The organism is Pantoea coffeiphila (assembly GCF_016909495.1).
GTDB lineage: Bacteria > Pseudomonadota > Gammaproteobacteria > Enterobacterales > Enterobacteriaceae > Erwinia > Erwinia coffeiphila.
The window spans coordinates 114,437-345,122 of sequence record NZ_JAFBFW010000001.1 but is presented as its reverse complement, the minus strand read 5'-3'; the positions used below and the strand labels follow the sequence as shown (position 1 = coordinate 345,122).

At 55.2% G+C, this 230,686-nt stretch carries 203 protein-coding genes, 2 tRNA genes, 4 pseudogenes and 1 other annotated feature (1 of these 210 only partly in view); of the genes and pseudogenes, 94 read left to right on the top strand and 115 right to left on the bottom strand.

Translation table 11 applies throughout. The features are described 5' to 3' along the window. Nucleotides 1–932 precede the first annotated feature (932 nt). Nucleotides 933–1,409, top strand: a complete 477-nt coding sequence (locus JOE09_RS01570) for a GNAT family N-acetyltransferase (protein WP_239552891.1) — start codon at nucleotides 933–935, stop codon at nucleotides 1,407–1,409. An 11-nt stretch (nucleotides 1,410–1,420) separates the two neighbouring features. Here the strand turns inward: JOE09_RS01570 and JOE09_RS01565 are convergent, their stop codons facing one another. Then, nucleotides 1,421–2,308 carry a LysR family transcriptional regulator gene (locus JOE09_RS01565; RefSeq protein WP_205064537.1) on the bottom strand — a complete coding sequence of 296 codons (888 nt, stop codon included), beginning with the start codon at nucleotides 2,306–2,308 and terminating at the stop codon, nucleotides 1,421–1,423. Between the two features lie 113 nt (nucleotides 2,309–2,421). Between JOE09_RS01565 and JOE09_RS01560 the strand changes: the two genes are divergently transcribed. Further along, on the top strand, nucleotides 2,422–3,162 hold the full coding sequence (locus tag JOE09_RS01560) for a sulfite exporter TauE/SafE family protein (RefSeq protein ID WP_338049271.1): 741 nt from the start codon (nucleotides 2,422–2,424) through the stop codon (nucleotides 3,160–3,162). 380 nt (nucleotides 3,163–3,542) lie between these two features. On the opposite strand, the gene JOE09_RS01555 is transcribed toward JOE09_RS01560, so the two are convergent. The 11 genes from JOE09_RS01555 to JOE09_RS01505 all read right to left on the bottom strand — a co-directional run bounded on the left by JOE09_RS01555 (nucleotide 3,543) and on the right by JOE09_RS01505 (nucleotide 14,865). Next, nucleotides 3,543–4,733 (bottom strand): FRG domain-containing protein, encoded by a 1,191-nt coding sequence (locus JOE09_RS01555; RefSeq protein ID WP_205064535.1) that lies wholly within the window; start codon nucleotides 4,731–4,733, stop codon nucleotides 3,543–3,545. A 293-nt stretch (nucleotides 4,734–5,026) separates the two neighbouring features. Further along, nucleotides 5,027–6,397, bottom strand: coding sequence for an FRG domain-containing protein (locus tag JOE09_RS01550; protein ID WP_205064534.1), 1,371 nt, complete (start codon nucleotides 6,395–6,397; stop codon nucleotides 5,027–5,029). 69 nt (nucleotides 6,398–6,466) lie between these two features. Continuing rightward, entirely contained in the window at nucleotides 6,467–7,291 is an 825-nt protein-coding gene (locus JOE09_RS01545) for a hypothetical protein (RefSeq protein ID WP_205064533.1), read from the bottom strand. Between the two features lie 322 nt (nucleotides 7,292–7,613). Further along, nucleotides 7,614–8,573 (bottom strand): AEC family transporter, encoded by a 960-nt coding sequence (locus tag JOE09_RS01540; protein ID WP_205064532.1) that lies wholly within the window; start codon nucleotides 8,571–8,573, stop codon nucleotides 7,614–7,616. 18 nt (nucleotides 8,574–8,591) lie between these two features. After that, entirely contained in the window at nucleotides 8,592–9,611 is a 1,020-nt protein-coding gene (locus tag JOE09_RS01535) for an AI-2E family transporter (protein WP_105593746.1), read from the bottom strand. Between the two features lie 75 nt (nucleotides 9,612–9,686). Beyond that, nucleotides 9,687–10,346: a methionine ABC transporter permease gene (locus JOE09_RS01530; protein WP_205065084.1), complete on the bottom strand. Its 660-nt coding sequence runs from the start codon at nucleotides 10,344–10,346 to the stop codon at nucleotides 9,687–9,689. After that, complete coding sequence (locus JOE09_RS01525) at nucleotides 10,343–11,134, bottom strand: methionine ABC transporter ATP-binding protein (RefSeq protein WP_200546890.1); 792 nt, start codon at nucleotides 11,132–11,134, stop codon at nucleotides 10,343–10,345. The genes JOE09_RS01530 and JOE09_RS01525 overlap by 4 nt, the downstream gene beginning before the upstream one ends. Nucleotide 11,135: 1 nt before the next feature. Next, nucleotides 11,136–11,891, bottom strand: coding sequence for a MetQ/NlpA family ABC transporter substrate-binding protein (locus tag JOE09_RS01520; RefSeq protein ID WP_370569501.1), 756 nt, complete (start codon nucleotides 11,889–11,891; stop codon nucleotides 11,136–11,138). Between the two features lie 68 nt (nucleotides 11,892–11,959). Then, the gene (locus JOE09_RS01515; protein WP_105593743.1) at nucleotides 11,960–12,991 is read right to left on the bottom strand and encodes an isopenicillin N synthase family dioxygenase; all 1,032 of its coding nucleotides are present in this window, start codon (nucleotides 12,989–12,991) and stop codon (nucleotides 11,960–11,962) included. A gap of 19 nt (nucleotides 12,992–13,010) precedes the next feature. Further along, the gene (locus JOE09_RS01510) at nucleotides 13,011–14,060 is read right to left on the bottom strand and encodes a PLP-dependent cysteine synthase family protein (protein ID WP_205064531.1); all 1,050 of its coding nucleotides are present in this window, start codon (nucleotides 14,058–14,060) and stop codon (nucleotides 13,011–13,013) included. Then, nucleotides 14,050–14,865 (bottom strand): ABC transporter ATP-binding protein, encoded by an 816-nt coding sequence (locus tag JOE09_RS01505; RefSeq protein ID WP_205064530.1) that lies wholly within the window; start codon nucleotides 14,863–14,865, stop codon nucleotides 14,050–14,052. Before JOE09_RS01505 ends, JOE09_RS01510 begins: the two co-directional genes overlap by 11 nt. Before the next feature lie 193 nt (nucleotides 14,866–15,058). Here JOE09_RS01505 and JOE09_RS01500 point away from each other — a divergent pair, with 193 nt between their 5' ends. Continuing rightward, nucleotides 15,059–16,102, top strand: a complete 1,044-nt coding sequence (locus JOE09_RS01500) for an ABC transporter substrate-binding protein (protein WP_200546894.1) — start codon at nucleotides 15,059–15,061, stop codon at nucleotides 16,100–16,102. Between the two features lie 9 nt (nucleotides 16,103–16,111). Then, on the top strand, nucleotides 16,112–17,125 hold the full coding sequence (locus JOE09_RS01495; protein ID WP_205064529.1) for an ABC transporter permease: 1,014 nt from the start codon (nucleotides 16,112–16,114) through the stop codon (nucleotides 17,123–17,125). A 59-nt stretch (nucleotides 17,126–17,184) separates the two neighbouring features. Here the strand turns inward: JOE09_RS01495 and JOE09_RS01490 are convergent, their stop codons facing one another. The 4 genes from JOE09_RS01490 to JOE09_RS01475 form a co-directional block, all read right to left on the bottom strand. After that, the gene (locus tag JOE09_RS01490) at nucleotides 17,185–17,526 is read right to left on the bottom strand and encodes a helix-turn-helix domain-containing protein (protein WP_105593739.1); all 342 of its coding nucleotides are present in this window, start codon (nucleotides 17,524–17,526) and stop codon (nucleotides 17,185–17,187) included. 274 nt (nucleotides 17,527–17,800) lie between these two features. Next, nucleotides 17,801–18,256, bottom strand: coding sequence for an RrF2 family transcriptional regulator (locus tag JOE09_RS01485; RefSeq protein ID WP_205064528.1), 456 nt, complete (start codon nucleotides 18,254–18,256; stop codon nucleotides 17,801–17,803). A 211-nt stretch (nucleotides 18,257–18,467) separates the two neighbouring features. Next, a complete protein-coding gene (locus tag JOE09_RS01480; protein WP_205064527.1) occupies nucleotides 18,468–19,340 on the bottom strand; it encodes an NAD(P)-dependent oxidoreductase in 873 nt (290 codons plus the stop codon). Between the two features lie 183 nt (nucleotides 19,341–19,523). Next, nucleotides 19,524–20,378, bottom strand: coding sequence for a helix-turn-helix transcriptional regulator (locus tag JOE09_RS01475; RefSeq protein WP_205064526.1), 855 nt, complete (start codon nucleotides 20,376–20,378; stop codon nucleotides 19,524–19,526). A 115-nt stretch (nucleotides 20,379–20,493) separates the two neighbouring features. Between JOE09_RS01475 and JOE09_RS01470 the strand changes: the two genes are divergently transcribed. After that, nucleotides 20,494–21,993, top strand: a complete 1,500-nt coding sequence (locus JOE09_RS01470) for an MFS transporter (RefSeq protein ID WP_205064525.1) — start codon at nucleotides 20,494–20,496, stop codon at nucleotides 21,991–21,993. A 162-nt stretch (nucleotides 21,994–22,155) separates the two neighbouring features. On the opposite strand, the gene JOE09_RS01465 is transcribed toward JOE09_RS01470, so the two are convergent. Continuing rightward, nucleotides 22,156–22,332, bottom strand: a complete 177-nt coding sequence (locus tag JOE09_RS01465) for a hypothetical protein (RefSeq protein WP_172606616.1) — start codon at nucleotides 22,330–22,332, stop codon at nucleotides 22,156–22,158. A 162-nt stretch (nucleotides 22,333–22,494) separates the two neighbouring features. Continuing rightward, complete coding sequence (gene glsB / locus JOE09_RS01460) at nucleotides 22,495–23,421, bottom strand: glutaminase B (RefSeq protein WP_105593846.1); 927 nt, start codon at nucleotides 23,419–23,421, stop codon at nucleotides 22,495–22,497. Between the two features lie 272 nt (nucleotides 23,422–23,693). Here glsB and JOE09_RS01455 point away from each other — a divergent pair, with 272 nt between their 5' ends. Beyond that, nucleotides 23,694–24,878, top strand: a complete 1,185-nt coding sequence (locus JOE09_RS01455; protein ID WP_205064524.1) for a sugar transporter — start codon at nucleotides 23,694–23,696, stop codon at nucleotides 24,876–24,878. A gap of 82 nt (nucleotides 24,879–24,960) precedes the next feature. Here JOE09_RS01455 and JOE09_RS01450 read toward each other — a convergent pair whose 3' ends face one another. Beyond that, nucleotides 24,961–25,863, bottom strand: coding sequence for a LysR family transcriptional regulator (locus JOE09_RS01450; RefSeq protein WP_205064523.1), 903 nt, complete (start codon nucleotides 25,861–25,863; stop codon nucleotides 24,961–24,963). A gap of 127 nt (nucleotides 25,864–25,990) precedes the next feature. On the opposite strand from JOE09_RS01450, the gene JOE09_RS01445 reads away from it, so the two are divergent. Then, nucleotides 25,991–26,548: an NAD(P)H-dependent oxidoreductase gene (locus tag JOE09_RS01445; protein WP_205064522.1), complete on the top strand. Its 558-nt coding sequence runs from the start codon at nucleotides 25,991–25,993 to the stop codon at nucleotides 26,546–26,548. Between the two features lie 133 nt (nucleotides 26,549–26,681). On the opposite strand, the gene rhaM is transcribed toward JOE09_RS01445, so the two are convergent. From rhaM to rhaB, 4 genes are read right to left on the bottom strand one after another with little or no spacing between them, the layout of a single operon-like run. Next, the gene (gene rhaM / locus JOE09_RS01440; protein ID WP_200546901.1) at nucleotides 26,682–26,996 is read right to left on the bottom strand and encodes an L-rhamnose mutarotase; all 315 of its coding nucleotides are present in this window, start codon (nucleotides 26,994–26,996) and stop codon (nucleotides 26,682–26,684) included. Continuing rightward, entirely contained in the window at nucleotides 26,986–27,828 is an 843-nt protein-coding gene (gene rhaD / locus JOE09_RS01435) for a rhamnulose-1-phosphate aldolase (protein ID WP_205064521.1), read from the bottom strand. The genes rhaM and rhaD overlap by 11 nt, the downstream gene beginning before the upstream one ends. 10 nt (nucleotides 27,829–27,838) lie before the next feature. Further along, on the bottom strand, nucleotides 27,839–29,095 hold the full coding sequence (locus JOE09_RS01430; protein WP_205064520.1) for an L-rhamnose isomerase: 1,257 nt from the start codon (nucleotides 29,093–29,095) through the stop codon (nucleotides 27,839–27,841). Then, on the bottom strand, nucleotides 29,092–30,564 hold the full coding sequence (rhaB, locus tag JOE09_RS01425; RefSeq protein ID WP_205064519.1) for a rhamnulokinase: 1,473 nt from the start codon (nucleotides 30,562–30,564) through the stop codon (nucleotides 29,092–29,094). Before rhaB ends, JOE09_RS01430 begins: the two co-directional genes overlap by 4 nt. Nucleotides 30,565–30,864: 300 nt before the next feature. On the opposite strand from rhaB, the gene rhaS reads away from it, so the two are divergent. Both rhaS and rhaR read left to right on the top strand, forming a co-directional pair. Beyond that, nucleotides 30,865–31,689: an HTH-type transcriptional activator RhaS gene (gene rhaS / locus JOE09_RS01420; RefSeq protein WP_205064518.1), complete on the top strand. Its 825-nt coding sequence runs from the start codon at nucleotides 30,865–30,867 to the stop codon at nucleotides 31,687–31,689. An 11-nt stretch (nucleotides 31,690–31,700) separates the two neighbouring features. Continuing rightward, nucleotides 31,701–32,570: an HTH-type transcriptional activator RhaR gene (gene rhaR / locus JOE09_RS01415; RefSeq protein ID WP_205064517.1), complete on the top strand. Its 870-nt coding sequence runs from the start codon at nucleotides 31,701–31,703 to the stop codon at nucleotides 32,568–32,570. Nucleotides 32,571–32,605: 35 nt separating this feature from the next. On the opposite strand, the gene rhaT is transcribed toward rhaR, so the two are convergent. Further along, nucleotides 32,606–33,640: an L-rhamnose/proton symporter RhaT gene (gene rhaT, locus JOE09_RS01410; RefSeq protein WP_205064516.1), complete on the bottom strand. Its 1,035-nt coding sequence runs from the start codon at nucleotides 33,638–33,640 to the stop codon at nucleotides 32,606–32,608. Between the two features lie 382 nt (nucleotides 33,641–34,022). Between rhaT and aldA the strand changes: the two genes are divergently transcribed. Then, nucleotides 34,023–35,462, top strand: coding sequence for an aldehyde dehydrogenase (gene aldA / locus JOE09_RS01405; RefSeq protein ID WP_205064515.1), 1,440 nt, complete (start codon nucleotides 34,023–34,025; stop codon nucleotides 35,460–35,462). 290 nt (nucleotides 35,463–35,752) lie between these two features. Beyond that, entirely contained in the window at nucleotides 35,753–36,700 is a 948-nt protein-coding gene (locus tag JOE09_RS01400) for a sulfonate ABC transporter substrate-binding protein (protein ID WP_105593723.1), read from the top strand. Between the two features lie 60 nt (nucleotides 36,701–36,760). Here the strand turns inward: JOE09_RS01400 and JOE09_RS01395 are convergent, their stop codons facing one another. After that, nucleotides 36,761–37,093, bottom strand: coding sequence for a TonB family protein (locus JOE09_RS01395; protein WP_205064514.1), 333 nt, complete (start codon nucleotides 37,091–37,093; stop codon nucleotides 36,761–36,763). A gap of 272 nt (nucleotides 37,094–37,365) precedes the next feature. Between JOE09_RS01395 and JOE09_RS01390 the strand changes: the two genes are divergently transcribed. Together JOE09_RS01390 and malI are read left to right on the top strand one after the other, a co-directional pair. Continuing rightward, entirely contained in the window at nucleotides 37,366–38,865 is a 1,500-nt protein-coding gene (locus JOE09_RS01390) for a PTS transporter subunit EIIC (RefSeq protein ID WP_205064513.1), read from the top strand. 91 nt (nucleotides 38,866–38,956) lie between these two features. Then, entirely contained in the window at nucleotides 38,957–39,973 is a 1,017-nt protein-coding gene (gene malI, locus JOE09_RS01385; protein ID WP_200546913.1) for a Mal regulon transcriptional regulator MalI, read from the top strand. A 112-nt stretch (nucleotides 39,974–40,085) separates the two neighbouring features. Here the strand turns inward: malI and rluF are convergent, their stop codons facing one another. The 4 genes from rluF to ssuD form a co-directional block, all read right to left on the bottom strand. Continuing rightward, the gene (rluF, locus tag JOE09_RS01380; RefSeq protein ID WP_205064512.1) at nucleotides 40,086–40,937 is read right to left on the bottom strand and encodes a 23S rRNA pseudouridine(2604) synthase RluF; all 852 of its coding nucleotides are present in this window, start codon (nucleotides 40,935–40,937) and stop codon (nucleotides 40,086–40,088) included. A gap of 160 nt (nucleotides 40,938–41,097) precedes the next feature. Beyond that, on the bottom strand, nucleotides 41,098–42,495 hold the full coding sequence (locus JOE09_RS01375; RefSeq protein ID WP_205064511.1) for an FAD/NAD(P)-binding protein: 1,398 nt from the start codon (nucleotides 42,493–42,495) through the stop codon (nucleotides 41,098–41,100). Next, a complete protein-coding gene (sfnG, locus tag JOE09_RS01370) occupies nucleotides 42,488–43,579 on the bottom strand; it encodes a dimethylsulfone monooxygenase SfnG (protein ID WP_205064510.1) in 1,092 nt (363 codons plus the stop codon). Before sfnG ends, JOE09_RS01375 begins: the two co-directional genes overlap by 8 nt. A gap of 11 nt (nucleotides 43,580–43,590) precedes the next feature. Further along, nucleotides 43,591–44,763: an FMNH2-dependent alkanesulfonate monooxygenase gene (gene ssuD, locus JOE09_RS01365; RefSeq protein ID WP_200546917.1), complete on the bottom strand. Its 1,173-nt coding sequence runs from the start codon at nucleotides 44,761–44,763 to the stop codon at nucleotides 43,591–43,593. Between the two features lie 275 nt (nucleotides 44,764–45,038). Between ssuD and JOE09_RS01360 the strand changes: the two genes are divergently transcribed. Next, entirely contained in the window at nucleotides 45,039–46,928 is a 1,890-nt protein-coding gene (locus JOE09_RS01360) for a sigma-54-dependent Fis family transcriptional regulator (protein WP_205064509.1), read from the top strand. Between the two features lie 25 nt (nucleotides 46,929–46,953). On the opposite strand, the gene JOE09_RS01355 is transcribed toward JOE09_RS01360, so the two are convergent. Together JOE09_RS01355 and JOE09_RS01350 are read right to left on the bottom strand one after the other, a co-directional pair. Continuing rightward, nucleotides 46,954–48,222 (bottom strand): MFS transporter, encoded by a 1,269-nt coding sequence (locus tag JOE09_RS01355; RefSeq protein WP_205064508.1) that lies wholly within the window; start codon nucleotides 48,220–48,222, stop codon nucleotides 46,954–46,956. After that, entirely contained in the window at nucleotides 48,219–49,640 is a 1,422-nt protein-coding gene (locus JOE09_RS01350) for a M20 family metallopeptidase (RefSeq protein ID WP_205064507.1), read from the bottom strand. The genes JOE09_RS01355 and JOE09_RS01350 overlap by 4 nt, the downstream gene beginning before the upstream one ends. Nucleotides 49,641–49,826: 186 nt before the next feature. Between JOE09_RS01350 and JOE09_RS01345 the strand changes: the two genes are divergently transcribed. Continuing rightward, nucleotides 49,827–50,750 (top strand): LysR family transcriptional regulator, encoded by a 924-nt coding sequence (locus JOE09_RS01345; RefSeq protein WP_200546921.1) that lies wholly within the window; start codon nucleotides 49,827–49,829, stop codon nucleotides 50,748–50,750. A gap of 3 nt (nucleotides 50,751–50,753) precedes the next feature. On the opposite strand, the gene JOE09_RS01340 is transcribed toward JOE09_RS01345, so the two are convergent. Then, nucleotides 50,754–52,346 carry an ABC transporter substrate-binding protein gene (locus JOE09_RS01340; RefSeq protein WP_205064506.1) on the bottom strand — a complete coding sequence of 531 codons (1,593 nt, stop codon included), beginning with the start codon at nucleotides 52,344–52,346 and terminating at the stop codon, nucleotides 50,754–50,756. Nucleotides 52,347–52,464: 118 nt separating this feature from the next. Here JOE09_RS01340 and pepT point away from each other — a divergent pair, with 118 nt between their 5' ends. After that, nucleotides 52,465–53,709, top strand: a complete 1,245-nt coding sequence (pepT, locus tag JOE09_RS01335; RefSeq protein ID WP_205064505.1) for a peptidase T — start codon at nucleotides 52,465–52,467, stop codon at nucleotides 53,707–53,709. An 83-nt stretch (nucleotides 53,710–53,792) separates the two neighbouring features. Here pepT and JOE09_RS01330 read toward each other — a convergent pair whose 3' ends face one another. The 3 genes from JOE09_RS01330 to JOE09_RS01320 form a co-directional block, all read right to left on the bottom strand. Beyond that, nucleotides 53,793–54,158: a VOC family protein gene (locus JOE09_RS01330; protein WP_105593708.1), complete on the bottom strand. Its 366-nt coding sequence runs from the start codon at nucleotides 54,156–54,158 to the stop codon at nucleotides 53,793–53,795. A gap of 618 nt (nucleotides 54,159–54,776) precedes the next feature. Beyond that, nucleotides 54,777–55,556, bottom strand: coding sequence for a transporter substrate-binding domain-containing protein (locus JOE09_RS01325; RefSeq protein WP_200546925.1), 780 nt, complete (start codon nucleotides 55,554–55,556; stop codon nucleotides 54,777–54,779). Nucleotides 55,557–55,578: 22 nt separating this feature from the next. Further along, nucleotides 55,579–56,748: a methionine aminotransferase gene (locus JOE09_RS01320; RefSeq protein WP_205064504.1), complete on the bottom strand. Its 1,170-nt coding sequence runs from the start codon at nucleotides 56,746–56,748 to the stop codon at nucleotides 55,579–55,581. 129 nt (nucleotides 56,749–56,877) lie between these two features. Here JOE09_RS01320 and JOE09_RS01315 point away from each other — a divergent pair, with 129 nt between their 5' ends. Both JOE09_RS01315 and JOE09_RS01310 read left to right on the top strand, forming a co-directional pair. Further along, nucleotides 56,878–57,747: a LysR family transcriptional regulator gene (locus JOE09_RS01315; RefSeq protein WP_205064503.1), complete on the top strand. Its 870-nt coding sequence runs from the start codon at nucleotides 56,878–56,880 to the stop codon at nucleotides 57,745–57,747. A gap of 156 nt (nucleotides 57,748–57,903) precedes the next feature. Next, nucleotides 57,904–58,338 (top strand): DoxX family protein, encoded by a 435-nt coding sequence (locus tag JOE09_RS01310; RefSeq protein ID WP_105594642.1) that lies wholly within the window; start codon nucleotides 57,904–57,906, stop codon nucleotides 58,336–58,338. Nucleotides 58,339–58,410: 72 nt separating this feature from the next. Here JOE09_RS01310 and JOE09_RS01305 read toward each other — a convergent pair whose 3' ends face one another. The 5 genes from JOE09_RS01305 to JOE09_RS01285 all read right to left on the bottom strand — a co-directional run bounded on the left by JOE09_RS01305 (nucleotide 58,411) and on the right by JOE09_RS01285 (nucleotide 64,108). Beyond that, nucleotides 58,411–59,397, bottom strand: coding sequence for an NAD(P)-dependent oxidoreductase (locus JOE09_RS01305; RefSeq protein ID WP_205064502.1), 987 nt, complete (start codon nucleotides 59,395–59,397; stop codon nucleotides 58,411–58,413). A 26-nt stretch (nucleotides 59,398–59,423) separates the two neighbouring features. After that, the gene (locus JOE09_RS01300) at nucleotides 59,424–60,683 is read right to left on the bottom strand and encodes an MFS transporter (protein WP_205064501.1); all 1,260 of its coding nucleotides are present in this window, start codon (nucleotides 60,681–60,683) and stop codon (nucleotides 59,424–59,426) included. A gap of 2 nt (nucleotides 60,684–60,685) precedes the next feature. Continuing rightward, nucleotides 60,686–61,795, bottom strand: a complete 1,110-nt coding sequence (gene hisC, locus JOE09_RS01295) for a histidinol-phosphate transaminase (protein WP_205064500.1) — start codon at nucleotides 61,793–61,795, stop codon at nucleotides 60,686–60,688. Nucleotides 61,796–61,819: 24 nt separating this feature from the next. Then, nucleotides 61,820–62,416: a TetR/AcrR family transcriptional regulator gene (locus JOE09_RS01290; RefSeq protein ID WP_205064499.1), complete on the bottom strand. Its 597-nt coding sequence runs from the start codon at nucleotides 62,414–62,416 to the stop codon at nucleotides 61,820–61,822. A 372-nt stretch (nucleotides 62,417–62,788) separates the two neighbouring features. Further along, complete coding sequence (locus JOE09_RS01285; protein WP_105594735.1) at nucleotides 62,789–64,108, bottom strand: MFS transporter; 1,320 nt, start codon at nucleotides 64,106–64,108, stop codon at nucleotides 62,789–62,791. A 319-nt stretch (nucleotides 64,109–64,427) separates the two neighbouring features. On the opposite strand from JOE09_RS01285, the gene JOE09_RS01280 reads away from it, so the two are divergent. Beyond that, entirely contained in the window at nucleotides 64,428–65,351 is a 924-nt protein-coding gene (locus JOE09_RS01280; RefSeq protein WP_200546932.1) for a LysR substrate-binding domain-containing protein, read from the top strand. A 4-nt stretch (nucleotides 65,352–65,355) separates the two neighbouring features. Here the strand turns inward: JOE09_RS01280 and smrA are convergent, their stop codons facing one another. Then, nucleotides 65,356–65,928, bottom strand: a complete 573-nt coding sequence (gene smrA, locus JOE09_RS01275; RefSeq protein WP_205064498.1) for a DNA endonuclease SmrA — start codon at nucleotides 65,926–65,928, stop codon at nucleotides 65,356–65,358. Nucleotides 65,929–66,327: 399 nt separating this feature from the next. Between smrA and JOE09_RS01270 the strand changes: the two genes are divergently transcribed. The 5 genes from JOE09_RS01270 to JOE09_RS01250 all read left to right on the top strand — a co-directional run bounded on the left by JOE09_RS01270 (nucleotide 66,328) and on the right by JOE09_RS01250 (nucleotide 71,541). Continuing rightward, nucleotides 66,328–67,083, top strand: a complete 756-nt coding sequence (locus JOE09_RS01270) for an FNR family transcription factor (protein WP_105594649.1) — start codon at nucleotides 66,328–66,330, stop codon at nucleotides 67,081–67,083. A 116-nt stretch (nucleotides 67,084–67,199) separates the two neighbouring features. Beyond that, a complete protein-coding gene (gene uspE / locus JOE09_RS01265; RefSeq protein WP_205064497.1) occupies nucleotides 67,200–68,150 on the top strand; it encodes a universal stress protein UspE in 951 nt (316 codons plus the stop codon). 352 nt (nucleotides 68,151–68,502) lie between these two features. Then, nucleotides 68,503–69,033 carry a DUF2946 family protein gene (locus JOE09_RS01260; protein WP_205064496.1) on the top strand — a complete coding sequence of 177 codons (531 nt, stop codon included), beginning with the start codon at nucleotides 68,503–68,505 and terminating at the stop codon, nucleotides 69,031–69,033. 199 nt (nucleotides 69,034–69,232) lie between these two features. Next, complete coding sequence (locus tag JOE09_RS01255) at nucleotides 69,233–71,254, top strand: TonB-dependent copper receptor (protein WP_205064495.1); 2,022 nt, start codon at nucleotides 69,233–69,235, stop codon at nucleotides 71,252–71,254. Between the two features lie 20 nt (nucleotides 71,255–71,274). Then, nucleotides 71,275–71,541 (top strand): DUF2534 family protein, encoded by a 267-nt coding sequence (locus JOE09_RS01250; protein ID WP_200546935.1) that lies wholly within the window; start codon nucleotides 71,275–71,277, stop codon nucleotides 71,539–71,541. Nucleotides 71,542–71,710: 169 nt separating this feature from the next. On the opposite strand, the gene pntB is transcribed toward JOE09_RS01250, so the two are convergent. Further along, nucleotides 71,711–73,099, bottom strand: coding sequence for a Re/Si-specific NAD(P)(+) transhydrogenase subunit beta (pntB, locus tag JOE09_RS01245; RefSeq protein ID WP_205064494.1), 1,389 nt, complete (start codon nucleotides 73,097–73,099; stop codon nucleotides 71,711–71,713). Nucleotides 73,100–73,110: 11 nt separating this feature from the next. Next, nucleotides 73,111–74,640: a Re/Si-specific NAD(P)(+) transhydrogenase subunit alpha gene (gene pntA, locus JOE09_RS01240; RefSeq protein WP_205064493.1), complete on the bottom strand. Its 1,530-nt coding sequence runs from the start codon at nucleotides 74,638–74,640 to the stop codon at nucleotides 73,111–73,113. A 513-nt stretch (nucleotides 74,641–75,153) separates the two neighbouring features. Between pntA and ydgH the strand changes: the two genes are divergently transcribed. After that, nucleotides 75,154–76,110 carry a DUF1471 family protein YdgH gene (ydgH, locus tag JOE09_RS01235; protein WP_205064492.1) on the top strand — a complete coding sequence of 319 codons (957 nt, stop codon included), beginning with the start codon at nucleotides 75,154–75,156 and terminating at the stop codon, nucleotides 76,108–76,110. Between the two features lie 223 nt (nucleotides 76,111–76,333). Then, nucleotides 76,334–77,725 (top strand): amino acid permease, encoded by a 1,392-nt coding sequence (locus JOE09_RS01230; RefSeq protein WP_205064491.1) that lies wholly within the window; start codon nucleotides 76,334–76,336, stop codon nucleotides 77,723–77,725. Nucleotides 77,726–77,728: 3 nt separating this feature from the next. On the opposite strand, the gene JOE09_RS01225 is transcribed toward JOE09_RS01230, so the two are convergent. Further along, nucleotides 77,729–78,142 carry a hypothetical protein gene (locus JOE09_RS01225; protein WP_205064490.1) on the bottom strand — a complete coding sequence of 138 codons (414 nt, stop codon included), beginning with the start codon at nucleotides 78,140–78,142 and terminating at the stop codon, nucleotides 77,729–77,731. A 197-nt stretch (nucleotides 78,143–78,339) separates the two neighbouring features. Here JOE09_RS01225 and rstA point away from each other — a divergent pair, with 197 nt between their 5' ends. Further along, on the top strand, nucleotides 78,340–79,068 hold the full coding sequence (gene rstA, locus JOE09_RS01220; RefSeq protein ID WP_105594658.1) for a two-component system response regulator RstA: 729 nt from the start codon (nucleotides 78,340–78,342) through the stop codon (nucleotides 79,066–79,068). 286 nt (nucleotides 79,069–79,354) lie between these two features. On the opposite strand, the pseudogene JOE09_RS01215 reads toward rstA, so the two are convergent. Beyond that, a pseudogene (locus tag JOE09_RS01215) lies at nucleotides 79,355–79,504 on the bottom strand (hypothetical protein); the annotation flags it as partial. Nucleotides 79,505–80,213: 709 nt separating this feature from the next. Continuing rightward, nucleotides 80,214–80,525 carry a transposase gene (locus JOE09_RS01210; protein WP_205064488.1) on the bottom strand — a complete coding sequence of 104 codons (312 nt, stop codon included), beginning with the start codon at nucleotides 80,523–80,525 and terminating at the stop codon, nucleotides 80,214–80,216. A 614-nt stretch (nucleotides 80,526–81,139) separates the two neighbouring features. On the opposite strand from JOE09_RS01210, the gene JOE09_RS01205 reads away from it, so the two are divergent. Continuing rightward, nucleotides 81,140–81,805, top strand: coding sequence for a hypothetical protein (locus JOE09_RS01205; RefSeq protein ID WP_205064487.1), 666 nt, complete (start codon nucleotides 81,140–81,142; stop codon nucleotides 81,803–81,805). Nucleotides 81,806–81,930: 125 nt separating this feature from the next. Beyond that, the gene (locus JOE09_RS01200; RefSeq protein ID WP_205064486.1) at nucleotides 81,931–82,311 is read left to right on the top strand and encodes a hypothetical protein; all 381 of its coding nucleotides are present in this window, start codon (nucleotides 81,931–81,933) and stop codon (nucleotides 82,309–82,311) included. On the opposite strand, the pseudogene JOE09_RS01195 reads toward JOE09_RS01200, so the two are convergent. Beyond that, nucleotides 82,308–83,455, bottom strand: a pseudogene (locus JOE09_RS01195) (IS3 family transposase). The gene JOE09_RS01200 and the pseudogene JOE09_RS01195 overlap by 4 nt on opposite strands. 26 nt (nucleotides 83,456–83,481) lie before the next feature. Between JOE09_RS01195 and JOE09_RS01190 the strand changes: the two are divergent. From JOE09_RS01190 to JOE09_RS01170, 6 genes are all read left to right on the top strand, one after another. Then, complete coding sequence (locus tag JOE09_RS01190) at nucleotides 83,482–84,708, top strand: tyrosine-type recombinase/integrase (protein WP_205064485.1); 1,227 nt, start codon at nucleotides 83,482–83,484, stop codon at nucleotides 84,706–84,708. A gap of 29 nt (nucleotides 84,709–84,737) precedes the next feature. Next, nucleotides 84,738–86,030 carry a two-component system sensor histidine kinase RstB gene (rstB, locus tag JOE09_RS01185; protein ID WP_205064484.1) on the top strand — a complete coding sequence of 431 codons (1,293 nt, stop codon included), beginning with the start codon at nucleotides 84,738–84,740 and terminating at the stop codon, nucleotides 86,028–86,030. Between the two features lie 33 nt (nucleotides 86,031–86,063). Beyond that, nucleotides 86,064–87,548, top strand: coding sequence for a carboxypeptidase M32 (locus JOE09_RS01180; protein ID WP_205064483.1), 1,485 nt, complete (start codon nucleotides 86,064–86,066; stop codon nucleotides 87,546–87,548). Nucleotides 87,549–87,720: 172 nt separating this feature from the next. Next, nucleotides 87,721–88,299 (top strand): acid resistance repetitive basic protein Asr, encoded by a 579-nt coding sequence (gene asr, locus JOE09_RS01175; RefSeq protein ID WP_205064482.1) that lies wholly within the window; start codon nucleotides 87,721–87,723, stop codon nucleotides 88,297–88,299. Between the two features lie 88 nt (nucleotides 88,300–88,387). Continuing rightward, a complete protein-coding gene (gene ydgU / locus JOE09_RS26490; RefSeq protein WP_476703935.1) occupies nucleotides 88,388–88,471 on the top strand; it encodes a small membrane protein YdgU in 84 nt (27 codons plus the stop codon). Between the two features lie 110 nt (nucleotides 88,472–88,581). After that, nucleotides 88,582–89,388, top strand: a complete 807-nt coding sequence (locus JOE09_RS01170; RefSeq protein ID WP_205064481.1) for a trypsin-like serine peptidase — start codon at nucleotides 88,582–88,584, stop codon at nucleotides 89,386–89,388. Nucleotides 89,389–89,565: 177 nt separating this feature from the next. Here the strand turns inward: JOE09_RS01170 and fos are convergent, their stop codons facing one another. Next, nucleotides 89,566–89,964: a fosfomycin resistance glutathione transferase gene (gene fos / locus JOE09_RS01165; RefSeq protein ID WP_205064480.1), complete on the bottom strand. Its 399-nt coding sequence runs from the start codon at nucleotides 89,962–89,964 to the stop codon at nucleotides 89,566–89,568. A gap of 119 nt (nucleotides 89,965–90,083) precedes the next feature. On the opposite strand from fos, the gene JOE09_RS01160 reads away from it, so the two are divergent. Both JOE09_RS01160 and JOE09_RS01155 read left to right on the top strand, forming a co-directional pair. Continuing rightward, complete coding sequence (locus JOE09_RS01160) at nucleotides 90,084–90,626, top strand: RNA 2'-phosphotransferase (protein ID WP_205064479.1); 543 nt, start codon at nucleotides 90,084–90,086, stop codon at nucleotides 90,624–90,626. Between the two features lie 81 nt (nucleotides 90,627–90,707). After that, nucleotides 90,708–91,544: a hypothetical protein gene (locus tag JOE09_RS01155; protein WP_205064478.1), complete on the top strand. Its 837-nt coding sequence runs from the start codon at nucleotides 90,708–90,710 to the stop codon at nucleotides 91,542–91,544. Here the strand turns inward: JOE09_RS01155 and JOE09_RS01150 are convergent. Continuing rightward, nucleotides 91,500–91,976 (bottom strand): hemagglutinin repeat-containing protein, encoded by a 477-nt coding sequence (locus tag JOE09_RS01150; protein WP_205064477.1) that lies wholly within the window; start codon nucleotides 91,974–91,976, stop codon nucleotides 91,500–91,502. The two genes, JOE09_RS01155 and JOE09_RS01150, sit on opposite strands and share 45 nt — an antisense overlap. Here JOE09_RS01150 and JOE09_RS01145 point away from each other — a divergent pair. Next, the gene (locus JOE09_RS01145) at nucleotides 91,967–92,152 is read left to right on the top strand and encodes a hypothetical protein (protein ID WP_205064476.1); all 186 of its coding nucleotides are present in this window, start codon (nucleotides 91,967–91,969) and stop codon (nucleotides 92,150–92,152) included. The genes JOE09_RS01150 and JOE09_RS01145 overlap by 10 nt on opposite strands. Before the next feature lie 52 nt (nucleotides 92,153–92,204). Here the strand turns inward: JOE09_RS01145 and JOE09_RS01140 are convergent, their stop codons facing one another. The 9 genes from JOE09_RS01140 to hrpA form a co-directional block, all read right to left on the bottom strand. Next, entirely contained in the window at nucleotides 92,205–92,591 is a 387-nt protein-coding gene (locus tag JOE09_RS01140) for a contact-dependent growth inhibition system immunity protein (RefSeq protein ID WP_205064475.1), read from the bottom strand. After that, entirely contained in the window at nucleotides 92,588–93,610 is a 1,023-nt protein-coding gene (locus JOE09_RS01135) for a VENN motif pre-toxin domain-containing protein (RefSeq protein WP_338049270.1), read from the bottom strand. Before JOE09_RS01135 ends, JOE09_RS01140 begins: the two co-directional genes overlap by 4 nt. A gap of 295 nt (nucleotides 93,611–93,905) precedes the next feature. Then, nucleotides 93,906–94,517, bottom strand: coding sequence for a hypothetical protein (locus tag JOE09_RS01130; protein ID WP_205064474.1), 612 nt, complete (start codon nucleotides 94,515–94,517; stop codon nucleotides 93,906–93,908). Further along, a complete protein-coding gene (locus JOE09_RS01125) occupies nucleotides 94,507–95,253 on the bottom strand; it encodes an HNH/endonuclease VII fold putative polymorphic toxin (RefSeq protein WP_239552889.1) in 747 nt (248 codons plus the stop codon). Before JOE09_RS01125 ends, JOE09_RS01130 begins: the two co-directional genes overlap by 11 nt. 61 nt (nucleotides 95,254–95,314) lie before the next feature. After that, on the bottom strand, nucleotides 95,315–95,611 hold the full coding sequence (locus tag JOE09_RS26065; protein WP_239552888.1) for a VENN motif pre-toxin domain-containing protein: 297 nt from the start codon (nucleotides 95,609–95,611) through the stop codon (nucleotides 95,315–95,317). Nucleotides 95,612–95,803: 192 nt separating this feature from the next. Further along, the gene (locus JOE09_RS01115) at nucleotides 95,804–96,160 is read right to left on the bottom strand and encodes a DUF596 domain-containing protein (protein WP_200543639.1); all 357 of its coding nucleotides are present in this window, start codon (nucleotides 96,158–96,160) and stop codon (nucleotides 95,804–95,806) included. Then, a complete protein-coding gene (locus JOE09_RS01110) occupies nucleotides 96,157–107,574 on the bottom strand; it encodes a hemagglutinin repeat-containing protein (protein WP_205064473.1) in 11,418 nt (3,805 codons plus the stop codon). The genes JOE09_RS01115 and JOE09_RS01110 overlap by 4 nt, the downstream gene beginning before the upstream one ends. Before the next feature lie 14 nt (nucleotides 107,575–107,588). Further along, complete coding sequence (locus tag JOE09_RS01105) at nucleotides 107,589–109,304, bottom strand: ShlB/FhaC/HecB family hemolysin secretion/activation protein (RefSeq protein ID WP_239552887.1); 1,716 nt, start codon at nucleotides 109,302–109,304, stop codon at nucleotides 107,589–107,591. 235 nt (nucleotides 109,305–109,539) lie between these two features. After that, on the bottom strand, nucleotides 109,540–113,439 hold the full coding sequence (hrpA, locus tag JOE09_RS01100; protein WP_205064472.1) for an ATP-dependent RNA helicase HrpA: 3,900 nt from the start codon (nucleotides 113,437–113,439) through the stop codon (nucleotides 109,540–109,542). 231 nt (nucleotides 113,440–113,670) lie between these two features. Between hrpA and JOE09_RS01095 the strand changes: the two genes are divergently transcribed. Next, nucleotides 113,671–114,276, top strand: coding sequence for an FMN-dependent NADH-azoreductase (locus tag JOE09_RS01095; RefSeq protein ID WP_123329755.1), 606 nt, complete (start codon nucleotides 113,671–113,673; stop codon nucleotides 114,274–114,276). 110 nt (nucleotides 114,277–114,386) lie between these two features. On the opposite strand, the gene JOE09_RS01090 is transcribed toward JOE09_RS01095, so the two are convergent. Genes JOE09_RS01090 through JOE09_RS01080 form a run of 3 tightly spaced genes read right to left on the bottom strand, consistent with a single transcriptional unit; the run spans nucleotide 114,387 to nucleotide 117,532 of the window. Next, nucleotides 114,387–114,716, bottom strand: a complete 330-nt coding sequence (locus JOE09_RS01090) for a YdbL family probable chaperone protein (protein ID WP_205064471.1) — start codon at nucleotides 114,714–114,716, stop codon at nucleotides 114,387–114,389. A gap of 10 nt (nucleotides 114,717–114,726) precedes the next feature. After that, on the bottom strand, nucleotides 114,727–114,918 hold the full coding sequence (locus tag JOE09_RS01085; protein ID WP_123329751.1) for a YnbE family lipoprotein: 192 nt from the start codon (nucleotides 114,916–114,918) through the stop codon (nucleotides 114,727–114,729). Further along, entirely contained in the window at nucleotides 114,902–117,532 is a 2,631-nt protein-coding gene (locus tag JOE09_RS01080) for a YdbH family protein (protein WP_205064470.1), read from the bottom strand. Before JOE09_RS01080 ends, JOE09_RS01085 begins: the two co-directional genes overlap by 17 nt. Before the next feature lie 193 nt (nucleotides 117,533–117,725). Between JOE09_RS01080 and JOE09_RS01075 the strand changes: the two genes are divergently transcribed. Further along, nucleotides 117,726–118,712, top strand: coding sequence for a 2-hydroxyacid dehydrogenase (locus JOE09_RS01075; protein ID WP_205064469.1), 987 nt, complete (start codon nucleotides 117,726–117,728; stop codon nucleotides 118,710–118,712). A gap of 35 nt (nucleotides 118,713–118,747) precedes the next feature. Here the strand turns inward: JOE09_RS01075 and JOE09_RS01070 are convergent, their stop codons facing one another. Then, on the bottom strand, nucleotides 118,748–119,014 hold the full coding sequence (locus JOE09_RS01070; RefSeq protein ID WP_105594738.1) for a putative hemolysin: 267 nt from the start codon (nucleotides 119,012–119,014) through the stop codon (nucleotides 118,748–118,750). A 186-nt stretch (nucleotides 119,015–119,200) separates the two neighbouring features. On the opposite strand from JOE09_RS01070, the gene JOE09_RS01065 reads away from it, so the two are divergent. Together JOE09_RS01065 and JOE09_RS01060 are read left to right on the top strand one after the other, a co-directional pair. After that, on the top strand, nucleotides 119,201–119,857 hold the full coding sequence (locus JOE09_RS01065; protein WP_105594677.1) for an MgtC/SapB family protein: 657 nt from the start codon (nucleotides 119,201–119,203) through the stop codon (nucleotides 119,855–119,857). Between the two features lie 102 nt (nucleotides 119,858–119,959). Beyond that, nucleotides 119,960–120,247, top strand: a complete 288-nt coding sequence (locus JOE09_RS01060) for a putative quinol monooxygenase (RefSeq protein WP_200543649.1) — start codon at nucleotides 119,960–119,962, stop codon at nucleotides 120,245–120,247. Nucleotides 120,248–120,322: 75 nt separating this feature from the next. Here the strand turns inward: JOE09_RS01060 and dbpA are convergent, their stop codons facing one another. Beyond that, entirely contained in the window at nucleotides 120,323–121,702 is a 1,380-nt protein-coding gene (gene dbpA / locus JOE09_RS01055; RefSeq protein WP_205064468.1) for an ATP-dependent RNA helicase DbpA, read from the bottom strand. 341 nt (nucleotides 121,703–122,043) lie between these two features. Between dbpA and JOE09_RS01050 the strand changes: the two genes are divergently transcribed. The 4 genes and pseudogenes from JOE09_RS01050 (at nucleotide 122,044) to JOE09_RS01040 (ending at nucleotide 124,532) form a co-directional block, all read left to right on the top strand. After that, entirely contained in the window at nucleotides 122,044–122,580 is a 537-nt protein-coding gene (locus JOE09_RS01050) for a M15 family metallopeptidase (RefSeq protein WP_205064467.1), read from the top strand. Between the two features lie 140 nt (nucleotides 122,581–122,720). Continuing rightward, nucleotides 122,721–122,813 (top strand): annotated as a pseudogene (locus JOE09_RS26410) (hypothetical protein); the annotation flags it as partial. A 70-nt stretch (nucleotides 122,814–122,883) separates the two neighbouring features. After that, complete coding sequence (gene ttcA / locus JOE09_RS01045; RefSeq protein ID WP_205064466.1) at nucleotides 122,884–123,813, top strand: tRNA 2-thiocytidine(32) synthetase TtcA; 930 nt, start codon at nucleotides 122,884–122,886, stop codon at nucleotides 123,811–123,813. Between the two features lie 23 nt (nucleotides 123,814–123,836). After that, nucleotides 123,837–124,532 (top strand): HTH domain-containing protein, encoded by a 696-nt coding sequence (locus JOE09_RS01040; protein ID WP_205064465.1) that lies wholly within the window; start codon nucleotides 123,837–123,839, stop codon nucleotides 124,530–124,532. A gap of 7 nt (nucleotides 124,533–124,539) precedes the next feature. Here JOE09_RS01040 and ynaL read toward each other — a convergent pair whose 3' ends face one another. Then, entirely contained in the window at nucleotides 124,540–124,686 is a 147-nt protein-coding gene (gene ynaL / locus JOE09_RS01035; RefSeq protein WP_200543658.1) for a proline-rich small protein YnaL, read from the bottom strand. 276 nt (nucleotides 124,687–124,962) lie between these two features. Beyond that, on the bottom strand, nucleotides 124,963–125,946 hold the full coding sequence (gene zntB, locus JOE09_RS01030; protein WP_205064464.1) for a zinc transporter ZntB: 984 nt from the start codon (nucleotides 125,944–125,946) through the stop codon (nucleotides 124,963–124,965). A 269-nt stretch (nucleotides 125,947–126,215) separates the two neighbouring features. Here zntB and JOE09_RS01025 point away from each other — a divergent pair, with 269 nt between their 5' ends. Both JOE09_RS01025 and JOE09_RS01020 read left to right on the top strand, forming a co-directional pair. Next, nucleotides 126,216–127,610 (top strand): amidase, encoded by a 1,395-nt coding sequence (locus JOE09_RS01025; RefSeq protein WP_205064463.1) that lies wholly within the window; start codon nucleotides 126,216–126,218, stop codon nucleotides 127,608–127,610. Between the two features lie 112 nt (nucleotides 127,611–127,722). Further along, a complete protein-coding gene (locus JOE09_RS01020) occupies nucleotides 127,723–128,670 on the top strand; it encodes a helix-turn-helix domain-containing protein (protein WP_205064462.1) in 948 nt (315 codons plus the stop codon). Here the strand turns inward: JOE09_RS01020 and JOE09_RS01015 are convergent, their stop codons facing one another. The 6 genes from JOE09_RS01015 to JOE09_RS00990 form a co-directional block, all read right to left on the bottom strand. Beyond that, entirely contained in the window at nucleotides 128,671–129,258 is a 588-nt protein-coding gene (locus JOE09_RS01015) for an ANTAR domain-containing response regulator (RefSeq protein ID WP_205064461.1), read from the bottom strand. A 148-nt stretch (nucleotides 129,259–129,406) separates the two neighbouring features. After that, nucleotides 129,407–130,111, bottom strand: coding sequence for an ABC transporter ATP-binding protein (locus JOE09_RS01010; protein WP_105594685.1), 705 nt, complete (start codon nucleotides 130,109–130,111; stop codon nucleotides 129,407–129,409). Continuing rightward, the gene (locus tag JOE09_RS01005) at nucleotides 130,104–130,829 is read right to left on the bottom strand and encodes an ATP-binding cassette domain-containing protein (RefSeq protein WP_205064460.1); all 726 of its coding nucleotides are present in this window, start codon (nucleotides 130,827–130,829) and stop codon (nucleotides 130,104–130,106) included. Before JOE09_RS01005 ends, JOE09_RS01010 begins: the two co-directional genes overlap by 8 nt. Continuing rightward, nucleotides 130,826–131,857, bottom strand: a complete 1,032-nt coding sequence (locus JOE09_RS01000) for a branched-chain amino acid ABC transporter permease (RefSeq protein ID WP_205064459.1) — start codon at nucleotides 131,855–131,857, stop codon at nucleotides 130,826–130,828. Before JOE09_RS01000 ends, JOE09_RS01005 begins: the two co-directional genes overlap by 4 nt. Continuing rightward, nucleotides 131,857–132,726: a branched-chain amino acid ABC transporter permease gene (locus JOE09_RS00995; RefSeq protein ID WP_205064458.1), complete on the bottom strand. Its 870-nt coding sequence runs from the start codon at nucleotides 132,724–132,726 to the stop codon at nucleotides 131,857–131,859. The genes JOE09_RS01000 and JOE09_RS00995 overlap by 1 nt, the downstream gene beginning before the upstream one ends. An 11-nt stretch (nucleotides 132,727–132,737) precedes the next feature. Continuing rightward, a complete protein-coding gene (locus tag JOE09_RS00990) occupies nucleotides 132,738–133,979 on the bottom strand; it encodes an urea ABC transporter substrate-binding protein (protein ID WP_205064457.1) in 1,242 nt (413 codons plus the stop codon). A 724-nt stretch (nucleotides 133,980–134,703) separates the two neighbouring features. Here JOE09_RS00990 and bglF point away from each other — a divergent pair. The 3 genes from bglF (at nucleotide 134,704) to JOE09_RS00975 (ending at nucleotide 139,484) form a co-directional block, all read left to right on the top strand. Continuing rightward, on the top strand, nucleotides 134,704–136,581 hold the full coding sequence (gene bglF / locus JOE09_RS00985; protein ID WP_205064456.1) for a PTS beta-glucoside transporter subunit IIABC: 1,878 nt from the start codon (nucleotides 134,704–134,706) through the stop codon (nucleotides 136,579–136,581). 21 nt (nucleotides 136,582–136,602) lie between these two features. After that, nucleotides 136,603–137,997 (top strand): glycoside hydrolase family 1 protein, encoded by a 1,395-nt coding sequence (locus JOE09_RS00980; protein ID WP_205064455.1) that lies wholly within the window; start codon nucleotides 136,603–136,605, stop codon nucleotides 137,995–137,997. Nucleotides 137,998–138,176: 179 nt separating this feature from the next. Next, on the top strand, nucleotides 138,177–139,484 hold the full coding sequence (locus JOE09_RS00975) for a carbohydrate porin (RefSeq protein ID WP_239552938.1): 1,308 nt from the start codon (nucleotides 138,177–138,179) through the stop codon (nucleotides 139,482–139,484). Between the two features lie 78 nt (nucleotides 139,485–139,562). Here JOE09_RS00975 and licT read toward each other — a convergent pair whose 3' ends face one another. After that, entirely contained in the window at nucleotides 139,563–140,429 is an 867-nt protein-coding gene (gene licT, locus JOE09_RS00970) for a BglG family transcription antiterminator LicT (protein WP_200543680.1), read from the bottom strand. Nucleotides 140,430–140,590: 161 nt separating this feature from the next. Then, on the bottom strand, nucleotides 140,591–142,210 hold the full coding sequence (locus JOE09_RS00965) for a peptide ABC transporter substrate-binding protein (RefSeq protein WP_200559490.1): 1,620 nt from the start codon (nucleotides 142,208–142,210) through the stop codon (nucleotides 140,591–140,593). A 207-nt stretch (nucleotides 142,211–142,417) separates the two neighbouring features. Here JOE09_RS00965 and mpaA point away from each other — a divergent pair, with 207 nt between their 5' ends. Further along, nucleotides 142,418–143,125: a murein tripeptide amidase MpaA gene (mpaA, locus tag JOE09_RS00960; protein WP_205064453.1), complete on the top strand. Its 708-nt coding sequence runs from the start codon at nucleotides 142,418–142,420 to the stop codon at nucleotides 143,123–143,125. Here the strand turns inward: mpaA and ycjG are convergent. Continuing rightward, nucleotides 143,105–144,088, bottom strand: coding sequence for an L-Ala-D/L-Glu epimerase (gene ycjG / locus JOE09_RS00955; protein WP_205064452.1), 984 nt, complete (start codon nucleotides 144,086–144,088; stop codon nucleotides 143,105–143,107). The two genes, mpaA and ycjG, sit on opposite strands and share 21 nt — an antisense overlap. Nucleotides 144,089–144,206: 118 nt before the next feature. Here ycjG and tpx point away from each other — a divergent pair, with 118 nt between their 5' ends. After that, nucleotides 144,207–144,710, top strand: coding sequence for a thiol peroxidase (tpx, locus tag JOE09_RS00950; protein WP_205064451.1), 504 nt, complete (start codon nucleotides 144,207–144,209; stop codon nucleotides 144,708–144,710). A 47-nt stretch (nucleotides 144,711–144,757) separates the two neighbouring features. Here tpx and tyrR read toward each other — a convergent pair whose 3' ends face one another. The 7 genes from tyrR to pspA all read right to left on the bottom strand — a co-directional run bounded on the left by tyrR (nucleotide 144,758) and on the right by pspA (nucleotide 150,472). After that, on the bottom strand, nucleotides 144,758–146,323 hold the full coding sequence (gene tyrR / locus JOE09_RS00945) for a transcriptional regulator TyrR (RefSeq protein ID WP_200543693.1): 1,566 nt from the start codon (nucleotides 146,321–146,323) through the stop codon (nucleotides 144,758–144,760). Between the two features lie 113 nt (nucleotides 146,324–146,436). After that, a complete protein-coding gene (locus JOE09_RS00940) occupies nucleotides 146,437–147,492 on the bottom strand; it encodes a YcjF family protein (RefSeq protein WP_205064450.1) in 1,056 nt (351 codons plus the stop codon). Next, nucleotides 147,489–148,886, bottom strand: a complete 1,398-nt coding sequence (locus tag JOE09_RS00935) for a YcjX family GTP-binding protein (protein WP_205064449.1) — start codon at nucleotides 148,884–148,886, stop codon at nucleotides 147,489–147,491. Before JOE09_RS00935 ends, JOE09_RS00940 begins: the two co-directional genes overlap by 4 nt. Before the next feature lie 53 nt (nucleotides 148,887–148,939). Continuing rightward, nucleotides 148,940–149,170, bottom strand: a complete 231-nt coding sequence (gene pspD, locus JOE09_RS00930; protein WP_205064448.1) for a phage shock protein PspD — start codon at nucleotides 149,168–149,170, stop codon at nucleotides 148,940–148,942. Between the two features lie 26 nt (nucleotides 149,171–149,196). Continuing rightward, nucleotides 149,197–149,547, bottom strand: a complete 351-nt coding sequence (pspC, locus tag JOE09_RS00925) for an envelope stress response membrane protein PspC (RefSeq protein ID WP_105594711.1) — start codon at nucleotides 149,545–149,547, stop codon at nucleotides 149,197–149,199. Continuing rightward, entirely contained in the window at nucleotides 149,544–149,771 is a 228-nt protein-coding gene (gene pspB / locus JOE09_RS00920; protein ID WP_205064447.1) for an envelope stress response membrane protein PspB, read from the bottom strand. The genes pspC and pspB overlap by 4 nt, the downstream gene beginning before the upstream one ends. Nucleotides 149,772–149,806: 35 nt before the next feature. Beyond that, nucleotides 149,807–150,472, bottom strand: coding sequence for a phage shock protein PspA (pspA, locus tag JOE09_RS00915; protein ID WP_205064446.1), 666 nt, complete (start codon nucleotides 150,470–150,472; stop codon nucleotides 149,807–149,809). A gap of 187 nt (nucleotides 150,473–150,659) precedes the next feature. On the opposite strand from pspA, the gene pspF reads away from it, so the two are divergent. The 9 genes from pspF to JOE09_RS00870 all read left to right on the top strand — a co-directional run bounded on the left by pspF (nucleotide 150,660) and on the right by JOE09_RS00870 (nucleotide 159,945). Continuing rightward, nucleotides 150,660–151,649 (top strand): phage shock protein operon transcriptional activator, encoded by a 990-nt coding sequence (gene pspF / locus JOE09_RS00910; protein WP_205064445.1) that lies wholly within the window; start codon nucleotides 150,660–150,662, stop codon nucleotides 151,647–151,649. A 305-nt stretch (nucleotides 151,650–151,954) separates the two neighbouring features. Beyond that, nucleotides 151,955–153,583 carry an ABC transporter substrate-binding protein SapA gene (sapA, locus tag JOE09_RS00905; RefSeq protein ID WP_205064444.1) on the top strand — a complete coding sequence of 543 codons (1,629 nt, stop codon included), beginning with the start codon at nucleotides 151,955–151,957 and terminating at the stop codon, nucleotides 153,581–153,583. Continuing rightward, the gene (gene sapB, locus JOE09_RS00900; RefSeq protein WP_205064443.1) at nucleotides 153,580–154,545 is read left to right on the top strand and encodes a putrescine export ABC transporter permease SapB; all 966 of its coding nucleotides are present in this window, start codon (nucleotides 153,580–153,582) and stop codon (nucleotides 154,543–154,545) included. The genes sapA and sapB overlap by 4 nt, the downstream gene beginning before the upstream one ends. 290 nt (nucleotides 154,546–154,835) lie before the next feature. Further along, nucleotides 154,836–155,240 carry an MchS3 family protein gene (gene mchS3 / locus JOE09_RS00895; protein ID WP_205064442.1) on the top strand — a complete coding sequence of 135 codons (405 nt, stop codon included), beginning with the start codon at nucleotides 154,836–154,838 and terminating at the stop codon, nucleotides 155,238–155,240. 12 nt (nucleotides 155,241–155,252) lie between these two features. Further along, nucleotides 155,253–155,456: a hypothetical protein gene (locus tag JOE09_RS00890; protein WP_205064441.1), complete on the top strand. Its 204-nt coding sequence runs from the start codon at nucleotides 155,253–155,255 to the stop codon at nucleotides 155,454–155,456. 425 nt (nucleotides 155,457–155,881) lie between these two features. After that, on the top strand, nucleotides 155,882–156,772 hold the full coding sequence (gene sapC / locus JOE09_RS00885; protein WP_105594717.1) for a putrescine export ABC transporter permease SapC: 891 nt from the start codon (nucleotides 155,882–155,884) through the stop codon (nucleotides 156,770–156,772). Next, a complete protein-coding gene (gene sapD / locus JOE09_RS00880; RefSeq protein WP_105594718.1) occupies nucleotides 156,772–157,764 on the top strand; it encodes a putrescine export ABC transporter ATP-binding protein SapD in 993 nt (330 codons plus the stop codon). The genes sapC and sapD overlap by 1 nt, the downstream gene beginning before the upstream one ends. Beyond that, entirely contained in the window at nucleotides 157,764–158,570 is an 807-nt protein-coding gene (gene sapF / locus JOE09_RS00875; protein ID WP_200559534.1) for a putrescine export ABC transporter ATP-binding protein SapF, read from the top strand. The genes sapD and sapF overlap by 1 nt, the downstream gene beginning before the upstream one ends. 229 nt (nucleotides 158,571–158,799) lie before the next feature. Next, nucleotides 158,800–159,945, top strand: coding sequence for a CMD domain-containing protein (locus JOE09_RS00870; RefSeq protein WP_205064440.1), 1,146 nt, complete (start codon nucleotides 158,800–158,802; stop codon nucleotides 159,943–159,945). A gap of 148 nt (nucleotides 159,946–160,093) precedes the next feature. Here the strand turns inward: JOE09_RS00870 and JOE09_RS00865 are convergent, their stop codons facing one another. Beyond that, a complete protein-coding gene (locus JOE09_RS00865) occupies nucleotides 160,094–160,990 on the bottom strand; it encodes a LysR substrate-binding domain-containing protein (RefSeq protein WP_205065079.1) in 897 nt (298 codons plus the stop codon). Between the two features lie 103 nt (nucleotides 160,991–161,093). Further along, on the bottom strand, nucleotides 161,094–162,683 hold the full coding sequence (locus JOE09_RS00860) for a PTS transporter subunit EIIC (protein WP_200559539.1): 1,590 nt from the start codon (nucleotides 162,681–162,683) through the stop codon (nucleotides 161,094–161,096). 241 nt (nucleotides 162,684–162,924) lie between these two features. Here JOE09_RS00860 and JOE09_RS00855 point away from each other — a divergent pair, with 241 nt between their 5' ends. The 4 genes from JOE09_RS00855 (at nucleotide 162,925) to pdeR (ending at nucleotide 171,790) form a co-directional block, all read left to right on the top strand. Continuing rightward, the gene (locus JOE09_RS00855; protein WP_205064439.1) at nucleotides 162,925–165,231 is read left to right on the top strand and encodes an FdhF/YdeP family oxidoreductase; all 2,307 of its coding nucleotides are present in this window, start codon (nucleotides 162,925–162,927) and stop codon (nucleotides 165,229–165,231) included. Between the two features lie 110 nt (nucleotides 165,232–165,341). Next, nucleotides 165,342–167,291 carry an exoribonuclease II gene (locus tag JOE09_RS00850; protein WP_205064438.1) on the top strand — a complete coding sequence of 650 codons (1,950 nt, stop codon included), beginning with the start codon at nucleotides 165,342–165,344 and terminating at the stop codon, nucleotides 167,289–167,291. Nucleotides 167,292–167,468: 177 nt separating this feature from the next. Then, nucleotides 167,469–169,550, top strand: coding sequence for a carbon starvation CstA family protein (locus tag JOE09_RS00845; RefSeq protein WP_205064437.1), 2,082 nt, complete (start codon nucleotides 167,469–167,471; stop codon nucleotides 169,548–169,550). A 254-nt stretch (nucleotides 169,551–169,804) separates the two neighbouring features. Continuing rightward, nucleotides 169,805–171,790, top strand: a complete 1,986-nt coding sequence (pdeR, locus tag JOE09_RS00840) for a cyclic di-GMP phosphodiesterase (protein WP_205064436.1) — start codon at nucleotides 169,805–169,807, stop codon at nucleotides 171,788–171,790. A gap of 19 nt (nucleotides 171,791–171,809) precedes the next feature. Here the strand turns inward: pdeR and JOE09_RS00835 are convergent, their stop codons facing one another. Continuing rightward, nucleotides 171,810–172,679: a crotonase/enoyl-CoA hydratase family protein gene (locus JOE09_RS00835; protein WP_205064435.1), complete on the bottom strand. Its 870-nt coding sequence runs from the start codon at nucleotides 172,677–172,679 to the stop codon at nucleotides 171,810–171,812. 176 nt (nucleotides 172,680–172,855) lie between these two features. Next, on the bottom strand, nucleotides 172,856–173,554 hold the full coding sequence (gene araD / locus JOE09_RS00830) for an L-ribulose-5-phosphate 4-epimerase (protein WP_200543725.1): 699 nt from the start codon (nucleotides 173,552–173,554) through the stop codon (nucleotides 172,856–172,858). A 316-nt stretch (nucleotides 173,555–173,870) separates the two neighbouring features. On the opposite strand from araD, the gene osmB reads away from it, so the two are divergent. Then, the gene (osmB, locus tag JOE09_RS00825; protein WP_205064434.1) at nucleotides 173,871–174,086 is read left to right on the top strand and encodes an osmotically-inducible lipoprotein OsmB; all 216 of its coding nucleotides are present in this window, start codon (nucleotides 173,871–173,873) and stop codon (nucleotides 174,084–174,086) included. Nucleotides 174,087–174,253: 167 nt separating this feature from the next. On the opposite strand, the gene yciH is transcribed toward osmB, so the two are convergent. From yciH to pgpB, 5 genes are all read right to left on the bottom strand, one after another. Further along, nucleotides 174,254–174,580: a stress response translation initiation inhibitor YciH gene (gene yciH, locus JOE09_RS00820; protein ID WP_205064433.1), complete on the bottom strand. Its 327-nt coding sequence runs from the start codon at nucleotides 174,578–174,580 to the stop codon at nucleotides 174,254–174,256. Next, complete coding sequence (gene pyrF, locus JOE09_RS00815; protein WP_205064432.1) at nucleotides 174,580–175,296, bottom strand: orotidine-5'-phosphate decarboxylase; 717 nt, start codon at nucleotides 175,294–175,296, stop codon at nucleotides 174,580–174,582. The genes yciH and pyrF overlap by 1 nt, the downstream gene beginning before the upstream one ends. A gap of 303 nt (nucleotides 175,297–175,599) precedes the next feature. Beyond that, the gene (gene lapB / locus JOE09_RS00810) at nucleotides 175,600–176,769 is read right to left on the bottom strand and encodes a lipopolysaccharide assembly protein LapB (RefSeq protein ID WP_205064431.1); all 1,170 of its coding nucleotides are present in this window, start codon (nucleotides 176,767–176,769) and stop codon (nucleotides 175,600–175,602) included. 6 nt (nucleotides 176,770–176,775) lie between these two features. Continuing rightward, entirely contained in the window at nucleotides 176,776–177,084 is a 309-nt protein-coding gene (locus JOE09_RS00805) for a LapA family protein (protein ID WP_105594732.1), read from the bottom strand. 171 nt (nucleotides 177,085–177,255) lie between these two features. Beyond that, nucleotides 177,256–178,017 (bottom strand): phosphatidylglycerophosphatase B, encoded by a 762-nt coding sequence (gene pgpB / locus JOE09_RS00800; RefSeq protein WP_205064430.1) that lies wholly within the window; start codon nucleotides 178,015–178,017, stop codon nucleotides 177,256–177,258. 229 nt (nucleotides 178,018–178,246) lie between these two features. On the opposite strand from pgpB, the gene ribA reads away from it, so the two are divergent. Then, nucleotides 178,247–178,837: a GTP cyclohydrolase II gene (ribA, locus tag JOE09_RS00795; protein WP_105594734.1), complete on the top strand. Its 591-nt coding sequence runs from the start codon at nucleotides 178,247–178,249 to the stop codon at nucleotides 178,835–178,837. Nucleotides 178,838–178,943: 106 nt separating this feature from the next. Here the strand turns inward: ribA and acnA are convergent, their stop codons facing one another. The 5 genes from acnA to topA form a co-directional block, all read right to left on the bottom strand. Continuing rightward, entirely contained in the window at nucleotides 178,944–181,628 is a 2,685-nt protein-coding gene (gene acnA, locus JOE09_RS00790; protein WP_205064429.1) for an aconitate hydratase AcnA, read from the bottom strand. A gap of 488 nt (nucleotides 181,629–182,116) precedes the next feature. Continuing rightward, nucleotides 182,117–182,284: a hypothetical protein gene (locus JOE09_RS00785; protein ID WP_205064428.1), complete on the bottom strand. Its 168-nt coding sequence runs from the start codon at nucleotides 182,282–182,284 to the stop codon at nucleotides 182,117–182,119. Nucleotides 182,285–182,286: 2 nt separating this feature from the next. Next, nucleotides 182,287–182,451 (bottom strand): YmiA family putative membrane protein, encoded by a 165-nt coding sequence (locus JOE09_RS00780; RefSeq protein WP_205064427.1) that lies wholly within the window; start codon nucleotides 182,449–182,451, stop codon nucleotides 182,287–182,289. 490 nt (nucleotides 182,452–182,941) lie between these two features. After that, the gene (cysB, locus tag JOE09_RS00775; protein ID WP_105595191.1) at nucleotides 182,942–183,916 is read right to left on the bottom strand and encodes an HTH-type transcriptional regulator CysB; all 975 of its coding nucleotides are present in this window, start codon (nucleotides 183,914–183,916) and stop codon (nucleotides 182,942–182,944) included. A 262-nt stretch (nucleotides 183,917–184,178) separates the two neighbouring features. Further along, entirely contained in the window at nucleotides 184,179–186,776 is a 2,598-nt protein-coding gene (topA, locus tag JOE09_RS00770) for a type I DNA topoisomerase (protein WP_205064426.1), read from the bottom strand. Nucleotides 186,777–187,173: 397 nt separating this feature from the next. Here topA and JOE09_RS00765 point away from each other — a divergent pair, with 397 nt between their 5' ends. Further along, nucleotides 187,174–187,425 carry a DUF2498 family protein gene (locus tag JOE09_RS00765; protein ID WP_205064425.1) on the top strand — a complete coding sequence of 84 codons (252 nt, stop codon included), beginning with the start codon at nucleotides 187,174–187,176 and terminating at the stop codon, nucleotides 187,423–187,425. Between the two features lie 30 nt (nucleotides 187,426–187,455). Here the strand turns inward: JOE09_RS00765 and sohB are convergent, their stop codons facing one another. Further along, entirely contained in the window at nucleotides 187,456–188,505 is a 1,050-nt protein-coding gene (sohB, locus tag JOE09_RS00760) for a protease SohB (protein ID WP_200559588.1), read from the bottom strand. Nucleotides 188,506–188,726: 221 nt separating this feature from the next. Here sohB and JOE09_RS00755 point away from each other — a divergent pair, with 221 nt between their 5' ends. Both JOE09_RS00755 and cobO read left to right on the top strand, forming a co-directional pair. Continuing rightward, the gene (locus tag JOE09_RS00755; RefSeq protein ID WP_205064424.1) at nucleotides 188,727–189,488 is read left to right on the top strand and encodes a YciK family oxidoreductase; all 762 of its coding nucleotides are present in this window, start codon (nucleotides 188,727–188,729) and stop codon (nucleotides 189,486–189,488) included. Further along, nucleotides 189,488–190,078, top strand: coding sequence for a cob(I)yrinic acid a,c-diamide adenosyltransferase (cobO, locus tag JOE09_RS00750; protein ID WP_200559592.1), 591 nt, complete (start codon nucleotides 189,488–189,490; stop codon nucleotides 190,076–190,078). Before JOE09_RS00755 ends, cobO begins: the two co-directional genes overlap by 1 nt. A 56-nt stretch (nucleotides 190,079–190,134) precedes the next feature. Here the strand turns inward: cobO and rluB are convergent, their stop codons facing one another. Beyond that, nucleotides 190,135–191,034: a 23S rRNA pseudouridine(2605) synthase RluB gene (rluB, locus tag JOE09_RS00745; protein ID WP_105595197.1), complete on the bottom strand. Its 900-nt coding sequence runs from the start codon at nucleotides 191,032–191,034 to the stop codon at nucleotides 190,135–190,137. A 706-nt stretch (nucleotides 191,035–191,740) separates the two neighbouring features. Between rluB and JOE09_RS00740 the strand changes: the two genes are divergently transcribed. Continuing rightward, nucleotides 191,741–192,367 carry a serine protease family protein gene (locus tag JOE09_RS00740; RefSeq protein WP_105595198.1) on the top strand — a complete coding sequence of 209 codons (627 nt, stop codon included), beginning with the start codon at nucleotides 191,741–191,743 and terminating at the stop codon, nucleotides 192,365–192,367. A 49-nt stretch (nucleotides 192,368–192,416) separates the two neighbouring features. Here JOE09_RS00740 and JOE09_RS00735 read toward each other — a convergent pair whose 3' ends face one another. Together JOE09_RS00735 and rnm are read right to left on the bottom strand one after the other, a co-directional pair. After that, nucleotides 192,417–193,037, bottom strand: a complete 621-nt coding sequence (locus tag JOE09_RS00735; RefSeq protein WP_200543754.1) for an L-threonylcarbamoyladenylate synthase — start codon at nucleotides 193,035–193,037, stop codon at nucleotides 192,417–192,419. Between the two features lie 52 nt (nucleotides 193,038–193,089). Beyond that, nucleotides 193,090–193,968 carry an RNase RNM gene (gene rnm / locus JOE09_RS00730; protein WP_239552886.1) on the bottom strand — a complete coding sequence of 293 codons (879 nt, stop codon included), beginning with the start codon at nucleotides 193,966–193,968 and terminating at the stop codon, nucleotides 193,090–193,092. 156 nt (nucleotides 193,969–194,124) lie between these two features. After that, nucleotides 194,125–194,223: a sequence feature (Trp leader region), on the top strand. A gap of 23 nt (nucleotides 194,224–194,246) precedes the next feature. Here rnm and JOE09_RS00725 point away from each other — a divergent pair. From JOE09_RS00725 to JOE09_RS00695, 6 genes and pseudogenes are all read left to right on the top strand, one after another. After that, the gene (locus tag JOE09_RS00725) at nucleotides 194,247–195,809 is read left to right on the top strand and encodes an anthranilate synthase component 1 (RefSeq protein WP_105595201.1); all 1,563 of its coding nucleotides are present in this window, start codon (nucleotides 194,247–194,249) and stop codon (nucleotides 195,807–195,809) included. After that, nucleotides 195,809–197,401, top strand: a pseudogene (trpD, locus tag JOE09_RS26060) (bifunctional anthranilate synthase glutamate amidotransferase component TrpG/anthranilate phosphoribosyltransferase TrpD). Before JOE09_RS00725 ends, trpD begins: the two are co-directional and overlap by 1 nt. 2 nt (nucleotides 197,402–197,403) lie before the next feature. Then, nucleotides 197,404–198,768 carry a bifunctional indole-3-glycerol-phosphate synthase TrpC/phosphoribosylanthranilate isomerase TrpF gene (gene trpCF, locus JOE09_RS00710; RefSeq protein ID WP_205064421.1) on the top strand — a complete coding sequence of 455 codons (1,365 nt, stop codon included), beginning with the start codon at nucleotides 197,404–197,406 and terminating at the stop codon, nucleotides 198,766–198,768. A gap of 84 nt (nucleotides 198,769–198,852) precedes the next feature. Then, on the top strand, nucleotides 198,853–200,043 hold the full coding sequence (gene trpB / locus JOE09_RS00705) for a tryptophan synthase subunit beta (protein WP_205064420.1): 1,191 nt from the start codon (nucleotides 198,853–198,855) through the stop codon (nucleotides 200,041–200,043). Next, complete coding sequence (trpA, locus tag JOE09_RS00700) at nucleotides 200,043–200,849, top strand: tryptophan synthase subunit alpha (protein WP_205064419.1); 807 nt, start codon at nucleotides 200,043–200,045, stop codon at nucleotides 200,847–200,849. Before trpB ends, trpA begins: the two co-directional genes overlap by 1 nt. 149 nt (nucleotides 200,850–200,998) lie before the next feature. Next, nucleotides 200,999–201,313, top strand: coding sequence for a BON domain-containing protein (locus JOE09_RS00695; RefSeq protein WP_200543766.1), 315 nt, complete (start codon nucleotides 200,999–201,001; stop codon nucleotides 201,311–201,313). Between the two features lie 55 nt (nucleotides 201,314–201,368). Here the strand turns inward: JOE09_RS00695 and ompW are convergent, their stop codons facing one another. Continuing rightward, a complete protein-coding gene (ompW, locus tag JOE09_RS00690; protein WP_205064418.1) occupies nucleotides 201,369–202,001 on the bottom strand; it encodes an outer membrane protein OmpW in 633 nt (210 codons plus the stop codon). Nucleotides 202,002–202,276: 275 nt separating this feature from the next. Between ompW and JOE09_RS00685 the strand changes: the two genes are divergently transcribed. From JOE09_RS00685 to yciA, 4 genes are all read left to right on the top strand, one after another. After that, a complete protein-coding gene (locus JOE09_RS00685) occupies nucleotides 202,277–202,696 on the top strand; it encodes a YkgJ family cysteine cluster protein (protein ID WP_205064417.1) in 420 nt (139 codons plus the stop codon). 23 nt (nucleotides 202,697–202,719) lie between these two features. Further along, nucleotides 202,720–203,457 (top strand): YciC family protein, encoded by a 738-nt coding sequence (locus JOE09_RS00680; protein ID WP_205064416.1) that lies wholly within the window; start codon nucleotides 202,720–202,722, stop codon nucleotides 203,455–203,457. A gap of 74 nt (nucleotides 203,458–203,531) precedes the next feature. Further along, nucleotides 203,532–204,071 carry a septation protein A gene (locus tag JOE09_RS00675; protein ID WP_200543774.1) on the top strand — a complete coding sequence of 180 codons (540 nt, stop codon included), beginning with the start codon at nucleotides 203,532–203,534 and terminating at the stop codon, nucleotides 204,069–204,071. A 13-nt stretch (nucleotides 204,072–204,084) separates the two neighbouring features. Beyond that, the gene (yciA, locus tag JOE09_RS00670; protein WP_105595212.1) at nucleotides 204,085–204,507 is read left to right on the top strand and encodes an acyl-CoA thioester hydrolase YciA; all 423 of its coding nucleotides are present in this window, start codon (nucleotides 204,085–204,087) and stop codon (nucleotides 204,505–204,507) included. A gap of 92 nt (nucleotides 204,508–204,599) precedes the next feature. Here yciA and tonB read toward each other — a convergent pair whose 3' ends face one another. Then, complete coding sequence (gene tonB, locus JOE09_RS00665) at nucleotides 204,600–205,322, bottom strand: TonB system transport protein TonB (protein WP_105595213.1); 723 nt, start codon at nucleotides 205,320–205,322, stop codon at nucleotides 204,600–204,602. Between the two features lie 205 nt (nucleotides 205,323–205,527). Between tonB and JOE09_RS00660 the strand changes: the two genes are divergently transcribed. Together JOE09_RS00660 and dsbG are read left to right on the top strand one after the other, a co-directional pair. Next, complete coding sequence (locus tag JOE09_RS00660; protein ID WP_105595214.1) at nucleotides 205,528–205,824, top strand: YciI family protein; 297 nt, start codon at nucleotides 205,528–205,530, stop codon at nucleotides 205,822–205,824. Nucleotides 205,825–205,981: 157 nt separating this feature from the next. Beyond that, nucleotides 205,982–206,740 (top strand): thiol:disulfide interchange protein DsbG, encoded by a 759-nt coding sequence (dsbG, locus tag JOE09_RS00655; protein ID WP_205064415.1) that lies wholly within the window; start codon nucleotides 205,982–205,984, stop codon nucleotides 206,738–206,740. 180 nt (nucleotides 206,741–206,920) lie between these two features. Here the strand turns inward: dsbG and JOE09_RS00650 are convergent, their stop codons facing one another. Next, nucleotides 206,921–207,094, bottom strand: coding sequence for a YciY family protein (locus tag JOE09_RS00650; protein WP_205064414.1), 174 nt, complete (start codon nucleotides 207,092–207,094; stop codon nucleotides 206,921–206,923). A gap of 184 nt (nucleotides 207,095–207,278) precedes the next feature. On the opposite strand from JOE09_RS00650, the gene cls reads away from it, so the two are divergent. Beyond that, nucleotides 207,279–208,739 (top strand): cardiolipin synthase, encoded by a 1,461-nt coding sequence (gene cls / locus JOE09_RS00645; protein ID WP_205064413.1) that lies wholly within the window; start codon nucleotides 207,279–207,281, stop codon nucleotides 208,737–208,739. 51 nt (nucleotides 208,740–208,790) lie between these two features. Beyond that, nucleotides 208,791–209,114 (top strand): HI1450 family dsDNA-mimic protein, encoded by a 324-nt coding sequence (locus tag JOE09_RS00640; RefSeq protein ID WP_105595217.1) that lies wholly within the window; start codon nucleotides 208,791–208,793, stop codon nucleotides 209,112–209,114. Nucleotides 209,115–209,133: 19 nt separating this feature from the next. Here the strand turns inward: JOE09_RS00640 and JOE09_RS00635 are convergent, their stop codons facing one another. The 7 genes from JOE09_RS00635 to JOE09_RS00605 all read right to left on the bottom strand — a co-directional run bounded on the left by JOE09_RS00635 (nucleotide 209,134) and on the right by JOE09_RS00605 (nucleotide 217,200). Continuing rightward, the gene (locus tag JOE09_RS00635) at nucleotides 209,134–209,994 is read right to left on the bottom strand and encodes an ion transporter (protein WP_205064412.1); all 861 of its coding nucleotides are present in this window, start codon (nucleotides 209,992–209,994) and stop codon (nucleotides 209,134–209,136) included. Between the two features lie 136 nt (nucleotides 209,995–210,130). Next, nucleotides 210,131–211,132, bottom strand: a complete 1,002-nt coding sequence (oppF, locus tag JOE09_RS00630; RefSeq protein WP_205064411.1) for a murein tripeptide/oligopeptide ABC transporter ATP binding protein OppF — start codon at nucleotides 211,130–211,132, stop codon at nucleotides 210,131–210,133. Then, on the bottom strand, nucleotides 211,129–212,145 hold the full coding sequence (gene oppD / locus JOE09_RS00625) for an ABC transporter ATP-binding protein (RefSeq protein ID WP_200559609.1): 1,017 nt from the start codon (nucleotides 212,143–212,145) through the stop codon (nucleotides 211,129–211,131). The genes oppF and oppD overlap by 4 nt, the downstream gene beginning before the upstream one ends. Before the next feature lie 10 nt (nucleotides 212,146–212,155). After that, nucleotides 212,156–213,064 carry an oligopeptide ABC transporter permease OppC gene (gene oppC / locus JOE09_RS00620; RefSeq protein ID WP_105595221.1) on the bottom strand — a complete coding sequence of 303 codons (909 nt, stop codon included), beginning with the start codon at nucleotides 213,062–213,064 and terminating at the stop codon, nucleotides 212,156–212,158. 13 nt (nucleotides 213,065–213,077) lie between these two features. After that, the gene (oppB, locus tag JOE09_RS00615; RefSeq protein ID WP_105595222.1) at nucleotides 213,078–213,998 is read right to left on the bottom strand and encodes an oligopeptide ABC transporter permease OppB; all 921 of its coding nucleotides are present in this window, start codon (nucleotides 213,996–213,998) and stop codon (nucleotides 213,078–213,080) included. A gap of 85 nt (nucleotides 213,999–214,083) precedes the next feature. Then, the gene (gene oppA, locus JOE09_RS00610; RefSeq protein WP_205064410.1) at nucleotides 214,084–215,724 is read right to left on the bottom strand and encodes an oligopeptide ABC transporter substrate-binding protein OppA; all 1,641 of its coding nucleotides are present in this window, start codon (nucleotides 215,722–215,724) and stop codon (nucleotides 214,084–214,086) included. Nucleotides 215,725–216,552: 828 nt separating this feature from the next. Continuing rightward, entirely contained in the window at nucleotides 216,553–217,200 is a 648-nt protein-coding gene (locus tag JOE09_RS00605) for a YchE family NAAT transporter (protein WP_105595224.1), read from the bottom strand. A gap of 473 nt (nucleotides 217,201–217,673) precedes the next feature. Here JOE09_RS00605 and adhE point away from each other — a divergent pair, with 473 nt between their 5' ends. Continuing rightward, complete coding sequence (gene adhE / locus JOE09_RS00600) at nucleotides 217,674–220,352, top strand: bifunctional acetaldehyde-CoA/alcohol dehydrogenase (protein WP_205064409.1); 2,679 nt, start codon at nucleotides 217,674–217,676, stop codon at nucleotides 220,350–220,352. A 157-nt stretch (nucleotides 220,353–220,509) separates the two neighbouring features. On the opposite strand, the gene JOE09_RS00595 is transcribed toward adhE, so the two are convergent. After that, nucleotides 220,510–221,133 (bottom strand): thymidine kinase, encoded by a 624-nt coding sequence (locus JOE09_RS00595; RefSeq protein WP_205064408.1) that lies wholly within the window; start codon nucleotides 221,131–221,133, stop codon nucleotides 220,510–220,512. Nucleotides 221,134–221,430: 297 nt separating this feature from the next. On the opposite strand from JOE09_RS00595, the gene hns reads away from it, so the two are divergent. Then, on the top strand, nucleotides 221,431–221,838 hold the full coding sequence (gene hns / locus JOE09_RS00590; protein ID WP_105595227.1) for a histone-like nucleoid-structuring protein H-NS: 408 nt from the start codon (nucleotides 221,431–221,433) through the stop codon (nucleotides 221,836–221,838). Nucleotides 221,839–221,952: 114 nt separating this feature from the next. Here the strand turns inward: hns and JOE09_RS00585 are convergent, their stop codons facing one another. From JOE09_RS00585 to rssA, 5 genes are all read right to left on the bottom strand, one after another. Continuing rightward, nucleotides 221,953–222,960, bottom strand: coding sequence for an NAD-dependent epimerase (locus tag JOE09_RS00585; protein ID WP_205064407.1), 1,008 nt, complete (start codon nucleotides 222,958–222,960; stop codon nucleotides 221,953–221,955). Nucleotides 222,961–222,974: 14 nt separating this feature from the next. Beyond that, a complete protein-coding gene (locus JOE09_RS00580) occupies nucleotides 222,975–224,315 on the bottom strand; it encodes a UDP-glucose dehydrogenase family protein (RefSeq protein ID WP_205064406.1) in 1,341 nt (446 codons plus the stop codon). Between the two features lie 24 nt (nucleotides 224,316–224,339). After that, nucleotides 224,340–225,248: a UTP--glucose-1-phosphate uridylyltransferase GalU gene (gene galU, locus JOE09_RS00575; RefSeq protein ID WP_105595230.1), complete on the bottom strand. Its 909-nt coding sequence runs from the start codon at nucleotides 225,246–225,248 to the stop codon at nucleotides 224,340–224,342. A gap of 193 nt (nucleotides 225,249–225,441) precedes the next feature. After that, nucleotides 225,442–226,455 (bottom strand): two-component system response regulator RssB, encoded by a 1,014-nt coding sequence (gene rssB / locus JOE09_RS00570; protein WP_205064405.1) that lies wholly within the window; start codon nucleotides 226,453–226,455, stop codon nucleotides 225,442–225,444. Between the two features lie 95 nt (nucleotides 226,456–226,550). Beyond that, nucleotides 226,551–227,456 (bottom strand): patatin-like phospholipase RssA, encoded by a 906-nt coding sequence (rssA, locus tag JOE09_RS00565; RefSeq protein WP_205064404.1) that lies wholly within the window; start codon nucleotides 227,454–227,456, stop codon nucleotides 226,551–226,553. 163 nt (nucleotides 227,457–227,619) lie between these two features. Here rssA and JOE09_RS00560 point away from each other — a divergent pair, with 163 nt between their 5' ends. The 6 genes from JOE09_RS00560 to JOE09_RS00535 form a co-directional block, all read left to right on the top strand. Further along, the gene (locus JOE09_RS00560) at nucleotides 227,620–228,081 is read left to right on the top strand and encodes a YchJ family protein (protein WP_200543811.1); all 462 of its coding nucleotides are present in this window, start codon (nucleotides 227,620–227,622) and stop codon (nucleotides 228,079–228,081) included. A gap of 39 nt (nucleotides 228,082–228,120) precedes the next feature. Then, nucleotides 228,121–228,969, top strand: coding sequence for a formyltetrahydrofolate deformylase (gene purU / locus JOE09_RS00555; protein ID WP_205064403.1), 849 nt, complete (start codon nucleotides 228,121–228,123; stop codon nucleotides 228,967–228,969). Nucleotides 228,970–229,113: 144 nt separating this feature from the next. Beyond that, nucleotides 229,114–229,198 (top strand) — tRNA-Tyr (locus JOE09_RS00550). Nucleotides 229,199–229,316: 118 nt separating this feature from the next. After that, a tRNA-Tyr gene (locus tag JOE09_RS00545) sits at nucleotides 229,317–229,401 on the top strand. Between the two features lie 164 nt (nucleotides 229,402–229,565). Continuing rightward, nucleotides 229,566–230,372 carry an exodeoxyribonuclease III gene (gene xthA, locus JOE09_RS00540; RefSeq protein ID WP_205064402.1) on the top strand — a complete coding sequence of 269 codons (807 nt, stop codon included), beginning with the start codon at nucleotides 229,566–229,568 and terminating at the stop codon, nucleotides 230,370–230,372. Further along, nucleotides 230,372–230,686, top strand: the 5' portion of a protein-coding gene (locus JOE09_RS00535) for a pyrimidine (deoxy)nucleoside triphosphate diphosphatase (RefSeq protein ID WP_205064401.1). It continues 81 nt past the right edge of the window; 315 of the gene's 396 nt are visible here — the first part of the coding sequence; it begins with the start codon at nucleotides 230,372–230,374; its stop codon lies off the right edge, out of view. Before xthA ends, JOE09_RS00535 begins: the two co-directional genes overlap by 1 nt.

The window sequence follows — 230,686 nt, the reverse complement described above, 5'->3', positions numbered from 1 at the left end:
AGACAAAAAAAGACAAAATCAGGGAAAAAAAACTTCGCTACAGAGAGTGTACATGGCAGGATAAATCCTCTTAACACGAGGGCGGCAACCATGATTAAAAAAATTGTTTCAGCGATAGTGATTTGCTTCGGTATCGGGCTTTGGTACTTTGGCGTTGACCTTCACAGTTTCTTCAATGAGGCATTTTCCCCACCAAAGTAAAGCGTTGACGGTCAGGTCTTTTACCCGAAAACCATTATTTTTATGATTACCTGACCCGTTTTGACTATAACCTTATTTTGTAAAACCTCTTAAAATCATAAAGATAAAAAAGTTATTAGAAACAAACACAATAAATAATTCACAACACTCCAATTAGAATGGAAAAAATAAAAAACTTAAGAAGTAAAATTACAGTTAAAAAAAGCAATTAAATTAATAACAATTATCCTAAAAAACATAAAAATAAGAATTAAGACTTGCCAGTCACCATTATTGGTGATTAGTATTGCCAAAGGAAGATTTTCAACATGGACATAAAGGAAATAACATGAGCGACTTAACTCTGCTTCTCACCGCCTTTGCATTGCTTATTATTTCAGTCTCCAATCTGATTTCTTATATTGAACAAATTAAATCAACCACACTCCCTCTCCCCAGAAAAAGGAGGAAAAGGAAAAGCGTCATATACAAATTTAGCAATTGGTTACCTTTATATAAATCAAGAAGTAATATTTAGATCTTTCTGTAATATTTTTATTAAAAACTTACCACTATATCTTCCTCTATTTATAATTTCTTATAATGTAATAAATTCTCACCGCCAGGGAGAATCAACATTGATTGCGCATTAGTCATGTATTCTGCGGAGTTTAACTGCTTTCGTACGTGACTTCGTCACCTGAATCTGACAGATTAATTCACTAAATCGCAAGTAAATTATGAATAAGCCTATGATAAAATTAAGAATGTACAGAGAGGGAGATGAGGCCGCGTTGCTCAAGGTTTTTTTGTCATCCATACGAGACATTGCATCGCGTGACTACACCCCCGATCAAATCGCAGCGTGGGCACCGGAGGATATGGACCCGCAACGATGGGCCAGCCACATAAAGCAGCTCCAACCATTTGTCGTTGAGCTGGAGGGTGAAATTGCCGGATACGCCGATGTTCAACCCAATGGCTATATCGACCATTTCTTCGTAGCGGGAAACTACCCGAAACAGGGTATTGGCACGCTGCTGATGAATGCCATCCACGATGAAGCCCGACGGCTTGGACTAAGTGAGCTGACGTCGAATGTGAGCAAGACGGCTGAAGGTTTCTTTCTGCGGCACGGTTTCCACGTGGTCGAACGCGGATTTCCCGTCCGGCGCGGCGTAACGCTGCAAAATGCACTGATGCGTAAAGAACTGCGGACTGCTGACTGAACTGATATTGATCAATCCTGAAGCCTAAGAAAATCAAACAGCCGCATCATGGCCGGGCTCAGAGAATCCGGTGTTTTATAACAAATGCAGATCCGCCGCCGCGCCCATGAGTCGGTTAGCGGCAGGATATGGTACGGAAATTTTTTACTGAAGCGTTCAGCCAGTGATAAGGGAAGAACTCCTACACCAATCCCACTGCTGACCATCTCCCCCATCCCTTCAAAGCTGCTCATTCTTATGCGATAGGTCAGTGGACGACCAAGATCTTTTGCATGTTCACTGATGTGATCCTGAAGCGCATTACCGGGATGTAAACCAATAAATGGCTCTGCAAGCGCCTCGGAGAGCGAGATTTTATCTCTGCATTTAAATGGATTAGAGAATGGGACGATAAGTGCCAGCCTGTCATCTGCCAGAGGTTCAAGCATAAGCCCCCGGGCATCTACCGCATCTGAAACGAGGCCGGCTTCAGCTACGCCGCTACTTATGCTGGTAATAATATCCGCACTGCTTCTCTCTTCAAGCTCAATGGTCACACCCGGGTGCGCTGACAGCCACTTCGCCAGCCTGCCGGGCAGGAACTCTGCCATCGCAGAGGTATTCGCATACAGCCTGATCTTCCCTTTGGCTCCTCTCGCGTATGCGCCCAGCTCGGCTTTGAGCCGTTCCTGCCGGGACAGAATTTCCCGTGCATGGCCAACAAGAACCTCACCCGCTTCAGTAAGACTGACTCCCCTTGGATGCCGGATAAACAGCTTTACCCCGGTATCGTCCTCGATGCTTTTCAGTCTCTCACTGGCCGACCCCGTGGCCAGGCTGGCATGTCTGGCGCCGCGGGTAATGCTTCCGGCATCCGCGATATACACAACGAGTTTCAAATCAGCAAGATCCAGTCTCATAGAATATCCGTCTCAGCCTTCGGGTTTTCCGAAGCATGACGCGCTTAAACCAGATTGTCCACCGCCGGGTGAGATGGTTGAATCACGGAAAATCTTATACTGGAGCAATCGTTGTGAGCGGACAGCTGTTTATCTCTCTTTCGCTGATCTTTATCGTCGCTGGTTTTGTTAAAGGCGTAACGGGAATGGGGCTGCCTACGGTGGCGATGGGGCTGCTTGGCATGTTTATGTCACTGCCGATCGCAGCCGCACTGCTGGTACTTCCCTCTTTCGTGACGAATGTGCTGCAGCTGTTTACCGGCCCCTCAGTGAAGATGATTGTCAGCCGATTGTGGCTGATGATGCTGCTGATTGCGGTGGGAACCGTGGCGGCATCTTCGCTGATTATCGCCGTTAATCCCGCCTGGTCAGCTTGCACTCTGGGCGCAGCTTTAATCGTTTACGCCGTTTTTGCAATGTTCTCGCCGTCGCTGACGGTCTCTCAGGCAAGCGAAAAATGGCTTTCCCCGATTATTGGCGGCGTGACAGGTATTATCACCGGCGCAACGGGCGTATTTGTGATGCCGGCCGTTCCCTTCCTCCAGTCGCTTGGCCTGCGGAAAGATGAACTCGTTCAGGCTCTGGGGCTGCCATTCACCGTCTCTACCGTCGCGCTTGCCACGGGGCTGTATCTTCATGATGCTTTTCGAGTAGAGCAGCTTTCACTGTCCCTTTTTTCGCTGGTTCCTGCTTTGGCAGGGATGTGGCTGGGGCAGAAAGTGCGGGCACGCATCAGCGCCAGGCGCTTCAGGCAGTGTTTTCTCCTGTTTCTTATTGTGCTTGGATTGGAGTTGGTTTCGCGGCCGTTTGTTTAGTTTGTAGATCCTGTAGGCGGCTGGGAAGAAATGCGGTTTTCCTGGATTGATAGCGTAAATCAGGCCAGTTGATGCTTATAGTCGCCACTAGTTTTTTTGTGGCGGCTATGAGCGAGGTGCGGAACCTGGCAACGCCAACAGCTACATGACTAACATTGAGGAATTTTAATCATCGGGGAGTAGGTCAAATGGACCAGCGCCCATCCGCTAAGACTAACCGCAGTAACAACTTACGCTTTTGACCAGACCTATCGGTTGTTTATGACCGATTTCGACCCAAAGTCGCATGTGGATAATTTAAAGACTCATTGTGATTTGACCTAACAGTAGCTGTCAAATGAGTTTGAGCTACCACAGTTTATTATGCTATTTAAGAGTGGCTATCGATGTCGAAAAGTGGTCACTCTTTCTGGATGCCTGCAATTTTCGATTAGGGCCGCGAGAAAATTATCCTCATGTTCATCAGGAAAGAGCACATGCGACGATAAACGTTCAGACTCCGGCAGTTCGAAATCGATTCGAATCGCTCCAACAAGATATAAGCCCGCAAGATTAAGTGCGTACGGACCTGATCGGCAGATTACACATGATTGCCTCTCCGGTCTAAGTGGCTGTAAACCATGAAGAACTCGATCGTGTGCATACACCGCCATTTCATTTTGTTTATGCTTAAACAAGTACAGGATGGACTTCGAACCGTTACTTCCGACGAACTGGTAATGATCATTGCCAGCATTGGGAACAAAACGATGACTCGCAAAAAACATTGCCACTCGCAAATCACTGCTTAAATCCAAATACGACGAAAACAGTCCATAGTGCTGCAGTAGAGTATTAAGTAGGTCAGACAGATTGTAATTGTGGCCCATACTCAAATCCAATCGAACGCGGCCAAAGAGACTCACTAAAGGATCATCTGAATCCTCCATATCTTGTGCTGAATATATCCACTCACCTCGTTTTATGAGTTCGTTTATTCGCCGATCCACTTCCTCGATGTCGAATTGTGAATAGATAATCTTCGACCACTCATGCAAGTTAATACCATTGAAATGGTGAAATGATCGCGGATGATTCTGGAGGAGATTTCGCCAAATAGAAGGAATAAAAGAAGTCTCGCCAAGCCCTTCGATAAGAAAGTATGGATTTCTTATTGGGCGAGTAATCTCGTAATGCATAATCTGCCCACGGAACAATAGTTTTTGCCCTAGAGACTCTTGGATTTTGTTAACCTGCCTCGTTAATTCGTCATATGATTTTGCTGTGTTTAAAAAAATATCTTTACAGAAGGTCTTACCGGACTTTGCTATCTGATACCACTCGGTAAAATGATTTTTGTGAATTCGTGTGGCAAGATCCGAACTGGCTAGAGGTCCGCCATAGTAACGATCTATAATTATGTCACCACCCATATTCACATATCCTGACGAGATTAGCGCTTCGGCTTCTTCAGTTTGGATGCCAAGGTCAGAATAAATCTGTCGAGTCTTCTCTAAATTTGGGGGATAAAAATTATTTGGCCAATCGAAGTCATTACTGTAGTAATTCCAATAGTTATCATAATTCGCCATGGGTTTATTATTTTCCAATAGTTGACTAATACTACTAACGCCAATAAATAAAAGCTTTTTCTTCTAAATTAAACTTTAGCGAAAGCTTTCGAATAAGTTTTATTATCACCAATGTGGATACTTGTCAAATAAAACTGGTCGCCAAGTTAGATTTTTTCATGTAACGGTTTTCCGATTCGTTTGGTGGTCAGTTGACTCAACGTAATATTCATACAGCCATAGAATGCTGTAATACTTAACGATAAGTGAACTGCCACGGATAATTTAGACATTTCCTTGCCAGCTCAATCATGCTAGTAAGGTTCCCCCCATGTAGCCAATTTGTCAGAGGTCGGGTCAATACCTTTCTGAACATATAAATCTGAACCGATATCTTCTAGTAACTTGTTCCTCAAGGAAACATCAACCCGGCCAAGTAAGGATATATTGTCAATATGTTCTGAACCACACTTGCAGTCTTCCTCATGAATAACACGTTCCCAACAGCCGTTACTATCGATTCGATAGTGCATCCCATAGAAGCGACCAATACTCATGATACGCAACCCTGGATGATCGATACCATATTCAAATACACATACAATATTTTCAGGCATTTTTACTATTCCAACGCCCTTCCCATATCTTGTGTCCATACCATGGTAAACAAGTCCATCAAGTTCAATTGATATCTCATTATACTTTTCTAATAGCTTGTTGATTTCAGGAAGAACAAAACAAGGGTCACTTACACCATGATACAGGGCGCTTCCACATAGAATCTGAACTATTTGTGAAGAGATGATGGCCAAACCGTCCGGAGGCGGAAGGTCCCTAGTCCAAAAGGGTCTATACATTGCACTTCTAGAAGGCATGTGCTTTTGAAGGTGACAGGAATACTCAGGTAACTCCAATGACCTCTTGAACGCCTCAAGACCTTCATCCGAAAGGTGTCGTATCTTCACCCATGGCATTGCCAAAAGTTCGCGATAAACAGGATCCTCACATGGTTCTGGAAATAGCCAGCCAACACTATATCCCTCCGCATATTTACGCAGAACCTCTGCTGGAGCGCTGATATGACAAATAATACAGTCTCCATCTAGCCCTTCACGAATTAAAGGCCCCACCATGTACGCATCCTGTCGCACATATCTTGGAGCGCCATGATCTGTCGCAATTTCGGATAGATGAACAGCCTGAAGATTGTATTGTCGTAGTAACTTCTGGCTTATTAAATAAATGTGGCCAATATCTTCGGATGGAGCGAAACAAGCATTTAGAGTACGCAACCAAACTGGATCTTCAAAGCAATCCTCTACCAAATTGACCACATACTTAGAATCAAATTTATTACATGCAAACCAAGCAGCAACACGCGGATCGCCACTAACATCAAGGAAAAAGGAACGAAACCCATAATGCTGAAGGATTGCTTGGTTGGTTGCATTATCGCCGGTATCATTCCAACCGCGTACTAAGTGTTGCAAGGCTCTCTTTGCATAATAGGTCCACATAATCATCAAATCGGGTACGCACCCTTGACGCTGAAATGACGTGGGCATTGAGGGCGAGCCATCTGAAGACAGGTAATGTTGAGTTTGTCCTCTGTAGAGAACTCCTGGCCCATATTGTTTAATAACTATTTTGAGTTCTTCGAGCGTCTCGCAATGACAATGTTCCATCCCACCTCTCCATTCCAACTTTAATTGTCGAATAAATGCTCTTGACTCAAATTTAGTGTGCCATTATACCTATTCGTCTACCATCATCCCTTGATAGGTACAACCTCGTCGGATAGAAGCTTCTTGGATTGTAAATTTTGGACCCAACTCAATCTGTAGCGCATTTATTCTAAGACCAAAAAAATCAAAATGCTGAAGATCAGTTTTTAATTCTTCAATAAATACGGATTTATAAGCATTTGCATCAAACCCTTGGAATAACACTCCAGCATTATCCAATGCAGTAAAAACTCTAGAAACAGCAGAATTGAATATCGGCAACAAGTCTAAATACACTTGCTTTGTGGGGTATCGATCTACTTTCGTTTTTTCCCACACTTTTTCAAAGGCCAAGCCATTTTCCAGAGAGACGAATCTGGATAAAGCATTTGCTTTACCCATTGGGTTTAAGTAGTCCGATTCGCTGCGTGGATCTAAGCGACTATAAACATCTTCTAACTTTATCAAATGCATCATCAACGGAGGATTGCCACCTGTCGTTCGATGCCTAGCAATTAAATATTCAGCCCCAAGTAGATGCTCAGGTTTCCCATCCAACCAAATAGTCTGGAGAAGACTATGGAATAGAGGATGATCACGGTGATGAAGAGCATTTCGAATTGAAATTAAGAGGCTAGTCTCAGGATGCTCATGGAAGTCAAATATCGCTTGTGATACATCATATAACGTATGAAAACCCTCAAGATTTTGCTCAAATGCTCGATCTAAGTTGTGTATAGCCTCTTCACGGTCGATTGCTACCAATTCTCGGTATCTTAAAAATGCTTCCCCATAGAGTCGCATATTGTTGGCAAAACGCCCAAGAGCATTAGTAATAATTGATACATCGCCCATATCAATCCTCAGCATCTTAGTATTTATAGACTCTTCTTGTGAGTCCTCGGTTGGATTGCATAATCATATAATGGCGTACTGAACATAGCTATCAATAGCGCTGGGAATGTCCGCTCCTGGCACAAAGCGGACTCCCCTATCTGATAGTGCCCAGCAAACCGAATCGCCATCCACATCAGTTAACAACCGTCTCGCCCCCTCCTAAACATCCCTGCAGATCCATCCATCGCATCACCGCGCAAAAGGTAATTCAGCTAGATGAATCTACCAGGAGTAGATGACCAAAACAGTAAAGATGACCGCGCTAAGAAATCCAGAGCAATCACCCATAAACCCAGTCCATCGTAAGTATCAGAACTGGCGTGGAAATTGCCGAAAATAACGTCGTCAAAAGCATGCTTGTCGCAGCCGGTCCGGTCAGAGCGTTAAACTGCTGCGACATAAGATACACGTTCACGCCCACCGCCATTGAGGCCAGCAGCACCACCACTTTACTCTCCAGCGGCGGCAGGCCCAGCAGCCAGGCCAGACCCCACACCACCAGCGGATGCACGACCAGCTTGATCGCGCTCAGTACGCCGCCAATGGCCAGGCCGTCCTTAATGCGATAGCACGCCAGGCTCATACCCAGCGCCACCAGCGCCAGCGGCACGGCGATCTGGCCGAGCATGGATACAGGCTGGTCAATCATCTGCGGCAGCGGCAGCCCGGTCAGGCTGAACAGCGTGCCGCTGAGGATGCCGATAATCAGCGGGTTGCGCAGCACGCTGACTGCCGTTTTGCCAAAGCCCTTTACGCTCAGCGAACCGTGCTTAAACCACTCCACCGAAACCGTTGCCAGCGTCCACAGCAGCAGACCGTTAAATACCAGCACCAGCGCCACCGCAGGAATGGCTTCGTCGCCAAGCATCACGCGTGCAATCGGCAGGCCGAGCAGAACGTTATTGGAGAAGATGCCGCCCAGCGCAAACACCGAACCGGACACGCCATCAAGGTGGAACACCCGGCTGGCAATCACCCTGCCGAGAATAAATACCAGCAGGCAGCCGCCAAAGAACGCCAGCAGCAGGCGGGCATCCACCGGCGGGCCGCTGCTGAAATCGCACATCAGGCGGAACAGCATCGACGGCAGCGCCACGCGAAACACCAGCCGGTTTATCGCTTCGGTAATGCTTTCCGGCCAGCGCCGCCAACGCACCAGCAGCCAGCCGAGGCCGATCAGCACAAACAGAGGGATCGCGATAAGAAACTGGTGCCACAGCGAGCTGCCGAACGCTAACATAAAAATCCTTGATGAAGGTTAGATCAGCCGCGCTGCCCGCAGTTCACTTTTCAGATAGGCGTAGTACACCGGTGCCGCCACCACGCCCGCCAGCCCAAAGGCAGATTCAAACACCAGCATCGCCAGCAGAATTTCCCAGGTTTTGGCGCTGATGCGGGTGCCGAAAATACGCGCGTTGATAAAGTACTCCAGCTTGTGAATCAGGATCAGATAGACCAGCGCAATCAGCGCCGCCTCAAGCGAGATGGAAAGCCCGATCAGCACGATCACCGTATTGGAAATCAGGTTGCCAATAATTGGCAGCAGCCCGGCAATGAAGGTCAGCACTACCACGGTTTTGGCAAACGGCAGATGCAGGCCAAACAGCGGCAGGATGCCAAACAGGAAGCCGCAGGTCAGCACGGTATTCACCAGCGAGACTTTGATCTGCGCAAACACCACATTATGGAAGGAGTCGGCCAGGGTACGCAGGCGGTCGAGCATCGCCTCTTTCAGCGGCGCGTCGTCGCTGCGGAGCTTGCTGTTGCGCAGAGAGATAATTGCGCCGAGCAGCATGCCGATCAGCATAGTTGCAAAGGTGTGGGCGGCGCTGCGGCCGAAGGTCTGCACCACCACCAGATGCTCGCGCAGCCAGGTGATCACCTTATGCTGAAGTTCATCGATGTCCGCAGGCAGGTAGCGGGTCACCACCGGCGACAGGGTATGTTGGGCATCCTCAAGGATTTTGGTAGCAGTGGCGTGAAACATCGCGGGGTTCTGGAAGTCGTGCAGCAGAAAGCTAATCAGTTTGGTAATGCCGGTAACCAGTCCGAGGATAATCACCATGCTGAGGAATAAGATGCTGATCCAGCGGGCAATCGGTCCTTTCACCAGACGTTCAATGTACGGGGTCATCGCCAGAATGATTTCATAGACGATGAACCCGGCCAGAAAACACGGCAGCAGCCGCAGAGGAAAAATGGCAAACAGCGCGATAAAAATCAGCCCATAGCTAACGGTCTGGCACCACTGCGTTTTTATGGCATGACGAATTTCCATGACGTACCCTGTCTGAAAGAAGAAAAGTAATGCGAATTCAGACAGTATACTATGCCATCACGCTATGGTGCTGAATTAACGACGATGTGCCAGGCTTCTTACCAGCCGGTCGCCGGTCATTTGCACAACCTGCACCAGCGCAATCAGCACGATCACGGTGGCAATCATCACCGGCTGGTTAAACCGCTGATAGCCGTAGCGAATCGCCAGATCGCCCAGCCCGCCGCCGCCGATAACCCCGGCCAGTGAAGAGAAACCAATCAGCATCACCACCGTCAGCGTCACGCCGGCCAGCAGCGCGGGCAGCGCCTCCGGCAGCAGTACCTTGCTGACCACGTGCCAGTCGTTGCCGCCCATGGAGAGCATCGCCTCGATGCGCCCTTTCGCCACTTCATCCAGCGCGCTTTCTACAATACGGGCAAAAAACGGCACCGCGCCGATGGTGATCGGCACAATCGCCGCGCTGCTGCCGAGCGTGGTGCCGACAATAAAGCGGGTTGTCGGGATCAGCGCAATCAGCAGCACCAGAAACGGCAGCGAACGGCCAACGTTAACTATCGCTCCGACGACCGCATTCACCCGCGGCAGCGGCAGAATGCCATCGCGACGGCTGATAAACAGCAGCACGCCCAGCGGCAATCCAATCACCAGGGTAAACAGCCCGGAAAAACCGACCATATACAGCGTTTCCAGGGTTGCCTGTAGCATCAGCTGCCACAGGTCTTCAAGGCTCAGGCTACCGCGCACAGTGGGCCTCCTTCAATACCGTGGCGTTGCAGGAAGCGGCGTTCGCTCTCCGCATCGTGCAGTAGTGCGTTTCGCAGTAAAGAATCCTGCTGCCGCAGCAGCGTGCTCAGCGCCCCGCTCTCCCGCAGTCGCCCACGCTCCAGCAGCGCGGCGTGATCGCAGATTGATTTCACCACCTCCAGCTGGTGGGTGATCATCACAATCGTCAGGCCAAACTGCTGATTGATTTGTTGCAGCAGCGCCAGTACCGAGGCGGTGGTTTCCGAATCCAGCGCGCTGGTGGCCTCATCGCACAGCAGGTAATCGGGCCGGGCCGCCAGCGCGCGGGCAATCCCCACGCGCTGCTGCTGCCCGCCGGAAAGCTGTGACGGCCAGGCGGTCGCTTTTTCACTTAACCCTACCAGCTCGAGCAGTTCGTTCACCCGCTGCTGGCGCTGCGGGCGTTTCACCCCGGCGATCTCCAGCGGCACCGCGACGTTATCGGCCACGGTTCGCGAATGCAGCAGGTTGAAATGCTGAAAAATCATCCCGCTGCGCTGACGCTGCTGCCGCAGTGCGCGCGGCGTCAGCGCGGTGATATCCTGGTCGTCGATCAGCACGCGCCCGGACGTTGGCCTTTCCAGTAAATTAAGACAGCGGATCAGCGTACTTTTTCCCGCACCGCTGCGGCCAAGAATGCCGTAGATTGCCCCATCGGGGATAACCAGTGACACATCATCCAGTGCAGGGGGTTGCCCCCCGGCGTAAATTTTACTGACCTGCTCCAGGCGAATCATTTTATTTACCCGCTACCGGGATCACCGATCCGCGATAGTTCTGCTGAATAAAATCGGCCACCTCTTTTGACTCCAGGTCCTTCGCCAGCTGGCGAATACGCGGGTCATCAGCCAGTTTTGGCGTGGTCGCCAGAATGTTGGCATACGGGTTGTTGGTAGCGCTTTCCAGGCCCAGCGCATCTTTCGATGGCGTCAGCCCCGCTTCCAGCGCGTAGTTGCCGTTGATCACCGCCAGGTCAACGTCATCCAGCGCGCGTGGGATCTGCGGCGATTCCACTTCCAGAATCTTCAGCTTTTTCGGGTTCTCGGCGATATCTTTCGGCGTCGCCTGATCCTTCGACGGATCGTTATAGCCCGCTTTCAGTTTGATCAGTCCCTGTGCCTGCAACAGATACAGCGCACGGCTCAGGTTGGTGGTGTTATTCGGTACGGCGATAGTTGCGCCTTCCTTCACATCCTTCAGGCTTTTCACCTTGCGGGAATAGATGCCCAGCGGTTCGATATGCACCGTGGCGGCAACGGTGAATTTCTGGCCCAGCGCTTTTTCCTGATCGCGCAGATACGGCACGTGCTGGAAATAGTTGGCATCCACATCGCCATGCGCCAGCAGCTCGTTGGCGTTCACGCCGCTGCTCAGCTCGATAATTTTAAGATCCAGCGACGGATCGAGTTTTTTCACGAAGTTGAGGATCTCGGCGTGCGGCACCGGATCGGCAGCCACGCGCAGCGGTTCGGCAGCGTTAACGCTGAAAGCCATCGCCACGGATAAGGCAATCCCTGAGAATGATAAAGCGGCAAAACGTTTGTTCATTGTTGTTCCTTAAATCAGGCTGTGTGTTGAGGTTGTTGTTGTAATAATTCGTTGTACCAGCGCTGCGCCACATCGGGATGGGAACGCAGACGCCCTTTCAGATAGTTCCAGCCCACATCGCGCAGCAGCGGATTGAGCGGGTCGCTGGCCGGGCCGAGCGCCAGGCGGGCGAGGGGTTCCGGCAGATTAAATACCGGCACCACCGCATCGAGCTGCGCACCGAGGAAGAAGGCGATCGACAGGCGATCCTGATCCGCAGGCGGTGCGACCACGCGGTGCACCGTGGCACGCAGATAGCCGTTGCTGGCCAGCTCCAGCAGTTCACCAATATTCACCACAAAGGCACCGTTCAGCGGCAGGGCATCTACCCACTGGTCAGGAGCCACTTCCACCTGCAAACCGCGCTGCTGATCCTGCAACAGGAAGCTGAGGAAACCGGAATCTTTATGCGCACCCACGCCCTGGCTCGACGTTTCCGCCGTCTGGCCCGGGTAGCGGATCAGTTTGATATGTTCGTTTGGCTTATCGCCGTACAGAGAATCGAAGGCGTCGGGAGCCAGTTCCAGAGCACGGGCAAAGGCACGCAGCAGGCGCAGCGACATGGTGGTCATCGCTTTTTGCCATGCCAGCAGCACCGGCTTCAGCTCCGGCAGCGCCTCCGGCCACAGGTTCGGCCCCTGCAGGCGTTTCCAGCCTGCGTCACCGCTATCCAGCGGCAGCGGTGCGCGTTCCGCGCCGACGTCGAACTGCTCGCGCCAGTCCGGCTGGCTACGGGTCAGTTCGGAACCGGCGCGGTTGTAACCGCGAAAATGCGGCGAGTGGATCATCGCCACCTGCTGCTTGTCCGCCTCCGACAGCGCAAAGAAGCGGCGGGAAAGCTGCTGTACCTGTGCCGACAGTTCGGCATCAATGCCGTGGTTGATCAGATAAAAGAAGCCGACGTCGCGGGCGGAACGGCCCAGCTTGTCGAGGAAGGCCTGCTGCTGCTCGGCGGTGCCGTCCAGCTGCGACAGGTCAAGGATCGGTAACGATGTAATCTGGCTCATGAAAATTCTCTGCGTCGGGTTATGAAGCGTTTTTTATTTGTTGATTGCTGACCAGCGCAGCAACCTGCAGCTGGCCGGGGGTAATGTCATGGTTAAACAGACCGGTGGAGAGATAGCTCAGGCCGCTGTCCGCCAGCACCACCACAATGCGTTTGCCGTGATTTTCAGGGCGCAGCGCCACCTCGCGAGCGGCATGCAGTACGCCACCGGCGGATTCGCCAATCAGAATGCCGTCGCTGACCGCCACTTCGCGGGCGGCGGCGGTTGCCTGCCAGTGCTCCACCGGGAAAGCCTCATCGACGATGCTGCGGTCAAGCGTTGGCGGTACGCGCTCCGGCAGAACCTCGCTGAAGGCGTGCACGCCGGTTAATTCACGCTGCTCAGGGCGATCTGCGGTCGGAATGGAATGCGGGCCGGGTTCAACCGCAATCACCTGAATCGCCGGATTGTGCTGCTTCAGATAGCGGCCGATGCCGGACACCGTGCCGCCGGTGCCGACCGCGGCAATAACGATATCCACCTGCCCTTCGGTCTGCTGCCAGATTTCCGGACCGGTGGTGCGATAGTGCGCCGCCGGGTTGGCCGGGTTTTCCAGCTGGGCGGTATGAAAGACGTTGGGCTGGCGATTAATCACGTTTTCCGCCAGCCAGCGTGAGGCGGCAACAAAATCGCCGTCGCTCTGCTCCAGCACCTCGGTAAAGCCTTCAACCTGGCTGAACGGGATCACTTCTGCCCCCAGCGCGCGCAGGATCTGGAAGCGCTCTTCGCTCAGCTTGTCGTGCAGATAGACGCGGAACGGATAGCCTTTGGCCGCCGCAATGGCCGCCAGCCCGATGCCGGTGTTACCGCTGGTCGAGTCGGCGATGGTATCGCCCGGTTTGAGTCGGCCGCTGCGTTCGGCCTCTTCGATCATCGACAGCGCGATACGATCTTTCACGCTGTGATTAGGGTTGAAATACTCCAGCTTGGCGAGGATCTCCGCAGGCAGTTCAAACTGCTGACGAAAGCGCGACAGTCGCAGCAGCGGCGTGTTGCCCACCAGCTCGGTAATGGAATTATTAATGGTCATTATCAGCATCCTCGGTCACTTCAGTGGCTTCAGCACCCAGCAGCGCCAGCGCTTTCGATCGCAGCGCGATCAGGCGCGGATCGTTGCGGCGGCGCGGGTACGGCAGATCGACATGAATAGTTTCAATAATTCTTGCCGGGCGCGGGCTGAAGACCACCACCCGGTTCGCCATCAGCAGGGCTTCCTCAACATCGTGAGTCACCATCAGCGCGGTAAAGCGCTGTTCGCGCCACAGCTCCACCAGCTCGTGCTGCATACGAATGCGGGTCAGCGAGTCCAGCTTGCCCAGTGGCTCATCCAGAATCAGCAGTCGCGGATGGTTGACCAGCGCCCGGGCCAGCGCCGCTCGCTGCGCCATACCACCGGAAAGCTGATGCGGCCAGGCGTTAGCAAACTGACTGAGGCCCACTTTTTCCAGCGTCTGGTCGATGCGTTCGCGCCCTTGCGGCGTCAGTTTGCCCTGCGTTTGCAGGCCAATGGCGACGTTGCGCCACACCCGGCGCCACGGATAAAGCGTCGGGTCCTGAAACACCACCACCCGGCTGGGATGCGGTGCGGTCAGCGGCTGTCGATCCTCAAAGATCTCGCCCTGAGTTGGATGATCCAGGCCCGCCACCAGCCGCAGGAGGGTTGATTTCCCGCAGCCGGACGGCCCCAGCAGCGCAACGAATTCTCCCGCATCAACTTTCAGAGACACATTGTCTAAAACCGCCAGGCTCTGCCCGTCGAGATGAAAAGCATGGCTGACCTGATTGATGGTTAATTCAAGCCCGAAGGCCGTATCCAGTTGTTCTGCCAGTGACATCGGTTCACCTCATTAATCCGTAATACGCTGACTATTCCGTTTTTTTTACCGCACGTGAAATATCAATAGTGGCAAAGGTTTACAGCCCGGTGGATAACGCGAATTCGCAATTGAAAATGAGAGATTGTTATTTTGGCGATGTAAAAAAAATTGCCATAGTGCGGACATAATTCAGTCAACAGGGATAACAAGCATGACGATTTCACGTGGGATTTCACGGCGTAGTTTTATTCAGACTCTGGGTGTGGTGGGTGCAGGACTGGTGGCAGCACCGGCGTTACCGGTGTGGGCGGCGGGTGAAGACACCAGCAAGTTAACCACCGTTAAGCTGGCCTGGGGCCAGACGGCGGTGTGTCAGTCGCCGATTTCAGTCGCCCTGAAGCAGGGGTTCTTTAAAAAGTACGGTCTGAACGTTGAGCCGGTGAACTTTAGCGGACCGACGGATGCCCTGCTGCAGGCGATTGCCACCGGTCAGGCGGATGGCGGTATTGGTATGGCGCTGCGCTGGCTGAAACCGCTGGAACAGGGCTTTGATGTCGATCTGACCGTCGGGACGCACGGCGGCTGTATGCGCCTGCTGACCAGCAAAGACAGCGGCATTAAAAGCGTGCGCGACCTGGTAGGCAAAAATGTGGCGGTGACCGATCAGGCCAGCCCGCTGCGTAACTTCTTTGCCATTCAGCTGGCAAAACTCGGCATCGATCCCGACACTCAGGTGAACTGGGTGCAGTACCCGGCCGATCTGTTCGGCGAGGCGCTGCGCAAGGGCGAAGTGCAGGCGCTGGCGGCGGACGATCCGCAAGGCTGGCTGATTAAAAAGCATGACGGCCTGATTGAAGTGGATAACAACCTGAACGGTGAATATCACAACCTCGCCTGCTGCGTGCTGGGGCTACGCGGTTCGCTGGTACGTGAACAGCCGGAGGTGGCGCGAGCCATTACCCAGGCGATTATCGACGCGCAGCAGTGGACGGCGGATCACCCGGCAGAAACCGCGAAGATCTTTGCGCCGTTCGTACCGGGCAATGTTTCCCCGGATGATATCGCCGCCATGCTGCGCGAACATACCCACAACCATCACTCCACCGGCGAACAGCTGCGCAAGGAAGTGGTGACCTATCTGAACGAGCTGAAAACCATCAAGGTGATCCGCGAAGATACCGACGCACAGCGCTTCGCTGCTCACTATGTGCCTGACGTGCTGCCTGCTGCTCCGGCGCACCAGCATTCAGCATAAGGAGGAAGTATGTCCAGTGAAACCCTGACGCCACCGCGGACAGCCAGCCGCTCCGCATCGGTCCGGCTTAACCCTGCGCTGATCCTGGCGGTTTTTGCCTGGTGGGGTCTGGTGGCACTGATGATTTACTGGCCGGATAAGCCGGTGGGGTTCGCCCCACCGCGTTTTGTTGCTGAAACGCACCGGGTGTTTTTCATCCTTGCTGCCGCACTAACCTTAATCGTGGTCTTCGGACGCCTGCTGGCGATCCCTAAGCTTCTGGCACCGTTTCAACGCGGCGGGCGCTGGCTGGTGGCGCTGGCGATCCTGATCGGTATCTGGGAGGCGGCAACCGCCAAGCTGGCCCTGCTGCCTGCCCCGTTCTTCGCGCCGCCGCGTGCGCTGGTTGAAGCCTGGGCCACGGACTGGTTCCGCTTGGGTGACAGCGTGCTGAATTCGCTGCGCCTGCTGGCGCTGGGCTTTATTTTTGGCAGCATCACTGGCTTTATTACCGGGGTGGCGATCGGCTGGTCGCGAGGCCTGGGCTACTGGGTGCATCCGCTGCTGCGCTTCCTCGGCCCGGTGCCATCGACCGCGCTGCTGCCGCTGTCGCTGTACTTTTTCCCGTCCAGCTTCTCCGCTGCCGTATTCCTGATCGCGCTGGCCACCTGGTTCCCGGTGACGGTACTGACCTGGTCGGGCGTCGCCAGCGTTGACCAGCGCTACTACGATGTGGCGCGCACGCTGGGAGCCAACACACTGTTTCTGGTGCTGCGCGTGGCGGTGCCGGCATCGCTGCCGCAGGTGTTTGTCGGGCTGTTTATGGGGCTGGGCGCATCGTTCTCGGTGCTGGTGGCGGCCGAAATGATGGGGGTGAAGTCGGGACTGGGCTGGTATTTACAGTGGGCTCAGGGCTGGGCGGCCTATGCCAATATGTACGGGGCGCTGATTGTGATGGCCCTGCTGTTCTCGTCGCTGATTAGCCTGCTGTTTGCCATTCGCGATCGATCGCTGGCTTGGCAGCGCGGAACGGTGAAGTGGTAGAAAGAAAACACTGCCGGCGGTGGAGCGGAATTCCGCTCCGCCTGCCAGCAATAACACTATCAGGCGTGAGCAGCGATCTGAACCTGGCGGCGCCATGCGCCCGGTGACTGACCAAACTGACGTTTGAAGCTGCGGTTAAACGACTGCTGCGAATCAAAACCAAAACTGATAGCGACATCCAGAATCGGCTCACCGCCCCTGGCGAGGCGTTCAGCGGATTTTTTCAGGCGACGTTCACGAATATACTCACCCAGCGCATAGCCGGTATGCTGCTTAAACATCCGCTGTAAGTGCCACTTCGAATAGCCCGCGCGATCGGCAACGGTGTCTAAATCCATCTTCCCTTCAATATGGGTATCGATCCACTTTACAAGATCGTTAATAAAATCATCATGGCTCATCGGTCTTCCCCTGATGTTGTTAAATTTGGTGTTGTTATCAACCTGATGTGCCCCGACCTGATTCTCGCTGAGAGTAAAAGGCAACTATGATGAGTGCACTTAACAACGGTAAGACAACGCCGATTTTAATGCAAGTTTTATTGTTGCATTAAATGCTGTTTAAATCGTAACTCATCCATTATGAGCGACTACAGACGGGCAAAACTTAAATCAGAAAGCGTCATGAACCCGCAGCGATACCGGCCTGCGGGAGGGAATTTTTAAGAGGAAAAAATCAGGAGGCGCAGCGCGCTTCGGCGTCGGTCCAGTCTCGCTGCATAATTTCGCGCAGCGCATCGGCAACGGTACGCCGGGCCAGCACGTCAAGGGACGCCTGCTCGGCCTCTTTCGCCAGCTCTTTAAAAAAGCGGCAGGCGTTAGCGCTGACCACGCAGCGTGCCGGAACTTCAGGTCGGCTGGCCATCAGCGGCTTATCATTGGTCACCGAGGTGTAGATTTCACACAGGGTAATCTGCTCTGCCGGGCGACCAAGACGAATGGTGCCACAACGGCCCAGCGTGGAAACAATAATACCGTCGCGAGTCAGCGGCACCATCAGTTTACGTACGAAACTCGGGTTGGCGTCGAGGCCATCTGCGAGAATCTTGCTGGTGCAGCGCTTATCCTCGCTATCCGCCTTGGCAATGCAGAGCACCATTTGCAGGGCGGTAGGAAAACGATTATCAAGCATGATGTGATCCTGGCTTTTTGCCGTCCATCTGCGGATGAAACACTGGAATAAAAAGCATTAAAAATCAGTTAACTATAAAATACATCAGGCTAATAATATAACAAACCTGGTTACACTTTTGAAGCCGCTCACTAAGCACTATGGGCTATTGGTTCTATCATAATGATTTGACGGGAAATATTGTCGGGGTGCCGAACAGCACCCCGTTAAATCAGGCCTTATTTTCCTGTAAATAGCGATAAATTACCGAGAGATCTTTCTCACCGTATCCGGCATCGACCGCCTTTTGCCACAGAGCGGCGATAGTTTCCAGGCCCGGCATCGCGGTATCGCCTGCGGCCTCCAGCGCCAGTCGTGCATCTTTCAGCGCCCAGGTCAGATGCATTTGCGGCGGATACTCGCCCCCGGCAATCATCGCCAGCTTGCCTTTCACATACGGGGCAGCCAGCGGACCGCCGTCCAGCACCTGCCAGAAATCATCCGGCGAGAAGCCCAGCTGTTCGGCCAGGCGGGTACTTTCCGCCAGACCTTCAACCATGGAAACCAGCCACGCATTGGCGACCAGCTTCATTTTTGAACCGGCACCGGCTTCGCCCAGCCATTTCGCCCCTTTGGAGATCGCGGCAAATACCGGCTCGATAGCCGCCGCACGCTGACGATCGCCGCTGGCGAGGATCAGAATCTGCGCATTTTCCGCCGGTGCCTTGGTGCCGGAAACCGGAGCGTCAATAAATACCGCATCCGGGCGACGCTGATTAAATGTCGCAATTAACTGCTCTGTTGCCGCAATGCCAATGGTGCCCATCTGGCAGACCACCGCGCCCTGCTTCAGCTGCGGTAAGACATCATTAAGCACCGCCTGGGTGGTGTCGCCGTCGGACAGCATGGCAATCACCACATCGGCGGACGCTACCGCCTGCTCCGCACTGTCGGTCAGCTGTAATCCCGCCGCCAGCAGATCCTCACCGCGCGCCCGGGTTCTGTTCCAGCCAGAAACGGTAAAATCATTTTTCAGCAGATTGGCGGCAAAGGCGTGCCCCATCGCGCCAAGACCCAGCACGGCAACCGTTGGACGTTGATTCATCAGTGTGACTCCCTGTTAAATGAAAACGGCGACATAAGCATGTCGCCTGACCCGTCCAGGGTAACGCAAAATAACAGGGAATGGGGACTTTTCTGCGGAATATGACGACTCAATCGTTCAGGTATTTTTCTGCTAACCAGAGTGTCTCCGTCGTTATCATTTATTTGCGCTCAACCGAGCGGCTCAGTCCGTAATGCTGCGCAGCGCAGCGGCACTCTCTTCATCGTTAGGAATGTACACCAGCAGGCGATCGCCATTGCGCGGTGCCGACCACCAGTTATTCTGCCTGAGCGTCATCATGCCGGTCCTGGGATGATAAAAACGCTTCACCTGATTATCTATCGCACGGATTTCATAGCGCGGCCACAGGTCGCGAAACTCTTCGGACTCCGCCATCAGCCGCTCCAGCAGCGCCTGCCAGCGGGGATCGTCGAGGTGATCCGCCATCTGAGTGCGAAACAGCGCCACCATATGCGGCATCAGAACGTCCTGATCGGCAATCGCCGCTCGCCACTGCGGGTGGGTAAACGCCAGCAGGATGCAGTTACGATCGCTCTGCGGGATGGTTTCCAGTTCAACGTTCATCAGCCGACACCATGCCGGGTTGTAGCCGATGATATCGAAGTGCAGCGACTGAATAATCGCCGGCAGCGGATTCAGGCTGTCCAGCAGGATCTGCCCGTGGGCGGAAACGGTGGCGCAGGTTTTCGCCGCCACCGAGGCGGGCGAGGCATGCCCGGCCAGCTGGAACAGATGCTGGGTTTCCGCTTCGTTACACTGTAACGCAGTAGCAATCGCCGACAGGGTTTTGGCCGAGACATTAATTTCCCGCCCCTGCTCCAGCCAGGTGTACCAGGTAACGCCGACGTCGGCCAGCTGCGCTACCTCTTCCCGGCGCAGGCCAGGGGTTCGGCGCGGGCGATGATGCGGCATGCCGAGGCGAATCGGGTCCAGGTTTTCACGACGGCTGCGCAGGAAGGTGGCCAGCAGCTGACGGTTTTTTTGCGCCGTGCTGGCGGGCAGCTGGATCTCACTCACGGGTTTTCTCCTCGTTGACGGGTAGCGCCAGTACTATGATAAGCAGGATCTGGTACCCGTTTAAATTTTCCCTGATGCTATGCCCGGTCACTGATTAACACAAGGGTTATGCAAGATGAAAAGCGGGATTGATTCCACCACACTGAGGCAAGGCGGGCTGATTGTGCTGCTGGCGGGTCAGCTGTTGCCAATGATTGATTTTTCCATCGTAAACGTGGCGCTGGACGCCATGTCCGCCACTCTGCATGCCAGCCCCATCCAGCTTGAGCTGATCGTTGCCGTTTACGGTATTGCCTTTGCAGTCAGTCTGGCGATGGGCGGCCGTCTGGGCGATAACTTCGGTCGCCGTCGGGTGTTCAGTACCGGTGTATTGCTGTTCGGCATTGCTTCACTGATCTGCGGTATTGCTCCCAACGTCTGGGCGCTGCTGCTGGCGCGCGCGTTGCAGGGTATTGGCGCAGCGCTGATCGTGCCGCAAATTCTTGCAACGCTGCATGTCACCCTGCACGGCCGCGAGCACTCCCGGGCGCTGGGGCTGTACGGCGGCATTGGCGGAATGGCATTTATTATCGGCCAGGTACTCGGTGGATTCCTGATAAATGCCGATCCCGGCGGCTACGGCTGGCGCAGCGTTTTTCTGATCAACATCCCGCTGTGCCTGGCGATCCTGCTGCTGGCCCCGCGCAGTATTCCCGAGACGCAGAACGACCGCCGCGTTGCCATTGACTGGCCCGGCACGCTGTATCTGGTCGGTGCGATTGGCTGTCTGCTGACCGCGCTGGCGCTGGGGCCGCTGCTGCACTGGAGCTGGCCGTGTATTGTGCTGCTGGTGGCCTTCCCCGTGCTGCTGAGCCAGCTGCGGCGCGTTGAACAGGCTCTTGAAAAACGCGGCGGTGCGCCATTGCTGCCCCCGGCACTGATGCGCCTGCACGGTGTGCGTTTTGGCCTGACCATCGCGGTACTGTTTTTCTGCTGCTGGAGCGGGTTTATGTTTGTGGTGGCGCTGACCCTGCAGTCCGGCCTTGGGCTGAGCGCCTTCCAGTCAGGAAACGCCTTTATCGCGCTCGGCGTCGCCTACTTTATCAGCTCCCTGCTCTCCGCCCGGGTGGTTGAACGGCTGGGTAAGGTTCCCACATTGATTACCGGCTGCGCGATCCAGATGACCGGGCTGCTCGGTCTGGCGTGGACGTTTAATCACGGCTGGCCGCACGTGGGTATTGCGCAGTTGATCCCGGCCACCGCGCTGATTGGTTTCGGTCAGGCGTTTATCGTCAGCTGTTTCTTCCGCATCGGGCTGGCGGAAGTGCCAAAAAGCCATGCCGGAGCGGGAAGCGCAATGCTGTCAACGGTACAACAGGCGGCTTTCGGCCTTGGCCCGATGGTGCTGGGTGCGGTATACAGCCACGGGCTAATCTCGACAGGAAATTACCAGCACGCCGTACTGTCCTCACTGGGCACCGAGTGGGCAATCATGCTGGTACTGGTTATCAGTGCGGTTATTTTGCGACGCGGCACAACTCAGGGAAATGCTAACGTTCAGGGAAATGCAAAAATTCAGGGAAGTGCACCGTCGTTAAAGCCTGCCGTTTGCGCTGCCAGGGATAAAGCGGAGTGATATCGGGGAGTTTAAGGACAACCGGTGGTTTACAGGCCGGGTAAATGACAAATGACAGGCGGATTGCACTGGGCGATCCGCCTGGCTTAACGCCAGATATCTCACGGAGAGGTATAAGGCTGACGTTTCGAAAAGCTTTCAGGCAGGCATTTTATCGCCTGCTTACTGGACAACCCACTTCGCCTCAACCTGCTGCGCGGGATGGAAGCGCAGTCGGCTGCCGCTCATCGTCCAGACTTCAATACTCTGCGGCGTGGTACGGATCATCGCCAGTTTCACCAGGTTGCCAAACTGGCACAGCTGATGGTTAAGGGTCAGCTGACGTGCTGGAATGCTCATCTCATTGTTCACTTTGCACAGTCCTCGCGCCATAAGTGTTAATTCACTGCGCGAAATATTAGCAAATTGTGCTGCAAAAGGCTTTGAGCTGGATCAACAATTGAGAACCAGAGCCAACTGGCTCAAGAGTAGAAAAAAATCTGCATAAGCCCGCTGTTAAAGTCAGAAAATTGAACGACCGATGCGGTCGGCCAGCAGTTCCAGCGCGGCGGTGCCCGCCAGCGAATTACCGGAAGCATCCAGCTCCGGCGACCAGACCGCGATACTCATTTCACCCGGAACAATCGCGATAATCCCGCCGCCCACGCCGGATTTGCCCGGCATGCCGACCCGCCACGCAAACTCACCGGCACCGTCGTACATCCCGCTGGTGACCATCAGCGCGTTGATCTGCCGGGCCTGTTTTGGCGTCAGCAGCGGTTCGCCCTGCCCCAGGCCCCGCCCCTGATTGGCAAGATATAAAAAGCAGCGCGCCAGTTCACCGCAGCTCATGGTCATCGCGCAGTAGTGAAAATAGGTATGTAACACCGTCTGAACGTCATTGGAGAAATTGCCAAACGACTTCATCAGCCAGGCAATTGCCGCGTTTCGTGCAGAATGATCGAACTCCGAACGGGCAACGTGGCGGTCGTAATTGATATCCGGCTGCTGCGTCAGAACCCGCACCAGTTCAAGCATGCGCTGTCTAGGCGCGGTCAGACGAGTCTCCAGCATATCGCACACCACCAGCGCCCCCGCGTTAATAAACGGGTTACGCGGTTTGCCCTGCTCCAGTTCCAGCTGTAACAGCGAATTAAACGGCTGACCGGACGGTTCTTTCCCCACCCGCTGCCAGATTTCACTGTCCTGATAGCGCGTAAGGGCCAGAGTCAGAGAAAGCACTTTGGAGATCGACTGAATCGAAAAACGCTCATCCGCATCGCCCGCCTGATAAAGCGTGCCGTCGAGCATACAAACCGCAATTCCCAGCCGATCGGCGGGCACTTCGGCCAGCGCAGGAATATAGCTGGCTACTTTACCCTGACCAATTAGCGGCCTCACCTGTTGCAGGATCTCCTCCAGCAGGACATTATTCAGAACGCTCACGATATCTCTTCCTCGACGGCTGCCTTTACGGCCTGATTTTCTTCGCGATTCTGCGGCCTGGCAGACCAAAGGTCAAACCCGCTCAGGCGGAACTGCGATGACGGACGGTAATAGTAAAGGATTAATTGATTCGCTTAAGTTATATATAAATTCTGATTTACAAATTTATTGAATTTTCTGTTTCATCTGTCACATAAATAAAAGACAATATCCCTACTAAATTTATGATCCATAATTTGGATTAACACTTCATCAACACATCGTTAACTTCAATAATGCATCCAAACACTGTTTCTCGTAAGACCGCATGGCTACGCGTAGTTATGCTGGCTATTGCTGCGTTTATTTTTAACACCACCGAATTTGTTCCGGTCGGCCTGCTGTCTGATATTGGCGCAAGCTTCTCAATGCAGACGGCACAGGTTGGCCTGATGCTGACTATCTACGCCTGGGTCGTGGCACTGATGTCACTGCCGATGATGCTGTTAACGCGCAACGTTGAGCGCCGTTTTCTGCTGATGGTGATTTTCACCCTTTTCATAGCCAGTCACGCGCTGTCGTCCGTGGCGTGGGATTTCACCACCCTGGTGGCTTCCCGCATTGGGATCGCCTTCTCGCACGCCATTTTCTGGTCGATTACCGCATCGCTGGCCATCCGCGTTGCCCCGTCGGGTAAAAAAACCCAGGCGTTAAGCATGCTGGCCACCGGTACGGCGCTGGCGATGGTGCTTGGCCTGCCGCTCGGCCGCATGATCGGGCAGCTGCTGGGCTGGCGTATGACCTTCGCGGTGATTGGCGTGGCGGCGCTGGTAACCATGGCGCTGCTGTTTAAGCTGCTGCCTAAACTGCCGAGCGAGCATACCGGTTCGTTAAAAAGCGTGCCGATGCTGTTCCGTCGCCCGGCGCTGGTGTCACTCTATTTGCTGATTGCCGTTACGGTGACCGCGCATTACACCGCCTACAGCTATATTGAGCCGTTTATTCAGAGCGTCGCGGGATTAAGCGGCGGGTTCACCACCTTCCTGCTGTTAATTTTCGGCGCCGCAGGCATTGTTGGCAGTATTCTGTTTAGCATGTTCGGAAATAAATATCCGGCCAGCTTTTTACTCGGTGCGATCCTGTTAATTAGCGTGTGTATGCTGTCACTGTATCTTGCCGCCACGCACGATCTGGCCATCTCCACCCTGTGCATCGTCTGGGGCATGGCGATGATGATAATTGGCCTGGCGGTTCAGGTTCGCGTACTGGCACTGGCACCGGACGCCACCGACGTGGCGATGTCCCTGCTGTCGGGGATTTACAATATTGGTATTGGCGGCGGCGCACTGCTGGGCAGCCAGGTCAGCGTGCATCTGAATATGGCCAGCGTCGGCTACGTCGGCGGTGCTATCGGCGTGCTGTCGCTGTGCTGGTGCGCATGGAGCATGAAGCGTTACCCGCAGCTGAGAATTAACGGCTAAATTACTACCCGCGTTAACGATAAAAACGACAAAGCCCCTGACCGGTATTGAAACGGTCAGGGGCTTTTTTATTGATAAACCCTCAGCGGTTGTTCAGGCGATCGACAATAAAATCAACCGTCGCCTGAACTCGCTTCGCCCGCTGGCTTCTTGGCAGGTAGTAAAGACAGACCGACGGAAAGGTCGGCCAGTAGTTATTCATCACCGGCTGCAAATGCTCGTAGCCGGACATATTATCCCGCAGCGGTTCAAACAGTCTGCCGATGCCGACACCGTCAGATATCGCATCGCGAACGGTATCAATATCATTGCAGATCATCGCATTATCCATATCGGGCGATATCGTCACACCGTGACTTTGCAGGATCAGCTTCGAAAGGCGCTTCGAAGTACCGAAGCGATAGGTGATCAGCCGGTGTGTTGCCAGCTCCTCCGGAGTGGTCGGCGTGCCGTGGCGTGCCAGATACTCATCTGAAGCATAAAGCCCCATTCTGAACGGTGGGAAAATTTCTCGGGCCACCATCCCTTCGCTCACCGCATTGCCAAACCTAATGCCCAGATCGAATCCCTCCTCGACCAGGCTGACGCTGCCGTCATTAACCGAAACCTCCAACTGAATATTTGGGTAAGTGCGATAAAAATCGGCCAGCAGCGGGCGGAGAATCAGCTGCCAGGCAAAACGCGGCAGCGTAATGCGCACCGGGCCGGAGGGAGCACCGCTGATATTCAGCACCTCTTCCAGCGCCGTATCCAGCTCGGCCATCGCACCTTCCGTTCGCTTTAGCAGCGCCATACCGGTCTCGGTCAGGCTGATTTTTCGCGTGGTGCGGGCAAACAGCGGCACGCCGGTTTTCTGCTCCAGCAGGCGCAGGGATTTACTGACCGAAGGCACGGTAACGCCGAGCTTGCGCGCCGCTGCAGAAATGCTTTGTTCACGTGCAATAGTGTGAAATACCGCCAGCTGGCCGTAGGTTGTGGTGTCCATTATTAACTTTGAGTTAACAGTTCAGGTGATAAAAGCAGTCTACTCCGCATTCGACGATTGTCCTACATTACCGACTGCCGAGACAGGGCGAAGGCATAATCCGTTACTCATTGAAAACAGAGGCACTATGACCAGGGCGCTAATCATCTCAGGGCATCCGAACCTGAAAGAATCCATCGCAAACACAACCATCCTTACCGCGGTCGCTGCCGCACTGCCTGAAGCAGAAATCCGCTATCTCGATTCGCTGTATCCCGATTATCGTTTTGATGTCGAGGCGGAACAGCAGGCTTTACTGCGTGCGGATGTGATTGTCTGGCAGTTCCCGTTTTCATGGTATTCCGTACCCGGGCTGATGAAGCTGTGGATTGATGAAGTGTTCCTGCACGGCTTCTCGCACGGTTCAACCAGCAAACTAAACGGCAAAAAGCTGCTGCTGTCGTTTACAACCGGTGCGCCGCAGGAAGCCTTTAGCGCAGAAGGATGGTTTGGGCACGATCTGGACGACTACCTTCTGCCTTTCAGAACCACTGCCGGGCTGTGCAATCTGGATCTGCTGCCGCCGATTCACACCAGCGGAGTAAGCTACACGGCGCGAGTTGAGGAAAGCCAGATTAGCCAGCAAAAAGAGGCGGCGCGGGAACATGCCGTGCGGCTGGTGGCGGCCATTAAGGCACTGAGCTAAAAGCAACGGCCAGCGCATAATGTATTAACCCCACTGAGAATTCACGGCGAAATCAACATCCCGCGTTAGCGATAAGAACGAGAAAGCCCCTGACTCAGGGGCTTTTGCTTTCAGTCACGTTAAGAATAGTGACTTACGGTAAATAAAACACCGACGGCAGCTCGCTGCTGACCGGACTGTGATCCGCATTGGACGGCATCAGCTCGCTCATTGAACGCCACCAGCGCTGGCACACTTCCGTGGCAGCCACCGCGTTCCAGCGTTCCTCGGATTCGATCTCCACATACGCAAACAGCAGATTGCGTGAGGCATCGAGGAAAATGCTGTAGTTGTGCGCCCCGTGATCCTTCAGCGTTTGCGCCAGTTCTGGCCAGATTGGGCTGTGCCGCTGCTGGTACGCCTGATGCTTGTCAGGATGCACCTGCATCACAAACGCCTTACGCAACATGAGAGTGCTTCGCTTCCAGCGCCGCCGCCCACGGTTTAACCCCGAAACGCTCACCCAGGGCGATCAGCTCCTCGGTGGTAATGCTCTGCCTCATGCCGCCCATCGACAGCACTTTCACCACTACCTCCGACGATTTCTCGGCGGTATCGATCAGGCCAAAGGTTTCATCCAGCGTCGGCCCGGTGCCGAAAATACCGTGGAACGGCCACATCACCAGCGTATGAGAAGCCATCTGCTCGGCGGTTTTGGTGCCGATACCGTCAGTGCCCGGCACCATCCACGGCACAATACCCACGCCGTCCGGAAACACCACCAGGCACTCGGTGCTGCCTTCCCACAGCAGGCGGGTAAAGCTGGCGGCGTTAAGTTCAGCCACGTAGCTCAGCGCCATAAAGTTAGTGGCGTGGCAGTGCATAATCACCCGATCCGCACCGTTGGAAACTTTCTTACGCACGCTGTGCGACTGGAAGTGCGAGGCCAGCTCAGAGGTCGGCACGCCGCCGTTGCTCAGCCCCCAGTGAATGGTATAGGCCTGGCCGTCGGCGCTGACGCGTAGCAGCACCAGGCTATCGGCCGGATCGAGCTGCACGTTACGGAAAAACTTGCCTGAACCGGTCACCAGGAACCAGCAGTTTGCCAGCTCCGGCGCGGGCTGGCTGAGTTCCAGCGTGCGCGGTTCGGCATAGAAATCAGCGGCGAACGGCTGCACTTCTTCGTCCAGCAGGCGCAGCGAAACGTTGCCGCCGTTGCGCTCGTCCCAGCCCTTCAGCCACATATCACTGGTTGCTTTGACCATGCCCTGTACGAACCAGGAATTGAGAATCTGATGCATGTGTTTACCCTTAACGTTGGCTGAGAATCTGTTGTTCATAATGACGGACGTCGCCTAACCAGCTGGCCCCCGCCGGGACGTCATGGCGCAGGCACCAGGCTTCCCAGACCGCCTGCCACGGCAGGGATTTTTGCTCTTCCAGCAGCGCCAGGCGCGCGGTGTAATCCCCCTCAAGCTCCAGCTTTTTCAGCTGGTCGACCGGCTCCAGCAGCGCCCGCAGCAGCGCTTTTTTCGCATTGCGCGTGCCGATGACCCAGGCGGCGATGCGGTTGATGGAGGCATCGAAGAAGTCCAGCCCGATGTGTACCTTGTCGAACAGCTTCTGGCGGACAATTTCGCTGGCGATCGCCTGAGTTTCATCATCCAGCAGCACCACGTGGTCGCTGTCCCAGCGTACCGGGCGGCTGACGTGCAGCAGCAGGCGCGGCACATAGAGCATGGCGGTAGAGATCTTGTCGGAAATCACTTCGGTCGGATGGAAATGTCCGGCGTCCAGCGTCAGCGCGGTCTGGCGGCTGGCGGCGTAGCCGAGGCAGAATTCGTTAGAGCCGACGGTATAGCTCTCGGCGCCGATGCCGAACAGTTTGCTTTCCACCGCGTCGATATGGTGCGCCGGATTCAGTTTTTCGCTGATAATTTCATCCAGCGAGTTCATCAGGCGCTGGCGCGGAGCCAGGCGGTCCACCGTCAGATCCTTCATGCCGTCCGGCACCCAGATGTTCATCACCGACGGCGTGCCCAGCTGTTCACCAAACCACGCGGAGATTTTGCGGCTGGCCTTGCAGTGGTCGATCCAGAACTGGCGAATTTCCGCGTTGGCATGGGCCAGGGTAAAACCGTCAGCGCTCAATTCATGCGAGAAGCAGGTCGGGTTAAAGTCCAGTCCGATTTTCTGCTGCTTCGCCCACGCCACCCAGCCGGCAAAATGCTCGGGTTTGATTTCGTGGCGATCCACCGCCTGCTCGCTTTCCAGATAGATGGCGTGCAGATTCAGCCGCTTCGGACCGGGGATCAGCGCCATAGCCTGTTCCAGATCGGCGCGCAGTTCTTCCGCGCTGCGGGCGCGGCCCGGATAGTTACCGGTGGCCTGAATGCCGCCGGTCAGCGCGCCCTGCGGGTTTTCAAAACCGCGCACGTCGTCGCCCTGCCAGCAGTGCATGGAAACCGGCAGGCGATCGAGCTGCGCCAGCGCGGCCTCCACATCAATACCGATATCGGCAAAGCGCTGCTTAGCCAGCGCGAAAGCCTGTTCAATAGCCTGGGTCATATACATAGCTCCTTATCTGAATGGGTCAGTGCCTGAAAGCGCGCCTGACTGCGGCGAAACGCCTCACTGCCCTGGAAATCGAAACGAATGAGAGGGAAATTATGGTTAATCAGCTGGCGGAAAGCGCTGACATCCGCCACATCGCCAGCGGCAATCAGCTGACAGCCGATATTGCCAAGCGTGGAGGCTTCAACCGGCCCGGCATACACCGGAATGCCGCAGGCGTTGGCACACAGCTGGTTAAGAAACTGGTTCTGGCAGCCGCCGCCGACGATATGCAGCTGGCTGAATGCCCTGCCGCGCAGGCGTTCCAGCTGCTGCAGGACTTCCCGGTAGTAAAGTGCCAGGCTGTCGAAAATGCAGCGGGCCAGCTCGGCGGGCGTGGCGGGAACCAGCATCGCCTGTTCGGCACAGGCGTCCTGAATTTCTCGCACCATGCTGGCCGGATTCAGGAAGCGGTCGTCATTGGGATTGATCAGCCACTGGCAGACCGGCTGCCGTTCGGCATCGGCAATCAGCTGGCAGAGATCGTCAATCGCCAGCTCGTCACACACGCGTTGCAGCAGCCACAGCCCCATAATGTTTTTCAGCACCCGATAGCGGCCTTCGGCACCGCCTTCGTTGGTGATATTGGCAGCCTGCGCCGCTCTGGAAGTAAACGGCTCGCGGCTTTCAAAGCCCATCAGTGACCAGGTGCCCGAGCTGAGGTACGCCGCCTGCGCATCGGCCAGCGGGGCCGCCAGTACCGCACTGGCGGTATCATGGGTGGCGACGGCAATCACCGGGATCGCCTGCCCTGAAGGACTGTGCCAGTGCCCCACCTCGCGCCCCGGCTGGGACGGCTGGCCGAACCACGCCGGATTTGCTCCGGTCCAGTTCAGCAGATCGCGATCCCACTCGCCGCTGCGAATGTTCAGCAGCTGGGTCGTGGTGGCGTTGGTGTATTCCCAGTTCAGCTTGCCGGTCAGGCGGAAGTGCAGATAGTCCGGGATTAGCAAAGCATGTGCCACGCGTGACAGTTCAGGCTGGTTGTCGCGGCACAGCGCGCGCAGCTGATAAAGGGTGTTAAACGGCAGAAACTGAATGCCGGTGCGCTGATAGATATTCTCATGGCCCAGTTCGCGGCCCGCTTCGGCCATCACGCCATGAGTGCGATCGTCGCGGTAGGCAATCGGCAGCCCGACGCGCTCCCCCTGCTCATCCAGCAGCACATAGTCCACGCCCCAGGTATCAATCCCGATACTGTCCACCCGGATACCCTGGCGATCCAGCGTCTCCAGCGCGGCAACGATAAAATCCTCCAGCGCATCCAGATCCCAGCACTGGTGATTATCGACGCTGACCAGCTGGTTCACACAGCGGCTCACCTCTTTGAGGGTAATGCTCTGGCTGTGCAGATCGTGGCGGGCCAGAATAACGCGACCGCTTGATGCGCCAAGGTCAACGGCCACAAGGTGACGAACAGTCATATGATTTACTTCCTGATGATTCGATGTCACCAGTGTAAAACAGCGTGATTTTGCCACCTTCTTGCTACTGCCAGCACATTTCCCCTGCTGGCAGGATGGCAAAGATGAACGTGAAGCAGTTCACATTTTCACATCCTGAACCCGTTGCAGAGCGGGATGTGATGCCTGCCGCATTTCTCAATGTTTCCGGTCATTTCTTTAAAAATTAGCGCCCTGGCGGAGATTTACTGTCAAAAATTCAAGGTGGCAACGTTCACGGCTTCGTACACTCTGTTGCTGGCATGTTACGAGGAAACAATCATGACCGTGTTACACAGCGCCGATTTCTTCCCCTCCGGGCACTGCCCGGTTGCTATCGAACCTCGAGCACCGCAGGGGGCGTTCCCGGAGCACCATCACGATGACTTTCACGAAATTGTGATCGTCGAACAGGGTGCCGGTATCCACGTTTTTAACGGCCAGTCGCAGCCGCTGTGCAGCGGCTGCGTCTGCTTCGTGCGTAATCATGACCGCCATATGTATGAGCAAACGGACAACCTGACACTGACCAACGTGCTGTATCGCGGGCCGGAGTCGTTTCGTTTTCTTACCGGATTACAGCATCTGCTGCCCGCAGAGCATGACGGGATTTATCCGTCGCACTGGCGCATCGGTAATAAAGTGCTGGCGCAGGCCAGGCAACTGATTGACGGGCTGGTCGCTTCACCTTCCCCGGCGGGCATTGCCGGGCAGGCGGAACAGGAGATGCGCTTTATGCAGCTGCTGGTGCTGCTGCATCAGGGCCGCAGCGCGGCGCAGAGCGACGATCAGGACGGCCGCCTGCGCGCGCTGCTCGACTGGCTGGCCGATCACTACAGCGAAGAGGTTGACTGGGAAAATCTGGCGGACAGCTTTTCACTGTCCCTGCGTACCCTGCATCGCCAGCTGAAGCAGCAGACCGGCAGTACGCCGCAGCGCTACCTCAACCGCCTGCGCCTGCTGGAGGCGCGCCATCTGCTGCGACACAGTGAAATGCGGGTGACGGATATTGCCTTCCACTGCGGTTTTGGTGACAGCAATCACTTTTCTACGCTGTTTAAACGGGAGTTTGGCAGCTCTCCGCGTACACTGCGGCAAAATGACTGAAAAGGACACGCATGGTGACTGCCCCTCTGCGGCTGGCCAAAGCCGACTATATTCCTTCCGAACAGATGCCGGTTGCGGTTGCCGAGCGCACGCCGCAGCCCTCCTTTCCGCCCCACGTTCACGAATTTAATGAGATCGTGCTGGTCTGGCGCGGTAACGGCCTGCACGTCATGAACGATCGTCCCTGGCCGGTAACCTGCGGGGATATCTTTTATCTGCACGCCGACGACTGCCACAGCTACGAGTCGGTGCAGGATCTGGTACTGGACAATATTATCTACTGCCCGGATCGCTTTCAGCTGGCGCTGGACTGGCAGCAGCTGCTGCCTGCCCGCAACGAAGGATGCTGGCGGCTGACCACGCGCGGTATGGCGCTGGCGCGCGGGGTGATTAAGCAGCTGGAGGTGGAGAGCCGCAAAAGCGACCTGCTCTCAACGCAGCTGACCGAAGCGCTGTTTTTACAGCTGGCGCTGATCTTAAAGCGCCATCGCTACGCCTCCGATCTGCCGTGGCAGCTGCCGGAAGGCGAACAGCTGGATCTGCTGATGGCCGCCATTCAGGGGCATATCGCCAGCCCGTTCGATCTGGCCACCTTCTGCCAACAGCATCGCCTGTCCGAACGGGCGCTGAAGCAGCTATTCCGCCAGCAAACCGGCATGACCATTGGCCACTATCTGCGCCAGCTGCAGCTGTGTCAGGCGAAATATCTGCTGCGCAGCGGCGATCTGCTGATTGGTGAAGTGGCCTCGCGCTGCGGCTTTGATGACAGTAACTACTTCTCGGTGGTGTTCACCCGCGAAACCGGCTTTACCCCCAGCGCATGGCGCCAGCGCTTTATCAGCGGCGGCGAGGCACATCGGCTGCATAACGCAAAAGGCTGACCCGAAGGTCAGCCTTATGTGACGTTGTAACGAATTTACGACACCATTCCCATCCCGACGATGTTGGCCGCGAGGATAATCACCACGCAGCCCACGCTCAGCACGCGAACCGGTCTGCGCCCAACGTTGCTCCACTCCTTCAGCAACAGCCCCACCAGACCACCGCACAGCACGTAGAAGCTCATATGCAGCATCCAGCTGACGAAATCGTACTGCGCCGGAATGCGGGCATGGCCCCAGGCGTAGAAGAAGAACTGCAGATACCACATGGTCCCGCCGAGCAGCGACAATCCGATGTTGGCGATAAGCAGCGGTTTTGCCACCGAGAAGTCGGCTTTAACCGACAGGTTAGATTTGGTTGCCAGGCGAATAAAGCAGTAGCCGAGGTTGATCAGCGCCCCGCCGCCCATAATCACCACGTAGCTCGGCAGCGCCACGTAAAGCGGGTCGATACCTGCGGCGGCGGCGGCTTCGTGCATCGGCTTGGCCGCATCCATCGCGAAGGACATTCCGGCAGAGAAAATACCGCACAGCACCGCCAGCACCAGGCCTTTCTTGAGATTGAAATCCTCCGCCGCTATGCCCATCGCCCGCTCTTTCAGCAGCCCGGCGCGGGAAACGATCGCCACGCCAATCAGCGCCACCAGCACACCCAGCAGCGTCAGGCGGCCGCCGGTGGAACTGAACAGCTCAACGAAGCGCCCCTGCAACAGCGGCGTCATCAGCGTGCCAACCACCAGCGTAATGCCGATGGCAATGCCGATACCCATCGACATGCCGAGATAGCGCATGGTTAAACCGTAGTTAATGTTACCGATGCCCCACATCGCGCCAAACAGAAACACCGGCATCAGTTGGGAGAAAGAGAACGAACTGTAGTAGCCCCAGAAGCTGGGCAGCAGCATGGCGCTGATTGCCCACGGCAGGATAATCCACGACATCACCCCGCCCACTGACCACATGGTTTCCCACGACCAGTTGCGGACCTTCTTTAGCGGAGCATAAAAGCAGGCGGCGCTGGCCGCACCGACCAGATGCCACAGAATACCCGAGAGAATGGCTTCACTCATTTTGTTTTCCTTCGTTGTTGTTTGCCCTGTATGACGAAGGAGTCTACGGATAAGCGCCACCGGGCAACCTTACGCTGGCTGCCCCACCGGCGGCAGATCTGGCAAAATTCAGTGCCTTCAGCCGACCTCGATCACAATTCGCTTATCTGATGCCCGGCCACTGCATTCACTCGGGTTTTACGTTAAGTTGCTCATATTTATCATTAAATATAAAAAATGCCAGATCGGTCAGCTGCTTCTTTTCGTTTTTGCCACCCGGCTCTCATTGCTGGCAGCCAGTTCAAGGTGATTGCGCCACAGCTGTTGCACTTTCTAAGACCTGTAACAGTTATTCCGCTGTTAATTAACACACCGATAAAAAATGCGTCACGGAGAACCTGCCATGAACCCAGTTCAGCAACAAATGTATATCAACGGTCAGTTTGTCGAGAATCGCTCCGACCGCTGGATAGATGTGATCAACCCGGCCACCGAGGTGCTGCTGTCGCGCATTCCCGAAGGTAGCGTTGAAGATGCGCAGCGGGCGATCGATGCCGCAGCGGATGCACAGCCGGGCTGGGAGGCGCTGCCGGCGATTGAACGCGGAAACTGGCTGCGTAAAATCGCCGCAGGCGTGCGCCAGCGCGCGGCAGAGCTGACCGCCACTATCGTTGCCGAAGGCGGAAAAACCCAGGAACTGGCCGAAACCGAGGTGTTCTTTACCGCCGATTACCTCGACTATATGGCCGAGTGGGCGCGCCGCTACGAAGGTGAGATCGTGCAGAGCGATCGCCCGCAGGAAAATATTCTGGTATTCAAAAAAGCCATTGGCGTCACCACCGGAATACTGCCGTGGAACTTCCCGTTCTTCCTGATTGCCCGCAAGGCGGCTCCGGCGCTGCTGACCGGTAATACCATTGTGATCAAGCCCAGCGAACTGACGCCGAATAACGCCATTATCTTCGCCGAAATCGTTAATGAGATCGGCCTGCCCGCCGGGGTGTTTAACCTCGTGACCGGCTACGGCCCGGTAATCGGCCAGGAGCTGGCGGCCAACCCGAAAGTGGGCCTGGTCAGCCTGACCGGCAGCGTCAACGCCGGGATCGCCACCATGAAAGCCGCGGCGCAGAACGTCACCAAGGTGTCGTTAGAGCTGGGCGGCAAAGCCCCGGCTATCGTGATGAACGATGCGGATTTAGACCTGGCGGTGAAGGCCATCGTTGCCTCACGCATGATCAACACCGGGCAGGTGTGCAACTGCGCCGAGCGGCTCTACGTGCAGGACGGGGTTTACGATGAAGTGGTTAAGCGCCTGACCGCCGCATTTGAGCAGGTTAAATTTGGCGATCCCGCCACGCAAAAAGGGCTGGATATGGGGCCGCTGATCACCGCCGCTGCCCTGCAGCGCGTGGAGCAGAAAGTCGCCGATGCGGTGGCGGCAGGCGCAACGGTGGTCACCGGCGGCAAACGTGCAGGCAGCAGCGGTTTCTTCTTTGAACCCACCCTGCTGATCAACGTTAACCAACAGATGAACATTATGCAGGAAGAGACGTTCGGCCCGGTGCTGCCGGTGATGAAGTTCAGCACCTTTGAAGACGCCATCGCGCTGGCTAACGACAGCGAGTACGGTCTGACTTCGTCGATCTTCACGCAAAACCTGAATACCGCCATGCAGGCGCTGAAGCAGCTGAAGTTTGGCGAAACCTATATCAACCGCGAAAACTTCGAGGCGATGCAGGGCTTCCACGCCGGTTGGCGTAAATCCGGCATTGGCGGTGCCGACGGCCGTCACGGCCTGGAAGAGTATCTGCAAACCCACGTTGCCTATCTGCAATATCAGTAATTGATTTGACCCGGCGGCATCTTCACACGCGAGATGCCGCCTCTCTGTGCTTACCCTGTCAAACTGATGTATTTATTCGGCAGCGCAATCTTCTGTGCTCTTCACATTCCTGACACATCGCCGTGTTCATTCTGCTCCGCAACGTTCCTGTTCAATTCTTTCTACTCCGATATGTTCACTTTCCGCGTCGTTATGTTCCTGCCGCATATCGTTATCAGATCAACTCGCTAAGCCGCCTTCATGCATTTTGATATGTTTTTCTGACAGCGCTTATCACTTCGGGAAATAACATGAATAAAGCACTTCTTAGCGGCCTGATTAGCGGTCTGGTGATTGCCACCACCGTTTCGGCTAATGCAGCGGAAAAACTGCCGGAAACGGTGAATATCGGCTATCAGAAAGCCAACATCTTCGCCCTGCTGAAGTATCGCGGCACGCTGGATGAACAGTTTAAAAAACAGGGGATCGCGGTGAAGTGGGTTGAATTCCCTGCCGGTCCGCAGATGCTGGAAGGCCTGAACGTTGGCAGTATCGATCTGGCCGCCACGGGCGATGCGCCGCCTACCTTTGCCCAGGCGGCAAAAGCCGACCTGGTGTACCTCGGGCACTCCCCGGCGAACCCGAAAACGGAAGCGATTGTCGTTCCCGAGAATTCCCCGGTGAAGACCGTTGCCGATCTGAAAGGCAAGCGCGTGGCACTGAATAAAGGCTCGGACGTCAACTATCTGCTGGTTCGTGCGCTCGAAGATGCCGGGCTGAGCTATAAGGATATCACCCCGGTTTATCTGCCACCGGCGGATGCCCGCGCCGCCTTCCAGCGCGGTGCGGTGGATGCATGGGTGATCTGGGACCCGTTCCTCTCTGAGGTGGAAACCAACGCCAAAGCGCGGCTGGTGAGAAACGCCGAAGGATTGGTGCCGCACTACACTTTCTATCTTGCCAGCCGCAAGTTTGCCGATACCTGGCCGCAAACCGCTAAGCAGGTAGTGGATGAGTTAGGCACGCTCAGCCAGTGGGCCAACGGTCATCCGCAGGAGGCGGCGAAGATCCTCTCAACCTCTACCGGGCTGCCGGAACCGATCTGGCAGCGGGCGCTGGCGAGAATGCCGTACGGCGCAGAGCGCATGACCCCGCAGGTATTTGCTGAACAGCAGGCGCTGGCCGATAAATTTACCCAGATCGGCCTGCTGCCGGTGAAAGTGGACGTCAGCAGCGCAACCTGGTCGCTGGATAAGTAATTTTTATTGCCGGTTGCCAGCGACTTTGCCGGGCAGCAATGCCCGGCAAGACAACGAAGATTACTGACGGTTTATCATAAACCTGATGTTTTTTTTCATGCCTTTATACGGCTTGTTGGGTTCATATTTCCAGCGCGAAATGGCATTCAACGCTTCTCGGTTAAACACGCCATTGGCCGTATCAGACACCACCACCGGATTAATCACATTGCCGTTGGCGTCAACATCGTACGACAGCATGACATCGCCCGTAAGCCGTTGTTTAAATGCGATAGCCGGATAAGCAGGCCGTTTAACCGTAATCGGCGACGGCATGACTCCCTGACGGGCTTTGTTGGCCGGCGAACAGGCGGCTAACAACGTGCAGAAAAGCAGTAGCGTGACTTTATGCATTGAATAATCCCTTATCGTTTAGCAATCAATAACCTGAACCAGGTCCGAAACCAGCTTACCAGAAAAGCTCGCTATAGCATGCTGTCATTCTCTTATTGCGGAAGTTGATCGCCTTCAAACAATCACAAATTCCTATGCCTGAAATTCTGAATTTTGTTGCACAACCCGGCACCTTCTCTCACGATAAGTAGAACGTTCTACTAAAACGTTCTACTCACAATAATAGTGCACAATGTGCGCAGAATAATGGTCGGTAATCGGGGGAAATCGGGATGAGACTGTTATCAGGGTTTATTAAATCGCTATCAAAGCTGTCGATGATTGGCCGCGCGTTAATGCTGCCCATCTCACTGCTGCCAGCCGCCGGCCTGCTGCTGGCGTTCGGTGATAAGTTCCACCTGCCGCTGATGATGAACGCGGGCGGGGTGATCTTCGACAACCTGCCGCTGCTGTTTGCCATCGGTTCGGCGGTTGGCCTGGCGTCGGAATCGGGTATCGCTGCCCTTTCCGCCGCCGTATCGGTGTTTATTACCAACATTACTATTGGAACCGTGCTGTCAATTACGCCAGAAATGGCCTCGCAGGGCGGAAAGTATGCGATGGTGGTCGGTATCCCCACCCTGCAAATGGGCGTATTCGGCGGGCTGATCTGCGGTATTCTCGCCGCCTGGTGCTATAACCGTTTCCATACGCTACAGCTGCCGGAATTCCTCGGTTTCTTCTCCGGGAAACGCTTTGTGGCGATTGCTACTGCGTTTATGTCATTTATTCTCGGCCTGCTGCTGCCGTATGTCTGGCAGCATATCCAGGCGGGGATCGATGCCCTGTCGGTGATCGTCAACGGTGATAATCAGGCGGCGTCGACCTTTATCTTTGGTCTGGTGGAACGCGCGCTGATCCCGCTTGGCCTGCACCATATCTGGTATCCGTCGTTCTGGTACTCGTTCGGCGACTACACCACGCAGGCCGGTCAGGTGATCCACGGCGACCAGACAATCTGGTTCAAAATGCTGGAAGAAGGCACCAAGTCATTCAGCAGCAGCACCTATCAGAATGCCGGTAAGTTTATGCAGGGCGAATTCCCGCTGATGCTGTTTGCGCTGCCTGCGGCCTGCCTGGCGATGTATCACGAAGCGCACACTAAAAACAAAAAAATAGCCGCCGGTATTCTGTTCTCCGCCGCGCTGACCTGCTTCCTGACCGGCATTACCGAGCCGGTTGAGTTCACCTTTATTTTTGTTGCGCCGATTCTGTACGTCTTCAACGCCATCATGGCCGGGCTGGCCTATATGTGCATGTATCTGCTGCATGCGCATATCGCCAAGTCCTTCTCCGCCGGTCTGATCGACTATATCTCCTTTGGTATCCTGCCGTCGTTTAACGGCTATCAGACCAACTTCCTCAGTGCGGTGATGATCGGTGTGCCGATGGCGCTGATTTACTACTTCACTTTCCGCTTTGTTATCCGCCGCTTTGACGTGAAAACGCCGGGCCGGACCGAAGTGTCATCCAGCGCCAGCGATAAGAGCGATGACGAGCTGGTTGGCGAAATTATCGGCCTGCTGGGCGGCGCGAAAAACATCGATTCCGTTGGTTCCTGTATTACTCGTCTGCGTATCGAAGTGCTGAACGGCGATCGCGTGGATAAAGAGGGGCTGAACGGTGTAGGCGCACGCGGTGTGGTGTTTGTCGGCGACAAGGGCGTGCAGGTTATTTTCGGTGCTCGTGCGCAGTTTATCGCCCAGGCGATGTCGACAACGCTTGGCAAATAGCCCGGTGCTGTTAAGGTAGCTAAGCCTCCCGTATTCGTACGGGAGGCTTTACTGTTTCCGACTGATTATTCTGGTGTTTCAGGGAGCGAGTTTGAAAAAGGTCAGCATTATTGATGTCGCTAAACTGGCGGGCGTTTCCGTCTCGACCGTGTCGCTGGTGCTGCGCCAGAAGGGAAAAATATCCGAGGCGACCATCGAACGTGTGCACTCGGCGATTAATGAGCTGGGCTACGTGCATAATGTCGCCGCCGCAAACCTGCGTTCCAATACCTCAAATCTGATTGGGCTGATCCTGCGCGATTTCAGCGACAGCTTTTCCATTAAGGTGATGGCCAGCATTGTCAAGGAGCTGGAACGCCAGGGCTTTATGGTGTTCCTCGGCCAGCCGCAGGATGACCAACAGCATCTGGAGCGCTGCCTGCTCTCTTTCAAACAGCAGGGCGTGGCGGGCGTGATCTATCTTGCCAGTGATGCCACGACCGACCGACTGCCGGAACAACTCTGCCAGTGCCCGCTGCCGCTGGTGGTGGTGTCGCAGGCGCTGCCGGAACAGCCTTGTAATCTGGTAATGCGCGATAACCGCCAGGCGGCCAGTCTTGCCACCCGCCACCTGATTGAGCGCGGGCACCGCAACATTGCCTACATCGGCGGAATGGAAAATGATCGGGTGCGCCACCAGCGTCTGCTGGGCATGCACGGCGCACTGAAGCAGAACGGTCTGGCGCTGCGCGATGAGTTCACCCCCGCCTGTCTGGAAAGCACCCATTCGGTCAGCGTGGCTACCCGTCAGCTGTTAGAGAAAAACAATACGATTACCGCACTGCTTTGCCATTCCCCGACGGCGATAATCGGTGCGATCGGCGGCATTCATCAGGTGGGGCGCACTGTCGGTAAGGACGTGTTCCTGACCCAGCAGGTGGCGCTGATCGGCTTTGAGGATATGCTGCACGTTAATCTTACCTCGCCGTCGTTTACCTATGTCTCCTCAGCCAGTGAGGAGACCGGTCGCCAGGCGGCGGGGCTGATGATGCGTAAACTGAAAGAGCCGGAGCTGCAAACCCAGCGGATCACCTTATCAGGCCAGCTGGTGATACAACAATCCGCCTGAAGCGACACCCGTCAGCTTTAGTGCAGATTTTTGTGCACCGATTCCTGTCCGCAGGCTAACGGCAGGCCGCAACCATCGCCGTTAACCGTTGACGCACATGCAATGGTTCATCCTAGCGCCCTTTCTTCTTGCGCCCCGGCTGAGTGAAACGCTTGCGCCCGGCGGCAGCTCCCGGTTTCGCTCCGGCAGGTTTCTTCTGCGGGGAAGATTTCGGCGGAGACTTTTTAGCCGAGGCGTCTTCCGAGCTGGAGTCTTCAATCAGTTTGAACAGGTCGATCAGCTCGTCATCGGTCAGATCGCGCCATTCGCCCGGCGGCACGCCCTTCAGGCTGACGTTCATGATGCGCGTGCGTTCCAGCTTGGTCACTTCATAGCCGAAGTGCTCGGCCATACGGCGGATCTGGCGGTTAAGACCCTGAACCAGAATGATGCGGAAAACGAAGGTCGACTCTTTCTTCACCTTACATTTCTTGGTCACCGTGCCCAGCATCGGCACCCCGGCACCCAGCCCGCGAATAAACTCTTCGGTAACCGGCTTGTTGACGGTCACCAGGTACTCTTTCTCGTGGTTGTTACCGGCACGCAGGATCTTGTTGACCAGGTCGCCGTGGTTGGTCAGGAAGATCAGCCCCTGCGAGTCTTTATCCAGTCGGCCGATGGGGAAAATGCGTTTGCTGTGGTTAACGAAATCAACAATGTTGTCTTTCTCACCGTCTTCGGTGGTACTGACGATGCCCACTGGTTTATTCAGAGCAATCAGCACCAGATCTTCGGCATCGCGCGGTTCAATCAGCTGACCGTTAACTTTAACAACATCACCGTCCGACACCCGATCGCCCACCGTGGCGCGCTTGCCGTTGATAAAAACATTTCCCTGTTCGATATAGCGGTCGGCATCGCGGCGAGAGCAGATTCCGCTTTCGCTGATGTATTTATTAAGACGTGTCGTTGAGTTGGTCAGCATGTTACCCCCGTGCAAAAAAGCGGACTATACCTTACCGCCGGGCAAGCCTGGAGTAAAAAATGCAGATTTTATTGAAAGCGCGGCATTCCGCCGCCGCGGAGCCGTTTTTCTGGCCTGGCGGCGGGGAATACCGTGCTTTAATATTGAATAAAAAACAGGCTTACTGCCCCGATTCCCCCAGCCCGGAGCAAGCAGCCAGCAGCTGGCGGGCAACGCTTTCGGCATGCTCGGCCACCTGCGGCAGCCCCATCAGTTCACCGAAGCGACCGCGCGCGGCGGGGCCAGCCACGTAAAGGTGCAGATTCGGTGCGCCAAAGCGATTAATGGTCTGCGAACGGCCGTTAACCTTAATGCCCAGCGCCAGCTCGTCCGGCTGGATCACACCGTCCAGCGCCAGCTGGTGCAGCAGCGCATCGCTTTGCAGCAACCCGCCGTGCGCCGGTCCGGTGGTGACAATCAGGCGATCGACCTTCAGGGCGCGGACTTCACCTCGACGGGAACGTAAATCCAGCTGGATCGCGTTCCCTTCCGTCGTAATGGACTGCAAACGCGCGGCCAGAACCTGCAGCTGTCCGCTGCTCTGCCACTGTTCCAGCACCGCATTGACCTGTGGGGCGATGCGGTAGCGGTGAACATCCCACCACGGGCGCAAATGTCGCAGGAAACGCCGCTGTTCGGAGAGCGACAGCTGCTGCCAGATGGCCTGACCGTTCTGGCGGATATCATCCAGCACCAGCTGCCACGGCAGCCCTTCTGCGGCGGCAAGCTTCACCTCACGACGAATGCGCCGCAGCCAGCCGAGCGCGGAATCCTTCTGCGAAACAGCGTAATCCAGCACTCTCGGCTCAAAGCTGCCGCTGAGATTAGAACGCGGCAGCAGGCCACGGCGTGAAAAGGCCACAATCGGCCCACGATGACCGTGACGGTGTAACGTTGCCACGGTATCGGCCATGGTCAGACCGCTGCCAATAATCGCAATGGATTCATCAGGCGCGATATCCGCCAGCGCGTTGTCGCGCCACGGATCGGCAATCAGTCCCGGATGCCCTTCCAGCGCCAGCGCAATGGCGCGCGGCAGTGCGGGCGGCGGATGGCTGATTGCCAGCACCAGCTCATCCACCCGCAGTCGTTCACCGCTGGCGGTAATGACTTCACCGTTTTCCAGCGCCACGGCGCGGTCGCGCAGATGGCGTAACACGACCGGGGACTGCCTTTGCGCTTCGGCAAACAGCCCGGAGATATACGCAGCAAACTGCCCGCGCTGCGGATAAACCCGCCCGTCCTGCCAGCGTGCCGCCGGGTCAGCATCGTAAGCCGCCGAAGCACGGAACCAGCGGTCAAAGTCGCCCTGTTCCGCAGCGGTCAGCTGCATACGGTCAGCGGGCACGTTAATGCGGTGCGCCGGATCGCGGCTGCCGTAGGCCACGCCCTGCGCCACGCCGTCGCGCGGTTCAATCACCGTGACCTTCAGCCCGGCGTGGCCGCCGCGCGCCAGATGGATGGCCAGCGCGGTGCCGCTGAAACCGCCGCCGACGATCGCGATATGGCGATCAGCCATGCGCCAGTTCCCGCTCTTTCTGCCGCTCCAGCTCGCGCACCAGCGGAATAACCTCACGACCAAAGAACTCCACCTCTTCCTGGAAGTGCAGGAAGCCCAGCAGCATCAGGCTCACACCCGCTTCTTTCAGCGCGATAATGCGTTCGGCGATCTGCTGCGGCGTGCCGATCAGATTGGTTTTGAAACCGTCGTTGTACTGCACCAGATCCTCCAGGGTTGATTTTGCCCAGTTGCCTTCGCCCTCCGGGGAGGCGCTGCCGGCATTTTTCACTTCGTGCTGGAAGCCTTTTACCGCATCCGGGTTGGCGTGGTCGAGGATCTCCTGCAGCACCTGCTGTGCTTCCTGCTCGCTGTCGCGGGCGATTACAAAGCCGTTGACGCCGACTTTAACCTGGTGCTGATTATAGGCCGCCTTGCGCTGAATATCCTCCACCTGCTGACGAATACCCTCCACGGTATTGCCGTTGGTGAAGTACCAGTCCGACACGCGTGAGGCCATATCGCGAGCGGCACGGGAGCTGCCGCCCTGGAAAATTTCCGGGCGCGGCGACAGCGGCTTCGGCTTCAGCGAATAGTCGCGGTAGCGGTAGAAATCTCCGGCAAAGGTAAAGCTCTCCTCCTGCCAGATGCCTTTCAGGCAGCGGATAAACTCTTCCGAACGCAGGTAGCGCTCTTCGTGATCCAGCCACGGCTCACCGATGGCTTTGAACTCGCCACGGAACCAGCCGCTGACGATGTTAACCGCGATGCGCGCGTTGCTCAGATGGCTGATGGTGGCAATCTGCTTGGCGGCCAGCGTTGGGTTCCACGGACCGGGCAGCAGCGCGGCAATCACCTTCAGTTTTTCCGTCGCGCCCAGCAGCCCCTGTGAAAAGCTGACCGACTCATGCTGGTTATCCGCGCCGTATCCGGCAGTAAAGCGGATCTGGGTCAGCGCGTAGTCAAACCCGGCGCGCTCGGCAATCTGCGCCAGCTTGCGGTTGTAGTCAAAGTCCCAGCTGGTGCGCTGCGGAATATTACTGATCACCAGGCCGCCGGAAACGTTCGGTACCCAGTAGGCGAATTGAATAGGTTGTTGGCTCATTGTTGTTCTCCTCAGCTCACGCTGGTCTGTTTTTGTGGCCGGCGGTCGCCGCCAATCGTTTCACCAAATGGTCCGGTATTGACCGTTCCCTGACGTTTTTCACCGTTTGTCGCCAGCGGCAGCAGTGGCATAACCAGCTCGGCAAAGCGGTGTGCTTCTTCAAGATGCGGATACCCGGAGAAGATAAAATTGGTGATCCCCAGTGCCTGATATTCGCGGATACGTGCTGCAACCTGCTGCGGGTTCCCCACCAGTGCGGTGCCCGCCCCGCCGCGCACCAGACCAACGCCCGCCCACAGGTTCGGCGCAATGCGCAGGTCGTCGCGTGACCCGCTGTGCAGTGCGCTCATTCGCGCCTGGCCGGTAGAGTCCATGCGGGCAAAGATTTTCTGCGCGCTGGCGATGGTGTCGTCATCCAGATGGGCAATCAGTTTGTCGGCTGCGGCCCACGCCTCCTCTTCGGTTTCACGCACGATAACGTGCAGGCGGATGCCGTAGTCGAGTTGACGACCGCGCTGCTCGGCGCGCTGACGCACCACGGCCAGCTTTTCAGCCACCTGCTCAAGTGGTTCGCCCCACGTCAGGTAGGTATCTACCTGATTCGCCGCCACATCGATCGCTTCATCCGACGAGCCGCCGAAATAGAGCGGCGGGCCGTTTTCCTGTACCGGCGGGAAGAGGATTTCAGCGCCTTCCACGCGGATATGCGCACCGTCGTAATCCACTTTTTCGCCTTTCAGCAGGCGGGAATAGACATCAAGGAACTCTCGTGTGACCTGATAGCGGTCGGCGTGGCTGAGGAAAATGCCGTCACCCCGGTTCTCGACCGGATCGCCCCCGGTGACTACGTTGATGAGCAGACGTCCTTCCGACAGACGGTCAAGGGTTGCCGCCATACGCGCTGCCAGGCTGGGTGGCTGTAATCCAGGACGAACCGCCACCAGATAGCGCAGACGTCGAGTCATCGGTGCCAGCGCCGAGGCGACCAGCCAGGAATCCTCGCAGCTTTTCCCCGTGGGGATCAGCACGCCGTAATAGCCAAGATTGTCCGCCGCCAGCGCAACCTGCTGTAAATAGGGAAGATCGACTGCCCGCCCGCCTTCAGCGGTCCCCAGGTAACGCCCGTCACCGTGGGTGGGCAGAAACCAGAATACGTTGATGTTGTCCTGTACCGACTCGCTCATTTGCCATTTCCTATATAACTACATCTGAATTTATTCATTAGAAAGTTACGCTTTGGTTATAAAACACTAAGCAGGAAGCATGCCAATTCTTTATTGAATTTTTATTGTTAAAAATCAGTATATTAAAATTATCTCCGTTATTAATTTTTGCTGCATTTGCAGCAGCGAATGATGATCTTCTGCTGCAATTGCAGCAGCCCGGCCGTTTACCCCTCTCGTCGCCGCTTCCGCGCCAGGATACTCTGGCCGCAGACGCTATTCCGCAGGAGTGAAGCATGCAAAACCCCGCCCCTATACTGATTGACCCGGCCTCTATTGCCTTTCAGAGCGTGCTGGACAGGCTGGCCCCGACCGATGCCACGGTGCTGATCGTCGGCGAAACCGGTACCGGTAAAGAGGTGGTGGCGCGCTATTTGCATCATCACAGCGCGCGGCGCGGCGAGCCTTTTCTGGCGGTGAACTGCGGTGCGCTGACCGAAACCCTGGCGGAATCGGAGCTGTTTGGTCACGAAAAAGGCGCTTTTACCGGCGCGGCGGAGCGCCACCAGGGCTGGTTTGAGGCGGCGGAAGGGGGAACCCTGCTGCTGGATGAAATCGGCGAACTGAGCCTGCCGCTCCAGGTGAAGCTGCTGAGGGTGCTCCAGGAGCGTGAAGTCACCCGGGTGGGATCGCGCCGCCCGGTGAAGGTTAACGTGCGGGTGATTGCCGCCACCCACGTCGATCTGGCGCAGGCGATCCGCGAACGGCGCTTCAGGGAAGACCTCTATTATCGTCTGAACGTCGCAGCGGTGACCCTGCCCCCGCTGCGCCAGCGCCGCGAGGATATTCCCCTGCTGGCGGATCATTTCCTCAAGGTATATGCCACCCGACTCGGCCGGCCACAGCTGCGGCTGGCGGAGGATACCGTCGCCACGCTGATGGATTATCCGTGGCCGGGCAATATCCGCGAGCTGGAAAATACCCTGCACAATGCCGTGCTGCTCAGCCGCGAGGCGGTGATCGCGCCGCAGCACCTGCGGCTTAACCCGGTGGCGCTTGACCCTCAACCCGCCAGCGAACTGGCGCTGGATCGCTTTCTGCGCCAGCAGCTGAGCGTTGACAGCGGGCAGATTTACCAGCGGGTGCTGGATTCGCTGGTGCGTAATGCGTTTGAACTGAGCGACGGTAACCAGCTACAAACCGCCGCACTTCTGGGCGTCAGCCGCAACACGCTGCGCACGCATCTCGGCCATCTGGGACTGATCAAGGCGCGGCGCAGTACCGCACGCGGCCTGCGTTTCGATGCCGCTCCAGCCGCGCCGCAGGAACGCGAACTGCGCATCGGCTATCAGAAATTCGGCAATCTCGGCATCCTTAAAGCGCGGCAAAGCCTGGAAGCAGAGTTTGCCAGCCGGGGGATCAGCGTACTGTGGAGTGAATTTCCCGCCGGGCCACAGCTGCTGCATGCCCTGACCCATCATGAGATTGATTTCGGCACCACCGGCGAAGTTCCCCCGGTGTTCGCCCAGGCCAGCGGCAGCCCGCTGCTTTACGTGGCCTGGGAACCGGCCGCGCCGCAGAGCGTGGCGCTGATGGTGGCTAACGACAGCCCGATCCGCACGATTGCCGATCTGCGCGGTAAGCGCATTGCGGTGAACAAAGGTTCCAACGTGCACTATCTGCTGGTGCAGATGCTGGATGAGGCGGATATGAACCTGGCCGATGTGCGGGTGGTTTACGCACCGCCGAAATATCCGCTGACGCCAAGCGATCATCACGCGGTGGATGCCTGGATGATGTGGGACCCTCTGCTCAGCGCAGCGGAATATGACGGACAGCTGCGGGTGGTCGGCGACGGGCGTGGACGGGTGAACAATCATCAGTTTTACCTGACCCATCGCGAGTTCGCGGCGCATTCCGCCGACCTGCTGCATACGCTGCTGACGGCGCTGGAGCAAACCGGGCGCTATATTGACGGTAATCGCAAGGAGGCCAGCGTGCTGCTGGCGACGGAACTGGGCCTGGCACCGCAGGCGCTGTCGGACGCGCTGGTGCGCCGCAGCCATCAGACTAAACGCATGGATCTGGCGGTGATCCGCGAACAGCAGACCATCGCCGACCGCTTTTATGCACTGGGATTGTTGCCTCGCGCGGTGAAGGTGCGCGAGGCGTTATGGCACGATTAGTGAAAGCGTCACATTTTAAGGGTGTTTAGCGTACCCTGCGCTGGCTGTGGAACAGTGCCACCGCGCTGAACAGGGCCAGCAGCATCAGATAATAGCTCGGTGCCAGTGGCGTTCCGGTCATACTAATCAGCAGGGTACAGATCAGCGGCGCGAAACCGCCAAACACCGTGACCGCCACGTTATAGCTGATGGCCATGCCGCTGGCGCGGGTGGTCATCGGGAACAGATCGGCCATCATCGACGGTACTGTTGAGAAGTAGACCGATTTCAGCAGCGCCATCCAGCCGACCAGCAGGATCAGCGTGGTCGGACTGGTGTGATTCACCACCAGCAGGAACGCCGGATAAATGGTTACCGCCAGCATCATCAGCGAGCCCCACATCAGCGGCAGACGCCCAACTTTTTCCGCCCACAGCCCCATCAGCGGCGTCACCACCGTCAGAATAATCCCGGCCACCAGCGTAGCGGTAAACGCCGTCGATCCCGGCAGATGCAGGTTTTTGGTGGCGTAGGTCGGCACGTAGTTGAGCATGTAGTTCACGCCGGTGGAGATCACCATCAGTCCCATCGCCAGCAGCAGCAGGTTTTTCTGCTGGCCCATCAGCGTTTTCAGCGGCGCGGCGTGTTTTTCCTGGCTGACGAAGCTGGCCGGTTCATGCACGTGGCGGCGAATATACAGCCCCACCGGACCGATCAGCAGGCCGAAGGCGAACGGAATACGCCAGCCCCACTCCTGGATCTGCGCTTCAGTCAGCCAGGCCGTCAACCCCAGGCCAAAGGCAGATGCCATCAGCGTACTGGCCCCCTGCGTGGCGAACTGCCAGCTGGCGATAAACGCGCGGCGCTCCGGGAAATGCTCAACCAGAAACGCGGTGGAGCTGCCAAACTCGCCGCCTGCGGAGAAGCCCTGAATCAGCCTTGCCAGCAGGATCATAATCGGTGCAATCACTCCGATGCTGCTGTAGGTCGGCATCACGGTGATGATCAGCCCGCCAACCATCATCAGCATAATCGACAGCAGTAGCGCCTTCTTGCGCCCAACGCGGTCGGCGTAGGCACCCAGCACAATTGCCCCGAGCGGGCGGATCAGGAACGACACGCCGAAACTGCCGAAGGTCAGCAGCAGCGATACAGATGGATCTTCGGTTGGGAAAAACGCATGGGCGATATAGCTGGCGAAGAAACCGTAAACCGCGATATCAAACCACTCCAGCGCGTTACCGACGCAGGTGGCAAACAGGGTTTTATACAGATTCGGCTTGACCGCTACAGGTGTCTGAACGGTGGTACTCATTTTGCACCTCCCTGCGCACGATGGGCCTGATGGCGCGCCAGCAGTGCGCTTCCCTGTTCTCCCAGATCCCAGAACAGCCGGGTCATCATCTGTAATCCCTCGCGCGCGATGGACTTCAGCATGTGCTCATCCACCGCGTGCTGGCCGCAGGCCGGATAGGAGTGCGGCACCCACAGCGTGGGCAGGCCGAGGATATCGGCAAAGACATCATTCGGCAGTGAACCGCCCAGATTCGGCAGCAGCGCCGGTTTTTTTCCACTGGTTTCCGCCATCAGCGCCAGCGCCCAGCCGACCAGCGGGTCGGTCGGATCAAGCCGGGTGGCCGGGGAACCACGCAGCACTTCAACCTCAACCTGCGGGAAACCGTGACGATCCAAATGCTCGCGCAGATGTTCACCGATGTACTGCCAGTCGGTATCCACTACAAAGCGCAGCTGGCACACCGCCGTGGCGCTGCCGGGGATGGCGTTCATCGGCCGCGCCGGGTTACCGGTCAGGAAGCTGAGCACCTCCAGCGTATTCCAGCCGTACAGCCGCTCGGTTGGCGTCAGCCCCGCTTCACCCCAGGCGGGATCGATAGCCGGGCCGTCGCCTTCACCCACGGTAATATCATCGAGAATAGCCTTAACCGCCGCGCTGATGGCCGGCGGTTTTAGCGCGGCCACCTGCAGCTGGCCGTGCTGATTGACCAGGCAGGCCAGCGCGTTCGCCAGTTGAGTGCCGGGATTGGTCAGCAGCCCGCCCCAGTTACCCGAGTGGTAGTCGCGGTCGCGGGCGTGAATGCTCAGGCGGAAGTTCACCGCCCCGCGCGATCCCAGAAACAGCGTCGGGCGTTCCGCGTTCAGGCGCGGGCCGTCGGAGGCGATAAAGATATCGGCGGCCAGTTCGGTCTGGCGATCCCGGCACAGCTGCGCCAGGCCGGGGGAGCTGACTTCCTCCCCCATTTCAAACAGGAACTTGCAGTTAAAGCCCAGCGAACCGCGCGCGGCAATCACCTGCTCCAGCGCGGCGATATTCACCGAGTGCTGGCCTTTATTATCGGCACTGCCGCGCCCGTACCAGCGGTCGCCCTCTTCCACCAGCAGCCACGGGTCCAGCCCGCTGCGCCAGTTTTCATCATCGCCGAACACCACGTCGCCGTGGCCGTAGCACAGCACGGTGGGCAGCGCGGGGTCTTCAATACGCGTCGCCAGCAGGAACGGACGCGCCGGTGCCTGCGGGTTTGGCAGCTGCTGGCAGGTAAACCCCAGCCCCTGCATCGCCGGGATCATCTCTTCGTCATAATAGCGCTGGATAATCTCATCACGATCGTCGCGCTGGCTTTCACTGCGTATCGCCACGCGCTTCGCCAGCACGCGCTTAAACTCCCCGCTGTCAAAATACGCCGTCGCGCGGGCTACTGCCTGTTCAGCTGTCATAGACTTTTTCCGTAGTTATGTGTTGGTTTGCGTTTTAACGATCTCTTTCGCGGATCGATGTTGTTATCACTCCATCTAAGCTAATATTCAGCTTTGCCACAATTATCAAAATAACAAACGAGGCTTGCTTTAAAAGCAATGCTCATCTGCACCATCACCGATCGCGCACCGTTAAAGAGCACCGCTATGCACAGCACTGAAATTCGCTATTTTCTGGCCGTTGCCAGCAGCGGCTCGCTAAGCGCCGCCAGCCAGCAGCTGTTCGTCGCCGTTTCCGCTATCAGTCGCCAGATCCAGCGGCTGGAGGCCAGAGTCGGCGCACCGCTGTTTGAGCGCCATGCGCGCGGCATGGTACTGAACGACGCAGGGCAGATTTTTGAGAACCACGTGCGGAAAAGCATGATGGATATGGAACACGCCATTGCGGAGATAAAGGGGCTGAAGGCGGTGCGGCGCATTGCGCTGCGCGTGGCCTGTACCGACGGCATGGCGTTCAGCCTGCTGCCGGTGCTGTTTACTGAGTTTCGCCAGCTGCATCCGGGAGTCAGCTTTCATCTGACGGTGGGCAGCGCGCTGGAGGTGGCGGAAGTGATTCGCCGTGGCGAATGCGATGTCGCCTTTCAGTTCAGCCTGCATCCGGAGCGCGGCGTGGATGTGGTGGCCGCCTGGTCTGCACCGGTGCTGCTGGTGATGCAGCAAAATCACCCGCTGGCACATCAGCGGATTCAACTGTCCGATCTGCTGGCCTGGCCGCTGGCGCTGCCGGATGCGGGCACCACGGTGCGTCAGCTTTTCGATCTCTCCTGCCGGATGAGCGGCACCTTTGTGGAACCCACTCTGACCTGTAATAACTTCAGTACGCTCTACTCCTTCCTGCTGAGCACACCGCAGGCCATCACCATCTGCAGCCAGTTTACGGTGATGTACCAGGCCGAAGAACAGGGCCTGGTACTGAAGTCGCTCGGCAGCGAGCAGCTCAGCCAGCGCTCGCTACAGGTGCAAACCGCGATTGGCCGCCCGCACTCCGCCGCGCTGGCGCTGTTCCTGGAATTTGCCCAGCATGAGCTGAAGCAGCAGGATGAACGCATAAGAACGCGTTACGACTTTTAGCGATTACTTAATATCCACCGGATAGAAAATATGTTTGCCGAACGGATCAACCTCATAGCCGCTGACCTCTTTGCGCACCGGCTCAAAGATCGTTGAGTGGGCAATCATCACTGCCGGGGCCTGATCGTGCATAATCTGTTGCGCCTCACGGTACATCGCCACGCGTTTTTCGTGGTTCTGCTCGGCGCGGGCTTTGGTAATCAGCTGGTCAAACGGCTGATAGCACCATTTTGACGAGTTCGAACCGCCGTTAGCCGAGGTGCAGCTAAACAGCGGGCCGAAGAAGTTATCCGGGTCGCCGGTGGCGGTGGTCCAGCCCATCAGCGCCGCCTGATGCTCGCCGTTTTTCACCCGTTTGAGGTATTCGCCCCACTCAAAAGTGACGATAGTGGCTTTGATGCCGACCTTCTGCCAGTCCGCCTGAATCATCTCCGCCATACGTTTAGCATTCGGATTATACGGGCGCTGAACCGGCATCGCCCACAGCTCAACGGCGGTGCCCGGCGCGATACCCGCTTCTTTTAGCAGCGTTTTCGCCTTTTCCGGATCGTATGCGTAATCCTGCATATCTTCGGCGGCGCTCCACACGCCCGGCGGCAGCAGGTTTTTCGCGGCGGTGCCGGTCCCCTGGAAGACTGCCTCAATAATCGCCGGTTTGTTGATCGCCAGCGTCAGCGCCTGGCGCACTTTGACGTTATCCATCGGCGCTTTTTGGGTGTTGAATGCGAGGAACCCGGTATTCAGCCCGGCTTTCTGCTCCAGAGTGATATTCGGGTTTTCACCCAGCCGCTTCAGATCGGCGGGATTAGGGAACGGCATCACCTGGCACTCGTTTTTCTCCAGCTTGGCGGCGCGCACTGAGGCATCCGGCACGATGCTGAAGACCAGTCGGTCAAGCTTCGCCTTGCCCTGCCAGTATTCCGGGAAGGCGCGGTAGAGAATGCGCGAGTCCTTCTGATACTGCACCAGCTCGAACGGACCGGTGCCGATCGGTACGCTGTCCACCTTCTCCGGCGTACCGGCTTTCAGCATCGCGTCGGCATATTCGGCAGAGAGAATCGAGGCAAAGTACCAGGCCAGATCGGCGAGGAACGGCGCTTCGGCATGAGCAAGTGTAAAGCGCACGGTGTGGTCGTCCACCTTCTCGATATTTTTCAGCAGCGAGCCAAACTCCAGGCTTTCGAAGTTGGCATAGGTGCCGTTAGAGACGTTGTGATAGGGGTTGGCCGGATCTTTCTGGCGCATAAACGAGAAAATCACATCATCGGCGTTAAAATCGCGCGTGGGTTTAAACGTTTTGTTGCTCTGAAACTTGACGCCCTTGCGCAGATGGAAGGTGTACACCGTACCGTCCTCAGAGATATCCCAGCTTTCCGCCAGGCTTGGGATCAGCTCGGTGGTGCCCGGCGTAAAGTCCACCAGCCGGTTGTAGACCGGCACCGCGCTGGCATCCACGCTGGTGCCGGAGGTGTAGAGCTGCGGGTTAAAGTTTTCCGGCGATCCTTCAGAACAGTACACCAGTGTTTTTGCCGATGCCGCAGAGGCCATTGAGATTGCCAGCGCCGTTAACAGCGTGCCCAGTACCGCTTTCTTCATCTCCATCCTCGCTTTTTATTTGACATTGTCAGGGGGTGGTGCGTAAAACCAGAGAGTATCCGAGTAATAAATATTACATAAATACAGCAATATGCTGAGCAACGATTAAGGAATTCTGATGACTGACTCCCTCGCGCAGAAGCTGACCGACCGTTTTTACCGCTATCTGGCGGTCACCAGCCAGAGCGATGCCGCCGCCACCATCTTGCCAAGTACGCCCGAACAGCACGACATGGCCCGGCTGCTGGCGGAAGAACTGACCCAGTTAGGTTTGCAGGATGTGGTAATCGATGAATTTGCCACCGTGACCGCCGTCAGACCGGGTAATACGCCGGGCGCACCGAAAATCGGCTTCATTACCCATATCGATACCGTCGACGTTGGCCTGTCGCCGCATATTCATCCGCAGACGCTGCGTTTTGAGGGTAAAGACCTGTGCCTTAATAAGGAGCAGGACATCTGGCTCCGCACCGCCGAGCACCCGGAAATCAACGCCTATCTCGGCCAGGAGATTATTTTCAGCGATGGCACCTCGGTGCTGGGCGCGGATAATAAAGCCGCCGTTACGGTGGCAATGACGCTGCTGGAGCAGCTGCCTGCCGATGCCCCGGTTGGCGATATCGTGATGGCTTTTGTGCCGGATGAAGAGATCGGCCTGCGGGGCGCAAAGGCTCTGGACCTGGAATCCCGCTTTAAGGTGGATTTTGCTTATACCATTGACTGCTGCGAGCTGGGCGAAGTGGTGTATGAGAACTTTAACGCGGCGGCGGCAGAGATCCGCCTGACCGGCGTGACCGCGCACCCGATGTCCGGCAAGGGCGTGCTGGTCAACCCGCTGCTGATGGCGTGGGATTTTATCGGCCACTTCGATCGCCAGCAGACGCCGGAGCATACCGAGGGCCGCGAAGGCTACACCTGGTTTAACGATATGCATGCCAACGCCAGCGAGGCGGTGTTAAAAGCATCCATTCGCGATTTCGACCTGGCAAGCTTCGCCGGACGCAAGCAGCAGATCCACGATGTGGCGGAGATTATTCGTAAAAGCTATCCGACCGGGCGCGTTGAGGTGAGCATCAGCGATACCTACAGCAATATCAGCAACGCCATTGGTGAAGATCGCCTGCCCATCGATCTGATTTTTGCGGCGCTGAAGGAGATTGGCGTGGAACCGAAGGTGATCCCGATGCGCGGCGGCACCGACGGCGCGGCGCTGTCGGCGAAAGGCCTGCTGACGCCGAACTTTTTTACCGGCGCGCATAACTTCCATTCGAAGTTTGAGTTTCTGCCAATTCCCTCTTTTGTGAAGTCCTACGAGCTGGCGGAGAAAATCTGCCTGCTGGCGGCGCGCCCTTTCGTTAAGTAAGCCGGTTAGCGGGCAGACTCTGCCCGCTTCTGTATCAATGACCCGCCTCGCGGCGCGGCTGTCAGCCAGCGATTTCCACGCTGTTATTCCTCGTAGACGTATACGCGCAGGCGGTGACCATCCGGGTCGCTGCAGGTAAAGGTGTAGCCGAAGTCCATTTCGCTCGGCTGCTGGAGGATTTCCGCGCCGTGCTGCTGCCACAGGCGACAGCAGGCATCTACTTCTGCGCGGCTTCCGAGGGTAAAGACCAGTTCCGACTGGCTTGGGCCTTTGGTTGCCGGCGGCTGGGTGTCGTCGATTGCCCACAGTCCCAGGCGACCGGTTTGCAGCACGAACATGTAGTAGATGTCCTCCGTCACCACCGGTTCGGTCTGGAACAGGCGCTGGTAGAATTCGGCGCTTTTTTTCGGGTTTTCGACGTAGAGGATGGTGTAGTTGAGTGCGTTCATGGTGATGTCCTTTCATTTCGTGGATTGGTTTGATGTCGGGAAGGATAGCGTTGGGGGGTGACAGTTTCTGTCAGTAGGGGTGAGCTGGGTGTGTTGCCTGTGAGTTTAGTGTCCACGCTGGTGGGCTGGGTAAGTTGCCTGCGGGTTGGGTGATGACGCTGGTGGGTTGGATATGTTGCCTGTGAGTTTAGTGTCCACGCTGGTGGGCGGGTGTCTTCCTGCCGGGCCGGTCCTCGCGCAGCTTCGCTGTACCTTCTCTTCGTTCGTCAGCCTCACGGACCGCCGCAGACGCGCGTCCTGCGCGGCTGCGTCTTTTGCCCACGTCCATGTGGGCAAATCCGGGCTTCCTTTCTGCGTTCAGCGCTGCGGATGGCCCTTCAGTAAGCCACCTGCCCCCCCTGCTTTTCTGCATATGTATCTGCTGGCTGGAAATGAAAAAAATCACTCTTTATATTGAAGCCTTGCCGATAGGTTTTGCAGGAAAACACCGGTTCATTACAGAATTGATGTGTCCAGGACCTGTGAATATACCGACGATCACGATGGTTAAAATAGCGAGCAGATTGTCTAAAGGGACAGCAGAGGCTGGGCACCATTCACCCAACCTCATGCGAAAAGTTACTTCACAGAAACATCAATACCCGGGAAATACTTCGCTGCCAGCTTGGTGATCGTACCGTCGGTCTGCACCTTGGTAATCGCCGCATCCAGCTCGCCCTTCAGCTTGGTATCGTCCTTACGCAGACCGAAACCAATACCGGTGCCGAGAATCGTATCGTCCTCAACCGCTTTGCCGATAAAACCGAATCCCTTGCCCTGCGGCTTATCGAGGAAACCAGACTGGCCCGCCGCAGACATCACCAGCGTACCGTCCAGACGACCGGCAACCATATCGTTATAAACCTGGTTCTGATCCTGATAGGAGGTTACGGTCACGCCCTTCGGCTCCCAGTGCTGCTTGGCGTAAGTTTCCTGAATGGAACCCTGCAGAACGCCGATGCTCTTACCCTTCAGTGCTTCCGCAGTCGCATCCTTCAGGCCTGCATCGGTTTTACCCACCAGCATGCTGGGAATACGGTAGATAGGCTTGGTGAAGCCGATGCTCTTTGCACGCGCTTCGGTAATATTCATCGCCGAGTTGATGGCGTCGAACTTCTTCGCCGACAGTGCCGGGATCAGCGCATCAAAACTGCTCTCCACCCAGCTGCACTTGAAGTTACCGGCCTGGCAAATCGCGTTGCCCAGATCGATATCAAACCCTTCCAGCTGACCGGACGCGTTGCGGCTTTCAAACGGCGGATACTGAGATTCCAGACCGTAACGCAGCGTTTCCTGCGCCAGCGCGGAGACGGATGTCAGCAGGCCAATTGCCACAAACAGCGCATTCAATTTCTTCATTCACTTCCCCTTATGATTTTGATTAGCGAGGCTTGACCTGGCAGAGCGCGCGTGCGCCAGCCTGCAAGGTGGCTTCGTCTTTTGCGAAAGAGAGACGGATCAATTTATTGTCGGTTCCATCGGTATAAAACGCCGATAGTGGGATAGTTGCCACACCGTAATCAACGATGAGACGTTGTACCATTTCACTGTCCGTTTCGTCACTGAAATCCGCATAGCTGGCCAGCATAAAGAACGATCCGGCGGACGGCAGCAGGGTAAACGGCGAATCCTTCAGCAGCGAAGCCATCAAATCGCGTTTTTGCTGATAAAACGCCCCCAACCCGAGATAGTTTTCCGGCTGTTGCAGATAGTCAGCAAATGCCACCTGCATCGGCGTATCGGCAGAGAACATCATAAACTGATGCACTTTCACCACTTCTTCCATCAGCTCTGCCGGAGCCAGCAGATAGCCTACTCGCCAGCCGGTAACGTGGAAGGTTTTACCAAAGGAGGAGACGATCACGCTGCGCTGCGCCAGTTCAGGATGCGTCGCCATGCCGTTATGTTTGCGGCCATCAAACAGAATATGTTCATAAACTTCGTCGGACAGCACCACGATATCGGTGTTGCGGGTCAGCGCGGCAAGGCGGTCAAGATCCTCGCGGTTCAGCACCTGTGAACTTGGGTTGTGCGGCGTATTGATGATAATCATCCGGGTGCGCGAGGTGATCGCCGCGCTGACTTCATCCCAGTTAATGGCGAAATCCGGGACCTGAAGCTTCAGACCGATCGGGGTGGCACCCTGCAGGCGAACGATGGGCGCATAGCTGTCGAAAGCCGGTTCGAAGAAGATCACTTCATCGCCCGGATGCACCAGCCCGGCAATCGCCGAGTACAGCCCTTCGCTGGCGCTGGCGGTAATCAGTACCTCGCTTGCAACATCATATTTTTGGCCGTAAAGCGTTTCGACTTTCTCCGCCAGAATTTGCTTCAGCGCCGTGACGCCGGTCATCGACGCATACTGGTTATGGCCCTGCTGCATTGCCCTGCTGACGCCCGCTACCAGTGCCGGGTCGCAGGGGAAGTTTGGCGCACCCTGCGAAAGGTTAATCGCCTTATGCTGCGCGGAAAGCTGGCCGATCACCGTGAAAATGGTGGTGCCGACGTCGGGTAATTTTGAGCGCTGCTGCACCGAAGAGGTGATAGTCATGGAAGCTCCAGTCAGAGGGTAAACCGTCGGGTGAATTTGCTTATGCTATTCAACGTGGCGCGGCTTGAGGCGACAAGCGAATTGTTGTCATAATAGCTATGACTTTTAAACATAGCTCAGGGTGTACCTATGTCCCAGCGTCCGCTGCCGCTGAACGCCATTCACGCTTTTATTGTCACCGCACGCCACCTCAATCTGACCCGTGCCGCCGGGGAACTGTGCATCACTCAGGGGGCCGTCAGCCGTAAGATCGCTTCACTGGAAGCCTGGCTGGGCTTCAGCCTGTTCGATCGCCACGCGCGCGGGCTGCGCCTGACGCCGCAGGGTTCCGCCCTGCTCCCCGCGCTACAGGCTGGCTATCAGCAGATTTTCGATGCTGCGCAGGCCAGCAGGCAACAGGCGGTGATTCGGCTTAAGGCCCCGACCTGCGCCATGCGCTGGCTGCTGCCGAAGCTGGTAGCGCTGGAGAAACTGCGGCCCGAGCTGCACGTTTCGCTGACTACCACCGTCGATCACAGCATTCTGCTGGAACACTATGATGCTGCAATCCTTTACGGCAGCAGCGGGCGCGGCCTGCGCCTGTTCGAGGAGGAGCTGACGCCGGTACTCGCAGGTGGCCTGCTGACTTCACGTTCAGTAGATGCCGATACGCTGACCGCCATGACTTTTTTGCATCCCACCGCCGACAGCCGCGACTGGCAGCTGTGGCTGAAATCGCAGCAGATGTCCATTGCCATGCAGCGCAATCAGCATTTCGCCACCATGGATCTGGCAATCAGCGCGGCCATTCAGGGCTACGGCGTGACGGTGGCGGACGTCACGCTGATTGCGGAAGATCTGGCCATGCAGCGGCTGGTTGCGCCATTCAGCGGCAGAGTGAAAACCGGCGCGGTTTACAGTCTGATCCGTCGTCCGGCAGAGGAAGCCCCGCCGCTACTGGATGAACTGGTCGCGTGGCTTTCCTCCCATGATGAAACGGCACTCAGCACAGAAAAATGAGTCAGGCAGTTCAGTTACGTTTCGCTCCCGGCTGGTGAAAATTGATTTGCAGATTATGCTGATAGGAGGCCGATCCTGACGTATGTCACCATCGCCAGCCTGCGGCGCACGCCTTTTGCCGCCGAGCATTTCTTCATAACGTTAAGGACTTCACTTATGTTCTCCTCGCTTAATAACGGTTTTACCCGGCTCAGCGATCACCCCGATCTGGGCAGGCTGGTGCTGCGCGTTTCGCTGGGCGCACTGCTGCTGTTTCATGGCGTATTTAAGCTGCAGCATGGAGTGGGCTGGATTGCCGGGCTGTTGCAGGCTCACAACGTTCCAGGGCTGGTGGCTTACGGAGCCTATATTGGTGAGGTTCTGGCCCCGGCGATGATGATTATCGGGCTGATGACCCGCCCTGCGGCGTTTATTATTGTGATTAACCTGGTGGTCGCCACGCTGCTGGTGAAAACCGGCGCATTCTGGGACCGCACTTCGGTCGGAGCCTGGGCGCTGGAGGGCGAAGCGCTGTATCTGTTTGGGGCGCTGGCAGTGATGCTGCTGGGACCCGGTCGCTTTACGATAGTGCAGGACAGTCGCCTGCAATAAAAGAAAAACCACCTCTGAAATAGAGGTGGTTTTGATTCATGATGAGCAGTTGCGAGCGCTTCTCAGCAGTACTCAGGATGAAACAATGCGCGCCACGTCGTTAATATTGCCAGTGAGGATATTTACCAGGTTCGACACGCCAATCCGCTGATTTTCCTGCATCGAGAAATCTGAGTAAAAGGCAGCATGCGGCGTGATGATGACGTTATCGCGCCCGACCAGCGGCGATCTGGCAATGTACTCATCGCTCTCATCAACCAGCACATCAAGCCCGGCACCAAATATCAAATTGTTGTCGAGGGCCTCAACCAGCGCCTCTTCATCGATCATCTGACCGCGCGAAACGTTGATAATAATTGGCCGCTGTTCCATTTTGGCAAATGCCTCGCGGTCCAGAATGTTCACATTGCCAGCGTTAAGCGACATGGTTAAGCAGATGAAATGACTCTCTTTTAGCAGTCGTTCTTTATCTACCAGCGTTATGCCCAGCCCCTCCGCCACCGCTGCCGGGCAGGACGGGGAGAAGGCGATCACCTTCATGCCGAACCCCTGCGCTTTCCTGGCAACGGCCTGGCCGATTTTCCCCAGCCCCATGATGCCGAAGGTGCTCCCTTCCAGCCGGAACATGCCGCTGACGCAGTTGAAGGCATATTTCCCCTTTTGCTCGATGCTGCGCCCGTACGCCTTGATATTCCTCGCCACGGCAAGGCCCAGCGTCATGGCATGTTCACTGACCTCCTGCGTGCAGTATTCAGCAATCACCGCCACCTGAACGTTATTGCGGCTGGCGGACTGCAGGTCGATAAAATTATAACCGGTCGCATTAATCGAAATACCTTTCAGCCTGCGGCAGGCGGAAATCATGTCATCGGTAAAGGTCACATAGGAAGTCATAATGCCATCTGCATCGGCGATAACTTCATTTAATGCCTGATTATCGCCGTTGTATTCATGGATAATCACCTCGGTATTCTGACCCAACTGCTGCTTAAACAGATTAATTTCAGCAGCAACGTCTCTGTCGAGCGATTCTTTATGATCGCAAATCACTATTTTCATTAGAGGAACTCTTTATATTGCTGCTGTTAATTATTTACCAGATGTTCGGCCAGTCTGTTTTTCTTAACTGCATTTCTCGACAGTACCCATAGAGATAAAATAACCGACAGCACCGCCAGACAGGCGAGGCTCAGGAAGATTATTTTATACGCGGTCATGGTTTCCGCACCCTGGTATTTATCCAGCACCGTGCCGTAAACGGTATTCATAAACAGATCCGGTGAATAGCTGATAATTGAAGCAAAGCCGATAGCCGTTCCCGATACCTTGACCGGGACATTAATCTCTTTAAATGACGAGAACATAATTCCGTACATCGACATGACCAGCCAGCCCGGAATAATTGAAATGATACTGGTTAGCTGGAGATTATCACCGCCGACCATTACCGTGGCGACAATAGAAACGGCCAGCAGAATCGAACCATACATAATCCATTTTAGCGTCGATTTGAAAACTTTATCCGCCAGGTAGCCGCCTATTGGCGAGGCAATCATCATCGCCATATTAATTCGCAGAATACTGAGCTCAGCGGAATTGTCGGCTGACATCCCCAGCCAGGTCAGATACGGTGTATAATAAGAGCTACAGGTATAAACCGCATAGATACAGAAGAAGATAATCGACACCATCCACACCGAGGGATTATTTACCACCAGTGAAAGGTCGGAAAATTTGAATTTATCTTCTTCTTTCGTTTCTGACTTTTCGAATCCTTTCAGGAAAAACATCAGCGCAATCGCCGACACGCCCGTAAAGCAGGCCATCAGCAACACAGCCATAAACAGTCCATGGCTGCCGCCGCCGGAATAGCCAAACACTTTCAGACACAGATAATTGATTATTGCCGTTGCCGCACCGTTGGCGCTGTAATAGATGCCATACATTAACCCCTGGTCCTGCTCCTCGCTGATTATCCTTACCGCCTTAAGTACGGCGGACCAGAAAACAAACCCGGAAGCAAAGGCCATCAGGAACCAGACCACCAGCGCCGAGGCAAAGTTAAAGAAGAAAGCAAATACCAGCGTTAACGCGGTGGCTGCGAACAAAGAAGCCACCACGGAAATACGCGGCGACAGTTTGTCGGCCAGAATACCCCCTGGAATATACAGCGCCACACAGCCGAGAGAATACGCCGTCAACAGTAAACCGGAATCGGCATTACCAATACCCAGTGAGGTTAATACGTCATCATAAAAAATATATTTAAGATAGGGAAAGACAAATATCGCACCACCGGAAAAACCCAACAGAAGGAGGGTTATATACTTCTTATACTTTGGCATAATTAAGCACCCTGTAATGTTTGCAACACGCTTTTAAATTTGTCGATAAAGACTTTATTTTGTTCTTCCGTTCCGATCGTCACCCGCAGATGGTTCTGGTAGCCCCAGCCGCCGCACGGACGCACAATCACGCCTTGCTGCAGCAGCCGAGTGGCAATATCGCTCGCTGCAAAATCCGTAGAGAAAAAGACAAAGTTGGTGTCGGACTCGCTGCACACACAGCCCACCTCGCGCAGTTCCGCAATCATGCTTTCGCGGGAGGCGATAAGCCGGTTGCCATAGCTGATGCAGGTCGCCAGATCTTCCGTCAGCACGCTGACCGCACCGGCCAGACCGATACGGTTGGCGTTAAACGGCTCGCTAATGGTGTCGTAGGCGGTGATCACCTCGGGCCGGGCAATGCAGTAGCCAATTCGCCCGCCCGCCAGACCAAAATATTTCGACAGCGTGCCGACTTTAATAATTTTTTTACCTTCACTAATCAGGCGGGTTACATCAATCAGATGGTCCTGTTTGGCAAACTCAATATAGGCTTCATCTAATACCACCCATACGTGGTTCGGCAGTGCGTCAATAAAGGCGTAGAATTCATTGCTGTTAACGGTGGTGCCGGTGGGATTGTTTGGATTACAGACCCAAATCAGCTTTGTTTTTTCACTCACCGCTGCGGCCATTGCCCGCAGATCCAGACGGAATTCGCCGTCCAGTGGGATCTGTTTTACCTCAGCCCCCATCCCTTTTGATATTTCGTTATACAGCCCGTATGTTTCTTTCGGAACAATTACTTCATCGCCGTGGCTGATAAAGGTTTTAGCCAGCGTATCGAGTACGCCTCCGGCTCCGTGACCTAAACCAATATTTTCCGCAGCCAGATTATTTCTCTCTGCCAGAATAGATTTCAGGCGGATAAAGTTTTTTTCCGGATAGCTGTTAATTTTCAGCACTTCATCCATCATTCGTTTCGTGGAAAGATGAAAAGGTGCGTAAGGGTTTTCATTGGACCCCAGTTTAATAGCGCTGGATAAACCATACTCTTCCATCACATCTTCCATACTTTTCCCTGCGGCATAAGGCACGCAGTTGTACACTTCTTTTCTTACTTCCTTAATCATATTATCCCCTGAAAAATATTCTAATTATGATGCAAACATTCCGGCACGGAAGCCTTTGATCCATGCCTGACAGATTGATACGGCATCTTCTGGTTTAAATGCGTGGGAGTTAAGGCAGCTTTCCACCCATAAACCGTCGAGCATTGATGAAAATGAAATACTGGCCAGTCGGATATTACATTCCGTACTGTTGTCCTGCCGCCACAGGTCGCCAAGTAGCTGTGAAAGGAATTCAAGATAGCTGGCGTAGGTTAATGAGTGAGATTTATCAATTTCCGGACTGTATCTCGTCATTCCCCAAAACACTATCCACGCATTAAGCAGATCGGGGTCAAGAATTGATGGATTAAAACTCTCCCGAATAAACACCTCAATTCTTTTAGCGGGATCGGTAATTTCACCTTCACAGGTTTCTTTTAGGGAAATCAGAATATCACCCGCCATTGATTCATAGGCTGCGGATATTAATTTTTCCAGGCTGCCAAAATGGTGATTAATCAACCCGACGGAAACCTTCGCCTCATCAGCTATTTTTCTTACCGATAACCCTTTGTATCCTTCCTTTTTCAGGCAGGTTAAAGCGGCGGAGATAAGTTCCGATTGTCGTTGTATTACCGTCATCTGATGTGCCTGTTGATTTATTTAAACCCTGCGATTGATTATTAACTTACACAGCGTTGAACACTCGTTCAATCTCTTTTTTCGTAATGAAAAAGTCCTGGAGACGATCGCACCATGGTGGGGAGCGATGTTTAATTTTGGCATTAATGATAAGAAATAAAACGACGCAAATAGAACGAGTTAATGCAGCATCAAACCAATTTGGTGCACAGGCACCAAAATAAAGCGTCAGATATTTTTTTATCAGGCAGGTAAAAAATGAAGGGACAGAAGTTGGGAAGTGAGAGAAATTTCGATCTTTACAGACAAATCGGGGGCGATGCTCCCCCTGATTTTGTCAGCCAGTGGCCGCGAGGCAGTTGTTTTGCCCCGCTATGGCCGGTAACCATAACGCGATTTTGCCACCAGCATCAGCGTAGTCAGGACTGCGGGGATGGCCAGGAAGGAAAAGACATCGGTAATATTCCAGCCCATCGACAACATCTGCGCACCGGCAAAAGCACTGATGATCGCCCCGACTCGCCCCACTCCGTGCATCCAGCTGGAACCGGTAGCGCGCGCTCGCGTTGGATAGTAGCTGGCGGACAGTGCATTCATTCCGGTATTCGCTCCGTTAAGGCAGAAGCCGCTACAAAAAGCGATACAGCTCAGCACCAGAACGTCTGCCGGCGCATAGCCGATACACACGGTAGCAATCGCACCGGTGAAATAGATTGCCGCCAGTGCCAGATTAGCGTTAAAGCGATCCATTACCCAGCCGGCAAATAGTGAACCAATCGTCCCCCCCGCCTGATACATCGCCGTGACCAGCGCGGCCTGGGTGACCGTCATACCAATGTCTTTGACCAGCGACGGCAGCCAGCTGCCGATCAGATAGACCAGGAACAGCCCCATAAAATAGCTGCCCCACAGCATTACGCTGCCAAACAGATACTGTCGGGACAGCACCAGACGCACGGCTCCTCCGGTTGTGGCGATTTCGCTCAGGGCAAAACGGCAACGATCGGTCGTCATTCCAGGGTGCATCTTTTCGACAATCCGGCGAATTTTCCAGGCTGGAGCATTGCGCGTCATCATAAAACGCACGGATTCAGGCAGCCAGCGGAGTAAGAACGGCACAATCATCAGCGGTAAAACGCCGCCCAGAATGAGTACCGAATGCCAGCCGTAGTGAGGAATTAGCCACGAGGCGGCAAAACCGCCACTGGCGGCTCCAAAGGTAAAGCCGCAAAACACCACGGTGATCAGGAACGCGCGTTTGCGCTCGGGGGAATATTCCGCCACCAGCGTACCGACATTAGGCATCGCAGCCCCAAGCCCTAAACCGGTGAGAAAGCGGAACAGCATGAGCTGATCGAGGTTCTGTGAAAATGCGGTTGCCAGCGTCCACAGGCCGAAGAAAAACACGCTGCTGATAATCAGCACCCGTCTGCCAAACCGATCGGCCAGCGGCCCGGCAAACATCGCACCCAGCGCCAAGCCAATCAGAGCGGCGCTGATAACCGCACCCAACTGATGATTGCTGACACCCCACGCCGTTTTCAACGCCGGAGCGATAAAGCCCATCAGCGCAATATCCATTCCGTCCATGGCGACAACGGCAAAACTCAGTGCAATGATGCACTTCTGGTAACGGCTTAATGCATTGCGGTTGATTAATGCATGAATATCGATGGCCGCGGTACTGTTCACTGCGTACTCCCTGGCTTGCCGATCGTCACCCCGCTCCAGCCTGCTAAGCGGGTTTCTGCGGCCTCAGGGCCCTGCTGCGCGATCAAGCGGAAAAATAGCCCGTTATCATAACGGATTGTTATGAAGTTCTCCTGATTAATTGCATGTACTTTTAACCTCAGTAAAGCATAAGCACACATTAAGGATGGGTGATTTAACGCCCTGAAAAGTAATAGTTACCGGGCTATACGGAGCAAATGTTAATTAAATTTTGCAATAAGGTTAACAAAAACCGCAACGCAAGCTTGCCAGTAATACCGCCAGATTACTAATCTGAGCTATGAATAAAAATTATCAATTTAATCAGCGCATTCGACTGCGCCACCTGCATACCTTTGTTGCCGTTGCGCAGCAGGGCACCCTCGGCCGCGCTGCAGAAACCCTGTCGCTAAGCCAGCCCGCACTGTCAAAAACGCTAAATGAACTGGAAGAACTGGCCGGAGCCAGACTGTTCGAGCGGGGTCGGCTTGGTGCGCAGCTGACCATGATGGGCGAACAGTTTCTCACTCACGCGGTTAAAGTGCTTGATGCGCTCAATCATGCCGGACAGTCCTTTAATACGCCGTTACCGCAGGAGCCGGAAGTGCTGCGGGTTTGCGTGTTAACCACCGTGGCGCTCGGCATGCTGCCTTCTATTCTCGATCGGTTCCATCAGCAGCGGCCGCAAACCATTGTACAGGTGGCGACGCTGCACAATAACGTACTGATAGCCGGGCTGAAGGCCGGGGAATTTGATGTGGGCATCGGCCGCATGGCCGACGCCGAACTGATGACCGGACTGACTTATGAACTGCTGTTCCTGGAATCACTGCGGCTGGTGGTTCGTCCCGATCATCCGCTGATGAGTGACAACGTCACGCTTTCCCGCGCAATGTCCTGGCCTGTGGTGATCTCACCTGAGGGGACTGCCCCGCGCAGGCTGGCGGAAGCCATGCTGAAAGAACAGGGATGCAGCCTGCCGCCCACGCTGGTCGAAACCTCGGCCACGTCACTGGCTCGCCAGCTGGCGCTACGCTACAACTATGTCTGGTTTGTTCCTTCCGGCGCGATTAAGGAGGATCTGTTGCACAATTCCCTTGCCGCACTGCCCGTGGCATCACACGGGCCGGGAGAGCCGGTCGGTATTCTTACCCGCTCCGGCGTTCCGCTCAGCCTGAGCGCAGAGATATTGCTGGCGACTATTCGAAAATCTCACTCTGGTTAGAACGTCAACGAGCGCGGCGGGCGTTTTGCTCTCGGTTTTCCAGCCGCGCCCGTTCGCTTTTACGCAGCGCAACGTAACACGCACCGCTACCGCCGTGGTGAGGCTGAGCGCTGCAAAAGGCCTGCACTTCATCAAACTGCTGTAACCAGCGCATCAGGTAGCTGCGAATAATGTTGGCATGAGACGTGTCGTGCCGCGCTTTGCCGTGGATTATCAGCAAATTGCGGACATCATCTCGCAGCGCCTGGCGCATAAACAGGTACAGCATCTGGCGACTGTTTTCTGCCGATTGCTTGATGAGATTAAGATTAAGCTGCGGTGGATATTTGCCCTGTCGAAGTTTATCGAGTACCCCCGGCTGTATACCGTCAGCAATAAACTCCAGCGGCTGCGTGCCCGGCACAACTTCCAGCAATCCGATGGTCAACGGATTATCCAACTGTTCTTCCCACTGCCGATCCCTGGGGGGTTTAGCGGATGGCGATTTCTGCCACATAATCGTGCTGCAGTCTTTCAGCGGTGTGACATCTTCCATCGCGTGGCGGAAGATATCGCTTTCATCAGGGTTAAAGGTCATTACTCACTCCTTTTACTGGCACCTGCGGCGCGACAATTCAGCGCATGACGTTTTAACGCCTAACGGGAAGTTTAGCAAGATAGAAAGCGGCAAGGCGAAAATTGCGCCAGCATCGCTTTTTGATGGGCGAAATAATTCCACAGTTAAGTGTAAATTATGATGGCAAAGAGCAGAACAATACTCTACAGCGCATGATTACAATGGCACAGATCAATGAAAAATCGCTAAATAAGCAGATTTAAGTTTGTTAATGGATTGTTTTTTATCATATATTTCACCAGGATAGCTTTTAATAATGACATCCTTAATCTTTATGTGGCTAAAACTGCTCTGATGAGTTTCATTTTGTAAGTCAAAACGGTAAAATTGATATCAGTCAATAATCATAGAGCGTACATTATGATTCCAGAAAAGAGAATTATCAGCCGACGCATACAATCAGGTGGTTGTGCTATCCACTGCCAGGATTGCAGCATCAGTCAACTCTGCATCCCCTTCACGCTAAACGAACACGAACTTGACCAGCTTGATAATATTATTGAGCGCAAGAAGCCAATTCAAAAAGGCCAGACGCTGTTCAAAGCCGGCGACGAACTCAAGTCGTTATATGCCATCCGCTCCGGCACTATTAAAAGCTATACCATCACCGAACAGGGTGACGAACAGATTACCGGTTTCCACCTGGCGGGCGATCTGGTTGGCTTTGACGCGATCAGCGGCAGTCAGCATCCCAGCTTTGCGCAGGCGCTGGAAACCGCGATGGTGTGTGAAATCCCCTTCGAGACCTTAGATGACCTGTCCGGTAAAATGCCGAGCCTGCGCCAGCAGATGATGCGGCTGATGAGCGGTGAGATTAAAGGTGACCAGGAGATGATCCTGTTACTGTCGAAGAAAAATGCCGAAGAACGCCTTGCCGCGTTTATCTACGGTCTTTCTCGTCGTTTCGGACAGCGCGGGTTTTCTCAGCGCGAGTTCCGTCTGACCATGACGCGGGGCGATATCGGTAACTACCTGGGATTGACGGTAGAAACTATTAGCCGTTTGCTTGGCCGCTTTCAGAAAAATGGAATGCTGGCGGTGAAAGGCAAATATATCACTATTGAAAATCATGAAATCCTCTCCCAGCTTGCCGGCCAAAGCAGGGCAATCGCCTGACGATTTGCCGGGTCAATATTTGTTATTTTATTGATCCGGCAATATCTTTTCCCCTTTTTCCTTTTGTCTGATTGGGCTATCTTTAACTTACACGCTCAGTGTATGGAGAACCCATTATGGCTAACTATCAAAACATCCTTGTGGCTATCGATCCGCAGCAGGACGACCAGCCTGCCCTGCGGCGCGCGGTGTATCTGAATCAGCGCCTTGGCGGTAAGATTACCTGTTTTCTTCCGATCTATGATTTCTCCTACGAGATGACCACTCTGCTGTCGCCTGACGAACGCTTAACGATGCGTAAAGGCGTGATCAGCCAGCGCACTGAGTGGATTCGCCAGCAGGCGCAGGCCTATCTGGCCGCCGGTGTGCAAATCGATATTAAAGTGGTGTGGCACAACCGCCCCTTCGAAGCGATTATTCAGGAAGTACTGAACAACCAGCACGATCTGGTGATCAAAATGACCCATCAGCACGATCGCCTGCAGGCGGTGGTGTTTACCCCAACCGACTGGCACCTGCTGCGTAAATGCCCTTGCCCGGTCTGGATGGTGAAAGACCAGGCCTGGCCAGAGGGCGCGAAAGCGCTGGTCGCCGTCAACCTCGCCAGCGAAGAACCGCATCACGATCCGTTGAACACCAAGCTGGTGCGGGAAACGCTGGACCTGGCCGAGCGGGTAAACCATACCGAAGTACATCTGGTCGGTGCCTATCCGGTGACGCCAATCAATATCGCCATTGAACTGCCCGATTTTGACCCAAGCGTCTATAACGATGCAATTCGTGGGCAGCATCTGGTGGCAATGAAGGCGTTACGTCAGTCATTCAGCATTGACGAGAAATTCACCCATGTGGAAAAGGGTTTACCGGAGGAAGTCATCCCGGAACTGGCCGAGCATCTTTCGGTGGGAGTCGTGGTCCTTGGCACTATTGGCCGCACCGGTCTTTCCGCTGCCTTCCTTGGCAACACCGCAGAGCAGGTCATCGACCACCTGCGCTGTGACCTGTTAGCCATCAAACCTGACGGTTTTACTTCGCCGGTGGAACTGGACGACGACGAAGACGATTAAACTGACTACAGGCGCAGTCGCTGAGATATGCGCGGCTGCGCCTGGCCACTTGAAAATGATATCGTGTTAACCGTTTTATCGATCCCATGAAAGTCCGGTGCTCTCTGCCAGAATATATTTCGTCTGTTGATAATGCTGCAAGACTAAATATCAGCCTTAATGTTAAATATTTGTTTAAATCCACCAAGAGTAAATCGGCGATAATTTATTCTCTGTCGCAATAACGTTAAAAAATAGCTTTATGATAAGAATTATCCTTTAACATTATAAATAAAAGCCGTTACACTCTGCCGGTCATTTTACTTTGCCAGAGATTGCCCTTTTGGTTTTATATCGTCTGTCACAGCGCCGAATGCCTGCACTTATCGCCATACTGGCGATTCTGCTGCTATTTATCGCGCCGGACATCTCGCAATCGCTGATGCATCGCCAGTCTTCAGACGGTATGACTGAAGCAATGCACGATATGTCCGCGATGCACGATGATATGAATATGCAAAGTATGACTGCTGACGATATATCGAGCAGCCACAGCAGCCACAGCAGCCACAGCAGCCACAGCAGCCACAGCAGCCACAGCAGCGTAAACGATTTTAATCGCACAACGCAACACGCCATGAATCCCCTTCAGACCCACGCCATGAGTATGGGCATGGGCATGGGCATGGGCATGGGCATGGGCATGGGCATGGGCATGATGGATGAATTTGCCTGCGGCTATTGCCAGCTGTTGGTCCACGTGCCGATGCTGATGTGGCTATTTGTCCCGGTGCTGCTACTGATGCTGCTGGTGAGCCAGTCACCACCGATACGTCCGCTGCCCACATATCACCTTACCGTTTACCCCGGCCCCTGCCAGCCGCGCGCTCCGCCTGTTTTTTAATTCCTGAATGTTATTCAACTCGATAATTTGCCAGCGGCAAATATATCGTTTGGCCAAAAATAATAATGTGATTTTCACAGGACCTCGCACGCCTTGATTATTATCACCCTGAATTTTCTATTGCGTTATAAAAGCACTGGATGACGGGAATGAAATAGTTATCAGACGTTAGCGTTGATGGTTAAAACAGGAATAATAAATGAATACATTTCCCCTGCGCAGCTCACTGCTGAGTGCGGCTATTTCCATCGCATGCCAAAGCCAGGCTGCCTCCGATCCTCATCATCCCATCGTGAACGAGGATGCAGTGATTACCGTAACGGCACCGTTGTCCAATCCGCTGAACGTGGTGACATCCCCCAAAACGCCACGCCAGCCGGTTCCCGCCAGCGACGGTTCCGACTATCTGAAAACCATTCCCGGTTTTGCTCAGGTACGCAACGGCGGCACCAACGGCGATCCGGTATTTCGCGGGATGTTTGGCTCACGCCTGCGTATCCTCACCGACGGCGGAGAAATGCCGGGGGCCTGCCCGGCGCGAATGGATGCACCAACATCCTATATTTCACCGGAAAGCTTCGATTTACTCAGTATCACCAAGGGGCCGCAAACCGTCCTCTGGGGGCCGGGAAACTCCGCCGGAACCATCCGCTTTGAACGCCAGCAGCCGCAGTTCAAAGAACCAGGGATCAAAGGCGATGCCAGCCTGCTGGCCGCATCAAACCATCGCTACGATCAGAATGCGGACCTCAGCCTCGGCAGTGAACAGGGCTATCTGCGCTTGCTGGGTAACAAATCGCGTTCGGATGACTACAAAGACGGCAACGGCGATCGTGTTGCTTCTCGTTGGGATAAATGGAATGCCGATATCGCGCTGGGCTGGACGCCGGATGCCGATACGTTGCTGGAGTTGAGCGCCGGGCGCGGCAACGGCGAGGCCCGCTACGCCGGTCGCAGTATGGACGGTTCACAGTTTAAGCGTGAAAGCCTCGGCCTGCGCTTCGAGAAATCGAACATCGGTGAAGTGCTGGATAAAGTTGAGGCACAAATTTATTACAACTATGCCGACCATATTATGGATAATATCACCCTGCGCTCACCGACTGCCGGAATGGGCAGCATGGATGGCATGGCGATGGGCGGTATGGATATGAGCAGCGGCATGTCGGGCAGGCTCGACCGCCGTACCGTTGGCGGGCGGGCGATGGCCACGCTGATGCTGGGCGATGTTAAACTCGAAAGCGGTCTGGATATGCAGACCAGCACCCACCGCCAGCGCAGCGGCGATGACTGGAGTAAAGATGCCCGCTTCCACGACGTCGGCATGTTCAGTGAGCTGAGCTGGTCGGCGAGCGAACAGGATAAAATCGTGGGTGGTGCACGTCTGGATCGCACGTGGGTGGATAATTTCAGCGCCAGCGGTGAAGGCGAACGTAGCGATACGCTGCCGGCCGGATTTATGCGTCTGGAGCATACACTCAACGACGTGCCGCTGATGCTGTATGCTGGCGTCGGCTATACCGAACGCTTCCCGGATTACTGGGAGTTATTTTCGCCTTCCACCGGATCAGATGGCCGTTCAGCGGCATTTGATACGGTCAAGCCGGAAAAAACCACCCAGCTGGACTTCGGCGCCAAATATTCCGGTGAACACCTTGATGGCTGGCTCTCCGCCTACGTTGGCCGGGTGAACGATTTTATTCTGTTTAATTACGATGCGGCCGACAGCAGCATCAGCCAGGCAAACAACGTTGACGCCACCATTATGGGTGCTGAAGCCGGTTACCGTTACCAGCTGACAGAACACTGGTCAACGGATGCCAGCCTGGCGTGGGCGTGGGGCAAGAATCGCAGTGATAACACGGCTCTGCCGCAGATGCCGCCGCTGGATGCCCGGCTCGGGCTGGGTTGGGAAAATGGACCGTTCAGCACCAGCGCCCTGCTGCGGATGGTCAGCCATCAGGATCGCATCGCGCTGAACCAGGGAAATGTGGTCGGCAAAGATTTTAGCCGTAGTCCCGGTTTCAGCATCTTTTCCGCCAATGCGGCCTGGCAGTTTAATCCGCAGCTTAAGCTGAGCGCTGGCGTTGATAATATTTTCAATCAGGCGTATAGCGAACATCTGAATCTGGCGGGTAACAGCAGCTTTGGTTACTCGTCTAATACCCCGGTTAACGAGCCAGGTCGTACCTGGTGGGCAAAAGTTAACGTGAAGTTCTGAACAGCATACAGGAGTTTTTTATGGCGTTTTTACCACCGGGCAAAAAGAGAAGGAATTTTCTGACCGCCCAGGCCTGCGTTTTCATTGTCGTTGCCATTATCATGACCCGAGCGATCATCGGCGGGGCCATTCAGGAATACAACATGCCGTTCTCTACCTGGCCGGTAGAGCTGTATATTTCTGAATTCTTTATGATCACGATTTACAGTAGCGTCTTCACCCTGCTGTTTTCCATCCCGCTCTGGTACTTCTTTATCGGTACCCAGGACCCCGAGCAGAAACAATAGCTCATGCCGTACTGAGCACCTGCTTTGACTCATTGCGGGAATCCGCTCCTCTCTTCCGAGGAGCGGATTTAAAACGGACAATAAAAAAGGGGCGACCGGTTAAAGGTCGCCCCTGTTACTTTCCGTTCTTCTCAGGCTTCAGGTCATGTCACCCCAAAGCCTGAGTGGCTTACAGTGCTTTCAGAATGGCATCTACGGTCGCTTTCGCATCACCGAACAGCATCTGGGTGTTCTCTTTAAAGAACAGCGGGTTCTGCACGCCTGCGTAACCGGTATTCATTGAACGTTTGAATACCACCACGTTTTGCGCTTTCCACACTTCCAGCACCGGCATGCCGGCGATCGGGCTGCGCGGATCTTCCTGCGCGGCCGGGTTAACGGTGTCGTTAGCGCCGATAACCAGCACGGTATCGGTAGAAGCGAAGTCATCATTGATTTCGTCCATTTCCAGCACGATATCGTAAGGCACTTTCGCTTCGGCAAGCAGCACGTTCATGTGGCCAGGCAGACGACCGGCAACCGGGTGAATGCCGAAACGCACGGAGATGCCGCGCGCGCGCAGTTTCTCGGCGATTTCAGCCACCGGATACTGAGCCTGCGCAACCGCCATACCGTAACCCGGGGTAATGATCACCGAGTTAGAGCCTTTCAGCAGTTCTGCGGTGCCCGCTGCGTCGATCTCGCGGTACTTGCCCATCTCTTCGCTTTCACCGGTTGAGCTGCTGTCAGTACCGAAACCACCGGCGATCACGCTGATAAACGAACGATTCATCGCCTTACACATAATGTAGGAGAGGATTGCACCGCTTGAACCCACCAGCGCACCGGTCACGATCAGCAGGTCGTTGCTGAGCATAAAGCCCGCCGCCGCTGCCGCCCAGCCCGAGTAGGAGTTCAGCATCGACACCACTACCGGCATATCGGCACCGCCGATAGATGCCACCAGATGCCAGCCGAATGCCAGGGCGATCAGCGTCATCACCAACAGCGCGAAGCCCTGAGCACCCACGCTTTCTGAACGCACAAACAGGATCAGCAGCAGGAAGGAAACCACCAGCGCCAGCAGGTTCAGCTTGTGGCGATGCGGCAGCATCAGCGGACGCGAGGAGATTTTCCCGCGCAGCTTGCCAAACGCCACAATCGAACCGGTAAAGGTTACTGCACCGATAAAGATGCCGATAAAGACTTCGGTCAGATGGATGTTCTCCATCACCGGCAGCAGACCAGGCGCATGGTCCAGGTAGCTGTTAAAGCCCACCAGCACCGCCGCCAGGCCAACGAAGCTGTGCAGCACCGCCACCAGCTCCGGCATTTCGGTCATCTCGACCTTCTTCGCCAGACGGATACCGATCGCCCCACCAATCACCATTGCCAGCAGCACCCAGGCAATATTGCCGGAATCCGGGCCAAAAATGGTCGCCACCAGCGCCAGCGCCATACCGCTGATGCCGAAGATATTCCCCTGTTTCGAGGTTTCATGTTTAGACAGCCCGGCAAGGCTGCAAATAAACAGGATCGCAGCAACAATATATGCTGCAGTCACTAATCCGCCAGACATGGACAAACCCCTCAGTTTTTACGGAACATTTTCAGCATGCGCTGGGTGACGGTGAAGCCACCAAAGATATTGATGCTGGCGATCAGCACCGCGATAAACGACAGGAAGCTGACCCAGCCGCCGTGACCAATTTGCAGTACCGCACCGATAACGATAATGCCGGAAATCGCATTGGTTACCGACATCAGCGGAGTATGCAACGCATGGCTGACGTTCCACACCACGTAGTAACCCACCACGCAGGAGAGCGCGAACACGGTAAAGTGCGAGAGGAACTCCGGCGGCGCAACGTTAGCCAGCCAGCCAAACAGGACGATAACCAGCGCCAGCAGCAGATACTTACGCAGTGGAGAAGCCGGTTTTTTCTCCACCTCAGCGGTTTTCACTTCAACCTTCGGCGCTTTTGGCGCAGCGGAAACCTGAATCGGCGGTGCAGGCCAGGTCACTTCGCCATCGCGGATCACGGTCACGCCGCGCACCACGACATCGTCGAAGTCGATGGTAATCTCGCCGTTCTTCTCTTTGCACAGCAGCTTCAGCAGGTTAACCAGGTTAGTACCGTAGAGCTGGGAAGACTGCGTCGGCAGACGGCTTGGCAGATCGGTGTAGCCGATAATCTTCACACCGTTCGGGGTGACGGTGACTTTATCCGCCACGGTCAGTTCACAGTTGCCGCCGGTTTGCGCCGCCAGATCGACGATCACACTGCCCGGTTTCATCGAAGCAACCATTTCAGCGGTAATCAGCTTCGGCGCTGGCTTGCCCGGGATCAGGGCAGTGGTGACGATAATGTCCACTTCCGCAGCCTGAGCCGCAAACAGTGCCATCTCTGCCTTAATAAAGGCTTCAGACATCACCTTCGCATAACCGTCGCCGCTGCCCGCTTCTTCCTCGAAGTCCAGCTCGAGGAATTCGGCGCCCATACTCTGCACCTGTTCTTTCACTTCCGGGCGCGTGTCGAAGGCGCGGACAATAGCGCCCAGGCTGCGCCCGGCACCGATCGCAGCCAGACCGGCGACACCGGCACCGATGACCATCACTTTGGCAGGCTGTACTTTACCAGCCGCGGTGATTTGTCCGGTAAAGAAGCGGCCAAACTCGTGAGCGGCTTCCACAATCGCGCGATAACCGGCGATGTTGGCCATCGAGCTGAGGGCATCCAGCGACTGAGCGCGGGAAATACGCGGCACCGCATCCATCGACATCACGGTGACTTTACGCGCGGCCAGTTTTTCCAGCAGCGCCGGGTTCTGCGCGGGCCAGATAAAGCTGACCAGCGTACTGCCTTCACGCGTCAGGGCGATCTCTTCATCGTTCGGCGCATTAACCTTCAGCACGATATCCGACTGCCAGACGTTAACTGCATCGGTGATAGTCGCACCGGCAGCAACATAGGCTGCATCGTCAAAGCTGGCGAGCTGACCCGCACCGCTTTCTACGGTGACACTGAAGCCAAGTGATAACAGCTGTTCCACCGTTTTCGGTGTTGCTGCCACACGGGCTTCGTTTGCCAACCGTTCTTTGGTAATACCAATAAGCATATTCTTCCCTTTCATCAGAGAGTATGACGGTTTGTTGATACTGCTCCGGCCCATATGACCGAAACCATCTTGTTTCAAACTGTTTATAACCTACTGAAAATGTGTGTTCCGATCCAGCCACCACGAGCACTGCGGCGCACTTTACCTATAAAAATTCAAATCAGACCCGGTTCAACCCTATATTGGACCTGAATTTCGCGTTAAACCAACGATAATCTGCTACGAAAAAATTTAACATTCTCAGTGTATTCTTATCAAATACCATTAATTAACAATGCATTAACGAGTAAAGTGGTAGCTATTACCTGCATAAGTGGTATGGACTGAAAAAATGACTCGATTCAGCAAGCTTTCCTGACTATTCCAAAAAACGGAATACCCACCCACATAAAACCATAAAAAATGGCTGAGACAGAGGCATTATTACATGCAATAATCGTGGACTAATCTGTTGAACATCAAGACTCCAGCACGTTTTCGTACTCATTTTGCGTAAGGCGAAGGATTATTTTTATGAAGCTGAAGAACACCATCCTGGCATCAGCCCTGTTGTCACTCACATCATTAACCGCAGTCCATGCGGCACAGGAACTGACGCCGGAGAAAGCCGCCGCGCTGAAACCGTTTGATCGGATCACCATCAATGGCCGTTTTAATGCCATTAACGAAGCCAGCAGCGCAGTATCTAAACGTGCTGATGCGATGGGTGCCGCCTCCTACTACATTCAGGGCATCAACGACACCAACGGCAACGGTGGCAACTGGAACGTGACTGCCGATCTGTATCACGCAGATGCACCGGAAGCAGTGAAGAATAAAGATCGCGTGATCAACGGCGTGCGCGAACTGACTAAATCGGAAGCCTACTCGCTGGAACCGTATGACACGGTCAGCGCCAGCGGTTTCTTCCGCAGCCAGCCGGACGTCAACGACGCCATTAGTCGTTCAGCGAAAGATAAAGGTGCGGCATCCTTCTTTATTATTCGCCAGATCGATACCAACAACGGCGGCAACCAGATGATCACCGCCTATATCTATAAAGCCGACGCGCCAAAACGTGTGGTGCAGCAGTCGTCGAATCTGATCCCTGCGGATTCCGAAGCCGGTAAAGCCGCGCTGGCCGCCGGTGGTGCCGCAGCGAAAAACGTTGAGATCCCGGGTGTCGCGTCCTCCGATACACCAAGCAAAAATGTGGGTCGTTTCTTTGAAACACAGACCACGACCGGCCAGCGTTACACTGTCACTCTGCCGAACGGTAAGAGCGTGCAGGAAGTGAACGCCATCACGGCGGCACAGATGCAGCCGTTTGACAGCGTAACCTTCACCGGCCACTTCAGCACGCCAACCGAAATCTCGGAAGAAGTCGGTAAGCGCGCGATTGCCAAAGGTGCGAAGTACTACCACGTGACTCGCCAGTGGTCTAATCAGAGCGGCGGTAACCTGACTGTCAGTGCTGACCTGTTCAGGTAATAAGCTAAAACCGTCTGCAACGCGGGCAGCCTTCGGGCTGCCCTTTTTATTGGTGAATAATCCGCTGTGATTTGTGCATAGTAAATCATTGCATCCCTCCTCCTCACTCCGTAAAATCGCCCTCCTTTTGCAGGGCTATCGTTCGCACAATCGCACATTAACCCTGAGTAAAATTCACACCAATCGAATTAACTGGATTTTTATTCTGTTTCTGGAGTCATTCTTGGACAAAAAACTAGGGATTACCGCCCTGACCGCGCTGGTACTCAGCTCTATGCTCGGTGCAGGCGTTTTCAGCCTGCCGCAAAATATGGCCGCGGTAGCCAGTCCGGCAGCATTGCTGATCGGCTGGGGGATTACCGGCGTGGGCATTTTGCTGCTGGCCACGGCAATGCTGCTGCTGACCCGAATAAAACCAGAACTGGATGGCGGGATCTTTACCTATGCACAGGCGGGTTTCGGTGAGCTGATTGGCTTCTGCTCCGCCTGGGGTTACTGGCTGTGCGCGGTGATCGCCAACGTGTCGTATCTGGTTATCGTTTTTTCCGCGATGAGTTTCTTTACCGATTCGCCGGGCCACATTGTATTTGGCGATGGCAATACCTGGCAGGCAATGCTGGGTGCCTCCGTGCTGCTGTGGGGTGTCCATGCCCTGGTGCTGCGCGGCGTACAGACCGCTGCCGGGATTAATCTGGCTGCCACACTCGGCAAGCTGCTGCCGCTCGGGCTGTTTGTGGTGCTGGCGATTGCCGCTTTCAACTACGATCGATTCCGTATCGATTTCAGTGGACTGTCGCTGGGTAAACCGGTGTGGCAGCAGGTTAAAGACACCATGCTGATCACCCTGTGGGTGTTTATCGGCGTTGAGGGTGCGGTGGTGGTGTCTTCCCGCGCGCGCAACAAGCGGGATGTCGGCCGCGCGACGCTTCTGGCGGTGGTGGCTGCACTGTTCGTGTATCTGCTGGTGACGCTACTCTCGCTCGGCGTGGTGCCGCGCGCTGAACTGGCTGACATGCGCAACCCTTCGGTCGCGGGACTGATGACTTCGCTGATTGGCCCCTGGGGCAACCTGATTATCGTCAGCGGGCTGATAGTCTCCGTCTGCGGTGCCTATCTCAGCTGGACGATTATGGCGGCGGAAGTTCCGATGATTGCCGCACAGCACGGCGCGTTCCCTCGTATCCTCAGCCACCAGAACGCCCGGGGTGCCCCTGCCGCGTCACTGTGGCTGACTAACGGCTGCGTTCAGCTGTGCCTGATCCTGATCTGGCTGACCGGGGCAGACTACAATACGCTGCTGACTATCGCTTCAGAGATGATTCTGGTGCCTTACTTCCTGGTAGGTGCCTATTTATTCAAGCTGGCATATCGCAATGGCCAACCCGCCGTGACGGCAGTCGCTATCGGCGCGAGTCTTTACGGTCTGTGGCTGCTCTACGCTTCCGGGCCACTGCATTTGCTGCTGTCGGTGGTGCTTTACGCGCCGGGAATGCTGCTGTTTCTGTTCGCCCGCCGTAAGGGACAGGCCCTGACGGCGCTGAAGCCTGTCGAGAAGATGGCAATGGGAGTACTGGTCCTGGCCGCCCTTCCGGCAGCCTGGATGCTGATGCAGTAGCCGTCAGTGGGACAGCGGCGGGATGGCGATATGCAGTCGGTCGTCCTGCTGCTGGAGTTCCAGCGGACGGGCATATTCCTGACGCACGGTGGTCAGCTGAGATTCTGATAGCGGATAAGGCAGAAGAATTTCAAAGCGGGCAATTTGCTGCTGTTGCGCAAGAGTTATCAGGCGAACAATATTGATTTCATCACTGACCTGAGTAGAGATAATCTGCAGCGCGAGGTCTTTAAGGCGTTCCGGCGCGGCGCGAGGGGCAGCTGCCGTTTTGCGCGTAACGATGCCAAAAAACGGGATAACGCCGTAAATCGCATCAACAAAACTCCAGCGTTTCTTACAGGAAGCGGAAAGGAAATCGATATAATTTATACAGACAGGGTCATTGTGCCCTACTGCAGCCAGCTTAGTTTCTGACACCCTTCCTCCTTTTCGTTACAAGTCAAAACAGCCCTTACGCTTATAATGACATACTCGACCGACATTATACTACATTCATTAGATTAACAGATGTAAGGATTCTCCGAGGCGTTTTTCCGACGATTTAGCACAGGTTAATAGGCGTTGCCCCTGAGAAAGGATAAGCTAGTGTCATCTACGGCCCGATATACCGCATCATGAATAAAATTGTATTTGTTGAAGACGACAAAGATGTAGGCGAGCTGATCGCCGCCTATCTGGGAAGACACGATATTGAGGTCATTGTGGAAAGCCGAGGAGACAGGGCTGAAGCAACGATCGCCGCCACTAACCCGGACCTTGTCATGCTGGATATTATGCTACCCGGCAAGGACGGGATGACGCTTTGCCGCGATATCCGCAGCAGCGGCGACTGGTCTGGCCCGGTTGTGCTGCTGACCTCACTCGACAGCGACATGAACCATATTCTGTCGCTGGAGATGGGTGCGAATGATTATATTCTCAAGACCACGCCGCCGGCGGTTCTGCTGGCGCGTCTGCGGCTGCATCTGCGCCAGGCCGGGAGCAAAACCCAGGGTGAAGAGATCGCTCCTGCGGTTTCCAGCCAGAAAGGCCTGCGCTTCGGCACGCTGAGCATCGATCCGGTTAACCGCCAGGTGACGCTTTCTGGTGAAATTATTGCTCTTTCCACCGCCGACTTCGATCTGCTGTGGGAGCTGGCAACCCATGCAGGCACAATTCTCAACCGCGATGCCCTGTTGAAAACCCTGCGCGGCGTCAGCTACGACGGCATGGATCGCAGCATTGACGTGGCGATTTCGCGCCTGCGTAAAAAACTGCTGGATAGCGCCACCGAGCCGTACCGGATTAAAACCATCCGTAATAAAGGCTACCTGTTCGCTCCGCACGCCTGGGATGCCCAATGAGAAAGCTGTTTATTCAGTTTTAGTGTGCGGAGATGTCGCAACATACTGAATTTAAATAAATTAGCTTATTTTCAACATGTTGCCACAAGGCGAGCAATGTACATTTAAGGGCGGGCACGGTCGTTTTCGTGCCCCTGATGTTGTCCCTAAGAGTGAAATGCCCCCAAAATTGTCCCTGCTCGGTGTCTGGCGAGCAGGCATGGAAGGACACCTAACTGATCCTGCGAGTTTAATAGAAGAGTGATTACATCACAGCAATTGCAGCATCCCTTCATTTTAGAGCCCATCAGTACATCTCAAGGCCCAGAAATTTATCATGATCCACCAACTGTTCGAAGTCATCCGTCACGGTCTTGGCGGCGATTGCGCTTTCCATGACTTTAACGATCAGGTCTGAGGCTTCGAACCATTCCATATGGCGCAGCATTACCTTAGAAAAACACCCTTAATGCATTGATATTTATATAATAATTAATAATCGAAACTGCGTTGCTCATACGGTTAGTCTTGTTTCAACCCTATGAAATACTTAGAGTAAAATCTAGTTTTGGGGAATGGTATCTTGAATTAGTAGCGGCAAACGCTTAGTATGATTGGTGAGTATGCTTATCCAGAGATGTGAGTTCGATTCTCACGCATGCGCCATTTATTCCGGCCCTTACAGTGATGCTAGTCATAACAGCTTTGCGCTTAATCAGCGTTGCTTTGATGAATATTACCAATAAGGAGAAGCCTATGAATAAATTATTCCGATTTACCCTCACGATTGCTTCATGTATGTGTGAAACCGCGTGGGCTGGAATAATAAGCGCGGTAGTTGGTCTATGTGCTGTCCAGTCCGAGATTATCTCGGTTCTGGATAAGCGTATTTAGTGCACTCGGTCATGGGGTGTCTGGGGTCGGAGGTTTAAATCCTCTCGTACCGAACAAATACCTAGAAAAACCAGCCTCTTACGGCTGGTTTTTGTCTGAATTTTATATGGAGATTCAATGGAGTGAAATAGGGAAGAAATTCGGTCAAATCTTCAAGTGATTATCGTCAGATCGTTAGCCGGTTTTCATCATAAACAGACAGGACTTCCAGCGTCATGCAACCCATAATGATCACGCACTGCCCTCTCCCTTAAATAACTTGATTATAGAGCTTACCGTGATCTCAGATTATATTTTGTTATATTTCGTCCATTGATGCTATACATACCTTCTCGCTTGCGAAGTTGGCCCTTTTTGTTTCTAACAGTTGCTATTAGTGTTTTGCAACGAATTGAATAGTGCCCCTCAACCACTAAGCGAATTGCTTCTGAAGCATCTTCCACTTCTATAAGGTCAGTCGTCTTGTCAAGCCCAAGTGGCTTAAGATGGAATGCTGTTTTCCCCGAAGATTTTTGAGTAATCTTCGTCGGATATAGAACATCTCCAGTTTTATGAATAAATTCAATCTCTTCTATATGATTCATGGCAATCCTCCTCAAATGTAGACCTGAATATACAAACCGAGAATAGGAGAAACAATAGAAATCCAAAAATTTTCCCAAATTTAAACGGATAACGTTAACTTATTGAAATTTATAGCATTAACTCCATATTTTATTGCTACAAAAGTAGACGCGAAAAGTTAATGTGCGCGGGAATGATTAATGATGCCAGATGTGACAGCAGCCTGGCTCAAGGACGATGCAGTTTCTGAATGCGATGGGGTTTTCGTAGTAGCGGGGCATGATGCTCTCTCGTCAAACAAACTGTATATACATACAGCATTATCATTTGAGCAGGAGGAATCAAGGGATGCTAACTCGATTCACAGTAACCGTATAATGGATCTGGCAATTTAATCAGTTCCCATTGTTCATTTGAGTAATTCCTCAGTTGGTACTTCCGATAGCTTATAGTTTCCATTTACCACCTTACTTACCTACCTCGACTGAGTTAGGAGTAGGATTTCCCTTAAAAAGTGACTTCAGCCTTAAGTATGAGATATATCATGCTTGTTTAGATAAAATTGGTTTAAAACTTAGTGCATTAGCAAATTTTAAGAAGTAAGATAGTAATAAATTTATCCGTGGGATTGATCATGAGTGAATCAGATAGTTTAAAGGAAAGCATTCTGGAAGTTACTAAGGATAGATTAACTAACAGATTGTACATGTACATGTTTTCTTCAGTTGTGGTAGCTAATTTTCAACATATATTATTAATTCTAATGTCAAAGAATGACATAGAACTTACATTAGGCTTAATGGCATACGAAGATTTATTTTATTGGAAATATTTTATTTTCCCAATTTTAATTGGATCTATTTTATCAATCGTAATGCCATATTTAACTCGCCTCACATATGAATTTACAGCAAGCCAATATTACATTATCAAAAATAGTGACAAACTGGGGCAGAGTGCATTGGACTTGAAAATTTCCAAGCGAAAGGAGGCCGCGAGTGAAGCCAGACTCAAGAATGAAATAAACAAAATACAACTTTCAACAATAAAATCCGATCATGACGCACTAGAATCTCAGAGTAGAAATTTTTACAAATGGCTGAAAGGGCTTCTAAAGGCGCATGAAGAAGTCGGCGGGAAAATTGAAAATGACGAAGATTTTAAGAGGTTTTTATTTAAGCTTCACGAGAATGGTGCTGTGTATGATGGGGCTATTATCCCAGGATTTAAAAAACTAATGCAAGACCTTCATAAAATAGAATCTCAGCAAAGAGAGGCAGCAGGAGAAAATGATCAATAACTGCCGCCCCCTTTAATGTACTGAGATAAATTAATCAGTACTATGCACATCCATGTGTGTTTTCAGCCTTAACCTTCTACAAAAGGGATTAAGAGTTCAAACGAAACTATCTTACAGGTGATCAGATGGATTTTAGAGCCCATCTCGCAAGACAGCTTAGCTTTCTCAAGAGGTCCTGTGAAGCGTATGATGCAGGCGCAACCGACGAAGCGATTAGAATGGCGACAGTCATTCGAGTTTTGATTCATAATACAAGAGCTTCAACATCTCTTCTCAAGCACCTGAACGCAACCAAAATTAACTTGATCACTTCAACACAAGACCCCCCGAATAATGCGGTCTTTTTTCAAGGCATTGGAATGATGCAAATAGGCGGAAATGAAGAGTCAAAGTATTTTGCTCCTTTTTCACTTAGTGTTACCTCAAGACCTGTCCCTGTAAGTAAATGGTGGGACCAAATAGTTTTCATACTTAATCCTCAAACTGAATCGCCACGGATAATCTAGACACTTCTGAGCCGTCGATAATATTGATTTTCATATTCCGTCGGTGGCATCTGATCACTCGAACCATGCCGGCGCTTACTGTTATAAAACATTTCGATGTAATCAAAAATATCGCTGCGGGCTTCTTCCCGCGTTCCATAGATCTTTTTCTTTATCCGTTCACGCTTCAGCAACTGGAAAAAGCTTTCTGCAACCGCATTATCGTGGCAGTTACCGCGACGGCTCATGCTCCCCTCCAGGCCGTGTGATTTCAGGAACGACTGCCACTCATGGCTTGTGTACTGACTGCCCTGATCAGAGTGAACCAGCACCTGTTTTTGGGGATTACGCCGCCATACAGCCATCAGCAATGCGTTCAGGACAATGTCCTTTGTCATCCGGGATTGCATCGACCAGCCGATAATTTTGCGTGAGAACAAATCAACAACCACGGCAAGATACAGCCAGCCTTCGTGGGTCCTGATGTAGGTGATGTCCGTTACCCAACGCTCATCCGGAGCATCCGGATTGAACTGTCGCTGGAGCCTGTTGGGCGACACGATACAGGCCTCGCCTTTACGTGCCCGCGGGCTCCGGTATCCGACCTGAGCCTTTATCCCGGCACGTTTCATAAGTCGCCAGACTCTGTTGACTCCGCACTGTTACCCGGTGTCCCGCAGATCCAGATGGATCTTGCGATAACCATAGACGCATCCCGACTCCAGCCAGAACTGTTTAATCTGTCCTGTCAGTCTCAGGTCTGTCTGATGGCGTTGTGAATGCGGCTGCTGAAGCCAGGCGTAAAAGCCACTGGGATGAACATCCAGCACCCGACAGAGCAGGCGAACAGGCCAGCAACAGGTGTTGTCACGGATAAAGGCGTACCTCAGTCGGACAGCTTTGCGAAGTACGCCGCGGCTTTTTTTAATATGTCCCGTTCGTCGGTAACCCGCTTCAGCTCTTTCTGGAGACGGCGAATCTCGGCCTGAGCATCTGACTGTTCTTTATTATTGGAAGAATCCGGACCGTATTTCTTTATCCAGGCGTAAAGGCTGTGGGTGGTGATATCGAGACGTGTTGCAACACTGGAAACAGAATAACCACGATCAACAACCTGTTTGACTGCTTCAATTTTAAACTCTTCGGGATAACGCTTACCGCTCATGGGCACCTCTCTTTAAGCCATCTTAAATGACTCCGAGGTGTCTGTTAAACCCGTGGCGATTCACGGGCTGGATCGTAAATGCTGCAAATATCAAAAAAGCCGGAAACCTAAGAGCCAAAATTGTCAGTGAAATACAGATGGGTATTTTTGATTACAGGACTGTTTTTCCTGAATCAAAAATCGCTGCAAAGTTCTATGTATCGCAGAACATTACGTCATTCTCGGAGTTGGCTTCAAGCTGGTATGAGAACCATAAAATTGACCTGTCTCCTAACGCATCGAGAAGCTACGGCATAGCCATACGCACTTTAGGCAAGATGATCGGCCCCGATACGCTTGTAGCTTCTATCACCAACAATGACATTCTGAACTGGAGAAAGGAGCTGCTGACTGGCGAAACCAATTATGTTCCTGAAAAACGACGCAACAACTCCGGGCGGGCTGTTCGCACAGTCGATTACTACCTGTCTATATTGCGACAGATCCTGGACTATGCCGTAAAGAATAAAATCATTTCCTACCAGCCTTACGTCGGCATCAAAAGACTGCGTAAAGGGCATACCAAACCTGACCCACTTCTGAAACATGAGTACCAGCAATTAAACGATGCCGCTCCGGAAAAACAGAAAAACATGTGGCAATTTTTCGCCTATACCGGGATACGTCCTGGTGAGCTTTGCGCACTGGCCTGGGAGGATATCGATCTCACTGCTGGAGAAGTTCACGTCAGTCGTAATCTTACTCAAGAAGGCATTTTCGGCCCACCAAAAACCGAATCCGGATACAGAATAATAAAGCTGCTTGAGCCAGCGCTTGAAGCCCTGCGGGCTCAAAAGGAGCTAACAGGAAACGCACCTCAGGTTCCAGTGACGATCCACCACAGAGAATTCGGTAAAACAGAAACACAGAAGCTGCATTTTGTATTCATGCCGCGGATGCTGAAAGGCATGCAGGCCCCGCATTACTCCGTTAATTCGATAAAGTCACTTTGGGATGTTACTGTACGCAAAGCGGGTATCCGACGCCGACGCCCCTATCAACTGCGCCATACATACGCGTGCTGGATGTTGTCAGCCGGTGCAAACCCTGCTTTTATAGCGAGTCAAATGGGTCATGAGAATGCAGAAATGGTTTTTCAGGTATATTCTTCCTGGATCACCGCCCTCGACAGCGATCAGGTTTCGTACCTGAATCAGCGCATTGGTGGTTATACGAGTGCCCCCATAGTGCCCCTGAAGGTAAAAAGCAGGTAGCTAACATGTTGATTTTTGAGTTATAAAGAATGAGAAAGCTGTTTATTCAGTTTTATCTGCTGCTGTTTGTCTGCTTCCTGGTAATGGCGATGCTGGTCGGGCTGGTGTACAAATTCACCGCCGAACGCGCCGGTCGCCAGTCGATGGACGATTTAATGAAGAGTTCGCTGTATCTGATGCGCAGCGAACTGCGGGAGATCCCGCCGCGCGACTGGAACCGCACCATTAATAACCTCGATCTCAACCTGTCCTTTAAGCTGCACATCGAGCCGATGAGCAAATACCAGCTCGATCCGCCGACGCTGCGCCGTCTGCGCGCGGGGGAAATTGTCGCGCTCGACGACGAATACACCTTCCTGCAGCACATTCCGCGCAGCCACTATGTGCTGGCGGTCGGCCCGATCCCGTATCTGTTCTATCTGCACGAAATGCGCCTGCTGGATATCGCGCTGCTGGCCTTTATCGGTATATCTTTGGCGTTACCGGTGTTTATCTGGATGCGCCCGCACTGGCAGGACATGCTGAAGCTGGAGAATGCCGCACAGCGCTTCGGTCAGGGCCATCTTGACGAGCGTATCCATTTTGACAGTACCTCCAGCCTGCTGCGGCTGGGGGTGGCCTTTAACCAGATGGCTGACAATATCAATACGTTGGTCGCCAGCAAGAAGCAGTTGATCGACGGCATTGCCCATGAACTGCGCACTCCGCTGGTGCGTTTGCGCTATCGTCTGGAAATGAGCGATAACCTCAGTGAGGCGGAATCTGCGGCACTAAACCGGGATATCGGCCAGCTGGAGGCGCTGATCGAAGAGCTGTTGACCTACGCCCGCCTCGATCGTCCGCGCGTGGAGCTGAATCTGCAATCACTCGATCTGGCACAGTGGTTGCACGAACGGCTGCAGGATATGCGCCTGGTCAATCCCGATACCGAAATCGCGCTGGATACTCCGCAGCGTGAAAATCACGGCGTGGCCGATACCCGTCTGATGGAACGCGTGCTGGACAATCTGGTGAATAACGCCCTGCGCTATGCCGACAAGCGGCTGCGCGTTGGACTGTGGTTTGACGGCGACATTGCCTGCCTGCAGGTGGAGGATGACGGCCCCGGCATTCCGCAGGAAGAGCGCGAACGGGTATTCGAACCCTTTGTGCGGCTCGATCCCAGCCGCGATCGCGCTACCGGCGGCTGCGGCCTGGGGCTGGCGATTGTTCACTCTGTGGCACAGGCGTTTGGCGGCTACGTCACCATCGACAGCAGCCCGCTTGGCGGTGCCAGCGTGCGCTTCTGCTGGCCAATTAATCACCCTTTGCGCGACGCCTGAGGCGTCTGAACGCTCCTCTTATTAAGGAATAGTATGTCATCTGCTTACGCGAATCTGACCCGAACCTTTCAGCGCCTTTCACGCTTTGGTCATCTTGCTGCAATTACCGGCTGGGATATGCAAACCATGATGCCCGCAGGCGGCAGCCGCGCACGCGGTGAAGCGCTGGCGGAGCTGAGCGTGCTGCGCCATGAAATCCTGACGGCAAAACAGGTGGGGGAATGGCTGGACCAGGCGAAGCAGGAAGATCTGGACGATGTGGCGCAGGCAAATCTGTACGAAATGCACCGCGCCTGGCAGCAGGCCTCTCTGCTGCCCGCCTCGCTGGTGGAAGCTAAATCCATCGCCGGTTCCCGCTGCGAACACGCGTGGCGTCAGCAGCGCCCCGCCAACGACTGGCAGGGGTTCGCCGCCAATCTGAAAGAGGTGGTGAAACTCAGCCGCGAGGAAGCTGAAATTCGGGCACAGGCCAACGGCTGTTCGCGCTATGACGCGCTGCTGGACGTCTTCGAGCCGGGCATGACCAGCGCGAAGCTGGATAGTACTTTCGGCGATCTTAAGCAGTGGCTGCCGGAACTGCTGCAAAAAATCGTCGACCAGCAGGCGAAAGAAACGGTGATCGCTCCTGTCGGGCCTTTCCCGCAGGAACAGCAGAAAGAGCTGGGGCTGGCGATAATGAAGCTGCTGGGCTTTGATTTTAACGCCGGTCGCCTGGACGTTAGCGCACATCCGTTCTGCGGCGGCGTACCGCAGGATGTCCGTATCACCACCCGCTACAAAAGCGATGAATTTATCAGCGCGATGATGGGCGTGATCCACGAGACCGGCCACGCGCGCTATGAGCAGAATCTGCCGCAGCAGTGGGCCGATCGGCCTGTGGCTCTGGCGCGCTCAACAGCCATTCACGAGTCACAGAGCCTGTTCTTTGAGAAACAGCTGGGCCGCAGCCCGGAGTTCCTCAGCCTGATCCAGCCTCTGGCGGTGCAACTGCTGGGCGACCGTGCCGGTATGGCAACCGACAACTTTATTGCGCTGAACCAGCGGGTGAAACCGGGCCTGATCCGCGTGGATGCCGATGAGGTCAGCTATCCGGCTCACGTGATCCTGCGCTATGAGATTGAGCGCGCGCTGATTGCCGGAGAGATTGAGGTCGACGATATCCCCACGCTGTGGCAGGAAAAAATGCAGCACTGGCTCGGTATTAATACTGCCGGGAACTATCGCGACGGCTGCATGCAGGATATTCACTGGACCGACGGTGCCTTCGGCTACTTCCCGACCTATACGCTGGGTGCAATGTACGCCGCGCAGCTGTTCCAGGCGCTCAAGCGTGCGATTCCCCAGGTGAATGAACTGATTGCCCAGGGCGATTTGCAGCCGGTATTCAACTGGCTACAGCAGAATATCTGGCAGCACGGCAGCCGTTTCTCCACCCGCCAGCTGGTAGAGAATGCCACCGGAGAGGACCTCAACCCGATCTGGTTCCGCCAGCATCTTGAGAGCCGTTATCTGAAGTAAACCCGCAGCTGTTACATGCCCTCAAGGGGAATGCTATTATCGCATTCCCCTTTGTACATTCGGTTACACGCCGATACCAATCACTCACTGAAGCGCCCGTCCCGTTCTCATATAGTTTACTCACCGGCCCCGCAGTGGGCTGACACATGAATAAACATTTGAGGGTTTTGCAATGAAAAAATTATTTGCTCTGGTTGTAGCCGCTGCAATGGGTCTGTCTTCAGTTGCTTTCGCTGCTGAGACCACAGCTGCCCCAGCTACCACCGCACCAGCTGCCGCTGCTGCCACCACCACAACTGCGGCGCCAGCTCCGGCTAAAGCAACCGCTAAGCATCACAAAAAACACAAGAAAGCGACCGAGCAGAAAGCGCAGGCAGCTAAAAAGCACCACAAAGCCGCCAAGAAACCAGTAGCGCAGAAAGCTCAGGCTGCTAAAAAGCATCACAAAGCCGCGAAGAAGCCAGTAGCTCAGAAAGCTCAGGCTGCTAAAAAGCACCACAAAGCCGCTAAGAAGCCAGTAGCGCAGAAAGCTCAGGCTGCTAAAAAGCACCACAAAGCCGCTAAGAAACCAGTAGCTCAGAAAGCTCAGGCTGCTAAAAAGCACCACAAAGCCGCTAAGAAACCAGTAGCTCAGAAAGCTCAGGCTGCTAAAAAGCACCACAGAGCCGCTAAGAAATCAGTAGCTCAGAAAGCTCAGGCTGCTAAAAAGCACCACAAAGCTGCCAAGAAAGCCGCTGCTCCTAAAGCGTAACTTTTGCAGACGGGCGGACAGCCGCCCGAAACAAGATCCTTAACTCAAACACCCGGATAATCCGGGTGTTTCTTTCCCGGAGTCTCGGATGATGGTGCGCCGCTATTTATTCGAAATTATTCTGGTTGTGATGATCCTTTGCGGTGTGATTGCCGCCAGCTTCTACATCTGAACCCTGTAGCGTGCTGATATTCCAAATTAATCTCCCTTTTCAAGCGCTATCCGTCTATAGTTACTGCATTAGCGTAATCACCTTTAATGCTTCTCCAGCCCGAGAGAAATATGCGCCTGACTGCTGTGTTATTAATGGGTTTCCTCTCCTTTTCGTTCTGTACTCACGCCGATGATGATGCCCAAAGTGAAGCCGACACCAAGACGCTGTTTTTTGGTAAAGATGACCGTCTGCCGGTCAGCAATACCGCCAGCCAGCCGTGGGAAGCGATCGGACAGCTTGAAACGGCCAGTGGCAATTTGTGTAGTGCTACGCTGATCTCCCCTCACCTTGCCCTGACCGCCGGCCACTGCCTGCTGGCACCACCGGGTAAACTGGATAAAGCTATCGCACTGCGTTTTGTCGCCGGCAATAACGGTAAATGGCGCTATGAAATTCACGATATTGAAGGCCGGGTGAATCCGACGCTGGGGAAAAAACTGAAGGCCGATGGCGATGGCTGGATTGTTCCGGCTTCTGCCGCGCCCTACGATTTCGGGCTGATTATTTTACGTAATCCTCCATCCGGTATTGTGCCGCTGCCGCTGTTTTCCGGTACACGCGGTGAAATGACCGCAGCGCTGAAGGCGACCGGTCGCAAAGTAACTCAGGCAGGTTATCCGGAAGATCACCTGGATACGCTTTATTCGCATAACGACTGCCTGATCACCGGCTGGGCGCAGAAAACGGTGCTGTCGCACCAGTGCGATACACTGCCGGGAGACAGCGGCTCCCCGCTGCTGCTGAAGGTTAACGGCGACTGGCAGCTGATCGCGGTGCAAAGCTCTGCCCCTGCGCCGAAAGATCGCTATCTGGCCGATAACCGCGCTATTGCCGTAACGGCATTTCGCGATAGCCTGGAAGAACTGGCAAAATAGGCGATGAAGCCCCGGAATTTTTGCAAGCGTCCGCATCACCTGGACTGTTGAAATTTCAGCAGGACCGCAGGGAAAATGTACTGACCGTCAATTGGGGCCAGCGTTAAACTGGCCCCAATATCCGATTTCCTTCTGCGTCATCTCGGCCAGCCACAAGGCTCCATTCCCCGCCTGGAATCAGAAAAATGTCATCCCCTCATAGGGTTGGTCCCGGCAGGCCATTAAGCGGCTGTTCAAATCCCCGTCATGAATTTCCAGTTTATGCCCGTCGGGATCTAAAAAGTAGACGGACTTCCCTTCGCTTTTGTTGATTTTCCACTCCGTCACGCCCGCCGTTCTTAAGCGAACAGCAAACTCATCAAAGTCATTGCTACGGATGCTGAACGCATAGTGAGTGTAATCCCCGCCGGACAACACATTATCAGCCGAAAGGCACAGCCACAGCTCACCCAGTGAAAGGTAGGCACCTCGCGCCCACATCGCCTTTGGGGTAAAACCGAGCGTATTGACATAAAAATCAAAGCTTTTTGTCACATCGCTGACGGCGATAGTGATGTGGTTAAGTCCGTTCAGCATGCGGAGAGTCTCTTTGGTAGGGAGGTGGCGGGATTAATTTAGCATGGATGATGTTTTAATTGCCGTCAGGCTGCATTATAGGTTTTAAGTCAGCCTGGACAGAATTGAAGAGCACGAAAATGAGTAAAACCAGTTCAGAGATAAGTAAATTTTTAAGCTATGCACTACGCCATCAGCCAGAAGCCATCGGTTTATCATTAGATAAAGAGGGTTGGGCGACCATCAGCGACCTGATCCTTTGCTCGGTTAAAAAAGGCTATGCGCTCGACCAAACCCTTCTGCGTCAGATAGTTGACGGCAGCGATAAGAAGCGGTTTACGATTTCAGATGACAGTTTGCGCATCCGCGCGGCGCAGGGGCATTCAACACAACAGGTTAGTATTGATTACCCTGAAAAGACACCTCCGGAATACCTCTATCACGGGACCGCTACCCGCTTTATGCCTGCCATTCGGGAGCAAGGGTTAATTCCCTTATCACGGCAGTATGTGCATCTTTCATCTGATGAAGATACTGCAATTCAGGTAGGGCAACGTCACGGGAAACCGATTGTATTAAAAATACAATCCCAGACCATGTACGAACAGGGCTTTAGATTCTTTCAGGCTGACAACGGCGTATGGTTAACGGTGTCAGTTCCTTTTCGGTTTGTTTCTGAGTAATACTACATAAAATAACTTTACCCACAAAGCCAATAAGATAAACTGCTTTTATTAAATAAACTCAAGAAGGGTTAAATAAAAATGGAAATAATTGGGGATTTTACTGAAGTAGTTGAACTACAGAAATACATGAACTTTTCTAAATTTATGGGACTACTCGACACTAAAAAAATTTTCTTATCCAAAGCTTCTGGTTTTGAAGACAAAACTGAAGGAGGTCTAAGTCTGACATTCAAAATGATCAATAGTGGCGACGCTATGCTTATTGACATAGCAATGAACATTTCTTGGCCCACTGCACATACGTTATCTCAAGAGGAGGTCGAGGCTAAAAATAAAGAAGAGGAGGATGCATTTTTACTATATGAAAATAGACACTTCGATACAGTTTTTGGCGAATTTTCAGCAAAAGAAATAAGTTATGACGAGATCAATAATCAATACAAAGAGTGGATTGATGTAAGTTGCTGGCATGCAAATAAATATGAAAGCATGGCAATGTGGAAGATTTACGGGGAAAATGAAGGGGCAGTCTGCATAATAACTGATATCGATAGAATAAAAGAAAGCATCACGCCAATTGAAAACTACAACTTAATAATCGCAAAAATAAATTACATTTCACTTCCAAACGAAGAATTTACAACTCAACATAAGCTTGCGCCTTTCATGCATAAATCAAGATTTTACGATTATGAACATGAAGTTAGATTAATTGGGTATGACTCATCTTGCCCATTCAGAGATAAAAGAGAAACACCAGGAACAATGCTGGAAGTAAATACAAATAATTTGATTAAAGAGATCAGAGTGTCCCCTTATGCATCAAACTGGTTTTTTGACCTGATAACATCAGTTTGCAAAAAGTATGATTTAAATACTGAGGTTATTCGTTCGAAAATGCACGGTACGGTATGAATTTAAATTCTGCATGTTGCTGCTTTCATCGTGAGTCAGTATCTGCGACGAATGCCCCATCGAGAAGCCAATCTCGCCACTGCCGCTGAAGCCGGATTTTTTCTTCTGCTCAATCGAGGCGGAGTGATCGGACTCGGCGGCGGTGGTCAGCGTCAGGTTGTTGCCCGCGCTCAGCGTCACATCGTTTGTGCCCAGCAGGTTGCTGCCCGATGCGGTCAGATCGTTCCCTGCCATCACCTTCAGCGTGTCGCCGGAGACGGTACTGTCCAGCGCGCTCTGCTGATGCGTCTCGCTCTGGATTTTCGTGGTGGTCTTCGACATCAGACCGTGTTTTTTCCACTTCGCGCTGGAAGACTGATCCCACGTCTCCTGCCCGCTCATCAGGTTCAGATTATTGCCTGCCAGCAGGGTGCCGTCGCCGGTTGCCGTCACATCCGCCAGAAGTCTGTGAAGCCAGCCAGCACCGCCACGATCTGGGAGCCGACTGGATACGGGAGAATGCCGAACTGGTGATCGGCAGTGACTGGCTCACCGAGTCAGGCATCACCAGTGCGGAACAACTGAAGATCACCACCACTACAGGGATGATCCGGTTGCAACGGCGATAAGTAGGAGGATTTAGGGCTTAGATGCGGCAACCCCGGCCAAGGCCGGGGTTGGTTATACGATTATTTGATTGATTTTTAATATATCTTTTTTTAAGTCATCGTTAATATCTGAAGGTTCTAACTGATTTATAAGTTGCTTTATTTGGATAAAAATACGTTTCTGATCTTTTAGCTCCTCGTTTTTTATCGTCGATAAAGCTGCTATAAGTTCACCATCATAATATTCTCCAGCCAGCGGATCTTCGGTCAGAACATCCAACACTCTTGGCATTAACTGGTCAATACATAGATCCTGCCGAATGGCACGGCAAAGATCTTCGACGGCCAACTCTTCGATAGGTATATCAATGACGCGTTCGAACCATAGTTCAAGTGGAGACTGTTGACTTGGTTCCTTCGTTAAATTTATGTTTCCTATCAATTTACGGAAGGTGCTCATATCCCATATCCTTTCAAGGCAGATTCTATTTTATTAATGGCATCGGTTGCTCTTCCATATGCAGCTTGAGCCTCGGGGTTGTTTACGTTTTTCAGCGTATCCGCATGGTTCCGTAATCCCCTGAGAGTATTTTGCATTTCTTGCATATGATCCCAATAACCACCGCTCTCTTTAGGAACAGGATTACCATCCATATCCTTGAGGGTTCCTGTTATATCGTGATCTTTCAGAGCATTTTTTATAGTATTATCAATCTTCTTGATAGCACTTTCTTGCTTCTGATTCAGCTTATCGGCTTTTTTCTCTTCCAATTTATTCGGATCGTTTTCTGGCGGTGGTGGTGTTCCCATTCCAGACCCCGAACCACCCAGCTCTTTCTTCTGCTCATCCGTCAGATCCTTGCCGATATTCGGGTTCTGGCTACCGTTCGAGTCTGATTGGTTCTGTGCTGCAACCACCGCCATTAGCACACAGCTGCTACTTGCCAGGCAGGCCGCATCCAGCCCTTCCTTCACTTTCTTCGTCAGCGCCAGCGCCGCCTGCTCATTTGCGCCGCCCTTGCCCGCTTCAGCCATTGCTGCTGAGTTCAGCGTTTCCTGTGCCAGTATCTGCGACAACCACCCTATACCGGTCATGTTATTGCTGAGTTCGTTCTGGCCGGCCTGGGCTCCTGCCATCCCGCCCGATGTACTGCCGCTACTCAGACCACCGGCAAGACCTGCCGCCAGGCTTCCCAGCGTCACCAGAGTCTGCTTCTGCTCCTCACTCAGCTGGCTGACCGGCACATCTCCGTACAGCGCATTTTTGATGGCTTCACCCATTATCGCTGTGGTGGCGGCACCTGCCGCACCGGCACCCGCTGAGTTACCCTGAGCTGCCGCTATCACGCCAGCCACAGCCGCATGCGCCATGACGCGGCTCGCTTCATCCGGGGCGTACTGCTTGATGATTTCTGCAATATACGGTGCGGCACCACCGGCTATCGCCGCTTTCAGGTCACTGCCCGCCAGCCCCTGCACCGCCGCCGTTGCCGCCTGGATACCCTGCTGGATCGCGCTCCCCGTTCCCCATTCCGCCTGCGCGGTTTTGTAGCCGGACGTTTCCTTCAGCGCCTGGTTGTAAGCCGCTGTCTCGTCTTTCGTGGCATTCGGGCCGGGTTCCCTGATACCTTTTGCAGCCAGCTCAGCCCTCCCTGCTTTTGTTGCCGCTATCTCCCCCTGCGTCCTGGCAATATCACCAACCTGGCTGCCGATCTCCCCGATAACCTGCGCTTCCTGCAGCCGCTTCTGCTCTTTCTCCTTATAAAAGTTTTGCTTAGTCGTAAAACTTCCTTATATTATATTTTTTACCAACAACAACGACCTCCGAGTCTTTTTCATCAAAACTACCCAAATGAAAAAAAACCAGTCCATCATTTCGAATAATACTATTTATCCAGAATGACAAACGTCCATTTGAATTTTCTTCAGAAAAATCGAAGTCCGGAGTTAAATTTGAGAAAAACAATCTCTCCTCCGAATTTATTAACTTTTCAATCTCATGAGTAACATCACTAGAAACACTACCAAAACCACTTAAAATCAATCCATTACAGCCTTTATCGATAAAGGACATTCTATTTTCAATCAGATTCAAATTCAACCCACAACTCTCGATCAAACCCCAAGTTTTTTTATATTTAACCATTGCAGTGTTGGGTTGTTCTGGAACTAGCTGCACCATTACATTCATACTCCCACCATCATGATTCACAAGAGAAAACATGTTTCTCAATAGCTCTTCACCATATTCTCTCCGTGAATGCCCTTGCCATTCCCAACTTACCGCAGAAACACCATCCAAAGATAAAAAAATCTTATCAAAACAAGCAATATCATTACTGCTTCTTAAATCTTCCGCATATCGCTTTATGTAATTAGTAATCATAATGGTTACCTTGCTGATCATTAAAGTGCGGACCTCGATTTTGATTAGAGTCATCGCCATAAAAATGGCCACCCGCATCATCCCGAATATATACTTTCTTGCTCCCACCACCAGATTTTGGCACTTCAAACTCATAGATATATCCGGCTTGAGGATTACCGCGCTTATCAATATTTGGATAAACTTTACTCGGACTTTGAGTTACAGGGATACCAGATTTTCTCTTTGCTTCATTAAATGCCCCAGCCCTTGCTGAACCTTCAGGTGATAAATTTGCCGGTTTATCGCCTTCAGACAAATAAACCGAATCATCCTTACTCGGCCCATCCGGGATCGGGGTTGCTATGATACCGCTACCTGTATCCGGCCTGTCGTCAGTATTTCCGGTATGAGTTGCGCCCTGTTCCCCGGACTGATCCGGCGTCACCAGCACCGTTCCTTTATTCTCTTCCGGTAGTGGCGTCACCAGCGTACTGCCCGTTGTATCCTCATGAACCGGCAGCGTTTCCGTCCACCCGCCTGCTCCGTCGGTATGCTGCTGAGTCTGCACAGCAGCAATTGCCATCAGCACACAGCTGCTACTTGCCAGGCAGGCCGCATCCAGCCCTTCCTTCACTTTCTTCGTCAGCGCCAGCGCCGCCTGCTCATTTGCGCCGCCCTTGCCCGCTTCAGCCATTGCTGCCGAGTTCAGCGTTTCCTGTGCCAGTATCTGCGACAAAAAACCCATACCGGTCATGTTACTGCTGAGTTCGTTCTGGCCGGCCTGGGCTCCGGCCATCCCGCCCGATGTGCTGCCGCTACTTTCCCATACCGGTCATGTTATTGCTGAGTTCGTTCTTGCCTGCCTGTGCCCCGGTCATCGCGCCAGCAGTGTCACCACCAGTCAGCCCGCCAGTAAGACCTGCCGCCAGGCTTCCCAACGTCACCAGAGTCTGCTTCTGCTCCTCACTCAGCTGGCTGACCGGCACATCTCCGTACAGCATTTTTTTGATGGTTTCGCCCATCAGTGCTGTGGTGGCGGCACCTGCCGCACCGGCACCCGCTGAGTTACCCTGAGCTGCCGCTATCACGCCAGCTACTGCTGCATGTGCCATGACGCGGCTCGCTTCATCCGGGGCGTACTGCTTGATGATTTCTGCGATGTACGGTGCGGCACCACCGGCTATCGCGGCCTTCAGATCACTGCCCGCAAGCCCCTGTATCGCCGCCGTTGCCGCCTGGATGGCACTGCCGCTTCCCCGCTGTTGCCAGGCCGTTTTATTATATATTTCACTCTTCCAGCATTTTTATGTCCATTCCAGGCTACCGTCACTCAGCACCCATACAGCACCTCCAGGACAAATCTCATCGAAAAACCAGATGCCATCTTCCATCTCTATTTCCGTTTGAGGGAAAACCTGTCGAAAACTTTCCACCTGTTCCTCAATACTCCCTTCGAGAAACTTACCATGCTTAGCAAGTTTTAATCGGCCATCACATAAAAGACGTTCTAACGCCCATAAGAATATTTCCCTTCTATCGGAAAAACTAAATTCTGGTGGGCATAAGTCTGGCATTGAATAGCATAAAACCGCATCAAGAGTTTGGCCTTCAGCGGCATCAGCCAACTCGTTATATTCATTTTCACTTAACACTCTAATCATTTAAACTTAATCTCCACGCGCGAATATTTATTCCCCAAGTCAGTTAGCCTTTGACTATTACGTATATCCACTGTCCATCGAGCCCCAGTTTTCGCTTCAGATGTTGATACATTCCTCAGTGTTATGACAGAACCATCCGATAAATTTGCTGTATATATTCCCGACCTAACTTCTTTAAGGGGTGTTTCTCCTGCAAGCTGCTGTGCATACTTCTGGATTTGTTGATCGGTTAAGCTCTGGCTCTCAAACACTTTAGTTGTACCATAATTATTACTCACTTCACCCTGACGGATTGTTTGACCATCTATATTAAGATCCTGTATTGGGTTACTTTTGTCATAAAGTTTGCTCAGCTCATCAAAATGATTTTTCTGCTGTTGCTTAACGGATTCATTGTTTCGAGCATTTTCCTCATCTTCCGGCCCCCAGCCTCCAGGTGTACCCGACCCGGCACCACCTAGATCCGCCTTGTCTTTATCCGTCAGGTCTTTACCGACGTTTGGCTGACTCTCCTTATCATCATCACCTCCGGTTGCCAGCGCACCCGCGGCGCCAGCGCCTCCGGCACCCACAGGCCCCAGGCCTCCACCACCGGTTGTGAGCAGGTCTTTTTTACCCACACAAAGTGGGTCTGACGAGCCTGAACAACCAAACACATTATTCTCAACCGAGTTATTACCCGCCTGCGCCCCGGCCATTCCATCCGCCGCACTGCCGCCCGTTATACCTCCCGCCAGGCCCGCAGCCAGTGTGCCCAGCACGCTGACCGTCTGTTTCTCCGTTTCCGTCAGATCACTGACCCGTTTACCCGGGTAGAGCTGATTCATCACCAGCTGCGCCATCAGCTCGCCGCTGACCGCACCAGCAGCACCCGCTGCCGCACTGTTTCCTGCCTCGTACGACACGATGGCACCCACCACCGCGTGCGCCATGGCACGGCTCGTTTCGTCCGGGGCCAGTTTGTGGATCTGCTCGGCCAGATACGGCGCAGCCGCACCGGACAGCAGTTGTCCCACATTGCCGCCCGCCAGCCCCTGTATCGCCGCCGTAGCTGCCTGGATACCCTGCTGGATCGCGCTCCCTGTGCCCCATGAGGCCATCGCATTGTTATACGCCCGCTGCGCCACATCCGATTCGGTATAAGGCTTGCCCCCGGCAGCGAGTTGTTCTCTCGCCGCATTCAGCGCGGCCGGGTCTTTCGCCGCCTTCTGCCCGGCTATCTGGCCCTGGGTTGCCGCAATGTCTATCGCCTGCGAACCAATCTCCCCAATCACCTGCGCTTCCTGCAGCCGCTTCTGCTCTTTCTCCTTATCAAAGATCGGGCTCAGGCCGTTTGCGGCGTGCTCCGTATCGCGGTCCAGCGTCGCCACATCCTGCTGCTGTTTATCCTTGTCGCGGATAATGATCGTGCCGTCTTCCACCGCCGCGTGCGTCGTGCTGCTGTCGTGCCCGCTGCCGTTGGCGCCGACCAGCGTGTTGTTCGCCATATTGCCGACAAACTGATCGCCCACGCTGCCGCCTGAGCTGATACCCGCACCCTGATGTTCGGTTTTATAATCCGCCTGATTGTGGATATCGCTCCAGCCCAGCGTGCCGGTATCCAGCCGGTTCTTCTCTTTCTCCGCCGTACTGGCTATCACCCCGCCGTCCAGCTGCGTGTGATTCCCCACGGTGATATCAAACCCGCCTTTCCCGGCGAACAGCCCCGACTGCTCCTTCACGCTGGCGAAGTCGCTGTTCATCTTATCCCGGCTGCCGCTCAAACTGGCCGACCCGCCGATACCGGCACCGCCGATGACACTGCCGCCGACGCTGCTGCCGGTCTGCTTCATGTCGTAGTGGTCGCGGTCCTGCTCGCTGGCTATCAGCAGATCGCGCCCGATGTCGGCTTTCACCGATTCACCGCTGACCTGCGCGCCCTGCAGCAGCGCGTCACGGCCACTGTTCAGCGTCAGGTTCCGCCCGGCGTCCGCCGTTGTCTCCGTGTGCGTCAGGCTGCTGCCGTTCTCGTGGCCCCGGCTCTGACTGGCGCTCGCCGAGAGGCTCAGGCCCGCCGCACCGCCGCCCACCGACAGCCCTGCGCCCACGCTACCGCCGTGGCTGCTGCTGTGCCCACTGCTCTGCGTGCTGTTTTTGCCCGAGGTCAGGCTGATGTCCCGGCTGGCCGACAGCGCCATATCCTGCCCGGCCTTCAGCTGCGCGCCCTCCACAGTCAGGTCGCCCGCCGTCGCCGCGATATGCATATCCCGACCCGCCTGCAGCTGACTGCCTGAACTACTGTGCTCTTCCTGCCGCTGCTCCGAGCTCGATTTCTGCTTACCGTAGCTCAGCGTCAGTCCGGCGATGTTGCCGTCGCAGCTCCCACCAGCCGCGCCCGCCGCCAGCTGCGCCGCCTGAGCGGCCTGATAGCCGGTCAGCGCTGCCTGCGTGCCCTTCAGCGCCGCCAGACGACCGCTTTCCTCTTTTTTCGCCGCCTTCACCTGATGCACCGCGGTGTTCAGCGCGCTGCCCACCGTACCGGATAACCCCAGCGTCAGGCCACTGCTTTTCTCCTCGCTTTTCGTCAGCGAGGTGTGGCTGTTCTCCGCCGACGTGATGCTGACGTTTTTACCCTGCACCGTCAGATCCTGACCGGCCACCAGGTCGCTGCCGTGCACGGTCGCCGCGTTCCCGGCCTGCAGCGTCAGGCTCCCCGCGCTGCTGCCCGCCACGCTGCCCTTCTGCACGTTGCTGCTGTCGTCGCGGGTCAGTTTCTGCGACGAATGCCCCAGCGAGAAACCAATCCCGCCGCTGCCGCTGAAGCCGGACTTTTTCTTCTGCTCAACCGAGGCAGAGTGATCGGACTCGGCTGCGGTGGTCAGCGTCAGGTTGTTGCCTGCGCTCAGCGTCACATCGTTTGTGCCCAGCAGATTGCTGCCCGATGCGGTCAGGTCGTTACCCGCCATCACCTTCAGCGTGTCACCGGAAACAGTGCTGCCGATCGCGCTCTGCTGATGCGTCTCACTCTGGATTTTATGCGTGGTCTTTGACAGGAACCCGTGTTTTTTCCACTTCGCGCTGGAAGACTGATCCCACGTCTCCTCCCCGCTCATCAGGTTCAGGTTATTGCCCGCCAGCAGCGTGGCGTCGCCGCTCGCCGTCACATCCGACGCGCGCAGGTTCATATCGCGCCCCGCCTGCATCAGCAGGCTGCCCCCGGCGCTGACAACGGAACCGACCTCACGGCTTTCCAGCGTACGGTCGTAGTTCTCGCTGTTGCGGGTGTAGTCGGTGGCGTGAGAGGTCTTCGCCGTGTCCAGGGTGATATCGTTGCCCGCAGTCAGCCGGGTGGTGCTGTCGCGGCCCTGACTGCTCACCACGCTGGCCGTCAGCTGAATATCATGACCGGCGTTCAGCGACAGCAGGCCGCCGTCGTTCGTCACCCCGATCCCCGCCTGGCGGCCCAGCCAGCTCTCGCTGCCCCGCTGTTCGCTGCTGGTCAGGCTGAGAATATCATTCCCGGCCTGCAGGGTGAGCTGGTCGCCGCCTTTCAGCTGCCCGCCCCGGTTGACGATATCCCCGGTCGCCACCAGCTGCGTGATGTTGCCGCTGATATCGCCGGTGTTCAGCAGGCTGCCCGCCGAAATGGCGGTCAGCTCGCGCCCGTTAATGCTGCCGCTGTTAATCACCTTGTCGGCGGTGTTGATGCGCACGCTGTTACCCGCCAGCAGGGTGCCGTTGCCCTGCAGATCGCCGGGCTGCACGCGGGCATACAGCTTCGGCACGCTGACCACCTGCGTGGTTCCGTCCGGCAGAGTGACCGTCTGGTTCACCATCAGCACCATATCAGCGGTCACCTGTGCCATCTGTTCCGCAGTGAGGTCCGCGCCTGGCGAGATCGTAAAGCGCTCGGTGAAGGATTTGCCGCTGCTGAGCAGCGCCCGGTACTGGCTTTCATCGTCGCTGTAGCCGGAAAGATAGCGCTGGCCGGTGGCCTTCATCACCTGATCCCGCACCAGCGACTGCTCGTAGAAACCGTCCCCCAGCCGTTTTTGCAGCTGGTCCTGGCTGTAGAAGGCACTGCTGCTCAGCGCCTGCTTACCGTCGGTAAAGCGCGGATCGGTTTCAACCAGGTAATGGCTGTCTGAGCCGGGATGCAGGCTGAACAGGCTGTTATCCGGCAGTTTCACTGGCCCGGTCACGCTGCGCAGCACCCAGTTATCCTGCGAAGGAGACGTTACCGGCAGCCCGCTGTGCGTGTCATCAATCTGAGCGCCATCCTGCGTGCTGCCGGTATTGCCCGCCGAGGTGGCCGTCAGGTCCGTCGCGCCGGTGAGCGCGGCATCCGTCATGCCGTCCGAAGTTTTCCGCATTTGCAGATCGGCAGCGCCGCTGCCGTCGGAAAGGGCATCCGACACGGGTTTCAGCTGCGTATCCCCGGACGGACCGGACGGCAGCGGCACCTCGCTAACCAGCGTCTGCTGCCCCAGCCGGGCAAGCGTTTCAGCGCCGTTCAGCCCCGATGCCTGCCCGCCCGCACCGGAGGTTGACTGCTGTTGGGCGATCGTCCGGCCTTCACCCGCTCCCTGCCCCTGCTGCTGAACGGTCAGATGCAGCGGCAGATCCGTTTCCTGCACCGGTGCCTGATAAACGCCTTGCCCCTCAAAGTGGGTCTGCTTGTGGCTCTTGCGTTTACCCGCTCTGACCACCACGCCGTCTTTGGTGATTTCCTGCCGGACGGTGGTTTCATCATTATCGACGCTGCCGTTAATCAGCAGATCCTGCCCGGCCACCACCTGGCTGTCTTTATTGTGCAGATCGCCGTTCAGCGTTAAATCGCCGCCGCTGCGGATCACCGCGCTGTCCTGGCCGCTGACCTGCTGCTCTTTTACGCTCTGGGTGTAGGAGAAAATATCGAATCGACGCCCGTCACCGGATACGCCCGGCAGATTAAAGCGGATGATATCCTTATCGTTATCCTGCCAGAGGTAGATGTACTGCGGCTTACCGTCAACGTCGACGGTGATGCGATTACCCTGCTCATCCAGCGCGTAGCTGCGCCCGTCATGATCAAAGTCAAAGGCAACGGGGCTGTTTTCATCCTTATTGAATTCAACCAGATACCCTTTGAAACTGTAGTGCTGACCGTCCGTCCTGCCGCAGCCCTCGGTCCATTTTTCCCCGGTGCACATCTCAACTTCCAGCACGTTCGGCGTCACGGAGACGGTTTTCAGATCGCTGCTGACTGTTAAGTGGATGTCGCGGTTTTCCGTCTTCGCAGCGTCAATGCCAAGATCGCCCATCGCCTCAATGGTGGCGCTCAGGTTCTCAACCTGCGATGCCTGGCCGGTCAGTTCACCCGCAGCGTTCAGCCTGCCGCCGATGTTCAATCCGCCATTGCTGTAGATCAGGCCGTGATCCTGATTGCTCAGCCGATCGGTGGCGATCGTCAGATCGTCGCGGGCAGCAATCGTTGCAGCCGTTTCTCCGGACTTATCATTGAGCAGCGTGCGCGCATCAATCACCAGCCGGTCACCGTACAGTCGCCCCGTTCCGGTGTTGTGCAGCGTGTCGGTGCGCAACAGCACATCGCCACCGTCGATCAGCCCCTGATTGAGGATGCCGGAAGCATTGATGTGGGTCGTGCCCGCATTGATGTCACCGCTCTGCTGATTGTTCAGCTGTCCGGTGGTCAGCGTCAGCTGCTTGCCCGCGCTCAGCGCGCCGCTGTTGGTCAGTGCGTTGCCGTGGGTATTGAAAGCCAGATCGTCACCCGCAGCCAGCGTCCCGCTCTGGTTTACAGCGGAAGTGATATCCAGGCCAAGATTGCCGCCGCTGACGATCCGCCCGGCACCGTCAAACTTCCCAAGCCACAGGCTGGCATCGCCGTTGGCAACGATGTCGCCGCCCGCGTTGTTCAGCGCCAGCTGCGAACCCGGCTGGCCCACCTTCAGGCTGTTCTGCGACGAAATCAGGCCGTTCTGGTTATTGAGCTGCTCGCGCACGCTGGCCTGCAACGTATCGCCCGCACGCAGGGCACCGTCCTGATTGTTGAGGCTGCCGGCGCTCAGCGTCAGATCCTGCGCCTCAATGCCCTGTTTGCTGCCGCGCGTGTGCTGATTGTCAATCTGGCTGGCGCTCAGGTTCAGCGCCTGGCCAGCTTTGATCAGCCCCTGTTGGTTTTGTACGTTCTGCCGGACCGCCAGCTGCGCATCCCCGGCGGCAAACAGCAGGCCATCGGTGTTGTCCAGCGAATCCACGCTGGCCGTCAGATCCGCGCCAGAAAGCATCTGGCCGTGCTGATTGTCAACGCGGCTCCCCTGCACAGACAGGCCAGCGCCACCCTGGATCAGGCCCTGTTGGTTACTCAGGCTGCCGCTGTTGATGGCAAGCGATCCGTCGGCCAGCAGTTTTCCCTGCTGGTTATGCAGATCGGCACCGTGCGTATCCAGGCTGAGGTCGCCGCCGGACTGGATCGCGCCATTCTGATTATCCAGCGCGCCGCTGGCGATCCTGCTGCCTTCAGCGCTGCCGATACTCCCCGCGCGGTTATTCAGGCTCCTGAGGTTAAGATCCAGCAGTTTCCCGGCAATCAGCCCGGCCTGGTTGATCACATCGCCCGCGATCAGATTCAGCGCACCGCCGCTGCGTAGCCCGGTTTTATCACCGTTAGTGTCGCTGTTGTCGAGCTGCTGACCGTGGGTATCAATACGCAGGCTATCGCTGCCCTGAATTAATCCCGCCTGGTTAGTTAACCGCTGGCTGCTCAGATCGAGGGAATCCGCCAACAGCACCCCTTTGCGGTTATCGATATCGCCGCTGCTCAGTGTCAGCGCCCCGCTGGCGACAATGCTGCCCAGCTGGTTATCCAGCAAACCGGCGATCGTCAGCAGCCCGTCTCCCTGAGTGGACTGAAGGGTTCCGCGCGCGTTGGTCAGGCTGAGCGTATCAACTGACAGATCGCCGCTGCTTTGCAGCGTTCCGTCACTATTGTCCAGGTTCTTCCCGGCGTGAACCGTCAGCGTTTCGTCAACGGCGGTCACTGTGCCCTGCTGGTTATTCAGCCCGTCGGCGCTCAGCGTCACGTTTTTACGGGCGGCAATGCGGCCCTGCTGATTGTTCAGGCTCTGCGCGGTGCTGACCGTCAGTGATTCATTTGCCGAGAGGATTGATGCCTCACGGTTGTCGAGGCTGGTGCTGCTAATCTGCACCGGCCCGGCGGCTTCCAGCGATCCCCGCTGGTTATCGATCGCGCCGCTAACCTTAACCTCGAGCGCGCCGTTTTTACTGCTGACGGCACCGTCCTGATTGCTCAGCGATGCAGCGTGCAGCCCGGTCGCCCCGCCGCTGACAATCTGCCCCTGCGCATTATTCAGCTCGTTGCGTACGGTAATCTGATTTTTCCCTGCCACGGCCAGCACTTTACCGCTGCGGTTATCCAGCGATGCACCGGTAAGCGCGACGCTGTTTCCGCTTTGCAGCACGCCGTGCTGGTTATCAATCCCCGCATCCAGCCGGGCATTCAGCGCACCGTCCACGCTGGTGATGGTCCCTTCACGGTTGTCCAGCGATTGGGCGTCAAGCTGCACATCTTTCTGCGCCGCCAGGCTGCCGAGCTGATTGTTCAGGGTTCCGGCTGAGAGGGTTAACGATCCGCTGGTCGATACCATCTGGCCGTTACCGTTATCAACGCTGCCAGCGTTGAGCAGCAGATCGTCTTTCGCCAGCAGTTTCCCCTGCTGGTTAGTCAACGCGTTCTGCACCTTCACACTGGCGCTGCTACCCGCCGCCAGCAGAGAACCGCTGGTGTTATTGAGCGCGGCGGCCGTAACGTGCAGGCCCTGGCTGCTCTGCATCGTGCCTTGCTGATTATCGATGGCCTGCGTCAGCGATGCCGTTAAGTCACCGTCTCCGGCGCTAATCAGCCCCTGGCCGTTACCGAGCGTGGTTCCACTCAGGCTCAGCGCATGCAGGCTGTCGATCTCCCCGGCAAGATTGTTCCACGACAGTCCCAGGCCTGCGAACGTATCGCCGCTGATTAAACCGTTATGGTTATCCACGTTGCCAGCGCTCAGCGTCAACGCACCGCCAGCACGAATTCCGCCGGTTTCGGTGAGCGTATCAGCGTTAATCAGCGCCCCGCCGTGGGTGTTGATATCCAGTGCATCGCTGGCCTGAATCAGCCCATCCGCGTTGTTCATCTCGCGGGTGGAAATCTGCATCGCGTCACCGGCCAGCAGCTGGCCCTGGCTGTTTTTTACGCTCGCGGCATCCAGGGTTAAGCGCTGGCTGCTTTCAATATCGCCGCCCTCGTTATTAATCTGGCCCGCCGCGTTCAGGGAGCTGTCTCCGTTGGTAGCAGCAATAACCCCCTGCTGGTTATCAACCGATCCGGCATGCAGCTCCAGCGAGGTGCCTGCCAGCAGGTTTCCCGCCAGGTTAGTCAGCGCGCCGCTGAGCTGGCCGATAATCTGCGCCGTGGCAGACAGCACGGTGCCGCCGTTGTTATCAAGCGAGGCGGCCTGAAGAGTCAGCGCCTGCTGGCTTTGCAGCGTACCCAGCCGGTTGATCAGCTGGCCGGACAGCGCCAGCGATGCCGCCCCGTCATCGGCACTCACCATACCCTGCGTATTATTCAGCGAGCTGCCTTTCAGGCTCAGCCGGTCGCTGGCTGCCAGCACACCCGACTGGTTATCGATGTGAGCGGCGGAGAGATCGAGGCTCTGCGCCTGTAGCTTGCCCTGCCGGTTATCGAGGTCGCCGGTGTTAAGCGCCAGCGCCTCTCCGCTGAGAATACCCAGCCCGTCGGCGTTAGTTTGTGCGTTAATCAGCTCGCCGCCGCGCAGATCGAGGCGGATAGCTCCCGGCGTAGCGATGCGTCCGGCGGTGTTATCCAGCGAGGAAGCCGCCAGCGTCAGCCCGCTTCCCCCTTCCAGAGTTCCCCCGCGATTGTCCAGCGCGCCCGAGAGGTCCAGCTTACCCTCGCCGGAAACGGCACTGACCGCGCCCTGCTGGTTGTTAAGATCGGCAGCCTGTATCGCCAGCTGCTGCGCAATAAATTTACCGCTGCGGTTATCTACGCTGCCGCTGAAATCCCCCTGAAGCCGGCCGTCGGCCGCCAGCACTCTGCCGTCCTGGTTAGCCAGCTGCGCCGCACTGAGGTGCAGATTTTTCGCGCTTTGCAGGTTTCCGCCACGGTTGTCGATCTCCCCGCTGACGGACAGATTCGCATCACCGCTATCGGCGCTGATAAAGCCCTGCTGGCTGTCCAGTGAACCGGCGGTAATATTGAGCGACTGGAGCGCTTCCAGCGTGCCTTCGCGGTTATTCAGCGCATCCGCGCGGACGTCAAGATGCTCGCCGAGCAGCGTGCCAGAAGCGTTATTAAGATTACCGGTCGCCACCCGCAGCGCGTTGTTGCTGGCAATGCGTCCCAGGCTATTGTCCAGGCTGGCCGCACGCAGATCGATGGCTCCCGCACTCTCAATCACGCCCTCGCGAGCGTGAAGATCGCCGGTCGCCTTTATCTGCATCTCGCCCTTACCGGTTTGCAGCAGCTGGCCGTTCTGTATCGACAGCGATGTTCCCTGTACGCGAACCTGGCGCCCCTGCGTCAGGCCACCGTCCAGCAGGATCTGCTGGCCGCCAATCGTCAGGTCCTTAGCGGCAAGAATTTTGCCCTGCGCGCCGCTGACATCATCGCTTTGGATCGCAACACTGCCGTTTTCGGAGCCCAGCTCGCCACCGGTATTGTCCAGAGAATAGCTGCTGAGGGAAAAATCCCCGGCGCTGGCCAGCGTGCCGCCACGGTTATCTATCCGCTGGCTGGTCAGCGCCAGACCCTGTTCGCCGCGTGAAATCAGCGTTCCACCCGTGTTATCAATCTTTTCAGCCGCACGGATGTTCAGCTGGCCCGCAGCGATAGCGCTCCGCCGCGTGGTTAAGGCATGCGCCGTACTCAGCGTGGCCTGCCGTGCGTCAATCAGCGTATCGTCAGCGTTGATATTCCCTTCACGGGCGGTCACGGTAACCGTTGCTGCCCGGCTCTGACTACCGGAGAGATCCACTTCGCGGCCGGAGGCAATAAAGCCGTCGTGGCTCAGATGCGTGCCGTGGCTGGCAAGACGCTGTTGCGCGTTGACCGTCAGCTGCCCGGCGCGCGTTGCTTTTCCGCTGCCGTCGATCCCCGCGCCCATCGCACTGCCGGCATCTGCTTCTATACTGCGGGCAGTCACGGTGGCGTTACCGCCCGCCGTCAGCGCCGATCCGGCCTGGCTGTGCAGCCTTCCGCTGCTGTCCAGCTGCAGATGGCCTTCGGCACTCAGCGTCCCCTTATTCGTCACATCGCCCTGGCTGGCAATCTGCAGGTTGCTGCCGGTCGAGATATGTCCCTGGTTATCGAGCTGGGATGCTTTCAGCGCCAGATCCTGCTGCGCATAAAGCGTGCCGCTGTTGGCGATTTTCCCCTGCGCATTGAGCGTGAATTTTCCCTGCATCGCGCCGATTTCTCCGGCGTTACGCACCCCCACGCCGCGCTCGGTTCCCACCAGCGTGATGCGCCTGCCGTACATACCGCCCAGCGACGAGGTGTCCACCGCAAACTGCGGGCGGCCTGCTGGATCGTCAGCTTTCACTACCACGACGTTGCCGTTGGCATCCGTCTGATTGCGGCCGGTGGTCACCTGCAAATCGCCGGTCTGTAATCGGGCGTTCACCTCCACCGCGCGGGCAATCAGATGGGTATAATCCTGACGGCTGCCGTCCATACCGCCGCCGCTGATGGTGATCCGCCCACGATCGACGTCATAGCCCGCCACCTGGCCGTTTTTCATCTGTACGCGCCCGGCCGCCAGGGTATTGTGCCCGGCGTTAATAAAACCGCATCCGCTACAGGTGATCCCCGCCGGATTGGCGATAATCACATCCGCTTTCTTGCCCGCTACCTCAACAAAACCGTGGAGCTGGCTGGGGTTCATACTGTTGACTTCGTTGAGAATAACTTTGGCCGATCCCTTCGCCAGCCACGGGTTACCCGCTACCTGACCGGCCAGCTGGGTCTGGGTGCTGTGCTGGCTGTTATTTAAAATCGCCCCCCGCTCACCGACGTCAAACTGGCTGTATTTATTGTGGGAAAGCCCCTGGCCGTTAGGCGTTTGAATGTTGATCTGCGGCAGACCGTTGCCGGTTTGCAGTACGGTTGGTCGCTGCCCGCCGGGCGCACCGCGATCGGCGGTAATCGTGCCCGCCTGCGCGGCGCTGACCAGTCCCCCGGCCAGCCATAACGCCACGGTAAGAGGCCGCAGAACGGCCACGCAGGAAGCAATGCCGCCCGGGCCTCGAGCCGAATCGCCAGCGCGGCAGCGGGCCAGTTCGGAAACGACCATCAGCATGCGACGGGCGCGATTAAAAATGATGCGGTAACAGTGTTTGTTCATGATTCATCCCTGTATCAATACTGCCAGCTGACGCTGAAGCCAAAGGTCACCGGGTCGGTTTTAAAACCCTGTGGCTTATAGATCGGTATGCCGCTAAAGGCGTCGTAGCTGGCCCCGAGCGCGGAGATACTGCCGCGCAGACCTGCCACGCTGCCCGCCAGCTGGTGCCCCAGCAGCGTGGAACCGTCGCTGCGCCCGCTCACTTCGCCGTAGTCTGCGCCAAGATAAAACTCCTGCTGCGGCAGCGGTGTACGCCATGCCAGCGTATTTTGTACATACCAGCCGCGACTGGCGCTGAGGGTGCGTTCACCGTCAAAGCCGCGCACCGTCCAGCGGTTACCAATAGCGATTTGATCGGGCGAGGTCAGCGGGGTGGAGCTGGCCTGCTGCAGGTAGTTAACCTGATAAGAAAAGTTTTGATTTCCCAACGTAAACGGCCAGTTCAGGCCCGCCGTCAGGGTGAGGATTTTACTTTTTTCGGTGGCATCGTAGCCGTCTTCATAGTGCTCTTCATAAGCGGGCAGCGCGCCAAACCAGCGGGTGCCGCGCTGGAAGCTGACGCCGCCGTCAACGGTCACGTCGCCAAAGTAATGACGATGATCGAGCCCAAGCAGCCAGGCGCTGGTGCGCCGACGCTGAACCTCAATTTCGGTACGATCGATGTAGTTACGGATCTCGCGAACCAGCACGCTGCCGCGCATCGTCGTTTTGCCGCTGGCGTTACGCTGGATCACGCGGCTAAGGCTAACGTTCAGGTTTTTACTCTTACCCGAATAGCGAATGTCGCCATTGAATCCCGCCACGTTTTGCACGTAGTTGTATTGCCCGGCGTTGACCTCAAACAGCCAGTAGCCCAGCGGCAGCGAGTAGTGGCCGTTAATATTTTTGCTCTGTTCGTGGCTTTTGAAGCCGAGATCGTGGCTGGCGGAAACATACAGCAGATCGCTGAGGGCGAACGGATTATCCAGCGCCAGCATGGCACCGCCCTGATAGCGCCCGGTGCTCTTCGTGCCGGAGTCATCGGCCCACAGATTAACCCGCCAGATTTTGCTCTGCTGTCGGCTGATGATCACATCGCTTTCGCCGGGATTATCGCCGGGGACAATCTCCATATTGTCCTGCACCGTCGGCAGGCGCTGCTGATTCTCCAGCCCCTGCTCGATATCGCGCAGATCCAGCAGTGCGCCTTCGCGGGCGGGAATCGAGGTATAGAGTACGGCACGTTTATCGGAGCCGTCGGCATAGCGAATATGGCGAATCATGCCCGGCACAAGGGCAACGATTAGCGTTCCGCTGCTGAGATCCTGCTCGGGGATCAGCACCCGCGACGTTACCCAGCCGCGATCGACCAGTCGGTTTTGCAGCCGGCTCATCAGCTGGTTGATGCCCATCACGCCGAGACAGTGCCCTTTCGCGCCGTCGGCCACCCGCTGCGCCGGAAACCAGTGCGGAAAGGCCTCTCTGCCCATCAGCTGAACGTGGTTGATCGGAAAACAGGGCGTTTCCTGCGGAAAGGGACCTTCGGCATCGGGCTGCGGCTGTTCAGACAGGGTAATATCCGGCGAATCCGGGGTTAACTGCGCCTCTTTCGCCGACTGCTGAGTTTTAATGTGCTGCTGCTGCTGATCGATAAAGGGAGCAGCCTGAGCGGTGAAGTGAAAACAGGTAATAGCAGAAAGCGTCGCCAGAATAATATGGCGACACCGGGGGGCATTTGCGATCCTTGCCAAAAGTTACAGCTCCATTGAGTACAAACAAACTTAAACAAATATTAATGTATTTAGGTTTGTGAGGCCTGTACGGAGCGCAAAATAGCCATAAAATCGTAATTTATCTATAAGCCAGGCAACTGAATGGTACCCGTTTGCATCAGCCGTCTCGTATACGGTCATACAGCGTTAAACAGATTCAAACCCGGCAAACGTTTCGAGAGCGATCGCCGGAACGACCGCTCTCTTTTTATGACTAGACGACGAGCTGTTCCATCGCCTGGGTAATCCGTTTTTCCGAAACGGGATACGGCGTGCCCAGCTGCTGCGCAAAGAAACTGACGCGCAGCTCTTCAATCATCCAGCGAATATCCTGCACGTCGTCATCGTCGCGCCGCTGCGGCGGCAGTTTGTTGAACCAGGTGTTCCACGCCTGCTCCACGTTCTGCACCTTGATCATCCTGGCGCGGTCGCTGTGGGGGTCCACCGCCAGCTTCTCCATGCGCCGTTCAATCGCCTGCAAATAGCGCAGCGTGTCCGCCAGCTTTTTCCAGCCGTTGCCGGTGACAAAGCCGCGATACACCAGCCCGCCCATCTGCGCTTTGATATCGGAAAGCGCCAGCGCCATGGTCATATCTACACGCCCTTTCAGCCGCTTGTTGATGTTGAACACCGCGGTGAGGATCTGCTCGACCATTTTGGCGATCTCCACCACCGTGTCGTTCAGCTCGGCGCGCACCACATCGTGCAGCCGGGTGTAGCCGGATTCCTGCCAGCTCGGGCCGCCGTGTTCGGCAATCAGTTTATCAATGCCGCAGGCGATGCAGTCGTCAATCAGATCCAGCACCTTGCCGTACGGGTTAAAGTACAGCCCCAGCTTGGCCTTGTTCGGCAGCTTCTCGTGCAGGTATTTGATCGGCGACGGCACGTTCAGCAGCAGCAGGCGGCGCTGGCCGCGCCACATGGCTTTCTGCTGTTCGTGCTGCGAGTCAAACAGCCGGATGGCCACGCTGTCTTTTTCATCCACCAGCGCCGGCCAGGCTTTCACGCTGTAGCTGCCGCGCTTCTGCTCGAAGTGGTCCGGCAGATCGCCGAAGCTCCAGATATGCAGACCGCTCTGCTCAAGGCCGTCGTCGGCCACCTGAGACAGGGTTTCCTGCACCTTGCCCTTCAGCTGCAGCTTCAGCGCATCGAGGTCTTTGCCTTCCGCCAGCTTACGGTTGTTTTCATCGATCACCCGGAAGGTGATTTTCAGATGATCGGGCACCTGATCCCACTGCCAGGCTTCGCGGTCCAGCGTCACGCCGGACATGCGGCGGAATTCGCGCTCGAGCGATTCCAGCAGCGGCAGCGCCAGCGGTTCAACGCGGCCGAGGAACGCTTCCGCATAGTTAGGCGCGGGAACAAAGTTACGGCGTAACGGCTTCGGCAGCGATTTAATCAGCGCGATAATCAGCTCGCGGCGAATACCGGGGATCTGCCACTCAAAGCCTTTTTCCTCCACCTGATTCAGCAGCGGCAGCGGCACGTGGACGGTCACGCCGTCGGCGTCCGCGCCCGGTTCAAACTGGTAGCTGAGCTTGAGTTTCAGGTTGCCCTGATGCCAGAAGTTCGGGTAATCCAGTTTGCTGACGTTCTCCGCGCCCTGGCGGATAAGCATCTCTTTGGCGAAGTTCAGCCGCTCCGGCTCGGTGCGGCTGGCATTTTTCCACCAGCTGTCGAAATGGCGGGCGGATACCACGTCGTGCGGAATACGCTGGTCGTAGAACTCGAAGAGGATCTCGTCATCCACCAAAATATCGCGGCGGCGGGACTTATGTTCCAGCTCTTCCACTTCTTCACGCAGTTTAAGGTTGGCTTTAAAGAAGCCGTGGCGCGTCTGCCAGTCGCCCTCCACCAGCGCATGGCGGATAAACAGTTCACGCGACAGCACCGGGTCAATCTGGCTGTAGTTCACCTTGCGCGCCGCGACGATCGGCAGGCCGTAAAGCGTCACCTTCTCTACGGCGATAACCGCGCCCTGCGCTTTCTCCCAGTGCGGCTCGCTGTAGCTGCGCTTAAGCAAATGCTGCGCCAGCGGTTCTATCCACTCCGGTTCAATGCGCGCAGCAATGCGCCCCCACAGGCGGCTGGTTTCCACCAGCTCGGCGACAATCGTCCACTTCGGCGGCTTTTTAAACAGCCCGGAGCCGGGGAAGATGGCGAAGCGGGCATTGCGCGCGCCGGTGTACTCCTGCTTGTCGCTGTCTTTCTGGCCAATATGCGAAAGCAGGCCGGTCAGCAGCGCGGTATGCACTTCGCGGAACGGGGCCGGTTCACTGTTCACCGGCAGCCCCTGTTCACGTACCACCTGGCGCAGCTGGGTATAGATATCCTGCCACTCGCGCACGCGCAGATAGTTAAGATAGTCCAGCTTGCACTGGCGACGGAACTGGCTGGATGACAGCGCTTTCTGCTGCTCCTGCAGATAGTTCCACAGATTAACAAAGGCGTTGAAATCCGACTCTTTGTCAGCAAATCGCTGATGTTTCTCGTCCGATGCCTGCTTTTTCTCGGCCGGGCGCTCGCGCGGGTCCTGAATCGACAGCGCGGAGGTAATAATCATCGCCTCGCGCACGCAGCCGTATTTTTGCGCTTCCAGCACCATTTTCGCCAGGCGTGGGTCCACCGGCAGCTGAGCCAGCGATCGACCGGATGAGGTCAGTTTATAGTGCTGATTATCATCCAGAGTGATCGCACCCAGCTCTTCCAGCAGGCGCACGCCGTCCTGAATATTACGCTGGTCCGGTGCTTCCACAAACGGGAAGGCGGCAATGTCTCCCAGCCCGAGCGAAGTCATTTGCAGAATGACCGAAGCCAGGTTGGTGCGCAGGATTTCCGGGTCGGTAAACTGTGGGCGGCTGAGGAAATCATCTTCGGAGTACAGACGAATACAGATCCCTTCGGAGACGCGGCCACAGCGCCCTTTACGCTGGTTAGCTGACGCCTGCGATACCGGTTCAATCGGCAGGCGCTGCACCTTGGTGCGGAAGCTGTAGCGGCTGATGCGCGCGGTGCCCGGGTCGATCACGTATTTGATGCCCGGCACGGTCAGCGAGGTTTCCGCCACGTTGGTTGCCAGCACGATGCGCCGCCCGACGTGTGACTGGAAGACGCGGTTCTGCTCAGCGTTGGAGAGGCGCGCGTAGAGCGGCAGCACCTCGGTATGCGGCAGATCGCGCTTCATCAGCGCGTCGGCGGTGTCGCGAATTTCACGCTCGCCGCTCATAAAGATCAGAATATCGCCACGGCTCTCCTGACCCAACTCATCCACCGCGTCGAAGATCGCCTGTAGCTGGTCGCGGTCGGTATCGTCAGCATCTTCCACCACCGGGCGATAGCGCACTTCTACCGGATAGGTGCGGCCCGAGACTTCAATCACCGGCGCATTGTTGAAATGGCGCGAGAAACGCTGCGGATCGATGGTCGCCGAGGTGATGATCACTTTCAGATCGGGGCGCTTCGGCAGCAGCTCGCGCAGGTAGCCGAGCAGGAAATCGATGTTCAGGCTGCGTTCGTGGGCTTCATCGATAATGATGGTGTCGTACTGCATCAGCAGACGGTCCTGCTGGATTTCCGCCAGCAGGATACCGTCGGTCATCAGCTTCACCTGGGTGGTGTCACCGACCTGATCGTTAAAACGAACTTTGTAGCCCACGCAGCCACCCAGCGAGGTTTCCAGCTCGGCGGCAATACGGTCGGCAACGGTGCGCGCGGCCAGGCGGCGCGGCTGGGTATGGCCGATCAGGCCGCGAATGCCGCGGCCCAGCTCCATGCAGATTTTCGGCAGCTGGGTGGTTTTCCCCGAGCCGGTTTCACCGGCGACAATCACCACCTGGTGGTCGCGGATGGCATTGGCGATGTCCTGCTTCTTCTGGCTAACCGGCAGATTTTCAGGGTAGTTAATGGTCGGTACGGCGGCACGGCGCTGGGCAATGCGCAGCTCGGCGGCGGTAAAATCCTGGTTTAGCTCTTCGGTAATCGCCTGGAGTGCGGCCGGGCTTTTAACTTTTTTTGCCCCGTGCAGACGGCGCTGCAGGCGCTGGCTGTCGCGCAGCATCAGCGAGTCCAGGCGCGGCCAGAACGCGGTCAGGGCAGATTGTGGTGTATCAGACATAGGTCAAACTCACTTTATTGCGCGGTTAACCGACAACATGGATGTATTGTGATAAAAAATTTTGCGTATAGTAGCACAGACAAGAACTTAGCGTTTTACCTGCGCGGCTATCCTTATTCAATATTTTCGAACATAGATAACAAAAACTCGCACTTACACTCACCGGCATATCGCAGTAGAGTGTTTCACATCAGGCGGACAGCATTCCGCGACTCAACAGGAAATGAAGACATGAGCAAAGTACTCGTTTTGAAATCAAGCATCCTCGCCGGTTATTCTCAGTCAGGCCAACTGGCCGATCATCTGGTTTCAGAGTGGAAAGCCGCTCATCCTGGTGATGAAGTCACCATCCGCGATTTAGCTGCAAACCCAATTCCGGTGCTGGACGGTGAGCTGGTTGGCGCACTGCGCCCTTCAGACGCTGAACTGTCTGCCCGTCAGCAGGACGCGCTGGCGCTGTCCAACGAGCTGATTGAAGAACTGCAGGCGCATGACACTATCGTTATCGCTGCACCAATGTACAACTTCAACATCCCAACTCAGCTGAAAAACTACTTCGACCTGGTTGCCCGTGCAGGCATCACTTTCCGCTACACCGAAAACGGTCCTGAAGGCCTGGTGAAAGGTAAAAAAGTGGTGGTTCTGACCAGCCGTGGCGGCATCCATAAAGATACCCCGAACGATCTGCTGACTCCGTACCTGACCATCTTCCTGGGCTTCCTGGGAATGACCGACGTGCAGTTCGTGTTCGCTGAAGGTATCGGTTACGGTCCGGAAGTGGCACAGAAAGCCGCTAACGATGCCAAAGACGCTATCTCTAAAATCGTTGCAGCCTGATTTTAATCACCGGTGGCAAATCGCTGCCGGAACGTAATAACAACGCGATGCCCGCTGCATCGCGTTTTTTTTGGCTATAGCAATGCTTTTCGCTACGGTCATACTTTTCGCTACGGCTGTTTTTTCAGCCACTGACCGTTGATCCCGCGCACGTACTCACCCGGTTTTGCCCGCGTCACCAGTTTTTGTCCGGCGATTCTGGCCACCTCGGCCGCCGTCATATTATTCTGCTCCGCCAGCAGCTGATACTGCCTGCTGCGGCCTTCGTTGATCTGTTTTACCAGCGCCTGAGTTTCCGCATCAGTCTGTCTGGGGGCAATATAGCCGTTAAGCGTTTCGCCCACCCGACCCTGCTGCCTCGCTTCGTCAAGCGTCAGCGCCATGGCACCGGAAGATATCAGCAGACAGCCCAGCAGGAGTGCTCTGTTCAGCAATTTCATGGTTTTATCCTCAGAACAGACCGCTCTGGTTTTTTAACAGCGCTTCCACGTCTTTATCGACCTTGATATGGATCTCGTGCTCGATTTTGACGTTCATATTGATGGTGATCGGTTCTTTCGGCGCCGCCACTTCAATGCGCGGAATACATCCGCTCAGCGACAGCATCGCGCCAGCCATCAGCAGGCTATTCAGGGCTTTCATCACGTTTTTCCTTCTGCGACGGCAGGGTGGCGTTATCTTCCACCCAGGATTGCAGGTTATCGCCAAAGCGCAGGCTGCGCCAGAGTTGAAACAGGTTTTCCCGCTGGGAGTAATTCAGCGCAACGCGCTGATCGCGGTCGCTAAATCGACTGGTGCCGTCGACTTTTGCCGTCAGGCTCATCCAGCCAAGGTTATCAAGGTCGAGCGTCGCCCAGCTGCGCGAAATTTCCATATAGCGCAGCCAGTCGATGGCCGCACCGGCAGCAATATTATTGCTGCTGATGGCATCGGCCATATCTTTATCCATACGTACGGTTAGCGGCCCGCTGTTGGCGATCCAGCCGTCCTTCACCAGCCACTGGCTGTTATTGAGGAACAGCGGCAGCTCGCCGTTGATATGGCCGGAAAGCGCAATCTGCTTGAGCTTCATCGCCGTAATCAGCTGCGACAGCGCAAGATGCTGCACGCGGATTTTTGCCGCCTCGGTCTGCGGCATCTGTAAACGGTCAAGGCTCAGCGTACCGCCCAGCATATCCAGGCTGACGTTGCTCAGGCTCAGCGGCTCCGCTTCGCTCCACGGATACCAGCCACGCAGATCCGCAGTAACATTCTGCATGGCAAACTGGTTTTTGATCTCGCCAATGCGCAGCGAAACCGGGCCGTGGGTGCCAAAGTACCAGCGGTGGGATTGCAGACGGAACGGCAGCGAGAAATCCACGCCGCTGAATTCATTATCCGGCAGCAGCGCGCGGCCGTTACGCACCAGCCAGTGGCCACCGGCCTCCAGTCCCTGATCGGCCGCGGCTGAAAATGCCACCTGCGCCTTCAGCGTACCGCTCTGGATCGACAGTTTGAGGTCCGGGCTGAGCAGCGGCTGAAAGACCCGCAGCGACTGTTCCGGCCACCAGGCCTGGCCGCGCAGGCGTTCGCCGTCCCAGCGCCCGCGTACCTGAACCGGACCGATTTTCTGCGCCTGGAGTGCGCCGTTAAACAGAAACGCGGCCGGATCGCGGCCCTTTACCACCAGGGTTAACGTTGAGGGCGGCAGATAGCCCCCGGCGCTGAAGCGGGTTTCCCGCGCTTTTAACGCCAGCTCGCCGTCGAAGGATGGATTCTGCTCATCGCGCTGCCAGCTGACGGGTTTCACCAATGTGAGGCGCGGCGCAGCCATGTTCACGCTGCCGTAGCTGATGCGATCGAAGCCGGTGGAAAGCGTGGAGAGTTCAATCAGCGAATCCTGCCAGCGCCCGGTGCCCGTCACATCCCATTTCGCCGCCAGCGGCTTCAGCCGCCCGTCGCCCCAGTAGCGCCAGCGCCATTCGCCTTTGTCCGGCCAGAAGTCGCTGGCCCGTCCGTCAAGGTGCAGGCGGAAATTGCCCATCTGCACGTCGTGCGCACTGAGTATCGCCTGCAGACGACCGTCGATCCCCGCTGAAGAGATCTTTACCCCGGCCAGCGGCCAGCGGGCTTCATCGACTTCCAGCGTCGACAGCAGGCGGCCTTTCATCCGCAGCAGCGCGCCGGGCAGCATTGCCAGCTGCGGATCGGCCAGCGGCCCGCGAAGTTCGCCCACCAGGCTGGCGTAAAACTGCAGCGCATCGAGTTTGCTTTCGCCGTAAAGGCGCAGTGGCAGGCTGCTTTCCTGCCAGTCCAGATGCCCCGGCCCCACCGACAGCACCACGTTGCCTTTGCCGCCGCGCCCTGAGGTCAACAGGTTCAGACGGCCGCTAAGCTGAGTGGCGGTCAGCCCCTTCTGCCAGTTTTCTGCCAGCAGCGAAACCCCGCCGGAAAGCGGCTGGGTGCCCCACGGCCAGCTCCAACTGCCCTGCTGTATCTGAATATTCTGCGGAGTGATCTGCCACGGCAGATCCAGCAGCGGCTGTGGCTGATTTGCCGCGTTGACGCGTAAGGTGCCGCTCTGCTGCTGCCAGTCAAGCTGCACATTCAGCGGCTCCGCAATGCCGTCCAGCGCCAGATTGCCATGCAGCACGCCGCTCTGCGGCAGCGCATCAGGAATGCGCGGCAGCGTCAGCGTACCGTCAAGCGTGACCGGCTGAGCGATACCCGGTGCCAGTACGGTCAGGGTTTTTAGCGTCAGCTGCTGCTGCCGCAGTTCAGCCTCAAGAGAGAGATTGTCACCTTTATAGTGCAGCTGCTGGCTGTCGGGTTCGAAATCAAGCTGGAGCTGCCCCGCCCACTGCGGCCAGGGTTTGAGGGTCAGCTGGCGGATGGTCACGCTGGCACCGGGCAGCATCTGCTGCCATTCAGCCAGCGTGCGGGGAGCATCCTGGCTGTCACTGGCCGGGAGTTTGGCCGCGCACTCGCTGTCGATAATCACGCTGTCTGCGTTGGCCACCCAGCGCTGGTGGCGGTAGCTGAGCGAGACGTTTTTCACCGCCGCCAGTTCGCAGTCGCCGATAGTGTAGTGGACGCCGGGCAGGCTCAATGCACCGTGCTGCCAGCGCGGCCCGCCATCAAGGGAAATGGTGGTATCGTTCGGCAACCACAGCCCTGCCAGCCTGGGCAGCCACTGCGTTACCGTGAGTAAAAGTCCTGTCAGCAGCAGGATCGCTGCCAGCAGCGCGGCAAGCGCGCGTTTCCAGCCCCTGTTCATGGCAGCAAAATCCTGTTCGGTCCGTGATTATCAACGAAATGATGGCACGGAATCGCTTCATCGTGAAGTTTTTCACCGTTTTACGGTGGATTCGATGCTTTTTGCAGCAGTAGCCACCATCAGGTTCTCGCTCGCTGAGAATAGTTGATAAACTGCAGTTATTCATTCTGCAGCGGTAAAAGGAACTATAACGATGAAACTTGCGGTGTACAGCACCAAACAGTATGACCGGAAATACCTGGAACAGGTGAATCAGGATTTCGGTTTCGAGCTGGAATTTTTCGACTTCCTGCTGACCGAACGTACCGCGAAGAACGCCACGGGATGTGACGGCGTGTGTATTTTCGTCAACGACGACGGCAGCCGTAAGGTGCTGGAAGAGCTGGCGGAACTGGGGGTGAAGTTTATCGCGCTGCGCTGCGCCGGGTTCAACAACGTCGATCTTGATGCGGCCAAAGAGCTGGGAATGCAGGTCGTTCGTGTGCCGGCCTATTCACCCGAAGCGGTGGCTGAGCATGCCGTTGGCATGATGATGACGCTGAACCGCCGCATTCACCGCGCGTATCAGCGCACCCGCGATGCCAACTTTTCGCTGGAAGGCCTGATTGGTTTTAACATGCATGGCCGTACCGCCGGTGTGATCGGCACCGGTAAGATCGGTATCGCCACCCTGCGCATCCTTAAGGGATTTGGCATGCGCCTGCTGGTTTCCGACCCTTATCCTAATCCACTGGCGCTGGAGCTGGGTGCGGAATATGTTGATGTGAAAACGCTGTTTGCCCAGTCGGACGTGATCAGCCTGCACTGCCCGCTGACCCCGGAGAATCATCATTTGCTCAACGAGAGTGCCTTCGCGCAGATGAAAGATGGCGTGATGATTATTAATACCAGCCGCGGCGGCCTGATCGATTCGCAGGCAGCCATCGACGCGCTGAAAAAACAGAAGATTGGCGCGCTGGGAATGGATGTTTACGAGAACGAGCGGGATTTATTCTTTGAGGATAAGTCGAACGACGTGATTCAGGACGACGTTTTCCGCCGTCTGTCAGCCTGCCACAACGTGCTGTTTACCGGCCATCAGGCGTTTCTGACCGCCGAAGCGCTGACCAGCATCGCAGAGACCACGCTGCAGAATCTGCGGCAGCTGGAAAAAGGCGAGCCCTGCGCTAACCAGCTCTGAGTCAACCACCGCCCCCGCTGCCTACAGGCGGGGGTTTAACGGGCGCAGGTGCCGTTAAGTAATGCACTCTCGCCGCAGCGACGGCCGTTCGCCAGCTGACACATTCCTACCGAAGATCCATCCAGCTGACGTGAAAGCGCCAGCGTTCCACCTGCATTCTCACAATTACTCGCTGCCAGATCGGCCATTTGTACTCTTGCCGGGACGTGTGCGGCGGTTGCCTGCTGCGGCGGCTCGTTGTCGCTGCTACAGGCCGACAGCACCAGCGTTGCCGCTGCAAGCAAAAAAGTGGCTGCTTTCATTGTGTAAACTCCGATCGGTGAAGGGTCAAAGGCGCCAGCCAGCATATGCCAGGTTTTGCGACAGGTCGATAGCTGTCATCCAATTTTACAAAATCAAAATTGATAAAATATCAATACCCTCAGGTCTTAATTTACAATTGATAAGAAAAAATTAAGGAAAATCTTTACAATACAGGAGGATAGATAGTGGTCTTCGACTTATTACTGCGCATCGCGCTTGCCGGTGCGCTTGGCGGTCTGATCGGCATGGAGCGGCAGCTGCGCTCGAAAGAAGCCGGGCTGCGCACCCACGTGCTGGTGGGGATTGGCAGCGCGATGTTTATGATCGTGTCTAAGTATGGCTTTAGCGATATCCTGGGAGCCTCGCATATCGAGCTGGACCCCAGCAGGATCGCTGCTCAGGTCGTCAGCGGCATGGGTTTCCTCGGTGCCGGTACTATCATCATTCAAAAACAGATGGTCAAGGGGCTGACCACCGCCGCCGGGCTGTGGGTCACGGCGGCTATCGGGCTGGTTGTCGGAAGCGGCATGTATGAGATCGGCATTTACGGCACCCTGCTGGCACTGGTGGTGCTGGAAACCTTCCGCCGTATCAGCTACCGATTTATCGGCCGTAATCTTACCCTGATCTTCCAGCTTAAGCCTAAAAGCGTGCCGCTGGTGCTGATTGCCCTACAGCGTCGGGAAGTACGCACCGGCAAAGTCATCCTCGCCCACCGCGACGCCGAAACCGGACTGTGTGAAATGATGGTGGATGTGACATTGTCACGAAAGGTGGTACCGGAAAAAATGTATGACGTACTGCTGGAGATAAACGGCGTACAGTCGCTGGAAATTCATTAGCCACAAATGCTCATGGCAAAAAAAGCGTAAACGGTTACTCTTACAGCCAGGCCTGTTTGTGTCTGGCCCTGCGCCAGCAACGTTTTTTAAATGGAGATTATAATGTCTGAGAAATCCGTACTGATTATCGCCACATTTTCCGCTAAGCCGGGCAAAGGCGATGCGCTGTTTGACGTGTTGAACCCCTGTGTGGCACCGAGCCGCCTTGAGGCCGGCAACGTACATTACGATCTGTACCGCAGCGTAGAAAACCCGGATTCGTTCCTGTTCCACGAAACGTGGAAAAGCCATGCGGCTATCGAAGAACATGAAAAGCAGCCGCATTTCCTGAAACTGATTGCCGGCGTTGAATCCCTGCTCGCCGCGCCGCCGGTGATTACCAAGATTTAATCGCCCTTTCGATCGGATAAAAAACGGCCCCCGGATTTCACCCGGGGGCCGTTTTGTTTTGTGCAGCTGACGGCTTTACTTGACGATGCGGGCGCGGCAGGTTTTCCCTTTAATTTTCACCTGCGTAAGCTGCTGCATCACCTTGCGCACCAGCTCCTGACGAATTGCCACGTAGGCAAGCGTAGGCGCGATATCAATTTTACCCACCTGATCGCCGCTCAGCCCGCCGTCACCGGTCAGCGCCCCCAGGATATCACCCGGACGGATCTTGGCTTTACGCCCGCCGTCGAGGCTGATGGTGGTCATCTCCGCGCGCAGCGGTTTTGGTGCCACGGACTTCAGTTCACTGACGTTACGCCACGCCAGGCGCTGCTGCAGGAAATCTTCAAGCGCGTGGGCGCGCTGCATTTCATCCGGCGCAACGAAGCTGACCGCACAGCCCTCTGCGCCAGCGCGGGCGGTACGACCAATGCGGTGGACGTGAACTTCCGGATCGAACGACAGCTGGTAGTTCACTACCATCGCCAGCGATTTGATATCCAGCCCGCGCGCCGCAACGTCGGTCGCCACCAGCACCCGGCAGCTGCCGTTGGCAAAGCGCACCAGAACGCGATCGCGCTCGGCCTGTTCCAGATCGCCGTGCAGCGCCAGCGCGCTGATCTGCGCATCTCCCAGCGAGGCGGCAATGTCATCACATTCGCGTTTAGTGTTGCAGAACACCACGCAGGAGGCGGGCTGGCGATCGCTGAGCAGGCCGGTCAGCGCGCTCATTTTCTCACGCGCGCTGGCTTCATAGAACGTCTGCTCAATGGACGGCAGATCGGAAACGTCGCCGGTTTCCACCGTCAGTGGATCGCGCTGCACGCGCTGACTGATGCGGGCGATGTCCTCAGGCCAGGTGGCGGAGAACAGCAGCGTCTGGCGCTGCTGAGGGCAGTAGCTGATTATCGCGTCGATATCATCGCGGAAGCCCATCTCCAGCATCCGGTCGGCCTCGTCCAGCACCAGCGTAGCCACGCCGTCCAGCTTCAGGGTTTCACGCTTAAGGTGCTCCAGGACACGCCCTGGCGTACCGACAACCACGTGCGGCGCATGCAGCAGCGAATCACGCTGCGCGTTCATCGGCTGGCCACCGCACAGCGTCAGGATTTTGATATTGGCGGTAAAACGCGCCAGCCGACGCAGCTCTTTCGACACCTGATCAGCCAGTTCACGCGTCGGGCACAGCACCAGCGACTGAGTGACATACTGGCTGACGTCCAGCCGGTGCATCACGCCAAGGCCAAACGCGGCGGTTTTGCCGCTGCCGGTTTTTGCCTGCGCGCGTACGTCACGCCCTTCCAGGATCGCCGGCAGCGATGCGGCCTGTACCGGCGTCATGGCCAGATAGCCAAGTTCATTAAGGTTTTCAATCTGGCTGGCGGGCAGCAGGTTCAGGGTAGAAAAAGCAGTCACGGGTATAATCTCTGATAAATCGGGCGGGAATTTTGCCGCTGATTGTAGCAGATAATCCGCTGGAAACGTTACTTTCAGGGTCAAGACTGCGCAGCGGCAGGGTTTGAGGCTTCGCGCAGTTATTGTTGCGTGAAGTTTGTACAATACACATGTAAAACTTGCTCTACTCAATATTATCGCGTTTTTGACACAACGATTTGGCGGAAAAAACTACATCAAATTCCTAAACCTCATTCCATACTCACTGGTAACCTGACTAAATGACGACCAATAGCTACAGTTAATTTGTCCCTCTGATGGGATATCCCCTACCGTACAATGACATTGTATTGGAGCTAAATATGGCTGCCGATCTGGACTTAGTGAACCCTGAACTTAAAGACAAAGTTTTAAAAGTGATAGCACTATGCAAACTTGAAGGCTGCGAAATGAGACCAGGCACAGGTCTTCGCGATCCCTTTGAGCAAGGCAGGCTATGGCGTCAGTCTCGATCCATAGAGGAGATAACGAACAGAATCAGTATGTTCAAAAAACAGGGCGCCAATTTCCTCGCTCATTGCATCGAATCGGTAGGCCCACAACACGGGATAAAGGTCACCAATACCCCACCAGGCCTGTCCTGGCATCAATGGGGGGAAGCCGTTGATTGCTTCTGGTTGGTTAATGGCAAAGCTGAATGGTCTCCGGATATTTTCATTAAGGGAGTGAATGGCTATCACGTTTACACCGATGCTGCGCTGGATACAGGCCTGAATCCCGGGGGTATTTGGCATAATAAAGACTGGCCTCACGTCCAAATCAGAGATAAAGATACAGGTGTCCTGGACGTATATAACATTCTGGATGTAGACAGGGAAATGGAAGAAAAATTTGGATAAAATGCCTCTCGAGCACAGGTCGTTAATCACCATATCCCATTATTGACCAGTCGCTTAATGGGAACAAACCTTTAAACCCAGCTGCAGCTGGTTGTCAGCCGACACCATTGTTACTGGTAGATAATCACGATCTTCGACGGGAGCAAAAATCGAACCACTCTGGTAGTAGAGATGCAAGATGGAGTTCTACTGTAAAACGTGCTGGTATTCGGCGTCGTAATCCGTACCATAGCACGCCAGTCAGTTTTCATGCCGGGCCTGCCGATGTTCTCGCCCACTTCTGCAATACGAGATAGCAAATAAATGCAACCGAATCCGGAAACCAGTAAAAAAGAGCAGTACAACCTCAACAAGCTCCAGAAGCGCCTGCGCCGTAACGTCGGCCAGGCGATTGCTGACTTTAATATGATCGAAGAGGGTGACCGGATTATGGTGTGCCTTTCCGGCGGCAAGGACAGCTACACCATGCTGGAAATTCTGCGCAGCCTGCAGCAGAGCGCGCCGGTTTCCTTCTCGCTGGTGGCAGTGAACCTCGATCAGAAGCAGCCGGGTTTCCCGGGGCATATTCTGCCGGAATATCTGGAAGCCCAGGGCGTGGAATATAAGATCGTCGAAGAAGACACTTACGCCATCGTTAAAGATAAGATCCCGGAAGGCAAAACCACCTGCTCGCTCTGCTCCCGTCTGCGCCGCGGCATTCTGTACCGCACGGCAACCGAACTGGGCTGCACCAAGATCGCTCTGGGACATCACCGTGACGATATCGTGCAGACGCTGTTCCTCAATATGTTCTACGGCGGAAAAATGAAAGGCATGCCGCCGAAGCTGATGAGCGACGACGGTAAACATATCGTTATCCGTCCGCTGGCCTACTGCCGCGAGAAGGACATTGAGCGTTTCGCCATCGCCCGTGAATACCCGATCATTCCGTGCAACCTGTGCGGCTCGCAGCCTAACCTGCAGCGTCAGGTGATTGGCGATATGCTGCGCGACTGGGATAAACGCTATCCTGGCCGCATCGAAACGATGTTCAGCGCCATGCAGAACGTGGTGCCTTCGCATCTTGCTGATACCGAACTGTTCGACTTCAAAGGCATCGTCCACGGCAGCGAAGTTGTTGGCGGTGGCGATCTGGCCTTCGATCGCGAAACCCTGCCAATGCAGCCCGCCGGCTGGCAGCCGGAAGATGAAGACGACGCGCCCGTTCGTCTTGATATCCTTCAGGTCGGCTAAGCTCAACGTTTCACGGAGGAAGTGTGTCGCGATCGCAACGCCTGCTGGATCTGCTGCAGTTACTGCGCAATCACCGCTTCCCCGTTCCCGGCGCTCAGCTCGCTGCCACGCTCGGCATCAGCCTGCGCACTTTGTACCGCGATATTGCCACGCTGCAACAGCAGGGTGCGGATATCGCCGGTGAGCCGGGTATGGGCTACGTGTTAAAACCCGGCTTCACCCTGCCCCCGCTGATGTTCAGCGAGGAGGAGATCGAAGCACTGGTGCTCGGTTCGCGCTGGGTTGCCAGCCGCACCGACACCGGGCTGAGCCAGTCGGCCAAAAGCGCACTGAGCAAAATAGCCGCCGTGCTGCCTGAAGACCTGCGCCACAGCCTCGACAGTAACGGGCTGATGGCCGCGCCCTCCGCCAACCCGCTGATTGAAAGCGTGGATTTTGTTGCCATCCGGCGGGCAATCAGGCACGAACTGACGGCGACCCTCACCTATCGCGACGGCAAAGATCAATCTTCCCGGCGCGTTATCTGGCCGTTTCTGCTGGGCTATTTCGATAACCTGCATATTCTCGGCGCGTGGTGCGAGCTGCGCGGCGACTTCCGCCATTTCCGCACCGACCGTATTATCTCCCTGGAATTAAACACCACCCGCTATCCCCGCCGCCGTGCCGCGCTGATCAAGCAGTGGCGCGAGCAGCAGTTCCCGGACAGACCGGCGCAGTAGCCCACGCTCAGTAATGTGCGGGCGGATCGATAATCGGGTCGGGGTCGACCGGCGGCGGATCGGGCATGGGCTGTGGCGTGGGTATCGGCCCGGGAACGGGTACGGGATCGCTGAGTGGTTCAGAACCGCGAATAGCATCAGGCTGCTTAGTCATTTTGCTGTCCCCTCTGTTTTCAACGCGTGAACGTTAAGCGTAGGACATCCTGGCGGGCTGGCAAACGGGCAAAAAAAAAGCCGGCTCGAAGCCGGCGTCGTACGAATTAAATGTGCTATGCATTAATTCTAAAAATGAAGTAAGACAATTATGGAGCGCAACGCCCATCGCTTGACGTTGCATTCACCTGCGAGAGAGAGTTTGCCCTTAACAACGTCGCCAGTTATTGACGTCGATCAGTTTTAAACGCCTTTACCCCACAATAATTTGTCCTCTTCACAACCATTTACGCCGCTTTAACCACCACGCAACGCCCAACACCAGGATTGCTAACAGCAGGCAGAAAATACCAAAACCAAAGCGCCAGCTGCCGCCCGGAATGCCACCAAGGTTGACGCCAAACAGGCCGGTCAGGAAGGTCGTCGGCAGGAAAACCACCGCCATCAGCGACATGGTATAGGTGCGGCGGTTCATCGCCTCGGCCATCACCGAGCTGATTTCATCGGACAGCACTCCGGTCCGCGCCACGCTGGCATCCAGATCGTCCAGCCCGCGCCCCAGTCGGTCGGCTATATCCTGCATACGGCGGCGGTCGTCATCGCTCATCCACGGCAGCCGCTCGCTGGCCAGCCGCGAAAACACATCCCGCTGCGGCGCCATGTAGCGGCGCATAATAATCAGCTGTTTGCGGATCAGCGCCAGCTCGCCGCGCGGTGGCACCTGCTGATCGACAACCGCATCCTCCAGCTCGATGATTTTATCGTGCAGATCCTCAATAAATTCGCTGGTGTGGTCGGTCAGCGAGTCGCAAACGTCCACCAGCCAGCTGCCGCCGTTATGCGGACCGTTGCCGTTTTGCAGATCGGTCAGCACTTCATCAATGGCAAACACCTTCCGCCGCCGGGTTGAAACAATCAGCCTGTCGTTGATAAACACGCGTATCACCACCAGCTGATCGGGCCGCGATTCGCTGTTCAGATTGACGCTGCGCAGGGTGATCATCGTACCGTCGCCCAGACGGCTGACGCGCGGCCGCATGCTGTCGCCGCCGAGCGCATCGCGCACGTTGTCCGGCAGCAGCGGCGTGGTGGTCAACCATTCGGCGCTTTCGGGATGGGTGTAATTCAGGTGCAGCCAGCACGGATGGTCACACGTGAGTACTTCACTGTCGGCAATCGGGATCATCCCGCCGTGGCCGTCCAGCTGACACGAGATAATCGCATCCGATACCTGTAAGGATTTACCTGCTATAGCGTCCACCTTTTGCCCCGCTTTCAACATAATCAATACGATACAGTCTAGCGCGCGGGGCAGCAGTTGCAAAATATTGCACTCGTGAACAATGGTTAGAAAACATGACAGCGGCAATGTCTTCCACGCCCCGCCCCGCCTCACCTTTGCCGCACTGGCACTTCTGGCACACCCTCTGTCCGCCATAGCATAGCCAGCTTTGGCGGCCTGATTTACGTTGGTGATCAGCATATTGTCTGCTTTCGCAGGCATCATTCCCTTCAGGAGATCAGGCCACGATGAACAACCTGCATTATAAAAGCTTGCTGGAAACAGGCCGACTGATTCAGTCGAAAGAGATTGCTTCCGTTGAAGTGACCACCGCTCTGCTGGATCGCATCGCCTCGCTGGATGCCGATTTACATAGCTATTTTTATGTGATGCGCGACAGTGCTTTGCAACAGGCGGCAGAAGCCGACCAGGAAATCGCACAGGGGATCATCCGCGGCCCGCTGCACGGCGTGCCCATTGCGCTGAAGGATCTGATCTGGACCAAAGATGCCCCCACCAGCCACGGCATGCTGATCCACCAGTCGCATTATCCCACGGAGGATTCCTCCATCGTCACGCGCTTCCGCGCCGCCGGGGCGGTGATCCTCGGCAAACTAAAACAAACCGAAAGCGCCTTTGCCGATCATCACCCGGAAGTTGTTCGCCCGGTTAACCCGTGGGGTTCCGCGCTGTGGACCGGCGTCTCTTCCAGCGGTTCCGGCGTTGCCACTGCGGCCGGGCTATGCTTTGGTGCTATCGGCACCGATACCGGCGGTTCGATCCGCTTCCCCTCCAATGCCAACGGTCTGACCGGTATTAAGCCAACCTGGGGGCGCGTAACCCGGCACGGTGCTTTCGAGCTGGCGGCCTCCCTCGATCATATCGGCCCGATGGCGCGATCCGCCGCCGATGCCGCGGCCATGCTGCAGGCGATTGCCGGTCGCGATGAGCAGGACCCCACCTCCAGCATCGAGCCGGTGCCCGACTACCTTGCTCTGATGACAAGCGGCATAGGTAAAATGCGCATCGGTCTGGATAAAACCTGGGCGCTGGAAAAAGTGGATGAGGATACCCGCCGGGTGCTGCAGGAGGCGATCGCCACCCTGAGCAAGCTGGGTGCGACCTTCGTGGATATCACCATGCCGGACACCGAGCAGGCGGCCGAAGAGTGGAGCCCGCTGTGCGCGGTGGAAACGGCCTTCGCACATCGGCAAACCTATCCCTCGCAAAAAGATCAATACGGGCCAGGACTGGCGGGCCTGCTGGATCTTGGCCACAGCGTCACCGCCCTGGAATTCCAGCGGCTGCTGCTGAACCGCGCGGCGCTTCGCGGCACGATTTCTGCCCTGTTCGGCCAGGTTGATCTGATTATCGCCCCGGCTACTGCCTATGCCGGTTTAACCTGGGACACCATGACCCGCTTTGGTACCGACAAGGCACTGTTTAATGGCGTGCTGCGCTATACCAGTGCATTCGACTCCAGCGGCCATCCGACCATTACGCTGCCCGGCGGCAAAACCGCTGTCGGTGCGCCGGTTGGCTTCCAGCTGGTTGCCGCGCATTTTGATGAAGTCAGTATGATTCAGGCTGCCTGGGCCTATCAGCAGGTGACCGACTGGCATCAGCAGCACCCCGCGCTGTAATTCCCATCTGTTACCGCCCCGCTGTCTGGGGCGGTACTCCGGCAGGAATGGTCTGGAGTTTGCATGTTTTCTGCTGATTTCACCTTTTACGCCACGTCCGGGGGATCTGACGATGAGAGAAAATTTCACCACGGAGCATTTAGAGAACCGGCACCGCTTCGACGCCTGGCGCGATGCCGTCTGTTCTCGCCTGATCAAGGCAGAGGCAAAGCAGGTGCAGGCGGGCATGTTTTCCGGCCGCTTCAGCTACGGCATGCTGGGCCAGTTCGATATCGCCAATCACGTTTCGCAAGCGTCGATGATGTGGCAGAGAACGCCCGAATGCATTCGCCGCCACCCGAATCCCGATTTTTATCTCGGCTATATTTGTGAAGGCAGCGGCCGCCTGCGGCAGAATAACAATGAAACGCAGGTCAGCGCCGGGGATATGGTGATCTACGACGCCAGCTCGCCGTTCCATTTCGCCATGGAAAACGTGTCGATGAACATCATCCATCTGCCGCGCCATCTGATTGAAAAAGAAGCCCCGGCGATTGCGGCAATGTCCGGGACCTCGCTGGATCTCTCCCGACCGGGCATGGTCGCGCTCAGGCATATGATTGATGAGGCCTTCCGTTTTAATGCCGCCGAAGAAGGCAGCTGCCTGACCGAGCAGTTCGCCAATACGCTGTTTACCGTGATTTCCGTCGGCCTGAATCTGCAAAAAAGCGACGAGGGATTAAAACCCAGCCTCTATTCCCGCGTGATGAGCTATCTGCGCCAGCATTTGCAGGACCACGATCTGTCGGTGGCGCAGATCGCCAACGCCCATCATGTTTCTCCTCGCACCCTCAGCCGGGTATTTGCGGCCAACGGCACCACGCCAATGAACTGCGTCTGGCACGAGCGCCTGCTGGCCTGCCATAAAGCGCTGGCGGAAGGCAAAGCGCGAAACATCACCCAGGTGGCGCTCGATCACGGCTTCAGCGATATGTCCCATTTCAGCCTCGCCTTTCGCAAGGCCTTTGGCTATACGCCAAGCAGCCTGCTGCATTCGGCCAGCGGCCAGCCCGGCAGCTGATTATTTTTGCAGACTATTGAGCACCCGTTCCGCAGTGAATTCCAGACTGCTGCGGGTGTTCATCGCCTCTTTACGCATAAATCCGTAGGCCCCCGACTCATCCAACCCGAAGGTTTGCATCAGCACGCCTTTCGCCTGCGCCAGACTGTCCTGCCGAGCCCTGGCCTGCTGTTGCTTATGCAATCGGTCGCGCAGCGTCTGCTGTTCCTGCGCCGCACGCAGCCTGGCTACGATCTGAATAATCAGCGAGAACGGGTCGGCCTCGCGCGCTGAAATCGCATCCGGCTCCAGCGCCAGCAGCAGCGGAAACAGCTGCCCGTCCTGGCAGTCGGCCAGGGCAAGCACCGGGGTCTGTACGCCGCGGTAGTGCCGGAACAGCGGCGCGATCGACGCCTGCTGGTGGCGATCGACGGCAATAATCGCCAGGTCAGCTTCAGGAGGAAGGCTCGCAGGGATCGGCCAGTCGTGCCGCACGTGGCAGCCAAGCTGGGTCAGCGAAGTACAAAAGGCCCGCATACCCTGGGTATGAGGATGGAAAAGATGCAGCCGAACGCCGGAAAGCGCGGCAAGTAAGGATTGCTCAATCATGAATCACCCTGTCTTGTCCGGGATAGTGATGCTTCACAATAAGCAACCCGACAGGCCAGCGCTTTGTTTGCTCTGCCTGCCGCTGTGTCGTTTGGGACAGAGGCAGGCTGCCGGTCAGCCAGAAGGATGGCCACCGGCAGCAGCCGACTCAGGCATTAAACCCCAGATATTGTTCCGCTACCCGGGCGCTGGGCGTGGTTGCCGGGTCGATCTGGCGGACGATTTGCCCCTTTTCAATCACGTGAATACGATCGGAAAGCGCGTAGAGGAACTCGATGTCCTGCTCAACCAGGATAATCGAGATATCCATTTCATGGCGCAGCCGCTGGAGCGTGTCGATAATTTCTTCGCAGATATTCGGCTGTATCCCTTCCGTCGGTTCGTCCAGCAGCACCAGCTGCGGCCTGCCGCACAGGCATCGGGCCAGCGCCAGCAGCTGCTGTTCACCACCTGACAGTGCGCCGCCCGGCTGCGCCAGCAGCCGCTTCAGGCGCGGGAAAATATCCAGCATCTGCCCGATGATTTCTTCAGCCCGCGAGAACTGCTTAACGCATCCCATACGCAGGTTTTCCTCTACGGTCAGCTGCGGAAAGATTTGCCGCCCCTGCGGAACGAAGCCGATGCCCGCCGCCGCCCGCTGATGCGGCTGGTAGCCGGTAATATCGATACCGTTTAGCGCGATGGTGCCCTGCCATGCGGGCAGCTCCCCCATGATGGTGCGCAGCAGCGTGGTTTTACCCATACCGTTGCGGCCCAGCACGCCGGTAAAGGATTTGGCACCGATAAACAGCTCGGACAGGTGCAGCACCGGAATTTTATTGTAGCCGGAGACCGTTTGTTTCATTTCAAGCATGTTTAATCTCCAGATTGCCAAGGTAGGCTTCTTTGACGCGCGCATCCTGAGTGACCTGGCTGAAGGTGCCTTCGGCCAGCACCTCGCCCTGGTTAAACACCGTCACCTGCTGCGCGATCATGCCGATGAAATCCATATCGTGCTCAACCACCACCACCGTACTCTGCTGGTTAATCCGCTGAATCAGCGCGGCGGTTTTACGCACTTCGTGGTGGGTCATTCCGGCGGCGGGCTCATCCAGCAGCACCAGCTGCGGGCGCGAAATCAGGATCATCCCCAGCTCTACCCACTGTCGCTGGCCGTGGGCCATTTCGGAGAGGATGTCATTCTGCCGATCGCTGAGGCCGATATCCTCCAGCACCCGATCGACTTCGCCCGCGACCGCCGCTTTATCCATTTTGTTCGCGGCGGCGAGCCACAGATTTTCCGCCACGCTCAACCCTTCAAACACGCTGGGAACCTGAGTTTTGATGCCGATACCCAGCCGGGCGATTTCCCACGGCCGTTTACCGGAAATGACCCGATCGCGATAGCGGCACTCCCCGCGCGTGGGCGTCACCTGGCCGCTGAGCATTTTAAAAAAGGTGCTTTTCCCCGCACCGTTAGGGCCAATCAGGCAGCGCAGTTCGCCCTCGTTCAGGGTGAAGTCCACCGCTTTCACCGCATGAACACCACCAAAGCTGACGCCCATCTGGTGCGTCTGAAGTAATACGCTCATGGTTTCACCTCTTTCACCTGTACGGAGGAAGCCGGCGCGGCAGGCCGACGCTTGCGCCGCCAGATCCGCTGCAGGCCGGGCAGAATGCCGCCGGGAATTAACAGCACGAACAGGGCGAGGATCACGCCAAGGACCAGATTGACATCAACCGTTTGCTGCGCGCCCAGCCGGGTCACCATCCACTGCAGCAGCATGCAGCTGATCACCGGGCCGAGCAGCGTTCCGCGGCCGCCGACGATTACCCAGATAATGATCTGCGCTGACTGGCTGATGCTGAACACGCCGGGGCTGACAAACGCACCCCAGTTAACGTACAGACACCCTGCCAGCCCCGCCACGGCAGCACCGATGGCAAAGGTCACCAGCTTGTGGGCCGGAACGTTATAGCCCAGCAGGCCCGCCCGCTGTTCGTTTTCGCGGATCGCGACCACCGTTTTGCCAAAGCGACTGAGCAGTACGAACTTCAGCAGCGCGTAGCACAGCGCCAGGCAGGCTGCGGTGACGATAAACAACGCTTCCGGCGACAAGATAGCGTCCGGCTGGAACGGAACGTTGAGCGTCGGCACCGAGGGAATGCCGTTAAAGCCGCCCAGCAGCGCCTCGCCGATATGGTATTCACTGCCCGACGTGGAGTTGATCCAGTTGAACAGCACCAGACTGACCGCCAGGGTGATCGCTCCCAGATAAACGTCGCTGACGCCGCCGTAGAAAATCACATAGCCCAGCAGCACGGAGAACAGCGTTGGCAACAGCACCGCCATCACCACCGCCCAGGTGGAATCCCCCCAGTTGATGGCGCAGACCGCATAGGTATAGGCCCCGATGCCAAAGAACGCCGCCTGGCCGAAGCACAGAATGCCGCCGTATCCCCAGATAAAGGCCAGGCTTAGCGACAGCAACCCCATCACCAGAAACACGGTGAGGGACAGCAGCGTGTAAAGCTCAATCACTCCCGACAGCCAGCACGCGACCAGCACCACCAGCAGCGCGGTCACCACGATCTGTAGCTTTTCAGCAAGCATTTTCATTACAGCGATCTCCTGAAGAAACGGCCGGTGATGCCCTGCGGCAGCAGGCGCAGCAGCACAATGGCGCTGAGCAGCAGCGCTACGGCACCAAACACCGGCGTGGAGAGATAGGTCACCAGCTGCGAGATGGTGCCAAACAGCGTGGAAGAGGAGAGCGTACCGGCAATAATCGCGCTACCGCCGCCAATCACGGTGATAAAGGCTTTGGCGATAAAGCTGACGCCGATGGTTGGGATCACCCCGGTGATCGGTGCAAGCAGCGCGCCGCCCAGCCCCGAGAGTGCCGCGCCCAGCCCAAAGGTCAGGCTGTAGATTTTGCCGGGATTACTGCCCAGCGCGGCGGCCATTCGCGCGTTTTGCATGGTGGCTCGGGCGCAGAGCCCGAGGGTGGTAAACCGCAGCAGCAGCCACAGGGCACCAATCAGGCACAGCGCGAAAAGGATGATAAACAGCGAATAGCCGCTGGTGGTGTAGCTGCCCACGCTCACCGCCGGCAGCGGTGCGCTGATCCCCAACGTGGTGTTACCAAACGCCATCGTGGCCGCGCCAATCAGCGCCAGGCTCAGCCCCCAGGTGGCCAGCATGGTATCGATCATCCGGCCATAAAGGTGGCGGATGATAATGCGCTCAATAACGATGCCAAAAATGCCCACCGTCAGCGGAGCGACCACCAGCATCGACAGCCAGATCGGAATGCCAAGGTGATTGGTGGCCAGAATCGCGCTGTAGCCGCCGAGCATCATAAATTCGCCGTGGGCCATATTGACGATTTTCATCATGCCGAACACCACCGCCAGCCCCAGGCTCATCACCACCAGCACGGCAATGGCATTGAGAACCTCAATGCCGTAGATAATCAACAAATCCATAGCCGTTCTCCTTACAACTCAATCTGATATTGCCTGGTATCACGCGGATTTTTCTTCAAGTCGCAGACCATGGCGGTGTCGACCGGTGCCTGGCGCGTAAAGGTCTCCAGAATCTTCATCTGATGATTTTCCACTTCGGCAATATGCACATCCAGCGTGCAGTGATGGGTCACCGGATCGACGATCAGCTGGCCGCTCGGCGAGGTTAATGAAATGCCGGATTCCAGCGCTTCAATCACCTTCATGCGGTCGATATCACCGGCCTTTCTCACCCCTTCCGCCCAGATCAGCATGCCCTGATAGGCACCCATCGCCAGATCGCTGATGTACGGCACGCTGCTGCCGTAGCGGGCCTGGAATTTTTCCACAAAGGCTTTGTTTTCCGGGGTCGGAATTTCCTGCATATAGTTGGCGCAGACCAGAATGCCGTTGCTTTCCTCCGGCGACAGGATGATATGTTCGTTGCCGCCGCCAAATACGGTAGAGGCAATCGGGATCTTGCCGCTCATGCCCGAGGCGTGCCACTGGCGGTAGAATGAGATATGGGCCCCGCCGACCAGCGCAGACCAGACCATATCCGGTTTGGCGCTCTGGATTTTTGAAATGGCGGCACCGAAATCCGTGACGTCCAGCGGGAAGAACTCCACGGCGACGGTTTCGCCATCGTTTTCTTTAACAAATTTTTTCACCCACGCCGAGACGATCTGCCCGTAGTTGTAATCCGCGGCGAGGATATAGACTTTTTTGCCCCATTTTTTCATCGCGTAGGGCACCAGTTTTTCCACGGTTTGCGCAGGCGTTGAGGCGGAAGAGAAGTAGTTGCGGTCGCAGACGCCGCCCTCATACTGCGCGGGATAGAAGTAAAGAGAACGGAAACGGTCCAGCACCGGGCGGATCACTTCACGAGAAGCAGAGGTAATGCCGCCGTGGACCACCGCAACTTTATCTTTTAATGCCGCCTGCTGGGCATACTGCGCATAAAGCTGCATGTTGGACTGCGCATCGTAATTAATGACCTGCACCGGACGCCCCAGTAATCCGCCTGCCGCGTTAATTTCTTCGGCGGCAAGATTAATGGCATCCGACATCGGTTTACCGTAGATATCAAGACCGCCGGACAGGTCCAGAATACTGGCGACTTTAATCGCCTCTTTACCGTCAGCCGCCAGGCTGAATTTTGGCGCAATGCCTGCTGCCATGCCCAACGCAGATATTGCAGATCCCTGAATAAATGAACGACGACTAATAGCCATAGCACCCTCGAAGTGAAGTAGTCATGTTAATAAGAAGATTTCCGGGTTACGGACGGAAGCAATCAGAGACACGCAGACGGCGCTGTCTGCACAGGTTTGAAAGGCGGGCCACATCTTTGGGGCCGATGGTATCAAGCAATTAGCGGGCCATCTTTTTACGTTTCATGACAAACTCAGCTATTCCGCGGTTGGATCTCGCCTGAAAATAAATTATTTAACTGCGGAATTTAAAATGCGCACCAATAAACAACAACCGGCACCAAATCGGTGCATAAATATCGCTATCACTGTATTTTTATACTGGCACTTATAACAAAGCACATGGCTCGGACAACAAAGAAAATATCATCGCCACACCAGATAAAAAGAATGAAACCGTTTTGCTTCCTGCCATTTTTATCAACAAAGTTTATTCGTTTATATTAATAAAATAACTCAATGACGCTGCCGCCTGTCGTTCGTCAGCATCGCAGGTTGACCAACAACGGCTCAGACTGGAAAAAGGTGAGCCCGCTCACGAAATCCAGTTTTTGCCGTTTCCCCCCCTTGTCAGCCTGCCGTAACTGAGGAACTATTTGCGTCAACAAATCAGGATTGCTACTGAATTTCAGGCAAAACCTAAACAGCTTTTCATGGACCGTGGTCCGTCTGAAGCTGTTTAGGTTTTTTTTTGGCCTGAATTCAGTAACGGCCCGTGACAAGATGTCAGAACCAGGAGCATACGATGAAGTACCAGGCGTTATCAGAAGAGATCCTGCAAGGGGTTGGCGGCAAGGCAAATATCAGTTCGGTGATACATTGCGCAACCCGCCTGCGTTTTAAACTGAAGGACAGCAGCAAAGCCGATACCGCCGGGCTGAAGAACAACCCGGGCGTGATTATGGTCGTGGAAAGCGGCGGCCAGTATCAGGTGGTGATCGGCAATCACGTCAGTGACGTTCATCAGGCGCTGCTGTCCGTAGCGGGCCTGGGTGACGGCAGCGGTAACGGTAGCGATGAACAAAAAGGCTCGCTGTTTGCCCGCCTGATTGACGTTATTTCCGGCATCTTCACCCCGTTTATCGGCGTGATGGCGGCGTCAGGTATTTTGAAAGGCCTGCTATCCCTGGCGCTGGCGCTGAATGTGATTAGCGAAGACGCCGGCCTGTACAAAATCCTGTTTGTCGCCAGCGATGCCCTGTTCTACTTCCTGCCGGTGGTGCTGGGCTACTGCGCGGGCAAGAAATTCGGTGGCAATGCCTTTACCACCATGATTATCGGCGCAGCACTGGTGCATCCGCTGATGCTGGCTGCTCTGAATGCCGAGCAAGGCGGTGCCGCACCGCTGCACGTCTTCGGTGTGCCGGTCATTCTGATTAACTACAGCTCATCGGTTATCCCGATTATTTTTGCCGCCTGGCTTTCCTGCCTGGTGGAGCGCACCGTACATACCCGCCTGCCGGGCGCGATTCGTAACTTCACCACGCCGCTGCTCTGCCTTGTCATCACCATTCCGCTGACCTTTATGGTCATTGGCCCGGCGGCGACCTGGCTCAGCCATCTGCTGGCGGACGGCTACCTGGCGATTTACCAGTTCAGTCCGACCTTCGCCGGGGCCTTTATCGGTGCGTTCTGGCAGGTTTGCGTAATCTTTGGTCTGCACTGGAGCCTGGTGCCGATCATGATCAACAACCTCAGCGTGATCGGTTCAGATACCCTGCTGCCGCTGCTGATGCCCGCCGTACTCGGCCAGGCCGGTGCCACACTCGGCGTGATGCTGCGCACTCGCGATGCCAAAACCAAAGGCATTGCCGCCTCCGCCTTCAGCGCCAGCCTGTTTGGTATTACAGAACCCGCGGTCTACGGCATTACGTTGCCGAACCGCCGTCCGTTTATCTTCGGCTGCATCGGCGGCGCACTGGGTGCCGCGGTGCTCGGCTTCTGGCACACCACTTCTTATTCATTCGGTATGCCGTCGATTTTCACCTTCAGCCAGGTGGTACCGAAAACCGGTTTTGACGCCAGCGTGATGGCCTCCTTTGCCGGTGCCATTATTGCTCTGGTCTTTGCCGCCGTCGCGACCTGGCTGTTTGGCCTGCCTGCCGCGAAGGCAGAAGAGGCTCCGGCCCCGGCACCGCAGGCAGTAGTCAATCCCGATCTGCTGGCGAAAACCCAGATCGCCAGCCCGATGACAGGCGCAGTCGTGCAGCTGGAGCAGGTGCCGGATGAAACCTTCGCCAGCGGCCTGCTGGGCAAAGGAGTGGGTATTCAGCCTACGGTGGGCCGCGTGCTGTCACCGGTTAACGGCACCGTTGCCTCGCTGTTCCGTACCCGTCACGCCATTGGCCTTGAGGCCGATAACGGTGCGGAAGTACTGATCCACGTGGGCATCGACACGGTAAAACTCGACGGTCTGCACTTTACCACACACGTCAGCCAGGACGATCGCGTCAGCGTCGGCGATCTGCTGCTGGAGTTTGATATCGAGGCGATACGTGCCGCCGGTTATGACCTGACCACACCGGTGCTGGTCAGCAACAGTGATGACTATATCGACGTGCTGGTTGCCAGCCAGCAAAGCGAAGTGACCGCAGGCGAGCCCCTGCTGGCGCTGATTAAATAATTTTTCACAAGGAGAACCATCATGACTCAACGTTTCCCACAAGATTTCCTCTGGGGCGGCGCGGTTGCCGCTAACCAGGTTGAAGGTGCCTGGCAGACCGATGGTAAAGGCCTGTCGACCTCGGATCTTCAGCCACAGGGTATTTTCGGCGAGCGCGTGGAACGCCAGGCTGGCGACTCAGGCATTAAAGATGTGGCCATCGACTTCTATCACCGCTATCCGGAAGACATCAAGCTGTTCGCCGAGATGGGTTTCACCGTCCTGCGCACCTCGATTGCCTGGACCCGAATCTTCCCGGAAGGCGACGAGTTGCAGCCGAACGAAGCCGGACTGGCCTATTACGACCGCCTGTTTGACGAGATGGCGAAATACAACATCCAGCCATTAGTGACACTGTCACACTACGAGATGCCGTACGGCCTGATCAAAAAGTATGGCGGCTGGGGTAGCCGTACCACCATCGCCTGCTTCGTGAAGTATGCGGAAACGGTGTTCGAGCGCTTCAAGCACAAGGTTAAGCACTGGCTGACCTTCAACGAAATCAATATGTCGCTGCATGCGCCGTTTACCGGCGTCGGTCTGCCGGAAGAGAGCAACAAGCAGGCGGTGTATCAGGCCATCCACCATCAGCTGGTGGCCAGCGCGCTGGCGGTAAAAGCCTGCCATCAGATCGTCCCGGAAGGGAAAATCGGTAACATGCTGCTGGGCGCGATGCTCTATCCGCTGACGCCAAACCCGGCTGACGTGATGGAAACGCTGCAGCAGAACCGCGACTGGCTGTTCTTCGGCGATGTGCAGACCCGCGGCTATTACCCGTCGTATATGACCCGCTTCTTCCGGGAAAACGGTATTACGCTGGATATTACCGAGCAGGACAAAATTGACCTGCGCCAGCCGGTCGACTTTATCTCCTTCAGCTACTACATGACCGGCTGCGTCACCACCGACGAAGAGCTGAACCAGAAAGAGCGTGGAAACATTCTCAATATGGTGCCGAACCCGCATCTGGCGAGTTCCGAATGGGGCTGGCAGATCGACCCGGAAGGCCTGCGCTATCTGCTGAACGTGCTGTACGACCGTTATCAGAAACCGCTGTTTATCGTTGAAAACGGCCTGGGTGCCCGCGATACCGTGGAAGCCGACGGTTCTATCAATGATGACTACCGCATCGCCTACCTTAACGATCACCTGGTTCAGGTGCGCGAAGCGATCGATGACGGCGTAGAAGTGCTGGGCTACACCTGCTGGGGGCCTATCGACCTGGTCAGCGCGTCAAAAGCCGAGTTCTCCAAGCGCTACGGCTTTATCTACGTTGACCGCGATGACCAGGGTAACGGCACCCTCACCCGCACCCGTAAGAAAAGTTTCTTCTGGTATCAGGACGTGATTAAAACTCACGGCGAATCACTGAAATAAACTATCCGGGCAGTGACGCTGCCCGATTAATTAACGCCCCATAAAAAACTGTTCCGCAATAACGGGAACAGGGGGCGTTGTCGTGCCCTAACCCTTCAGAATGAATATAAAAAATGAACAATATCTCTCTGCGTTTAAATAATAAGAACCGCCTGGCGCTGATCGCGCTCGCCGTTGGAATGAGTACTTCAGCCGCGTACGCGCAGGAGTGGAACGGCACCGCGTTGGGCTTCCAGGCCCCGCAGGAAGGGCTGCTGGGCGATATGCTGGGTATTCGCCCTATTCTGGAAGATAACGGCTTCCATTATAATTTAGGTTATTTAAGCCAGGTCTCCTATAACGCCGGTGGCGGATATAATCACGATAAGCATGCCGCCTATATCGACCAGTTCTCATTAACTTTCGCTCAGGATTTAGAAAAGCTGACCGGTATTCCCGATGCTAAAATTGAAGGAAATATCGTTAATCGTAACCACAACGACAGCCTGACCAATAAGCGCTTAAAAGACGACCGGGTTAATTTCAACGATATTTCACAGGAAAGCTACGGCGGGCAGTCAATTACCCGTCTGGGCTGGCTAACCTTCTCGCGTACCTTTGATGACCGTCGCCTGCAATGGCGTATCGGGATGATGAATAAAAACCAGGATTTCGACCAGATTATCCCGTGCGACTTCCAGCTGCTGTCGCAGTGCGGCGGTAAATCCGCTAACTCAATGACCTGGTATAACTGGAACGTTCACTACTGGGGAACCACGCTGCAATATAAGCTGACCGACGAGCTGACGATCAAGGGGGGCATCATGGAACAGAACCCTGACGCCACCGCCCGCAGTCACGCGTGGAGCTGGTCAACGAAGGGCAGTAAGGGGATGCTGCTGCCGCTTGAACTGGAGCTGAAAACCCACGTCAACGACCTGCCGGGGATCTATAACGTCGGCGTGCTGTTTACCAATGCGAAACAGTACGATCTGTCCGAAGGCAAATCACAGTCACGCGGTGCCGATGACCCGGAAGGCTACCGCAGCTATAACCGCACGTGGTTCCTGTACACCGGCTTTAATCAGCAGCTGACCCGCCACGCCGATGACGCCACGCGCGGGCTGAGCACCTCATGGAGCCTCGGCCTGAGCGACCAGCGCAGCAACTACATGCATGCCACGCTGGCCGGTTCCCTGCGCTATCACGGCCTGTTCGATGCGCGCCCGGATGACTGGATTGGTTTCGGTGCCAGCTACATCAAAATGAGCGATCACTATCGCGACAATCAGCAGGCGCTGAACGACATTCAGGGCGTGGATGAATACGGCAACCCGCTCTACAGCCCGCTGCCCGGCCACTCGGTGAACGCCGAGCTGTACTACCGTCTGCGCGTGACCTCCTGGCTGGAACTACAGCCCGCACTGCAGTACTGGCATCGCCCCGGCGGCCTGAAAGAAACTCAGGATGCATGGGTCACCGGGCTGAAAACGGTGGTCACCTTCTGATCGACCCGGTCCGTATCTGAGGCATAAAAAAGGGTGCTGGCATGATTGCCAGCACCCTTTTTCGTTTCGCCGCTGATATCAGGCTTCGTCGTCGCTTTCACCCAGCGCCAGCGTCTCTTTGCGCACCCGTTCAATATGAATGGTCAGGAACATGCGTTCTTCACTGCCCAGCTTGTACTGGTAGTTTTTAATGATGTGGCGATCGATTTTATCCACGCATTTATACGCCTGCGGATAGCGATCGCGAACCACGTCGTGCAGAGACTCATCGTCGCTGTAAACGCCCTGTTTACCGAGCATACGCTGGGAGAAAAATTTCAGATGGGTGACAAAGCGGTTGTAGCTGAGTGAGTCGGTCTGGTAGTCCAGCTGCAGCTGGTATTTCACAATGTGCAGGATCTCCTGCATAAATTTAGTGATGTGCATCACCGCCGGCATTTCGCTGTCCAGCTGCGCGTTGACCAGATGCAGAGCGATGAAACCGGCTTCATCGTCGCTCATCCTTACCTTCAGGCGTTTTTCAATAATATCCAGCGCGGCCAGGCCAATGCCGTACTCTTTCGGATACAGGCTGCGGATCTCCCACTGCAGCACGTTGCGGATCGGCAGATTCTGCTGATGGCGGACCAGGGCAAAATGAATATGATCGGTCAGTGCAATCGCGACCTGCCCTTCATGCAGTGCGGTCCCCAGCTGCTGACGCGCCAGTGCTATCACGCATTCGCTGGTGATGACCACTTCAATGGGGATCTCAGACAGCAGCTCACTTAAACGCCCGGTCAGCTCGCGGCTTTTCAGGGCGAACGTTTTCTCCACCAGCTGCGGGTCCAGTTCGTCGTTCGCGCGCTTTTTAAACGCCAGACCGCGCCCCATCACCACCTGTTCATTGCCGTGTTCGTCGTGAACGATCACCACGTTATTATTTAACACTTTCGCTATTTTCATTTCCCGGCCCGAAAACAAAAAAACCTGACCGCCGGAAAATCCGACAATCAGGTTTTGCCTGTATGATTACAGTAACAATCCAATCCTGCTACGATAATGGATAGATTACGACTCACAAGTTCCTGGCTACCGAATTGTGATACAACTCCCGATTTAGCGGATCAGTGCTTCAGAATATACATCGTGCGGCTGTAAGCGACGTCTTCCGGGTTGGTAATCGGATAGCCCTTCACGTACGGTTTTATCAGCCGTCCGTTGGTGTACTGATAAATCGGTGCAATCGGCGCACGTTCGGCAATCATTTGCTCGGCGCGGTTATAGTCGTCGTTGCGCGCTTTCGCGCTGGTTTCCCGGCTGGCTTTATCCATCAGCGCATCATATTCCGGGCTTTTAAAGCGGGCGATATTGCCGCTGTGCGCCGAGGTCAGCAGGCTGAGGAAGGTCGACGGCTCGTTATAGTCGCCGACCCAGGAGGCGCGGATAATATCGAAGTTACCGCTGTTGCGGCTGTCGATGTAGGTTTTCCACTCCTGGTTTTGCAGCTTAACGTTGACGCCCAGATTCTTCTTCCACATCGACGCTACGGCGATAGCGATTTTCTGATGCGTTTCCGATGAGTTATACAGCAGGGTCAGGTCCAGCGGTTTCGACGGCCCGTAACCCGCCGCCGCCAGCAGAGATTTTGCCTGCGCATTGAGATCTGCCTGGCTGTGCTGCTGCAGGAAGCTTTCCTTCGGCGTAAATCCGGCGGTCACGTCCGGCGTGAAGTGCCAGGCCGGTTTTTCCCCGGTGCCCAGTACCTTTTCAGCGATGATTTTACGATCGATACTCCACGACAGCGCCTGACGCACGCGCACGTCGGCGGTCGGCCCCTTCTGGGTATTGAAGGCATAATAGTACGTACCCAGCTGATCCGGGGTATACACCTCGCCCGGCAGCTGTTTTTTCAGCAGGCCGTACAGCTCTTTCGGGAAGGATTCGGTGATATCGATGTCCCCGGCGCGATAGCGTTTGGTGGCGCTTGACTCTTCGCTAATTGGCACAAAGGTGACCTTATTCAGCACCGAGTGAGCGTTGTCCCAGTAGTTCGGGTTGCGCACCAGCACCAGTTTTTCATTTACCACGCGGCTTTCCAGCTGATACGCGCCGTTGCCGACCAGATTGCCGGGGCGCGTCCATTGATCGCCGAACTGCTCAACGACTTTTTTCGGTACCGGGAACAGGCTGAAATTCGCGGTCAGGCTGACAAAATACGGCACCGGTTTATCCAGCGTCACCTTCAGGTGGGTCGCATCGGTTGCCGTCACTCCCAGCTTGTCAGGCGTCATGGTGCCTTTGACGATGGCACCGGCGTTTTCAATACCTGCCAGCTCGGCAAACCACGCGAAAGTTGAGGTATTTTTCGGGTCAACCAGACGCTGCCAGCTGTAAACGAAATCGTCGGCGGTAACCGGATCGCCGTTGGACCAGCGGGCGTCCTTACGCAGGGTGAAAATCCAGGTTTTGTTATCGTTGCTTTGCCAGCCGGTGGCGACGCCGGGGATGATTTTGCCGCTGGCATCCTGATTAGTCAGCCCTTCAAACAGATCGCGGATCACCGGGATTTCCGGCAGTCCCACGGCCTTGACCGGGTCCAGCGACGCCGGTTCATCTTTAATATGGCGCACAATTTCCTGGCTGGCCGCCAGCTGGGTCCCGGGTGGCACGTCGGCAGCGCGCGCGGCAGAGGAGATACACAGCGCCAGAACGGCGAGCGCGGGAACGGAAAAAGCCTTCTTCATAAAGACATCCTTAGCTGTCAGCAGCAGACGATAAGCGGCGGGTCTGAAATATTGCAGAAACTGTAGCGCAGTTTGTCGTGGAACAGGCATATTTTTCAACGGGCTGTGTCAAAAGCCTCACTTTTTTCTTTTACTGCCTGCCACCCACTCTCTGCTACGCTGATTTGAGTATAGTGTCAGCATGACGCCTTTTTTCTGGAGCCCATTATGTCGTTACTTCACCCCCGCCCGCTGCGTGGTCGCCTGGATACCAACGGAAAACAGTACGGACAGTCGCTGCTCGGCGCACCGCTGCTGTGGTTTCCTGCCCCGGCCGCGGATGAGGAAAGCGGGTTAATTCTTGCCGGCACCCACGGTGACGAAACCGCCGCCGTGGTCACCCTTTCCTGCGCTATGCGTTCTTTGCAGGACCAGCATCGCCGCCATCACGTGGTGCTGGCGGTGAATCCGGACGGCTGCCAGCTGGGGCTACGCGCCAATGCCAATGGCGTTGACCTTAACCGCAATTTCCCGGCGGCCAACTGGCAAAATGGCGACACGGTTTATCGCTGGAACAGCGCGGCGGAGGAACGGGACGTACTGCTATCTACCGGAGATCGCGCCGGTTCAGAACCTGAAACTCAGGCGCTGTGCCAGCTCATCCATCAGCTGAAGCCACAGTGGATCGTCACCTTCCACGAACCGCTGGCCTGCATTGAAGACCCGCATGAAAGCCCGCTGGGGCAGTGGCTGGCGGAGCAGACCGAACTGCCGCTGGTGACCAGCGTCGGCTATGCCACCCCCGGTTCGTTCGGCAGCTGGTGCGCCGACCTTAACCTGCCCTGCATTACCGCCGAACTGCCGCCGATTTCAGCCGATGAAGCCACCGAACGTTATCTGGCGGCGATGGTGGCGCTACTTCGCTGGCACCGCTGACAGCGTGATGCGCCCGCAGCTGAACGGCAGCGTAGGCTCTGCATCCACCGCCAGCCACGTCGGGCCGTCGAGATCGACAAATCGCGCTCCAGGGGCCAGCGGCAGCGCGGCACGAATGGCGCGTGAGGTACAAAGCATGCAGCCGAGCATAATATCAAAGCCCTGCTGGCGCGCATCCGCCGCCAGCGCCAGCGCTTCGGTCAGGCCGCCGGTTTTGTCCAGCTTGATATTGACCATCTCATAGCGGCCGCGCAGCCCCGGAAGATCCTGCCGCGTATGGCAGCTCTCATCGGCGCAGATCGGCAGCGGATGAATAAAGTTTTCCAGCGCCGCGTCTTCGCCAGCGGGCAGCGGCTGCTCCAGCATCGCCACGCCGAGATCGGCCAGCAGCTGGCAGCGCGCAGCCAGGCCTTCGGCATGCCAGGACTCATTGGCGTCAATAATCAGCGTGGCCTGAGGCACCGCAGCGCGGATGGCGACCAGGCGCTCGGCAATCAGATGATTATCCAGCTTAATTTTTAACAGCCTTGCCCCGTTTTGCCACAGGGCCAGCGCGCTGCTGGCCATCATTTCCGGCACGTCGATGCTGACGGTCTGCGCCATAGCGATAACCTGCGGTTCCGGCTCGGCGGTCAGCTGCCACAGACTGTGCTGGGTGAGCTGTGATTCCAGCTGCCACAGCGCGCTGTCGACGGCGTTGCGCGCCGCGCCTGCGGGCAGCACCTGCTGAAGCTGTTCGCGGGTCATGCCTTGCTCGAGCCGCGGGATGATGCCGCTAATCAGCGCCAGCACCGATTCTTCACTTTCGCCGTAGCGCGCATAGGGCGAACACTCACCCTGCACCCTGACGCCCTGCTCTTCCAGTTCAACGACCACCACCCCCACTTCATTGCGGGTGCCGCGGGCGATCACAAACGGCGTATGCAACGGCCAGCTTTCCGGGTACACCTTCACTGCTCTCATGCTCATGTCCTTATATGCCCTGGGCTTTTAATTTTGTTATCGTTTTTTACTGTCTCATAGCTTCAGCATGACATACACTGAAAGCGTTTAAACACCATTAACATTAAAAGGATAGTCTATGTCTCAGACCGTACATTTTCAGGGTAACCCGGTTTCCGTTGACGGCCAAATCCCTGGTCCAGGCCAGAGCGCGAAACCCTTTACCCTGGTCGCGAAAGACCTTGCCGATGTCTTTCTTTCGCAGTACGCAGGTAAACGTAAGGTGCTGAATATCTTCCCTAGTATTGATACCGGCGTTTGCGCGGCGTCAGTGCGTAAATTCAACCAGCTGGCTAACGACCTGGACAACACCGTGGTGCTGTGCATTTCAGCAGACCTGCCGTTCGCTCAGTCCCGCTTCTGCGGTTCTGACGGCCTGAGCAACGTGGTGACCCTGTCCACCCTGCGCGGCGGCGAGTTCAAGAAAGACTACGGCGTGGCAATTGCTGAAGGTCCGCTGGCCGGTCTGACTGCCCGTGCGGTAGTGGTGCTGGATGAGCAGGACAACGTGCTGTACAGCGAGCTGGTGAATGAAATCACCACCGAACCAGACTACGATGCGGCGCTGGCTGCACTTAAGTAACTGTGTTGCAGGCCAGCCGTCCGGCTGGCCTTCTTGTTGTTTCCCGACTACTCGCTGTCCGTTTTCTTCTGACTCAGGCCATATTCCCGCAGTTTATTGGCAATCGCGGTGTGCGATACGCCCAGCCTTTTCGCCAGCTTGCGTGTGCTGGGATAGGAGAGATAAAGACGGGTCAGCACCGAGCGCTCAAAGCGGCTGGTAATTTCATCCAGCGAGCCTTCAATCGCATCATCACCCAGCGGCATTTCCATCGCATATTCCGGCAGCGCAATATCCTGTGGCCGCAGTTCATAGCCCTCCAGCTGGGCCAGCGCGCGGTACAGCGCATTTTTCAGCTGACGCACATTTCCCGGCCAGGTATAACGCGTCAGGAAGCCGTTCAGCTGCGGCGACAGCTTCGGCCTTGCCATGCCCTGTTCATCGGCAAAGCGGGCAACGAACATTTCAGTCAGCGGCAGGATATCCTGCGGGCGGTCGCGCAGCGGCGGCAGATTCAGCGTCAGCACGTTCAGCCGGTAAAACAGATCTTCACGGAATTCCCCGCGCTGAACCAGCTCCATCAGGTTACGCTGGGTGGCGCAGATCACCCGCACATCCACGTGTACCTCATGTTCTTCGCCCACGCGGCGGAAGGTGCCGTCGTTCAGGAAGCGCAGCAGCTTGGTTTGCATACGCGGTGACATTTCACCGATCTCATCCAACAGCACCGAACCGCCGCTGGCCTGCTCGAAGAAGCCTTTTTTCCCTTCCAGCGCGTTCGGATAGGCACCGGCCGCGTGACCAAACAGTTCGCTTTCAGCCACATCATCCGGCAGCGACGCGCAGTTCAGCGCCAGGAACGGCTTTTTACCCCGAGCGCTGCGCAAATGGCAGGCGCGGGCCAGCATATCCTTACCGGTACCGGTATCACCAACAATCAGCAGCGGTGCGTCCAGCATCGCCAGCTTGCGCGCCTGATCGATGACCTGGCGCATTTTGCTGCTGACGGCAACAATATGCTGGAATTCGCTGTCATCGTTCACCGCCAGGTTTTGCAGCTGCTGCCCCATGCGGGCTGTCGATTTCAACAGAACCACCGCACCGGCAGGCGTGGTGGCATTATTTTCATCGTCACGGGCATAGATCGGCGTCACCTCCATCAGGAAGTCTCGCCCCTGTAGCACGACATGGTGCGCCTGCGCCTCAATGCGCTCACTTTCCAGCCAGCGCTGGAAGTTAAAGCCGGGGATAAGTGCACCCGCGCTGTAATTACGCATTTTCTCTTCATTGAGATCGAATAACGACTGCGCCGCCGGGTTTGCCAGTTCAACCTTGCTTTTTAAATCAATGGAGAAAACCGGCTCGGGCAGAGCAACAAGCAGCGCGCTCAGCGCTCGATGCTCGCGCTCGGAAGGCAGAAATGCGACCGTACGCACGTCGGTCACACCAGGGATGCGGCGAATTTCCGCCATCAGCTGGCTGAACTGTTCAAAGCTGATGGTGGAAAAATTCAGGTAGATGCGGCCAATAGCGGCAATTTCGATACCGCGTAGATCGATGCTGCGTTCAACCAGCAGATCCAGCAGTTCACGGGTCAGACCAATTCGGTCCTGGCAAAATACTTCGAGACGCATGGATGTAAACCCTTATTGTTGCGGTGTCTGGCACTGTCACAATAATACGCTATCCCGCGGCCACTCAGAAGCATTCTGTCAGGAAAAGTTGACAGCGACTGTAATCAGCCGTGTCATTTTTCGCGATCGGGCGACCGCTTCAGGCTTTCTTTTAGCTGGCCTATCAGTTCACGGCGGAAATCGCCCAGGCGCGGTTTATCATCCTCCAGCCAGGGCAGCGGGCGGCAAAGCTCCATGGCTTTAATGCCGAGGCGCGCGGTCAGCAGCCCCGCACCAATGCCCTGTGCGGCACGCGCCGACAGCCGGGCCGCCAGATCCTGCGACATCCAGTCCATACCCACTTCCCGCACCAGCTCCGATGCCCCGGCGAATGCAATATTCAGCAGCACCAGTTTAAACAGGCGCAGACGACTGAAATAACCCAGCTCAATGCCGTACAGCTGGGCGATGCGGTTCACCAGCCGCAGATTGCGCCAGGCAATAAAGGCCATATCCACCAGTGCCAGCGGGCTGACGGCAATCATCAGCGTCGATTCAGCAGCGCAGCGGCTGATTTCTCGCCGCGCCTGGCGATCCAGCTGCGGCTGCACCAGCCGGGCATAGAGCGCCACCACTTCGCTATCGTTGTGTGTTTCGTGCAGCGAAGCCTGCCAGCGCTGTAACGCCGGGTTGCCAGTGTCCAGCCCGGCCTGCTGTGCCAGCTTTTCGCAGAAAGCGCGGCCTTTACCCATGCCGTGGCTGTGCAGCAATTCGCGGCCGATATCGCGCTCGGTCGCCCGCTCGCGCAGGCGGTAAAGCCGACGCCACTCCACGATGAGCGAACCGGCACCGGCGGCGACAATCAGCCCGCCGGCCACGCTGCCACCGAGGGCAATCCAGTCCTGCGCGACCCACGCCTGATGGGTCCACTGCACGCCCTGGGCCACCACGCTGATACCAAACAGGCCCAGCCCGGCGGTAACCATTTTGCGCCACAGGCTGCGTTTAGGCCGCAGCGCGGCTTCCACCGCCAGCTCGCCCGCGCTCTCTTCCTGCACATCAACTTCCGGCTCAACGGCAATAAACCGATCCTGCTGTTCGGCAAATTCCTGCTGCTGCCGCAGGACCGTTGCCTGCTCTTTGGCCAGCGGTTCGGCAAAATCCATGCGCGGTTTAATCGGTGTATTCATCGCAGCTTATCTCCCAGTAAAAATTCCAGCGCGGCATCCATACGGATATGTGGCAGCGGCCTGTCGATATCCAGCGCCTGCGGACGGAACTGCTCAAAATGAAAACCCTGCTGCTGCCAGAAGGCGCTGCCGGGAAGACGGGGTGGTACTTCGCCCGGATAGACGGTTAACGGAACACCGTCGGTCAGTCGGTGACCGCGTAACGCCGGGATGCTTTCTCCCTGATGCTCAACGTAGCCGCTCTGCGTCGCCTGCACCGAAGCCAGGCCAACGCAGTCCATGGTGATACCTTCAAACGCGGCGTTTTGCCAGGCATCCTGCACCAGCTGCTGCAACAGCGACACCAGGTTGGCGTGCTGATCGGCGGTAACGTGATCGGACTTGGTGGCGGCGAACAGCAGCTTATCAATCACCGGGGAGAACATCCGGCGGAACAGCGTGCGCTGGCCGTAGGAGAAGCTTTGCATCAGCTGAGTCAGCGCCAGGCGCATGTCGTTAAACGCCTGCGGGCCGCTGTTCAGCGGCTGCAAGCAGTCAACCAGCACAATCTGGCGGTCAAAGCGCAGAAAATGATTTTTGTAGAAATCTTTCACCACGTGCTGGCAGTAGTATTGATAACGCGCGCGCAGCATGCCGATATTGCTGGCGGCATCCGCCTGCGCCAGTCGGGTTTCACCGCCCTCTGCGACTTCCGGCCAGGGGAAAAACTGCAGCGCAGGGGCACCGGCCATTTCGCCGGGCAGCACAAAGCGGCCGGGCTGAATAAAGTGCAGCCCTTCCTGTTTGCAGCGCTGAAGATATTCGGTCCACGCTGCGGCGATCTCCGCCAGCCGGTTTTCGTCCGCCGGGGCCAGCGGGTCCAAACCGCTGCACAGCTGTTGCCATTGCTGCGACCACAAGGCACGGTCGCCCTGTAACAGCCCGGTCATCTGCCGTGACCAGCTGAGGTAATCCTGCGCCAGCATTGGCAGATCGAGCAGCCATTCGCCGGGATAGTCGACGATTTCAAGGTACAGCGTGGAGGCGTCGGTAAAATGGCGCAGCAGCGAATCGCGCGAGCGGTAGCGCAGCGCCAGGCGCATTTCGCTGACCCCACGCGTTGGCGTCGGCCAGTCCGGCGGGGTGCCGTGCAGCTGCGCCAGCCCTTCATCATAGGTAAAGCGGGGAATGCCCAGATCGCGCTGCGGCACGCGCTTCACGCCCAGCAGCCGCTGCTCGCGCACGGCGGTAAACAGCGGCAGTCGGGCGTCGGTATTCACATTCAGAAGCTGGTTAACCAGCGAGGTGATAAAAGCGGTTTTACCGCTGCGGCTCAGGCCGGTAACGGCGAGACGCAGATGGCGATCCACGCCGCGATTCACCAGCGACATCAATTCATTTTGCAGTCGTTTCATCAGGGGCCAGCTTACCTCAGGTGTTTGATTGTCCTTAGTTTAACACACTGGCGCTAGCGGGCCGGTTTCACCCATTTTGCTACAGCTCCCCGCATCACGCGGCGGAGCAGCAGTTCCAGCGCCCACGCCAGTAAAATTTTCAGCGGTTTACGCGCCACGGATTTTACCGCCCAGCCGCTCAGGCCTGCCGGGCCGTAGGTGATGGCGCTAATCAGAATAAATTTCCCCACCTTTTTTAGCGCGGGTGCGGCCTGATGACGAAGGGTCGATTTCCCGTGACGCATAGTTTTCTCCACGTGAGTAGACACGATCAAAGCTGGCTGAAGCGGCTGCGCACGGTAAAGGTTTCTGACGTGACGTAGCGCTCCACCTCACGCAGCTGCTGCTCGCCGCCGCGCAGTTCGCGGCTAAGCTCATCCAGCAGCTGAGAGGCATTCAGCGGCGGCTGGTTGTCCAGTTCGCTCTGCGGCATTTCATCCAGCACCAGAGCCAGCGCGGCATAGGCTACCAGGGTAAAGACAAACAGCCCGAAGAACATCGACAACACCACAATCACCCGTACCAGCCGCACCGGAATATCCAGATAGTTGGCAATCCCGGCGCAGACGCCCTTCAGTTTGCCCTGCTGCGGAATACGGTAAAGCTTATGGCGATGGTTCATGGCTGCCTCCAGTTCGGATGCTCGGCGTCGAGAATCGCTTCCAGCGCCTGAATGCGCTCACGCATTTTTTTCGCATCGCCGGTCAGCTGTTGCAGTCGTTGCAGATCGCCCTGCGACAGATCGCTGCCGCGGTTTTGCCGGTTACTGTAGTGCAGCCACAGCCAGATCGGCGCGACGAACAGCACAAAAATAGTTAACGGTATGGCAAGAAATAACGCGCTCATTGATTCTCCTTAATACAGGCCCGTTGACGGTTGGCTTACTCGCTGCGGTTCATTTTAGCTTTCAGGGCCGCCAGCTGCTGGCTGATTTCATCGTCCGCCTGCAGTTCAGCGAACTGCTGGTCGAGGGTTTTCTTTTTACCAAAGCTGTGGCTTTCGGCTTCCGCTTCCATGTGGTCGATGCGGCGCTCGAACGACTCAAAGCGCGCCATCGCTTCATCAATTTTACCGCTGTCCAGCTGGCGACGAACGTCACGAGAAGAAGAAGCCGCCTGATGACGCAGAGTCAGTGCCTGTTGGCGAGCACGGGTTTCGTTCAGTTTGTTCTCCAGTTCGCCAATTTCGCCTTTCATGCGGGTGAGGCTCTCGTCCACCTGGCTGGATTCCTGGTTCAGCACGGCGATCAGGTCGGTGAGTTTTTGCTTCTCAATCAGCGCGGCGCGTGCCAGATCTTCTTTGTCTTTGCTCAGTGCCAGCTCGGCTTTATCCTGCCATTCCGCCTGCTGGGTTTCCGCCTGATCAATGCGGCGCAGCAGCTGTTTCTTTTCAGCCAGCGCGCGAGCGGAGGTGGTACGCACTTCCACCAGCGTATCTTCCATTTCCTGAATCATCAGGCGAACCAGCTTCTGCGGATCTTCGGCCTTTTCCAGCAGCGCGTTAATATTGGCGTTCACGATGTCGGCGAAACGAGAAAAAATTCCCATAATACAATCCTCTTCAATAAGATCCCGGCGTCTGCCGTTTAAACACGTTGATCGTGCGGTACGGGGATACACTATTCAAAAGGCGTGCCAGTTTTTATGTTATTGATTTTTAATGCCCAGGCGTGTTTACAGCCGCCAGGCTAAACTTTAGATTAGTTAATCTCGCTAAATCCTGGTGAATTTCATTATGAGCGATCGTTCCGATACCCTGCTGGGTGAGTCAAACAACTTTCTGGAAGTGCTGGAGCAGGTATCCAGACTCGCACCGCTGAATAAACCGGTGCTGGTGGTGGGAGAGCGCGGTACGGGGAAAGAGCTGATAGCCAGCCGCCTGCACTATCTGTCAGCCCGCTGGCAGGGGCCGTTTATTTCACTGAACTGCGCGGCGCTGAATGAAAATCTGCTGGACTCCGAACTGTTTGGCCACGAGGCTGGTGCGTTTACCGGCGCGCAGAAGCGCCATCTGGGACGCTTTGAGCGCGCCGACGGCGGCACGCTGTTTCTTGATGAGCTGGCCACCGCGCCAATGCTGGTGCAGGAAAAGCTGCTGCGGGTGATTGAATACGGCCATCTTGAGCGCGTTGGCGGCAGTCAGCCGCTCCAGGTCAGCGTGAGGCTGGTGTGCGCCACCAACGACGATCTGCCGCAGCTGGCGCGTGAAGGGAAATTCCGTGCCGACCTGCTCGACCGGCTGTCGTTTGACGTCGTACAGCTGCCGCCGCTGCGCGAGCGCCGCAGCGATATTCTGGTGATGGCGCAGCACTTCGCCATGCAGATGTGCCGAGAACTCGGCCTGCCGCTGTTCCCCGGTTTTTCCTCCGGCGCGCAGCAGGAGCTGCTGGCTTACGGCTGGCCAGGTAACGTGCGCGAGCTGAAAAACGTGGTGGAGCGTTCGGTGTATCGCCATGCGGACAGCGAACGGCTGCTGGATACCATCATCATCAACCCGTTCAGTAAGACAACGCCGGTGGATCAGGTTGCAGCAAGCGAAGGCGATCCCCTGCCCGACCTGCCTTTTGACCTGCGTCACTGGCAGCTGCGCCAGGAGCGCGCGCTGGTTGAAAAAAGCCTCGCTCAGGCTCGGTTTAACCAGCGCCGGGCGGCAGAGCTGCTGGGGGTCAGCTACCATCAGCTGCGAGCGATGCTGAAAAAGCACGCCATCAGCGGGGATGAATAACGGACAAAAAAAAGCCCACTCAAGGTGGGCTGAAAAATACTGGAAGCAATGTGAGCAATGTCGTGCTCTTCTCCGGTAGAGCCACCGGTGAAGCGCATGGCAATAATAATCATTCTCACTTCTTTCTGTAAAGTACTTTGTTGAGAATTTTTCTCATTACCGTAGTGATATTGGGTGTATTTTGAACACCCCTGATAACAGTATGCTCTTTTGCAGGCGAATTAGCCGTCAGTTATCCTGCCGGGCTGTAGCCTTACGACGAGAGTGCGGTACACTCTGCTTATGCCTTAAATATCAGACGAATTATGCGCAAACTATTTTCCACCCTGTTACTCAGCCTCGGCGTTTTCAGTGCCCAGGCGTGGTCGGCAACGCCCGGCGATATCCGCCAGAGCGGGTTTGTCTACTGCGTTAACGGCGTTATGAACACCTTTAATCCGCAGATGGCCAGCGGCGGGCTGGTGGTGGGCACGCTGGCCGCGCAGTTTTACGACCGCCTGCTGGATGTTGATCCTTATACCTATCGGCTCATCCCCGAGCTGGCCGAAAGCTGGGAAGTGCTGGATAACGGCGCGACCTATCGCTTCCACCTGCGCCAGAAGGTCGACTTCCAGAAAACCGCGTGGTTTACGCCAACAAGGCCGATGAACGCCGATGATGTGGTCTTCAGTTTCGATCGTGTGTTCAATCGCCAGCACCCCTGGCACAACGTCAACGGCGGCAGCTATCCCTACTTCGACAGTCTGCAATTTTCCGACGCGGTGCAAAGCGTAAAAAAACTGGATAAAAATACCGTTGAGATCCGCCTGAACAGCCCGGATGCTTCGTTTCTGTGGCATCTCGCCACCCACTATGCGCCCGTACTTTCGGCGGAATACGCCGATAAGCTGACAAAAAGCGATCGCCAGGAGCAGATGGACCGCGAACCGGTCGGCACCGGGCCGTTTATGCTCAGCGAGTATCGCGCCGGGCAGTACATTCGCCTGCAGCGTAACGAAAATTACTGGAAAGGCACCCCGCGCATGTCGCAGGTGGTGATCGATCTCGGCGCGGGCGGTACCGGACGCCTGTCCAAACTGCTGACCGGCGAGTGTGATGTGTTGGCCTATCCCGCCGCCAGCCAGCTTTCCATTCTGCGTGACGATCCGCGTCTGCGCCTGACGCTGCGCCCGGGGATGAATACTGCCTATCTGGCCTTTAATACCCGCAAGCCGCCGCTCGATCGCCCTGAAGTGCGCCAGGCGCTGGCGCTGGGGATTAATAATGAACGCCTGATGGAGTCGATTTTTTACGGTACGGCGGAAACCGCAGCCTCGATTTTGCCGCGCGCCTCCTGGGCCTACGACACCGATGCGCGCATTACCCCCTACAACCCGCAAAAGGCCCGCGAAGAGCTGAAAGCGCTGGGGATCGAAAATCTGCATCTCAATCTGTGGGTGCCTTCCGCATCGCAGGCGTGGAACCCCAGCCCGATGAAAACCGCGGAACTGCTACAGGCCGATCTGGCGCAAATCGGCGTGCGGGTCACCATTGTTCAGGTTGATGGCCGCTTCCAGGAAGCACGCCTGATGGAGATGAACCACGATCTGACCCTCACAGGCTGGTCTACCGACAGTAACGATCCCGACAGCTTCTTCCGGCCGCTGCTGAGCTGTGCGGCTATCGCATCGCAAACCAACTACGCTCACTGGTGCAATCCTGAGTTCGACGATCTGGTGCACCGGGCGCTGCTTTCCCAGCAGCTCGCCACCCGTATCGACTACTACGATCGCGCCCAGGCGCTGCTGGCAAAAGAGCTGCCGGTGCTGCCGCTGGCCTATTCACTCCGCCTGCAGGCCTATCGTTATGATATTAAAGGACTGGTACTCAGTCCGTTTGGCAATGCGTCATTCGCCGGCGTCCATCGCGACAACGGTGAGGAGACTTCACCGTGATAATTTATACGCTGCGCCGGCTGGTGCTGTTTATCGTGACCCTGTTTATGCTGACGCTGATCGGCTTCAGCCTGAGCTATTTTACCCCCCATGCGCCACTGCAGGGCGCGTCGCTGATCGATGCCTGGACCTTCTGGTTTAGAGGCATTCTGCATCTGGATTTTGGCGTTTCGAGCATTAACGGCCAGTCGATTAACCAGCAGCTGCGCGAGGTGTTTCCCGCCACGCTGGAACTGTGTTTTATGGCTTTTGCGCTGGCCATGCTGATAGGTATCCCATTGGGTATTGTTGCTGGTGTGATGCGTAACAAATGGCAGGATAAGCTGCTGAGCGCCCTTGCGCTGCTGGGTTTCTCCCTGCCGGTATTCTGGCTGGCGCTGCTGCTGACGCTGTTTTTCTCGCTCAATCTCGGCTGGCTGCCGGTGTCCGGGCGTTTCGATCTGCTTTACCCGGTGAAAAATATTACCGGCTTCGCGCTGATTGATGCGTTTCTTTCGGATTCACCATGGCGACATGAGATGATTGTCAGCGCCCTCACCCATATGATCCTGCCGGTTGCCGCGCTGTCGGTGGCTCCCACCACCGAGGTGATCCGCCTGCTGCGCATCAGTACCCGTGAAGTGATGGAGCAGAACTACGTTAAGGCAGCCGCCACACGCGGGCTGTCGCTGTTCACCATTATTCGCCGCCACGTATTGCATAACGCCGTACCGCCGGTGATCCCGCGTCTCGGCCTGCAGTTCTCTACTATGCTGACGCTGGCGATGATTACCGAGATGGTCTTCAGCTGGCCTGGCCTGGGCCGCTGGCTGATTAACGCCATCCGCCAGCAGGATTACGCGGCGATTTCTGCCGGGGTGATGGTGGTTGGCGCGCTGGTGATTGCGGTGAACGTGCTGGCGGATATCCTTGGTGCGATGACCAACCCGCTGAAGCATAAGGAATGGTATGCGCTAAGGTAGTTGATTGGTTCCGAGCTATTTATCATGGAGTAAGAGGGAATAAACTTCATCGGCGGGTTCAATTCCCGCCAGCCTACGATCCCTCAGAAGGCTGCATCTAATTTTACAGCGAGCCATTAAGTGTGTAGAACTTGATATACTCTACGCTGGATTGAACAACCGTACTAACAATAAAAACACACTCACCTCCACTAATTACAATAAAAATTTTCAGCATAACGGGAATAGCCGCGAAACCGATTTACCTATACTAATAGTATGATGACTTAAGTGCGCTACAGGAGAGTAGAATGAAATGGAAAAAAATTTATTTACCAGGCATTATTGCGCTGACGAGTCTATCTGTTCATGCGCCCCCGATGAACATAGAAAAAAAGCTAGCCTCGGTTGAGGTTTTCTCTATGGGCTTCAATGGATTCATAGCAAAAAAAATGCCAGAGCAACTTATTTATGAGGAGGCTCTTGAAAACAAAAACTCCGATTCAATATTTAAAAAAGTAATAGAAAACCCTGACTCAACGCCTGAGAGCAAGGCTTATGCAGCCTGTGGACTTTGGAAAAAAAACCTATTGAATGATATCAACCCCGATGAAATACTCATGAAAAAAATGGTGACAGTATTAAGGGGGGATATACTACAAAGGGAAAGTTTAGGCAGCATAATTCATAGTATAAAAATCCATGGATGTCATTAAAGGAGAGTCAATATGGAAATATTAAATACTCAATCAAGCGAACAAGTGTCTGGTGGAATGAACTGGCAAGGTGGCCGGGAGTCAACGAATGTTGTAGATCTTCGCGGAAAAGAAATGGGCACATGGATCGATGCAGCAAACAGCTGCTGGAAACCGGGAACACCCTCCAGTATTATGTATCCAGGAGGGATTTATATTCCTAACTTCAGATTTTAATAACGTGGCCTAAATTAAAATCATTATTGAATCCCGCTAATATAGGCGGGATTCAATAACTAATCGTTTAAAATCTTCCTTTGCGCTGACATTCAGCCATTCATTTCCTGAAGCCCATGCTTTCGTTGTTAGCGAACTCTGTCGTAAACAGGCCGATAAGCAGGAGCATCGCAGTCATCTGTTTATCCGCTTCGCGTCTTGTCGGGTCTTCTTACGGCACCGCGGATTTCTGGAGGAATAACGTCCCCGTCCCTTGCTTGTGACACTGTAATAGACGGATAATCATCTATGCTGAAATGTACGGGTTTACTCTGCAATCGAATGTCACCAGAATGGGTGTGCCTTAAGCGTGATTTCAACGTAAGATGATGATATGAAAATAGAGTTTGAATTAATTTCGCGCAAAAAAACGCCAGCGGACACTCATGCCCGCCGATAATATCTACGCAGAGAAGCGCCCGCCCAGTCCGCTACGCCATACGTGGCGGCTGTTCTATCACGACACCACGGCGATGATTGGCCTGTACAGTTTTGGAGCCGTGCTGCTGCTGTGCATCTTTGGCAATCTGATTGCGCCTTACGGCATCGACCAACAGTTTCTCGGCTATCAGCTGCTGCCGCCGTCCTGGTCGCGTTACGGCGATGTCTCCTTCTTCCTCGGTACCGACGATCTGGGCCGTGATTTGCTCAGCCGCATGCTGAGCGGCGCGGCGCCCACCGTGGGATCGGCGATTGTCATTACCCTGGCCGCCGCAGTGTGCGCCATGTTGCTTGGGGTACTGGCGGGGTTAACTCACGGCCTGCGTTCGGCGGTGATGAACCACGTGCTGGATACCCTGCTCTCCATACCTTCACTGCTGTTGGCGATCATCGTAGTCGCGTTTATGGGACCAAGGCTGGAACATGCCATGCTGGCGGTGTTTCTGGCGATCCTGCCGAGACTGGTGCGCGCTATTTACAGCGCGGTACACGATGAGCTGGAAAAAGAGTACGTGGTGGCATCCCGGCTCGACGGAGCCAGCAACCTGGATATTCTGTGGCACGCGATTTTGCCGAATATTCTTGCGCTGCTGGTGAGCGAGTTTACCCGTGCGCTGTCGATGGCCATCCTTGATATTGCTGCACTGGGCTTTCTCGACCTCGGCGCGCAGCTGCCTTCGCCGGAGTGGGGAGCAATGCTGGGGGATTCCCTCGAATTGATTTATGTTGCGCCCTGGACCGTGATGTTACCCGGCGCAGCGATTATGCTTTGTGTACTGATCGTCAACCTGTTGGGTGACGGCGTGCGCCGGGCCATCGTTGCGGGAGTCGAATAATGCCGCTGCTCGATATTCGAAATCTGACCATTGAATTTATGACCGCCGACGGCCCGGTCAAGGCGGTCGACCGCGTCAGCATTACGCTGACCGAAGGCGAAATTCGCGGGCTGGTAGGCGAATCCGGTTCGGGTAAAAGCCTGATCGCCAAGGCTATCTGCGGCGTGACCAAGGATAACTGGCGCATTACCGCGGACCGTATGCGCTTTGATGATATCGATCTGCTGCATCTTTCCCCCCGCGAGCGGCGTAAACTCGTTGGCCAAAACGTGTCGATGATTTTTCAGGAGCCGCAGTCCTGTCTCGATCCGTCCGAAAGTATTGGCAGACAGCTCAAGCAGGCAATACCCGGTTCAACGTGGAAAGGCCGCTGGTATCAGCGTTTTCGCTGGCGCCATTATCGAGCCATTGAACTACTGCACCGGGTCGGCATTAAAGATCACAAAGATATTATGCGCAGCTTCCCCTACGAGCTGACCGACGGCGAGTGTCAGAAGGTAATGATCGCTATCGCCCTTGCCAACCAGCCGCGCCTGCTGATTGCCGACGAACCCACTAACGCCATGGAGCCAACCACCCAGGCGCAGATTTTCCGCCTGCTCTCCAGGTTGAATCAGAATAACAACACCACCATTCTGCTCATCAGCCACGACCTGCAGATGCTGAGCCACTGGGCCGATAAGATTAACGTGATGTACTGCGGTCAGACGGTGGAGACGGCGGTCAGCGAAGAGCTGATTAGCGCCCCCCACCATCCTTATACGCAGGCGCTGATCCGCGCGATGCCGGACTTTGGCCGCTCGCTACCGCACAAAAGCCGGTTGAATACGCTGCCGGGCGCCATTCCGTCGCTGGAGCATCTGCCGATTGGCTGCCGTCTTGGCCCGCGCTGCCCCTACGCGCAGCGCACCTGTATTGAAACGCCACGGCTGAGCGGTTCAAAGAATCACCTTTACGCCTGCCACTTCCCGCTGAATACGGAGCAACAGTAATGGACGAAACGCTACTGGAAGTGCGCAACCTCAGTAAAACCTACCGCTATCGCACCGGGCTGTTTCGCCGACAGCACGTTGAGGCAGTAAAAGACGTCAGCTTTACCGTGCGTGAGGGCCAGACGCTGGCGGTTATCGGTGAAAACGGATCGGGTAAGTCAACGCTGGCTAAAATGCTGAGCGGGATGATTGAACCCTCCTCCGGCGAAATGATGATTGACGATCATGCCCTCGAATACGGCGATTACGGCTATCGCAGTCAGCGTATACGCATGATATTCCAGGACCCGTCTAACTCGCTGAATCCTCGTCAGCGCATCAGCCAGATTCTGGATTTGCCCCTGCGGCTCAATACCGAACTGAATGCCGAAGAGCGGGAGAAGCGAATTATTGCCACGCTGCGTCAGGTCGGTCTGCTGCGCGATCACGCCGCCTACTACCCGCATATGCTGGCACCGGGACAGAAGCAGCGTATCGGCCTGGCCCGCGCGCTGATCCTACAGCCCCGGGTGATTATTGCCGATGAGGCGCTGGCCTCGCTGGATATGTCGATGCGTTCGCAGTTGATTAATCTGATGCTGGAACTGCAGGACCGGCATCGCATCGCCTACATCTATGTGACTCAGCACCTCGGCATGATGAAACACATCAGCGATCAGGTATTGGTGATGCATCAGGGGGAAGTGGTTGAGCGCGGCAGCACCGCAGATGTGCTGGCCTGCCCGCTGCATGAACTGACTAAGCGTCTTATCACCAGCCATTTTGGTGAACCGCTGACCGCTGACGCCTGGCGCAAAGATCGTTAAGCCTTCATCTTCCCTTTCATAAAAGACGTTTCGGACGCGCGCGGTGGGCCTGCCGCGCCGCTCCGGTGTCCCTGCTGTTTCTAAGCCCTTATATCTTCCAGCTATTTAATAGCACCGATCATTATTTTGCTCGCCACAGCGCTTACGTCAGGATATTCATGCCATTCAGATCGGCGGTGTGTTTGACCTTAACGGCACCGACGGTCAGTTAACTTGAAAAGGAATGACCATGGAACAACGCCGTTTTCCCGGCAACAGCCACTGGTATCATGAAACCCAGACCAGTCTGCCCGCTCAGCGTAGCGCTCTGGTGCCTGAGGCCGCCGATATTACAGACCGTTTTTTACTTGGTCTGACCCAGCAGGCGGAAGGAGAATTAAAGACTATCGTGCAGCGCGCGCAGCCGCTGCATCTGGCGTCACGCGATCTGTATCAGCTGCTGTTTCCCAGCCAGCTGTCCACCAGCCTGACGCATACCCTGACGCTGTACGATCGCATCAGTACCGCGCTGACCGTCGCGCAGGTGACGGGCATTCAGCGCCTGTGCAACCACTATGCGGCGCGCCTGAATCCGCTGCCTGGGCCGGATTCATCACGCGAAAGCAATCGTCGCTTAACGCAGATCACCGAATACGCCCGCCAGCTTGCCGGGCAGCCGACGCTGATCGATTCTGCGGCGCTTCAGCGCCTGGATGAGGTGGGATTAACCGCGCCCGATATCATTACCTTCAGCCAGATTATCGGCTTCGTCAGCTACCAGGCTCGGGTCGTGGCAGGTATTCACGCACTGATGGCGCTGCCGGTACGCTGGATGCCGGGTGTTAGCGTACCGCCCGACGCGGCTTCGCTTTCGTCCGGAGCATGGCAGCCCGCGCTAACGCCGCTGGAACCGCGCTACGCTGCCGCCGATCAGCTGGAAGCGCTGACCTTCTGTCTACCGTTGATTAAGCCTGAAAGCTTTGTCTGGCTGCTGGCGCAGGATGGCGATGTGCTGAACGGCTGGGGGCATCTGCTCTCTGCACTGGAAAAACAGCACGCGTCGGACGATGCCGCCCTTGCCGCCGCGGTCACCGCACGTATCAACGGCAGCAGCATTTGCTTTGCTCACTATCCGGCAGGAGAACTGCGCGATGCGCTGTGGGAAAATGTCGACCAGGCATTAAGCATCGCCACTGAGCGGCAGAAAGCGATCATTCTGCTGGCCGCCCAGCTGACGCGCGTTCCCGAACGTTTTAGCGCGGCACATTTGCAGCCGCTGCGCGAGGCAGGTTTATCGACCGCTGAGATTTTCGATGTGATCCTGAGCGTGGCCGCCGCCAGCTGGTCAAACCGCCTGATGCAGAGCCTGGGCACGGTCAGTGTTGAGAATCATTAATATCTCAGAGGATTGATGCAGGTCTGATGGCGATCGTTGTGTTCAACCGCAGATACCGCAGACCTGATATCCGTACCGAAGCTCAGCAGGAGACATTTCCGGGCTGATAGAACGCTGAAATCCTGTAAGAGAAGTTACCGGCCTGCTGTCAGTTGATCAGCAGGTGCCTGACCTCATCAAAGAAATGCTGCGCCAGCGGCGTGGCGCGTCCCGGCTCAGCGATGACCACCGCGCCGTGGCGCGACATCGGCGGCATCAGCAGCGGACGTCGGCACAGTTCACCAATACTTTCCGGGATCAGATGCCCGACCGGGGAAATCAGGCAGCCCAGCCCCACCTGCACGCCCTGAATTAACTGGAAGATAGAGGTTGTTTCCATTACCACGCGCAGGGTATGCCCGGCGTCGAGGAAATGGCTGTCCAGATAGCGGCGGAAATAGCGCGTACGGTCGGCCAGGCACAGCGGCAGCGAAACCACATCTGCCAGCGCCAGCGGCGTATCTCCCGCCAGCTGCGGGAAGTGCTGCGGATGCCAGATAACCTCAACGCCGCGATCGTCCAGCATTTCTGCCTGAAAATGCAGTTCCCGCAGCGTAGCCAGCTCAAAGAAACCGATACCGACATCCACCGTGTGGCTGTTCAGCGCTTCCAGCAGCTGGTCGGCACTAAGCACCGCGATGCGATAATCCAGCTGGGGATAACGATCGGATACCGCCTTCAGCAGCTGCGGCAGGGAAATACTGCACTGCGGCACCACGCCGATGCGCAGCGTACCGCTGACACCGTGCTTCAGCGATTCCACTTCCAGCTTCAGCCCCTGATAAACCGAAACGATTTCCCGCGCCCACGAGAGCACACGCTCGCCCTCTGGCGTAAAACCGTCAAAGTTATTGCTGCGGTTGATCAGCGAAAGACCCAGCTCGCGCTCCAGATTTTTCAGGCGCATTGAAAGGGTCGGCTGGCTGACAAAACTGGCCTCGGCAGCGCGGCCAAAGTGGCGTTCGCGCTCCAGATTACAGAGGTAAATTAACTGCTTAATGTCTATTTTTTCTATTCCACAAAGAGTTAAGACTAAATATTATTCGAAATTATAACGAGGTCATATTCCAGGTACAAACACAACCTTTCCGGTTAATGACGTCTGAGTTTCAGGCGATGCCCAGCGCGCTCTTCACCTCTCCGGCAATTTTCTCCACCTGCGGGCCATAGATCACCTGCACATCCGTATCGCTGACGCGGTTTACGCCGTTGGCCCCGGTGCTCATCAGCGTGGCATCCACCACCTCTTTCATCGTTTTTACCCGAACGCGCAGGCGGGTAAAGCAGCAGTCTACATCCTCAATATTTTCCGCACCGCCCAGACCGCTGATAATCACTTTGATCCGCTCTGCGGCTTCCACCTGTGGCGTCGCGTCCTCTTCTTCCGTTTCGCGTCCCGGGGTTTCTACTCGCATGCGCTGAATAATAAAGCGGAAGCTGTAGTAATAGACCGGTATGTAAATCAGCCCCAGCGCGATGCTCCACCACCAGGCGGTTTTTTCGCCGCCGAGGATACCGAACACCACCAGGTCGATCGCCCCGCCCTGCACGTTACCAATCATCAGATGAAACAGCGACATCAGCATAAACGACAGGCCGCTGAGCAGCGCATGCAGGATGTAGAGCACCGGTGAAACGAAGATAAAGCAGAACTCTAGCGGCTCGGTGATGCCGGTGGTGAAGGATGTCAGCGCGGCGGCCAGCATCAGCGCCTTGACGCGCTGCTTATGTTCAGGCCGTGCCGCATGGTAAATCGCCAGCGCGGCAGCGGGCAGGCCAAACATCATTACCGGAATTTTGCCCTGGGCGAGGAAGCGCGTGGCTTCCCGCACCGTTTCATCGGGCACGCTGCCGGGATGGGTCAGCGAGGCGTTAAAGATATTCAACGCTCCCACCAGCGTCTGGCCGTCAACGGTGGCAATGCCGCCAATCGGCGTAAAACGCACGGTTTCGTTCAGGATGTGGTGCAGCCCGGTCGGGATCAGCAAGCGCTCGCTGGTGCCGTAAAGAAACGCGCCGTACTGGCCACTTTTACCAATCAGTTCGCCGACCCATGCAATGCCAAGTCCAATGGTTGGCCAGATCGCCGCCAGCAGTACGCCCACCAGCGGCAGCACCAGCACAGTGACAATCGGCACAAAGCGCCGCCCGCCGAAGAAGCTGATGGCCGTGGGCAGCTGAACGGTGTAGCAGCGGTTATGGATCACCGCAGTGAGCAGCCCGGCAATCACCCCGCCCAGCACGCTCATGTTGTAGGTGAAAATGCCAAGCATCTGGATATATTCCGCCGCCGTCATCATCGCCTGAGTCTGGTCCATGCCCTGCGCCTGTAGCGCCTGGGCGGTCGTGGTGGCAGCAGTCAGCCCTTTCGCCGCCAGCGTGGCGCTGACGCCAACGTGCATCGTAATAAAGCCAATCGTCGCGGCAAACGCCGCTGTGGGTTTTTCCGCTTTAGCCAGGCCGATGGCGCTGGCAACGGCAAACAGCAGCGGCAGGTTGGCGAACAGCGCACCCGCTACCTTACGGATAAAACCGATAATCAGCTGCGGCACCTGCATCGCGGCAAACGCTTCACCGGTAATCGCCGGATTCTGCATTGCCGCCGCCACGCCAAGGAAAATCCCGGCGGCGGCAATGACCGAAATCGGCATCATCAGCGCTTTACCAAAAGCATGAACGCTGCTGGCAAACTTTTTCATCTGGCCTCTCCTGCCCGGCTTGGTGAACGCTAAGTATTAGACGACAGCGGAGGGATCGCCGTACCACAGGGGAAAACGCCAGGCTATTTTTTGAACAACGTCACAGTTTTAACAATTCCACGATAAATACTAACTATCGCTCCATCGCTGCAATCAATTAGACAATTCTCACACTGGCTATCACACTTATGCAAAAGGAGTCATAACTTCTTAACATCATTCCAACATAAGCCTGCATATCATGAAATTTAAAGAAGCGATTAAACCCTACCAGGCTGCGGCCGGTGGTTGGGGTTCCCTGGAAGCTACCACCCGTTTTGTCTTCGACAGCAAGCAAGTATTAAAAAACATGCGCAACCTGATGCGCATGAACAAGGCAAAGGGCTTCGACTGCCCCGGCTGTGCCTGGGGCGATGATAATAAAAGTACCTTCAGCTTCTGCGAAAACGGGGCCAAAGCGGTCACCTGGGAAGCCACCCGCCGCAATATTGGTGCAGACTTCTTCGCGCAATACAGCGTGACCTCGCTGTATCAGCAGAGCGACTATTTCCTCGAGTATCAGGGTCGCCTGACCGAGCCCCTGCGCTATAACCGTCAGACCGACCGCTACGAGCCAATAAGCTGGGACGATGCGTTTGCGCTGATCGCCCGCCATATCAAGGCGATGGATAATCCGCACCAGATGGAGCTGTATACTTCGGGCCGCGCCAGTAATGAAGCGTCCTGGCTTTATCAGCTCTTTGGCCGCCTGAACGGCAGTAACAATTTCCCCGACTGTTCCAATATGTGCCACGAGGCCAGCGGCAGCGGCCTGAAGCGCAGCATCGGTGTCGGTAAAGGCACCATTCGCCTTGATGATTTCGATCATGCCGATGCGATTTTCGTCTTTGGCCAGAATCCGGGAACCAACCACCCGCGCATGCTGCACAGCCTGCGCCACGCCGCCGATCACGGCGCTAAAATTGTCACCTTCAATACCCTGCGCGAGCGTGGGCTGGAGCGTTTTGCCGACCCGCAGAAACCGCTGGAAGTGGTGACCAGCATGGCCGGACAGATCAGTTCTACCTACTATCAGCCGAATCTGGGCGGTGATATGGCCGCCGTTCGCGGTATGGTGAAAGTACTGGCGGAAAATCACCGCGCGCTGGTTGCCGCCGGTGAAAAAGGCCTGTTTGACGAAGCGTTTATCAATGCCAAAACCGAAGGCGTTGAGGCCTATCTGGCCGAAGTCGAGGCCACCGAATGGTCGCAGATCGTCCAGCAGTCGGGTCTCAGCGAGCAGCAGATCCGCGAAGCGGCGGCGATTTATCAGAGCGCCGACCGGGTGATTTGTACCTGGGCGATGGGTATCACTCAGCACAAACACTCCGTGGATACGGTGCGTGAAATCGTTAACCTGCAGCTGCTGTTTGGTCAGCTGGGTAAAAAAGGTGCGGGCCTTTGCCCGGTGCGCGGACACAGTAACGTGCAGGGCAACCGCACAATGGGCATTGACGAGAAGCCGCCTAAAGCATTCCTCGACAGCCTGGGCCAGCATTTCGGCTTCGAGCCACCGCGTGAAATCGGCCACAACACCGTTGAAGCGCTGGAAGCGATGCTGCGCGATGAAATCAAGGTACTGATCGCCCTGGGCGGTAACCTGGCGGCCGCTGCGCCGGACAGCCCGCGTACCGAAGAAGCGCTGCGCCGCTGTGGCCTGACCGTGCAAATCAGTACCAAGCTCAACCGCAGCCACCTGTGTCCGGGTGCGGTAGACGCGCTGATTCTGCCTACGCTGGGCCGTACCGAGCAGGATATTCAGGCAACCGGTCCACAGTTTATTACCGTGGAAGACTCGTTCAGCATGGTGCATGCCTCCGAAGGTGTGGGCAAGCCGATTGCCGATACCCAGCGTTCTGAGACCTGGATTGTCGCCGGTATCGCTAACGCGGTGCTGGGCAACGAGAAGGTCGACTGGCTGGGTCTGGCGGCGGATTACAATCTGATCCGCGACCACATCGCTGCCACCATTCCTGGCTTCGCGGATTTCAATGCGAAATGCGATATCAAGGGCGGCTTCTATCTCGGTAACGCCGCGGCGGAACTGCGGTTTAATACCCTGCATGAGAAGGCGCAGTTCAGCAACGCGGCGCTGCCCGCCTCCCTGTTCCCACCGCTGGATGCCGAGGTGCCGTTCACGCTGCAAACTCTGCGTTCGCACGACCAGTACAACACCACCATTTACGGTCTGGACGATCGTTATCGCGGCGTTTACGGCCAGCGCGAGGTGCTGTTCATCAATGCGCAGGATATGGAAAAACTGGGCTTTGCCGCCGGTGATAATGTCGATATCGAAACCGTGTGGAACGACGGCATTACCCGAAAAGTTCATGGCTTCAAGCTGGTGCCGTACAATATTCCTGCCGGGAATCTGGCCGCCTACTATCCGGAAACTAACCCGCTGGTGCCGTTATCCAGCTTCGGCGACATCAGCGGCACGCCAACCTCGAAGTCGGTGCCGGTGAAAATTTCTCTGTCACCGATTAAGCACGAACTGCGGATTGCGTAAGTGCGGGGGCGGCCGGAAAAATGGCCGCCCTTTTCATACCGGACTTGCCGCGAAGCGGTTAATCGCGTAAAACTGTCTGCCGCTCTTAGGCCACGAAAACTGTTGAAATTATGTTCCAGGATAACCCGCTGCTCGCGCAGCTTAAAGAGAAACTCCACTCCCAGACACCTCGCGTTGAGGGTGTGGTAAAAGGCACGGAAAAAGGCTTTGGCTTCCTGGAAGTCGATGCTCAGAAAAGCTACTTTATCCCGCCGCCGTTCATGAAAAAAGTGATGCACGGTGACCGCGTTTCAGCGGTACTGCAAACCGATAAAGATCGTGAAGTGGCCGATCCGGAAACGCTGATCGAGCCGTTCCTCACCCGCTTTGTTGGCCGGGTGCAGCGGAAGGACAAAGACGACCGTCTGTCCATTATTCCCGATCATCCTCTGCTCAAGGATGCTATCCAGTGTCGCGCCGATCGTAGCGTGAAACATGATTTCCAGAACGGTGACTGGGCGGTGGCCGAGATGCGCCGCCACCCGCTGAAAGGCGACCGCACTTTCTACGCCGAGCTGACCGAATTTATCACTACCGGTGATGACCATCTCGCTCCCTGGTGGGTGACACTGTCACGCCACAATCTGGAGCGTGAAGCGCCGGATGTCGCCACGCCGGAAGAGATGCTGGATGAAAAGCTGGAACGTGAAGATCTCACCGCCCTGAATTTCGTCACCATCGACAGCGCCAGCACCGAAGATATGGACGATGCGCTGTACGTGGAAGAAACCACCGATGGCGAACTGCTGCTGACCATTGCCATTGCCGATCCAACGGCCTATGTGCTGCCGGGCAGCAAGCTGGATAAAATCGCCGCCGAACGTTCGTTCACTAACTATCTGCCGGGCTTCAATATCCCGATGCTGCCGCGCCAGCTGTCGGACAACATCTGCTCGCTGCGCCCGAACGAACGCCGCCCGGTGCTGGCCTGCCGCGTGAAAATTGCCGCAGACGGTACGCCTGCCAGCGACATTCAGTTCTTCGCCGCCTGGATCGAATCCAAAGCCAAGCTGGCTTACGATAACGTTTCCGACTGGCTGGAAAACGACGGTGCCGGTGAATGGCAGCCGGAGAGCGAAGCGATTGCTCAGCAGATCCGTCTGCTGCATCGTCTGTGCCTGGCACGCAGTGAATGGCGTCAGAGCCATGCGCTGGTGTTTAAGGATCGCCCTGACTTCCGCTTCCTGCTGGGTGAAAAAGGCGAAGTGCTGGATATCATCGCTGAACATCGTCGCATCGCTAACCGCATCGTTGAAGAGTCCATGATTCTGGCCAATATCTGTGCTGCGACCGTGCTGCGCGATAATCTGGGCTTCGGCGTCTACAACGTGCATTTAGGCTTCGATCTGGTTAACGCCGAGCAGGCCGCTGCCGTGCTGGCCAACCACGGCATTACCGCCGACCCGGCGGCGATTGCCACGCTGGAAGGCTTCCGCGAGCTGCGTCGCGAGCTGGATGCCCTGCCTACCCAGTTCCTCGACAGCCGTATTCGCCGCTTCCAGTCGTTTGCCGAAGTCAGCATTGAACCCGGCCCGCATTTTGGTCTGGGTCTTGAGGCGTACGCAACCTGGACTTCACCGATCCGTAAGTTCGGCGATATGATCAACCATCGCCTGCTGAAAGCGATTATTAAAGGTGAAGCAGCTGACCGCCCTGCTGATGAGCTGACGGTGAAAATGGCCGAACGCCGCCGCCAGAACCGCATGGCAGAACGTGATGTCGGCGACTGGCTCTATTCTCGCTTCCTGCAAAAGGCGGCGGGTACTGACCAGCGCTTCAGCGCCGAGATCATCGACGTTTCACGTGGCGGCATGCGCGTTCGCCTGCTGGACAACGGCGCGGTCGCCTTTATCCCGGCTCCGTTTATTCACGCGGTGCGTGATGAGCTGGTGTGCAGCAATGAAAACGGCTCCGTGATGATCAAAGGCGAAGTGGCTTATCGCGTTACCGACGTTATTGAGGTCACCATCGCCGAAGTGCGCATGGAAACCCGCAGCGTGGTGGCTCGCCCGGCAGCATAAAACTCAATGCGGGATAACGACTCAGGTTATCCCGCATTATTTCTCTCGACTTCCCTGCGTAAAAAATCCCCGACAGTTCACACTTCCTGATTGATAATCTTTCTTTTACATTTCATTACACTATTTTTAACTTGCTGATTCCTTCTCCCCTTTGTGGTTCTTACAAGGAGTAATGTGATGAAAAACGTCAAGGCAAGTTTGATCTGGATTGCCGTGGCCATCGTCGGTGCCTGCGCGTTTGCGATGCTGGCATTGAATCGAGGCGAACCGGTTAACGCACTGTGGCTGGTAGTGGCTGCCGTTGCCTGCTACAGCATTGCTTATCGATTCTACAGTCTGTTTATTGCCCGCAATATTTTTGAGCTGGACGATCGGCGTATGACGCCCGCCGAGCGTAAAAATGACGGTCTGGACTACGTTCCCACCAACAAATGGGTACTCTTCGGGCATCACTTTGCCGCTATCGCCGGTGCCGGGCCGCTGGTCGGACCGATCCTTGCCGCCCAGATGGGCTTCCTGCCCGGAACACTGTGGATCTTGATCGGCGTAATGCTGGCAGGTGCAGTACAGGACTTCCTGATTCTGTTTATCTCCACACGCCGCGACGGACGCTCGCTGGGGGAAATGGCCCGCCAGGAACTGGGCGCATTTGCCGGGGTGATCACCATGCTCGGTGCGCTTGGCGTGATGATTATTATTCTTTCCGCGCTGGCGCTGGTGGTAGTGAAAGCGCTAACCAACAGTCCGTGGGGCATGTTCTCCATCGCCGCCACCCTGCCGATTGCCCTGTTTATGGGTGTGTATATGCGCTTTATCCGCCCCGGTCATATCGCCGAGGTGTCGCTGATCGGCTTCGTGTTGATGATGGCCGCGATTATTTACGGCGGTGATATCGCCCTGCATCCGTTCTGGGGACCGTTCTTTACCCTGAAAGGCACCACCCTGACGCTGGTTCTGGTGATCTACGGCTTCGTGGCTTCAGTTTTGCCGGTGTGGCTGCTGCTGGCACCGCGCGATTATTTGTCTACTTTCCTGAAAATCGGGGTGATCGTCGGTCTGGCGGTGGGTATTGTGTTCGCCATGCCGGAAATGAAAATGCCGGCGGTTACGCGTTTTATTGACGGCAGCGGGCCGGTGTTCTCCGGCGGACTGTTCCCGTTCCTGTTTATTACCATTGCCTGTGGCGCAATTTCAGGCTTCCACGCGCTGGTTTCCAGCGGCACAACGCCGAAGCTGGTGGAACGCGAAAGCCATATTCGCATGCTCGGCTACGGCGCGATGCTGATGGAGTCCTTTGTGGCCATTATGGCGCTGATCTGCGCCTCGGTGCTGGACCCGGGTATCTATTTTGCGATGAATGCCCCGGCGGCGCTGATTGGCACCACGGTAGAAAGCGCCGCGCAGGCGATTAACGGCTGGGGCTTTGTCATCACGCCGGAGGTGCTGACCGCGATTGCCCGCGACGTGGGGGAAACCTCGATTCTGTCCCGCGCAGGTGGTGCGCCAACCTTTGCAGTTGGCATGGCGCATATCATCACCGAGGTATTTAACAGTCGGGCGATGATGGCCTTCTGGTATCACTTTGCCATTCTCTTTGAGGCGCTGTTTATTCTGACGGCAGTTGATGCCGGTACTCGTGCCTGCCGGTTTATGGTGCAGGACCTGGCGGGTACCGCCATTCCGGCGTTGGCCAATAACCGTTCCTGGTTCGGTAATATTATCGGGACAGCGGTAGCGGTTTCCGGCTGGGGCTTCTTTGTTTATCAGGGCGTGATCGACCCGTTGGGCGGCATTAACACCCTGTGGCCGCTGTTCGGTATCGGCAACCAGATGCTGGCTTCGATGGCGCTGATTCTGGGTACCGTGGTGCTGTTTAAGATGAAAAAACAGCGCTACGCCTGGGTGACTATTTTGCCGACTGCCTGGCTATTCGTTACCTCAATGACGGCCGGATGGCAGAAAATCTTCCACGAAAAACCGTCGATTGGTTTCCTTGCCCAGGCGAAGAAATTCTCCACCGGTATCGATCAGGGCGTGGTGATTGCCCCGGCAAAAAGCATCGCGGATATGCAGACCATCGTGATGAGTAACCAGATTAACGCAGCGCTATGCGGCTTCTTTATGCTGGTTGCTGTCACCATGTTGATTTCGTCTTTCTTCGTGATCCGTCGCGCTCTGCAAAGCAGCCAGCCAACCACGCACGAAAGCGAGATTGTTCTGCGTAGTGAAACGGCACAGAGTACGGCGAATCGTCTCTGACTTCAGCGGCCAAAACGCTGTCCATGCCCGGCATGTGCTGCATTATTTTTCTTAGGGCATGTTACACAATCCGTCAATTGCGTTATTGTTAATGATGAGTCTCCCCGATCGAACGGTCGGGGAGATTTTTTATTTATCCTGATTTAATCAGCCTGGATTAATTGCTATTGTGTCTCGGGATTCTGCAACCGGCTAATAGTGTTGCTAAAATAAGAAGATACCATCTGCACTGCATCACCAAGGAGAAAGAATAAATGACCGATGAACAGGGGCAAACGCTGCTATACGCCTGGTTTGGCACCAGTAGCCCTTATTGGCATTTACGCTCTGACAGTGATGCGCTGCACTTCGCTCAGGAAGAGAATGGCGAAATCAATATCGCCGTGCCGCTGAATGCTGCACAGGCCCGCATGATTCGCGAAATGACGGTGGTCACATCCAGCATTAATCTGACGCTCTCACTCTACGGCACTCCGCTGTCCATGCATCTGGTCGGCCGCAAAGTGAGTCTGTCCCAGTGGGCGGGCACCGCCTCGGCCTGGGGGGACACCTCCGCGGTGGCGCGCGATCTGGCGCTCGGGCTTTCTTTTGCCGAACAGGTGGTTTCCGAAGCCAACTCGGTAATCGTTATTCTCGATCAGCACGGTAATATTCAGCGCTTTAATCGCCTGAGCGAAGAGTATACCGGCCTGAAAGAGCAGGAAGTGATCGGCCGCAACGTGTTCCAGCTGTTTATGACGCGACAGGAAGCCGCGTCTTCTCGCCGCAATATCAGCACCTTCTTCCGGGAAGGCAGCTCCTATGAAGTTGAACGCTGGATCAAGACGAAAATGGGCCAGCGTCTGTTCCTGTTCCGGAATAAATTCGTCCACAGCGGCAGCGGAAAAAATGAAATTTACCTGATCTGTTCGGGGACGGATATTACCGAAGAGCGCCGGGCACAGGAGCGTCTGCGAGTGCTGGCCAACACCGATACGATTACCGGCCTGCCTAACCGTACGGCGATTAACGATCGTATTACGGAGGTGCTGGAGAATCGCGCAAACGAACAGGTGGGCGTGGTCTATCTGGACCTGGATAACTTTAAAAAGGTTAACGACGTTTACGGCCATATGTTTGGCGACCAGCTGTTGCAGGCCGTGTCGCTGGCCATCCTGAGCTGCCTCGAGAAAAATCAGACTCTGGCCCGCCTCGGCGGCGATGAGTTTATCGTGCTGGCCGAAGATACGACTCAGGCTGCGCTGGAAGCGATGGCGTCGCGCATTATCGACCGACTGAAGCAGACCTTCCGCATCGGTCTGATTGAGGTGTATTCCGGCTGTTCAATCGGTATCGCCATTGCTCCACAGCACGGCGAGGATCGTGACAGCCTGATCCGCAACGCCGACACGGCGATGTACACCGCCAAAGAGAACGGCCGTGGGCAGTTCAGCGTCTTCTCGACCGAGATGAATCAGCGGGTATTTGAATACCTCTGGCTGGACACGAACCTGCGCAAGGCGCTGGAACTGAGCCAGTTAGTCATTCACTATCAGCCGAAGCTGGATGCCGACGGCACGGTCAGCAGCGTCGAGGCGCTGGTCCGCTGGCTTTCGCCGGAGCGTGGCCTGGTTCGCCCCGATCGCTTTATCTCCTACGCCGAGGAGTCCGGGCTGATTGTACCGCTGGGCCGGTGGGTGATGCTGACGGTTCTTGAGCAAATTCTTGAGTGGCGCAAGCAGGGGATTTTCCTACGTGTGGCGGTCAACGTTTCCGCACGGCAGCTGATCGATCAGAGTATTTATACCGATCTCAAGCTGGCGCTCGACGAAGCCGGGCTGGAGAGCTGTCCGATTGATATCGAACTGACCGAAAGCTGTCTGATGGAAAACGAAAGCCAGGCACTGGTGCTGATGGGCGAATTCCAGCAGTTAGGTGCATCGGTGCATCTTGATGACTTCGGCACCGGCTATTCTTCGCTGTCGCAGCTGGCGCGCGTGCCGATTGACGCGATCAAACTCGACCAGAGTTTTATCCGCGATGTGAACGAGAAATCCGTTTCGCAAACGCTGGTTCGCGCGATTGTTGCCGTGGCCCGCGCGCTGGATCTCCAGGTGATTGCCGAAGGGATTGAAACCGAAGAAGAAGAAGCGTTCGCGCTGGCCTGCGGCGTTGACGTGCGCCAGGGCTATCTGTACGCGAAGCCAATGCCCGTTGATGAGCTTGAGCACTGGCTTGCGCACTATCTTGTTAAAGCCTGATTATGGTTGATAAACGCACTTAACCCGCTTTCAGCAAGCTTTGAGCACTGTGGCGGTTTTGTAAGTTAACCAGACGCTCCATATAGGCGATGTCCTTGGGTTCCAGGCTGAAGGCGAAATCAACCCAGTCTTCGGTGATGTCCATCAGTTCGGCGCGCGTCAGCTGAAGCACGCGCTGCCGCGCTTTCAGCATCGCCCGCACGCCGTTCAGCTTCGGTCGCAGCGTATCAATAAAGGTACGCGTACTGTGGTAAGCCTCGTCCGGCTGGAACAGACGATCAACCAGCCCGCGCGTTTCAAACCACTCTGCGGTGTGTGATTCACCTTCGCAAATCAGCTCCTCTGCCAGCTTCATACCTGCCCGACGGGCAACCAGCGAATAGCCGCCCATCCCGGGGAACAGGTTAAAAGCAATTTCAGGGAAACCCATCCGCGCGGTGTTCTGCGCTAAAATAAAGTGATGTGCCAGCGCCGCTTCAAATCCGCCACCGAGCGCACTGCCCTCTACCATCGCAATGGTTACCGCTCCGGTATCAAATCCTCTTGCCGCCGCGTGAATGCAGTCCACGCAGGCTCGGGCATAAGCCCGTAGTGCCTCGCGGCGGCCGTTTTTGATCGACTCCACAAAGAAGCTGAGATCGCCACCGGCATTAAACATGCCGGGGACCAGTGAGCCGGTAACCCAAAAATCAATAGCCAGCCCCGACCGCTGTGCCGCATAGCTGAGATTCATGATCTCCTCTATTAGCTGGTGGTTGAAGCTCGGGCGCGGCTGCGCACGCAGCAGCATCCACATGGTCCGGCGCTCTTCCTCATAGTAAGCGGAGAGCTGGGTCATCTGTCCGGCTTCACTGAACAGTCTGCAGGTAGTCTGGTTTACAACGGTCATATTATTATCCTCGATTAGTCATGCGTTCAGTACGCAGCTCCAGCCTAATCGACAGGATGTTTACACTAAATGGCTGTTTGATTATTAAAGCAAATTAGTAAATTTTCAGACAAAAAGTGACAATAAACCGCCAAATAAATTGAGCAACTTCGTCCTTAAATCACCGGCAATGAACATCACTTCTGACCGTAGTAGGCTCCGGCACCGTGTTTACGCAAATAGTGTTTATCCAGCAGGGTTTGCTGCATCACCGGAAGCTCGGGCGCAAGTTGTTGACTGAAGATGCCCATATAGGCCACTTCTTCCAGCACGACGGCACTGTGTACGGCATCGTCTGCGCTTTTACCCCAGCAAAAAGGACCGTGCGAGTTAACCAGTACGGCGGGTATAGCCAGCGGGTCGATTTCCCGGTCGCGCAGGGTTTCAATAATGACCTGCCCGGTTTCCCACTCGTACCGTTCTTTGATTTCGGCATCGGTCATCTTACGCGTGCAGGGTACGGCACCGTAGAAGTCATCGGCATGCGTTGTCCCCCAGGCGGGAATGTCCCGGCCGGCCTGTGCCCAGATTGTAGCGTGGCGAGAATGTGTATGGACAATTCCACCGATATCTGGCCAGGCCAGATATAAAGCGCGGTGAGTATCGGTGTCAGAAGATGGCCGTTTAGCACCTTCTACCACCCTGCCGCTTTCCAGCTCCACCACCACCATATCGTCACGCTGCATCTGCTCGTAGCTCACCCCGGAAGGTTTAATCACCACCAGTCCCTGCTGGCGGTCGATGGCACTGACGTTGCCCCAGGTAAATGTGACCAGGCCGTAGTGCGGTAGCGCGAGATTGGCTTCCAGTACCTGCTGTTTCAGTTGTTCAAGCATCGTTGACTCTCCGATTAGGTCCGTGAGTCATTGTCGGCGCAGGCGCTAAAAGCGGGTATGGAGACAATAGCTGGATAAAGGCAGTTTCCGGCTGTCCGCAGCGTTCTGTGCGGCACGGCAGCGGAAATATTCGGAATTATTACCTGGGCAGTAAAGCAGCAGCTTCTAAAATTAATATAGATAGCTAGCTGTAGTGATAATCAGCTCACTAACTAATAGCAGGAACGCCGGAATAATCGACAGTTCCAGGCCGAAAATCCGAGTATCCACTATACTTGATCGGGTAATCAGTCGCTGCAATTGAGGAGTATTCACAATGACAAATACGACAAAACGCATTACCGCCGCGATGCTGGCGGCAACTCTGGTTCTTTCTCTCAGTGCCTGTTCAAACTGGTCTAAGCGCGATCGCAACACGGCAATCGGTGCCGGTGCTGGTGCAATAGGTGGTTCGATTCTGACTAACGGTAGCGGCTTAGGTACCGTGGGTGGCGCGGCCGTCGGCGGTATTATCGGGCATCAGGTCGATTAATTCGTTTGCACACGATATCTCTGGCTGCCGCAGCGAAAAGGAAACATTTGAGGCCGCACTTGCGGCCTCATGTTTGCTGAATCGGTATCTTGCTTTAGCGCAGCTTCGGCTTTGAAAGCTACCGACCGATGTTTGACCGGTTGAAGCTCAGCATAAAAGACCGGGCATCAGCCTCCAGCGAGTTTAACCTTATGGCCTTTGGCCTCCAGCAGCGTTTTCAGCAAATCGCGCTTGTCGCCCTGAATTTCAATCACGCCGTCTTTTACCGCACCGCCGCAGCCGCATTTTTTCTTAAGTTCGGCAGCCAGCTTTTCCAGCTCGGCATCGTCCACATCAATCCCCGAGATCAGGCACACGCCCTTCCCTTTACGGCCGCTGGTCTGACGCTGGATGCGAACAATACCGTCACCTTTAGGACGCTGCGGTTTCTCTTTAACTTCGTCAATACGGCCACTGGCGGTTGAATAGACCAGCCTGCTGTTATCGTCTGCCATTATGCCTCCTGAATTGAGGAAAGGATCGCTTGCAGGGCTGCTGCCGGATTGGCCGCCTGGGTAATAGGACGCCCGATCACCATATAATCAACGCCGGCCTGCACCGCTTGCTGCGGAGTCATAATGCGGCGCTGGTCACCTACATCGCTGCCAGCCGGTCGTATTCCCGGAGTAACTAACTTAAATTCCTGGCCAATAACCTGCTTAAAGCGGCTGGCTTCCTGCGCTGAACACACCACGCCGTCCAGTCCGCACTGATGTGTCAGCCGCGCCAGGCGCTCGGCCTGATCGGCAGGAGATAACTCGATCCCCAGACCGCGAAGGTCGTCCGCATCCATGCTGGTCAGCACGGTGACGGCGATCAGCAGAGGGGCGTCTTTGCCAAACGGCATCAGTGCCTCGCGGGCCGCATTCATCATCCGCGCTCCGCCGCTGGCGTGGACATTCACCATCCACACGCCCAAATCAGCCGCTGCGGCCACCGCGTGTGCCGTGGTGTTCGGAATATCATGAAACTTGAGATCAAGGAAGACGTCGAAACCGCGCTGTTGCAAATCGCGCACCAGCTGCGGGCCGAACAGGGTAAACATCTCTTTCCCTACTTTCAGGCGGCAGCTGCCGGGTTCAATCTGGTCGACAAAAGCCAGTGCAAGGTCGCGATCGGCATAATCTAACGCTACCACAATCGGTGAGCCGGTAAGCTGAGGTGAATGCATCAATAAACCCTCTTTAAGTGGAGCACCGCATGGCGCAAACAGAATAGTCACAGGAATTCAGCCAGGCGTCACAGGCCGTTGACTGAAAACGGAAAGCGGAAACGGCAGGCATTTTACCTGCGGAAGGCGCAAATTCACAGTTAACCCGTTGAGAATTATTAACGAAGAGTGGTGGATTTCCATTCCCCCCTGCCAGGCTTCACGACTAAGATGCCGCTGGCATCGTACTGTTTAAAAAACAATTAGCATGTTGTAACTAAGTCACAGCAGAAAAAGGACAATGAATCGGCGCGGGCGCCAGGATTATTGTCCATCCAGGCCGCGAATCGGCTTTACCGAAGACCAGGCGCGGCAAGACGGGCAGTGCCAGTAAAGCGCATGGGCGGTAAAACCGCATTTGTGGCAGCGATAGCGCGGCTTGGTGCGAATTTGCTCGCCCACCATATCGCGCAGCACCATCAGGCTCTCTTTCGCCCTGCCGTCTTCGGCTTCCTGCAGGTTGAAGTCCATCAGCCGGTGGAATACGCGCATGGTAGGATGTCGCTGTAGCTGGCGGGTGATATAGGTCTGCGCCACGTCCGCCCCTTCATCGCGGTCCAGAATACCGGCAAGGTAGAGTTCGGCGGCCGCACCGGTATTCTCTTCCACGCAGCGCTTCAGATAATCGCTCCATGCCTTTGGCTGGTTGAGGTGTTCGAAGCAGGTTTCCAGCATTTCCAGCGTCTCGCTGACCAGTTCCCGATCCTGTTCAATGACCCGCTGCAGGTGCACTACGGCTTTGGCATAATCGCCTTTCGCCATAAAAATCCGCCCCATCATAATAGAGATGCGGGCGCTGTTGCGATCGGCGGCTTCGCCCTTCTTCAGCAGGTTCATTGCACGATCAAGATCGTCACTGCCCATGGCCTGCAGCGCCAGCTCGCAGTAGAAATGGGCGATTTCCATTTTCTTCTGCTCTTTACCCAGCTTCACCAGCCGTTCCGCGACTTCGATCGCATTCGGCCAGTCGCTGGTGGACTGATGGATGATCAGCAGCTGCTGGAGCGCGCCAATGCGAAAATCGGTTTCTTCAACCAGTTGCCCGAACATCTGTTCAGCACGATCGTATAAACCGGCCACCATGTAATCGCGCCCCAGCTGCTGTATAGCAAGCAGCCGCTGATCGTAGGTCAGAGAAGCACTTTCCATCAGGGCCTGGTGGATGCGGATGGCGCGGTCAACTTCACCACGGGAACGAAACAGGTTGCCCAGCGTCAGGTGAGCCTCAACCGTACCGCTGTCTTCCTTGAGCATGTCAAGAAACAGGTCGACGGCTTTGTCCTGTTGATTCGAAAGCAGGAAGTTCACCCCGGCCACGTAATCGCGTGACAGGCGGCTCGCTTCCTGTTGCTTATCCTGTTGCGCACTTCTGCGCCCCATATACCAGCCGTAGGCGGCGGCTACGGGGAGTAACAGAAACAGCAGTTCCAACATAAATGATTATTCCTTGACGGCTGGCGTTCTTGACGCCGTCCCGGCAGCATCCGTCTGCCCGATCTGATGCTGCAGTCGCTTAAGCTTACGCTGGCTGTTAGCCAGTGCAACGCGAACACGTAGCCAAAACAGACCACATATTGCCCATCCCAGCAGGAAGCCCACGGCAAACAGCGAAGCCAGCAGTGTAGAGATACGGAATTCACCCTGCGCCAGCAGATAGTTGAAGGTGACGACCTGATCGTTGTGTGCACCCAAAGTGACTGAAATGACAAAGATCGCCAGAACCACTAAAAAAATCAGCAAATATTTCACAGTTCATCCCGTAATCTGATGTTAATCAGATGAATTATGCCAAAAAAAACGCCTTGATGCTTGTGTTGATACTCGCAGATTTCAGGCGCCGCACTAATTCCCTGTACCCATCACGCTATTATGCAAAGTCGTTGATAGTTATGGGGGCAAAAACCTGGTTTACAATCGGCGTCACTCATTTTCTCGCTGGTTGATTTCCTGCTGCTCCTGTGGCAGCACGCTCAGCGGACCGCAGAAACGCTGGGCGAGCCAGGTTGCCAGGGTAATAAACAGCCAGCTCAACAACGTAGATACGATAAGATCCTGCGGCCAGTGCATGCCCAGCACCAGACGGCTGCCCATCACCAGCGTGGCCCAACTCAACAGCAGCACAATGGTGACATAGCGCCGACGCGGCCACAGCAATCCTACACCAAGCAGCGCCCAGCTGGCAGCAAACATGGTGTGTCCTGAAGGAAACGAAAATCCGGTTTCAAACGCCCAGTGCCGCTTCAGCCATCCGGGTAGCTGTGTATTATCGGCCACCGCTTCTTCGACCAGGTGGCTACGCTGTTTGCGTTTTAATTCATAGAAGTATTCATTACTGACACCCTCGGCCTTTTCCAGCCATAAAACGTATGGGCGAGGCTCCTGTACCCGGTCTTTAATCAGGCTTTTGGTGTACTGGCCGACGAGGATAGTACCAACCAGGATGGCCAGCAAAAACACCGCCGGTTTGAAGCGGAAACGTAAACACCAGAGGAACCAACCGCACAATAGCACGCTGGTAATAACGCCCCACGGACGGGTGACCGTCTCGGTAAACCAGAACAGGATCAGATATCCCCAGCCCATTTCACCAGGCTGCCACTGCCAGCCAGAAAGCGCGATCAGCACGGGCATTGTCAACAATAGAAGCATCCCGATCGTGGTTCGTCTGAGAATTTCAGGCATCTTTCTTCCTTAAAAAGTTCGGTTATTTCTCTGGATTGATATAACAATAGTAATAAAAATAATAACATATAGATTGCGACGGTGATAATTGTGCGTTATCACTGGATAGCTCAAACATGTTAACCTTCGCATCGCGGGTTATGGCAAAATAGCACGCATTGTTAGCCGTCAGGCAACTGACACTGCGCCATCTGATGATAGCGTACACCTGAAGTTTCTGGAGAGTCACATGCAGCTTAAACGGGTGGCAGAAGCCAACCTGCCCACGCCCTGGGGCGATTTCCTCATGGTCGGTTTTGAAGAACTGGCAACCGGGCACGATCATGTTGCGCTGGTTTATGGTGATGTTTCTAACAGCGAGCCGGTACTGGCGCGCGTTCATTCCGAATGCCTTACCGGTGATGCGCTGTTCAGCCTGCGCTGCGATTGCGGTTTCCAGCTGGAAGCTGCGCTGACGCACATCGCCGAGCAGGGCCGCGGGATTCTGCTTTATCATCGGCAGGAAGGACGCGGTATCGGGCTGCTGAATAAAATTCGCGCCTACGCGTTGCAGGATAAAGGCTATGACACGGTAGAAGCCAACCATCAGTTGGGATTTGCCGCCGATGAGCGCGACTTTACCCTGTGCGCCGATATGTTCAAACTGCTTGGCGTTGACGAAGTGCGTCTGCTGACCAACAATCCGCGCAAGGTAGAGATTCTTACTGAAGCGGGCATCAATATTGTTGAACGCGTTCCGCTGATTGTCGGTCGTAATCCGAATAATGCGCACTACCTCGATACCAAAGCCGAAAAAATGGGCCATCTGCTGTCGAAGTAATACCCGATACGGATCACATTGCTCCTGAAGACGTTAAAAGCCGCTACTTTTGATAGCGGCTTTTTTCTTTTCCCGGCAGTCGATATGGCCAGGGAACTGCGAACGGTCAGTCGTGAAGCATATTGCGGATCACGTAATGCAGAATGCCGTCATTCTGGTAGTAGGTCAGCTCGTTGCCGGTATCAATACGGCAGCGCGTATCCAGAATTTCTTTACTGCCGTCCGCTCGCGTTAGCGTCACTTTTACCGTCGTTCCCGGTTTCAACTGCTGGAGATCCGCAACATCGATCAGCTCATCGCCGGTGAGTTTCAATGTTTTCCGGGTTACGCCCTGCGGAAACTCCAGTGGCAGAATCCCCATACCGATCAGATTGGAACGGTGGATGCGTTCAAATGATTCGGCAATCACTACCCGAACGCCCTGCAAACGCGGCCCCTTCGCCGCCCAGTCGCGGCTGGAGCCGGAACCGTACTCTTTCCCGGCAATGATGGCCAGCGGAATGCCTTCTTCCCGGTAACGCATTGCAGCGTCGTAAATCGCCAGTTGTTCATTGCTGGGGATGTGCCGCGTAATCCCCCCTTCCACTCCCGGCACCATTTCGTTGCGGATGCGAATGTTAGCGAAGGTTCCACGCATCATCACTTCATGATTGCCGCGCCGCGAGCCGTAGGAGTTGAAGTCGGTGCGTTCAACACCGCGATCCAACAGATAACGCCCCGCCGGACTTTCGGCCTTGATGCTGCCCGCGGGAGAGATATGGTCGGTGGTGACCGAATCGCCGAGCATCGCCAGAATACGCGCGCCTTTGATATCCTCTACCGGCTCCGGTTCTTTTGCCATCGTGTCAAAGAACGGTGAAAGACGGATATAGGTCGAGTCGTTATCCCACGAATAGGTTGCCGCCTCGCTGACCTGAATTTGCTGCCACTCAGGCGTACCGGCAAACACTTCGGCATACTCTTTATGGAACATTTCGGTCGACACCATCTGCACCGCAGCGGCTATTTCTTCCGGCGACGGCCAGATATCCTTCAGATAAATCGGCCTGCCGCTGGCATCTTCACCGAGCGGATCGGTTTGCAGGTTCAATTTCATATTGCCGGACAGCGCGTAGGCCACCACCAGCGGCGGTGACGCCAGCCAGTTGGTTTTCACATACGGATGGATACGTCCTTCAAAGTTACGGTTACCCGACAGCACGGCACCGACGGTCAGATCGCCCTGACGGATGGCACTTTCAATCTCATCCGGTAACGGTCCGGAGTTACCGATACAGGTCGTACAGCCGTAACCCACCAGGTTGAATCCCAGGCGATCGAGGTAAGGCGTCAGACCTGCGGTAGCGAGGTAGTCAGATACCACTTTCGATCCCGGTGCCAGCGAGGCTTTGACCCAGGGTTTGCGCTGCAGTCCAAGCGCGGCGGCCTTTTTCGCCAGCAGTCCGGCGGCCATCAGCACGCTGGGGTTCGAGGTATTGGTGCAGGAGGTGATGGCGGCTATCACCACCGCCCCATCCTCCAGCTGATACTGCTGTCCACTGCGGGCGTCGCGATAGCTGACAGCCTGATGATCTTTCTGCGCGTGATTAACCTCCAGCTCGTTGCTGGCGCGGAAGGCAGCGGGAACATCGCCCAGCGCCACACGGTCCTGAGGGCGTTTAGGGCCTGCCAGACTTGATTCCACCTCACCCATATCCAGCGACAGGCTGCTGGTAAACACCGGTTCGTCACCGGCGTGCCGCCACATCCCCTGCGCGCGGGCATAGGCTTCCACCAGCGCCACCTGCTGGTCGCTGCGCCCGGTGAGCCTCATATACTCCAGCGTGACGCTATCAACCGGGAAGAAGCCGCAGGTTGCACCGTATTCCGGTGCCATATTGGCAATGGTCGCACGGTCTGCCAGCGGCAGATCCTTCAGGCCATCTCCGTAGAACTCAACGAACTTACCCACCACGCCGTGCTTGCGCAGCATCTGAGTGACGGTGAGAACCAGATCGGTGGCGGTGATCCCGGGTTTCAACTTGCCGGTGAGCTTGAAGCCGACCACATCCGGGATCAGCATGGAAACGGGCTGCCCCAGCATCGCGGCTTCGGCTTCTATACCGCCAACACCCCAGCCCAGCACGCCAAGAGCGTTAATCATGGTGGTGTGGGAATCCGTGCCGACCAGCGTATCGGGAAACGCGACCTCCCTGCCGTTTTGCTCTTCATGCCAGACGGACTTGCCAAGATACTCAAGATTCACCTGGTGACAGATCCCGGTCCCCGGTGGCACCACGCTAAAGCGATTGAAGGCTTTCTGCCCCCAGCGCAGGAAAACGTAGCGCTCATGGTTACGCTCCATTTCCAGTTGCACATTCTCTTCGAAAGCGTCGTCATCGCCAAAGCGGTCGACGGTAACGGAATGGTCGATCACCAGATCGACGGGTGATAGCGGGTTAACCTTCGCCACATCGCCCCCCAGACGCTTCACCGCTTCACGCATCGCGGCCAGGTCCACCACCGCCGGTACGCCGGTAAAGTCCTGCATCAGAACTCGAGCCGGGCGGTAGGCAATTTCTCGATCGGCATGGGCGTCCTTCAGCCAGTCAGCAATGGCCTGGATATCTTCCTCGGTGACAGAGTCGCCATCCTGCCAGCGCAGAAGATTCTCTAGCAGGACCTTCATGGATTTAGGCAGGCGATCGATATCGCCCAGTTTAGCGGCGGCTTTTACCAGACTGAAGATGTGATACGGTTGGCCGTTAACGTTCAGCGTATCCTGGCTGATCTCACGTAGGGTGCTCGACATTGCTCCTCCTTTATAATTTTGTTCGCTCTACCTGCCGTATAACCTGACTCAATGCAGGGTTTACTCTAAAGATAGTACAAAAAGGAGGTAACATTCTGATAACAACACAAAATGCCAAACTGAAAAACGTAAAACGCCCCACCAACATAGTCCGCAGGGCTTCGAATTAATCACTCAGGTTATTTATATTCATGCGATTATTCTGCATCAGCATGCTAACAGGCACTGTATTATGACAGGAATTCATAATTCGAATTAAACGCTAATTGCGGATAATCTCAGTGAAATTATTGAGCTGTATTCATCTTTGTTGATAACTGTATCTCGCGTTATCATTTACAGAAAACAGCATCTATTTACCATGAGGAAAAATACTTCCCATAGTCATTACATTTCACGTTAATTGTTTACCAGAAGTAACTATTGATAATTAGAATCAGGCAAAAAAGCAGAAGCCGGATATGAAAATTTTCATTACCCGGCTTGATTTAGTTGGCTTTTCCATCTTCAATTATAGATTGGATAAATTTTAGCTGCATCTCATTCAGACACCAGGCTGCGGGGATAATCACCTGAGAAATCTTCTCATCATTGCCAAAATCATCATCGATTTCGGCAATGCTATTGCTGTTCAGCTTGGCATTCAGGAGCTGCATAGTTAGTTCCAAAGGTTCCAGACCATTGTAACGACCAGTAGCCAAAACAGGAAAGAGCCCGCGAAGAGCGCCAGCCAGGCGTTACGCTTGAGGTTATCGCTGCCGCTATGCTCAGCATCCTGTGACTCGTGACCGAAATTGGACCGTACAGATAATCTAGTAGCCATAATTGATACTCACTCTCATTAACACAATGTTTCAACCAGTAATTGGCACGAATCCTAATCAGCCGGTTGCCCAAGATCCAGTCATTTTCATTAAACTAAACGCTTAAAAACATTAGTAAGTCACTGAAGAACATTAATAAGGTGTTTTAAGTTAATCATTCAGCATAAAAACTTTATCACTCTGATATGTACCCGGTGTTCAGCTCGGCGCTGTCAGATATCAGAGTCCCCTTTACCTGGCTAACCAACGCAATCCTCTGCTCGTTGGCGTTGGATATATTATGGGAATAGTCTTAATTTTTCGCAAAGATTCACGGCGAAAAATGTGTACTATTTCTCACTTCATCAATAACAATGGGAGAACATGTGATAGAGATTTCATTTATTGCAAATAAAGGAAAGAAACTAACGATAGCAGTGAAAGGCGGGAGCTTTCATTAAGTTCAGACCCGTTACAATCTGAACTTAAGATAATTAGAAACAAATGTAATTATTTAGCCGGTAATTTAATATCTTTAAACATCGCTTCAATATCTTCATTGGAACGCAGCCCAACGGCGGTATCGACCACATCACGCGTCAGATGCGGGGCAAACCGTTGTATAAAGTCATACATATAGCTGCGCAGGAAGGTACTGCGACGGAAGCCGATCTTCGTCGTGCTGTAGGTGAACACGTCTGTTGCTTCAATTCGCACCAGATCGGGATCGGATACCGGGTCTACGGCCATGCTGGCAATAACACCTACCCCCAGCCCCAGACGCACATAGGTTTTGATCACGTCAGCATCGGTCGCGGTGAAAACAATACGCGGCGTCAAACCTGCGCGGTTAAATGCCGTATCCAGCTCAGAGCGCCCGGTGAAGCCAAAGGTGTAGGTGACCAGCGGATACTCAGCCAACTCTTCAATCGACACTTTCGATTTACCGGCCAATGGATGATCCGGCGTGACCACGATTGCACGATTCCAGTGATAGCACGGCAGCATGATCAGATCGTCGTAAAGGTGTAGCGCCTCGGTGGCAATGGCAAAATCCGCATTGCCCTTAGATACGGCTTCAGCAATCTGAGTCGGCGACCCCTGGTGCATATGTAACGAAACGCGGGGATAGCGCTCAATAAAGCCTTTGATCACATTGGGCAATGCGTAACGTGCCTGTGTGTGGGTGGTAGCAACGTACAGTGACCCTTTATCTGGCCAGGTATGCTCGCCGGCAACCGATTTAATCGCATCGACTTTTGACAGCACTTCGCGGGCAATACGGATGATTTCCTGCCCGGCGGGTGTCACCTGAGTCAGGTGCTTACCGCTTCGGGCAAAGATTTGAATGCCCAGTTCATCCTCCAGCATACGAACCTGCTTACTGATGCCGGGTTGAGAGGTGTACAGCCCTTCGGCCGTTGAAGAGACATTGAGGTTGTGGTTAACCACCTCAACGATGTACCGCAGCTGCTGCAATTTCATTTTTCATTCCGTCCAGGGTCTGAAGCAACGTGCCGAAAACCCTACAGAAGAAGACACCAGAAATCTGGTCAGCGTCAGGTTAGCGGTCTAATGCGATTTAATAATAAGAAGAGGGATATCTATAACAACTATATCAAAAATGTGGGATATGTATAGCGTCAGCAGGGAAACATTCATCAACAATCGGTTAGAATATCAGCAAAGTGACCACTCAGGGGCAAACCGCAGCGGCCTGCCCCTGAAAGGGAGAAATCAGCGTGGATTACTTCTTGCTAACTTCCCATTTTCCATCAACGAAGAAGGCCGACCAGCCGGTGGCTTTGCCGTCTTTTTCTGTGCTGACGTACTGCTGTTTGGTTTTACGACTGAAGCGAACGACAGCCTTGTTGCCTTCCTCATCCGTCGCTGGCGCATCGGCCAGATAACGGAGCTTTTCAGGCAGACGGTCGCGGAAGCGCTGCAGCTCTTCAACCTGAGGCGCACGGGTTTCGCGCGATTTAGGGAAGGTATTCGCTGCCAGGAATACGCCCGCCGCACCGTCGCGCAGAACGAAGTACGCATCTGATTTTTCGCAAGGCAGCTCCGGCAATGGAACCGGGTCTTCCTTCGGCGGGGCAACTTCACCGTTACGCAGAATTTTGCGCGTGTTCTTACAGTCGTCATTGGTACAGGCCATGTACTTACCGAAACGCCCCATTTTCAGGTGCATTTCGGAACCACATTTCTCGCACTCCACGATCGGGCCATCATAGCCTTTGATGCGGAATTCGCCCTGTTCAATTTCGTAACCGTCACACTCCGGGTTGCTACCGCAAACGTGCAGCTTACGCTGATTATCAATCAGATAGCTGTCCATCGCCGTGCCGCATTTCTGGCAGCGGCGACGCGCACGCAGCGCGTTAGTTTCCGCATCGTCGCCCTCAAGAATATTTAACACTTCATTCTCAGGGATCAAATTAATGGTCTGCTTGCAGCGCTCTTTCGGCGGCAGAGCATAGCCGGAACAGCCGAGGAACACGCCTGTACTGGCAGTACGGATACCCATCTGGCGCGAACAGGTCGGGCACTCGATCGAAGTCAGCACCATCTGGTTGGGCTGCATGCCGCCCTCTTCCGGGTCCTTTTCCGCCTGCTCTAGCTGCTGGCTGAAATCGCTGAAGAATTTATCCAGAACCGCCTTCCACTGCGCCTCGTTATTCGCCACCTTGTCGAGGTTATCTTCCATGTTGGCGGTGAAATCATAGTTCATCAGTTCGCGGAAGTTCTCTTCCAGACGATCGGTAACGATTTCTCCCATCTTCTCGGCATAGAAACGACGGCTTTCCACTTTAACGTAGCCGCGATCCTGAATGGTCGAGATGATCGAGGCATAGGTAGAAGGACGACCAATACCGCGCTTTTCCAACTCGCGCACCAGCGAGGCTTCGCTGAAACGTGCCGGTGGTTTGGTGAAGTGCTGGCTTGGCGTCAGCTGCTGCAGGTTCAGCTCGCTACCCACGTCAACCGGAGGCAGGGTGCGATCTTCATCGCCCTTACGCAGCGCCGGCATCACCCGGGTCCAGCCGTCGAAACGAAGCGTGCGGCCCTTAGCTTTCAGTTTGAAATCGCCGGCCGCTACGGTCAGGGTGGTAGAGTCATACTGTGCAGGCATCATCTGACAGGCCACGAACTGGCGCCAGATCAGCTGGTACAGCTTCTGCGCATCCGCTTCCATGTCTTTCAGTTGTTCAGACTGAATGTTCACGTCGGAAGGACGAATCGCTTCGTGCGCCTCCTGCGAGTTGTCTTTGCTGGTATAAACGACAGGAGCTTTTGGCAGATACTTCGCGCCAAATTCTTTTTCGATATAGCCGCAAACCATGCTTACTGCATCCTGACTCAGATTCGTCGAGTCGGTACGCATATAGGTGATATGGCCCGCTTCATACAGGCGCTGAGCCATCATCATGGTTTTTTTAACGCCGAAACCAAGACGAGTACTTGCCGCCTGCTGTAGCGTTGAGGTGATAAACGGGGCACCGGGCTTACTGCTGGTTGGTTTGTCTTCACGATCGGCAACAACATAGCGCGCTTTTTCCAGAAGGCTGACAGCCGCCTGAGTTTGTTCACCGTTCACCGGACGGAAGGGTTTGTCACCCTGATGCGTGACCTGCATCGGCAGGTCCGCGCCTTTCGGCGTGGTCAGCGCGGCATTCAGCTCCCAGTACTCTTCCGGAACGAAGGCTTTAATTTCACGCTCACGCTCCACCACCAGACGCACGGCAACGGACTGAACGCGGCCGGCAGACAGGCCACGAGCGACTTTCTTCCACAGCAGTGGTGACACCATATAACCCACCACGCGGTCCATAAAGCGCCGCGCCTGCTGGGCATTGACCCGGTCAATGTTCAGTTCGCCAGGCTTTTCGAACGCCTGACGAATCGCATTCTTGGTAATTTCGTTAAACACCACGCGGCTGTAACGTGATTCATCGCCACCGATCACTTCCCGCAGGTGCCATGCAATGGCCTCCCCTTCGCGGTCAAGGTCCGTTGCGAGATAGATATGGTCAGCGTTCTGCGCCAGTGATTTCAGTTCAGCAACCACTTTTTCCTTGCCCGGCAGGATTTGATAATTCGCATCCCAACCGTGATAAGGATCGACGCCCATGCGGTTTACCAACGCCGCCTTTTCGTCTTTTTTGACCTTCTTCGCTGTTTTACTGGTTGTAGAGTCAGCGCTCTTTTTAACCGTTGATCCACTCGTCGGCAAATCGCGGATATGACCGACGCTGGATTTAACCACGTAGTCATTGCCGAGATATTTATTGATAGTTTTGGCTTTTGCCGGGGACTCAACTATTACGAGAGCTTTTCCCATAGTTACCTTTACCTGATTAAAACATCCGAGAGTAAGTAGTGCCGTCCAGGCCTGCGCTGCACATTGAAGATAGAGCTATCGGGAGAATGATACCGATCCCGGATAACTTTTTATCAATTTCCGTGCCATTACAAGTCTTTTAACACATTGATAAACGGTACTATTTACTACCTGTTAAGCGAATCTCTAACAAAGCGTAAACTCACTTTTACGCCCGGAACCCGAAACGCCCACACTCTACCTGATAAAATCTGTTACGCAACTTAATTAGCATCAAGCACAGATTTCCGCCAGAAAAGGCTGTAAAAAGAGACAGTTTTCTATACCACCACCATGATTGCGGATTTATCAGCCAGGCGTTCAATACCCGGCAGCGGAATCACTATAAGGAGGGAATATGGAGCTGGACCAGCAAACTATCGATCGCAGCAGCCTGCTGGCAATCGCCAATCAGATGATTGCCGAGCACAAAGATTTTTTTGACGGTATGTCCACAACGGACGTTGAGCAAAAGGGTGAGGTGCTGATTTTTAGCGGTGACTACTTCCTGGATGAACAGGGCCTGCCCGGTCCCCGCAGTACTGCAGTATTTAATGTGTTCAAATTTTTAGCGGTCGAGCTTTCGCCGAAATACCGACTCGACGAATAGCGCCCGCCTGAACGGGCGCCGTCTGACGAATTACAGCAGGGGCTTTTCGCCGCGCTGCCAGAGGCGGAGCAGCAGACGTTCAGCGCTGGCCATCGCACTTTGTGTAAAACGATCCATCATGCGTTTACGTTGAGCAAAACGCACGCCGATGACCTGGCGCTTCTCGATGTGTTCCAGTAACAGATCGTCACTGGTACCAATGGCATCAACCAGCCCTTTCTCCAGTGCCTGGCTGCCGTACCAGTGTTCACCCGTGGCCACGCTGTCAATATCCAGCGACGGGCGCATCTGATGAACAAAATCCTTGAACAGCTGATGGGTTTCGTTGAGATCCTGGCGGAATTTTTCGCGACCGGCGTCGGTATTTTCCCCCAGCATGGTCAGCGTCCGCTTATATTCCCCGGCGGTATGCAGTTCAAGGTCAATATCATTGCGCTTCAGCAATCGGTTGAAGTTAGGGATCTGCGCCACTACGCCAATCGAACCGATAATCGAGAACGGCGCGGCGACGATACGTTCCGCCACGCAGGCCATCATGTAACCGCCGCTGGCCGCCACTTTATCGACAGCAACGGTCAGGGGGATTCCCTTATCGCGCAGGCGCTGCAGCTGCGATGCCGCCAGGCCATAACCGTGTACCACGCCGCCGGGGCTCTCCAGGCGCAGAAGCACTTCATCGCCGCTGCGGGCCACGGCGACCACCGCAGAGATCTCTTCACGCAAAGAGGTGACTTCTCCGGCGTCCATACTGCCTTTGAAGTCGATCACGAACAGCGTCGGTTTGCTTTCCGTCTTCAGACCGCCCTGTTTTATCTGCTGCTTAGCCAGCTTGTGCTTCAGTTTTTCTGCCTTCTTTCGTTCCTTGATCCACTGCTTCTGCTGCTCTGGCTCGACCTTAGCCAGTTGCATGTCGTCACGCATTTCGCGGTAACGATCGCTCAGATGCGTCAGCCGGAGCTGGCCGGTCTGGCTTCGCTTGCGGGCTGCAAGATTGGCAATAACCAATGCAATGGCGGCAATAGCCACCACTACGGTGACGGTTTTCGCTAAAAAGAGTCCATAATATGAGAGTAGTTCCACTCAATCCGCCTTAATTAACATTGTATTAGTGTTGATCCAGTGTAACCGACTCTCGACGATTGGTCGCCTGCAACCCGGTAACATGGCATTAACGGGCAGGTCCAGGATTGCACTCGCCCCATTTTTCAGGCATAAAGCATTTAATTCTATGTTCTGCAAGAACTTACGCTGGCCCTACTGCCGGCGACGCTGCGGACACTTCATCGCCAGAGGATTCTATCGTGCATTATCAACCGAAAAGCGATCTGCTCAACAACCGAATTATTCTTGTCACCGGTGCCAATACCGGCATCGGTCGCGAAGCCGCTCTCACCTACGCCCGCTATGGCGCACAGGTCCTCCTGTTGGGCCGCAATACAGAACAGCTCCAGCAGGTTTGCGATGAGATTAATCAGCATAATCTTCAGCCTGCTTGCTGGTTCGCGTTAGATTTGGAAACGGCCACACCGGAAAGCTGCCGGCAACTGGCTGAGGATATTGCGCGCGTGGTGCCGCGACTGGATGGCGTGCTGCATAACGCCGGACTGCTCGGCGAAGTGGTGCCGATGACCGAACAAAGCCCGGCCGTCTGGCAGCAGGTGATGCGAGTCAATATTGACGGCACCTTTTTCCTGACTCAGGCGTTGATCCCGCTGCTGCTGAAATCCGCGTCGGCTTCACTGGTGTTCACTTCATCCAGCGTCGGCCGCCAGGGCCGTGCCGGATGGGGGGCATATTCCGTCTCTAAATTCGCCACCGAGGGTATGATGCAGGTTCTGGCGGAAGAGTACGACAGCCGCCAGCTCCGCGTTAACTGTATCAACCCGGGTGGAACCCGTACCCGCATGCGCGCCAGCGCCTTCCCTCAGGAAGATGCGATGAAGCTGAAAACGCCTGCCGATATTATGCCGTTGTATTTGTGGCTGATGGGCGACGACAGCAAGCGTAAAACCGGCATCAGCTTTGACGCCCAGCCGGGGCGGAAACCTGGAGCGGCAGAATAATGTCGGAAGAGCGCCACCAGCAGCGCCAGCAGCGGTTGAAAGAACAGGTCGATGCGCGCATTGCCGCCGCCACGGAAACCCGTGGCATCCTGATGGTCTTCACCGGCAACGGCAAAGGGAAAACCACTGCCGCTTTCGGTACCGCAACTCGCGCTGTCGGACATCAGAAGCGCGTCGGCGTGATCCAGTTTATTAAAGGCGAATGGCCTAACGGCGAGCGCAATCTTCTTGAGCCACACGGCGTTGAATTTCAGGTCATGGCGACCGGATTCACCTGGGACACGCAAAACCGCGCCACCGACACGGAGGCCTGTCTGAAGGTCTGGCAGCATGGCAAGCGGATGTTGCAGGATGCCACGTTGGATCTGGTGGTTCTGGATGAGTTGACCTATATGGTCAGCTTTGATTACCTGCCTCTCCAGGAGGTGATTGATGCACTACAGCAACGCCCTGCCCATCAGAGCGTCATTATTACCGGGCGAGGCTGCCACCGCGAACTGCTTGAACTGGCGGATACGGTCAGTGAAATGCGCCCGGTTAAACATGCATTTGATGCCGGAATTCAGGCTCAGCAGGGAATTGACTGGTAAATATAGTGCATAAAAAAAGGGCCCTCAGGCCCTTTTTTATTAGCAAGACAGACAGCTTACGGCTTGCCCTGCTGACGCTTTGAACCCGGCCGACGGCTGCCGCCCGGTTTCGCCGCTTTAGTGGTGGTTGTATGGCGTTTCACCGCACGACGAATTTGATTCGCCTTAGTGCGGCGGCGATCTTTCTCAACCGGCACTTTACTGACGGTTTCCGCTTCCAGACCAACCAGCTCACGCAGATAGTTGGTTGGCTGCAGATCCAGCTCGGTATAACCGCCGCGCGGCAGACCTTTCGGCAGATCGATATCGCCGTAGCGGACGCGGATCAGACGGCTCACCTGCACACCCACCGCTTCCCACAGGCGACGAACCTCACGGTTGCGTCCTTCCGTCAGGGTGACGTTGTACCACTGGTTAATACCTTCACCGCCGGTAAATTTCAGGGTCTTAAACGCTGCCGGACCGTCTTCCAGCTGCACGCCACGGCTCAGCTGTTTGATTTTCTCGTCATCCACCTGGCCGAAAACGCGTACCGCATATTCACGCTCAACTTCGCGGCTCGGGTGCATCAGGCGGTTTGCCAGCTCACCGTCAGTGGTGAACAGCAGCAGGCCGCAGGTGTTTACATCCAGACGGCCGACGGCAATCCAGCGTGCGCCACGCAGCTTAGGCAGACGATCGAACACCGTTGGGCGGCCTTCCGGATCGCTGCGGGTGCACAGCTCGCCTTCCGGCTTGTAGTAGGCCAGAACGCGGCAAACTTCAGTAATGGATTCACTGACCGGCACAACGTGCCCGTCAATACGAATTTTCAGGGAACTGCTTGGCTCAACGCGGTCACCCAGCGTGGCCAGCTTGCCGTCAACGCTGACGCGTCCGGCGGAGATCATGGTTTCGATTTCACGACGGGAACCGTGCCCGGCGCGTGCTAAAACTTTCTGTAACTTCTCGCTCATGGAGCTGCCTCTTTGTCGCCTTCCCAGGCGTCATGGTGAAAGCAAAATTTCTTTTGTTTTCAATAACTTATATTTAAATTCGGAGGATATTATACAGACTTTTACCCCCGCTGTAACCTGTTTGTTAGCAGGATGATGCCCTAATTTTAGCCTGGCTGAGCGGGAATTGCAGAAACGATCGCTCGCCATATTAAAAAATTTATTTACCGGCACGAGATAAAGTTAAATCCCTTCACATAAAGATAAATAAAAAAACAGCCTTCAGGGTTCCCCCCTCCTCTGAGATCTTATTTCCCTGCGTAAACCCCCTTAATTTAAGTCATTATTTATCGCCGGGAGAATAACGCTACAACCCACAGAAGAAAAAACATTTAATCATTTAAAAACATAAACATACAAGAAAAACTGCATTCAAAGGAAAATTAAAAACAGTCTTAATGCAATGTTTGTTATTAGATAGCATTGTTTTAAGAATGAATAATTACCCTTCAAAACACTTCACCGAATAAGATTTTTCCAGGAAACAAGCCGGTAGGCCGGTGATTTTCGTTTATCTCATCCTTGTTTCCCCTCCCTCGCAGAAATGATAGCGCGCTGACGTCGTTATTTCTTTTGTTATTAATCCGTCGGGTCATCACCCGGCACAGGACCACCCGCGTCTTTAACGCGTAAAGGCGATAAACGACGTGGCTGACATGTGGATAAAATGGATATTAAAAAGTGTCTGCTGGCGCTGTCGCTGCTGGCGTTAACCGGTTGCTCCGTGGGTAGCTACAGCTACAGTCGCGAAGCGATGAAGCGGGTCGATATGAATTTTGTCGGCATCCCCACCATTCTTGGCGTCGGTGCGCTTGGTACCAGCATTCCGATTACGCCGGAATACAGCCTTACGGCAGCCCACGTGGCGCGCTGGACAATGCATCGGGTGAAGGCTTATCACCCTTACTGCGATCTGGCGATCATCCATCATAAAAATAACATGAAGAAGCTACCGGAGTTTCGCACCACCAAAGTGGGCGAACCGGTACGGATGTATGGTTACAGCTTCTTCTCAGCCATGCCGGTTGAATCATCCGGCAACAATCTGGCGATCACAGCAATCCGCAACGGCTGGAATAAAAAGCCCTGCGTAGCCATGGCATCAAACGCCGGGGCGGTACAGGGCATGTCAGGGGGTGCGGTTTATCACAGTGATGACAGCATTGGCGGCGTGCTGGTCGGTTACAGCAGCGAAGTTAAAAACACCGCAACGCAGGAGACGAAATTGAAAGACGTGTCTCTCTATATCCCCTATCAGGTATTCCAGAAGTGGTTGGAGGAATCAACATCTTAACGGCTACCGTAGAGAGGCAGGACAGGATTAACATCCTGCCTCCAGGCTGCTACAGGAATGGCTGAATATCACCCACACCTTCACGAACAACCACCGGTGAATCATCGGTCAGATCAATCACGGTTGTCGGCTGCTGTCCCAGGTAGCCACCGTGAATAATTAAATCGACCAGTTTGCCAATTTCATCCTGAATGGCTTCCGGGTCCGACTCGGTAAAATCATTGCCCGGGAGCATGAGCGAGGTCGACATCATCGGCTCGTTCAGCGCTTCCAGCAGGGCCAGCGCAATCGGATTCGACGGTACGCGCAGGCCGATGGTTTTACGTTTTTCACTCATCAGGCGGCGCGGAACTTCTTTCGTCGCCTTGAGGATAAAGGTGTAGTTGCCCGGCGTGTTGTTTTTGATTAACCGAAACGCGGTGTTGTCGACGTGCGCATAGGTCGACAGTTCGGACAGATCGCGGCACATCAGGGTGAAGTTATGGTTACCATCGAGCTGGCGAATGCGGCAGATACGCTCCATAGCATTCTTATCTTCCAGCTTACAGCCCAGCGCATAGCCGGAATCCGTTGGATAGACGATCACGCTGCCTTTATTCAACATCTCTACCGCCTGCTTGATCAGTCGCGGCTGTGGATTATCCGGGTGAATATAGAAAAACTGACTCATAGAAACCTCTTATCCGTACATCAGCAATGACATTGACGTCGCCTGCTTCAGGCTATTGCTTAACGATTTCTGGAAAACGCTGCCACACGGCATCAACACCGCCGGGTAGCCATAATTTTTTTCCCAACTCAATCCACGCGCAGGGCTGATGAAAATCAGACCCCTGCGATCCCGCCAGTTGATACTCCTGCGCGTATCGCGCCAGCTGCGTTCGTTCCTGCGGAGCCTGCTGACACTGCGCGACCTCCATCGCTTCACCGCCCTGTTCGCTGAAGTGGGCAATCAGGCGTTTCAGCCACTTGGCAGACAGCCCGTAGCGGCCCGGATGGGCCAGCACTGCACGACCACCAGAATCATGAATCGCATCAACAGCTTGTTTAATTGTACACCACTGCGGCGGAACGTAACCGGTTTTACCGCGAGCCAGATAGTTTTTAAACACCTTCTGCATCGTGTCGGCTTTACCGGTGGCGATCAGAAAACGGGCAAAATGTCCGCGCGTCACCGCGCCGCCCTGCGCCAGGTCAAGGGCAGCTTCCAGTGCACCGGGTATCCCGGCTTTTTCAAGGCGCTCAGCGATCATGCGCGCACGCGCCATTCGTCGTTCACCCTGTTCTGCCAGAAAGGCCACCAGCCCCGGATGGGTGATATCCACTCCCAGGCCAACAATATGGATCTCGTGGTTCTCCCACAGCGACGACACCTCAACGCCGGCAATCAGCTGCAGCGGCAGCTGATGACGCTCAATAGCCTCACGCGCGGGCTGAACGCCGTCGGTGGTGTCATGGTCGGTGACGGCCAGCACGCCGACACGATGTTCTACCGCGCGCAGCACCAGCTGCTCCGGGGTAAGTAATCCGTCAGATGCGGTGGTGTGACTGTGAAGATCGAAGATAGGAAAAGAACTGATTGGTGTGGCTGCTACTGTCAAAACGGCTCCGGCATTGGCGGGAATATCGCAGCATGATAACGTCATTCTTTGCTAAGGGAAAAAGAGTATTGACTTTTTTTCCGCGTTCCAGTTAACTAGTACGCAAGTTCACGAGCATAAGGTATCTGTATCATGTCATATTCACTCTCTCTGATGACTGGTTGGTGGCGCACTTCTCCCTGAACGGGCGATGTCGTCGTGCACGGTTACTACGTTGTGCAGATACTCAGGCCCGCTAAATGCGGGCTTTTTTTTGAGCAAAAAACAGAGATCAAACCATGTCGAATGCCAAACCTACAGTGAAGTTGATTACCGGCAATGCGCCCTACCGCGAAGATCCGGCCGCCGTCTTCCACCAGCTCTGCGGCGCACGTTCCGAAACGCTGCTGCTGGAATCAGCGGATGTTGACAGCAAGCGTAACCTGAAAAGCCTGCTGATTGTCGACAGCGCCCTGCGCATCAGCGCGCTGGATAAAACCGTGCAGATTCAGGCACTGTCTGAAAACGGCCGCGCCCTGCTGACGCTGCTGGATGCGGCTTTGCCTTCATCAGTGCAGAATCACGTTCGCCCCGATGGCCGTGAACTGGTCTTCCCGCATAATACCGAAATTCAGGATGAAGACTCTAACCTGCGTGCCCTGTCGGTGTTCGATGCCCTGCGCCTGATCCCGCAGCTGATCAACGTCCCGGCAGAAAATCGTGAAGCCATGCTGCTCGGCGGGCTGTTCGCCTACGATCTGGTCGCCGGCTTCGAATCGCTGCCGGCATTAAAGAACGAGCAGCGCTGCCCGGACTATTGCTTCTACCTGGCGGAGACGCTGCTGGTGATTGACCATCAGCAACAAACCGCTCGCCTGCAGGCCAGCCTGTTCACCTCTTCACCGGCCGAATTCATTCGCCTGCAGAGCCGCATCGAACAGCTGCACAGCCAGATGCTTCAGCCAGCGCCCGCGCTGCCGGTGCAAACCGTTGACGGCATGGCGCTGAGCGTCAGCCAGAGTGATGAAGACTACTGCCAGGTGGTTCGCCAGATGCAGGAAGCCATTCGCATTGGTGAAATCTTCCAGGTGGTGCCGTCACGCCGCTTCTCACTGCCGTGCCCTTCACCACTGGCCGCCTACGATACGCTGAAAAACAGCAACCCCAGCCCGTACATGTTCTTTATGCAGGATCGCGATTTCAGCCTGTTCGGCGCATCGCCGGAAAGCTCACTGAAGTACGACGCGGAAAGCCGCCAGATTGAAATCTATCCGATTGCCGGTACTCGCCCGCGCGGCCGCCACGCAGACGGTTCACTGGATCGCGATCTCGACAGCCGCATTGAGCTGGAAATGCGTACCGACCACAAAGAGCTGGCCGAACATCTGATGCTGGTGGACCTGGCACGTAACGATCTGGCACGCATCTGCGAACCCGGCAGCCGCTATGTGGCGGATTTGACCAAAGTGGACCGTTACACCTTCGTGATGCATCTGGTTTCTCGCGTCGTCGGCAAACTGCGTGGCGATATTGATGTGCTGCACGCCTACCGGGCCTGCATGAATATGGGCACCCTGAGCGGCGCACCGAAAGTACGTGCCATGCAGCTGATTGCCAAAGCCGAGGGCACCCGTCGCGGCAGCTACGGCGGCGCGGTCGGCTACTTCACCGCCAGCGGCGACCTGGATACCTGCATTGTTATCCGCTCCGCATGGGTGGAAGACGGTGTTGCTACCGTGCAGGCCGGTGCCGGTGTGGTTCTGGACTCGAACCCGCAGGCGGAAGCTGACGAAAGCCGTAATAAAGCCCGCGCCGTTCTGCGTGCGATTGCCACCGCTCACCACTGCCAGGAGATTTTCTGATGGCCGATATTCTGCTGCTCGATAACTTCGACTCCTTTACCTATAACCTCGTCGATCAGTTACGCACCTTTGGCCATCACGTGGTGGTTTATCGTAACAACGTTCCTGCCGCCACGCTGATTGCGCGCCTGCAGGAGATGGAAAACCCGGTATTGATGCTGTCACCCGGCCCTGGCGCACCGTCTGAAGCGGGCTGCATGCCGGAAATGCTGCAACAGCTGCGCGGACGCCTGCCGATCATCGGCATCTGTCTGGGCCACCAGGCGATTGTGGAAGCTTACGGCGGCCATGTCGGCCAGGCCGGAGAGATCCTGCATGGCAAAGCTTCGGCGATTACCCACGATAACGAAGGTATGTTCGCCGGTCTGAGCAACCCGCTGCCGGTGGCCCGCTATCACTCGCTGGTGGGCAGCAATATTCCTGACGGACTGACGGTTAACGCCACCTTTAATGGCATGGTGATGGCCGTTCGCGACGACGCACAGCGCGTCTGCGGCTTCCAGTTCCACCCTGAATCCATTCTCACCACCCAGGGGGCTCGCCTGCTGGAACAAACCCTTGCATGGGCGCTGGCGTAACCGAGGAGAAGCCTAATGAACACTATTCTGGAAAAATTATTTCAGGCCGAGATCCTGACTCAGGCGGAAAGCCACCAGCTGTTTTCCGCGATTATCACCGGGCAGCTGGAACCCACTCAGCTGGCAGGCGCGCTGATTGCGATGAAGGTTCGCGGTGAGCATCCGCAGGAAATCGCCGGGGCGGCGACCGCCCTACTGGAAGATGCCAAACCGTTCCCGCGCCCGGACTATGACTTTGCCGATATCGTCGGCACCGGCGGCGACGGCAGCAACAGCATTAATATCTCCACCGCCAGCGCCTTCGTGGCCGCAGCCTGTGGATTGAAGGTGGCCAAACATGGCAACCGCAGCGTGTCCAGTAAGTCGGGTTCCTCCGATCTGCTGGCCGCGTTCGGCATCAGTCTGGATTTGCCTGCGGAACAGGCACGCCAGGCGCTGGATGAACTTAACGTCTGCTTCCTGTTTGCACCGCAGTATCACAGTGGATTCCGCCACGCGATGCCGGTACGCCAGCAGCTGAAAACCCGCACCATCTTCAACGTGCTTGGTCCGTTGATTAACCCGGCACGGCCTCCGCTGGCGGTGATCGGCGTGTACAGCCCGGAGCTGGTGCTGCCGATTGCTCAGGCGCTGAAAGTATTAGGCTATCGCCGTGCGGCGGTGGTGCACGGCGGCGGCATGGATGAAGTGGCGCTGCACAGCGTCACCCACGTAGCCGAACTGCGTGAAGGTGAAATCACCAGCTACCAGCTGACCCCGGATGACTTTGGCCTGAGCTATCATCCGCAGGAGGCGCTGGCCGGGGGTTCCCCGGAAGAAAACCGTGACATTCTGGCGCGTTTACTCCAGGGTAAAGGCGAGCTGGCTCATGAAGAAGCCGTGGCGGCCAATGTCGCCCTGTTACTGAAGATTTTTGGCCATGAAGATTTGCGACAGAACGCTCAGCAGGCGCTGGAAACCATCCGCAGCGGCCAGGCTTATAAACATGTGGTCGCACTGGCAGCAAGAGGATAATCATGCAGCAGGAAACCGTACTGAATAAGATTGTTGCGGACAAAGCCATCTGGCTTGCCGCCCGTCAGCAGCAGCAGCCGCTGGCCTCATTCCAGAATGATATCGTTCCGTCTACCCGCAGCTTTTATGATGCGCTGAGCGGCACGCGCACGGTGTTCATTCTCGAATGTAAGAAAGCGTCGCCATCTAAAGGTCTGATCCGCGATGATTTCGACCCGGCCACCATCGCCGGGGTTTATAAAGACTATGCCTCCGCCATTTCGGTGCTGACCGACGAGAAGTATTTCCAGGGCAGCTTTGATTTTCTGCCGATCGTCAGTTCAGTCGTGACCCAGCCGGTACTGTGCAAAGATTTTATTATCGATCCTTACCAGATTTACCTGGCCCGTTACCATCAGGCAGATGCCATTTTACTGATGCTTTCGGTGGTCAGCGATGAGCAGTATCGCCAGCTTTCCGCCGTGGCGCACAGTCTGAATATGGGCGTGCTGACCGAAGTGATCAGCGATGAAGAGCTTGAGCGCGCCACCGCCCTGGGGGCAAAAGTGGTGGGAATTAACAACCGCGACCTGCGCGATCTCTCCATTGACCTCGACCGCACCCGCCGCCTGGCGCCGAAAGTGGCGCACGGTGTGACGGTTATCAGCGAATCCGGAATTAACAGCTATGCCCAGGTGCGAGAGCTGAGCCATTTTGCTAACGGCTTCCTGATTGGATCTGCGCTGATGGAAGAGGCCGATCTGGCCGCAGCGGTGCGCCGGGTAATTATCGGTGATAATAAAGTGTGCGGTTTGACCCGGCCGCAGGACGCGCAAAGCGCGCTGGCAGCGGGGGCGATTTACGGTGGACTCATTTTTGCTGAAGGCTCACCGCGCAAAGTAGACCTGACCATTGCGCGATCGGTGATTGCCGCTGCCACACTGAAGTATGTTGGCGTGTTCCGCAACCAGGCAGTGAGTGACGTTGTCACTACCGCCGGTGAGCTGGGGCTGACAGCGGTACAGCTGCACGGCGACGAAGACCGTCAGTACGTCAGCCAGCTGCGCGACGCGCTGCCTGCCGAAGTGCAGATCTGGAAGGCATTCAGCATTCGCGACAGCCTGCCGCAGCGCGACTGGCCGCACGTTGATCGCTACGTGTTCGATCACGGTAACGGCGGCAGCGGTCAGTCATTCGACTGGTCACTGCTGCAGGGCCAGACGCTGAAAAACGTGCTGCTGGCCGGCGGACTGAGTGCTGATAACAGCGTTGAAGCTTCCCGCCTTGGCTGCGCCGGTCTGGACTTCAATTCCGGGGTAGAAAGCGCCCCCGGTATTAAAGATGCCGATAAAATCGCCTCGGTGTTTCAAACGCTGAAAGCCTACTGAAATAGCGAAATGCTCAGGCCGGCACAATCATTTTTCGTCGGGCGTGATCCACGCCCGCGCTGAGAGAGAATAAAGAGACGCGATATGACCAGATTAAACCCCTATTTTGGCGAGTTTGGCGGCATGTATGTGCCGCAGATCCTGATGCCCGCACTGCGCCAGCTGGAAGACGCTTTTATCAGCGCCCAGAGCGATCCGGAATTCCAGGCTGAATTTACCGGCCTGCTAAAAAACTATGCCGGTCGCCCTACCGCGCTGACGCTGTGTAACAACCTGACCAAAGGTACGAAAACCCGCCTGTACCTGAAGCGTGAAGACCTGCTGCACGGCGGCGCGCATAAAACCAACCAGGTGCTGGGCCAGGCTCTGCTGGCTAAGCGCATGGGTAAAAAAGAAATTATTGCTGAAACCGGCGCAGGACAGCACGGCGTAGCCTCGGCGCTGGCCAGTGCCCTGCTCGGCCTGAAGTGCCGCATTTACATGGGTGCAAAGGACATTGAGCGCCAGTCGCCGAACGTGTTCCGCATGCGTCTGATGGGTGCAGAAGTGATCCCGGTGCACAGCGGTTCGTCGACGTTGAAAGATGCCTGTAACGAGGCGCTGCGCGACTGGTCCGGCAGCTATGAAACCGCTCACTATATGTTGGGCACCGCGGCCGGTCCGCATCCGTTCCCGACTATCGTTCGCGAGTTCCAGCGCATGATTGGCGAAGAGACCAAAGCGCAGATCCTGGAGCAGGAAGGTCGCCTGCCGGATGCGGTGATTGCCTGCGTCGGTGGCGGTTCGAATGCGATTGGGATGTTTGCCGACTTTATTGATGAAACCAGCGTGGGTCTGATCGGCGTGGAACCGGCAGGTCACGGCATTGAATCCGGCGAGCACGGCGCGCCGCTGAAGCATGGCCGCGTGGGCATCTACTTCGGTATGAAAGCACCAATGATGCAAACCGAAGACGGTCAGATCGAGGAGTCCTACTCCATTTCTGCCGGGCTGGATTTCCCGTCCGTCGGGCCTCAGCATGCCTATCTGAACAGCATTGGTCGTGCGGACTACGTTTCGATTACCGATGACGAAGCGCTGGATGCTTTCCAGGCCCTCTGCCGCAATGAGGGGATTATCCCGGCTCTGGAATCGTCACACGCCCTCGCCCATGCGTTAAAAATGATCCGCGAGAATCCGGAGAAAGAGCAGTTGCTGGTAGTGAACCTTTCCGGCCGTGGCGACAAAGACATATTCACCGTACATGACATTTTCAGCGCCAGGGGAGAAATCTGATGGAACGTTACGATCGTTGTTTTAAGCGCCTGGCAGAACGTAAAGAGGGTGCGTTTGTTCCCTTCGTCACGCTGGGCGATCCCACCCCGGAGCTGTCGCTGCAAATTATTGATGCGCTGGTTGCAGGCGGTGCGGATGCGCTTGAGCTGGGTATCCCGTTCTCCGATCCGCTGGCCGACGGCCCGACGATTCAGAACGCCACCCTGCGTGCCTTTGCCGCAGGCGTAACGCCAGCGCAGTGTTTTGAGATGCTGGCGGCCATCCGTCAGAAATACCCGGAGCTGCCGTTCGGCCTGCTGATGTATGCCAACCTGGTATTTTCCAACGGCATCGATAACTTTTACGCCCGCTGCCAGGAAGTCGGTGTCGATTCGGTACTGGTTGCCGATGTGCCGATTGAAGAGTCTGCGCCGTTCCGCCAGTCCGCCATGCGCCACAACGTCGCACCGATCTTTATCTGTCCGCCAAACGCTGAAGACGATCTGCTGCGTGAAATCGCTTCACACGGTCGGGGCTATACCTACCTGCTGTCCCGTGCCGGGGTCACCGGTTCCGAGACCCGCGCAAATCTGCCGCTGAAGCATTTAATCGACAAGCTGAAAGAGTATCATGCTGCCCCGCCGCTGCAGGGGTTTGGTATTTCAGAAGCGTCGCAGGTTGAGGAAGCGATTCGTGCCGGGGCTGCCGGGGCGATTTCTGGTTCAGCTATCGTCAAAATTATCGAACAGCACCACAAAAACCCGTCGGTGATGCTAACCGAACTGACCGCTTTTGTCAGTAAACTGAAAGCCGGAACGCGCCAGTAATCCTTTCCTGAAACGGTGCCTTATCTGACCGATAAGGCATTATTTCCTTTCTATTTTTAACATTCTGAACTTGCAGAAACATCATCCGTACCTAAGAATTAGTTATCGCCGCCTTTTCAGCGGTTTAAACCTGGACAGGGAGAAATGCAATGAAGCTGTTGAAAACGATATCAGGAACGATTGCCGCTGCCGTAGTTGCACTGAGCGTTAGCGCCTGCGCACCGACCGCAACGCAGGAAGGAACCGGTGGTTATATTGACGATACGGTGATTACCACCAAGGTGAAGGGCGAACTGCTGCACGACCAGTCTCTGAAATCCACCGCTATCAGCGTGGAAACCTTCAAGGGGCGCGTACAGCTGAGTGGCTTTATCAGCTCGCCGCAGATGGCAAACCGGGCGGTTGAAATCACGCGCGGCGTGGCAGGTGTGAAATCAGTAGTGAATAACCTGCAAATTAAGTAACGGTGCAGAGAGCAAAAAAAGGCGCGAGATTCGCGCCTTTTTTCGTTGAGCGGGCTTAGAAGCGGTAACCTGCGCCAAAGAAGAACACGAACGGGTTAACGTGGGTGTCAATGCTCTGACGCTCTTCCCCGGCGTTAAAGCGTACTTTGGTATTGATGTCGATGTACCACAGCGAGGCGTTGATCATCCAGTCAGGGGTCAACTGGTAGTCCAGACCCACCTGGCCAGCAACCCCCCAGGTATTTTTCACGCTCAGATTGCTCAGGCCCGCATCGCGACCGGTCTGATTGAAATCGGTGTTGTAAAACATCGTGTAGTTCACACCCACGCCGGCATACGGCTGCCATTTACTGGTGTTACCCATAAAGTACCACTGTGCCATCAGCGTTGGCGGCAGCTGGTGCACGGTCGCCAGTGTACCGGTGGCACGCAGCCCGACTTTGTGGCGGAACGGCGTCGCACCGAGAAGCTCAATACCGATATGGTCAGTAGCCATATAGGTAAAGGTCAGCCCCAGCTGCGTGTTGTTGTTAACATCGAATTCGCCGAGGCCGAGGACGTTATCGGAACCGCCGGTAGGCCGCACGGTGGCGGAACCCGCGCGCATAAAGAAATCCCCTGCTTCATGTGCCGATGCGGCGACCGGTAACAGGGTGACGACAGCCAGTGCTAATGCTCTCAGTTTCATGACCACTCCTTTTAAATTTAAAATCGTATGTAAACATCTGTGTCCTACTGCGAGGACTTGTGCGATATCAGGACACATATTTACGCTGATTTACTGGAAAGGTCATGCGAATCATTTTTTTCATTCTTCTTATAAAACAATGGCTTGATTTAGATCAATTTCCCACGATTTCGGTATTCGAAAAATCCGATTGACCATTTTTTTTGGAAGCCTTAGCTTTCTATTCTCCTTCAATGTGATTTTGGTTCGAAGCCTCAGGAGGGGCGGGCAATCAGATGAGCGATACTCTTAATCCTTGTGTCAGTTGCGGCGCGTGCTGCGGTACGTTTCGCGTTTCTTTTTACTGGTCAGAAGCTGAAGACGGCGGCGGCGTTGTGCCGGTTGATCTGACCGAACCCCTCAACCTTTTTATGCGTAATATGCGCGGTACCAACGATCGTGCCCCGCGCTGTGTGGCTTTACAGGGCGAGATTGGCAGCTGCGTCTCCTGCGGCATTTATGAACAGCGTCCAACACCCTGCCGGGAGTTTGATATGTCCGGTGAAAATGGCATTTATAACGAAGCCTGTGACCGTGCGCGGGCAAAATATGGCCTGTCGCCCCTGTTTACCCCGGTAAAACCTTCTTTAATCGAAAGTTATGTCAATCTGAGTGCCAGCACCCTACAGGAACATGTACAATCTCCCGGTCTATAAAATCGGCTTTTCAAGGAGTTTACATGTCTATCACGGCGGCTTCGCTATACCGTGACACGGGGAATTTTTTCCGCCATCAGATCCTGACCATTGTGCTGATGGCACTGCTGACCTCGTTTATTTCCGTGCTGATAGGTCACGGGCTGACGCCGGATGCCGATCAGATGTCGATCCTGAATGATGGTGCAGCCGGTTCAGCCACCAGCCTGATGGAAATGGTGCAGAATATGTCGCCGGAGCAGCAGCAGGTTCTGCTGCGGGCTTCTGCGGCAGGAACGTTTGCAGCGCTGATTGGCAATACCCTGCTACTGGGTGGAATGCTGAGTCTGATCCCGATGGCGTCTTCCGGCCAGCACGTCAGCGCCCTGCGCGCTATTGGTGCGTCCGCGCCAAAGCTGCTGTCGCTGCTGCTGCTGACGTTCTTAATGACGCTGGTTATCCAGCTGGGCTTTATGGTGCTGGTGGTGCCGGGTTTATTGCTGGCAGTGACGCTTTCTCTGTCGCCGATGCTGCTGGTGAATGAGAAGGTTGGCGTGTTTGGCGCCATGCGCGGCAGTATGCGCCTGGCCTGGGGGCATATGAAGCTGGTCGCTCCGGCGGTGCTTTTGTGGATCGTTGCCAAGCTGATCGTGCTGCTGATGGCATCATCCATGACCGTGCTGCCGGCAAACGTTGCCTCGGTGCTGCTAAACGGGTTGAGTAACCTGGTTTCAGCGCTGTTGATTATTTACCTGTCCCGCTTATATATGTTGTTACGCTAATTAACCATGATTGCCTCGACAGAGGCATTCACTGGATGATTTCATTACGTACTGGTCTGATACTGGAAGCCGCTATGAAGCAGTTACTCGACTTTCTTCCCCTCGTGGTCTTTTTCGTTTTTTATAAACTGTACGATATTTTTGTCGCCTCCGGCGCGCTGATCGTCGCCTCTGCCGTCGCCCTGGCCGCAGGCTGGGTTATCTACCGTAAAGTAGAGAAAATGAGCCTGGTGACCTTTGCGCTGGTCGCGGTGTTCGGAACATTAACGATTGCTCTGCATAATCCTGACTTCATCAAGTGGAAAGTCACGATTATCTACGGTCTGTTCACCCTCGCCCTGCTGTTCAGCCAGTGGTTTATGGAAAAACCGTTAATCCAGAGAATGCTGGGCAAAGAGATCCAGCTGCCTGCATTCGCGTGGCGTCGTCTGAATATTGCCTGGGCGTTGTTCTTCTTCGTCTGCGGCCTGGCAAATATCTACGTTGCCTTCTGGCTTTCTCAGGACACCTGGATGAACTTCAAAGTGTTTGGCCTGAGTGCGTTGACCCTGCTGTTTACCCTGCTGAGCGGCATCTATATCTACCGTCTGATGCCGCAGCAGGAAGAAAAATAACGGAAGCTAAACAATGAGCGAACAACAACGCGTGCCTCAGGGCGAGATGGTGCTGCGCACCCTCGCTATGCCTGCGGATACTAACGCCAACGGCGATATTTTCGGCGGCTGGCTGATGTCGCAGATGGATATGGGCGGCGCTATTCTGGCGAAGGAGATCGCCGAAGGACGCGTGGTAACGGTACGCGCGGACGGAATGACCTTTTTGAAACCGGTAGCCGTGGGTGACGTAGTGAGCTGCCACGCCCGCTGCATCCGTACCGGCACCAGTTCCATCACCATAAACATCGAAGTGTGGATTAAAAAGGTCTCTTCAGAGCCGATTGGTCAGCGCTACTGCACCACTGAAGCGGTATTTATCTACGTTGCGGTTGATCCGGAAGGTAAACCTCGGCCACTTCCTGCAGATAAAATCAACTTCACCGCAGAAGGCTGATTTTATCTCCTGCCGTCCCGGAGCGGGCCTGAACTGGCTCACTTCTCGGGTAGTGGATTTAAGCTGATAAAAAAAGGGCTTTCGCCCTTTTTTTATTCGATGCTACTGCCGCCGTCGATTTTGAACACGATGTTCATGGTGACATCTTTACCCGGCTTGTTCGGCTCATAGCGCCATCTGCGCATCGCCTGTTTGACTTCACGCTCAAACATGTTGCGCGGCTCGGCGGAAAGAATACGCACGTTATCGACCTGGCCTGAACTGTCAACGTCAAACTGTACGCGAACGCGCCCTTCTACACGCAGGGCAAAGGCACGCTGCGGATAGGCCGGCTTGCTCTGGTTTAGCGCGCGTGGACCGCTGGAAACGGCCGTAGACGGTGCCTGAGACAGCTTCGGCGCGGTGGACGGCTTAGGCGGCTGCGGATTGGTTACCGGCTGAGCCTGGCGCGTCTCCTGCGGTTTCACCTCTTTCTTCGGCTTCACCACCTCTTTCTTCACCGGCTTCGGTTTAGGTTTCGGCTTTGGTTCAGGTTTAGGAATCGGCACCGGTTCAGGAATCGGCGGCTCCGGTACGGGTTCTGGCTCCGGTTCTGGCTCCGGTTCCGGCTCAACCTGCGGCGGCACCGGTTCAGGTTCGGGCTGCACTTCCGGTGCGACCAGCGAGACACTGATAGGCTGAGACGCTTTTGGCATATCAACCACCTGGTGAAATGAAGCGTAAAGCAGAGCTGCGATAACCGAGCCGTGCAGTACAACTGAAATCAGCAGAGGCAAAGGAGCGCGGCGTGGTAGTGATGTTGTCAGCGTCGTCATAATCTTTCTGGTCAAAATGTGAAGCACCGAGTTTAAATGCAAATAGCAATCAGTTTCAACAACCTCTCACGGCTTATCCGCGATTTCCCGCTTAAAGTTTAACAAACTGACCTTTATCAAGGGTGAATTATCTTTTAATTGCACAAAAGTTAACGATCACTTAACGTGATGCCCGAATCTCAATTCCCGACAGGAGTGCTTAAAAGTGCTTTATGTAATTTACGCTGAAGATCACGCGGATTCTCTGGAAAAACGCACGGCGGTTCGCCCTGCCCACCTCGCTCGTTTGCAGCTTTTACGTGATGAAGGACGTTTGATTGTTGCCGGTCCGATGCCGGCTGTAGACAGCAATGAACCCGGCGTGGCTGGCTTTACCGGCTCAACGGTAATTGCCGAGTTTCCTTCGCTGGAAGCGGCACAGTCCTGGGCTCAGGATGACCCTTATATCGCCGCCGGCGTGTATAAGCAGGTCGCAGTTAAGCCATTCAAAAAAGTTTTCTAAAACAACAATACGTTTTTAAATTCAGTTTATTATATTTACACCAGTGGGCAGATTAACTTAAACGGTACGCAAAAAAGTACACAAAGTTTTCTGCTCATTCTTCTCCCACTCTGGCCGCCATTCTCCCCCAACAAAATTTCCTACGACGAGGCGATCGATGAAATCCACTCTCTTACTTGCCGCCTGCCTGCTTCCCGGCCTGGCTTATTCTGCGGAAGCACTGCCGCCGGTGGTCAAAACCTTCAGCGACCAGCAGGGCATTAAAATCGTCAAAAAGATCGATGCCCCCGGCGGCCTACAGGGCTGGGTTGGCCAGTATCAGGATATGGGCGTATCGCTGTTTCTGACGCCCGACGGTAAGCACGTTATTTCCGGTTATCTGTATGACGACAAGGGGAAAAACCTCAGCGAAGGCTATTTCCAGCAGGCGATCTACGTTCCTATGGGCCGCGAGATGTGGAAAACGCTGAACGCGGCGCATCCGATTAAAGAAGGGCCGGATTCTGCCGCCCGAAAAGTGATTGTTTTCGCCGATCCGTTCTGCCCTTACTGTAAGCAGTTCTGGTCTGCGGCCCAGCCGTGGGTAGATGCCGGTAAGGTGCAGCTGAATACGCTGCTGGTGGCGTTCCTCAACCCGCAGAGCGGCAGATATGCCACGGCGATACTCAACGCGGCGGACCCGGTGCAGGCATGGAAAGAGTACGAGCTGTCTGGTGGGAAAAAGCTGCCGCACTTTGACGGTGCCACACCGCGTGAGACGTTTAATTTGCTCCAGCGACATCAGAAGCTGATGGACGATCTCGGTGCCAGCGCCACACCGGCCATTTACTATATGAATGATAAAAATGAGCTGCAGCAGGTGGTCGGAATGCCGGATGAGAAACAGATGGCGGAGATGTTCGGGCCAAAACCCTGACGAGAGTGCGCATTCGGGCAACCCGGCATAAGTCTGTGCCGGGTTGCCCGCTAAGCTGGAAGTGGGCCAGGCCTCACACGGTGTTCAACAGATGATGAACGCAAACGGCTTCACGCCGACAATCGAGCGGGAAGAGTACGCCGATTGCCGGGATACGCTCTCTGGCAACAGGCCCCTCAGTCAGAGAATCTGGGTAAGAAACAGAATCGAACGGCGTTGCTGCTGACTGACCATATGACGGAAGGAGTGCATTCGCCCGTAGCGACGCGACTGCCCTTCCAACCAACGTGACCTGCGACGCTGTACCTGACGCATCATGCGCCAGCGCGCAACTTCATTTCTGCTCCGTTTCATTACACCCTCGGTCTGATATCTGTCGCTTCAAATGTAGCCAAAAATCTCGCGCAGCAGTATAGACCTTTCTGCCCCGTTACCAGGTCCGATCTCTTTGCCGTTGAAAATTTCCTTAAAGGTTTCCAGAGCTGCCATCAACACGTAAACTTCTTCTTAACTCGAGCGTGAACAGGATTTCCACTTAATGACCACTTTTTACACCGTGATGAGCTGGCTGCTGGTTTTTGGATACTGGTTACTGATTGCCAGCGTTACGCTGCGCATTCTGATGAAACGCCGCGCGGTGCCCTCCGCAATGGCCTGGCTGTTGATTATTTATATCCTGCCGCTGGTCGGGATTATTGCCTACCTCTCATTCGGTGAACTGCATCTTGGTAAGCGCCGCGCAGAGCGAGCGCGAACCATGTGGCCATCGACAGCTCGCTGGCTGAAGGATTTGAAGTCCAGTCAGCATATTTTCGCCGACAGCAACAGCGATGTTGCGCGCTCGCTTTTCCAGCTGTGTGAAAATCGCCAGGGGATTGCCGGGGTTAAAGGCAACCAGCTTCAGCTGCTGACCAGCAGCGACGACACCATGAAAGCGCTGATCCGCGATATTCAGCTGGCTCGCCACAATATCGAGATGGTGTTTTATATCTGGCAGCCCGGCGGCATGGCGGATGAAGTGGCAGAATCGCTGATGGCTGCCGCGCGTCGCGGCGTTCACTGCCGGCTGATGCTGGATTCCGCCGGCAGCGTGGCCTTTTTCCGCAGCCCGTGGGTGGCAATGATGCGCAACGCCGGCATCGATGTGGTGGAAGCGCTCAAGGTCAGCCTGCTGCGCGTATTCCTGCGCCGTATGGACCTGCGCCAGCATCGTAAAGTGGTGCTGATTGATAACTATATTGCCTATACCGGCAGCATGAACCTCGTCGATCCTCGCTTCTTTAAGCAGGATGCCGGGGTCGGTCAATGGGTGGACCTGATGGCGCGCATGGAGGGACCGGTGGCAACCACCATGGGCATCGTTTACTCCTGCGACTGGGAGATTGAAACCGGCAAGCGTATTCTGCCACCGCCGCCGGACGGCAATATCATGCCGTTTGAGCAGGAGAGCGGCCACACCATTCAGGTTGTCGCTTCAGGTCCCGGCTTTCCGGAGGATATGATCCACCAGGCGCTGCTGACCGCTATTTACTCAGCGCGGGAGCAGCTGGTGATGACCACGCCTTATCTGGTGCCCAGCGACGACCTGCTGCACGCCATCTGCACCGCCGCGTTTCGCGGGGTTGACGTCAGCATTATCGTTCCGCGCCACAACGATTCGATGCTGGTTGGCTGGGCGAGTCGTTCGTTCTTTAGCGAACTGCTGGAAGCGGGCGTTAAAATTTACCAGTTTGAAGGTGGGCTGCTGCATACCAAAAGCGTGCTGGTTGACGGTCAGCTAAGCCTGGTTGGCACGGTTAATCTGGATATGCGCAGCCTGTGGCTGAATTTTGAGATTACGCTGGTGATCGATGACGACGGTTTCGGCGGCGATCTGGCCCGCGTACAGGACGATTATATCGCCCGTTCCCGCCTGGTTGATGCCCAGCGCTGGTCGCGCCGTGCTTACTGGAAGCGCATCGTTGAACGACTGTTTTACTTCTTCAGCCCATTGCTGTAAAACGAGCGGAATTGAAATACGACATCGCCCGTCGGCGGAACAGGAAATAGTATGGATTTAAATAACCGTCTTACCGAAGATGAAACCCTGGAACAGGCTTATGATATTTTCCTTGAGCTGGCCGTGGATAATCTCGACCAGGCCGATGTGATTTTATTTAACCTTCAGTTTGAAGAACGCGGCGGCGCGGAGCTTTACGATCCTGCCGAAGACTGGGCTGAACACGTCGATTTTGACCTCAATCCTGACTTCTTCTCTGAAGTGGTGATCGGACTTGGCGACGCTGACGGAGAGCCGATTACCGACGTTTTCGCCCGCGTGCTGCTCTGCCGGGAGAAAGACCACAAGCTCTGCCACATTCTGTGGAAAGAGTAACGCTGTGAAATAGCCCGATTTAATCGGGCTTTTTTTCATCCGGTTCGGGCGGTAGCCCCGAGCCACAGCTTTTGCAAAATTGTGCATCGTTTTCATGGCCGGACTCTTTACAGTGCGGGCAAATACGTTGCTTGCGCCGCCGCTGCATGACCTCAGTCATATACGAACTCATCACCCCAGTCGGAATGGCTATCAGCGAGTAACCCAGCAGGATAAGTATCGACGAAACAATGCGACCCAGCCCGGTATGCGGTGTGATATCGCCGTAGCCAACGGTAGTGAGCGTTACGGTCGCCCAGTAGAGGGAAACCGGCAGGCTGGTAAAACCGTGCTCCGGCCCTTCAATCACGTACATCAGCCCGCCAAACAGGCACAGCAGGATAATCAGCACGCCAAAAAACAACATCAGCTTTTTACGTGCGCTGTACAGGCTGTCCCACATGACGCTGGCAGAGCCGATATAGCGCAGCACCTTGATCAAACGCAGCAGCCGCAGCACACGCAGCAGGCGTAGTGCCATCATGTACTGTAAGGCGATTTCCGGCCAAAAGAAGTAGATATACAGCGGCAGCGCGGTTATCAAATCGACAACGCCAAAAAAGCTGAATGCGTAGTGCAGAGGATGGCGCGAGGTTATCAGGCGCAGCAGATATTCAATGCTAAACACGGCGGTAAAAAGATACTCGAGCAGCAAAAACAGCGAGGTTTCAGCATCACCTTTCGCTATCACATCCGGGGTCCCCGACTCCACAAATACCAGCACCACACTCACCAGCGATGATAGAATCCAAAACCGTTCAGCATAGTGGCCGCTACGGGTGTGAATATCAAACAACGCCGCATAAATGCGACCGCGCAATCCCTGGCAGTAATCCGGCACACAACCTCCTGCAATCCTTTACGATGCGCTATTACTAGGGTCCTGCCGAGATAAGATCAAGCATTAACCCGAGACATAAAAAAAACCCGCATTGAAAGTTCAAAACGGGTTTTACCATCGAAAGATCGAGCTTTGCTTACATCGGATCGACCTTCAGGCAGGACACCGCATGTCGGAAACTGCCCTCCAGCAGCGGCCGTGTTTTGGCGCATTCCGGCCCGGCAATCGGGCAGCGGGTGCGAAAAACACAGCCCGAAGGTGGATTGATCGGCGATGGCAACTCACCGTCCAGCAGCTGGATGACTTTGTTTTTCTCCAGGTCGGGATCGGGGATCGGTACGGCAGACATCAGTGCGCGGGTATAGGGGTGTTGTGGATTCTGATAAACCTGGTCGTAGGTGCCCAGCTCCACCGCGTGCCCTAAATACATCACCAGCACGCGGTCGGAGATGTGTTTCACCACCGCCAGATCGTGAGCAATAAAGATCAGCGAAAGACCCATTTCTCGCTGCAGTTGCTGCAGCAGGTTAACCACCTGCGCCTGAATTGACACATCCAGCGCCGATACCGGCTCGTCGCAAATTATCAGCTTCGGCTCAAGGATCAGCGCGCGGGCAATTCCGATACGCTGGCACTGACCGCCGGAGAACTCGTGCGGGTAGCGGTTAATCAGATTTGGCAGCAGCCCCACCTTCAGCATCATCGCCTTAACGCGATCCTTCACTTCCTGCCGCGCCATTTTCGGGTGATAGGTACGCAGCGGCTCAGCGATAATTTCACCGATGGTCATACGGGGATTCAGCGAGGCCAGCGGGTCCTGGAATATCATCTGAATGTCGCTGCGTGCTGCGCGCCATTCATCCGCCGTCTGCCCCAACAGGTCACGGCCCAGCCAGGCTACGCGGCCTTCGGTGGCTTTCACCAGCCCGATAATTGCCCGCGCCAGCGTGGATTTCCCGCAGCCCGACTCACCCACCACGCCGAGGGTTTCCCCTTCGTACAGCCGTAAGCTGACGCCATCCACCGCCTTCAGTGTTTTTGGCGGCTGCCAGAACCACTGACGGCCATCTTTGATGTCGAAGTGCACCTTCAGGTCAGCGATTTCCAGCAGGACTTTCTTTTCAGCAACCGTTGTCATACCAGCTCCTCCACCGGTTTGAAGCAGGCGCGCAGGCGCCCTTCACCAAATCCCGTCAGCGGCGGCGCAGTGCGGCAGATTTCCATCGCATGCGGGCAGCGAGGCTGGAACGGGCAGCCCTTCGGCAGGCGCAGCAAATTAGGTGGATTGCCAGGAATGGTCATCAGGGTATCGCCCTCTTCGCCATCGAGGCGCGGAACGGCATTCAGCAAACCAATCGAGTAAGGATGAGAAGGATGATAGAAGACATCGCGCGCGTTGCCGTATTCCATCGTGCGTCCTGCGTACATCACCAGTACCCGATCGCAGATCCCGGCTACCACGCCCAGATCGTGCGTGATCATAATAATCGCGGTATTAAACTCTCGCTTCAGCTCGTTCAACAGCGTCATGATCTGCGCCTGGACGGTCACATCCAGCGCGGTGGTTGGTTCATCGGCGATAAGCAGTTTTGGCCGGCACAGCAGCGCCATGGCAATCATCACGCGCTGGCGCATCCCACCGGAAAACTCATGCGGAAACATCTTCATACGCTTGCGTGCTTCCGGCATTTTTACCGCATCCAGCATCCGTACCGACTCTTCAAACGCCTGAGCGCTGCTCATGCCTTTATGCAGCTGTAACACTTCCATCAGCTGTTCACCCACGCGCATATACGGGTTCAGCGAGGTCATCGGGTCCTGAAATATCATCGCAATCTGCTCGGCGCGCAGCCGGTTCAGCTTCTTCTCCGGTAGATTGAGGATTTCATTACCGTCGAAGCGCGCCGATCCGCCGATCCGGCCATTGCTGGCCAGCAACCCCATCAGGGCAAATGCGGTCTGCGATTTACCCGACCCGGACTCACCCACGATACCCAGCGTTTCTCCCGCGCGCAGCGAGAAATTAAGATCGTTGACCGCCGTAACATCGCCGTCCGGCGTGTTGAAGGTAACCCGAAGATCCTTAACGTCCAGCAGTGCTTCGCTCTGTCTGGCGGATGTTCTGACCGTTTCCAGTTCAATTACGCTCATCGTTATCTCCTTAGCGGTCTTTCGGGTCGAGGGCGTCACGCAGGCCATCGCCGATAAAGTTAAAACAGAACAGGGTGATCACCAGAAAACCGGCCGGATACAGCAGCAGCCACGGAGAAACCTCCATGGAGTTGGCACCGTCGCTGAGCAACGCGCCCCAGCTGCTCAGCGGTTCCTGAGTACCCAGCCCGAGGAAGCTAAGGAACGATTCGAACAGGATCATACTCGGCACCAGCAGCGAGGCGTACACCACCACCACGCCCAGCACGTTGGGAACGATATGACGCAATACAATATTCATGGTCGATACGCCCCCGACCTGGGCCGCTTCAATAAACTCTTTGCGCTTCAGGCTGAGCGTTTGCCCGCGTACGATACGCGCCATATCCAGCCAGGAAACCATGCCGATGGCGACAAAGATCAGCAAAATATTCTGGCCAAACAGCGTCACCAGCAGGATCACGAAGAACATAAACGGGAAGGAGTTGAGGATTTCCAGCAGGCGCATCATTACCGAGTCGGTTTTTCCGCCAAGGTAGCCCGCCAGCGTGCCGTAAAGCGTGCCGACCACCACCGCGACCAGCGCCGCGGCAATACCGACCATCAGAGAAATTCGCCCACCGATGGCCACGCGCACCAGCAGATCGCGCCCCGAGGAGTCGGTGCCAAAATAGTGGCCACTGCTGAACTCCGGGGCCGCGGACATCATCGCCCAGTCGGTATCATCGTAGGTAAACTGCGACAGCATGGGCGCGAAGGTGACGAACAGTGCGATCAGCACCAGCACAAACAGGCTGGCGACCGCCGCACGGTTATGAATGAAGCGACGGCGGGCATCCTGCCACAGGCTGCGCCCTTCGATTTCCAACTTTTCAGTGAAATTTTCCAGAGCTTCGCTGTTTTTCTTACTTAAAATCATTTTCAGCCCCTGCTCAGTAACGGATTTTCGGATCGATAACGGCATACAGCACGTCAACAATCGCGTTAAACAGAATCGTCAGCGCACCGACCAGAATAGTCAGGCTCAATACCAGCGAATAGTCGCGGTTTAAGGCACCGTTAACGAACAGCTGGCCGATACCCGGCAGCCCGTAAATCGTTTCAATGACCATTGAACCGGTGATGATGCCGACAAACGCCGGGCCAAGGTATGAAAGTACCGGCAGCAGTGCGGGCTTGAGCGCGTGGCGCAGAATAATCCGACGCATCGGCAGGCCTTTGGCACGGGCCGTGCGAATAAAGTTTGAGTGGAGAACTTCAATCATCGACCCGCGGGTGATACGGGCGATGCTGGCGATATAGGCCAGCGACAGTGCGACCATCGGCAGGATCATATATTGCAGCGCCCCGCCGTTCCAGCCGCCCCCGGGCAGCCACTTCAGGGTGATTGAGAACAGTAAAACCAGCAGCGGAGCCACCACGAAGCTGGGAATAACAATACCGGTCATTGCCACCCCCATTACCGCATAATCCCATTTACTGTTCTGCTTCAGTGCCGCAATGACGCCCGCGGTCACGCCAAAGACCAGCGCCAGCAAAAATGCCGCTGCGCCCAGCTTGGCCGAAACCGGGAATGAAGAAGCAACCAGATCGTTAACGGTGTAATCCTTATATTTAAAGGAAGGACCGAAATCGCCGTGCGCCAGCTGCTGAAGATAGTTGAGATACTGCTTCCACATCGGGTCGTTGAGGTGATATTTGGCTTCGATATTCGCCATGACTTCCGGTGTTAATGCGCGCTCGCCGGTAAACGGACTGCCGGGGGCAAGGCGCATCATAAAGAATGAGATGGTGATCAAAATAAACAGCGTTGGTATCGCTTCAAGGAAGCGACGGAAGATAAATTTTAACATTGCCCGTACCTGCTGGCTCTAAGCCGCAGAGGCGAACCTCTGCGGTGACATTGCTTTAAATGGGCAGCAGAACTGCCCGTCGTACTTAGTGTTTAATAATGTAGAGATCTTTATCGTGGCTGTTATCCAGCGGATCTTTGCCGGTGTAGCCGCCCACATAAGGCTTCACTAACCGCAGATTTTTATAGTAATAGACCGGAACAATAGCGGAGTCGGCATCAAGGATTTTTTCAGCCTGCGCGTAAACTTCGGCGCGTTTGCCCTCATCTCCGGCAGCCAGCGCCTGTGCCATCGCCTTATCAAACTCAGGATTCTTATAATGTGAGGTGTTGTTGCTGCTGTCCGACAGCATGGTATTCAGGAAGCTGGTCGGTTCATTATAGTCCGCGCACCAGGCCGCGCGCGCCACGTCGAAAGTGCCCTGATGGCGAGTATCCAGGAAGGTTTTCCACTCCTGGTTTTGCAGCTTCACGTTAACGCCCAGATTCTTCTTCCAGATGGATGCCGCGGCGATTGCCAGTTTTTTATGCAGATCGGAGGTGTTGTACAGCAGGTCAAAGGTCAGCGGCTTGTCGGCCGTGTAGCCCGCTTCGGCCAGCAGTTTTTTCGCTTCTTCATTACGTTTTTCCTGCGACCAGCCGAACCACTCAGGCGGCGTCAGCTTGATGCCATCGGTAAACGGCGGAGTATAGCTGTAGGCCGGGTCTTCATCCTGCGCCTTCACTTTATTCACCATGATGTCGCGATCCAGGCCGAGTTTCAGTGCGGCACGTACGCGGGGATCGTTAAACGGTGGTTTCTGGTTGTTGATTTCGTAGTAGTAGGTGCAGAGGTACGGATCGGCGTGAATTTCGCCCGGGATCTCTTTTTTCAACTTCTGGTACAGTTCAATCGGCAGATAGTTATAGGTCATATCGCTGCCGCCGCTGCGGTAGCGGTTGGTGTCGGTCACTTCGGAAGAGATTGGCAGGAACGTCACCTGATTCAGAATGGTATGGGCGTTATCCCAGTACTGCGGGTTACGTTCAACGACGATTCGCTCGTTAACCACCCACTCTTTCAGCTTGAAGGCACCGTTGCCAACAAAGTTTGCGGGCTGGGTCCACTTATCACCAAATTTTTCTACCACCGGCTTATAAACCGGGGACATGGATGGGTGGATTAGCAGCTTGTAGAAATAAGGAACGGCATCGCTGAGGGTGACCTCCAGCGTATGATCGTCAATGGCTTTTACGCCCAGGGTGTCGGCAGGTTTTTTGCCGTCGATGATGTCATCAACATTGAGTAAATGACCGTATTGCAGGTAGCTGGCATAAGGTGAGGCAGTTTTCGGATCGGCCAGGCGCTGCCAGCTGAAGACGAAGTCCTGCGCGGTGACCGGCTCGCCGTTTGACCATTTGGCGTTATTGCGCAGGTGGAAGACCCACACTTTGCCACCCTCTTTGCTTTCCCATTTTTCCGCTACGCCGGGGATAATTTTGCCATCGGCGTCGTTAATCACCAGCCCTTCCAGCACGTCACGGTTAACGTTAGATTCCGGCACGCCTTCAATTTTGTGCGGGTCAAGGGATTGCAGTTCTGCGCCGTTACCGCGGATCAATTCCTGCTTGTCGGCCAGCTGCACGCCGGCGGGCACATTTGCCGCGAAGGCAGTACTGAGTGTCAGTGACCCCATAGCGGCCATGACGCCCAGGGCGATGAGACTTTTCTTCGTGATGTTGGTCATTATTTACCTACTCCAGTTTTTAATATTACCTGCGGATCTTCGGCCCGCGGCGATAGCCCTGTATTCGGGAAACCTTGCCAAATGGCGGAACGACGCCTATTGGTTTGTTGATAAATCGGTACTTCTTTCTGCTACCGCTTTGCGAAGCACTCCTGCGTTACCGCTCAGTCAATCGGGCTGACGATCAGAACATCACATTGGCAATCTGCTGCTGTTCAGTTAAACCCTGCTGCCATCCCTCAAAGTTACGGCGTAATACACTGCACATCCGGTGCCAGTTTTTAACGTGTCACCTGAAAAATTATCAGAAGGGGTAAGTTTGCGCTAAAGCTAAATAGCAAAAATGTTAACCATTTCTACTTTATCATGATAAATCGCAGGGGTAATGAGTTATTACACATCAATAAATAATGAATAACTTACTGATTAATATAAACAAATAATAAAAACAGACGCGAACGGGCGATAAACTGCGCAATGCCTGTAAAAATCAATTTTATGTCGCAAAAAACCATCACTTCAGCAACAAATACTGCTATCAGTGACCAACTAAGCAGTACATACAACTGGATATGATAAAAATTTAAGGCAGATACAAATGTAATAAAAATCACACCTGTAATCGCAATACATCGATAAAAAATCGTTTGCAGTAATTACATTAATAATTTTCACATTGATGTAAGCTAAATGAATAAATGCCGTAAAATGGGGCACAAAAGAACGAAAACGCACCAAATTAGTGCATCCGTTTTATCTCACACGTAAAAAAAGCGCACAATGTGCGCCTTAATGTTTTTATTTCAGGATGAAATCATTTCAGACGATTCAGCTGGTTAAACCCGGGAACAGTGACCGGATACCGGTAACCACAAACTCAATGCCCAGCGCCATCAATAACAGGCCCATGATACGTGTGACCACGTTAATGCCGGTCTGGCCCAGTACACGAACCATGATCGGTGCAGCGCGGAATAACAGCCAACAGCAGAAGGCGAACAGCGCAATCGCCAGCGAGAAGCCCAGCAGATTCTGCCAACTGTGATAGCGGGTGCTCCAGACGATAGTAGAGCTGATCGCACCAGGCCCTGCCATCAGCGGCAGCGCCAGCGGAACTACGCCGATGCTTTCCCGGTTGGCCGTTTCGGATTTTTCCTGCTTGTTCTGCTTATCTTCCCCCAGCTTACCGCTGATCATCGACATGGCGATGGTGACGACCAGGATGCCCCCCGCGATGCGGAATGAATCAATAGAAATGCCGAAAATATGCAGTATACCGTCGCCTAAAAACAGCGCGGTCCACAGAATAATCGCTACGGAGACGTTGGCAGTAAGATTGGTTTTATTCCTTGCCGCGGCAACCTGATAACTGGTCATGCTGATAAACACCGGGATGATGCCGATGGGATTGACCAGCGCAAACAGGCCGACAAAGAATTTGATGTAACCTGACAGATCTAATAGTGCTGAATTCACCCTGCTCTCCTGTGGGCGTCATGATGGCGCTAATGTAATAGAATTCATCCGCACTGACCATCCTGCCTCTCGTGATAATCACCCGAAATTCTCGTTAAAATCGGGTAAATAAACTCGCTGTTACCGGAATGTTTAGAGCATTATTTCATTGTTAAATCTTGTCATAACTTAATGCGCATAAGTTGAGTAAAAGCACAATTCCACACAAGCTGAAAGGTGTCAGCTTGCAGAAAAGATGATCTAAATCATCATTTTCCTTAGCGACTCCCGTTATGCTCAATGTCATCAGAAGGAGCTGATAACGCACCGAAAGTGACAGTCTGTTTTAAGATGCATTGAGACTCTGTCAGTAAACCATTAGAACGTTTTTCGCATTATCGCAAGCCCGCGTCCGGCAGCAGCAGCGTCGATGACTATACTTGCAAGTTCTGACTTGTTTACTAATAGAGTTTAACTTCCTCAGGAGAGCATTTATGGCCGTTACTAATGTTGCTGAACTTAACGCACTGGTTGAACGTGTTAAAAAGGCACAGCGTGAATACGCCAATTTCACTCAAGAACAAGTAGACAAAATCTTCCGCGCTGCCGCTCTGGCCGCTGCCGATGCCCGAATTCCACTGGCTAAAATGGCCGTCGCGGAATCCGGTATGGGCATTGTTGAAGATAAGGTGATTAAAAACCACTTCGCTTCCGAATATATCTATAACGCCTACAAAGATGAAAAAACCTGCGGCGTTCTGGCTACCGACGACACCTTCGGCACCATCACCATTGCTGAACCTATCGGCATTATCTGCGGTATCGTTCCAACCACTAACCCAACTTCTACTGCGATTTTCAAAGCGCTGATTAGTCTGAAAACCCGCAACGGTATTATCTTCTCCCCGCATCCACGCGCCAAAGACGCCACCAACAAAGCCGCCGATATCGTTCTGCAAGCCGCCATTGCCGCCGGTGCGCCAAAAGACATTATTGGCTGGATCGACGCACCTTCCGTCGACCTGTCAAACCAGCTGATGCATCACCCGGATATCAACCTGATTCTGGCTACCGGTGGTCCGGGCATGGTGAAAGCGGCCTACAGCTCTGGTAAACCCGCAATCGGCGTGGGTGCCGGTAATACACCGGTCGTGGTTGATGAAACGGCAGATATTAAACGTGCGGTTGCATCAATTTTAATGTCAAAAACCTTCGATAACGGCGTGATCTGCGCATCTGAACAGTCGGTGATTGTCGTTGACAGCGTTTATGATGCAGTTCGCGAGCGGTTCGCCAGCCACGGCGGCTACCTGTTGCAGGGTAAAGAACTGAAGGCCGTGCAGGATATGATCCTGAAAAACGGTGCGCTTAACGCGGCTATCGTTGGTCAGCCAGCGGTAAAAATTGCCGAAATGGCTGGCTTAACCGTTCCGGCGAGCACCAAAATTCTGATTGGTGAAGTCAAACTGGTTGACGAGTCCGAACCGTTTGCCCACGAAAAACTGTCCCCTACGCTGGCCATGTACCGGGCCAAAGACTTTGCCGACGCGGTTGATAAAGCCGAGAAGCTGGTCGCCATGGGCGGTATCGGCCACACCTCCTGTCTGTACACCGACCAGGACAACCAGTCTGAACGCGTCAATTACTTTGGCGACAAAATGAAAACCGCGCGTATTCTGATTAACACGCCGGCTTCACAGGGTGGTATCGGTGACCTGTATAACTTCAAACTGGCACCGTCACTGACGCTGGGCTGTGGTTCATGGGGTGGTAACTCCATTTCTGAAAACGTCGGACCTAAACATCTGATTAACAAGAAAACCGTGGCCAAGCGAGCTGAAAATATGTTGTGGCATAAACTTCCTAAGTCTATCTACTTCCGCCGCGGTTCGCTGCCCATTGCCCTTGAAGAAGTGGCCACCGACGGCTACAAACGCGCGTTTATCGTGACCGACCGCTTCCTGTTCAACAACGGCTATGCTGACCAGATTATCCGCGTGCTGAAGTCACACGGCGTGGAAACCGATGTGTTCTTCGAAGTTGAAGCCGACCCAACGCTGAGCATCGTGCGTAAAGGTGCTGAGAAGATGAACTCCTTCAAACCTGACGTGATTATCGCGCTGGGCGGCGGTTCACCGATGGATGCGGCGAAGATTATGTGGGTGATGTACGAACATCCGGAAACCCACTTCGAAGAGCTGGCGCTGCGCTTTATGGATATCCGTAAACGCATCTACAAGTTCCCGAAAATGGGCGTCAAAGCCAAAATGGTGGCGATCACCACCACATCGGGTACCGGTTCAGAAGTTACGCCGTTCGCCGTCGTAACCGACGATGCCACCGGCCAGAAATATCCACTGGCGGACTACGCCCTCACCCCGGATATGGCGATTGTTGATGCTAACCTGGTGATGGATATGCCGAAATCACTTTGTGCCTTCGGTGGACTGGATGCCGTGACCCACTCACTGGAAGCGTATGTTTCCGTCATGGCGAACGAATTCTCCGACGGTCAGGCGCTGCAGGCACTGAAACTGCTGCAGGAAAACCTGCCGGCCAGCTATCGTGACGGGGCCAAAAACCCGGTAGCGCGTGAGCGCGTTCACAACGCCGCCACCATTGCCGGTATCGCCTTCGCCAACGCTTTCCTTGGGGTCTGTCACTCAATGGCCCACAAGCTGGGCTCGGAGTTCCACATTCCACACGGTCTGGCCAATGCGCTGCTGATTTGTAATGTGATTCGCTATAACGCCAACGATAACCCAACCAAACAGACGGCCTTCAGCCAGTACGACCGTCCGCAGGCACGCCGCCGCTACGCGGAGATTGCCGACCATCTGGGTCTCAGCGCAGCGGGCGACCGTACCGCGCAGAAAATTGAGAAACTGCTGGCCTGGCTGGAGGAGATGAAAGCCGCCCTGGGCATTCCGAAGTCAATTCGTGAAGCTGGCGTTCAGGAAGCCGATTTTCTGGCGAAAGTGGATAAACTGGCCGAAGATGCCTTTGATGACCAGTGTACCGGCGCTAACCCGCGCTATCCGTTAATTGCTGAGTTGAAGCAGATTATGATGGATACATTCTACGGTCGTGCATTTACTGAGTCTGAAAATGTAGCCACTGAAGCCGCGCAGGAAACTGAAATCAAAAAGGTTGAAAAACGCGCAAAAAAGTAACAGCACACTAGTGGATATAGCACTACGGTAAGAAACAATGCCGGTTACTCAACGTAACCGGCATTTTTTTAGCCGTCATAAAAAGTATTCTAAACAAAACGGTTAACCTGACTTAACCTCGCCCAGGAATCTTCTCAAGCCGGAAAATTAATCGGGTTTATCCTTCTGTGCCATGCTGATTACCAAAAATAGCACGAGAGGAACCGCTTTCCAGCGCTTCATAGTAGTGCTTGCGGCAGACAGAAACATAACTTTCATTTCCTCCTACCTGCACCTGTGCCCCCTCTTTGAACGGCTTGCCTTGTTCATTAAGACGCAGGACCATCCCGGCTTTTCTGCCGCAGTGACAGACGGTCTTTAATTCCACCAGCTTATCAGCCCATGCCAGCAGGTACTGGCTGCCGCTGAACAATTCACCCCGAAAATCTGTACGCAGCCCGTAGCAAAGCACGGGGATATCCAGCAGGTCGACAACGTCGGCCAGCTCTTTGACCTGGGCACGGGTGAGAAACTGGCTTTCATCCAGCAGGACGCAATGAACGGGTTCAAGAAGACTCTCAGCCTTAATTTCACTAAATAGTGAAGTCTCGTTACTATAAAGTCTGGCTGGTGAAGAAAGGCCAATTCGTGAGCCAATCCGCCCCGTACCGAAACGATTATCAAATTCAGCGGTATACACCATCGTACGCATTCCGCGCTCTTGATAATTATAAGAAGACTGCAACAAAGCCGTGGATTTACCGGCGTTCATCGCCGAATAATAGAAATAAAGTTGAGCCATCGGCCCTTACTCCGCAGGTCATAAATGATGCGCGAAGTGTAGCATAATCTTTGCGTTTTGATGGTGATAAGCTAATTATTATTAGGGGTTTAACTGTAACACCCGCCTGTTGGTTTGATAGCCGATATCGATGTTATTTTTGCCATAATCGATAATCACCCGGCTTTAAACTGTGTAATATGTGTCTATTAGTTGTTTTCTATTCCTCGGACAATTAGCTATTGCAGTTAGCTATCGTCACCACTATTATTATCGGGCAAGAAGTATTCCTATCAATATAAATTAGAGAAGTGGACAATGAGCGAAGCACTTAAAATTCTGAACAACATCCGTACGCTGCGTGCGCAGGCAAGAGAATGCAGCCTGGAAACTCTGGAAGAAATGCTGGAGAAACTGGAAGTTGTGGTTAATGAACGCCGCGACGAAGAAAATCAGGCTCAGGCCGAAGTTGAAGAACGTACTCGCAAACTGCAGCAATATCGCGATATGCTGATCGCTGACGGTATTGACCCGAACGAATTACTGTCCAGCCTTGCTGCGGCCAAAGCACCCGGTAAATCTAAGCGTGCGGCGCGTCCGGCTAAATATCAGTATGTTGAAGAAAACGGCGAAACGAAAACCTGGACCGGCCAGGGCCGCACTCCGGCAGTAATCAAGAAAGCAATCGAAGAACAAGGTAAGCAGCTGGACGATTTCCTGCTGTAATTACTCTTAGAGTCCGCCTCTAATACCACACACTGTGTGCGTTTATTTAGTTTTATTTTTTATCACCAGGCATCAGTAAAAAAGGAAGCGTAAGCTTCCTTTTTTTATTCATCATCAAACCTGATAAAAGTCTCTGTACCACGTAACAAAGCGCGCAACGCCCTCCGCCACTGCAGTCTGAGGCTTATAGCCAATTGCCTTGTACAGCGCACTGGTATCCGCACTGGTATCCAGCACATCACCTGGCTGCATCGGCAGCATGTTCTTCGTTGCCGTCTGCCCGAGCGCATTCTCCAGCGCTTTTATATAGTCCATTAACATCACAGGCTGGCTGTTGCCAATATTGTAGACCCGATAAGGTGCTGAACTGCTGGCCGGGTTTCCTGCTTCAACCGTCCAGTTTTCATCACGCTGGGGAATAATGTCCTGCAGGCGCAGGATAGATTCAGCAATATCGTCGATGTAGGTAAAGTCCCGACGCATTTCGCCATTATTATAAACGTCGATACTTTCACCCGCGAGAATAGCGCGAGTGAACTTAAACAACGCCATATCCGGACGTCCCCAGGGGCCATAGACGGTAAAGAAACGCAGTCCGGTGGTAGGAATACCGTACAGATGAGAATAGGTATGGGACATCAGCTCATTGGCTTTTTTGGTTGCCGCATACAGCGATACCGGATGGTCAACGGAATCATCCGTAGAGAATGGCAGTTTACGATTCAGGCCATATACCGAGCTGGAGGAGGCATACAGTAAATGCTCAACCTGGTTATGGCGACAGCCTTCAAGAATATTTAAATGGCCGATAAGATTCGCGTCTGCGTACGCCAGGGGATTTTCCAGTGAATAACGCACGCCGGCCTGGGCGGCAAGGTGAATTACGCGCTGGAAACGCTGCTCACGAAACAGACTGGCAATACCTTCCCTGTCGGCAAGATCAATTTTTATAAAGGTAAATTCGGGATGGTTGTTAACCAGTTCGAGGCGGGCTTTTTTCAGATTAACATCGTAATAATCATTCAGGTTATCGATACCGATAACCTGGTGACCGGCATCAAGCAGGCGTTGAGTGACATGAAAGCCAATAAATCCTGCTGCGCCGGTAACCAGATATTTCATACTTGCCTCTTCAATTATGCAATGTTTAGAGATGCTCCGCGGCCGATTGCATAATAGACAAAACCGCGTTTGCTGATTCTTTCTGGATCATACAGGTTACGACCATCAAAAATCACGGCTTCTTTCAGGGCATCTTTAATCACATCAAAATCAGGTGCGCGGAAGTTCTGCCACTCGGTGCAGATGACCAGGCCATCAGCACCCTGCAACGCTGCTTCTTTGGTTCCCATCAGCTTCAGATCGCTGCGGTGACCGTAGATGCGCTGTGCTTCATCCATCGCTTCCGGGTCGAACGCCTGTACGGTCGCCCCTGCCTGCCACAGTGCCTCCATCAGCACGCGGCTTGACGCTTCACGCATGTCATCGGTGTTAGGCTTAAACGACAGGCCCCACAGAGCGAAGGTTTTGCCCTCAAGATTTTCACCGAAGTGACGCTTAATAAAGGTCGGCAGCTTGTTCTTCTGCGAATCGTTCACGTCTTCTACCGCCTGCAGCAGACGCGGCGTGTAGCCAATCTGCTCGGCAGTACGGATCAGCGCCTGAACATCTTTCGGGAAGCAGGAACCACCGTAGCCGCAGCCAGGATAGATAAAGGAGTAACCGATACGTGAATCTGAACCAATCCCCTGACGCACTTTCTCAACGTCTGCGCCCAGACGCTCGGCCAGGTTGGAAATTTCATTCATAAAGCTGATTTTGGTTGCCAGCATGCAGTTTGCCGCATACTTGGTCAGCTCAGCACTACGAATATCCATCAGGATCATACGGTCATGGTTGCGGTTGAATGGCTCATAGAGCTCACGCAGCAGCTCAACAACTTCATCGTTGTCGGTACCAATAACAATACGCTCAGGACGCATACAGTCGTTGACTGCCGCACCCTCTTTCAGGAATTCCGGGTTAGACACGACATCAAAGGTCAGTTCAACACCGCGTCCTTTCAGCGTTTCTTCCATTACCTGACGCACGCGGTCGGCGGTGCCTACCGGTACGGTGGATTTATCCAGCACCACTTTGTGTGAAGTCATGTGCTGGGCGATAGTCCGCGCCACGGCAGTGACATACTTCAGGTCGGCAGAACCGTCTTCATCCGGCGGCGTTCCCACGGCGATAAACTGCATCACACCGTGATTCACCCCTTCCTCGGCGTTCGTGGAGAACTTCAGGCGACCGGCCTCATAGTTCTGCATCACCAGCGGAGTCAGCCCTGGCTCAAAAATTGGAATCTGACCTTTCTTAAGATTCTCGACCTTGTTTGCGTCAACATCGATGCAGAGAACGTCATGTCCAACTTCTGCCAGAACAGCAGCCTGCACCAGTCCGACGTAACCGATACCAAATACGGTGACTTTCATTGTGTTGTCCCGGTTAAAATGAAATTATTTTTTACTGCCTACGGTGCTTTCCAGCCACGCTTTGAAATCACTGCCCAGCGTGTTGTGGCGAACACCGTACTCAACGAAGGCCTGCATGTAACCCAGTTTGTTACCGCAGTCATGGCTGACGCCTTTCAGGTGATAGGCTTCAACGGTTTCTTTTTCCATCAGCATAGCGATAGAGTCGGTCAGCTGGATCTCATCACCGGCACCCGGAGGGGTTTTCGCCAGCAGCGGCCAGATGTCCGCAGACAGCACGTAACGACCCACTACCGCCAGATTAGACGGCGCCTGATCGGCTTTCGGCTTCTCGACCACGCCTACCATCGGCGCGCTCTCACCGGCTTTCAGTTCCGCACCTTTGCAGTCAACAACACCGTAGGCGGTCACGTCAGCAACCGGCTCAACCATAATCTGGCTGTGCCCGGTTTCATCGAAGCGGCGGATCATATCGGCCAGGTTATCCTTAGACAGATCGGATTCGTACTCGTCCAGAATCACGTCCGGCAGGATCACCGCAACCGGCTCGTTGCCCACCACTGGCCATGCGCACATCACCGCATGTCCCAGACCTTTTGCCAGACCCTGACGAACCTGCATAATGGTCACGTGCGGTGGACAAATTGACTGAATTTCTTCCAGCAGCTGGCGCTTAACGCGTTTTTCCAGCATGGCTTCCAGTTCAAAACTGGTGTCAAAGTGGTTTTCGATAGAATTTTTTGAGGAGTGCGTAACCAGCACAATTTCATTAATTCCTGCTGCGATACACTCGTTAACGACATACTGAATTAACGGCTTATCAACCAGCGGCAGCATCTCTTTAGGGATCGCTTTGGTTGCTGGCAACATACGTGTTCCCAAACCCGCAACCGGGATTACCGCTTTCTTGACTTTAGAATTATGGGCAGACATCAAAGTACCTCTCATTTAGGCCGTTCAAGTTATTACTTGATATGTCGAGTTTAAAAACAGAGTGAGTATACCAGTTAGACCCGCGCGGATTTATCCTGGTAAATTCATTTATGCAAAAATTAAGACTATTACCCAAGTGTAAAGCTTATCGATGCCTCTGTCTTGCCGGGCGAATAGAAAGGAGCGTGACTGGTTAATCCGTACTCAGCATTAATCTCAGCCGGCCACCAGCGCCCCACACCTGGCACTGCCAGGCATCACAACGCTGGCTGATTTGATTAAGATGCGTACTGCCCAGCGTACCGAGCGGTACACCGTTACTGAGTTGAATTTGCTGGCTGTGGATACTGAGCGCGGCATTCAGTCCGGCGGAGACCAGAATCAGATTTTTCAGGTCGCGGTTATAATAACCAACCAGTAAAGGAAATTGTCCTTCCAGATTAACCTGTCGTAATAATTGATTAACCTGAGTAAGCAATCCGCTTAACTCCGGCAAGCGCTGAGACTGACCGGACAATTGCTCCTGAAGCAGACCATTAAATAATGCACGTAATAACAGTGCGGCCAGCACACCATTATCTCCGGCACGGGTCACATCCAGACAATAAAATGCCAGATCTTTCTCCGATAGTGCCGCCACATCAAGAACCAGACCCGGCTGTTCGGCCATCGTCAGCTGCCGATAGTTTATGCGGCAGTGGGCAATGGTTTGCTGGACCGGCGGCTGCAGCTGCTGCAGGAGTTTAGCTGCGGCAGAAGGGTCACGAACCAGCGCATCCCAGTCCTGGAACAGCTGTTCATCTTCTTCAACTTTCGAGGAAAACATTGAGGGATAGAGGCACTCAAAAACCACTTCGCGCAGCCGGGCCAGATCTTTAATCGGCTTCAGCAACACATCCTGCACGCCCAGCCGCAGTACTTTGGCAATATCTGACATGTTCTCCGTGGCGGAAATAACCAGAATTGGCAGCGTCTGGCCTTTACTACGCAGTTGGCCAACCAGCGTCAGGCCATCCATATGCGGCATGGCAAGGTCACAAATCATCATATCAGGCGTGCTGCGTTGCAGATGTTCCAGAGCCTGAACGCCGTCATCTGCCAGGCTTATTTGCGCGCCGAGTGAGCTGAGGAAGTTATCAAGCAGGGAGCGGAAAACAACTTCGTCCTCAACGATGAGAATGCGTTTTCCACTTAACGGTTTTTCCATTGTTCTCCCCAGCAAAACAGATACCTCAATAGTGGTCTATAAATCGCAGATTTGCCTCTCTGAAATGGCTCTCTCCGCACGATAAATCGATTACGCTATTGTCTGTCGCGGACAAGTGGCAGTAATTCATCCATTTTCTTTTCTACCGACAATCTTCCAGCCTCAATAGCTTCATCGGCGCGATGAAAATCCAACGTGGATATTTGAGGGCAGAACGGCTGTAGTAGTACATCCGGCGGGTCGCCCGCCATTCGGTTGCGCTTCAGGCGATTCTCTAACACCTGTATCGAGGTTGACATAATTTCCATCGCGCTCGGGGAGTGATTCACTTTTCGCTGCACTAACCGCCCCAGCCCCTGACGCAACCGCCCGCCCCAGCTATGTGGCTGGATAACCTCTTCACCTTCGGGTTGCGGCGTGACGGAAAACAGATCCTGCTGCATAAGGTGCGCATCGTGCTGCAGATCGACAGCAATCACAATATCGGCCCCCAGGGCACGCGTTAAGGAAATCGGCACCGGGTTAACCACTGCACCATCAACCAGCCAGTACCCGTTCCAGGCAACCGGCGACAACAGGCCGGGCATACTGCACGAGGCTCTGACAGCCTGATGGAGATCGCCTTCCGTCAGCCAGAGTTCTCGCCCGGTGCTTAGATTCGTGGTCACTGCGCCAAACGGCAGACTGCACTGTTCAATATTATCTTTTGCAATTAATCTCTTAACGTGGCTAAACACACGTTCCCCACGCAGAAGCCCCCCGCGCTGCCACGAAAGATCCATCAGGCGAATTACCTGCCAGTAGCTGAACGAGCGTACCCAGGATTCCATTAAGGGCAGCCTTCGGCTGGCGTAGGCAGCGCCTACCAGCGCGCCAACGGAACAGCCCGCGACAACATCAACACGAATACCAGCCCGTTCGAGGGCGTTAATCACACCGATATGCGACCAGCCCTTCGCCGCTCCTGAGCCCAGCGCCAGCCCGATTTTAATTTTTCTCATTCCACCTCTGGCAAGAATACCTGCATCCGTTTTACTGCTACACCCTGGCAATAAAGAGACTCAACGAAGGGTTCAGAACGATCAAAATGGCATCGCTGACTCTGGTCGGTTACCATCAGCGCACAAATTCTGAATTAACCGTCTTGAGCGAGCTGGAGCCAACGTGTCTGAACCTTGTCCTTGCGGTAGCGGAATGCAGTATAGCTTATGTTGCGAATCGTATCTAAAAGGTGCGTCACTCCCTGCAACACCAGAAGTATTAATGCGTTCCCGCTACTGTGCCTACGTCAAACGTAATACCCGCTATTTGATCGATAGCTGGCATCCTTCCTGTCATGCGGAGCGTTTTGCAGAGAGTATCGAAGAGAGCTACATCGCCACACAATGGCTTGGACTTAACGTCATTAGCAGTGAAATCATGGCAGATTCCGCTCAGGGATATGTCACGTTTTTTGCGCGCTTTACGGAAAATCAGCGCGAAAGCTTTATTCATGAACGTTCGCGCTTTCTTCGTGAGGAGCAACGCTGGTACTATATCGACGGAACCTTCCCGCCAATCGGGCGCAACGATCAGTGCCCCTGTGGCTCTGGCAAAAAATACAAGAAATGCTGCGGTCAGAACTGACCCTGATTTCCCTTTTGTATCGACAGGATTACCATCGTAATGCAAGCGCAAACACTGCAACGAAAAGTTTTACGCACCATCTGCCCGGATGCTAAAGGGCTGATCGCGAAAATTACCAACATCTGTTACAAACACGAACTGAATATCGTCCAGAACAATGAGTTCGTCGATCACCGCACCGGGCGCTTCTTTATGCGTACCGAACTGGAAGGCATCTTTAACGACACCACCCTGCTGGCCGATCTCGACAGCGCACTTCCTAGCGGATCGGTGCGCGAGTTGCAGCCAGCCGGTCGCCGCCGCATTGTTATTCTGGTGACCAAAGAAGCCCACTGCCTCGGCGATCTGCTGATGAAAAGCGCCTACGGCGGGCTGGATGTCGAAATCGCTGCCGTTATCGGCAACCACGAAACGCTGCGTACGCTGGTTGAACGCTTTGATGTGCCGTTCGCGCTGGTCAGCCACGAAGGACTGACGCGTGAAGAGCACGACAATAATATGGCGGCGGTTATCGATCGCTATCAGCCGGACTATGTGGTGCTGGCGAAATATATGCGTGTGCTGACCCCGGCATTTGTTCAGCGTTATCCGAACCAGATTATCAATATTCACCACTCTTTCCTGCCGGCCTTTATTGGTGCCCGTCCTTATCACCAGGCCTATGAGCGCGGCGTGAAAATCATCGGCGCAACCGCGCACTACGTTAACGATAACCTGGATGAAGGCCCAATCATCATGCAGGACGTGATCCACGTGGACCACACCTACACCGCCGAAGATATGATGCGCGCGGGCCGTGACGTAGAGAAAAATGCCTTGAGCCGTGCGCTGTATCAGGTGCTGGCACAGCGCGTATTTGTCTACGGCAACCGCACGATTATTTTGTGATGCCGATACTGCTGTTTTGCCTTACAAAACAGCAGTTCGGGCAAAAAATCGGCGAACGCGCTATTTTATGAATAACGGGGCTTTACAGCGTCAGTTCATTTGATATGATGCGCCCCGCTTAACAAGCACAGTAGCAAGGCCAGTGGTGGGGTTCCCGAGCGGCCAAAGGGAGCAGACTGTAAATCTGCCGTCATCGACTTCGAAGGTTCGAATCCTTCCCCCACCACCATTTCAACCACGCTTTTGGGTTGAAATAAGTCTTCACTTATTCTGCAACTGCAGAAGTGATGAGAAAATGAAATTCGTTTTGTTTTTGTTGTACTGTGAATTGTTAACACGCTTCCCCTGGTGGGGTTCCCGAGCGGCCAAAGGGAGCAGACTGTAAATCTGCCGTCATCGACTTCGAAGGTTCGAATCCTTCCCCCACCACCATTTCGAGCATCATCTCTCAATCTATCTTTTTTAACTTCATAAGCTGAATTTCAAATACTCCATTGAGTCGATTTTGCCGCACGTTTCATTTCGGCAACAGATGACATTTCTGCCAGACTTCTGCTACCATTCTGCCATCTTTTCGCCACGAAATGGCCCACGCTATGAAATTTGTCTCCTTTAATATCAACGGGCTACGTGCTCGCCCTCACCAGCTCGCCGCCATTGTTGAACAACATCAACCGGACGTTATCGGCCTGCAGGAAACCAAGGTTCACGATGATATGTTTCCGCTGGAAGAGGTCGCAAAGCTCGGCTACAACGTGTTCTATCACGGCCAGAAGGGCCACTACGGCGTTGCCCTGCTCTGCAAAGCGCCACCGGTTGCCGTGCGCCGTGGTTTCCCCGGCGATGACGAAGACGCTCAGCGCCGTATTATTATGGCCGACATCGAAACGCCAGCAGGCCTGCTTACGGTCATTAACGGCTACTTCCCGCAGGGGGAAAGCCGCGACCATCCAATCAAGTTCCCGGCGAAGGAAAAATTCTACCGCGATCTGCAAAACTATCTGGAACAGAATCAAAGCCCGGCAAATCCGGTGCTGATCATGGGCGATATGAACATCAGCAGTAGCGATCTGGATATCGGCATTGGTGAAGACAACCGCAAGCGCTGGCTGCGCACCGGGAAATGTTCGTTCCTGCCGGAAGAACGCGAATGGATGGATCGTTTGATGAACTGGGGTCTGGTAGACACCTGGCGCGCGCAAAATAGCGAAGTTAACGACCGTTTCTCCTGGTTCGACTACCGTTCTAAAGGCTTCGATGACAATCGCGGTCTGCGCATTGACCTGCTGCTGGCCAGCCAAACGCTGGCTGAACGCTGCACGGCAACCGGTATTGATTACGATATTCGCGGTATGGAAAAACCGTCCGACCACGCGCCGATTTGGGCGCAGTTCGCCTTCTGATGTCCAACACTAACGAGCTGGAAGTCGTAGCCGCAATGATTGTGCGAGACGGTATGCTCCTGCTGGCCCAGCGTGGCCCGCAGGGCGACCAGTCCGGATTGTGGGAGTTTCCCGGCGGCAAAGTTGACGCCGGTGAAAGCCAGCCGCAGGCGCTAAAACGTGAGCTGATGGAAGAACTGGCGATCGATGCCGTCATTGGTGATTACATCGCCAGCGAAAGCCGGGTTGTTGGGGAACGCAAAATCAATCTCCATGCCTGGCTGGTGACCGACTTCAGCGGAGAACCGACGGCTCTCTGCCATCAGGCACTGAAC

What these genes read in the sequence shown, in the direction of transcription:
- JOE09_RS01570 (WP_239552891.1), top strand. Translation starts at nt 933, where the DNA reads ATGATAAAATTAAGAATGTACAGAGAGGGAGATGAGGCCGCGTTGCTC.
- JOE09_RS01565 (WP_205064537.1), bottom strand. Translation starts at nt 2,308, where the DNA reads ATGAGACTGGATCTTGCTGATTTGAAACTCGTTGTGTATATCGCGGAT.
- JOE09_RS01555 (WP_205064535.1), bottom strand. Translation starts at nt 4,733, where the DNA reads ATGGCGAATTATGATAACTATTGGAATTACTACAGTAATGACTTCGAT.
- JOE09_RS01550 (WP_205064534.1), bottom strand. Translation starts at nt 6,397, where the DNA reads ATGGAACATTGTCATTGCGAGACGCTCGAAGAACTCAAAATAGTTATT.
- JOE09_RS01545 (WP_205064533.1), bottom strand. Translation starts at nt 7,291, where the DNA reads ATGGGCGATGTATCAATTATTACTAATGCTCTTGGGCGTTTTGCCAAC.
- JOE09_RS01540 (WP_205064532.1), bottom strand. Translation starts at nt 8,573, where the DNA reads ATGTTAGCGTTCGGCAGCTCGCTGTGGCACCAGTTTCTTATCGCGATC.
- JOE09_RS01535 (WP_105593746.1), bottom strand. Translation starts at nt 9,611, where the DNA reads ATGGAAATTCGTCATGCCATAAAAACGCAGTGGTGCCAGACCGTTAGC.
- JOE09_RS01525 (WP_200546890.1), bottom strand. Translation starts at nt 11,134, where the DNA reads ATGATTCGCCTGGAGCAGGTCAGTAAAATTTACGCCGGGGGGCAACCC.
- JOE09_RS01520 (WP_370569501.1), bottom strand. Translation starts at nt 11,891, where the DNA reads ATGGCTTTCAGCGTTAACGCTGCCGAACCGCTGCGCGTGGCTGCCGAT.
- JOE09_RS01515 (WP_105593743.1), bottom strand. Translation starts at nt 12,991, where the DNA reads ATGAGCCAGATTACATCGTTACCGATCCTTGACCTGTCGCAGCTGGAC.
- JOE09_RS01510 (WP_205064531.1), bottom strand. Translation starts at nt 14,060, where the DNA reads ATGACCATTAATAATTCCATTACCGAGCTGGTGGGCAACACGCCGCTG.
- JOE09_RS01505 (WP_205064530.1), bottom strand. Translation starts at nt 14,865, where the DNA reads ATGTCACTGGCAGAACAACTGGATACGGCCTTCGGGCTTGAATTAACC.
- JOE09_RS01500 (WP_200546894.1), top strand. Translation starts at nt 15,059, where the DNA reads ATGACGATTTCACGTGGGATTTCACGGCGTAGTTTTATTCAGACTCTG.
- JOE09_RS01495 (WP_205064529.1), top strand. Translation starts at nt 16,112, where the DNA reads ATGTCCAGTGAAACCCTGACGCCACCGCGGACAGCCAGCCGCTCCGCA.
- JOE09_RS01490 (WP_105593739.1), bottom strand. Translation starts at nt 17,526, where the DNA reads ATGAGCCATGATGATTTTATTAACGATCTTGTAAAGTGGATCGATACC.
- JOE09_RS01485 (WP_205064528.1), bottom strand. Translation starts at nt 18,256, where the DNA reads ATGCTTGATAATCGTTTTCCTACCGCCCTGCAAATGGTGCTCTGCATT.
- JOE09_RS01480 (WP_205064527.1), bottom strand. Translation starts at nt 19,340, where the DNA reads ATGAATCAACGTCCAACGGTTGCCGTGCTGGGTCTTGGCGCGATGGGG.
- JOE09_RS01470 (WP_205064525.1), top strand. Translation starts at nt 20,494, where the DNA reads ATGAAAAGCGGGATTGATTCCACCACACTGAGGCAAGGCGGGCTGATT.
- JOE09_RS01465 (WP_172606616.1), bottom strand. Translation starts at nt 22,332, where the DNA reads ATGAGCATTCCAGCACGTCAGCTGACCCTTAACCATCAGCTGTGCCAG.
- JOE09_RS01455 (WP_205064524.1), top strand. Translation starts at nt 23,694, where the DNA reads ATGCATCCAAACACTGTTTCTCGTAAGACCGCATGGCTACGCGTAGTT.
- JOE09_RS01450 (WP_205064523.1), bottom strand. Translation starts at nt 25,863, where the DNA reads ATGGACACCACAACCTACGGCCAGCTGGCGGTATTTCACACTATTGCA.
- JOE09_RS01445 (WP_205064522.1), top strand. Translation starts at nt 25,991, where the DNA reads ATGACCAGGGCGCTAATCATCTCAGGGCATCCGAACCTGAAAGAATCC.
- rhaM (WP_200546901.1), bottom strand. Translation starts at nt 26,996, where the DNA reads ATGTTGCGTAAGGCGTTTGTGATGCAGGTGCATCCTGACAAGCATCAG.
- rhaD (WP_205064521.1), bottom strand. Translation starts at nt 27,828, where the DNA reads ATGCATCAGATTCTCAATTCCTGGTTCGTACAGGGCATGGTCAAAGCA.
- JOE09_RS01430 (WP_205064520.1), bottom strand. Translation starts at nt 29,095, where the DNA reads ATGACCCAGGCTATTGAACAGGCTTTCGCGCTGGCTAAGCAGCGCTTT.
- rhaB (WP_205064519.1), bottom strand. Translation starts at nt 30,564, where the DNA reads ATGACTGTTCGTCACCTTGTGGCCGTTGACCTTGGCGCATCAAGCGGT.
- rhaS (WP_205064518.1), top strand. Translation starts at nt 30,865, where the DNA reads ATGACCGTGTTACACAGCGCCGATTTCTTCCCCTCCGGGCACTGCCCG.
- rhaR (WP_205064517.1), top strand. Translation starts at nt 31,701, where the DNA reads ATGGTGACTGCCCCTCTGCGGCTGGCCAAAGCCGACTATATTCCTTCC.
- rhaT (WP_205064516.1), bottom strand. Translation starts at nt 33,640, where the DNA reads ATGAGTGAAGCCATTCTCTCGGGTATTCTGTGGCATCTGGTCGGTGCG.
- aldA (WP_205064515.1), top strand. Translation starts at nt 34,023, where the DNA reads ATGAACCCAGTTCAGCAACAAATGTATATCAACGGTCAGTTTGTCGAG.
- JOE09_RS01400 (WP_105593723.1), top strand. Translation starts at nt 35,753, where the DNA reads ATGAATAAAGCACTTCTTAGCGGCCTGATTAGCGGTCTGGTGATTGCC.
- JOE09_RS01395 (WP_205064514.1), bottom strand. Translation starts at nt 37,093, where the DNA reads ATGCATAAAGTCACGCTACTGCTTTTCTGCACGTTGTTAGCCGCCTGT.
- JOE09_RS01390 (WP_205064513.1), top strand. Translation starts at nt 37,366, where the DNA reads ATGAGACTGTTATCAGGGTTTATTAAATCGCTATCAAAGCTGTCGATG.
- rluF (WP_205064512.1), bottom strand. Translation starts at nt 40,937, where the DNA reads ATGCTGACCAACTCAACGACACGTCTTAATAAATACATCAGCGAAAGC.
- JOE09_RS01375 (WP_205064511.1), bottom strand. Translation starts at nt 42,495, where the DNA reads ATGGCTGATCGCCATATCGCGATCGTCGGCGGCGGTTTCAGCGGCACC.
- sfnG (WP_205064510.1), bottom strand. Translation starts at nt 43,579, where the DNA reads ATGAGCCAACAACCTATTCAATTCGCCTACTGGGTACCGAACGTTTCC.
- ssuD (WP_200546917.1), bottom strand. Translation starts at nt 44,763, where the DNA reads ATGAGCGAGTCGGTACAGGACAACATCAACGTATTCTGGTTTCTGCCC.
- JOE09_RS01360 (WP_205064509.1), top strand. Translation starts at nt 45,039, where the DNA reads ATGCAAAACCCCGCCCCTATACTGATTGACCCGGCCTCTATTGCCTTT.
- JOE09_RS01355 (WP_205064508.1), bottom strand. Translation starts at nt 48,222, where the DNA reads ATGAGTACCACCGTTCAGACACCTGTAGCGGTCAAGCCGAATCTGTAT.
- JOE09_RS01350 (WP_205064507.1), bottom strand. Translation starts at nt 49,640, where the DNA reads ATGACAGCTGAACAGGCAGTAGCCCGCGCGACGGCGTATTTTGACAGC.
- JOE09_RS01345 (WP_200546921.1), top strand. Translation starts at nt 49,827, where the DNA reads ATGCACAGCACTGAAATTCGCTATTTTCTGGCCGTTGCCAGCAGCGGC.
- JOE09_RS01340 (WP_205064506.1), bottom strand. Translation starts at nt 52,346, where the DNA reads ATGAAGAAAGCGGTACTGGGCACGCTGTTAACGGCGCTGGCAATCTCA.
- pepT (WP_205064505.1), top strand. Translation starts at nt 52,465, where the DNA reads ATGACTGACTCCCTCGCGCAGAAGCTGACCGACCGTTTTTACCGCTAT.
- JOE09_RS01330 (WP_105593708.1), bottom strand. Translation starts at nt 54,158, where the DNA reads ATGAACGCACTCAACTACACCATCCTCTACGTCGAAAACCCGAAAAAA.
- JOE09_RS01325 (WP_200546925.1), bottom strand. Translation starts at nt 55,556, where the DNA reads ATGAAGAAATTGAATGCGCTGTTTGTGGCAATTGGCCTGCTGACATCC.
- JOE09_RS01320 (WP_205064504.1), bottom strand. Translation starts at nt 56,748, where the DNA reads ATGACTATCACCTCTTCGGTGCAGCAGCGCTCAAAATTACCCGACGTC.
- JOE09_RS01315 (WP_205064503.1), top strand. Translation starts at nt 56,878, where the DNA reads ATGTCCCAGCGTCCGCTGCCGCTGAACGCCATTCACGCTTTTATTGTC.
- JOE09_RS01310 (WP_105594642.1), top strand. Translation starts at nt 57,904, where the DNA reads ATGTTCTCCTCGCTTAATAACGGTTTTACCCGGCTCAGCGATCACCCC.
- JOE09_RS01305 (WP_205064502.1), bottom strand. Translation starts at nt 59,397, where the DNA reads ATGAAAATAGTGATTTGCGATCATAAAGAATCGCTCGACAGAGACGTT.
- JOE09_RS01300 (WP_205064501.1), bottom strand. Translation starts at nt 60,683, where the DNA reads ATGCCAAAGTATAAGAAGTATATAACCCTCCTTCTGTTGGGTTTTTCC.
- hisC (WP_205064500.1), bottom strand. Translation starts at nt 61,795, where the DNA reads ATGATTAAGGAAGTAAGAAAAGAAGTGTACAACTGCGTGCCTTATGCC.
- JOE09_RS01290 (WP_205064499.1), bottom strand. Translation starts at nt 62,416, where the DNA reads ATGACGGTAATACAACGACAATCGGAACTTATCTCCGCCGCTTTAACC.
- JOE09_RS01280 (WP_200546932.1), top strand. Translation starts at nt 64,428, where the DNA reads ATGAATAAAAATTATCAATTTAATCAGCGCATTCGACTGCGCCACCTG.
- smrA (WP_205064498.1), bottom strand. Translation starts at nt 65,928, where the DNA reads ATGACCTTTAACCCTGATGAAAGCGATATCTTCCGCCACGCGATGGAA.
- JOE09_RS01270 (WP_105594649.1), top strand. Translation starts at nt 66,328, where the DNA reads ATGATTCCAGAAAAGAGAATTATCAGCCGACGCATACAATCAGGTGGT.
- uspE (WP_205064497.1), top strand. Translation starts at nt 67,200, where the DNA reads ATGGCTAACTATCAAAACATCCTTGTGGCTATCGATCCGCAGCAGGAC.
- JOE09_RS01260 (WP_205064496.1), top strand. Translation starts at nt 68,503, where the DNA reads ATGCCTGCACTTATCGCCATACTGGCGATTCTGCTGCTATTTATCGCG.
- JOE09_RS01255 (WP_205064495.1), top strand. Translation starts at nt 69,233, where the DNA reads ATGAATACATTTCCCCTGCGCAGCTCACTGCTGAGTGCGGCTATTTCC.
- JOE09_RS01250 (WP_200546935.1), top strand. Translation starts at nt 71,275, where the DNA reads ATGGCGTTTTTACCACCGGGCAAAAAGAGAAGGAATTTTCTGACCGCC.
- pntB (WP_205064494.1), bottom strand. Translation starts at nt 73,099, where the DNA reads ATGTCTGGCGGATTAGTGACTGCAGCATATATTGTTGCTGCGATCCTG.
- pntA (WP_205064493.1), bottom strand. Translation starts at nt 74,640, where the DNA reads ATGCTTATTGGTATTACCAAAGAACGGTTGGCAAACGAAGCCCGTGTG.
- ydgH (WP_205064492.1), top strand. Translation starts at nt 75,154, where the DNA reads ATGAAGCTGAAGAACACCATCCTGGCATCAGCCCTGTTGTCACTCACA.
- rstA (WP_105594658.1), top strand. Translation starts at nt 78,340, where the DNA reads ATGAATAAAATTGTATTTGTTGAAGACGACAAAGATGTAGGCGAGCTG.
- JOE09_RS01210 (WP_205064488.1), bottom strand. Translation starts at nt 80,525, where the DNA reads ATGAATCATATAGAAGAGATTGAATTTATTCATAAAACTGGAGATGTT.
- JOE09_RS01205 (WP_205064487.1), top strand. Translation starts at nt 81,140, where the DNA reads ATGAGTGAATCAGATAGTTTAAAGGAAAGCATTCTGGAAGTTACTAAG.
- JOE09_RS01200 (WP_205064486.1), top strand. Translation starts at nt 81,931, where the DNA reads ATGGATTTTAGAGCCCATCTCGCAAGACAGCTTAGCTTTCTCAAGAGG.
- JOE09_RS01190 (WP_205064485.1), top strand. Translation starts at nt 83,482, where the DNA reads ATGACTCCGAGGTGTCTGTTAAACCCGTGGCGATTCACGGGCTGGATC.
- rstB (WP_205064484.1), top strand. Translation starts at nt 84,738, where the DNA reads ATGAGAAAGCTGTTTATTCAGTTTTATCTGCTGCTGTTTGTCTGCTTC.
- JOE09_RS01180 (WP_205064483.1), top strand. Translation starts at nt 86,064, where the DNA reads ATGTCATCTGCTTACGCGAATCTGACCCGAACCTTTCAGCGCCTTTCA.
- asr (WP_205064482.1), top strand. Translation starts at nt 87,721, where the DNA reads ATGAAAAAATTATTTGCTCTGGTTGTAGCCGCTGCAATGGGTCTGTCT.
- ydgU (WP_476703935.1), top strand. Translation starts at nt 88,388, where the DNA reads ATGATGGTGCGCCGCTATTTATTCGAAATTATTCTGGTTGTGATGATC.
- JOE09_RS01170 (WP_205064481.1), top strand. Translation starts at nt 88,582, where the DNA reads ATGCGCCTGACTGCTGTGTTATTAATGGGTTTCCTCTCCTTTTCGTTC.
- fos (WP_205064480.1), bottom strand. Translation starts at nt 89,964, where the DNA reads ATGCTGAACGGACTTAACCACATCACTATCGCCGTCAGCGATGTGACA.
- JOE09_RS01160 (WP_205064479.1), top strand. Translation starts at nt 90,084, where the DNA reads ATGAGTAAAACCAGTTCAGAGATAAGTAAATTTTTAAGCTATGCACTA.
- JOE09_RS01155 (WP_205064478.1), top strand. Translation starts at nt 90,708, where the DNA reads ATGGAAATAATTGGGGATTTTACTGAAGTAGTTGAACTACAGAAATAC.
- JOE09_RS01140 (WP_205064475.1), bottom strand. Translation starts at nt 92,591, where the DNA reads ATGAGCACCTTCCGTAAATTGATAGGAAACATAAATTTAACGAAGGAA.
- JOE09_RS01130 (WP_205064474.1), bottom strand. Translation starts at nt 94,517, where the DNA reads ATGATTACTAATTACATAAAGCGATATGCGGAAGATTTAAGAAGCAGT.
- JOE09_RS01125 (WP_239552889.1), bottom strand. Translation starts at nt 95,253, where the DNA reads ATGACCGGTATGGGTTTTTTGTCGCAGATACTGGCACAGGAAACGCTG.
- JOE09_RS26065 (WP_239552888.1), bottom strand. Translation starts at nt 95,611, where the DNA reads ATGGCACATGCAGCAGTAGCTGGCGTGATAGCGGCAGCTCAGGGTAAC.
- JOE09_RS01115 (WP_200543639.1), bottom strand. Translation starts at nt 96,160, where the DNA reads ATGATTAGAGTGTTAAGTGAAAATGAATATAACGAGTTGGCTGATGCC.
- JOE09_RS01110 (WP_205064473.1), bottom strand. Translation starts at nt 107,574, where the DNA reads ATGAACAAACACTGTTACCGCATCATTTTTAATCGCGCCCGTCGCATG.
- hrpA (WP_205064472.1), bottom strand. Translation starts at nt 113,439, where the DNA reads ATGTCTGATACACCACAATCTGCCCTGACCGCGTTCTGGCCGCGCCTG.
- JOE09_RS01095 (WP_123329755.1), top strand. Translation starts at nt 113,671, where the DNA reads ATGAGCAAAGTACTCGTTTTGAAATCAAGCATCCTCGCCGGTTATTCT.
- JOE09_RS01090 (WP_205064471.1), bottom strand. Translation starts at nt 114,716, where the DNA reads ATGAAATTGCTGAACAGAGCACTCCTGCTGGGCTGTCTGCTGATATCT.
- JOE09_RS01085 (WP_123329751.1), bottom strand. Translation starts at nt 114,918, where the DNA reads ATGAAAGCCCTGAATAGCCTGCTGATGGCTGGCGCGATGCTGTCGCTG.
- JOE09_RS01080 (WP_205064470.1), bottom strand. Translation starts at nt 117,532, where the DNA reads ATGAACAGGGGCTGGAAACGCGCGCTTGCCGCGCTGCTGGCAGCGATC.
- JOE09_RS01075 (WP_205064469.1), top strand. Translation starts at nt 117,726, where the DNA reads ATGAAACTTGCGGTGTACAGCACCAAACAGTATGACCGGAAATACCTG.
- JOE09_RS01070 (WP_105594738.1), bottom strand. Translation starts at nt 119,014, where the DNA reads ATGAAAGCAGCCACTTTTTTGCTTGCAGCGGCAACGCTGGTGCTGTCG.
- JOE09_RS01060 (WP_200543649.1), top strand. Translation starts at nt 119,960, where the DNA reads ATGTCTGAGAAATCCGTACTGATTATCGCCACATTTTCCGCTAAGCCG.
- JOE09_RS01050 (WP_205064467.1), top strand. Translation starts at nt 122,044, where the DNA reads ATGGCTGCCGATCTGGACTTAGTGAACCCTGAACTTAAAGACAAAGTT.
- ttcA (WP_205064466.1), top strand. Translation starts at nt 122,884, where the DNA reads ATGCAACCGAATCCGGAAACCAGTAAAAAAGAGCAGTACAACCTCAAC.
- ynaL (WP_200543658.1), bottom strand. Translation starts at nt 124,686, where the DNA reads ATGACTAAGCAGCCTGATGCTATTCGCGGTTCTGAACCACTCAGCGAT.
- JOE09_RS01025 (WP_205064463.1), top strand. Translation starts at nt 126,216, where the DNA reads ATGAACAACCTGCATTATAAAAGCTTGCTGGAAACAGGCCGACTGATT.
- JOE09_RS01020 (WP_205064462.1), top strand. Translation starts at nt 127,723, where the DNA reads ATGAGAGAAAATTTCACCACGGAGCATTTAGAGAACCGGCACCGCTTC.
- JOE09_RS01015 (WP_205064461.1), bottom strand. Translation starts at nt 129,258, where the DNA reads ATGATTGAGCAATCCTTACTTGCCGCGCTTTCCGGCGTTCGGCTGCAT.
- JOE09_RS01010 (WP_105594685.1), bottom strand. Translation starts at nt 130,111, where the DNA reads ATGCTTGAAATGAAACAAACGGTCTCCGGCTACAATAAAATTCCGGTG.
- JOE09_RS01005 (WP_205064460.1), bottom strand. Translation starts at nt 130,829, where the DNA reads ATGAGCGTATTACTTCAGACGCACCAGATGGGCGTCAGCTTTGGTGGT.
- JOE09_RS01000 (WP_205064459.1), bottom strand. Translation starts at nt 131,857, where the DNA reads ATGAAAATGCTTGCTGAAAAGCTACAGATCGTGGTGACCGCGCTGCTG.
- JOE09_RS00995 (WP_205064458.1), bottom strand. Translation starts at nt 132,726, where the DNA reads ATGGATTTGTTGATTATCTACGGCATTGAGGTTCTCAATGCCATTGCC.
- JOE09_RS00990 (WP_205064457.1), bottom strand. Translation starts at nt 133,979, where the DNA reads ATGGCTATTAGTCGTCGTTCATTTATTCAGGGATCTGCAATATCTGCG.
- bglF (WP_205064456.1), top strand. Translation starts at nt 134,704, where the DNA reads ATGAAGTACCAGGCGTTATCAGAAGAGATCCTGCAAGGGGTTGGCGGC.
- JOE09_RS00980 (WP_205064455.1), top strand. Translation starts at nt 136,603, where the DNA reads ATGACTCAACGTTTCCCACAAGATTTCCTCTGGGGCGGCGCGGTTGCC.
- JOE09_RS00975 (WP_239552938.1), top strand. Translation starts at nt 138,177, where the DNA reads ATGAGTACTTCAGCCGCGTACGCGCAGGAGTGGAACGGCACCGCGTTG.
- licT (WP_200543680.1), bottom strand. Translation starts at nt 140,429, where the DNA reads ATGAAAATAGCGAAAGTGTTAAATAATAACGTGGTGATCGTTCACGAC.
- JOE09_RS00965 (WP_200559490.1), bottom strand. Translation starts at nt 142,210, where the DNA reads ATGAAGAAGGCTTTTTCCGTTCCCGCGCTCGCCGTTCTGGCGCTGTGT.
- mpaA (WP_205064453.1), top strand. Translation starts at nt 142,418, where the DNA reads ATGTCGTTACTTCACCCCCGCCCGCTGCGTGGTCGCCTGGATACCAAC.
- ycjG (WP_205064452.1), bottom strand. Translation starts at nt 144,088, where the DNA reads ATGAGAGCAGTGAAGGTGTACCCGGAAAGCTGGCCGTTGCATACGCCG.
- tpx (WP_205064451.1), top strand. Translation starts at nt 144,207, where the DNA reads ATGTCTCAGACCGTACATTTTCAGGGTAACCCGGTTTCCGTTGACGGC.
- tyrR (WP_200543693.1), bottom strand. Translation starts at nt 146,323, where the DNA reads ATGCGTCTCGAAGTATTTTGCCAGGACCGAATTGGTCTGACCCGTGAA.
- JOE09_RS00940 (WP_205064450.1), bottom strand. Translation starts at nt 147,492, where the DNA reads ATGAATACACCGATTAAACCGCGCATGGATTTTGCCGAACCGCTGGCC.
- JOE09_RS00935 (WP_205064449.1), bottom strand. Translation starts at nt 148,886, where the DNA reads ATGAAACGACTGCAAAATGAATTGATGTCGCTGGTGAATCGCGGCGTG.
- pspD (WP_205064448.1), bottom strand. Translation starts at nt 149,170, where the DNA reads ATGCGTCACGGGAAATCGACCCTTCGTCATCAGGCCGCACCCGCGCTA.
- pspC (WP_105594711.1), bottom strand. Translation starts at nt 149,547, where the DNA reads ATGAACCATCGCCATAAGCTTTACCGTATTCCGCAGCAGGGCAAACTG.
- pspB (WP_205064447.1), bottom strand. Translation starts at nt 149,771, where the DNA reads ATGAGCGCGTTATTTCTTGCCATACCGTTAACTATTTTTGTGCTGTTC.
- pspA (WP_205064446.1), bottom strand. Translation starts at nt 150,472, where the DNA reads ATGGGAATTTTTTCTCGTTTCGCCGACATCGTGAACGCCAATATTAAC.
- pspF (WP_205064445.1), top strand. Translation starts at nt 150,660, where the DNA reads ATGAGCGATCGTTCCGATACCCTGCTGGGTGAGTCAAACAACTTTCTG.
- sapA (WP_205064444.1), top strand. Translation starts at nt 151,955, where the DNA reads ATGCGCAAACTATTTTCCACCCTGTTACTCAGCCTCGGCGTTTTCAGT.
- mchS3 (WP_205064442.1), top strand. Translation starts at nt 154,836, where the DNA reads ATGAAATGGAAAAAAATTTATTTACCAGGCATTATTGCGCTGACGAGT.
- JOE09_RS00890 (WP_205064441.1), top strand. Translation starts at nt 155,253, where the DNA reads ATGGAAATATTAAATACTCAATCAAGCGAACAAGTGTCTGGTGGAATG.
- sapC (WP_105594717.1), top strand. Translation starts at nt 155,882, where the DNA reads ATGCCCGCCGATAATATCTACGCAGAGAAGCGCCCGCCCAGTCCGCTA.
- sapD (WP_105594718.1), top strand. Translation starts at nt 156,772, where the DNA reads ATGCCGCTGCTCGATATTCGAAATCTGACCATTGAATTTATGACCGCC.
- sapF (WP_200559534.1), top strand. Translation starts at nt 157,764, where the DNA reads ATGGACGAAACGCTACTGGAAGTGCGCAACCTCAGTAAAACCTACCGC.
- JOE09_RS00870 (WP_205064440.1), top strand. Translation starts at nt 158,800, where the DNA reads ATGGAACAACGCCGTTTTCCCGGCAACAGCCACTGGTATCATGAAACC.
- JOE09_RS00860 (WP_200559539.1), bottom strand. Translation starts at nt 162,683, where the DNA reads ATGAAAAAGTTTGCCAGCAGCGTTCATGCTTTTGGTAAAGCGCTGATG.
- JOE09_RS00855 (WP_205064439.1), top strand. Translation starts at nt 162,925, where the DNA reads ATGAAATTTAAAGAAGCGATTAAACCCTACCAGGCTGCGGCCGGTGGT.
- JOE09_RS00850 (WP_205064438.1), top strand. Translation starts at nt 165,342, where the DNA reads ATGTTCCAGGATAACCCGCTGCTCGCGCAGCTTAAAGAGAAACTCCAC.
- JOE09_RS00845 (WP_205064437.1), top strand. Translation starts at nt 167,469, where the DNA reads ATGAAAAACGTCAAGGCAAGTTTGATCTGGATTGCCGTGGCCATCGTC.
- pdeR (WP_205064436.1), top strand. Translation starts at nt 169,805, where the DNA reads ATGACCGATGAACAGGGGCAAACGCTGCTATACGCCTGGTTTGGCACC.
- JOE09_RS00835 (WP_205064435.1), bottom strand. Translation starts at nt 172,679, where the DNA reads ATGACCGTTGTAAACCAGACTACCTGCAGACTGTTCAGTGAAGCCGGA.
- araD (WP_200543725.1), bottom strand. Translation starts at nt 173,554, where the DNA reads ATGCTTGAACAACTGAAACAGCAGGTACTGGAAGCCAATCTCGCGCTA.
- osmB (WP_205064434.1), top strand. Translation starts at nt 173,871, where the DNA reads ATGACAAATACGACAAAACGCATTACCGCCGCGATGCTGGCGGCAACT.
- yciH (WP_205064433.1), bottom strand. Translation starts at nt 174,580, where the DNA reads ATGGCAGACGATAACAGCAGGCTGGTCTATTCAACCGCCAGTGGCCGT.
- pyrF (WP_205064432.1), bottom strand. Translation starts at nt 175,296, where the DNA reads ATGCATTCACCTCAGCTTACCGGCTCACCGATTGTGGTAGCGTTAGAT.
- lapB (WP_205064431.1), bottom strand. Translation starts at nt 176,769, where the DNA reads ATGTTGGAACTGCTGTTTCTGTTACTCCCCGTAGCCGCCGCCTACGGC.
- pgpB (WP_205064430.1), bottom strand. Translation starts at nt 178,017, where the DNA reads ATGCCTGAAATTCTCAGACGAACCACGATCGGGATGCTTCTATTGTTG.
- ribA (WP_105594734.1), top strand. Translation starts at nt 178,247, where the DNA reads ATGCAGCTTAAACGGGTGGCAGAAGCCAACCTGCCCACGCCCTGGGGC.
- acnA (WP_205064429.1), bottom strand. Translation starts at nt 181,628, where the DNA reads ATGTCGAGCACCCTACGTGAGATCAGCCAGGATACGCTGAACGTTAAC.
- JOE09_RS00785 (WP_205064428.1), bottom strand. Translation starts at nt 182,284, where the DNA reads ATGCAGCTCCTGAATGCCAAGCTGAACAGCAATAGCATTGCCGAAATC.
- JOE09_RS00780 (WP_205064427.1), bottom strand. Translation starts at nt 182,451, where the DNA reads ATGGCTACTAGATTATCTGTACGGTCCAATTTCGGTCACGAGTCACAG.
- cysB (WP_105595191.1), bottom strand. Translation starts at nt 183,916, where the DNA reads ATGAAATTGCAGCAGCTGCGGTACATCGTTGAGGTGGTTAACCACAAC.
- topA (WP_205064426.1), bottom strand. Translation starts at nt 186,776, where the DNA reads ATGGGAAAAGCTCTCGTAATAGTTGAGTCCCCGGCAAAAGCCAAAACT.
- JOE09_RS00765 (WP_205064425.1), top strand. Translation starts at nt 187,174, where the DNA reads ATGGAGCTGGACCAGCAAACTATCGATCGCAGCAGCCTGCTGGCAATC.
- cobO (WP_200559592.1), top strand. Translation starts at nt 189,488, where the DNA reads ATGTCGGAAGAGCGCCACCAGCAGCGCCAGCAGCGGTTGAAAGAACAG.
- rluB (WP_105595197.1), bottom strand. Translation starts at nt 191,034, where the DNA reads ATGAGCGAGAAGTTACAGAAAGTTTTAGCACGCGCCGGGCACGGTTCC.
- JOE09_RS00740 (WP_105595198.1), top strand. Translation starts at nt 191,741, where the DNA reads ATGGATATTAAAAAGTGTCTGCTGGCGCTGTCGCTGCTGGCGTTAACC.
- JOE09_RS00735 (WP_200543754.1), bottom strand. Translation starts at nt 193,037, where the DNA reads ATGAGTCAGTTTTTCTATATTCACCCGGATAATCCACAGCCGCGACTG.
- JOE09_RS00725 (WP_105595201.1), top strand. Translation starts at nt 194,247, where the DNA reads ATGTCGAATGCCAAACCTACAGTGAAGTTGATTACCGGCAATGCGCCC.
- trpCF (WP_205064421.1), top strand. Translation starts at nt 197,404, where the DNA reads ATGCAGCAGGAAACCGTACTGAATAAGATTGTTGCGGACAAAGCCATC.
- trpB (WP_205064420.1), top strand. Translation starts at nt 198,853, where the DNA reads ATGACCAGATTAAACCCCTATTTTGGCGAGTTTGGCGGCATGTATGTG.
- trpA (WP_205064419.1), top strand. Translation starts at nt 200,043, where the DNA reads ATGGAACGTTACGATCGTTGTTTTAAGCGCCTGGCAGAACGTAAAGAG.
- JOE09_RS00695 (WP_200543766.1), top strand. Translation starts at nt 200,999, where the DNA reads ATGAAGCTGTTGAAAACGATATCAGGAACGATTGCCGCTGCCGTAGTT.
- ompW (WP_205064418.1), bottom strand. Translation starts at nt 202,001, where the DNA reads ATGAAACTGAGAGCATTAGCACTGGCTGTCGTCACCCTGTTACCGGTC.
- JOE09_RS00685 (WP_205064417.1), top strand. Translation starts at nt 202,277, where the DNA reads ATGAGCGATACTCTTAATCCTTGTGTCAGTTGCGGCGCGTGCTGCGGT.
- JOE09_RS00680 (WP_205064416.1), top strand. Translation starts at nt 202,720, where the DNA reads ATGTCTATCACGGCGGCTTCGCTATACCGTGACACGGGGAATTTTTTC.
- JOE09_RS00675 (WP_200543774.1), top strand. Translation starts at nt 203,532, where the DNA reads ATGAAGCAGTTACTCGACTTTCTTCCCCTCGTGGTCTTTTTCGTTTTT.
- yciA (WP_105595212.1), top strand. Translation starts at nt 204,085, where the DNA reads ATGAGCGAACAACAACGCGTGCCTCAGGGCGAGATGGTGCTGCGCACC.
- tonB (WP_105595213.1), bottom strand. Translation starts at nt 205,322, where the DNA reads ATGACGACGCTGACAACATCACTACCACGCCGCGCTCCTTTGCCTCTG.
- dsbG (WP_205064415.1), top strand. Translation starts at nt 205,982, where the DNA reads ATGAAATCCACTCTCTTACTTGCCGCCTGCCTGCTTCCCGGCCTGGCT.
- JOE09_RS00650 (WP_205064414.1), bottom strand. Translation starts at nt 207,094, where the DNA reads ATGAAACGGAGCAGAAATGAAGTTGCGCGCTGGCGCATGATGCGTCAG.
- cls (WP_205064413.1), top strand. Translation starts at nt 207,279, where the DNA reads ATGACCACTTTTTACACCGTGATGAGCTGGCTGCTGGTTTTTGGATAC.
- JOE09_RS00640 (WP_105595217.1), top strand. Translation starts at nt 208,791, where the DNA reads ATGGATTTAAATAACCGTCTTACCGAAGATGAAACCCTGGAACAGGCT.
- oppF (WP_205064411.1), bottom strand. Translation starts at nt 211,132, where the DNA reads ATGACAACGGTTGCTGAAAAGAAAGTCCTGCTGGAAATCGCTGACCTG.
- oppD (WP_200559609.1), bottom strand. Translation starts at nt 212,145, where the DNA reads ATGAGCGTAATTGAACTGGAAACGGTCAGAACATCCGCCAGACAGAGC.
- oppC (WP_105595221.1), bottom strand. Translation starts at nt 213,064, where the DNA reads ATGATTTTAAGTAAGAAAAACAGCGAAGCTCTGGAAAATTTCACTGAA.
- oppB (WP_105595222.1), bottom strand. Translation starts at nt 213,998, where the DNA reads ATGTTAAAATTTATCTTCCGTCGCTTCCTTGAAGCGATACCAACGCTG.
- oppA (WP_205064410.1), bottom strand. Translation starts at nt 215,724, where the DNA reads ATGACCAACATCACGAAGAAAAGTCTCATCGCCCTGGGCGTCATGGCC.
- adhE (WP_205064409.1), top strand. Translation starts at nt 217,674, where the DNA reads ATGGCCGTTACTAATGTTGCTGAACTTAACGCACTGGTTGAACGTGTT.
- JOE09_RS00595 (WP_205064408.1), bottom strand. Translation starts at nt 221,133, where the DNA reads ATGGCTCAACTTTATTTCTATTATTCGGCGATGAACGCCGGTAAATCC.
- hns (WP_105595227.1), top strand. Translation starts at nt 221,431, where the DNA reads ATGAGCGAAGCACTTAAAATTCTGAACAACATCCGTACGCTGCGTGCG.
- JOE09_RS00585 (WP_205064407.1), bottom strand. Translation starts at nt 222,960, where the DNA reads ATGAAATATCTGGTTACCGGCGCAGCAGGATTTATTGGCTTTCATGTC.
- JOE09_RS00580 (WP_205064406.1), bottom strand. Translation starts at nt 224,315, where the DNA reads ATGAAAGTCACCGTATTTGGTATCGGTTACGTCGGACTGGTGCAGGCT.
- galU (WP_105595230.1), bottom strand. Translation starts at nt 225,248, where the DNA reads ATGTCTGCCCATAATTCTAAAGTCAAGAAAGCGGTAATCCCGGTTGCG.
- rssB (WP_205064405.1), bottom strand. Translation starts at nt 226,455, where the DNA reads ATGGAAAAACCGTTAAGTGGAAAACGCATTCTCATCGTTGAGGACGAA.
- rssA (WP_205064404.1), bottom strand. Translation starts at nt 227,456, where the DNA reads ATGAGAAAAATTAAAATCGGGCTGGCGCTGGGCTCAGGAGCGGCGAAG.
- purU (WP_205064403.1), top strand. Translation starts at nt 228,121, where the DNA reads ATGCAAGCGCAAACACTGCAACGAAAAGTTTTACGCACCATCTGCCCG.
- xthA (WP_205064402.1), top strand. Translation starts at nt 229,566, where the DNA reads ATGAAATTTGTCTCCTTTAATATCAACGGGCTACGTGCTCGCCCTCAC.